The sequence below is a fragment of the uncultured Tenacibaculum sp. genome (genome assembly GCF_947494125.1).
Taxonomy (GTDB): domain Bacteria; phylum Bacteroidota; class Bacteroidia; order Flavobacteriales; family Flavobacteriaceae; genus Polaribacter.
Genome location: NZ_CANLTU010000006.1, coordinates 1 through 212064, shown reverse-complemented (window position 1 = coordinate 212064; position 212064 = coordinate 1). Strand labels below are relative to the sequence as shown.

The window sequence follows — 212064 nt, the reverse complement described above, 5'->3', positions numbered from 1 at the left end:
ACGGTCTGGTAGTTCAGCTGGTTAGAATACATGCCTGTCACGCATGGGGTCGCGGGTTCGAGTCCCGTCCAGACCGCTAAAGTTTATCTAAGTTAAAATAATATATTGCTATATGCAACGGTCTGGTAGTTCAGCTGGTTAGAATACATGCCTGTCACGCATGGGGTCGCGGGTTCGAGTCCCGTCCAGACCGCAAAAAGCTTCTCAAATTATTGAGAAGCTTTTTTATTACAAAAAAAATAGCTGAGGCTTTTACACCTCAGCCACCCTTCAATCAATGAAGAAATAATTACAAAATTAGTTCACTTCATTATTATTATTAATCTCAGACAACGGTACCGGTAAATATCCATGCCCTGAAGAACTAAATCCAGTTCTATTAGCTGCCTGCATAGCCTGCTCCAACATACCCCATCTTCTCAAATCAAAAAACCTTGTAGACTCTAACGTCAACTCCATAGTTCTTTCATGAATAATCTGTTGCTTCACATCATCTTTAGACGTTACAGTTATTGCTGGCATTAACCCATGCATCTCTCTCACTTTATTAATCAATGGAATTGCCTGAGCCGTCGCTCCTGTTTCATTTAAAGCTTCAGCATACATTAACATCACATCTGCATATCGCATTAAAACTACATTAACCCCCACATAAGAATTATTCCATACATAATTAGGCAACCACTTCCTAAAATATACTTTACCTGCATTTAAATTACTGTATTGCCAGTTCATTAGTTGATCCCAAGTATACCCTTGCATTTGTGGATTAGCGCCATCATTAAAGAAAGGATCTCTAAAATAAATTGTTCCATACAACCTATTATCATACAAACCATTAGTAGCTACCATACCTTCAGACTTCATTACTGTTTCCAAACCTTTAGTAGCCTCTAATCCACCCCAGCCACCAATAGACCAATCACCCACAAATGCATGTAATCTTGTTGCATTCCATGAAGTAGCATCTCCTGATTTAAATTGTAATTCAAAAACAGATTCTTGGTTATTTTCATTTTCACCATTAAAAAGACTTAAATAATCCGATTCCAAACCATAACCTCCAACTGTCCCGTCTACAATAGGTTTAAAAGCATCTAATGCATTTTGAAAATCTGTAGTTTCCGAAGATGTATCATCTCCTGCTTTATACAAATACGCTTTACCTAAATACCCATATGCCGCACCTTTTGTCGCTCTTCCTACTTCCGTAGCTTCTTTATTCTTAAGCATAGTTGCCGCCTGCTTAAAGTCATCAATAATTACTTCCCAAGCTTCTGATCTAGTCGACAATGGCTTATCCAACGTTTCAGCTGTTATAATTTCTGTCCTTAAAATAATTTGTTCAAACAGAGTTAACAATTTAAAATGATAATAACCTCTTAAAAAAGTAGCCTCTCCAATTATCTGCTTCTTATCCGCATCTGATATTTGATCTGCTGTCATTTGCCCAACTTTAGTTATCACTTGATTTGCAAAATTCAACCCTTTATAATTTGTTCTCCAAAGAACATTTATATGTGTATGTCCATTCGTATAATTAAAATTGAATATCTCTCTCCAGTGTGCATAATTTACCGCATCTGGTCCCGGTAAAGCATAATCAGATCTATAGTATTCTATTATTGGTCTTCCTTCTTGCCATCCATCCCAAAAATTACTTCTCGATTCCAATTCAGCATAAACTGCTGTTAAACCAGACAAAGCATCATCTGTATTTCTCCAAAAAGAATCAGATGTTAATTGATCAGGTGATTTCTGATCTAAAAATTCATCATCATTACATGATATAAAAACTACTACTGCGAGTAATGCTGTTGTTATTATTTTTTTCATCTTCTGATTATTTAATTAAAATTGAATTTGCGTTCCTAAAATCACCGATTTGTATTTTGGATACAAAGTTCTATCAACTCCTCTTGAAAGAATTGAGCCTCCTACTTCTGGATCTAAACCACTATAATTTGTAAATGTGAATAAGTTTTGGCCAGTAATAAAAAATCTAAACTTGCTTATGTTCACTTTCTCTAAAATACTTTTAGGCAGTGAATACCCCACTTGAATTGTTTTAATACGCAAATAACTTCCATCTTCTAAAAAACGACTAGACGCTCTGTTGTTTCTATTCGGATCTCCTAAAACAGCTCTTGGTATATCTGTATTTGTATTACTTGGCGTCCATGCATTTAACGTAGATGCTTCAAAATTTCTTCCTGTATCAACCCCAATCGTTTGAAATCTATTTCCGTTATATATTTTATTCCCTCCAACTCCTTGAAAGAAAACATTAAAATCAATTCCTTTATAATCCGCAGACAGGTTTAAACTGTATTCATATTTTGGCAATGCACTACCCAAATACACTTCATCTTCATTATTTATAACTCCATCCCCATTTTGATCAACAAAACGGATATCTCCTGGCTTTGCATCTGGTTGTAATGTATGATTTGGATCATGAGTATCTATTTCTGCTTGCGTTTGAAAAATCCCATTAGCTACTGGCAAAAAATAAGCTCCTGGCTCGTAACCAACTTTTGTTTGATTTACAAAATGATCTGACCCAAACAGCAAACCAGTTCCTCTTAAAATTTGACCTGACCTTGCCAACTTTGTTACCTCACTATTTAATGTTGAAAAAGTTGCAAACGCTGAAAATTTCACATCATTAAAATTCTCATCATATCCTAATTCAAACTCAACACCACTATTTTCAAACCCTCCAACATTAATCACCGGGTTACGCACCCCACTAGAAAGTGGCACCTCTTTAACTATTAATAAATCTTTCGTTTTGGTATTGTAGTAATTTACAGACCCTTTCAACTTCTTATCTAAAACTGAATAATCTACCCCTATATTAGAAGAAATATTTGTTTCCCATTGTAAATCTGGATTTTCCAAATCTCTAGCAATACCTCCTGAATATGAAGCTTGTGGACTCCCAAATACATATCCTCCATTTGAAGAATTTGTACCTTGAGAAATTAGTGCTACAAAATCATAATTACTCAAAGCATTATCACTACCTGCTTCACCCCAACTAAATCTTAATTTTAAGAAATCAAAAATATTTTGATCTTTCATAAAATCTTCTTCAGTAACTTTCCAACCTAGAGCAAATGACGGAAAAACACCATACTTATTATTCTTACCAAATTTAGAACTCCCATCTCTTCTTATACTTGCTTGCAATAAATACCTACTATCATAAGCATAATTAAGCCTTCCAAACAATGAAGCCAAAGTATATTCAGAATTTGTTCCACTTCCAGAAAAAGTCGCCTCTGCTGCTCTAAAAGCATTTAATGTTTTAAAATTTTCATCCAATAATGTTATCGGTTCCTTATCATCTAAATCACCATTACCATCGATGTCTTGATCTGAAATTTTCCATCCTTCTGCCTGAACATACGTTTCAGAAAACGGCTCTAATATTCTTTGATACCCTCCTAAAAGTTCTACTGCATGTTTCCCTATTTCTGTTTTGTAGTTTATCGTATATTCTTGATTTATCCTTCTAAAATCGCTGTTATATTCCGACAAAAAGAAGTATTGATTTTGCTCATTATCATCAACATCCCTAATCCTAAAAGGCTTATGAAAAGCATACGAGAAATTAGATAAGTTTGATATTGAATAATTAGCTCCTAATTTCAATCCTTTTAACAACTCATATTTAACTCCTACATTTCCTATAAAATATTTCAACTTTGTATATCCCTCTCTAAAAAAATCTTCTCCTACTGGATTTCTATGATCTGGTAAATCTCCATTTCTATAACCATAACCTGAAGGTTTCGTAGCATCTAATATTGGAATTAAAGGAGAAATTTGATATGTTTCTCTCAACGAAAACTTATAATTCTCCCTATAAGTTTCTGAATAATTCATTGCTCCAGTTACCTGTAATTTTTCATCTGTGAAAGTTGCATTTGCAAAAACACCCCTTTTCGTAAATTCAGAACCTATTAAAACCCCTTTTTCATCTGCAAAATTCCCACCTAGAGTAAAATTCAATTTATCTGAAGCTCCACTTACTCTAGCATTTAACAATTTCAACTCACCATCTCTATGGGTAGCACCAAGCCAATCTGTATTAGCATTTGGAGGATTCGTTACATAACTAGGCAAAGCAACTCCTGCATTTTCATACATCTGCTTATGCACCTGCACATAACCATTAGCATCTAACAACTTCAATTCCTTTCTCTGTGTATTAAAGCTCAAAGACTGCTCAATATCAACTGTTATTTTTCCTTTTTTTCCTTTTTTAGTAGATATTATAACGACTCCGTTTGCTGCCCTTGTTCCATAAATTGAAGCCGAAGCCGCATCTTTTAAAACCTCTATAGATTCTATATTATTTGCATCAATAAAATAAGGATCTGCTTGAACTCCGTCAACAATAAACAACGGTCTATTACTTCCAAAACTCCCAACACCTCTTATTAAGATATCCGCTACACCACCTGGCGTACCAGAAGACGATGTTACCGTTACACCAGCTACCCTACCCTGCAATGCATCCGTAGGATTTGTAGTTACCACTTTTGTTAACTCTTTGGCTTTTACCTGACCTACCGCACCAGTTACATCACTCTTTTTTTGCGACCCATAACCAATTACCACAACTTCATCTAAAGTATTATCTTCCTCTAAACTTACATTCATAGTTGTTTTAGCCCCAACCAATAGCTCTTTCGACGAATACCCAACAAAACTATACACTAGTACTGTTGCTGGGCTTGCTTTTATTCTATAATCTCCATTAAAATCTGTTTCTACTCCTCTTAATTCTCCTTTTACAGTTACTGTTGCTCCCGGTAATCCTATACCATTCTTATCCGTAACCTTTCCAGTAATTTCTTTCTCCTGAGAGAACACGTTTTTAGAGAAAATCAGTAAAAAGCAAACTAGTAGGGTCGAAAAGACTTTTTTTAATAATTTTTGCTGTAATCTTAATTCCTTTTGTTTCATAAGTAAGAAAATATTAGTTTTTATTTTTATACACACCCCGCTTGCTTCCACTAATACATAAACATTATAAGTAATTAAAAAAGCCTTAGGTATACAGCTAAGCTAAAACTAGTTATAAAAAAAACAAACCAGTACCTACCAGTTTGTTTTTGTTTAAAAAATTATATATTTGTTTTATGAGTATAATTCAGATAGAAGAAAATATAGGCATACCGAAGTACAAACAGATTGTTATTTCTATAGAAAACGCCATTGCTTTAAAGCAAATAAAACTAGGTGATAAACTACCTTCAATTAACAGCATTCGAAGTAAATACAAACTATCCAGAGATACTATTCTATATGCATATAACGACCTAAAAGTTAGAGGGATAATTGAATCTATTCCTGGAAAAGGATATTATGTAAATAGTGAAAGTGTATATATAACTCAAAAGGTTTTTTTATTATTTGACGAACTTAATGCCTTTAAAGAAGACTTATACAATTCTTTTTTGAAAAATTTAAACAAAACAATAGAAGTAGACATTTTCTTTCATCATTTCAATTATGATGTATTTAAAAAATTAATATACGATAACTTAGGTAAGTATAATTACTACATAATTATGCCTGCTAAGCTTAATAAAACAGAATTAATATTAAATAAAATACCTCAAAAAAAAGTATACATTTTAGACCAAACAAACACAGAATTATCTCACTACCCAGCTATATATCAAAACTTCGAAAAAGATATTTTTAATGGTTTACTAGAAGGACTTAAACTTTTAAAAAAATACGACCATTTAGTTTTTCTTTTTGAAGAAGACAAACAGCCTAATGGACTACTAAAAGGTTTTAAAAAATTTTGCACAATGAACAGGTTTAAAAATACTGTTATCAAATCATTAGATAATTTTCAAATTGAAAAAGGAGATGTTTTTATTATACCAGATGACAGAAACTTGATTAGAATTATTAAAAAAGTTAAAGAAACAAATTATAAAATTTCTTCAGACATTGGTATTATCTCATATAACGACACGTTATTAAAGGAAATAGTAGAAGATGGCATAACAACTATTTCTACTGATTTTAAAGCTATGGGAAAAAGACTTGCTCAAATGATTACTAATAACGAAGAAGAACAAATAGAGAACGAAAACAAATTAATAATTAGAAATTCTTTATAAAAATTGCAAACAAATAAACAAAACATCATAGAGCAAGGTTCAAGTATAATTTTGCAAAAAGATAAATCTAAAGCAGAAATCTCACTAACCAACGGTGGAAGTTTAACTCAATTAATATTAAATGATTCGGTAATTATTAAAGATTTCTCTGACACTTTACCTTATAAAGAATCATATGCATCTGCTATTTTATTCCCTTTTGCTAATCGAATTTTAAATGGTGAATATGAATATCGAAATCAAAAATATAAACTAGAAAAAAACTCTTCTTGTAGCACAAACGCTATACATGGTTTAATATACAACAAACCATTTAAACTCATTTCAAGAAAGAAAGATGAAAATAGTATTTCTATTACCATAAGTTACGATCAACAAACAAAACAAAATGGGTTTCCTTTTCTGTTCTCTATCGCAATAACATATACTCTATTTAACAATCAACTAGATTTAAAAGTATCTATAAATAACATAGACAACTCTTCATTTCCTTTTACAGTTGGGTGGCATCCTTATTTTTATTCTGAAGATATAGAGAATAGTTTCTTAGAGATAAATTCTGATAAAGAAATTATTCACGACAAAGAAATGATTCCTATAAAGACTGAGAACAATAAAACTCCTTTCGAATTTAGAATAGGAACAAATAAACTGGACAATTGCTATCTATTAAATAACAACTTTATTAGATTCAAAACCCCTAATTATTTACTAAAGATGAATTCATCACTTAGTAAAAACTACATACAGATTTACACCCCTGAATTAAGAAATCATATAGCTATAGAGCCCCTTACAGGCCCTTCAAACAGCTTCAACAACAACCTAGGCTTAAAAACCTTACAACCTAAAGAAGAGTTTAATATTCAATGGACAATACAATTAGAAGATGAATAAATTAAAACACATAATAGCGCTTATTTTTATACTTGCTTTACTTAGCTGTAACACAAAACAAAAAACAGACTCCTCAAAAACTTACAAGCATACTAACATGTATGCTAACATTCTTGATTACAAGATAAGTCCTCAGCAAAAATTCGCCAAAGACGGATTAATGTTTTCCGATCAAGGAGCGTGGTTTGCTTACAGTTTTCATGAAAACACAGGAGAATCTATAGGCTTTAGCGGTCCTTTTTTAATGACTCAACAAAACGGAGTATGGCTTACAACTTCATTCACTAATTTAAGCATTATTGAAAATGACAATTATCCTGAGGGTATAAAAAACACAAGTTCTAATGCTTACACAAGTCATCTAGAACAAACTTTTAACACTAAGGAATTAGAAGTTATTCAAAAGCTTGTTTTTAAAAGTGGACACACAGTTTTAATCGAAACAAGCATAAAAAACAATTCAAACAAAGAGAAAAAATTATCCTTGAATTGGGGACATTCTCCAATATTTGCTGATGGAATTTCTTTTGAACTTGAAAAGAATGAGTTAAAAATAAATTCAACCAATTCTTTAGCAAAAGGACACCTAATATTTCCAAAAGACGTTGAAATAAAATTAGCAGACAGCCTACATTATCAAGCACACAATAAATTGAGTTTAAAACCTAACGAAAAAAAATCGTTTGTAATTTCTCAATCTTTCATATTCCCAGAGTATTCATGGGATAAAGAAAAAGAAAACATCAAAAACGTTAGTTTTGAAGAAGTCTTGAAAAATAAAAAAAGAGAAAAAGAGACACAATTAGCTTCATTAATAAAAAATAGTAAAAAACAATTTCAAGATAGCATTTACAACAAAGCATTAATTAAAGCACATTTAACTTTACAAAACAATTGGCGCATACCAGCTGGAGAAATTAAACACGAAGGTTTATTCCCTAGTTATCACTATAAATGGTTTAATGGTTTTTGGTCTTGGGATTCTTGGAAACATGCTGTTGGGTTATCTTACTACGACACAAAACTTGCCAAAGAACAAATAAGATTAATGTTTCATTTTCAAAAAGATGATGGTTTTATTGTTGATTGCGTTTTTAGAGACACTCTAATAGAAAAACATAATTATCGTGATACCAAACCTCCTCTTTCAGCATGGGCTGTTTCTAAAATCTACAACAAGGATAAGGATATTGAATTCGTTAAAGAATTTTATCCTAAGCTAAAAAAATATCATCAATGGTGGTACAACAAAAGAGATCATGACAGAGACGGGCTTTGTGAATATGGTTCTACTGATGGAACTTTAATTGCTGCAAAGTGGGAAAGCGGCATGGACAACGCTATACGATTTGACAATTCTAAAATTTTAAAAAACGAAGATGGCGCCTACTCCTTAGATCAAGAAAGCGTTGACTTAAACGCATATCTTTATGCTGAAAAAATATATTTAAGTAAGCTAGCAACTGATCTCAAACTTATTGAAGAAAGCAAACAATTTATTGCAGAAGCCAAGAAGTTAAAAAGTAAAATTCAAAAACAATTTTACGACAAAAATGATGGTTGGTTTTACGACACTAATTTAAATGGAACAACTTTTATAAAAGGTGAAGGAAGTGAAGGCTGGACTGCCCTATGGGCAAATGCAGCTACACAAGAACAAGCAGAAGCAGTGAAAAACAAGATGATGAACACTGCTAAGTTTTACACTAAAGTTCCTTTTCAAACCATGAGTGCAGATCATCCTAAATTTGATCCATTAAAAGGGTACTGGAGAGGACCAAACTGGCTAGATCAATCCTACTTTGGAGTAAAAAGCTTACGTAATTACGGTTTTCATGCCGAAGCTGACAAAGCTACTATTCAAATTTTAAAAGGAGCTGATGGATTATTAGAAGACGGTAAATCAATCAGAGAAAACTACCATCCTTTAACAGGAAAAGGCTTACATGCTAAAAACTTTAGCTGGAGTGCTGCACATATTATTATGCTATTACAAAAAGACTAATGGACTATAATCAAATAAAAATATCGACTCAGCAAGCTGAAGAAATTCTTTTAAAGCTATTTAACATAAAAGGCACAGCAAGTTCACTACCAGGGGAAGTAGACTTTAATTTTAGAATAAAAGCAGAAAATAATGAAGACTATGTATTAAAAATATCTCGCCCTGAAGAAGATGTAAACTATTTAGATTTTCAACAGAAGTTACTACAACATGTAGATAACAATACAACAAATTTAGTTACACCAAAAGTAATAGAAGATAGAAACGGAAACACTATTTCTGAAATTACCGACAATTTTAGTAAAACAAGAAAAGTACGCTTACTTACATGGATTTCTGGAAGAGTATGGAGCAGTGTAAATCCTCAATTAGACGAATTAAGATTCAGTTTAGGAAAACAATGTGGCTTATTAACACAAGCGCTACAAGGATTTGAGCATCCAGAAGCTCATAGAAAATTTGAATGGGATATTGCTCAATCATTATGGACAAGAGAACATTTAGAATTATTTTCTAAAGAAGAAAAAAAAATACTTATTACGTTTCAGCAACAATTTGAAACTGCTCAGCCTACTTACACGAAGCTTAGAAAAGCAGTAGTTCATAACGATGCAAACGACAACAACGTTATTGTTTCTAACAATTTATTAACCCCTACTGTAAAAGCTGCAATAGATTACGGAGATTCCGTTCATACGCAAATTATAAACGATTTAGCCATTAGTTGTGCTTACTGCATTATGCATCATAACGATCCTTTGACAGCAGCTATAGCTATTGTAAAAGGTTATCATTCTTCTTTTCAGTTACAGGAGGATGAACTTGCACATCTATACATCGCTATTGCTATGCGATTGGTTATATCCGTAACAAAATCAGCTATCAATAAACAAAAAGAACCTGGCAACGAATATTTATTAATTAGCGAAAAACCTGCATGGGAATTACTTAAAAATTGGAAAAACATCCATCCAGATTTTGCAGAATATACTTTTAGAAATAGTTGTGGCTACACAGCACATCCACAACAAAATCAATTTGAAAACTGGGCTACTCAAAACACATTCAACTTATCGGATTTATTTCCTACGATAAATAAAACTATTGTACACCCACTAGATTTAAGCGTATCAAGCAAATGGATTGGGCATCAACAAGATTTCAACAACTTAGAATTATTTCAATTCAAATTATATCAACTTCAAAAAACAATACCAAATAAAATAATTGCCGGCGGTTATTTAGAACCTCGACCTATTTACACCTCAACTGAATACGATACCATTGGAAATTATGGTAGAGAAAGTAGAACAATTCATTTAGGAATAGATTACTGGCTACCAGCAAACACAGCTGTTCACGCTATTTTAGACGGTGAAGTTATAATAGCCACAAATAATTCTGGAGACAAAGAATATGGAGGTTTAATTGTTTTAAAGCATCTAATTAATGAATTAGAATTCTATACATTATATGGTCATTTAACTGTAAACAGTGCTACAAAACATAATTTAGGTGATATTATAAAAAAAGGAGAAAAAATAGCAGAATTAGGAGACCATCCTGAAAACGGAAACTGGGCTCCTCATCTACACTTTCAAGTAATGTTATCATTATTTGACTATAAGAATGATTTTCCAGGCGTAGCATACTTCAGCCAAATAGAAACTTGGAAAAGTATTTGTCCAAACCCTAATTTATTATTTAAATCAGAAACCTTAGAAAAAATAACAACAGTTGATAATGAAACTTTAATTTCATACAGAAAACAACACTTAGGTAAAGGATTAAGCTTACAGTATAATACTCCAATAAAAATGGTTCGAGGTGCAGGACAATATTTAATGGATCAATATGGCCGTAAATACTTAGATACTGTTAACAACGTAGCTCATGTAGGACATGAACATTATAATGTTGTTAAAGCAGGACAAAATCAAATGGCACTTATAAATACTAATTCTAGGTATCTACATGAAAACATAAACGAATTAGCCCAAGAACTTATTGACACTTTACCACCAGAATTGAATGTTTTACATTTTGTAAATTCTGGAAGTGAAGCAAATGAATTAGCCATACGAATGGTTAAAGCTGCTACAGGTTCAAAGGATATTATTGCTAGTGAAATTGGATACCACGGAAATACTAACATGTGCATTGATATATCCTCATACAAGTTTGATGGAAAAGGAGGCGAAGGTGCTCCAGAGGACACTCATATATTCCCTCTTCCCGATGCTTTCAGAGGAAAATATAGAGGAAAAAACACAGGAGACAAATATGCCGAAGAAGTACAGAAACAAATAGATATTGTTCACGAAAAAGGACATAAAGTAGGAGCTTTTATAATAGAACCTATTATTTCTTGCGGAGGACAAATAGAACTACCAGACGGATTCTTAAAAAAAGCATACAGCAATATTAGAAATACAGGAGGCTTGTGTATTTCAGATGAAGTTCAAGTAGGATGTGGACGGTTAGGTAAAACCTTTTGGGGTTTTCAACTTCATAATGTAATTCCAGATATTGTAACTATAGGTAAACCTCTAGGGAACGGACACCCACTAGCAGCTGTTGTTTGTACACAAGAAGTTGCAAATAAATTTGCCAATGGCATGGAGTATTTCAACACTTTTGGTGGTAACCCAGTTTCTTGCGCCATAGGAACGGAAGTACTTAGAACTGTAAAAAGAGAAAAGCTACAAGAAAACTCTTTAAATGTAGGTAACTACCTAAAAGAGGAATTAAAAAAACTAGCTATAGAATTTCCTATCATTGGAGATGTGCGTGGACAGGGTTTATTCTTAGGGATTGAATTAACAGACACTGAACTAAATCCTCTAGCAAAACAAACCGATTACTTAGCCAACCGTATGAAAGAGCATGGTATTTTAATGAGTACAGATGGTCCAGATCATAATGTATTAAAAATAAAACCTCCAATTGTATTTACTAAAGAAAACGCTAAAGAACTAATCCATTATTTACAATTGATTTTTAAAGAAGACTTCATGCAACTTTAACAACCTGCTATCATGACTAAAAAATATTTAATTATACTATTAATTGCTATTCAATGGGGCTGCAAAAATGAGTCTCTTAAAGAAGTTTCTGAGCAAAAAAATCATTTTAATCATCAAATCTTCGAAGAAAACAAACTAGCTCCTCGAGCATCGTTTTTTGCTTTTGAGTCGGATCATATTTTAGAAAAAGAAAACTCTACGCGGTTTTTTAATTTAAATGGAAATTGGAAATTTCATTGGACAAAAAATCCTCAAGAAAGACCTACCACCTTCCACAATATCAATTTTAATGACAATCAATGGAACACCATCAAAGTTCCAGCAAACTGGGAAGTTGAAGGTTACGGAAACCCAATATATCTAGACGAACGTTACCCTTTCACTACAAAATGGCCAGAAGTTCCAAAGGATTACAACCCTGTTGGAACATACCGAAAAACGATAACATTAGACAAGAACTTTTTAAAGGAAGATATTATCCTTCATTTTGCGGGAGCCAAGTCAGCAATGTACGTGTATATAAATGGAAAATATGTAGGCTATTCACAAGGAAGCAAAACTCCTGCTGAGTTTAATATAACCTCTTATTTAAAAGAAGGTAAAAATACTATAGCACTGCAAATGTTTAGATGGAGTGATGCTAGTTATTTAGAAAGCCAAGATATGTTGAGAATGAGTGGTATTGAAAGAGATGTATACTTATATTCTCAACCTAAAGTATTTATTTCAGACTACCATATCAAAACCACTTTGGATGATTCTTATAAGCATGGAGTTTTTGATGGAACCGTTTCCATCACCAATAACACAAATACTTTAGCTAATCAAAATTTAGTAGTCCAACTACTTGACAAAAATAACGCTATTATATATTCAAGTAAAGAAGTTAAAACACCTGCAAATTCTACAATTAAAGTTAATACAAAAAAAATTATAACTAACATAAAACCTTGGTCAGCTGAAACACCTAATTTATATGATTTAAGAATATCCTTAAATTACGATCAATTTATCAATAAACGTATTGGCTTTAAACGTGTAGAAATTAAAAACGCGCAAATTCTTATTAATGGAAAACCAGTTTATTTTAAAGGAGTAGACAGACATGAAACTGATCCTTTTACTGGACATGTAATATCGAAAGCGTCTATGTTAAAAGATATTACACTTATGAAACAAAACAATATAAACGCAGTACGTTCATCCCACTACCCTAACGATCCGTACTGGCTAGACTTATGCGACAAATATGGACTATACGTAATAGATGAAGCAAATATCGAAAGTCACCCTTTATCGATTGACAAAAAAACTCAAATAGGAAATGAGATGAGTTGGTTACCTGCACATATGTCACGCACAAAACGCATGTATTATAGAGATAGAAATCACCCTTCAATATATTCTTGGTCTTTAGGTAATGAAGCAGGAGAAGGTGAAATTTTTAAAACAACTTATAAATGGTTAAAAGAACAAGACGATAATAGAATTGTACAGTACGAACCAGCAGGTAAAGAAGATTATACCGATATTTATTGCCCAATGTATCCAAAACCAGAATATTTAATCAATCATGGAAAATCAAATTCCAAAAAACCATCAGTAATGATTGAATACTGTCATGCTATGGGAAACTCTGTAGGGAACTTACAAGACTATTGGGATATTATTGAAAAATATCCAAATCTACAAGGTGGATATATTTGGGATTGGGTAGATCAAAGTTTAGAATATAAAGATAAAAACGGACAGCCTTACCTAGCCTACGGACATGATTACCATCCAGACTTACCTACTGACGGCAACTTTTTAAACAATGGTTTAGTAGACCCTTATCGTAATCCACATCCACATTTATCAGAAGTAAAAAAAGTGTACGAACCTGCACATTTTGAGTATTTAAGTAATGAAGAAATAAAACTTACTAATAAAAATTTCTTTGTTGATTTTTCAGATAAAACAATTTCTTTTGAATTATTAGAAAATGGAAAGATTATTCATAGAAAAGAATTAACCGATATTAATGTTCAACCTCAAGAAAGTATCACTTTAAAAATAGACAGAAAAAACTTCCCTAAGTTTCATTCAAAATCAGAATACATTCTTCACGTAAGTTTACATCAAAAAAAAAGTAAAAGCTTACTTTCTAAAAATCATGAAATAGCTTGGGATGAATTTATTATTCAAGAAGCATCAGAAGAACAAACACCTCTTTTAGAATTTATAGAAACAAATAAACCTGAAGCTACTCCTATTGAGATTATCAATAAAGATATTATTGAAATTAAAAACAATAAATTCAATTTAAAACTCAATGCTAAAACAGGGGAAATTGTTTCTTGGTATTTTGATAACATTCTAATTACGAATCACCCTATAAAACCTAACTTTTGGCGACCACCAACAGATAATGATTTAGGAAATGGAATGGATAAATGGGCAAAGATCTGGCAAAATGCTAGTTATAAATACACATCTAATTTAATAGAAGCTCCTAAAACTATTAATAACAATGTTGTTTTTAAAGTAGCATATTCAACACCAAAAAATGATATCTTAGTACAAGTTAAATACACCTTATCTCCTGAAGGACAACTAACAGTCAGTTTTTTATTTAAACCTACTAAAAAAGAACTACCAAATATTCCTCGGTTAGGTATGTATTTAACGCTACCTAACAACTTCACTGATATTTCTTGGTATGGTAAAGGCCCTGAAGAAAGTTATTGGGATCGTAAAACTGGACAAAAAACAGGAATTTACTCAGGTAAAATCAACACACAATTTGAACGTTATTCCCGTCCACAAGAAACAGGGAACAAATCAGATGTTCGATGGGCAAAATTAGCTTCTGATAAACTAACTCTTCGTTTAGAAAGCAATCATTTATTAAATTCTAGTGCATGGCCTTTTTCAATGTCTGAATTAGATTTTAGCAGTGAAGAAGCAGGAAAGTCAGCTTCAGGATTAGTACCAGTAACAAAAAAACATGGAGCAGATATTAAAATAGGAAATACCGTACAATGGAATATTGATTATTTACAAATGGGAGTTGGTGGAGATACTTCTTGGGGACGTTTAGTTCATCCAGAATATACTATTCCTGCAACTAAAAATCATACGTATACTTTTACAATTCAACCTCTAAAAAAATAACATATGCAGTTTATCACATTTCTAGGATTTACAGTTCTTGTTGCAGTTATCTCTTATCTCAAAACAAGAAAAACTAATGAAAATACCTCCGATGGATATTTCCTTGGAGGAAGAAGTCTAACGGCGGGCGTTATAGCAGGATCATTATTGCTTACTAATTTATCTACTGAGCAAATTGTAGGGCTAAATGGATCGGCTTATGAAAGTGGGTTATCTGTAATGGTTTGGGAAACTTTAGCTGCAATCGCCATGATAGTTACAGCTATATTTTTACTTCCTAAATATCTAAAAGGAGGTTTAACAACAATTCCTCAATTTTTATCAGAACGTTTTGACGTAGCTACAAAAACATGGACTTCTATCCTATTCTTAACTGGGTATGTTGTAGTCTTACTACCTGTAATTTTATATTCAGGTTCATTAGCTATTAGTGGTATGTTTAATATTCCAGAGCTACTAAACGTTTCACACACCCAATCTATTTGGATTTGCGTTTGGGGAATTGGAATTATTGGTTCTATATATGCTGTATTTGGAGGATTAAAAGCTGTAGTTGTTTCAGACACTATTAATGCTATTGGTTTACTTATAGGAGGGTTATTAATTCCTGTTTTCGGATTAATAATGATTGGAGATGGTAGCTTTTTTGATGGAATCTCTATTTTAACTACAGAAAACCCAGAGAAATTTAAATCTATGGGTGGACCAACAGACCCAGTTCCTTTTTATACTATTTTTACTGGAATGATGTTAGTTCAATTGTTTTATTGGGGAACTAACCAACAAATAATTCAGAGGGCTTTAGCTGCTAAAAACTTAGAAGAAGGACAAAAAGGATTGTTATTAGCTTCTTTTATAAAAATATTAGGTCCTTTAATAGTAGTATTACCTGGTTTAATCGCTTTTCATTTATTCAATGGTAGTTTAGAAAATCCAGACGATGCCTACCCTATGTTAGTTAACAAAGTATTACCAAAAGCTTGGGTTGGATTTTTCGCTGCAGTATTGTTTGGAGCTATTTTAAGTTCCTTCAATAGTGTTTTAAACAGTGCAGTAACATTATTCGGAATTGATGTTTACAAACAACACATTAACAAAGATGCTAACGAAAAAACAGTAGTAAAATATGGTAAATTATTTGGTGTAATTTTAGCTTTTACAGCAATGTTTATTGCACCTTTAATAGCCAACGCCGGGAGTTTATTTAAATATCTACAAGAAGTAAATGGTATTTATAGTATTCCTATTTTAACCATAATTGTTGTTGGTTTCTTAACTAAGAGAGTTCCTGCTATAGCAGCCAAAATAGGTTTAATATCAGGTTGTTTATTATACATTCTAAGTCAATTCTTTTTGCAACCATATTTTCTAGACAGTGCATTAGAAAAAGCAAAAGCATCAGGTATTGTTGACACAGCTGAACTAGCCTTAGTAAAAGCCAAAGCATACCCACATTTTTTAGACATTATGGCCATCCTATTTTTATTAAATGTAGGAATCATGTTAATCATAGGTAAACTAAAACCAAGAACAGAAGATTTTGTTCAAAAATACACAGAACAAGTAGACATAAAGCCTTGGAAATATGTAAAACAAATGGGGCTAATCATATGTCTAATTGTAATTGGAGTATATATATATTTTGCATAAATGAATCAGTCAGTAAAAGAACAAGTACAACAAGAGTTCTTAAACTATTTTAAGATAGAACCTTTATTAATCTTTTCTCCTGGAAGAATTAATTTAATTGGAGAACACACCGATTATAATGAAGGTTATGTATTTCCAGCCGCAATAGACAAAGGTATCTATACTGCAATTCAACAGTCGAAAACAGATAAGAGTACCCTTGTAGCTTTAGACAAAAATGAGCAATATGAATTTACTACAAATTCTATTTCTCCTCTAACAACTAATGGATGGCAAAATTATATTTTAGGAGTTGTAAGTGAAATTCAAAAAAAAGGAAAAACAATTCCTAATTTCAACCTAGTATTCTCAGGAGACATTCCTTTTGGTGCAGGTTTATCATCTTCTGCCGCACTAGAAAACAGTGTTGTTTTTGGATTAAATGAATTACTTCAACTTCAATTAACAAAACACGAAATGATTTTTATTTCCCAAAAAGCCGAGCATAATTTTGTAGGTGTTAAATGTGGAATCATGGATCAATATGCGTCGATGTTTGGTCAAAAAAATAAAGCTATGCATTTAGATTGCAAAACGCTTGAAGCAACTATACATTCTGCTGCTTTTGAAGGTTATGAGTTTATTTTAATCAATACAAATGTAAAACATTCTTTAGCAGATAGTGCATACAATAAAAGGCGTGCTGTATGCGAAAACATATCCAAATTATTAAATAAACCTAGTTTGAGAGATGTTAAAGATCACGATTTAAACACTATAAAAGACAAAATCTCTTTAGAAGAGTACGAACAAGCCCTATATGTAATTCAAGAAAACAAACGTACTTTACAAGCTGTAAAAGCATTAGAAATTGATAATGTATCAAACTTTGGAAACTTACTTTTTGAATCTCATAAAGGACTTTCAGAACAATACAATGTGAGCTGTTTAGAGTTGGATTTTTTAGTTATAAATGCACAAAAAAACCCTGCAGTAATAGGTGCTAGAATGATGGGGGGCGGATTTGGAGGCTGTACAATTAATCTTATAAAAACTTCTAAAAAAGGAGCTTTCTTAACACAAATACAACAAGAATATGCACAAGAGTTTAAACAGAACTGTGCTATTTATGAAGTAAATTTATCTAACGGAACACAAATAATATAACATATAAAATGAGGAAACTAATTTTAATTGCCTTTGTATTTATAGGGATTTCTTGTCAAAAAGAAACCGAAAAAACACCAGAGGCTACAGATAAAAAAGAAATTTTAGCTATCATGAAATCCCAAGAGAAAGCATGGTCAAATCATGATTTAGAGGGATTCATGCAAGGGTATTGGAAAAACGATTCTTTAAAATTTTATGGCAGTAGTGGCTTAACATATGGCTGGAATAAAACATTGGCTAATTACAAAAAAGGATACCCAACAAAAGACCACAGCGGCAACTTAAAGTTTAAGGTAAACGATATTAGCAAAATAAATAACAATGCCTATTTTGTTATGGGAGAATATCATTTAACACGTCCAATTGGTAATGCTAATGGAGTATTTATGATTATTTTCAAAAAGATAAATGGTGAGTGGAAAATTATAGCAGATACTTCTTGTTAAAAATATGACTTCACATTTAGATAATTATTCGCATAAACGCTACAATATTTTAATTGGTGAGTGGGTATTAGTTTCTCCACATAGAGCAAAACGTCCATGGCAAGGACAAGAAGAAGAAGTTGTGAAAAATCAACAACCTAAACACGACCCTAATTGCTATCTATGTTCAGAAAACACACGTGCTAACGGAGAACAAAATCCAGATTACAAAAATACTTTTGTTTTTACCAATGATTTTGCTGCTTTACAAAATGAAACACCAAATTTCTCTATCGACGATGGTTTGTTAAAAGCAGAATCTGAAAAAGGAATTTGTAAAGTAATTTGCTTTAGCTCAAATCATTCAAAAACATTAGCCGATATGAACAACGATGCTATTGAAAAAGTTGTTACATTATGGCAAAAGGAATATTCAGAATTAAGCAAATTAGACTTCATTAAGTATGTTCAAATTTTTGAAAACAAAGGAGCTGTTATGGGCTGTAGTAATCCACACCCTCATGGTCAAATATGGGCGCAATCAAGTATCCCTAATGAAATTAGTAAAAAAGATCTTCAGCAAAAACAGTATTTCAACACCAACAAAAGTTCATTATTAGAAAACTATCTAAAACAAGAGCTAAATAAAAACGAACGTGTTTTATTTCAAAATAAAAATTTCGCAGTTATAATTCCATTTTGGGCTACTTGGCCCTATGAGACAATGATAGTCCCTAAAAAACAACAAGCAAACATTAGCCAATTAACCTCAGAGCAGCGCATAGACTTTGCCGAAGCTATTTCTAAAATTACCAGCGCATACGATAAGCTTTTCAATTGTTCATTTCCTTACTCAAGTGGTATACATCAAGCTCCAAGTAATAACAAAAACAACGAACATTGGCATTGGCACATGAGCTTTTATCCTCCTTTACTTCGTAGTGCTAGTGTAAAAAAATTTATGGTAGGTTATGAAATGTTTGGAATGCCACAAAGAGATATTACAGCAGAAAGTGCCGCTAATAGCTTAAAGAAGCTAATCCTTTAACCCCTGTACAAATAAGGCTAAAAATAGATTATTAAAAAAAACAGCAATTAAATTTGGTTTTCTAAAATTAATTTTCAAGATTTGTCCCTTACAACAAAAACAAAACAAACGATGTTACAAAACATTTGGCAAGGTTTCTATTTTTACTTTTATTTTTTCAATAAGAGTTGAGGCTTTGTACCATATTGTTAACACAAAATAATATCTAATAAAGTCTCGAAATTTCGAGGCTTTTTTTTATGTTTAAAATGAAGAAAAAAATAGCCATACAAGGAGCAGAAGGTTCTAATCATCATAAAGTAGCTCGTGATTTTTACGGAGACAATGTAAAATTACAAGAGTGCTTATCATTTGATACATTAGTAAATAGTTTAGTTGATAAATCTTCTGACAAAGGAATTATGGCTATTGAAAATACTATAGCTGGTTCAATAATTCCAAACTACGCATTAATTGACTCAAACAATCTGCACATCTCTGGTGAAGAATATTTAAATATTCATCATCATCTAATGGCTTTACCAGGTCAACAAATAGAAGATATTAAAGAAGTATGTTCACACCCAATGGCTTTATTACAATGTAAGGAATTCTTCAAAAAACATCCACATATAAAATTGGTTGAAGATGTAGATACTGCAGAAGTAGCTAAAAGAATTTCAAAAAATAAGTTAGAAGGTGTAGCTGCTATTGCCCCAAAATTAGCTGCTGAAATTTTTGGTTTAGAAGTTATTGAAGATGAAATTCAAACGATGAAAGCTAATTCAACTCGTTTTGTTATTGTTCAAACTGAAAAGCCAAACAATGGAATAGATCAAATAAATAAAGCTTCATTAAAATTTCAACTAAATCATAAAAGAGGAAGTTTAGCTGCTATTTTAAATGTATTAAGTGATTGTAAAATGAACTTAACTAAAATTCAGTCTTTACCAGTAATAGAGACTCCTTGGAAGTATTCATTTTTTGTTGATGTTACTTTTAATGATTATAAAGATTACCAAAAAGCAATAGCTATTATAGAAATTATGGCTTCTGAATTAAAAGTTTTAGGGACCTATAAAAATGGAAGAAAATGATTAAAGCAGCAAACAGATTAAATACTGTACAGGAATACTATTTCTCTAAAAAACTAAGAGAGGTTAGAGAATTGGCTGCATCGGGAAAACCAATTATCAATATGGGAATTGGTAGTCCTGACTTACAACCACCAACCAAGGTTATAAATGCAATTCAACAAAGTTTTAACGATGCAATTGCTCACAAATATCAAAGTTACCAAGGGTTACCTGAATTAAGAGCTGCTATTTCTGAGTTTTATCAACAGAAATTCCATGTAAAAACAAACCCTACTAATGAAATACTACCTTTAATGGGAAGTAAGGAAGGAATCATGCATATTTCTATGGCTTTTTTAAATGAAGGAGATCAGGTATTAATTCCAAATCCAGGTTACCCAACTTATACGTCAGTTACAAAATTAGTTGGAGCTGAACCAGTTTTTTATCAATTAGATGAAGACAATAATTGGCAACCTAATATTGAGGCTTTAGAAAAATTAGATTTAACTAATGTAAAAATAATGTGGGTAAATTATCCACATATGCCAACTGGTACAAATGCACTAAAAGAAACATTTGAAAAATTAGTAGACTTTGGTAAAAAACATGAGATACTAATTGTTAATGATAATCCATATAGTTTTATTTTAAACGACAATCCTTTAAGTATACTACAAGTTGATGGTGCAAAAGACATTGCTTTAGAATTAAACTCATTAAGTAAAACATTTAACATGGCAGGTTGGCGCGTAGGAATGGTTTTAGGTAATGCTAACTTTATTGAACAAATATTAAAAGTAAAGAGTAATATGGATTCTGGAATGTTCTACGGAATTCAAAAGGGAGCAATTGAAGCATTACATCTTTCTGATGATTGGTTTAAAAATCAGAATAAAGAATACCAAGAAAGAAGAAATTTGATTTTTAAAATAGCTGATAAATTAAATTGTTCTTATAGTAAAAATTCAACTGGATTATTTGTTTGGGCAAAGATTCCAAAAGGAAAAACGTCGGAAGAAATAACAGATGAAATTTTATATGATAAAGATATTTTTATTACACCAGGAACAGTTTTTGGAAGTCAAGGAGAAGGGTACATTCGTTTCTCATTGTGTGTTTCAAAAGAAGTAATTAATAACGCATTGAATAGATTTTAAAATGAAAGTATTTGTAATAGGCATAGGATTAATTGGAGGAAGCATGGTTTTGGATATCAAGAAGAATTATCCAAAAGCTACAATTTACGGTATTGACACAAATGAAAACCATATAGAAAAATCGATAGAAATAGGAGTTATAGACAAAAAGGCGACATTAAATGATTTGGATAAAGCTGATATTGTCATTGTTTCTATTCCTGTAGATGCCCAATTAACTATTATTCCGAAAGTATTAGATGCTGTTACCGACAATACATTAGTATTAGATGTTGGCTCTACAAAAGAAGATATATGCATCGCATTAAATGAACACCCTAAAAGAAGAAATTACCTCGCTACACATCCAATAGCAGGAACAGAATTCTCTGGACCTACCGCTGCACATAATGGATTATTCGAAAAGAAAACGAACATTATTTGTGAAGTAGAAAAAACGGCTTTTACATTGCAAGAAAAAGCTTTAGAAATTTTTTCTAAATTAGGAATGCGCATACGTTATATGGATCCAAAATCGCATGATAAACATATAGCTTACATGTCACATTTATCTCACATAAGTTCATTTATGTTAGGTAAAACCATAATTGAAAAAGAAAAAAACGAACGCGATATTTTTGATATGGCAGGAAGTGGATTTGCTTCAACTGTTCGTTTAGCTAAAAGTTCACCTGCTATGTGGACTCCTATTTTTGAACAAAACAAAACGAATGTTATTGAAACATTAGATGAGTACATAAATAATCTTCAGCAATTTAAAGAATTGATGAAACAAAACGATTTTACCGAAATTTACAATGAAATGGAAAGTACAAATCACATAAAACAAATTTTAAACGGCATAAAATAAAAGCCAAAACAATAGAAAAATGGAAAATACAAAAGAATTAAAAACATGGTTGGATGATATGAAGCTTGCGCATCCACTAGTAATAGCAGGGCCTTGTAGTGCAGAAACTGAAGATCAGGTTTTAAAAATTGCACACGAATTAAAAGATTCTGATGTAAACTATTTCCGTGCCGGAATTTGGAAACCAAGAACTCGTCCTGGAAATTTTGAAGGAGTAGGTGCTTTAGGCTTAAAATGGTTACAAAAAGTAAAAGCAGAAACAGGTATAAAAACCTGTACTGAAGTTGCGAATGCTGCGCATGTAAAATTAGCACTAGAACATGATGTTGATTTATTATGGATTGGAGCACGTTCAACAGTATCACCTTTTATTATGCAAGAAATTGCAGATGCTTTACAAGGTACAGACAAGATAGTATTGGTTAAAAACCCTGTAAATCCAGATTTAGCTTTGTGGCTAGGTGGTATAGAAAGACTATATTCAGCTGGTATTAAAAATCTTGGAGCAATTCACAGAGGATTTTCAACATACGAAAAATCAAAATACAGAAATATTCCAGAATGGCAATTAGCTATTGAATTTCAAAATAGATTTCCTGATTTACCTTTAATCTGTGACCCTTCGCACATTACTGGTAAAAGAGATATGGTTTTTGATGTATCACAAACAGCTCTAGATTTAAATTTTGATGGATTAATGATTGAAACGCATACAGATCCTGATAATGCATGGAGTGATGCTGCTCAACAAGTAACACCAGCAACATTAATTCAAATGATGGAAGACTTAAAAATTAGAAAAGAAACAGAAACAGATTCTACTTATAGAGAGTCTTTAGATAATTTAAGAGCGAAAATCAATGTAATTGATAATCAATTAATTGAAACTCTTGGAAAAAGAATGAAAGTTGCAGATAAAATTGGTGCTTTAAAGAAAGAAAAAAATGTAGCTGTCTTACAATCGAGACGTTGGAATGAAATTCTTGGCAATATGATTTTAGAAGGAGAAAGCAGAGGTTTGAGTGAAGAATTTGTTTTAAAAATGTTTAAAGCAATTCACCAAGAATCAATTAATCATCAAGAAAAAATTATAAAAGGATAAAAGAAAAAAGATTCTCGTGAAAGCGGGAATCTTTTTTTATGATTAGTTCATATTTATTAGTTACTTTGTTGTATGACAGGAACGGTTTATAAATCTACAGGAAGTTGGTATTGGGTGAAGTCTAAACAGGTTTTATATAAATGCCGTATAAAAGGAAAATTCCGATTAAAAGGAATAAAAAGCACCAACCCTATTGCAGTTGGGGATCTTGTTGATTTTGATCTTGAAACTAAAAACAACGAAGAAACTGGCGTTATTAATACTATTCATGATAGAGAAAATTTTATTGTAAGAAAATCAGTAAATCTATCAAAACAAACGCATGTTATAGCATCTAATATCGATCAAGTATTTTTGCTAGTTACGATAAACAACCCTCCTACTTTCACCACTTTTATTGATCGTTTTTTAGTAACTGCTGAAGCCTATTCAATCAAAACAATTTTAGTCTTTAATAAAATTGATTCTTATGAAATTGATCAACGTGCAGAGATTTTATATTTAAAAGATATTTATGAAACTATAGGTTATCAATGTATAGAGGTTTCAGCTACTGAAAACACAAATGTTGACACTATTAAAAATCTAATGACTGGAAAAGTATCAATGTTTGTAGGGCATTCAGGAGTTGGTAAAACAACTTTAGTTAATACTATTGAACCTAGTTTAAATTTAAAGACCAAAGAAATATCTGAACAATACAAACAAGGAAAACATACTACTACTTTTGCAGAAATGTTCGATTTAAGTTTTGACGCAAGAATTATAGATACTCCTGGTATAAAAGGTTTTGGAGTTGTTGATATGGAAAAAGATGAATTAGGAGATTATTTCCCTGAGTTTTTCACATTAAAACAAGATTGTAAATTCAATAATTGTATTCATATAAATGAACCAAAGTGTGCAGTAAAAGACGCTTTAGAAGAAGATAAAATTTCTTGGTCTCGTTATAAAAGTTATATGCAAATTCTAGAAGGAGAAGAAGAACACTACCGAACAGATATTTGGGAGTAAATTACTTTATAACTACATACTTACTTCCACAAATTTAAAAACAATTATGAAAGCTGTTATCCAAAGAGTTTTAAAAGCTAGTGTTACTATTAATGAAGAAAAAGTTGCCAATATTCAAAAAGGATTATTAATTCTTATTGGAATAGTTGATAACGACAACCAAGAAGACATAGAGTGGTTGTCTAAAAAAGTTGCTAATCTGCGTATTTTCAATGATGAAAATGAAGTAATGAATAAATCATTAATTGATATTTCTGGTGAAGCAATTGTAGTAAGCCAATTTACTCTGCAAGCATCTACTAAAAAAGGAAACCGACCAAGTTATATCAAAGCAGCAAAACCAGACATCGCAATTCCTATTTATCAACAGTTTATAAAACAAATTGAAAAAGATTTAAATAAAAAAGTCCAAACAGGTCAATTTGGAGCTGATATGAAAGTGGAATTACTAAATGATGGCCCAGTAACCATTATTCTTGATTCTAAAAATAAAGAATAAATTCCATGGGAAGTATTATTTTTTATTTACATTTGTTCTAAATAATTATTCAATCAAATATTAAAATCCTAAAAATGAAAAAAACAATTTTGGCAATTGCATTTGTTGCAATCGGAGCTGTTTCTTGTAAAACAGAAAAAAACAAAGTAGCTGCTAACGAAGAGGTTAAAGAAGTAAAAAAAGTAGAAAACGTAATAAATTCTTACAAAGCTAATGTTGCTGAATCAACTGTTACTTGGAAAGGAAGTAAGCCAACAGGATCTCACAATGGAGTTGTAAGTTTAGAAAAAGGTTTATTAGATATTGAAAATGGAATTTTAAAATCTGGTGAGTTTGTTATTAATATGAATTCTATTTCTTGTGTAGATTTAGAAGCTGGTAAAGGAAAAGAAGATTTAGAGGATCACTTAAAAAAAGGTGATTTCTTTGATGTTGAAAAATTTCCAACTGCTAAATTTGCTATTACTAGTTCTGAAGTAAAAGAAGGAAAATTACAAGTAACTGGAAATTTAACTCTTAGAGATGTTACAAAAAGCATTACAATTCCTGCTACAATAACTGAAGCTGATGGAACTGCTACTTTTAAAAGTGATATTTTTAGTATTGATAGAACTGACTTTGGTGTTACTTATAAGTCTAAGAAAATTGATGCTGCTTTAAAAGATAAATTCATAAACGATTTAATGGAAATTTCTTTTGATGTAAAAGCTAAAAAATAGTTTTTATATAGAAAAATAAAAAAGGGTTGACAATGTCAACCCTTTTTTATTTTTACACATTAATGAATTCTTCAATTTCAAATAACTCTTTAAAGTGTTTTAGTATTTTTTCTCTTACCTCATCTTCAGAAATCTTCTTACCTAATTCAACCTCCATTGAGGTAACTGCTTTCCCTCTAATTCCACAAGGAATGATATTATCAAAATAACCTAAATTAGTGTTTACATTTAATGCAAATCCATGCATAGTAACCCATCTACTTGCTCGTATTCCCATAGCGCAAATTTTTCTAGCAAAAGGGGTTCCTACATCTAGCCAAACTCCTGTTTCTCCTTCACTACGTGTTCCTTGTAAACCATATTCAGCAATTGTTAAAATAATTACCTCCTCTAATAAGCGTAAATATTTATGTATATCAGTAAAAAAATTTTCTAAATCTAAAATAGGGTATCCAACAATCTGACCAGGTCCATGATATGTTATATCACCACCTCTATTAATTTTATAAAATGTTGCTCCTTTCTCTTCTAACTGAGCTTCTGATAACAATAAATTACTTATATCTCCTGATTTTCCTAGCGTATAAACATGTGGATGCTCAACAAATAAAAAATAATTTGGTGTTTCTTTTTTTTCTAAATCATCTCTGTTTTTCCTCTTTAAAAAAACTATTTCATCTAACAAATTAGTCTGATACTCCCAGGTCTCTTTGTAATCTTTTTCCCCTAATTGATTGAGGATTATTTTTTTATTCATAAATTTGGGATATATAACATGCTTCAAAGGTAGGGAAAAATAGCTTTAAGATGTTATAAACTATATTAATCGACTAGACAAATTATGATTAAAAAACACACCCTTTCACTATTATTAATTTTTACTTTTTCTGTAAGTAGTTTATATTCTCAAAACTTCTGGAATAAAGTAGAACCTAAAACAACTTCTGTTAAAAAAGAACAAGTACTTAACAGAGAAAACACCCCTGAAAAATATTCTTTAAAAACATTAGATTTAAATAGTTTTAAAAACTATGTATCCAATGTTAAATCAAAAAACAGTAAAAAAACAATTCAATTACCAAATTCAAAAGGAGAATTACAACGATTTTTTATTTATGAAACTTCTTCTTTGGCTCCTGAATTAGCTGCAAAATTCCCTATGATTAAATCATATTCTGCAAAGGGTATAGATGATCCTACTGCAGTAGCTAAAATTAGTTTAGGTAATGACGGGTTTCATGCTATTATTTTTTCTGGTAATGAAAGCACTGTATACATAGATCCATATACAAAAAACAAAAAGCAGTATATTATATATAAAAGAGAACATTTAAAATCTAATAAAAATGATTTTTCTTGTCAAGTAGAAGATTCTGCTAAAAAAATAGTGGCACCTTCTTTAGAATATAAAAATGCTGATGATGGTAAATTAAGAACTTATAGAATTGCAATTGCCTGTACAGGTGAATATTCACAATTCCATATAAATAATCAAGGTGTTGCAGCCTCTGCAACAGACGCAGTAAAAAAAGCGGCTATTTTATCTGCAATGAACACAACAATGACACGTGTAAATGGTGTTTATGAAAGAGATTTAGGTGTTAGAATGGTTATTGTAAACGATAACGATAAATTAATATTTTTAGATGCTGCTACTGATGGATTATCAAATAGTGATGCTAACAGTTTAATTAATGAAAGTCAGCAAAAATGTGATGCAGTAATTGGTAACGCTAACTATGATGTTGGACATACTTTTAGTACCGGTGGTGGTGGATTAGCGCAATTAAACTCTGTATGTATTACTGGAGCAAAAGCTAGTGGTATTACTGGTAGTAGCCAACCTATTTCTGATCCTTATGACATTGATTTTGTTGCTCATGAATTAGGACATCAATTTGGAGGTACACATACTCAAAATAATTCTTGTAATAGAACATCTTCAACAGCTGTAGAGCCAGGAAGTGGATCTACAATTATGGGATATGCTGGTATTTGTGCTCCAAATGTTCAAGGAAACAGTGATGATCATTTCCATGCCGTAAGTATTGCTCAAATGTGGAATCATATAAAAGGTGGAGGTAGTTGTGCTGTTCAAACTGACACAAGTAACAATGCTCCAACTGCCAACGCAGGAAGTGATGTAAGTATACCTAAATCTACTCCTTTTGTTTTAAAAGGTAGTGCTACTGATGCTCAAGGTACATCGAGCTTAACATATAACTGGGAACAAACTGATAACGAAACAGCTACAATGCCTCCTGAATCTATAAATACAGGTGGACCAGCCTTTAGATCTTTACCTTCTAAAGTTTCTCCAAATCGATATTTCCCTGCTTTACCAACAGTAATTGGAGGTAGTACAGCTACAACATGGGAAGTTATTCCTTCTGTTGCTAGAACTTTAAATTTTGCTCTTACAGTTAGAGATAATCATGCAGGTGGAGGTAATTCAGCAAGAGATGATATTAAAATTACTGTTACTAATGCAGAAGCTTTTACAGTTACTGCTCCTAACTCTTCAGTAGTCTGGAGTACAGGAACTACTCAAACAATAACTTGGAATAAAGGAACTACAGATCAAGCTCCAATTAATTGTGCCAAAGTTAATATTAGACTTTCTACAGATGGAGGGGTTACTTTTCCTATTCTTATAAAAGAAAATATTGCTAATGATGGAACAGAAGACATTGTTATTCCTAACAATCCTACAGCTCAAGCACGTATAATGGTTGAAGCTGCTGATAATGTTTTTTACAATGTAAATTCAACAAACTTTACAATTAATTCTACAGTCCCAACTTTCTTATTTACAAATAAAACAAGTAAACAGACTGTATGTAATACTGGTGGAGCTTCAGTTAATTATACTTTAAATTTTGATTTTGTTAATGGTTTTTCTGAAACTGTTACTTTATCAGCAACCGATTTGCCTAATGGAGCAACTGCAAGTTTTTCTCCTACTACAATAAGTGCTGATGGAGATGTTACAATGACAATTAGCAACTTAAACGGAAGTAACCAACAAGATTATACTATTATTGCCAAAGGAACTTCAGCAAGTGTAACCCAAACTACAGATGCTTTATTAAAAGTTATTGGCACAAGTTTTTCAAATATTAACATAACATCTCCAGCGAATACTGCAACAAATATTGGCTTAACTCCAAAATTTGAATGGGCTGCAGATGCAAATGCGACTTCATATACTATTGTTGTAGCTACTGATGCTGGTTTTGCAAATATTATTATAAACGAAACTGCCACTACAAACTCATACACACATTCTTCTCCTTTAAGTGGAGTAACGAAATATTATTGGTATGTAAAACCTAAAAATGATTGTGGTGAAGGTGCTAATTCTAGTACTGGTGAATTTACAACTGAAGCTCCATCATATTGTTCATCAACATTTACAGACGAAACTGGAGGTGGAGACCATATAACAAATGTTACTTTTAACACTATTAATAATACTTCAGGTAACGACACTGTTGATGGATATCAAGATTTCACTTCAAAATCTACAAACATAAAAAGAACTTTAACTCACCAAATAAGTGTAACTTTTAACACAGACGGCTACCAAGATCACTGTTATGTTTTTATTGACTGGAACCAAGATTTCGTATTTAATAAAACTACAGAAAGATATGATTTAGGATCTAGAACTGAAGAGATTGCTACAGCAACTCTTGACATAACTGTACCAGAAGGAGCTGTTTTAGGTAGCACTAGAATGAGAGTCGTTTTAGAATATGATAGCCCTACTAATAATTATGGTGATGGTCCATGTGACTCAGATCATAAAACAGAATGGGGAGAAACTGAAGACTATACTATTGTTGTTGAGGATAAGCCTCAACCTGATTTTACATTAACAAATACTACTGGTAGTTTATCTATATGTAATAAAGCTGTAAATGAACAAACTTTTGCAATTGATTATAAAACATTATTTGGTTTCAACGAAAATGTTACTTTTTCTGTTACAGGAATTCCTACAAATGCAACTAGTTCATTTAATCCAACTTCATTAAACGCTAATGGAGCAGTTAACTTAATGCTTTCGAACCTAAATAATGCTACTGTTGGCGACTATACAATGGTAGTTACAGGGACTTCTGCATCTGTTACTAAATCTATTAATATTCTTTTTAATGTTAATGATAATATTTGTAAATCTACTGGTACCACAGCCTCTCAAATTAGTACTACCTTAGTTAAATTTGGTGATATAGATAATACATCTACTAAAACAACTGGTTATTCAGACTTTAAAGCAAAAACAACGGAGGTAATAAAAGGAGATAAATACCTTTTAAAAACTAATGTTAACACAGATGGTAATAATACTGTTAAAACATATGCTTGGATAGACTGGAATCAAAATTGTTTATTTGACGCTAATGAAAAGTATGATTTAGGTCAAGCTACTAATACTTCTGGAGCAACTAGTAATAGTGGATTAGAAATAACTATTCCTAGTGACGCTTTAACTGGAACCACCACCTTAAGAGTATCTACTAAAAAAGCAGATGCTGGAGATCCAAATTCTTGTGAATTAAATTTCAATGGAGAGGTTGAAGATTACACAATAAACATTACTCCTAAATTTATCTTAACAAATAAAACTGGAGGTGGATCGGTTTGTAATAAAGCTACAAATGAATTTGTATACAATATAAACTATGAAACATTTAATGACTTTAGTGAAAATGTAGCACTTTCTGTTGCAGGTGTTCCTGCAAATGCAACAGCTACTTTAAGTGTTAATTCTATAAATACTAATAATGTATTTACCTTAACTGTTTCTAACTTAAATAATGTTGCAGTAGGTGATTATACTTTAAAGCTTACAGGTGCCTCAACTTCATTAACGAAATCTGTTGATATCGTTTTAAGTGTTAATGATAATCTTTGTAAATCATCAGGAAATACTAAATCACAAATTAGCATAACCAATGTTAAATTTGGAGAAATTGATAATACATCAACTAAAACAACAGGATACTCAGACTTTAAATCAACTTCAACTGGAGTTGTAAGAGGAGAAAATTATGACTTAACTGTTACCGTTAATAAAGATGGTAATAATGATGTAAAAACTTTTGGTTGGATTGACTGGAACCAGAACTGTTTATTTGATGCTGGTGAAGCTTTCGACTTAACATCAAATACAAGTGCTATTGCAGTTCCTGAAGATGCTCTTCTTGGCGCTACAACTTTAAGAATTTCGACCAAATTAAAAGTAGCTCCTAATTCTTGTGAGCTAGACTTTGATGGTGAAGTTGAAGATTACACAATTAATATTGAAGAAAGTTTTGCTACTTCTAAGAGCTTATTTACTGACTTAAAATTATACCCTGTTCCTTCTGAAGGAAAGTTAACTGTTAACTTCAAAGTTAAGTCTAAAGATTTAACCATTGTTAGATTATTTGATTTAAGAGGGCAGCTACTTGAGACTCAAAGTTTCTCTACTATTTCAAGTTCTTTTAATAAAGAAATTCAATTTAAAACAATGAGTTCAGGTATTTACTTACTTCAAGTAGAAAATGATGGGAAAATAAAAACAAGAAAAGTCGTATTCAAATAGAATACACATATTATATCACAACAAAAAGCGAGCTAAATAGCTCGCTTTTTTATTCAAAAAAACATCCAATAATTACAAGTTATATTTTACACTTAAAACTCCAATTCTTGGTTGAATTACATAAGAAGAATTTGTTACAAAAATATCGTTACTACTATTTTGATTTAACCCTGTTGAATTTAATAAGTTAGTCACTCCTATTTTATATTCCCATTTACTATCTTTTTTCTGATATGTTAAATCTGCCCTAAGAAACCCATAACTATCAATTGAAGCTCCATTATTAACTACATTATTATATGTATACTTTGATGTAAATATAAACTCCTTTAAAAAGTAAGCATCAAAATTTAAATATGGGCTATGTGTTGTAAAGGTATTTTCTATCCCTCCTATATCAGATTTATTAATTGACACATTATATCCTATATCAAAATTAGGAGCTTCTCTAAAATTTGTACTAAACTTAGTTCTATATGATTGAGAAAAAGTTTTAGCTAATCTATTTTCTGTTAAATTTGTTTGACTATTGGTAATTAAACTATTTGATTTCGCATATGAAATATCACCTCCCAGCGTTAGTTTAAACTTTCTATAACTCTTTTGAAAATTTGCTCTTGCTGAAATTGTTTCATCAGGTAACGCTGAATTTATAGATGTTCTCACTTGATTTACTCCTAAAAACTCTGTATTACTTTTAATAACATTTTTACGTTTACTATAATTTATTGATCCATAAACGTTAGTATAATTAAACATATTAAAACTAAAATAATTTAAGTTTATATTATGATATAATGCGTTTTCCAAATCTCTATTACCTTTATATAAACTATTATAATTATTTAAAACATAACCTTCAGCTAATTGATTTACATCAGTAAAATTAGTTTCCATACTATATCTTAATCGTAATGTTTCAGATTTTTTTAAACTAATTTTCACAGAAGCATCTGGCAAAAATTTAGTAAATGAGTTTTTTGTTTGTAAACTTAACTGTGTATTTTTCGACACGTAATTATGTACGTTAACCCCTTGTGTGAAAGTAAATATCCCCGTTATAAATTTATAATGAAAACCTGCATATAAATCATTAAAAGTAAAATCAACATCATTTACTGAAGTTGGGTTTGTTATTCTTGTTTTATTCCCTCCTATGATTTCAAAAATATCAGAATTAAATTGCTGCGTGCTTAATGTAGTACCAAGTGTTATGTTTAAATTACTTTTAGAATTTATTACATAATAGTAATCTAATTTTGCATCAAATTTATTCGTCTTAATTTTTTTATTCTGTCCTACATTAAATGGATTTGCTGTAATATTTAACCCTATCAAATTAGCAAACGATAACTTTTCTAATTCAGCATTGTAAAAGGGGTCTTCATTTTGCCATAAATGCTGTCCTTCAAAAGCAAAAATATTTTTATCATTTAATGTATAATAATAATTTAAATTTTGATTGATTGAAAATGGATTTTGCTCTGAGACTTGATGAATCGGTACCACTTCATTATTTGCATTCAAATAAGTTCTTGATGAAATAGTTGATTGTATTTGATTTTGACTAGACACTTTTGTAAAAATGTCGTAATCTAATTGATTGTTTGCATTTGGTTTATAACTAGAACTTAATTTAAATAACCCTAAATCACTTTTTTGATTTGTTAAGTCCTGTGTTTCCTCTGTATCAATTATGGGAGGTGTACCAGCAGGCAAATTATTAACGTCAACTCCCCTGTTTACATATTCTCTTGTTGTAGTTTCTTCCATCTCAGTATCATTTCCTGAATAAATGGCAAATCCACTAATATCCCAAGTCTTCTTTGGAGAATAACTAAAATTTAAAGCTCCAAACCTTGATTCTATTTCTTTAGCTCTATTATTTTTTAGTGTTAGAAAAGAAATATCATTAGAACCAACATCAAAATTAGTTCCATTTCCAGCACCTCCTAATCCTCTAAAACCTCCTGTAAACTTAAAATAGTCTCTCATAGTAAATGGCACATCTCCTATATTATTTACATCTGTAATAATATTTAAACTATATTTTGGACTGTAATAAAATAATTTAGGATGTGCTACATATCTACTATCATTCATTCCTACACCCAATCCTGCAGTTATTTCTCCAAACCAAAAATTCTTTTTACCTTCTTTTAATTTTATATTAATCACAACATTATCTTCGTTATCAGTAACACTACTCATTTGTCCAACCTCACTATGATTTTTTAAAACCTCAACTTTATCTATTGCATTTGCAGGAATATTTTTAGTAGCTATTTTAGAATCTCCATCAAAAAAATCTTTTCCTTCTACCATCACTTTTTTTACAGTTTTACCTTCAACTTCAATTTCTCCGTCATCATTAACTTCTACACCTGGTAATTTTTTTAATACATCTCCTAACTTCTTTTCTGTTCCGTTTTTAAAACTATCTGCATCATACACAATAGTATCCCCTTTAACTGTAACAGGCATTTTATATGTAATATTTACCTCCTCTAAAGTATCATCTCCCTTAAGACTAATATTTTTGCTTAAATTAACTTCTTTAGTTTGGATGGATACATCTGAGGTTTTCATTCCTATATAACTTACCTTTATACTATATAAAGAACTCTTTTTCAAGTTTAATTTATAATTCCCTTTAGCATCTGTAAACCCATATGAATCTAACTTTTTTGTAACTTTATTAATGGCTATTACATTAGCCATTTCTAAAGGCTTCCCTATACTATCTTTCACCACTCCTTTAAGAGTAATTTGGGCATAAGTTCCCCATGTAGCCATGAAAATGACTATGATTAATATTTTTCTCATTGTGTGAATTTATTAGTTTTATTTAATGAAAGCCCCTTCCTCTTCCTCCTCGGTTTCCTCGTCTATTTCTAAACATTTCTCTCATATCCTCCATCTTCTTCTTCATTATTTCTGCGTATTCTTTTTTTGATACTTTCTTCCCTTTTTTTGGTTCCTTTAATTCTATTTTCTCCGATGGATTCATTGTAATTTCAGCGCAAAGAATAGTTGTACGTCCTTCATTAATTTCTAAAATCAAACCAGGCAAACCGCCATAATTACCAGGGCCATTACTTACTGGAATTTGAGGTGTATACCAAGCTGTTACTTTTATCTCTTTAGGCAATTCAACTTTATCTGTTACTTTTTTTGTCTTTAAAGTATCATTTGCTTTTCTTTTTGGTCTTCTTCTCATATTACGCCAATCTAGTCCATCTGTTTTTTTTACAAGAGTAGCCTTAAAACAGGTATAATTCCCTATTTGTTTAGTTTCATCTCCTAACATCCATTCTAATTTTTCTGAAGAATTATTAATTAAAAACTTTTTTCCAAAAGACTCTTTAGATTCTACTATCTTATTCTCTTTTATGTTTTTATATGTAACTCCCCCACTCATCATACCTCCAAACCGAAACCCTCTTCCTATACCTGGAGTTTCTAACTTTTCTTCTTCTTTATAAACAGATTCATTTTTAGTGAAACTCAATACATATGTTTTTTCTAACATACTCTTCATCCTTTTTAATATCTGTTTCTTTCGCTCTTCAGACATTTCTCTTCCTCCAAAATTAGAATCTACAGTAGTTTTAGATTTATACACTGCTTTTCCTTGAAAATTTGTTTGAGAAAATACTGTTATCGAAATAAATAAAAATAGGTATGACAAGAAACACTTCATTATTTTGACTTTTAATTTCATTATTAAAACTTTAGTTAACTAAAGTTAGACTAACAAAAATGCAAAAGGTTTAAGTCCTATTTACTTTTAATAATTAAAATTATCCTTGAATTTCTATACTAAAAGAATTGCCATCTTTACTCTTTCTTTTATTTTTAAAACGCTCCATCATATCTTTTGAGTGCTCATCCATAATTTTATCAAATTTTTCTTGAGTAACTTTTTTCCCTTTTGTAGGTTCTTTTATTTCAATTTTATCCGACGAGTTCATAACAATTTCGGTACATGCTATTGTTAATTTTCCATCTTGAATTTCTAAAATTAAACCTGGCAATCCCCAAAACTCCCCTGGACCATTACTTAATGGTATTTGAAGTGTATACCAAGCTACTGTTTCAACAGTAATTTTATCTTTTTTCTCTTCTCTTTTCCCATCCGTCATTGTAAAAGACGTTCTTGTTTCCTCCCTTTTTCTTACCGCTTTATAACAAGTATAATTTCCAATGTTTTTAGTTTCACTGGTCATTTCCCAACCATAATCTTCTAATTTATCTTTAATTAAAAAACGCTTTCCACTTATTTCAGTTTTATTAACATATCTCTTGTCTGCAATATTCTTATATAAAATATCGCTTCCTCCACCTCCTCCAATCGATACTATTCTAACTTCATTACCTCCAATTGCCTGAGGAGTAGATAATTTTTTATTTTGTGTGTATACAGATTCTGATTTATTGAAATTTAAAGTATATGTTTGTTGAAACTGCTTTTTTAGTTGTTCTTGTAACTGTTTTTGTATTTTCGAATTTCCTCCATGCGATTCACCTATTTCAATATCTACTTTTCTGTATGATTTATATGTTGCTTTCCCTTTAAAATTCTGCCCAATAACAGAAGTTGTTATTAATAATAGTAATAATGTTAATCGTATCATTTTATTTATTTTATAAGTTTTCAATTGTTTTAATCATCTTTTTTGTTACATCAATAGTCCCTCTAAGTCAGATAATTCTCCTTTTATTACATCTCAAATGTCTTCTTGTACGTAAACAAAGTAATAATACTGTAACAGTTTTTTACTTTACAAATATGTATACTTAAACACACCTTTTGAGTTAACGAGTGTTAACGAGTGTTAAGCGATTGTTTTTATAAACTTTAACACCTTATATTTGAAATATGAACAACCCAAAAAAGCATTGGATTTTATATTTAATAATCATTACAATACTAACCACTATAATGGTTCAGTTTTATTGGAATTATAAGAACTATGAACAAAACAAGCAACGTGTTTTAAACGAAATTCAAATTAGTTTAGATAATTCTATTGAAGTCTATTATGCAGATTTATCTAAACAAAACTTTTTTGCGATTGTAGAAGAAAGTGCTACTGAACTAGATAATAAAAAGGATACGGTAAGTTTTCAAATTACTTCTCTTTCTCTAGATATAGATCATGTAAAATCTAAAAAAGAGCAAACTATTTTAGTTGACTCTCTTTTTAATAATGCAAATAAAAAAATAAAATTGAGTTACAAAGATTCAAGCCAAAAGAAAAGATCATTTTCTAAAACAATAACTCAATTTTCAAAAGACGGTAAAAAAGGAATTCATGTAAAAAGGCTTAGTGACTCTCCTAAAATAAACTTTTTTAAAGGAAGAAAAGCTAAAGACAGTTTAAAGCTAATAAGAAGTTTAAATACTATTTGGATTTCATTACAAAATGATTCAATAAATTATAACCAAATTGATTCTATCTTTACTAAAGAGTTAAAAAACAAAGGAATTACTTCTCGATATTCTTTTAAACATTTTAAAAACGATTCGTTACTCTTTGACAACAGTAACAACAAACAAAAATCATTTTTAAAAGCTGAAGCTAAATCTACATACTTTAAACCAAGTGAGAAATTTCTATTAAACTATAGCAACCCGACTTATGAAGCTTTAAAAAGAAGCTTTACAGGTATTTTATTATCCCTACTTTTATCTTTAGCTGTTATTTCTAGTTTAATCTATTTATTAAAAATAATTAAACAGCAAAAAGAATTAGCAGAAATTAAAAATGATTTGATTAGTAATATTACTCACGAATTTAAAACACCAATTACAACTGTTTCTACTGCTATTGAAGCTATAAATAATTTTAATATTATTGATGATAAAGAAAAGACTAAAAAATACTTATCTATTTCTTCTATCCAATTGAAAAAATTACATCAAATGGTTGAAAAACTTTTAGAAACAGCCACTTTAGATAGTGAGAAACTACTTCTTAAAAAGGAAGTGATTAACATTGTTGATTTGGTTGAAAAAATCACTAGAAAACATCAGTTAATTGCTCCTAAAAAAAATATTTATTTTTCTAGTAATGTTTCAAATTTAGAAAGAGAAATAGACTCTTTTCATTTTGAAAATGCAATTTCAAATCTAATCGATAACGCAATTAAATATGGCGGAAACAAAATTGAAATTAATATTAACTCTCTTCTCAATAATTTAGAAATATCAATAGCAGATAATGGTTTAGGTATTGAAAAGAATCAACAAGAAAAAATATTTGAAAAATTTTACAGAGTTCCAAAAGGAAATACTCATGATGTAAAAGGGTTTGGAATTGGTTTATATTATTCGAAAAAAATTATTGAAAAACATAATGGTTTAATATCATTAATAACCAATTTTAAACAAACTGTTTTTAAAATTTCTTTGCCAAATGACTAAAAAAATAAAATTACTACTTGCAGAAGACGAGCCTAGTTTAGGTCAAATTATAAAAGAAAGCTTAGAAACAAGAAACTTTGAAGTTTTTCATGCTGAAAATGGAGAAGAAGCTCACAATATATTTATAAAGGAGCACCCAGAAATTTTGGTCTTAGATGTAATGATGCCTAAAAAAGATGGGTTTACACTAGCTAAAGAAATTAGAGAAGAAAATAATTCTGTTCCTATTATTTTTTTAACAGCAAAATCACAAACTAAAGACGTTTTAGAAGGCTTTCAACATGGTGGTAATGATTATTTAAAGAAACCTTTTTCTATGGAGGAGTTAATCGTTAGGATTCATGCTTTATTAAATAGAATAAATTTAAAGACAGATACTTCAAGAATTAGTATTGGTAAGTTTATTTTTAATCACACAAAACAAACGTTAACCCATCAAAATCATTCAGAATTATTAACACATAAAGAATCAGAATTACTGTATCATTTATCCCAAAAGAAAAACGAAATTCTAGATAGAACTTTTATTTTAAAAAAATTATGGGGAGATGATGATTTTTTTAATGCTAGAAGTATGGATGTGTTTATTTCAAAATTACGAAAAAAGTTAAAAAAAGATGAATCAATTCAAATTATAAACATTCGTGGTTTTGGTTATAAATTGATGTGCTAAAAACTTTTGAAATCCCTTTTTTTATGTAATTTTACCGTCTTGAAATTCAAAAACTATGCATGTAGCAATTGCCGGGAATATTGGCGCAGGTAAAACCACATTAACCAAACTATTAGCAAAACATTATAATTGGGATCCTCATTTTGAGGCTGTAGATGAGAATCCTTATTTAGATGATTTTTATGGAGAAATGGAACGTTGGTCATTTAACCTACAAGTTTATTTTTTAAACAGCCGTTTTCGACAAGTTTTAGAATTAAGAAAATCTGGAAAGAAAATAATTCAAGACAGAACTATTTATGAGGATGCACATATTTTCGCTCCCAACTTACATGCTATGGGATTAATGACTAATAGGGATTATAGTAATTATAGTTCTCTATTCGAGTTAATGGAAAACTTAGTTACTCCTCCAGATTTACTAATATACCTTCGTGCAGATATTTCTACATTAGTAGGCCAAATACACAAAAGAGGTAGAGAATATGAAAATTCTATTAGTATTGATTATTTAAGCAGGCTTAACGAGCGTTATGAAGCTTGGATTAGTAAATACAACAAAGGGAAATTATTAATTATTGATGTTGATAATTTAGATTTTGTTGCTAATCAAGAAGACTTAGGGTATATTATCGACAGAATAGATGCTCAAATAAATGGTTTATTTTAAATCATTACTCTTTTAAATTCACTTAACAAAATAGCTGTAGCAGTAGCTACATTTAAACTTTCGGTTTGCTGAATATCTCCAAATCGTGGGATGGTTAATTTGTGCTTTACAATTTCTGAAATTTCTTCTGAAATTCCATTAGCTTCATTTCCCATTACCAATATCGCTTTTTGAGGTAATTTTGATGTATATACATTATCACCATTCATATCTGCAGTATAAACAGGTAAAGTTGTAGATAATAAAAAGCTTGGTAAATCAACATAAGAAATAGTAACTCTAGTTAAGGACCCCATGGTAGATTGTACTACTTTTTGATTATAACAATCAACAGTATTTTTTGAGCAAACTAACTCTGTTACACCAAACCAATCGCATAAACGAATAATAGTTCCTAAATTCCCAGGGTCATTAACTTCATCTAAAACAAGAATAAAATTACTATTAATTATTTCTTCACTCTTTTCTGGAATTTTAAACAAACCTAAAACTTTATTAGGCTTTTTTAAAGTGCTTATTTTTTTTAACTCGTTTTCAGAAATTTTTGTAAAATCAATTCCATTAATAAATTCTAAAGAATCATCAGTAGTATATATTTGACTTATTTCTAATGAAGAATTTAATAGTTCTTTTACAACTTTTATTCCTTCAGCAACAAATAATTTTTGTTTCTGTCTATACTTTTTTTGCTGTAAACTAGTTATTAATTTCAGGTTGTTTTTAGATAAACTCATTAAATCTTTTTTAACACTTTTAAACCACTAAAAAATAGTATTTTTGATATTAAAAATACGAGGCGTAAAGTTAATGAAAAAACTTTCTTTCTTCTTTTTATTAGTTGTCTTATTCAGTTCGTGTAGTACGATAAAATATGTTAAAGAAAACGAGTTATTACTGACTAAAAACATTGTTTATGTAGACAGTACTAAAAACTCTAGTGAAAACATTACTGAGTTACTAAGACAACGACCTAACGCTAAAGCTTTAGGTATGCCTCTTTCTCTATATTTTTATAACCTAGGGAATCCAGAAGGTTCAAAAACTCCAAGTGAATGGGCAAAGAAAAACCCTAAAACATACAATTTCTTTAAAAAGAATTTTTCGGAAAAACAAAGTATTGCTGTGGCAAAAACCTTTATTGGATTTAATAATTGGTTTTTAAAAAGTGGGCAAGCTCCAATTATTATTAACGATAAAAAGACAAGAAGAACAGTAGCTAATTTAAATGCTTATTTTCAAAATGAAGGATACTTTAGATCTAAGGTAACTTCAAAAAAAGATATTATTAGTAATAAAAAAGGAACCATAACTTATAATATTTTAAGAGGAAAACCATCTTTTTTAGACTCTATTAGCACAAAGATATCCTCAGCAGTTCTAGACTCTTTATATAAAGAATCTAAAGAAAACAGTTTTTTAAAATCTAGCAAACAATACAAAGTTGAAAATTTTATAACGGAAGCAAACCGATTGGTAAAACTGTTCAGAAACAAAGGAATATATCATTTTAATGAAAACTATATTTTATTTGATATTGATACCTTAGAGAATTACAAAAAAACAAATGTAGAAATTAATATTTCTGATAGAGTTATTCCTTTTAAAATTCAAAAAGTGAAAAAAGTCAATGTATATACAGACTATACATATAATAAAAGAAATCAACCACATCAAGACTCTACATCTTTTAATGGGATTAATTTTTATGCTAACAAAAAACTAAAATACAATCCTAAATATTTATCACAATCAATTTTTATTAAGCCTAATTCAATTTACAGCGACTCATTAAAAGACTTAACACGTGCACATTTAAAAAGTTTAAAAAACTTCAAATCTACATCTATTAGGTATAATGAACTTAATAACGAAGAATTAGAAGCTTCAATATTTTTAACACCTATAGAAAAATACACTTTAGGTTTTGATACAGAATTATCTAGGTCAAATATTCGTAATTTTGATATTTCATTAAAATTCTCTTTAACAAATAGAAATACTTTTAAAGGTGCTGAAGTTTTTAAATTTTCAACTTTTGGATCTTATTTCAATTCTAACAATGGTCCCGGTTGGGAAGTTGGAGGGGATATTTCAATGGAGGTTCCTCGTTTTATGGCTCCTTTTGGCTTACACAAATTTGTTCCAAAAAGAATGTTTCCTAGAACAAAGTTTTTTACAGGGGTAGGAATTCAAAAAAATATTGGACTAGACAAACAAAATATAACCGTTGGAATTGATTATAAATGGAATTATAACAAAAGAAAATCAATTCAATTAGAATTATTAAATGCTCAATACATAAGGAATTTAAATGTTAATAATTATTTTAATGTTTATTCTTCAGAATATTTTAAATTAATAACCATAGGCCAAGTTTCTAATCCTGGTTTAACAGTCCCTGACAACATTCCTGGTAATTTTAATCAAATTGGAAATTATGCTTCACAAATAGCAAGCAACACGGCATACTTTCAAAACAACCCAGATGATTTAAAAATTCTTTTAAATATAATTGATAGATATAGAATAATTACTTCTGATTTTTTAATTCCAGAAATAGCATATAATTTCACCTATAATAACCAGAAAAATGCAAAAGATCAAAGCTTCTCGTTCTTTAAGGTACGTATAGCTAATTCAGGTAATGTCATGGGCCTTTTATCCAAGCAAAAGAATGATAATGGAAAAACTACTGTGTTCAAAATCCCAATAGCACAATACTTCAAAGCAGATATTGAATATAAAAAATATTGGAACTTAGGTAATAATACAGTACTAGCACATAGAACTTTTTTAGGAGCTATAGTAACCTACGACAAATCAAATATTCCTTTTTCTAGAAGTTATTTTGCTGGAGGCTCAAATGATATTAGAGCTTGGAAAACATATAATCTAGGTCCAGGAACACGATCAACAGGCTTAGAATACAATATTGGAAGTTTAAAATTCCTAACAAGTTTTGAATATAGATTTGATGTATTAGGGGCCTTAAAAGGAGCATTATTTGTTGATGCAGGAAATATTTGGGATATTACTAAATCAGAATTTACAGATACTGATGCAAAATTCAACAACATAAAATCTTTAGGAGATATGGCTGTCGGTACTGGATTTGGTATGAGGTATGATTTTAAATTTTTAATTGCTCGGTTAGATTTAGGTTTTAAAGTACATGAACCTTATTTAACAGGAAATAGATGGTTTAAGAACATGAATTTTTCAAGTTCGGTGTTAAATATTGGAATTAACTATCCATTTTAGCCTATTTATAGCGATAACGTTATCGTTATTTTTAAGTAAGATAAGTTTAAATTTTCTTATTTTTGATGCATTATAATACAACTAAAAATCAATTTTAATGTCTCATAATATAAAACCAGGTGTTGCTACAGGAAAAGAAGTTCAAGCAATATTTCAATTAGCAAAAGAAAAAGGATTTGCTTTACCAGCTGTAAATGTAGTAGGTTCAAATACTATTAATGCAGTATTAGAAACAGCAAAAGAACTAAATTCGCCAGTAATCATTCAGTTTTCAAACGGAGGAGCTCAATTCAATGCAGGAAAAGGACTTTCTAACGAAAACCAAAAAGCTGCAATAGCTGGAGCAGTAGCTGGAGCCAAACATATCCACTTACTAGCGGAAGCTTACGGAATTCCGGTTATTTTACATACAGATCATGCTGCAAAAAAGTTATTACCTTGGATTGATGGTTTATTAGATGCTAGTGAGCAATTTTATAAAGAAACAGGAAAATCTCTTTATAGTTCTCATATGATTGATTTAAGTGAGGAACCACTAGAAGAAAATATTGAAATTTGCAAAGAATACCTTGCTCGTATGAGTAAAATGGGAATGACATTAGAAATTGAATTAGGTATTACCGGAGGTGAAGAAGATGGTGTAGATAATTCAGATGTAGATGTTTCTAAATTATACACACAACCAGAAGAAGTAGCTTATGCATATGAAGAATTATTGAAAGTCAGTGATCAATTTACAATTGCAGCAGCTTTTGGTAATGTTCATGGAGTTTACAAACCTGGAAATGTAAAATTAACCCCAAAAATTTTAAAAAACTCACAAGAATATATCTCAGAAAAATACAACGTACCACATAATACAATTGATTTTGTATTTCATGGAGGTTCAGGTTCTACTTTAGAGGAAATTAGAGAATCTATTGGATACGGAGTTATAAAAATGAACATCGATACAGATTTACAATATGCATTTACAGAAGGTATTCGTGATTATATCTTAGATAAAAAAGACTATTTAGCAAGTCAAATTGGAAATCCAGAAGGAGCTGACTTACCAAACAAAAAATATTACGACCCACGTAAATGGTTACGAGAAGGTGAACAAACTTTTAAAGCGCGTCTTAAAAAAGCTTTTGAAGATTTAAACAATGTAAACACCTTATAAGCAACTTAAAAACAACAAACTAAAGCATCTAAAATAATCTAGATGCTTTTTTTGTTGCTCATAAAAAGTAAAGTTCATAAAAATCTTTTACATTTGTAGCCAACTCTTTTCAGAAAAAAAGAGTTAATTACAAACAAACAACAAAACATAAACTAAACTATGGCTTGGTTTAAACGTAAAGACAAGGGAATTCAAACTCCTACCGAAGAAAAAAAAGACACTCCTAAAGGCTTGTGGTATAAAACCCCAAGTGGAAAGGTTATTGATACAGAAGAATTAAAGAAGAACTTATATGTAAGTCCAGAAGATGGCTACCATGTTCGTATTGGAAGTAATGAATATTTTGAATTATTTTTTGATGAAAATAAATTTGAAGAATTAAATTCAAAATTAACAGCCAAAGATCCTTTAAAATTCGAAGACACAAAAAAATATCCAGATCGCTTAAAAGCAGCACAAAAGAAAACAGGATTAAAAGATGCTGTTCGAACTGCTGTTGGTAAATCTCAAGGAAAAGATATTGTTATTGCTTCAATGGATTTTGCTTTTATTGGAGGTTCAATGGGAAGTGTTGTAGGAGAAAAAATAGCTAGAGCTATTGATTATGCAATTCAACATGAATTACCATTTTTAATGATTTCTAAATCTGGTGGTGCTCGTATGATGGAAGCTTCATTATCATTAATGCAATTAGTAAAAACATCAGCAAAACTAGCACAGTTAGCAGAATCTAAATTACCATACATATCATTATGTACAGATCCAACTACTGGAGGTACAACTGCTTCATTTGCTATGTTAGGAGACATTAATATTGCAGAACCTAACGCTTTAATAGCCTTTGCTGGACCTCGTGTAGTAAAAGATACTACAGGTAAAGAATTACCGGAAGGGTTCCAACGTTCTGAATTTGTATTAGAACATGGTTTTCTAGATGGTATTTACGAAAGAAAAAATTTAAAAAAGCAGGTAAATTTATATATCGATTTAATTCAAAATCTACCTGTAAGAGCATAATAAAAAAGCTAGCTAACGCTAGCTTTTTTATTTCTACTTCCTTTTTATCAATCTAAAAAATAATTGTACATTTGCAGCTTCAATGTAAAAGCATTGTGTACATTAAAATCATTTAAACAATATTGGTATGTATTTAACTAAAGAAGTAAAGGAAAGCATCTTTACAAAACATGGTAAAGGCGCAAACGATACTGGTTCTTCAGAAGGACAAATCGCATTATTTACGCACAGAATTAATCACTTAACTGAGCACTTAAAGCAAAATCGTAAAGATTATAACACAGAGCGTTCATTAGTAAAGATGGTAGGTAAGCGTAGAAGCTTATTAGATTACTTAAAGAAAAAAGAAATCAACAGATATCGTGCGATTATTAAAGAATTAGGAATTAGAAAATAATTTCCACCAAAAAGAGGCTCTATAAACGTGCCTCTTTTTTATTTTACAAAAAATTCATTTCTGACTAACAAACAGAAATTTATATAAAAAGTCCAAGATTACTAACAACAATTTTGGTTTTCCATTGGAGATACAACAACACAACAACAACAAACAAATTAAAAATTTAGAATTAAAAATTTATGATTCCAAAAGTATTTAGAGAGGTCATTGACCTTGGAGATGGAAGAACCATCTCATTAGAAACGGGTAAGTTAGCAAAACAAGCCCACGGTTCAGTTGTTGTTCAGATGGGAAAAGCGATGTTATTATGTACAGTTGTATCTAACTACAAGCAATCTGATGTTGATTTTTTACCATTAACTGTAGATTATAGAGAGAAATTTGCAGCTGCAGGTCGTTACCCAGGAGGTTTCTTTAAAAGAGAAGCTAGACCTAGTGACGGAGAAGTATTAACTATGCGTTTAGTGGACCGTGTATTACGTCCATTGTTTCCAAAAGATTACCATGCAGAAACTCAGATAATGATTCAATTAATGTCTCATGATGAAAATGTAATGCCAGATGCTTTAGCTGGTTTAGCTGCTTCAACTGTGATTCAATTAAGTGATATTCCTTTTGAAACACCTATCTCTGAGGTAAGAGTTGCAAGGGTAAATGGGGAATTTGTAATCAACCCAAACAGAGCTCAATTAGCAGATGCTGATTTAGACATGATGATTGGTGCTTCCGCTGACTCAGTAATGATGGTAGAAGGTGAAATGGATGAGGTTTCTGAAGAAGAAATGGCAGATGCAATTAAGTTTGCACATGAGGCTATAAAAATACAATGTGCTGCTCAAGTTCGTTTAGCAGAAGCTTTTGGAAAGAAAGAAACTCGTGAATATGACGCTGAAAGAGAAGATGAAGAATTAGCAAAAAAAATTCATGATGCCGCATATCAAAAATGTTATGATATTGCAAAAAAAGGAACTTCTAAATCAGAAAGAAGTTTAGCTTTTTCAGAAGTAAAAGAAGAAATTACAGCTTCATTTTCAGAAGAAGAAATTGAAGATTACGGAAAGTTAATTGGTAAATACTTTAATAAAGCACAAAAAAATGCTGTTAGAGAATTAACTTTAGCTGAAGGTTTACGTTTAGATGGACGTAAAACAACAGACATTAGACCAATTTGGTGTGAAGTAGATTATTTACCATCTACACATGGTTCTTCTATCTTTACTCGTGGAGAAACTCAAGCTTTAGCTACTGTTACTTTAGGAACTTCTAGAGAAGCAAATCAAATAGATATGCCATCTTACGAAGGTGAAGAAACATTCTATTTACACTATAACTTCCCTCCTTTTTGTACAGGTGAAGCACGTCCTTTAAGAGGAACTTCACGTAGAGAGGTTGGACACGGTAACTTAGCACAACGTGCTTTAAAAGGAATGATCCCTTCTGATTGTCCTTATACGGTACGTGTTGTATCTGAAGTATTAGAATCTAACGGTTCTTCTTCTATGGCAACAGTTTGTTCAGGAACTATGGCATTAATGGATGCAGGTGTTCAGTTAAAGAAACCAGTTTCTGGTATTGCAATGGGATTAATTTCTGATGGTGATCGTTATGCTGTTTTATCTGATATTTTAGGTGATGAAGATCACTTAGGTGACATGGACTTTAAAGTAACTGGTACTGCTGATGGTATTACTGCGTGTCAAATGGATATAAAAGTAAAGGGATTATCATATGAAATTTTAGTAAATGCATTAAAACAAGCTCGTGAAGGTCGTTTACATATCTTAGAAAAATTAACTGATACAATTGCACAACCAAGTGAAGATGTAAAAGCTCACGCTCCTAAAATGATTACCAAAAGAATTCCTAATGAATTAATTGGTGCATTTATTGGTCCAGGTGGTAAACATATTCAAGAATTACAAAAAGAAACTGAAACTACAATTGTTCTTACTGAAGATCCAGTTACTGAAGAAGGAATTGTTGAAATTTTAGGAACAAGCCCTACTGGTATAGAAAAAGTTATTGCTCGTATAGAGTCTATGATGTTTAAACCAGAAAAAGGTTCTGTTTACGAAGTTAAAGTAATTAAAATGTTAGATTTCGGTGCTGTTGTAGAATATATAGAAGCTCCTGGAAATGAAGTTTTATTACACGTTAGTGAATTAGCTTGGGAACGTACAGATAATGTTTCTGATGTAGTTAAAATGGGTGATATCTTAGATGTTAAATACTTCGGATTAGATCCAAGAACTCGTAAAGAAAAAGTATCTCGTAAAGCATTGTTACCAAAACCTGAAGGTTATGTTGCTAGGCCTCCAAGAGATAATAATAAAGGTAGAGACAATCGTGGTCGTGATAATCGCCGTGATGATAGAAAACCTAGAGAGAATAAAAAAGAAGAATAAAAATTTCTTCTTTCATAAAAAAAGGCAACCAAATTTGGTTGCCTTTTTTTATGAAAATTATTTATACTTTCTTTTAAACAAAAAAAGGCTACTGTAAAATTAGTAGCCTAAGAAGAGTATGTTTTGATTATTCCCCAATAATCTAATAAAAAACTTCACTCTATAAAGAAATTCAGTATTAAAACAAGTGTAAAGTATTTTACCCTACCCAATTTTTAAAAAAAAATAAAATAAAAAATATATTTTTTAACTCATGTTATTCAAGTTTTATTTTTCTTTGCATTCTACACATGAAAATACAACGAATTACATATTTATCTTTAGGAACTAACCAAGGTAACAAGTTAGAAAATATTCAAAGTGCAATCAATTTAATTGCAGATCAAGTAGGTGCTGTACAAAAAATAGCTACTATTTATGAAACCCCCTCTTTAGGCTTTGATAGTGCTAATTTTTATAACACGTGCATTAAAATTTCTACTTATTTACCTCCTGAAACTTTAATAAAAAAATTACTTTTTATTGAAAAAGAGTTAGGTCGAATTAGAAATACTTCTAAAGGATATTCAGACAGAGTTATTGATATTGACATTCTGTTATTTGATGATGAGATAATTTTTTCAAAAAACCTAATTGTTCCCCACCCAAGAATGTTGGAACGAAAATTTGCGCTTGTTCCTTTAGTTGAAATTGCTAGAAACACAATTCACCCTATAGAAAAAAAACATTTATATATTTGTCTCGAAAATTGTATTGATGACTCAATAATAACACCTATTAAAGACCAATTAAAAAGACCAATACCTATTACAGAAAAATACAATTATATTGCTATAGAAGGAAACATTGGAGCTGGAAAAACCTCGTTAGCCAATATGATGTCTGATGAATTTAATGCAAAAATTGTATTAGAACGTTTTGCTGACAATCCATTTCTACCAAAGTTTTACGATGATAATGAACGATATGCATTTCCTTTGGAAATGAGTTTTTTAGCTGACCGATATCAGCAATTATCTGATGATTTAGCTCAGTTTGATTTGTTTAAAAACTTTATTGTTTCTGACTACTATATATTTAAATCGTTAATTTTCGCCCAAATTACGTTACAAAAAGACGAATATAAATTGTATCGAAAAATGTTTGATTTAATGTACAAAGAAATAACTAAGCCTGATTTATACGTTTATTTATATCAAAATACAGAACGTCTACTGCAAAATATCAAAAAACGAGGAAGAGAATATGAACAAAATATAGAAGCCAGTTATTTACAAAAAATACATGATGGTTATAGTAATTTTATTAAAACTGAACCTGCCTTAAATATTTTAATTATTGATGTTTCTGATTTAGATTTTGTTAACAAACCAGAAGACTATCATTTTATCATTAATAAAATTAAAAATCATACCGCATAAAAAAAGCAGCTTAAAAGCTGCTTTTTTATTTTTTTACTAACTCTAGCTTTTCAGCAAAATAATCGCAAAAATCTCGCATTGTTGCACTCATTTTATCATCATTAGTAGCTCTTTCAAATGAACCTGCCATAGACACTAGTGTTTGATGAAAAAATTGTTTCATTTCATCTACAGGCATATCTTTAGTCCATAAATCCATTCGTAATGTATCTTTTTTCTTATGATCCCAAACCGATAACATAATTGCCTTTGATTCTTCATTTTTTATTCCTCCATCTTCAGCATTCCATGAAATCTCTTCTGGTATTTTATTTTCGTCTAACCCTACTTTAAATGTAATTTTCGAAGTATGTTCTATCGCCATTATCTCTTTGGTTTATATTTTGATTCTTTAAATATTGTTTCTTCGTCCCTTTGTAATAATTCACGCAAAGATACATCATTCTTTTGCATATATGAGCGTACTATTTGCCAACCAACCCATTCTCCTACTCTTCCTGGAGATTGATTATCTCCTTCCATATAAAACTTAGAAAAAGGTGCTAAATTTAAAAACCTTTTATCGTTTTCTTTATTTGTGCTGTATAGTATATCTTTCTCTATGAAATATTTCCATATTTCTTCTTCATTATTTACAGCCCAATCAAATTTAACTTTTGAATATCCTATTTTATTTTCATCTAAAACATTTGGTAAATACGCATCCAATAAATACATTTTCTTTCCTTTATAAATCATTTTATCTATAAAACGTCTTGATTTACTTGGGTACATTTGTTTATTTATTATAGCTATAGCTGCATCAACAATAACATTCTCTTTCTTATTATTTTGCTTAACATATTCTGGGTAATCATTATAAAATTCATGGTTTTTACCTAAATAAGAATCTAGTGAAATTAACATTAAACTATCTTGATAAATAATACGATTATCGTAATCTATGTTTGTAAGCATTGTTATTACTTTTGGACTTATAAACTTTGGATTATAATATTTAACATGTTTAAATAATGAAGTTAGTTCTAATTCTAATTCATTTATATTATTAAATATTAATTGAGTTTCATTAAATAATTCTTGTTCATCCTTATCTACTCTTTTGCTTAACCATATACTATCATGAACATTTAAAGGAAAAAGCAAAGGATATTCCTCTTTTAATTCATTTAATCCTTTTTCTGATTCTTTATAAAAATCTATATCAAAACGATTAATATTTACATTAACTTTTATATTAGAAACATCTACTTTTAATTTAGGCTCTACTTCTTTTTTACAAGAAATTGTTCCTAAAACTAAAACACAAAGTGCTAAAAATTTTCTCATGAACTTTAGTATATTTACATTCAAAATTACAACGTCTAAATTACTAAAATAGTTTATATCATCTTTATATAAATTCTTATAAAACATCTCTAATTATGAATACTCCTAAAGTAACTGAACACATTATTCAATGGTTAAAAAACTACGCTAATAATGCTAAAGTTAATGGTTTTGTTGTTGGTATTTCTGGTGGTATTGATAGTGCTGTTACTTCTACTTTATGTGCAAAAACTGGACTCCCTACATTATGTGTTGAGTTACCTATTCATCAAGCAGAAAGTCAAGTAAATAGAGCTAACGAACATATTAAACAATTAAAAGAACGTTTTAATAATGTAAGCGAAGCTGAAGTTAATTTAACTTCAACATTTGAAGATTTTAAAATGGTAGTTCCTAATATTGAATCTTCTGTAAAAACTGATTTAGCTTTAGCTAATACTCGTGCTCGTTTACGTATGACAACTTTATATTACTTTGCTGGCTTGCATGGTTTATTAGTTGCTGGTACTGGAAACAAAGTTGAAGATTTTGGGGTTGGTTTTTATACTAAATATGGAGATGGTGGTGTTGACTTAAGCCCTATTGCTAGCTTAGTAAAATCTGAAGTTTATGCTTTAGGAGAATACTTAAACGTTCCTAAATCCATCCAAAACGCACAACCTACTGATGGTTTATTTGGAGATAGCAGAACAGATGAAGATCAAATAGGAGCTTCGTATGATGAATTAGAATGGGCTATGCAAATGCAAGAAATAGGAAAAACAAATGATGATTTTTCAGGTAGAGAATTAGAAGTATATAAAATATATACTCGTCTTAACCGAATTAATCAACATAAAATGATTCCTATTCCTGTTTGTGAAATACCTTCTAATTTAAAGTAAATTAACCAACATCATTTGTCGTTTAATCTTTTGGTAAGTACGCTTTTTTTGCCCGTTAGATATTTTAAACGGCAATAAAATGAGCAACCTAAGTAGCTCGAAAAATTGCAGCAATTTTCTCATAATTTTTGTTCTTTCTAGTTCTTTCTTCGGGATAAAGTTACAAAAAAAAACATACAACTGTTAACTTATGTTAAATTATAACAGAAGTTAATCTTAAACCACACGGTTTAATTTTTCAAAAAGGCGCTTCTTTAAATCTGTATAATTTGAAATTTCTTCCAAATCGGGCATTGTATTTTGCGCTTGAACTTCTTGTAAAATTTCTTTAATTTTCTCTTCTATTAAAACTCTTCTTAGGTTTAGTACTGCATCAGACACTAATTTAGGAAGCACTTTTATTGTATCTGTTACAAATACTTCTTTTCTTTCCCAATCACTTAAAGAATATTTTTCTTCGTCCATTAAAACATTAGTAACTAAATTAGATATATTAGTATCCTTATGCATTATTAATTGATCTATAGATATTTTCTCTTCCTGATTTAATTGATGAATCAACTCATAATAAGTCAACTTAAACACTTCATTTGTAAATTCAATTTCATCTTCTTGCAAGTTTAAGTATAGTTCATTACAAACCGAATTTTGATATTCTTCCTTTTCCAAAAATGGCCTACCCTTATCATCTACTGCATCTACCCAATTTACAAAATCTATTACTTCATTTCCGTAAAGTAATAATATTCTAATTATTTCTTTTTCAAGAATATTCAGTTGATCTATTTTTTGATTTGCTTTCCCTTTTCCTTTAACAATCCCCATTCTAGGTTGTTCCTTCTCTTGTAAACGTTGAGAATCGGAATGAGCATTATGAGAATGCCCACCTTTAGTCCCTGCACTTTTACTTAAAAGCTGTGCTAACTCACTAAACAAAACTCTTTCAGATATATCCATTATGCTAGCACACTCTTGTACATACACCTCTCTTTGAATTCCATCTGGTATTTTTGAAATACTAGTTACAATATCTCGAATTAACCCTGCTTTTTTTACTGGGTCATTGGCTGCTTCTTTCATTAACAAAGACACCTTAAACTCAATAAAATCTTGTGCTTTATCTTCTAAATATTCTTTTAATTCTTTACTTGAATGTGATTTCGCAAAACTATCTGGATCTTCTCCTTCTGGAAAAGAAACTACTTTTACGTTCATACCTTGCTCTAAAATTAGATCAATACCTCTAATTGAAGCTCTAATTCCTGCTGCATCACCATCAAATAAAACTGTAATGTTTTTTGTTAAACGATTTACTAAACGAATTTGATCTGATGTTAGTGCAGTTCCTGAAGATGCTACCACATTTTCAACTCCTGACTGATAAAAAGATATTACATCTGTATATCCTTCTACTAAAAAACAATTATCTTGTTTTGCTATCTCTTTCTTTGCATGGTAAATTCCATATAAAATTTTACTCTTATGGTAAATATCACTTTCTGGTGAGTTTAAATATTTAGCTGCCTTTTTATCATTAGTAAGTATTCTTCCTCCAAACCCCAGAATACGCCCTGACATACTATGAATTGGAAACATTACACGACCTTTAAAACGGTCAAATTTTCTATCTTGAGTTCCTCCTTCTTTGACAATAGTTAAACCTGTAGACTTTAAATACTTTAAATCATATCCTTTGCTTAATGCTGTATTGGTAAAATTATCCCACTCATCTTTACAATATCCTAAATCAAACTTTTCTATTATATCTTCTCTAAATCCTCTTTCTTTAAAATAAGATAACCCTATAGCTCTTCCTTTTTGGCTATTCATTAACACATCATGAAAGTAATCTTTAGCATATTTTGAAACTAAAAACATACTTTCACGCTCATTTATTTGCTGTTTTTGCTCGTCTGATTGTTCAGTTTCCTCAATTTCAATATTATATTTTTTAGCTAACCACTTAATAGCTTCCGGATATGTGTAATGTTCATGTTCCATTAAAAAAGAAATTGCATTCCCTCCTTTTCCTGTACTAAAATCTTTCCAAATTTGTTTTACTGGAGACACCATGAATGAAGGAGTTCTTTCATCTGTAAAAGGGCTTAACCCTTTGAAACTACTTCCAGATTTTTTTAGTTGCACAAACTCACCTATCACCTCTTCTACCCTAGCAGATTCAAATACTTTTTCTATCGTTTGTTGAGTTATCATTTACTATTAAAATTTCGATTTCAAAGATAATGTTTTTAAAAATTTTCTTTTTTAAAAAAATAAGAGTATTTTTAGTAGGCTTTAATTAGCTAAAAAACAATTACTTATGAACAGAAAAAGGATATCCCTCGTATTCCTAATGGCTATGTTATACATAGCATCTGGTTTATCTCAAAAAAAAATTAGTGAACTTCTAAAAGACAAAAGTCTTGAATTAAACAAAGTTGAGGATTATGTTTTAGATAAAAAGATTATTCCTCCACAATGCGGTTCTATTTATCATCCAGACACAACTGATAAAGAATTAAATTATTATAAAAAAAATTCTTCTCCCAATAATGATGCAAAATATGTTATTAATGTATTTTTTCATATAATATGTAAAAACGATGGAACTCGTGAAGTTCCTATAGATGAAAATAACATTATTGACGCAGTTGCTACTCTTAATAACAAGTTCAATCAATTTAATATCTTTTTTAAATACAAAGGTTTTAATAATATTAATAACACTAATAAATTAACTATTTTTTATGGCCTTCAAGGTCAAACACCCTTTGGTACTTTCACTGAACTTGTACAATATTCTAAAAGCATTAATAAATACCAAGGAGATAGCTTTAATATTTTTATAGTTGATAAGATTTTCAATAACAATATTCAATATATACAATATTCTGGAATGGCAAATAAAAAAGGTGTTAACAGTGTTATTGATGACGAATATTTATTAACTTCTACATTACCTCATGAAATTGGACACAATTTATCTTTATTGCATACATATCATAATTGGAATAAATCTAATTGTGAGTTAGCTAATGCTAACGATAATGTTGATGACACTATACCATCTACAACTTTTAGTGGTGATCAAGTTAACTCAGATTGTTTAACTTACACTGGTACAAATAGCAATACTAAATGTAATATTAACTTTCCGCAAGTACCTGCTAACAACTTCATGAGTCCAAGCACTCTACCTTGTCGGTCATTAAATAATGCTATTTTCACAGAAGGTCAAGGTTTAAGAATGCGAACTGCAATTCAACAAAACTTATATACGAAATTTGCAGATGTAATGAGTTCCACTGAGAGTTTATACCAACCTTACTCATCTGAAATTATTCTAGGAGAAATTACTCACACCGAACCTGACCCTAATAATATTGGTAATGAAATTATCTATAGAACTCCTAGCACATACAAGCATAAATTTCAAAAAGGATTTGATTACGAATTTTATCAAACAAAAGCTCCTTGCAATACTCCAGGAAAATTAAGATTAGAACATTCAATAACTAAAAATGAAGAACCTGAAGATACTGGTTACGTTAGAGCTGTTAGAATTAAACAACTAGGTAATGATATTATAGTTTACACTTGTCTTGGAGGCTATAAAGGCAAAGCTAATAATTCAGTACCAATAAACTCTATATTAATTATTTCTAAAGAATCATTAGGTGATAATAAGTATCAAACACAAATATTAGGGATTAATGACCTAAAGAAAAACCCTAATTATGAACAGAAATTGCCTCCTAACAAATATTACTTTATAAGGAAAATGTTAGAAAATGGAATGCTGATAAAAAAGACAATCTATAAAATTGATATTTAATTTTTTAGCTATATAAAAACACAATAAAGAAAATCAAGGGTTCATAAACCTTAAATTTACTTTGTCTTTTAAGGGTATTTATAACGATTTTTTATACTTTTGGCACCAAATTCCCTTATTATGAAAACATTTTTAAACCTTTGGTTATCTTTATTTTTATGCTCTAGTTTGTTTTCTCAAGAAGAAACTATTCGTATCCCTGATATTGGATTAGAAGAGTGCTTAATTGACTTAGACATTGACTCTAATGGTTTAAACGGAAGTATTTTAGTTAGTGATGCTGCGTACGTTGTTAATTTAAATATTAACAACCCAATAACTAATAAACTATTACCTAATGTACATTCTAAAATTAAAGATTTAACAGGTCTTGAAAGTTTTCCGAATTTAAAGCGCTTAGATTGTTTTGGTAATAATATTACTAAAATTGATTTATCTAAAAGTACCTCTATTACTTTTTTAAACTGTAGTGAAAACAAAATAGAAAGTTTAGACCTTAGCAATAACACTGAATTAATATACGTTAGTTGTGACAACAATAAATTAAACAGCTTAATTCTTGGCAACAACCCTAGTTTAGAAAACCTATATTGTAGTTATAATAATCTTACCTCTCTAGATGTTAAAAGTTGTAATAGTCTTGAAAATTTAGATGCTACTGGCAATAAAATAAATATTATTGTAGCTAATGAAACTCAACTTAAAAATACTCCTCCTGGATGGTATAAAGATTCGAACACTTCATATGCTAATGCTAGTTCTACACCAAAACCTCTTAATACAAATACTGTTGTAGAATATCAGGAAGATAAAAAACCTCAAACTATTTCAGTAAAGAAAACTGTAAAAACAAACTCTACTCAAAATAGTCAAACAAAAGAAGCAACGGCTGCTAATTATTATGAAAAATTCCAGCTTTCTGTTATTAACGAATATGATAAATTAATACTAGCTAACAATCATATTCAAGACAAAAAAATTGAGATAGAAAAAAAATACGCTCTTAATCCTGATCAGTTTTCTCAGTGGATTACAAAATATTCTAATCTAAAAAAGAATACTGTTAATGCTCTTAAAAAAAGCACCACAGCTCATTATTCTAAATTTAAAAGAGCTGCTGTAGAAGAGTATGAAAAATTAGTATTAAATCCTTCTTATTTGCAAAGTAAAAAAGAAGAAGTACAAAAAAAACACCAATTAAATTCTGAACAATTTTCTGAATGGATAAACTTATTTGGCACACCTTCTCTTAAAACTAAAACAACACAACCACAAGAAACTGCCGAAGACTATTATATAAAATTTAAAAAATCGGTTGTTAACGAATATGATTCTTTAATTTTGAATCCTACTCATATACAAAACAAGAAAAAAGAAATACAACAGAAATATAAATTAACTCCTATTCAACTTAATGAATGGATTAAAAAACATAGTAAAATTAGAAATTAATACTGTTATTTTAAATAGTATTCTTCATAAAAAAGACCACATTTTTTTTACAAAATGTGGTCTTTTTTTTATTTATATGTTAACTACGTTACGAAGCTGCTCTTAATTTCTTTAAAGCAGATTTTGTTAATTTAGCTTCAGCATACTCTTTAGTTACTATAAATTCCTTTTCGTTAGAACTTGGCATATCAAACATTGCATCTGTTAAAATAGCCTCACACAATGAACGTAATCCACGAGCTCCTAACTTATATTCAACAGCTTTGTCTACAATATATAGCAAAGCTTCTTCTGTTAATGAAAAAGCTACATCATCCATAGAAAACAACTTTGTATATTGCTTTATAATTGAATTTTTAGGCTCTGTTAAAATTGCTCGTAATGTTTTAGCATCTAACGGATTCATATAACTTAATACTGGCAAACGCCCTATAATTTCAGGTATTAACCCAAAAGATTTTAAATCTGAAGGAATAATATATTGTAATAAGTTACTTTCATCAATTTTATCTTCGTCTATTGATGCACTATAACCTACCGCTTGCATATTTAAACGCTTACTTATCATTCTGTCAATTCCAGAAAACGCTCCTCCTGCAATAAATAAAATATCTTTAGTATTTACCTCAATAAACTTTTGTTCTGGATGTTTTCTACCTCCTTTTGGAGCTACATTTACAACAGCTCCTTCTAAAAGCTTTAATAACGCCTGTTGAACACCCTCTCCCGACACATCTCGTGTTATTGATGGGTTATCTCCTTTACGAGCTATTTTATCAATCTCGTCAATAAAAACGATTCCTCTTTCTGCCTTCTCAACATCATAATCTGCAGCCTGTAATAAACGACTCAAAATGCTTTCTACATCTTCACCTACATATCCTGCTTGCGTTAAAACCGTAGCATCAACTATTGAAAATGGAACGTTTAACATTTTTGCTATAGTACGCGCTACTAATGTTTTCCCTGTTCCAGTTTCTCCAACTAAAATTATGTTTGATTTTTCAATTTCAACCTCATCTACATCATCTTTTACTTGTAATAATCGTTTATAGTGATTATATACTGCTACAGACATTGCTCTTTTCGTATCGGTTTGTCCAATGATATACTCATCTAAAAAAGCTTTAATTTCTTTTGGCTTCTTTAGTGTTAAATCTTGAGATAAACCTCCTGTTTTAGCTTCAGCTATTTCTTCTTCAACTATTCCATGAGCCTGCTCTATACATTTATCGCAAATATGTGCATCTAAACCTGCAATTAATAAATCGGTTTCAGGTTTTTTACGCCCACAAAAGGAACATTGTAAGTTTTCTTCTTTCGACATTTTATCAACTTTAAGCTAATTATTACTTAGCTATTGTTATTCTTATTTTCTTGTTAAAATTTCATCCACCATTCCGTAAGCTTTTGCTTCGTCTGCTTTCATCCAATAATCTCTATCAGAATCTTCATGAACTTTATCAAAAGGTTGTCCTGAATGATTTGAAATAATATTATATAGTTCTGTTTTTAACTTTCCTATTTCTTTTACCGTAATTTCCATATCTGAAGCTTGTCCTTGTGCCCCTCCTAATGGTTGGTGAATCATTATACGTGAATGTGGTAATGCTGAACGCTTACCTTTTTCTCCTGCACACATTAAAACTGCTCCCATTGATGCTGCCATACCTGTACAAATTGTTGCTACATCTGGCTTTATAAACTGCATTGTATCGTATATTCCTAAACCTGCATATACTCCTCCTCCTGGAGAGTTAATATAGATTGAAATATCTTTATTAGCATCTACACTTTCTAAGAATAATAATTGTGCTTGCACAATATTGGCTACTTGATCGTTAATACCAGTACCTAAAAAGATAATTCTATCCATCATTAAGCGCGAAAAAACATCCATATGCGCTACATTTAGTTGTCTCTCCTCTACTATATATGGGGTTAAACTACTTGTTACTTTTCCTAAATATGTACTGTTTATTCCGTGGTGCTTTGTTGCGTATTTTTCGAATTCTTTTCCGTAATCCATTCTAAAAATGTTTTTTGGGTTATAAAGATGTAAATATAAGAACTATTTCGTTAGTATTTTGCTTGTGTTTATGGCTAAAAAAACCTGAATTTTCATTCAGGTTTTTCAATTATATCAGCCTTAAACTGTTATTTATATACTTCTTTAATAAAATCTTCGTAAGAAAGTTCTTTAGAGTCGAAACTCATATTTTCTTTATAAAAAGCTAATAATTTTTGGCTTATTAATTGTGCCTGTAATTTTTGAGCCTCATCTTGATTTTGTAAGATTCTTCCTGCAATATCATCCAATTCTTTTTCTTCTGGATTCATGTTACCAAACTGTGCCATTTGCGAACGGATAAATCCTTTTGCATAGTCTACCAACTCAGCATAATCTAATTTGATTTCGTTATCTTTCATAATCTTTCCTTCGATTAATTGGTAACGTAATCCTTTTTCTGACTTGTTAAACTCTTCTACTGCCTCTTCTGTTGTTAATTGCTTTTCTCCTGCAGTTTGCAACCACTTTTGTAAGAACTCAGTTGGTAAATCGAATTTAGTATTCTCTACTAAGTTTTCAGTAATTGCATTTAATAATTGCTGATCTGCTTGTTGTTGAAATTGCTTTTCTGCGTCTTCCTTAATTTTATCTTTTAATTCTGTAACAGTATTTACACTTCCATCAGCAAATAACTTATCAAATAATTCTTTATCTAATTCTGCTGGCTCAGTTTCTGTAATTTCTTCGATTGTTAAAGTAACAGGAATTTCTAATCCATGAACATCATCATGAGAAACACCTAAAGCACTTTGCAACTTGTGCTCATCTTCAAATAAGTTTTTTGTTTTTAATTCTAAAACATCTCCTACTTTAGCTCCTACAAACTTTTTTAAATTTGTTTTCCCTTTAATATCTTTTACAGAAATTGTAGATTTCTTATTTATTTCTTTTTCCTCATTTACAAATGTACCTGTTACATTAGCTACTTCATTTGCTTCTTCTTTTGCTGACATTTTACCATAACGAGTCTGAATATTTTCTAATTCTTTCTCTATTAATTCATCTGTTGCAACAATATTGTATTGAGTTACTTTATTTTTTGGCTTTAAGTTTATATCAAACTCTGGAGCTAATCCTAATTCAAACTCAAAAGAAAATTTTTCAGCATCCCAATTAAAATCGTCTTGTACTCTTGGTAATGGATTACCTAAGATGTCTAACTTTTCTTCAACTAAAAATTTGTTTAACGATTCTTGTAAAAGCTTATTTACTTCATCTATCATTACTGACTTCCCGTATTGCTTCTTTACCATTCCCATTGGTACTTGACCTTTTCTAAATCCTGGAATGTTCGCTGTTTTACGGTAATCGTTTAATACTTTTGTTACGTTAGCTTGATAATCTTCTGCAACTATATCAACTTTTACAACTGCGTTTAACGCATCTACGTTTTCTTTTGTAATATTCATCTTAAAATCTGTTTCTTTAAAATCGGGTGCAAAATTAGTTATTTTTTACCTTTTCTGCAATAGGTTTAACTCTTTCGTTTTCAGTTATTTTTTATCTTCTTTTAATAGTGAAAATAGGACTGATCTAAATATTGATAACAATACACTAAATAATAGTGCTGTAAAAAAACCACCTACTACAAATCCTGTTACTAACTTACCTGCTAATAATATGATTATTGCATTAATAACAAAAAGAAATAATCCTAAACTAATAATTGTAGCTGGTAGTGTAAAAAATATTAATAACGGACGCACAAACATATTTAATAATGAGATTACTGCTGCTACTATAATTGCCGTAACATAACTATTTACTGTAATTCCTGGCAATATATTTGCCAACACCACAACTGCTAAAGCTGTTAATAATAGTTTTAAAAATATTTTCATTTGTGTGTTTTTTTGCTGATATTAAAGCGATAACCATACCAAACCTAAAAGACTGCTGTTTTGGCAGTTCCGTTAAAATCATAACTGATTCCTTAGGGGTTTCCATATTAATTTAAAACAAAATAATTATGCTTAATAAATCTATTTTCTTTTTATTTTTTTTATTTACAATCTCCAATCTAAGTTATTCTCAATCTCAGAAAAACCTAGAAGACATCAATAAAGTTTGGAATAAATTTTATAATGCCTTTAATTCTTTGAATTATAAATTGATGGCCAAAATTCACTCAAAAGAACTAATTCGAATTTCTGACGGAAAAAGAATAACCGATTATAATACTTATATAAATAATTATAAAACTAGATTTCACAAGGCTAAGGAAAACAAGATTACCAATAGTATATCTCTTCGCTTCTTCGAAAGAATTAATAACGACTCTATTGCTAGTGAAAGAGGCGTTTATAAATTAATTAGAATTCAAAACCTAAAAAAGAAAGTGTACTATGGTCAGTTTCATGTTATACTAACTAAAGAAAAAGACCTATGGAAAATATTAATGGATTATGACTCTAACAAAAACAACAGTATTAATGAAAAGGATTACCTTAAAGCTTACGACATAAATGAACTTGATAAATTTATTCTGAAAAAACATTAATTCTTTTTTTCTTCAAACTCTTTTAATTTTCTAGATTTAAAAAACAAAGGAAGATTTTGAAAAACTGAAAATTCTAACAAAATTCTATTTTTAATTTAATTGAATATAACCTTTGTTAATTTTACTTGAAATGTGACATTAATGCTTTTTTAACCTCTTCATCTTCTAAAAGTAATTTTAGCAAACTTTCTTTTACTTGAACACTTATATTCTCTAGTTTATATACTGAATCTGGTTCGTTTGCTATACCTTCAACTTTATTACTTATAAGCATCTCCTCTCTACCTGTTAGGAGCCACGTTGGATTTATTTCTGGAAATGAGTGGAGAATTTTGTTCAACACGTTGCTCTTAAATGAAGATTTTCTTCTTATTGCTGTTCCTACTGAGTTATTTGAAACATTAATTTCTTCCTCAAAAGACCTAATATTAAACCTTTTATAATTTATTATTTGCTCTACTCTTTTATACGTCTCATCTATAAAATCTTCCATTTTAAAACAGCTTTTTTCTAATTTATTTAGTTTTTTGTTTCTTTTTGAGAATTTTGTTTGTATATTTGTAGTGTTATAAGTACAAAACACGTACAAATATATATTAATTGTAATGTGTTTTATAAAAATTAATTACAGTTTTTATGATAACAGCAACACAACGAGATGAATTAGAAAAAATTAAACCTCCAAAATACAGAGAAAAGGTTCAAGAGTTTCTAATTCAAAATGGACATAATTTTTCTTTAGAAACTATTCAAAAAGTTTACTCTGGAAAAAGAAATAATTTAATTATTGCAAAAGGTATTATTACTGTTTTTAATAATTACCTAAAAGAAAAAAAGTCAATTGATATGGAAATTAACAACTTAATTAAACTAATTAAAAAAGACTAAAACAATAATTTCACTGAATTCAAAAATGACAACTTAAAACAAAAAATATGAGAAAAAACAAATAACACCACTTCTACTCTATCTACGTTGTCAAGCTCTTTACTTCACTTAAACTAGTCTCGTTTCCTTTATTTAGAGACACAAGAGCAATGAATATTGTTTTCCCATTAATAAAACAATAATTGATATAATGCTATATAGCACCAAATAGCTACCCTAGCCTGCCTTACCATTCATTAAGAAAACACATACACTAACTAATAGGTTAGTAACATTATCCTAGATAAAATAATTCTAATAGTAAGTGTATTTTCTTAATTACAACTATAAATATTTTATGTACAAAAACAAAAAACTATAACTATGAAATTTTTAAAATTCTCAATTTTACTAATAGTACTATTTTTAAGCTGCCAAATCGAAAAAGAAACAACTCCTATTCTAGAGCAAACTCCCATCGAGAAAATATTTCAAAAGAATGAAACATTCTTCAATAATTTAAATGAAATTAGTTCAATAAAGAATAAAAAAGAAGTGAATTATAAACTAAAAATTACTCTTGACAATTATGACGGTAAAGAAACTAATTTAAAACTAAAGAAAGAGTCTTTAAACAAAGTTCAAGAAGAAGTATTAAAACAGTATTTTGCTGAACTGAAAGCACAAGACAATAAAGTTGAGTTTTCCAACACATACATACAGCAAATACAAAATAAAAACATTAAACAATCTGATAAACTTTTTTGTATAAATGCAATAGACTTCCACAAAAAACTACTAATTTATGTAAATTACGAAGACAACAATAATCAAGCTCGTGAATGGGAAGATTGTGCACATAGAGGCTGCATGAATTGCTGTATGTACAGAAAAACTCAAGACCTTTCAGAATCTAATTGGGTAGATAAAGCATTATTTCTAGTATCTGCAGCACAAACTACAACCAAATGGTTTGGTTCTTGCGCCTGGGATTGCATATAATTTAAACTGAAAATATTTTTATCATGAAAAGTTTAAACACAATTGAAAATAGAATTGACTACTTGGCTGGAATTATTTCTTGCATACTTCTATTTGTAGCTTCCAAGAACATAATCCCCACATTTATATACAGTTTTCTTGCTTTAGCTATAGCTTTTTATTTTTTCCCTTTACGTTTACTAATTAATAAAAACTTTGTTAGTAGCGAACGACTTTTTATAATTATTACAGGAATTATTTTTTCATCGTTATTGGTATTTTCAATACTTTACCTTTACGTAAATGAAAGTCTATTTTTTAGGAATATAATTATTTTTTTTAGTTTAAGTAATTTTATATTGATGATATTTTTTTATCAAAAATTCAACAAATTTCTTTTTTTGAATTTTATTTTCACTTTTTTATCATCTATTCTACTCTTCTAAAAAACTAGAAACTTCTTTGTAAAAATCCTTTGGGTTTTCTGCATGTAGCCAATGCCCAGCATTGGCTACTGTTTTTAGTATTGAATTTGGAAAATGCGCACTTATAAGAGGCTTCTCGTCTACAGAAATATACCCCGAATTCTCACCTTTCAAAAACAATGTTTCTCCTTCAAAAACAGTAAAAGACGGCAATGCCTCACCTACTTCATTATTATTCTCTGTTAACGACTTTAAATTAAACCGAAAAGCTAGCTTACCTTTTTCTTTCCAATAAGTACTTTTTAATAAAAATTGCCGTATTCCTCCTTCTGGTATTAACTCCTTTAATTTTTCCTCAACTAACTTACGTGAATTTTGAATTTCAAAATCTACAGAATTTAAAGCTTGCAAGATATCGTGGTGGTGAGGTGGATACATTTTAGGTGAAATATCAGCTACAATTAATTTATTTACTAATTCTGGATATTCAGTGGCAAACAACATTGCTGTTTTACCTCCCATTGAGTGCCCCAATAAATTTATCGTCTTTAAATTATAATGAGTTATATAATTATACAAATCCTCAACCATTGATTCATAATCAAACTCATCTGAATGAAAACTACGCCCATGATTTCTTTGATCTATTAAATGTACTTCAAAATCATCTTCAGCAAATTTATTTGCATGCGATTTCCAGTTATCTCCCATACCAAAATAACCATGTAAAATCAAAAGAGGTGTTCCTTTGCCTAATATTCTTGAATGCAAAATTTCCATCTTACTGTAATCTATGCAAGTACATGTTAACTACATTCTCTAAGCCCAAGTATAACGACTCAGAAATAAGTGCATGACCTATAGAAACTTCTGCTAAATTAGGAATATTCTCTTTAAAAAATTTAATATTATCTAAACTCAAATCATGTCCTGCATTAATTCCTAAACCAAGATCATGAGCTAAAATCGCAGCTTCAGCATATGTTTTTATGGCTTTATTATTACCTAATTCAAATTCTGTAGCATACTCTTCTGTATATAACTCTATTCTATCTGCTCCTGTATTTGCGGCCGCTTCTATTAGTTTTAAATCAGTATCTATAAAAATTGACGTTCTAATACCATTACTTTTAAATTCAGCAATTACCTCACTTAAATAAGACTGATTAGTTATAGTATCCCAACCGGCATTTGATGTTAATGTATCAATACTATCTGGCACCAATGTTACTTGAGTTGGTTTTATCTCCAACACCATCTTCATAAACTTATCAATTGGATTACCTTCTATATTATACTCAGTACTTACAACTTGTTTTAAATCATATGCATCTTGATAACGAATATGACGCTCATCTGGTCTTGGATGAATAGTGATTCCTTCAGCTCCAAAATTTTGAATATCTGTTGCTACTTGTAATAAATTAGGCACATTACCACCTCTTGAATTACGCAAAGTTGCTATTTTATTAATATTTACACTTAACTTTGTCATCTCATAAAATTAAGCTACAAAGGTAAATCATTAAAACATTTTAAACTATATTCGTAGTAATGAATATAAACGATTTTATACTAACAGAAATTAAAGCCCTTACTTTAAAGAGCACTGTAAAAAGAGCTCAAAAGTTATGCGAAAATCTACCTATAACTCATATCCCAATAGTTGAAAATGGCAAATTAATTGGGTGCTTACCTGAAGGTGATATTCAAATTATTGAAGATCAGAGTCATTCCCTTAGCGAATATTCTTACCTATTGGATTTATTTTACACTAATGAAAAAGCCACTTTACTAGATCTGATTGTTTTATTTGCTGATAATGACAGTAATCTTATTCCAGTTCTTAACAAGGAAATGAATTACATCGGTTATTATGAATTAAACGATATTTTAGATGCTTTTGCTGATAGCCCTTTTTTACATAATGAAAGTGACACTCTAATCATTAATAAAAGCAAAAATGATTATTCAATGAGTCAAATAGCTCAAATTATAGAAACAAACAATGGTAAACTATTAGGTTTTTATATTTCATCAGAAAACCAAGATAATGTACAAATTACCTTAAAAATAATTTCAGAAGAAATAAATGAAATTATTCAAACTTTTAGGAGATACGACTATAATGTTGTAACACAACATGAAGATGATTTTTATTTAGAAGAACTTAAAGACAGGGCCGCCTATTTAAGAAAATATTTAAATATGTAACCTAATAAAATACTTAGTTAAATTGAAAAAAGTAGCCATATACGGTCAATCTTATACCATTACAGCAGAAAAAGAAATTAAAATTTTATTAACTGTCTTAGAGAAAAATAATATTGTTGTTTTTTTTGAAAAAGAGTTTTATGATTTATTAATTCAAAATAATTCTCTAACAAAAAAACACCCTACTTTTTCTCATTTCAAGGAGTTATCAAATTCATTTGATATTATGTTTAGCATTGGTGGAGACGGTACTATATTAAGAGCTGTAACCTACGTACGTGATTTAAACATACCTATATTAGGTATTAACACTGGTCGATTAGGTTTTTTAGCTACAATTCAAAAAGATCAAATAGATGAAGCCGTTAATCTACTATTAAAAAAGGAGTATTCTATTCAAGAAAGAACTTTGTTACAGATAAAAACAACTCCAAAAACAAATGATTTTTCTGAGCTTGATTTTGCATTAAACGAAGTTACCATTGCTAGAAGAAATACAACTTCTATGATAGGTGTTAAAACCTATTTAAACAATGAATACTTAACAAACTACTGGGCGGATGGTTTAATTATCTCAACACCTACTGGATCTACTGGATATTCTTTAAGTTGTGACGGCCCCGTAGTACTACCTAATTCAAAAAGTTTTATCATTACCCCAATTGCTCCGCATAACTTAAATGCCAGACCAATGGTAATTCCAGATGACACATCTATTCAACTAGAGGTGAGTGCACGAGAAAAAGATTTTTTAATATCACTTGATTCACGTATAACTACTGTTTCTCAAGAAACAAAAATCAAAATATCTAAAGCTCCTTTCACCATCAAAAGCATCTTATTAAAAAATCAATCCTATTTAAAAACTCTAAGAGGTAAACTCTTATGGGGGGAGGACACAAGAAACGAATCATTATAATCCTCATTGATTACAATAAAACATTAAAAAAAAAGTTAATCAAAAAGACGGATTATTAACTTTTTAAAGCAAATTCATTTTCCTATATTTGCACGCTATTTTAACAATGAGAAATTTTTTTCTATTTATATCATTTGCTTTCACAGCAATAACTGTTTTATCACAAACTCATGAAGTTGGAGTATTTGTTGGTGGTTCTAATTATGTAGGCGACATTGGTAGAACTAACTACATTTATCCTAATGAATTTGGAGGTGGACTTATATATAAATATAATTTAAACCCCAGAATAGCTTTAAGAGGCACATATACTTATATTCCTGTTTCTGGAGATGATAATGACGCAGAAAATCCTTTTCGCATAAATAGACCTCAAGGAAAATACCAATTCAATAATACTATTAATGAATTTGCCGTGGGTGTTGAGTTTAATTTCTTTGACTATAATATTAGTAATTACAAAACAACTTTCACACCATATATATTAGCAGAAATAGCAGCTTTTAATTACAAAAGTCCAACTGCTGTTAATCCTGTTACCAATATAGTTACTCTAACTAATAAATTTTCTTACTCATTGCCAATTGGAATTGGTATAAAAGGAAGATTAGATGACAATTTAGCAATAGCCTTTGAAACAGGAGCTCGTATAACACTAGTAGATGATATAGATTTCACTACAGATAAAGTAAATTCTTTAAATTTTGGAGGAACAGGTAATGATTGGTACATGTTTACAGGTTTATCAATTGTATATACCTTCGGAAGACCACCTTGTTTTAGTGGATTAGCAAATTAAATATGGAAAAAAAACTACAAAGCATTAACTTACAAAAAGTCCCAAATCATGTTGCTGTTATTATGGATGGTAATGGTCGATGGGCAAAAGGTAAAGGAATGCAGCGTGTTTTTGGTCATAGAAATGCATTAACTGCAATTAGAGAAACAGCAGATGCTGCTTCAGATTTAGGTGTGAAATTCTTAACACTTTATGCTTTTTCTACTGAAAATTGGAATAGACCAAAGTTTGAAGTAGATGCTCTAATGAGCTTATTGGTAACTACGCTAAAAAAAGAACTCCCTGAATTTCAACGAAAGAACGTTAAAATTAACGCTGTTGGTAATATAGCTAGTTTACCTAAAAGTGCTCAAAAAATTTTATCAAAGGTAATTGATGAAACAAAAGGCAATACTAAAATCACTTTAAGTTTTGCTTTAAGCTACGGTTCAAGAGAAGAAATTGTTAATGCTATCAAAAACATATCTAAAAAAGTTGTTAATAACCAATTAGATATTGAAAAAATAGACGAAAAAATTATAAATAATCATTTATATACATTTAATTTGCCCGACGTTGATTTTATGATACGTACAAGTGGGGAACAAAGAATCAGTAACTTCTTGCTTTGGCAAATGGCATATGCTGAATTATATTTTACAGACATATTATGGCCAGATTTTAGAAGAGAACATCTTTTCGACGCAATAATTGATTATCAAAATAGAGAGAGAAGATTTGGAAAAACTAGTGAACAGATTGAGACCAATGAATAAATATTCGTATTTAATAGTATTTTTTATCGCCTTTATTACGGCGAGTACACAAGCACAAAACACAACACCTAAAGACAGCACAGCCACAAACGGTGTTATTTCTTACGAAAAAGGAAAAGAATACATTTTGGGAGGTATTTCTGTAACAGGTTTGCAGAAATTCAGTGAACAAACTGTACGTGTTTATACTGGTTTAGTTGACGGACAGCCTATTAAGTTACCTGGAGACAAACTTACAAGTGCTATAAAAAAATTATATGAGAGTAAACAGTTTAGCGAAGTAGATGTATATTTATCTAAACGTGACGAGAACACTGTTTATCTTCAATTTAATGTAACCGAATTGCCTCAATTAATAAATGTCTCTATTTCTGGAGTTAGTAAATCTAAAATCAAAGAACTTAAAAAAGAAACTGAGCTTAAGAAAGGTGTTATGGTTACAGATAACTTAATTGTAACTACAAGAAATTATATAAAGAAGAAGTATACCGATAAAGGTTTTTTAAAGACAAAAGTATCTTTAAACACTAAAAAAGATACCTCAGATGTTAACACTGTTAGCATGAATATTTTTATAGATAAAGGTAATCGTATAAAAATTAAGGAAATTAACTTCATTGGAAACAAAGCTATGTCTAATAGTGCTTTGCGTGGAGCTATGAAAAATACTAAACGTAAGTTTTTAGGACGTTTTTGGAAATCATCTAAATATATATTAGATGATTATAAAAAAGACTTAGAAAGTATTCTTGAAAAGTACAGTGAAAATGGATATCGTGATGCTCGAATTTTATCAGACAAACTAACTTGGAATGACGATAATACTATTAATTTAGAAATAGAATTAGATGAAGGACGTCAATATCGTTTTGATGACATTAAGTTTATTGGAAACAAAAAATATTCAGATGAATTTTTACACAACATCTTACGTATTGACAAAGGAGATGTTTATAATGGTAAAGTTTTAAAAGAACGTATTTCTGGGGATGGAACACCTAGTTCTACAGATATACAAACGTTGTACCACAATAACGGATACTTATTTTCTCAAGTAAATGCTATAGAAACTAAAGTAAATAATGATTCAATTACTGTTGAAGTTCGTATTCGAGAAGATGAACCTGCTACTATTAAAAAAGTAACAGTAAGTGGTAATGACAAGACAAATGATCATGTAATTTATAGAGAATTGCGTGTTAAACCAGGTGATTTATTTAGTCGTCAAAATATTATTCGTTCTATTCGTGAAATAGGTCAATTAGGTTTCTTCGACGCTAATGTTACTCCAGATGTTAAACCTAATTATCAAAATAAAACTGCTGACATTGATTTTTCTGTTGTAGAAAAAGGAGGAAGTCAAATTGAATTACAGGGTGGTTACGGTGGAGGATCGTTTATTGGTACTTTAGGACTTTCATTTAACAACTTCTCTATTAGAAATATTTTTAATAAAAAAGCATATAAACCACTACCAATGGGTGATGGTCAAAAACTATCGCTTAGATTACAGGCTAGTAGAACATATAACACTTATAGCTTTTCATTTACAGAACCTTGGTTAGGAGGGAAAACTCCACAATCTTTATCGTTCTCTTTGTATCTTTCAAATCAATACAGATTCGATTTTCAGACAAATACAGTTGACAGAAATCAAAGTTTGAGTATTTTAGGTGCATCTATTGGTTTAGGTAAACGATTAAAAGTACCAGATGATTATTTTTCATTATCTCAAAACATTAGTTATCAAAGAATAGAATTACAAAATTACGGATATCGTGTAGGCTCATCAAATGATATTATAAGTGAGGGTAACTTAAATAATTTAGCTTATACTGTTGCTTTAAGTCGTAACTCTGCGGGGCCTAGTTTAATATTCCCTACTTATGGTTCTGAATTTACAATTAAAGCAAAAGCAACTTTCCCATATTCTTTAGTAAATGGAAAAGACTATACAGAGCCAGATAACCCAACGAATGTTGAAAGGCAAGCTTATCTAGCAGATAAATATAAATGGTTAGAATATTATAAAATTTCTGCAAAAGGAAAATGGTATACAGCCCTAGCTGATAAATTAGTGTTAATGTCTAATTTCGAAATGGGATACTTAGGTACTTATAACAATAAATTAGGATTAACTCCTGTTGAAAGATATTTTGTTGGAGGAGATGGTATTGCTCAAGGACAATTAGATGGTAGAGAAACTATTGGGTTAAGAGGTTATGAAAACAATAGAATTTCTTCTATAGATGGAGGTTCAATTTACAATAAATTCCAGCTAGAATTACGTTATTCAATAACAGACAAACCATCTGCATCAATTTATACTTTAGGATTTTTAGAAGCGGGTAATTCTTATGACAATTTTAGCACATTTAATCCGTTTAATTTAAAGCGTTCAGCTGGACTAGGTATTCGTATATTTATGCCTGCATTTGGATTATTAGGTATTGATTTTGCTCATGGGTTCGATCCTTTACCTGGCTTATCTGAAAAATCTGGTTGGCAAACCCATTTTATTATTGGAAGACAGTTCTAAAACCTTACATTTGTAATGTGTCTGGTTTTTGGCACGGTTTTTTCTAAACACATTATAACAAGATGAAAAAAAGCATTTTATCAATCGTTCTTTTACTTATTACAAGCATTACTATTGCGCAAAAAAATCAACGTATAGCCTATATTGATATGGAGTATATACTTCAAAATATTCCTGAATATTTAGAAGCTCAAAATTCTTTAGACGCTAAGGTTGGAAAATGGAAAACTAAGTTAGATAAAGAAGCTAGAGCTATTGAAGTTTTGAAAACTGATTTAACTAATGAAAAAGCTATTTTAACTAAAGATTTAATTGAAGAACGTGAAGAAGACATATTAATAAAGCATGAATCTTTACGTAGATTAGAATCTTTATATTTTGGACCTAAAGGTGATATGTATAATTTGAGAAGGCAATTAATAAAGCCAATTCAAGATCAAGTATACAATGCAGTGCAAACAATTGCCGCTAGGAAAAAATATGATTTTGTTTTTGACAAATCTGGCGAGTTAGTTATGCTGTATTCGAACAAAAAACACGATATTAGCGACCTTGTTGTAAAAATGATAAACATTGATCAAAGAAAACAACAGAAAAAGGATAAAATTGCAGCAAAAAAAGAATTACTTAAGGATGGTGATTTAACTGATGCTCAAAAACAAAGAGCCGCAAAAAAAGAAGAATTAAAAAAGAAAAAACAGGCTGATAGATTAGCTAGAATTAAATTAATTGAAGAAAAAAGACAAGCTAAATTAAAAGCTAGAGATGAAAAAAGAAGATTGCTCTTAGAAAAGAAAAAAGCATTAAAAAAAGCGCAAGAAGAAGCAAAAAACAAGAAAGAAGGAGAAACAAAAGAGAACAAATAAATCAAGAATAAAGAACAAAAATTAAATTAAAACAACAGAGATGAAACATTTAAAAACGTTATTATTAGTTGCAATTTTTACGATTGGATTAGGTGGAATGGCAAATGCACAAAAAACTGCACATATTAACACTGATAAATTATTAGCTGAAATGCCTGCAACTAAGTCTATGAAGGCTGAGTTAGAGAAGTTAAATAAAACTTACCGTGACGATATTGAAGCTATGTATAAAAAACTAGAAGCTAAGATAAAAAAATACGAAGCAGAAGGTAAGAGTCAAACTCAAGAAATAAATCAAAAGAGAGCTGTAGAAGTTCAACAAGATAGGTTAAGAATTACTAAAGCTGAGCAATCTGCTGGTCAAGAAATGCAAAAGAAGTATCAAGAAAAAACACTTCCTATTTTAAAGAAAGCTGAAGATGCTATTAAAGCAGTAGCTTCAGAAAAAGGAATTATTTATGTATTTGATGCTACTCCAGGTAAAGGTTTAATCGTTTACGATAAAGGAGAAGATATTTATGGAGCTGTAAAAGCTAAATTAGGTTTCTAATAAAACCTTAAAAATATTTTATAAAAATCCTGCTGTATACAGCAGGATTTTTATTTTTGCTATATATGGTAATCACAAAAGCTAAACAACCTATAGGTATTTTTGATTCTGGTATTGGTGGAATCTCAATTTGGAAAGAAATTAATAATTTACTACCAAATGAGAACACTATTTATCTGTCTGATAACTACAATGCTCCTTATGGTCAAAAAACTAAAGAGGAAATCATTAACTTATCTATAAAAAACACAGAATTCTTAATAAGTAAAGGATGCAAACTTATTGTTGTTGCTTGTAACACCGCAACAACTAACGCAATTAAGTATTTAAGAGATAATTATACAATTCCTTTCATAGGAATAGAACCGGCCATTAAACCTGCTTCAATTCAAACAAAAACAGGTGTTATTGGTATCTTAGCTACTAAAGGAACTCTTAACAGTAGTTTGTTTGAAAAAACATCAGCCAATATTGATGATAATATTACAATCATAGAACAGATTGGAGAAGGTTTAGTTGAGCTTATTGAAAATGGAAAAATGCACTCGAAAGAAATGACTAATTTATTAGAAAAGTATCTAAATCCTATGCTCTCTAATAAATGTGATTCAATTGTATTAGGTTGCACTCATTATCCTTTTTTAATACCTCAAATAAGGTCTATTGTTGGTCCAAAAATAAATATTATTGATTCAGGTGAAGCTGTAGCTATACAAACAAAGAATATTTTACAAGAGAACAATATACTTTATTCATCCAATAATAACAAAGCAACAAACATTTTCTACAGTAACAAAGAAGAAATTGTTATGCAAAACATTTTAAAAAAATATAAAAATGTAATAGTAAATTATTCAGAATTTTAAAAGCTTCCATTAATATTTGGGCAAGCTGAAGCTCTACGTTTTCTACATAAAATATCTATACCAAAAGAAAGTTGGTGGAAACCTCCATTAGAAAAAACAACATCACCTGTTTGCTGAGTATAAGTATAAGCAAACATTAAATTTTTATAGTTCATTCCTAAAATAGGAGTTACATAATGGGCATCACCAAATACACTACTGTCAAAGCTTCTTCTATAAGATAAAGCAGCCCATAATTGTGTTTTTTCAAAACTTTTATAAACCTTAAAATTTAAATCACCAATTTTCTCACCAGTTTGTTCTTTGTATTGAACCATGAAAGAAGGCTCAAACTGTAATTTTTCTTTATCTCCAAAAAAATAACTACCTCCTAAAATATAATTTCTAAGATTAAGGGATTCGAAATTTGAATTTAAATTATTCTTAGCAGATAATAATATATTCTTAACTGTAAAATAAGAAGCGAAACCTTTATAATGGTAAGCCATACCAAAATCAGCATTAAAATAAAAATTACTTTCTATTACTTGGCTTACAGTCGGGTCATTAACAAATCTTCTTTGATCTACTTCATTTTGTACAATAGACATTGAAAGACCAAATGAAAATTGGTTAAATAAGTTTTCATTTCCCATATCTAAATGATAAGCATATGTACCTTGAAGACCTTTTTGAGAATGATAACCATTCTTGTCATTAAATAAAATTAAACCATAACCAGCATTTGAATTCTCATTAAATTTAGCATGGAAACTTGCTGTTTGTAGCGAAGGAGCATCTTTAACTCCAATCCATTGCTGACGTGCTGTTAATCTAACCTTACCACAGTCTCCTACTCCTGCAGCAGCAGGATGTAATAGATAAACATTATCAGATAAATAATCTGCGTATATAGGTAGAGTCTCTTGTGCCGAGATATTTGACACAAAAACGATTAAAAACAAAACAACAATTTTTTTCATATACTTTAATTGATAAATAGCCGTCAAATATAGCCAAGAGAAATAAGAAATTAGGTTATTTTTTAAAAAAGTATATATATTATTCATGTTTTTAACATATTAATGACCTAATCTATAAGCCGATGGTGTTCTTTCTTTTAGTTCTTTGAACTTTCTATTGAAATTTGAAATATTTTTAAAACCTGATTTTTCTGATACTTCAATTATTGAATATTCTTTATTTTGCAATAATTTACATGCCTTTTCTATTCTAAGTTCATTTAAAAAAGTAAAATACGTTTTATTTGTTCTTTGTTTAAAATACCTACAAAAAGCATTGGTAGTCATATTAGCCACTTCAGATATTTCTTCTAATTCTATTTTATTATTAAAATTATTCAGTGTATAATCCATAACGTCTCCCATGCGTTTACCTTCATTATCCGAGTACTTTTTTTTGTAAAAAAAAGTAGAGAGAGGTTGCATTTCAGATTTTATAATAACATTAATCATCTTAATAAAAACAATAAACTTTACTAAATCCCTACTTTTTGGTAATTTTAAAAATAACTTTCTTAACTTTTCTTTGTTGGTATTAACTCTAAAACTATTTTTTGAGTTAAGAAAAAAAGTAGTTAACTCCTTAAAATCATCTAGTTCAAAAAAATCTTTACCAAAAGATTCTTTAGTAAAAAAAAGTGAAATCATTAATGATTGTTTTATTCGAGATGCATCACTTTTAAAAACATGAGGTTGATTTCCTCCAATAACAAATATATCTTTAGACTCATATTCATTAACAGTATCACCTATAATTAAAGTTCCTTCACCTTTAACAATATAACACACTTGTATTTCTTTGTGTTGATGAAGTTTATCGTAAAAAAACTCACCTTTATCTTCTTGATAAATTAATCCTAAATTTTTAGTCTTCGGTATTTCAAATGGTAGAACTTTCATTATTAAAATTTTACGCTAATCTATAACATATTACCTTAAATCATAATAAATAAAACATATAAAGGTAATATAATACATATAAATGCTAAAAAAAGAGTAATAGTGTTTGAAATTCATATATAGCTTTGCACAAAAAACACAATGAGTATAAATTGGAAAGGCGTTATGCCAGCTGTAACTACAAAGTTTACAAATAAAGACACCTTAGATTTAAACATGTTTGAAGTGAATATAAAAGCACAATTAGATGCTCAAGTTCATGGAATTGTTTTGGGTGGTACTTTAGGAGAAGCAAGTACTTTGTCAAATGAAGAAAAAAGTGAACTAACAAAAACAACCGTTAATATTGTTAATGGAAAAGTTCCTGTACTAATGAATGTAGCCGAACAGACTACAAAAGGAGCTATAGAAGCAGCTCAAAAAGCTGAAGAAGACGGTGCAAAAGGTCTTATGATGTTACCTCCTATGCGTTATAAATCTGGAGATAGAGAGACCGTAGAATACTTTAAAGCTGTAGCAAATAATACTTCTTTACCAATTATGGTATATAATAATCCTGTAGATTATAAAGTAGAAGTAACATTAGACATGTTTGATCAATTATTAGAATGTAAAAACATAGAGGCTGTAAAAGAATCAACTAGAGATATATCAAATGTAACTAGAATAAAAAACCGCTTCGGAGATCGTTTAAAAATAATGACTGGCGTTGATACTTTAGCACTAGAAAGCTTATTAATGGGTGCCGATGGTTGGATTGCTGGTTTAGTTTGTGCTTTCCCAAAAGAAACGGTTGCAATTTACGAACTACAAAAAGCAGGTAGAATTCAAGAAGCCTTAGAAATATATCGTTGGTTTTTACCTTTGCTAGAATTAGATATAAATTCTAAATTAGTACAAAATATCAAATTAGCTGAAGTAGCTACAGGAATAGGTACAGAAAATGTTCGTGCACCACGATTACCTTTAATTGGAAATGAACGTAAACATGTATTAAATGTTATAGAAACTGGATTAAAGAACAGACCTACTTTACCTGATTATAAAAATTTATAGAATGATAACAGGAAAAAATTATATAGGAGATGTAATATCTGCCTCAGGAGGCAAAACCTATAAAACTTTCAATCCAGAATTGAATGAAGAAAATAACACTGTTTTTACCGAAGCTACTCAAGAAGAAATTAACAACGCTGTATCTTTAGCTTCGCAAGCTTTTAAAGAATATAGAAGTATCTCTGGAAAGCAAAAAGCAACTTTTTTAAATACTATTGCTGATGAAATATTAGCTTTAGATAATGAATTAATAGAAACTTATTGTTCGGAAACTGGATTACCAGAAGGACGTGCAAAAGGAGAAAGAGGAAGAACAGTATTTCAATTGCGCTCTTTTGCAGAACTAGTAGCTGAAGGTTCATGGGTAGAAGCAACAATAGATACAGCAATTCCAACAAGAGAACCTTTACCAAAATCTGATATAAGAAAACTAAGTATTCCTTTAGGACCCGTAGTTGTATTTGGAGCAAGCAATTTTCCGTTAGCATACTCAACTGCTGGAGGAGATACGGCTGCAGCATTAGCTTCTGGCTGCCCAGTAATAGTCAAATCGCATCCAATGCATGCAGGAACGGGTGAATTAGTAGCATCAGCAATAATAAAAGCTGCTGAAAAAACAAATATGCCAAAAGGTGTGTTCTCCAACCTAAACTCAAGTGGTATAGAAGTTGGACAACAATTAGTTTCACATCCAAAAGTAAAAGCAGTTGGTTTTACTGGGAGTATTCGAGGAGGAAGAGCCTTGTTAGATTTAGCTGCAAAACGAGAAGAACCAATTCCTGTTTTTGCTGAAATGGGAAGTGTTAACCCTGTAATAATATTACCTAAAGCATTACAAAACAGAAGTGAATCTTTAGCAAATACGTATGCCAATTCTATTACATTAGGGGCTGGACAGTTTTGCACCAACCCTGGGTTAATTTTAGGGATTAAAAGTGAAGAACTTACAAACTTTACAAATGAATTAGCTAGTAACATTGTAGAAATATCTCCATCTTCAATGTTACACCCAAACATTGTTGCTGCTTATGAAAGTAATAAAGAGAAGGCTTTAGCACAGAGTGGGTTGATTGTTGTTGGTAATTATGAAGATGAAGTACAATCTAATTATGCTACTCAAATTGTTACAACAGTAGAAGGAAAAACATTTTTAGAAAATACAACATTACATCAAGAAGTGTTTGGTCCATTTTCAATGGTTGTACAATGTGAAAGTGCTGCTCAATTAGAAAAAATTATTTCTCAATTAGAAGGGCAATTAACAGGAACTGTAATTTCTGACGAAAATGAATTACCAGAATACAAACCAACAATAGACGCTTTACAAAATAGAGTTGGGCGAATAATATTTAACGGTGTTCCAACCGGAGTAGAAGTATGTCCGTCAATGGTGCATGGTGGTCCATACCCAGCTTCAACAGATAGCCGTTTTACAGCTGTTGGAATTGATTCTATTAAACGTTGGGTACGACCTTTTAGTTATCAAGATTGGCCTAATGAATTATTACCAGATGAATTGAAAAATGAAAACCCATTACAAATTTCACGCTCAGTTAACGGTAATTTTACAAAAAGTAATATTGAATAGTAAATTTTAAGAATTTCTTTAGATAGAGCAAAAAATCATATACTATTTTTGTCCTGTCTAGAGATTGAAACAATGCCAGCTTCGTTTTTTTGAAGAGATAAATTTTTGAAGGGTTTTTTCTAAGAGGAAATACAAGCTGGCGCTTCAATTTAAGATGAGAAAAACTTTTTTTTGCGTTGATGCGCATACTTGTGGAAATCCAGTAAGAGTTATAGCTGGAGGAGGTCCAAACTTAATTGGCGCTAACATGAGTGAAAAACGACAACATTTTTTAAAAGAATACGATTGGATACGTAAAGGTTTAATGTTTGAACCTCGCGGACATGACATGATGAGTGGATCCATTTTATTTCCTCCTCATAATCCTGAAAATGATTTTTCAATTTTATTTATAGAAACATCTGGTTGTTTACCTATGTGTGGACATGGCACAATAGGTACAATTACTATTGCTATAGAAGAAGGCTTAATTACCCCAAAAATTCCAGGTAAAATTAAAATGGAAGCACCTGCTGGCTTGGTTGAAATAGAATATCAACAAACAGGTAAAAAAGTAGATTGGGTTAGACTAACGAATGTAAAAAGTTATTTAGCTGCTGAAAATTTAACTATTGATTGCCCAGAATTAGGAAACATCACTTTTGATGTTGCTTATGGTGGAAATTATTACGCTATTGTAGATCCTCAAAAAAACTTTTCTGGAGTTCATGATTTTACAGCTTCAAAGATTATTCAATATTCTCAAGTAGTTCGAGATAGAATAAATGAGAAGTATCCAGATTTATTTATCCATCCAGAAAATAATACTATAAGAGATGTAACGCATATGCTTTGGACAGGTAATCCATTAGATCCAACTTCCTCAGGACGAAATGCTGTTTTTTATGGCGACAAAGCTATAGACAGAAGCCCTTGTGGTACAGGCACCTCAGCTCGCTTAGCTCAACTACATGCAAAGGGAAAACTAAAAACAAACGAGCAATATATACACGAAAGTTTTATTGGAAGTAAGTTTATTGGAAGGGTTGAAAAAGAAACAATACTAGCTGGCAAACCTGCTATTATTCCAAGTATTCAAGGTTGGGCAAAAATATACGGATATAATAATATTATTATTGATGAACAAGACGATCCATACGCACATGGATTTCAAGTGATATAAATATATTAAGTGTGAAGATCAATAAAAAAGAAATTCTAGAAAATCACTGTTATACTGAACTTGTTTATGAAAGAATAAATAAGAAACTGAAAACTTCTTTTTCAAAAAATGAAATTGAAATATTCATAAAAAGAGTATTGAGTGAAGCTCCTATAGAAGATTACCTAAAAAAAGGAAAGAATTTTTATATCACAAATAAACAAGATAATATCAAAATCACAATTAACTCAAATACTTTTAGGGTTATAACTGTAAATTCTATTATTAAAAAAAGTAGTAATGAATAAAAAAGTAGTAATCATTGGGGGTGGAATTATAGGTTTATCTTCAGCTTATTATTTGCAAAAAGCTGGACATGAGGTAACAATTATTGATAAATCTGATTTTTCATCTGGTGCTTCACATGTTAACGCAGGCATTATTACACCTAGTCATATAATTTCTTTAGCTGCTCCAGGAATGATTAATAAAGGAATTAAATGGATGTTTAGTTCTACAAGTCCTCTATCTATTAAACCTCGATTAGATCTTGATTTTTTTAAATGGTCATTACTTTTTAAAAAAGCTTCTACCCATAAAAAAGTACAACAATCAATTCCTGTTATTAAAGACATTAATTTATTCAGCAAGGAACTATATGAAAGCATAAAAACTTCTAATGATTTTGATTTCTTTTATCAAGGTAAAGGATTGTTAATGTACTATAAAACAGACAAAGCAGGTGAAGAAGAATGGAACGTTGGAAAACAAGCTATTAGAGAAGGATTAAAAGTTGAAAATTTAACCAAAGAAGAAGTTCTAAAACTAGAACCTAATAGCAACTTAAATATTAAAGGAGCTGTATACTATCATTCCGATGCGCATATGACTCCCAATGAGTTTATTCCTCAATTAAAATCACATTTAGAAAAAAACGGAGTTACTTTTTTATCAAATGAAGAAGTTTTAAATATTAATATTTCCAACAATAAAGTAGCTTCAATCGATACCAATAAACAAACCATATTGGCAGACGAATATGTTTTAGCAACTGGTTCTTGGACACAAGATTTAGCCAAAAAGCTACAAATAAATATCCCTGTGCAAGCAGGAAAAGGCTATAGAATTAATGTGAAAGAAAACACTGGTATTACAATTCCAGCAATTCTTATGGAAGCTAAAGTTGCCGTTACGCCTATGAATGGTTTTACTCGATTTGCAGGAACCATGGAAATTGGAGGTATTAACCATAAAATAAACCCAGCACGAGTAAAAACAATTGCCTATGCGGGTGAACAATATTATAACGGTTTAAAAATAAATCAAGAAGATATTGACAATGCCGATTGTGGTTTACGTCCGTGTTCTCCAGACGGTTTGCCTTATATTGGACGTTTGTCTAAAATTAAAAATGTTACTGTAGCGACTGGTCATGCTATGATGGGATGGAGTTTAGGACCCGCAACCGGAAAACTAGTTTCAGAAATTATTTCTGATAAAAAACCTAGTCTGAACTTAACTCCTTTTAATGTAGAACGATTTGCTTAAAAGCATTTTTAAATTTATTAATTTTATCGAATGATTTCAGAAAAACTAGCTGCCTTAAGAAAAGAAATGCTTCTAAAAAAAATAGATGCATTTATTATTCCATCAACAGACCCACATCAATCTGAATATGTAGCTGATTATTGGAAATTACGTGAATATTTTTCAGGTTTTACTGGTTCAGCTGGAACATTAGTTATTACACAAGACACTGCGGCTTTATGGACTGACTCTCGTTACTTTTTACAATTTAATGACGAATGCAGTGGTACTGAAGTTAAGTTACATAAACAATCTATACCACACGCGCCGGAACATGTAAAATGGCTTTGCGATTTATTAAAAAATAATTCGGTAATAGGAATAGATTACCGTCAATTCTCTAAATCGCAAATAGATTATATATTGAGCTTTGCTAATGAAAAGCAAATTCAATTACAAAACGAGCCTCGTTTAACTAAAAATATCTGGACAGACAGACCCGGTCTTCCAAATTTTGAAATAGATCTACATCCTTTTGAATTTAGTGGAGAAACTACTGCTTCAAAACTATCAAAAGTTCAAGAAAAAATTCGAAAACAAAATGCCGATTACTATTTATTTTCTTCATTAGACGAAATAGCATGGCTGTTTAATATACGTTCTCGAGATGTTGATTTTACCCCTCTAGTTACTGCATATGCATTAGTAGGAAAAGAAAAAACTCTTTTATTCTGTAATAAAAATAGATTTTCTCAATCTGCTATTTCCGCTTTTGAAAAGCTGCATATTGAAATAGTTTCTTACGATTCAATTGCAACTATTTTACCTTCAGTAACCAATAATAAAAATATTATTACTGATTCTTCTTCTTTAAATTATGCTGTTTTTGATGCCATAAATGGTAAGTTCCAGTATCAAAACTCAATAGTTAAAGAGTTAAAAGCCATAAAAAATATTGTTGAAATACAAGGTGAAGAAAAATGCATGCTGAAAGACGGTGTAGCACTAACAAAATTCTTTATTTGGCTGGAAAAAGAATTAGAAAAAAAATCAATTTCTGAATACGAATTAGGAAAAAAACTAGAAAGTTTTAGACAACAACAAGAATATTATGTTGGTGAATCTTTTGCTGCCATTGTTGGGTATAAAAAAAATGGTGCTATTATTCATTATACAGCACCCGAACAAGGTTCTTCCTTGGTAAACAATGAAGGGATTTTATTATTAGATAGTGGCGCTCAATATAAAGACGGTACTACAGATATTACAAGAACTATATGGTTAGGAGGTACTCCTTCTAAAAAAATAAAAACTGCGTATACATCGGTTTTAAAAGGCTATATTTCTTTAGAACAACAACAATTTCCTTTAGGAACTACTGGAGCTCAAATTGATGCTTTTGCTCGTATGTATTTATGGCAAAATGGTTTAAACTATCCACACGGAACCGGACATGGTATTGGTAGTTTTGGTATGGTACACGAGCCTGCTCAAGGTTTTGCTACAGGAGCTACTACCGTTAGGGGTACAACACCTCATTTCGCTAATCAATTTACAACCATAGAACCGGGTTGTTATGTAACTAACGAATTTGGAATTAGAATTGAAAACATTGTTCTTTCTGAAGTAACTCAAAAAACAGCATTTGGTACATTTTTAGGATTTAGACCTTTAACCCTTTGTTATATTGACACACAACTAATCGATGTTAACATGTTAACCAATAAAGAAATAAAATGGTTGAACTCTTACCATCAAAAAGTAATAAAAAAACTCACTCCTTTATTAAACAATAATGAAGTGAACTGGTTACAAAATAAATGTAAATCTATAGAATTATCTTAGTATAAATCCATCTTTCATTGGATCGTTAGGATCTATTACAAAAGTTTGTTTTCCCGTAATATAAGCAGTTCCTTCTACTTGTGGTATTACTGATGTAAACGAACCATATTGGTCTTCTGAAACTACTGATCCCTTAAATACTGAATCTGTTATACTTTCAATAGTCATAGTTTCACCAAAGCCTATTTCTTTTCTAGCCTTATGTATTGCCATTCTTCCTGACACTCCTGATCCTGTAGGACAACGATCTACCTCACCCTCAGCAAAAATGCAAACATTTCTACTATCATTACCTGACTCTTGTTTTGTATTATCGATAAATATAGTTCCATATAAAAAGCTTAAGTCTTCTTCATATGGATGTACTATTTCTTTATCTTCCTTCATTACCGAATGTTTAATATCCATTCCTTTACTAATCAATTTACGGTAGGACTCAGGGCTTAAATCAAAATCTAAATTATTTTTAGCCATATCAACATAGGCATAAAAAGCACCTCCATAGGCTAAGTCATACACCACCTCTCCTATTCCTTCTACATGTACCTTTCTATCTAAACCAACAACAAAACTTGGCACACAATGAAAACGTACTCCCGTTACTTTTCCTTCTTTTACATTTGCATATGAAGTTATTCGACCACAAGGAGCGTCTATTTTTAAAATATTGTCCCCTTCTTTTACATCAATCCAATTCATTTCTACTGCCAATGTAGAAATAGCAATAATAGCGTGTCCACACATTGTAGAATATCCTTCGTTATGTAAAAATAGAATTCCAAAATCGCCATCATTATCATTTGGAGGTAATAAAATACACCCATACATATCCGCATGTCCACGTGGTTCAAACATTAAAGCAGTTCGTAAATAATCATAGTTTTCTTTACAATATCTGCGATACTCTAATACCGAATTTCCTTTTAACTCTGGGAATCCATCAACAATAACACGTAGAGGCTCTCCTCCGGTGTGCATATCTATGGTTTTAATTTGGAACCAATCTTCTGACGGGTTAAATTCTGTTTTTGAAAGTATGTTTTGGTATGTTCTACTCATTGGTATATTCATTGTAATAATAGTTTGCAGCGGCTAAATCTTCCAAGGCATGCCCTACCGATTTAAAAACTGTTATTTCTTTTTCTGAAATCCTTCCTTTTTTCTGACCTGAACTTAATTCAAATAAATCTGCCTTGATTTCCTCTTCTTTAAGCGTTCCATTTTCTAATGGTATTACAATATCTCCGCTTTCTTTTAAACCTCCTTGAAAAGTATCTACAAATACAGTTGCTTTAGTTATCACATCGTCATCAGCCTCTCTCATATCTTTTTTATACGATCCCACAAGGTCTATATGCTGTCCTTCTTTTATAAACTTACCTAAAACTAAAGGCGTTGTAGATAACGTTGCACACGATATAATAGCTACCTCTCCAATCTTTTCTTCTATTGTTTTTACAGCTTTTACTCTAAAATTCTCATTCTTTAAACTGTTAGCTATTTCTATCGCTTTATTGTAATTTCTTCCCCAAACAAATACATTTTCTATAGGTCTTACCGCTGCATGTGCTTTAATTAAATTAATCGACAAAGCTCCAGTTCCAATCATTAATAAAGAACTTGAACTTTCTTTCGATAAAAATGTGGATGCTAAAGCTGAAGCAGCCGCTGTTCTTTTTACTGTTAAACTTTTTGCTTCTAAAATTGCTTTAATAGTGCCCTTTAAAGCATCTAAATATATATATGTTCCATTTATAGAAGGCAAATTAAATTGACCATTCTCCGGACTTACGGTTACTATTTTTACTCCTGCATTTTTATTAGGTTCCCATGCTGGCATCAATAATAATGTAGAATCTGCTTCAACTTCTGGGTTGGGAAAATCGTGATGATGTCTCATTGGAACAATCACCTCTTTTTTTGAAAAGCTTTGTTTTAATTCTGAAATTAATTCTAGAAAACTCGTGTTTCCTTCAATAAAATCGCTACTTATTTGAATAATAGGGTTCATAGCATAAAAGTACATGTTTTTTAGTTTTTAAGAATATTTTACCCTAATACAAATCAATATTTACATGAATATAGATAAAATAGTATCATCTATGATTTTCTAAAGCCTTTAATTTTAACCAATAAATATTTGATTATGAAACTATTTAAATTTTTACCTTTTCTTTTTCTAATAACTCTTCTTTCTTGTAAAGAAACAAAAGAGAAAAAGGAAATCATATTTAAAAACCAACTACAAAGTTTATTTCCTAAAGCGCAAATAGATTCTATTAAAATTAAAAATCATTTTACTGAAGCTTATCAAGTTGTTTTAGAGCAAAATTTGAATCCTAAAAATCCTTCTGAAGGAACTTTTAAACATTATATGTATGTTTCTCATACCGATTATAAAAATCCAACTGTTATAATTACTGATGGTTATGCTTCTAAAAATAGAACAACTGAACTAAGTAAACTTTTAAAATCTAATCAAGTAATTGTTGAATATAGAATGTATGGAAAATCTAGACCTGACTCTATTCCTTGGAAATATTTAACTAACGACAATGCTATTGAAGATTATCATACTATAGTAAGTAAATTAAAAAAACTATATAAGGGTAAATGGTTGTCTTCTGGAATTAGTAAAGGTGGTGAAACTACGTTGATTTACAAATCTAAATATCCAAATGACGTAGATGTTGCTGTTCCTTATGTAGCTCCTTTAATTAATGGCTTAGAAGATATAAGAACTACTAACTTAATTAATTCTGTAGGTACTAAAGAATGTAGAGATGCTATTAAAAATTTTCAAAGGGCAATACTAAAAAATAGAACTAAAATACTTAAGCATTTAGCTACTTATGCAGAAGAAAATAAAATGAGTTTTACTGAGGTTTCACAAGAAGAAGCCCTAGAATATTCTGTTTTAGAGTTTCCTTTTTCATTTTGGCAATGGGGTGGAAAGTGTAACGAAATTCCTTCTGAAAATGCTACTTCAAAAGAATTCTTCGACTATTTAGTAAAAGTGTCTGGATTTGGTTTATATAACGACTGGGGGTTTAACTATTACCTACCTTCTTTTTATCAACACATTAAAGAATTAGGTTATTATGGCTTTGATTTAGAACCTGTGAAAGACTTATTAAAGATAGTAACTTCTTCATCAAACATGAGGTTTGCTCCTAAGAATGTGGATTTATTATACAATGAAAATTACATTAAAGATGTAAGAGATTTTGTTGAAAACAAAGGAAATAATATACTATATATTTATGGTGCATACGACCCTTGGGGTGCTTGCGCTCCAACTCCAAAACCAAATATTGATGCTTTAAAAATGGTATTAGCTGATGCCGACCATGGTACAAGAATTAAACATTTTTCTAAAGAAGATCAGCAAAAAATTTACAATAAATTACAAAATTGGCTTGGTAAAGAGGTTAAACTATATCCTGTAAAATAGTTTAACGCCGTTTACTTTATTTCAAAAAAAAACACTTTAGAGTTTTCTAAAGTGTTTTTTTATTTATTTTTTATAATTCGCTATTCCTTTTTCTAACCAATCATAATATTCATCTACATCGGGTGTATATGCTACTGGATCTATTAAATTAGATTCATCATGTGCCATTAACACATAAAATGGTTGTGAGTTTGCTTTGTATTTAATGGTTTGCATCTCACTCCATTTTTGACCTATATACTTCAGTTTCTTTCCTGGGTTTAACTTAGAATCTACTACTTCATTCTCTTCTAAAGGTCGTTTATCATCTACATAAAGAGAAATCAATACTACTTTATTCTTTAAAACATCTAAAACTTTAGGCTTTACCCATACATTTTGTTCCATTTTACGACAGTTAACACAAGCATGTCCTGTAAAATCTATCATAACTGGTTTTCCTATTTTTTTTGCATACGCTAAACCTTTATCATAATCGTGAAAAGCGACAATATCATGTGGAGGCATTAAATGTGCTCCTTCTGGCAATCCACTATGATTATCATTTTCTTGGTTTGACACACTAATTGTAGCTTGTTTAGTAAACCCAACTCCATATGGAGACTCGCTATAATGTTGTGGTGGTGGAAATGCACTAATTAAATTTAAAGGTGCACCCCATAAACCTGGTATCATATAAATTGTAAAAGATAATACGATTAATCCTAAACTCAATCTTCCAACAGAAATATGTGAAACTGGGCTATCATGAGGTAATTGTATTTTTCCAAATAGATAAAATGCTAAAGCTCCAAAAATTGCTATCCAAATTGCAATAAACACTTCTCTTTCTAATAAGTGTAATTGCAATACTAAATCTGCATTCGATAAAAATTTAAATGCTAAGGCTAATTCTAAAAACCCTAAAACAACTTTTACAGTATTTAACCAACCTCCTGATTTTGGTAATGAATTTAACCAACCTGGGAATGCTGCAAATAGTGCAAATGGTAAAGCTATTGCTAAAGAAAAACCTAGCATACCTACAATAGGTCCTATTTGACTTCCTCCTGAAGCTGCTTCAACTAACAATGTTCCAACTATTGGCCCTGTACATGAAAACGAAACTATTGCCAAAGCTAATGCCATAAAGAAAATTCCAATGAATCCCCCTCTATCAGCTTGGGCATCTACTTTTGTTCCCCATGAACTAGGTAATGTAATTTCGAAAGCTCCTAAAAATGATGCTGCAAAAATTAATAAAATTAAGAAGAATGCAATATTAAACCATACATTTGTTGATAATGCATTTAGAGCATCTGCACCAAAAATTGCACTTACAAATATCCCTAGCAATACATAAATTACTATAATTGATAATCCATAAATAATTGCATTACGAATTCCTGCCGCTTTACTTTTACTTTGTTTTGTAAAAAAACTAACCGTCATTGGAATCATAGGAAACACACATGGTGTTAACAATGCTGCAAATCCTGATAAGAATGCTATAATAAAAATACTTAATAATCCTTTTTTCTCTTTTGAAGAAGATGTTTTTTCTGACACCTCATTTTTTACCGCTGAAGTAGCTTTATCTAAATTAAAAGCTAAGTCAATTTCTTTAGGAGGCAAACATTGTTCATCTGTACAAGCTATAAACTCTACAAAAGCATTAACCGTATTTATTTGGTTATCTACCAATTCTATTTCTTGCTCAAAAACAGCTTTAATAGCGAAGGATTTTATACTCATTCCTTCATCGTTAAAAAGCTTTGTAAACTTTATTTTACCTTTAGGTTCTGAAGTATTTCCAAGTAATTTAACTTTCCCTCCTTCGTCGTCATACGTAAAAGTTGTTGGGATTGGACCTCCTTTAGGAACTTCTTGCGAATACAAAGCCCATCCTTCTTCAATTGTAGCTTCTGCTTTTAATTTATATTTTGATTCAGATAACTTTTCTACTTTAGTCTTCCACTGAATCGGATTATGTATTTGCCCTTTTACGGTAAAACTAATCGTAAAAAGGAACAAGAATGCAAAAATATTCTTCATTTAAACTTTATTAAGGGGATAATTTTTTAATTTATTGAGAAAGATAAATCTATCTCTTTAGGAGGTAAACAATTTTCTCCAGAACATACCATATATTCTACAGTACCTTTAATTGTAAACTTTTCTGTTGTTTTTAATCTTATTCGCTGAGTAAAAACAGCTTTCTTATCAAAATATTTAACACGCATATCAAACATTTTATCATCAACTTCATGTCCTTCTCCTTCTTTTGTATTTCCTTTTTTCAAGTAACGCTGATCCCCTATAAAAGAAAATAATGTTGGAATTGGGCCTCCTTTAGGTATATTCTGTGAATATATATGCCAATCAGCCTCAAGATTTACGGTAGCTATTAACTCAGCTTCTTTATCTGATATTTTCTTTACAGATGTAGACCATTTAACTGGGTTATGAATTTGTCCATAAGACATGATACTAGTTACGAATAACAATACTACTATTAATTTTCTCATTCTTATACTGTTAGTAGGTTTATAAAAATTTCGGTAAAAATAACATCTTTATTTATAATAATACGATTTCATTAAATAAAGTTTATTTTGTAAAGCAAAAAAGAGTAATCAAAATGATTACTCTCTTATAGTAGCGGGAACTGGACTCGAACCAGTGACCTTCGGGTTATGAGTTTTACAAAAACTCTAAAACCATACTATTTTGCTTAATTTTATATAAAATCGTGTACGTTTTCGTGTACTCTAATTAATGATTAATTTCTACTCAAATATAAAGTATATCATTTAACACAACAACTAAATAATATATAATTCTTTAAAATAGTTCATCTTTAAACTTTAAATTATATACTGTTTACACAACTTTAGGTTAAAAATAAATTCATAAACTAATGTAAAGTATTTATCCCCAAAAATAAATCTTCAAATGAGCCTCTAGATACATTTTGTTTTTCGAAAAACAAATAGTCTTTCTACTTAATCGTTTTATATGAGTTCGTAAATTTAAATTCATTAGCTCTATTCTGTTCGTACAATATTGAAATCGTTTGTGAATTTCTTTCGGAATTAAACTCGGATAAATATTTAACCTATTGGTATAAATTCGTTTTGGGCTCAGTAACAAAACTTTATGAATTAATAGTTTCTTTCGTTTTTCTACCAACATAAAAATCAATAATATTTTTAGTTTCTCACTCTAAAACATAGGCTATCCAAGTAACATTCTTTTTATTTCCAATAAAACTCCACATTTCATCAATCTCAAATTTGCATCCAAACTTATTAAAGTATGGAATCTTAATTTGTTTACTAATCTTTAGCATTCTTGATAAAACTGTATTTTTTGAAATATTTAATATTCTTGAAATCCCTCTAACACTACAACCTTCTTTTAATAAGCTTACTAATAAAGGATTTGTTTGAGCTTTATAAGCCTTATATTTATAACTTGATTGAAAATAACTTTGACAACCCTTACAATAAAATCGTTGTTTATTATTTTGCAATCCTTTCTTAATAGAAAAAGAAGAATTACACTTTGTACAATTCACAGCATTTTTAAGCGCTAATTTAGTACACATAGCTGGTAAAAACCTAGATTTAACAGCTTCTAACAAATTTTAATATTTCAATTAACGAAAGATACTGCCCAAAATGAGCAGTATCTATTTTTTAATTACTTGTTTTTTAAATATAAAAATCATTAATATTCACTAAGTGCTAGTTTGGGACATTACCCATTTTTATCTACACTATTATTTTAAAAATTAAAACGAATCCCAATACCAAAGACACTTTCGTTTCTTCTATCTCCTGTGCTATTTTCGCTTTGGTCAATTTTTGCGGCTGCGAAAACATGACTAGATTTTTTAAAATTATAGCCTACTTCAGCAATTCCAAATTTTGTGTCAAAATCACCTAGCCCTAGATCTGAATTTGGTTTTAATGAACTAAACCCAGCAGCTATATGCCATTTTTTATTTTTTGAAAACTTGTAACGTGCATACAATTCATTCCCAGTTGCGTCATAAAACGTAGTTCCTGTTTTTTGGTGCTGTTTCAAACTTGAGTAAGATGCTGCAATAGTTAATCTATTCTTTTCGTAAGATGCAGATACAATAAATGCTTCATCTCCTTCTTTTGCCTGATCTGGAAGCGGATTTGCAACACCGTCATTCACCTTATTATATCCAACACCAATGCTAAATCCATCAATTTTATAATTAGCTCCCAAGCCGTAAGAATCGATACTTTCACTAGCATTAGAAATATTTCTCGTTTGTCCTTGAAAACCTATTGTAAATCCACTATTACTATACTTTAAAATGAATGCTTGATTAGCACGACCTGTACCAGAAACTCCACCATCAGAAATGTTCCAAACCCCAAGAGATGCCCCTCCAAAAGCTAAGAACTTATCTACATTATTTGCTCCCAAAGTATAATAAATTGAATTTTGTTTTCCGAAAGTAAATTCAAAGTCTTTATACGATATTCCAACATAACCTAATCTTGTGAAAACAGCGTCTCCTACTTGAGCTATTCCAGCTCCAGGGTCAATGGAAAATTCAACAGTATCATCTCTAGAAACTAAATTCAATCCAAATTCAACTCTACCAATAATGTTAAAATTATCTTCCTCATTTTTAGATAGCGCATGTTTAAATCGAAATCCAATACGTGGAGCATTGTTAGAAATTCCTAATTCTCCTCCTTCTGCGAAACCAATACCGACCCGAATACTTCCATAGGGATTGATACGAGATGAAACCTCTTCCATCCAATTAGTTTTTTTATCCTCTTTTTTCTCTTGAGCACTTCCTGTATAAACTGTAAAAACAAGTGTAATTAATAACATTGTTTTGAGAAAATTTGAAAATGATGTTTTCATAATCTTAAAGTTTAGTAATTGTTTTTATCAACCTAATAATTTTGATTTTGTATACCTAGCATTCATTTCAGCAATATTGTTGATGGAGATTCCTTCTGGACATTCTATTTCACAGGCACCAGTAAAAGTACAGCTACCAAATCCTTCAATTTCCATTTGGTAGGTCATTTCTTTAACTCGTTTATGCTCTTCTGCTTTACCCTGTGGTAGTCTATTGAAGTGATTAATTTTAGCAGCAGTAAATAATGCAGCAGAAGAATTTTTACAAGTTGCTACGCAAGCACCACATCCAATACAGGCAGCAGCATCCATAGCATTATCTGATATTTCTTTAGGAATAAGAATAGCATTTGCTTCTGGTGCTGTACCTGTTTTTGCGGTTATATAAGCACCTTGCTCAATAATTCTGTCAAAGGCAGAACGGTCAACTATTAAATCTTTAATTACTGGGAAAGAAGCAGCTCGCCATGGCTCTACTACAATGGCGTCGCCATCGTTAAAACTTCGCATATGTAATTGACAGGTGGTCATATTATCATTTGGGCCATGTGCGCGTCCATTTATAAAAACACCACATTGTCCGCAAATACCTTCACGGCAATCATGTTCATAGGCGATTACTTTTTCGTTTTTAAGAACCAACAATTCATTAAGATGATCTAATGCTTCTAAAAAAGACATGTCTTCTGTTAATCCATCAACTTCATAATCTCTTATTGCTCCTATATCATCAGGACCTTCCTGCCTCCATATTTTGAATGTTACTTTCATAGGTTCATTATTTATAACTTCTAACTGAAGGTTTTACAAATTCAAATTCAAGCTCTTCTTTGTGCAATTTAAAATCACCTTCATCATATTCCCAAGCTGATACATATGAGTAATCATCATCTATACGCAAAGCTTCGCCTTCTTCAGTCTGGAATTCTTCTCTAAAATGTGCTCCACACGATTCATTTCGCTCTAGTGCATCAGTGCACATTAGTAATCCTAATTCAATAAAATCAGCCAGACGTAAGGCTTTTTCTAATTCGGTGTTTAATTCATTATTACTTCCAGTAACCTTTACATCATTCCAAAAATCATCACGTAATGTTTTTATTTGCTCAATGGCTTTTTCGAGTCCTTTTTTATTACGACTCATAGCACATTCTTGCCACATTACCTTACCCAATTCTCTATGGAAATGGTCTACCGTTTTTGTTCCATTGATTTTTAAAACAGCATCGATTGTAATTTGAACTTCTTTTTCTGCCTTTTCAAATTCAGGATGATCGATAGTAGCATGTTCTTCTTTTATTGTGTTTGCTAAATAATTATTGATAGTATTTGGCAGAATAAAATACCCATCAATACTTGCTTGAAGTAGTGAGTTTGCACCTAGTCTATTTGCACCATGGTCAGAAAAATTACACTCTCCAACTGCATACAAGCCAGGAATTGTAGTCATTAATTCATAATCTACCCACAAACCACCCATAGAGAAATGCGCTGCTGGAGAAATTTGCATAGGTTCTTTATATGCGTCTATTCCTGTAATTTTTTTATACATCTTAAAGAGATTGCCATAGCGATCTTTTATAGTTTGAATACCAAATTTTTCAATAGCATGTTTAAAATCGAGATATACTGCGTTTTTTAATTTTCCTATACCAAATCCAGCGTCAATTCTTTCTTTTGCTGCTCTTGAAGCAATATCACGAGGTGCTAAATTTCCAAAACTTGGATATCTACGTTCCAAATAATAATCGCGTTCATCTTCATGAATATCGTTTGCTTTTCTTACATCTCCTTTTTGCTTAGGAACCCATATTCTTCCATCATTACGTAAGGACTCAGACATTAACGTCAGTTTTGATTGCGCTTCGCTAGATTGCGGTAATGCTGTAGGATGAATTTGAGTGAAGCTTGGTGCTGCAAAAAAAGCGCCTTTTTTGTGCGCTTTCCAGATAGCACTTCCATTACAACCAATAGCTAAAGTAGATAATCTAAACACACGAGAATAGCCTCCTGTAGCTAGAACAACCGCATCGGCTACATACCTTTTGAGTTCTCCTGTTACTAAGTTACGAACAATAATCCCTTTTGCTTTTCCATCAATTACAACCAAATCTAACATTTCACTTCGCGGAAACATTTTTACTTTTTTGGCATGTATCATTTTGTATAACTGCGAATATGCAGCGAGTAATAATTGTTGTCCTGTTTGTCCTCTTGCATAGAAAGTACGTTGTACCTGTACACCACCAAAACTACGATTTACTAATACGCCGCCATATTCTCTGGCAAATGGAACGCCTTGCTGTACAAAATGGTCTATTAGTGGTGCTGATAATTCTGCTAATCTATATGTATTGGCTTCACGTGATCTAAAATCGCCGCCCTTTAAAGTATCATAAAACATTCTCCAAACACTATCTCCATCATGCTGATAATTCTTGGCTGCGTTAATTCCGCCTTGAGCTGCGACTGAATGTGCTCTACGAGCAGAATCTTGATAACAAAAACATTGCACATCGTAGCCTAATTCGGCGAGTGTAGCAGCTGCTCCAGCACCTGAAAGTCCTGAACCCACTACAATGACATTCAACTTCTTTTTATTGGCAGGATTAATTAATTGTGATTTAACTTGATAGTTACGCCATTTATCTTCTAATTTTCCTTCTGGGATTTTTGAATCTAATTTCATATTCCTAATGCTATTTAAGATAAACTATTAATGGTATAATTCCAAAGCCAACACCCATAATAAAAGCATAAATCAAAGAGATTTTTGCTAAAATTCGTAATCCTTTTTTATGATAAAAGCCTAAAGTTTTAAAGCCACTTTTAAAGCCGTGATACAAATGAAATGCTAATGGCACAGACATAATGGTATAAAAAATCACATAGTATATGTTTTGAAAAAGCGCATAGGTAACTGCATAGACATCTTTATTTCCATTTATATCTAATTCAACAGCATCTCCAAAACCTAATTTGATACGTGCCCAAAAATTCACCAAATGAATAATAATAAAAATTAAGATAAGAGAACCTAAAATCCCCATGTTTCTTGAAGACCAAGTACTATTTTCATTAGCATTATTAACTACATATTTTTGTGGTTTTGCTTTTCTATTTCTTATAGTAATCAATAATGCGTAAACCACATGAAGAATAATAGATAGATATAACAAATAGGCAACAATTTTAATTAAAGGACTTTCTCTTAATGTGGTCGAATATGAATTATATAATTCTCTTGCAATATCTTCTGGTAATAATAGAATGCAGTTGGCAGATAGATGCACTATCAAGAAAACACAGAGAAATAGACCTGTTCCTGCAACAAGTGTTTTTCTGAAAAATAATGGATTGGTTGGCATAATCTATTTTTGGTAATTTAATAGGTATAAAAAAGGTTTTGTATAGTATCTAATTTTTCACCTTCAGAAAGTGCAAGCATCAATAAAATTCTTGATTTAGAAGGATTTAAATCGCCAGAAGCAACTGTATAATACTTGTCATCTTTAAATTCATTATCACGTAAAACCCATCCTGTTGCTGCACGCGTGCTTCGTATTACTATTACACCATGATCTTCATAAGCTTTTTTTGCAGCATTCAAAATTGCATCTGTCATGTTACCATTTCCAACACCAGCAATTACAATACCTTTAGCGCCAGCTTTTACATGCACATCAATTAAATCAGGAGACATATCTGCATAAGCATAAATAATATCTACACGAGGTAATTTTCTAACACCATCAACAGAAAACTTACTTTTGCTACCAAATTTCGTATTTGGTTCACGAAAAAAGCCCAATCTTCCATAAAACACTCCGCCTAGCATTCCTTTAATAGGCGATTGAAAACTGTTTACATTAGTAGTATTCATTTTGCTCACATCACGAGCAGCATGAATTTGATCATTGAGTGAAACCATCACACCTTTTCCTTTGGCTTCTTTGTTTGAAGCTATAGCAACTGCATTGTAAAGATTTAATGGACCTTCTGCACTAATAGATGTAGAAGAACGCATAGAGCCTGTAAGTACAACTGGTTTGTCACTTTTGACAACTAGGCTCAAAAAATAAGCAGTCTCTTCTTGCGTATCTGTTCCATGGGTTATAACGATACCATCAACATCATCTGAAGCTAATAATTCATTAATTCGATTTGCCAATTTCAACCAAATCGCTATGGTCATATCCTGTGAACCCACATTGGCAATTTGTTCTCCAGAAACATCAGCCAATTTTTTTATGCCAGGCACGGCATTGATCATCGTTTGAATCCCAATTTGACCTGCTTCATAACTTCCAGAAGTAGCAGATGAAGCCGATCCAGCTATAGTACCTCCAGTTGCTAGAATTTTAACATTTGGAAGTTCTGTTTCTTGTGCAAATCCAACAACAGTTATAGTAACTGCTATTAAAAATGTTACTATTTTTACATTTAGATATTTCATAATATAAGAGTTTCTTTTGTCGATTATTTTTTGAATAAATAAGACTATTTATGCAATGCAGCTGTGTATTTTGGGTGCATCAAATTATCAACGCTTAAAATCTTATCGAGTTCTTCTTCTGAAAGCAACTCTTTTTCAAGCACTAATTCACGAATAGATTTTCCTGTTGCCACAGCTTCTTTACCTAAAATATCACCCATATGGTGTCCAATATAAGGATTTAAAAATGTTATGATTCCAACAGAATTAAATACCATTTGTTTGGTATGTTCCTCATTGGCTGTAATGCCATCAATACATTTTTCAGCAAGCGTAACACATGCATTAGATAGTAATTCGACTGACTCGAACATACACTGTGCAATTACTGGCTCCATGACATTAAGTTGTAATTGTCCTGCTTCAGCAGCAAAAGAAATCGAGACATCATTACCAATAATTTTAAAACATACTTGATTGACTACTTCTGGGATTACTGGATTTACTTTAGCTGGCATAATAGATGAACCTGCTTGCATTTCTGGTAAGTTAATTTCATTAAAACCACAACGCGGCCCTGAAGATAACAAACGTAAATCATTACATATTTTAGAAAGCTTAACTCCTGTACGTTTTAGTGCACCTGAAATCATAACATAAGCACCAGTATCTGAAGTTGCTTCTATTAAATTTGTAGCTGGCACAAAACTCGCTTTGGTATATTGTTGCAGATACCCTATGGATAATTCTGTGAATCCATCAGGTGCATTTACACCTGTCCCTATTGCTGTTGCTCCTAGGTTAACTTCTAAAATAAGGTCTCTACAATGCTTTAGATTTTTTGTTTCTTCTTTTAAATTGGTAGACCAAGCACCAAACTCATCTCCTAAAGACATAGGTACAGCGTCTTGTAATTGGGTTCTACCCATTTTTAAAACGCTTTTGAATTCTGCAGCCTTTTTATCCAAGCTAGTCGTTAAGATATTAATGCGCTCTAATAATTGATTCATATAATAATAAACAGCAACTCTAAAGCCTGTAGGATATGCATCATTAGTAGATTGCGATTTGTTTACGTGATCATTAGGATGTAAAATATCATAACTCCCTTTTTCGTGACCATTTAGTTCTAGCCCTACATTAGCTATAACTTCGTTTGCATTCATATTTACTGAAGTACCTGCTCCACCTTGAAATACATCCGAAGGAAAGAATACAGCATAGGTTTTTAAATTATCAAGAATATGATTACATGCTTGTATAATCATATCTGCTTTATCAGCAGGAATGGTTCCTATCTCCTTATTAGCTGCTGCACATGCTTTTTTTGTGAGTACCAGCCCCTTGACAAAAATTGGAAAGTCACCAATTTTTGAACCAGAGATATGAAAGTTATTAATTGCTCTTTGAGTATGTACCCCGTAATATAATTCGTTATAAATTTCGATGTCTCCTAAAAGATCTGTCTCTTTTCTTGTTTTCATGATTCTTTATGTTTTGTTATAATGTGTTTATAAAATTAAACCTCCAAGTATAAAACCGAAGACAACACTTGATGCGATAGTTACAATTCCGGGAATAATAAAAGAGTGATTAAATATATATTTTCCTATTTTAGTAGAGCCTGTATCATCCATTTCAACTGCTGCTAAAAGTGTAGGGTAGGTAGGTAAAACAAACAATGCACTTACAGCTGCAAAGGATGCAATAGCTGCAACTGGGCTTACTCCTAATGCTAATGCTGCAGGCATTAAAGCTGAAGTTGTAGCTGCTTGAGAGTATAATAACATACTTGCCAAAAACAGCACAATTGCTAACATCCAAGAATATTGATTTAAAATTCCACCAGCAGCTTCTTTAATTTCTATAATATGATTGCTTACAAAAGTGTCACCTAACCATGCTACACCAAGTACACAGATTGCTGCACTCATGCCAGATTTAAATGTAGACATGTTTGTTACATCGTTTAGCTTTATTTTACAAACTAAAGCAATAATCATAGCAGCCAATAACATAATTGCCATTATTGCATGGTTTCTACCAATAGTTGGATCAGGAATTAAACCAACCTTTTTAGAAATCAAACTTGCATAAGTCACAATAATAAGTATAGCTATTCCAAAAATACCTACAGCCCATTTTGCACTTTTGGGGTCTTCATGGTGTTCTTTCTTCTTTTGTTTTATCAAACCTGCTGCTACACGTTTTTGGTATTCTGGATCTTCTGCCAATGGTTTTCCTAATTTGTTAGCAACAATTGCTCCTACTAAACATGCTAGAATTGTTGATGGAATAGCTACAGCTAAAAGTTGTAAATATGAAACTCCTAAAGGCTCTAGAAAACTTGCGAAAATTACTACTGCAGCTGATATAGGAGAAGCTGTAATTGCAATTTGAGAAGCTACTACAGAAATACTTAAAGGTTTAGAAGGTCTAACGCCACCTTCTTTAGCCACTTCAGTTATTACAGGTAATGCAGCATAAGCTGTGTGTCCTGTACCTGCTAATAAAGTCATCCAATAAGTTACTGTAGGAGCAATAAAAGTTACACGTTTTGGGTTTTTTCTAAGAATTTTTTCTGAGACATGGACCAGGTAATCGAGCCCTCCTGCTTTTTGCATAGCTGCGATAGCAGCTATTACCGACATAATAATAAGTATTACATCTACTGGAACTGCACCAGCTTTAAGTCCAAAAACCATTGTAAGCACAACTACACCAGCGCCACCAGCATAACCGATGCCTATACTTCCCATTTTTGATCCAATGAATATAAAAATAAGAACGATTAATAATTCAATCCAAATCATGTCTTTTTGTTTTTTTAGTTAGTTAATTTCCAATTTCTTTGTTGATAAATGGCTTTAAGAATTGCGTCCCAACTTTTCTTATGAATTTCTAATTGTTTAGGAGTAAGTAACTCTTCAACGTCTTTATGAAGTTTCCTTATTTGCTTTGGGAATTCATGACGAATTTCATCATCATTTAATTGAGCATCTGGACGACCAAGACGTTCCATTTTGTATACATGATAAATCACAATTTTCTTATAGTCTTTTCGTATATCTCCTGCTAGCTTCATCTCATCCATTCTATCTTCATACCATAATTCTTGTAGCTCTTTATCGTTTGTAGAAAAAAGAGCAACTTTATACTCAAGACGTTCTTTCTGTTCTGTAGATAGTTTTTGAGCAAGAATAGTTTGGTAGTAAAAACAACAAATAATAATGACGATAATTTTTTTTATATTCATAATATTGATTATTTAATTATCTAAAAGTAAAAAAAAAAAACTACTTATAATACTTATAGTGAGCTATTTAAAATCTTTTATAAGATTTTAAAGGTTAAAGTAGAATTTGTTAACGTAAACAACTTACTTTACTAATTGTTCTACTACTCTTTTTGAAAAGTCTTCTGATATTGTTCCCAAAGTTTTTGGGTTGTCTATTTCGGTTGTAATTACAAAAATCAATTGATTTTCTTCAGATTTCGTTAAATCATATATTACCGTTTCTAAAATATATATTTTTCCTTCATATGTAATAGTATTCAATGATTCAGATTGATAAAACCCTCTATTATAATAGCTGTAAAATCCACCATAATATCTATTATAATTATATACTGGATAGTTTCGCATTGAATAACCTGAACCAGATGTTGTTGTTTTAGTGTATTTTTGAGTGTCCTTTAAAACCGTTAGAACTACGATATCTATACCTTTGTTTCTAAATTCTTTAACAAGCTCTTTTTTTTCAAACTTATTTAGTTTTTTAGAAATATCTATTTTTGGAAATAACGTATAACTTTCAATAGATTTTATATTATTTTCTTTTAATCTAGTAGTTAGATCGTTTTCAAATTGAGTTCTTATTGCATTGTTATTAGTTTTACTAAAAACAATTACTGTCTTTTCTTTCAGATTTAAAGGGTCAGTTCTTTTCCAGGTTCTAACTGTTTTAACAGAAGAACAACTAACGATGATAATTGATAGTAAAAGAGTTCCGAATATGTAACGAAGTGTTTTCATGATTTTTAAATTTAATTAACTTATTAAATAATTTATCTTCTTATTGTATAACCAGCAGCAGAACCAAGTTTTTCTAGTCTTTCATATGTTTGTTTTATATTTCTTTTGATTATTATAAATAAATTATTGATTTTGTTTATTACAGTGTTGTTTATATGGTAATAATTTAATATTGTATTTTGAGTTTCCATGATTTTATGTTTTAAGTTTGTTTTTAAAGAGTTGTGTTCTTATTCTATTCATAAACAATATCACTTGTTTCTATACTTAAATTTTCTGTATATTTTTTATTGGAGCTATTAACAGGAACCTCAATAATTAAGAATTTATCTTTCCCGTTAGAATCTTTGCCTTGATAAAATTTAAAAACATATGGTTCAATCTGTAATACTCTTACTGGTATTGAAAATGTAGTTTCATTAATACTGAGATTACATGAGTCACCATCATCTACATGTGCTATTGGGTATATAAGTCTTGTATTTCCCTCATAAATATAATCCAATTGATTATAGTAGTAATAGCAACTATTTGGTAATAAAACAGTTAAATTAATTTGATGGATGCTTCCATAATTAAATTCATTTGGAAGCTCTGCATTTACAACACTTACATATTCTAAGTGGTAATCGTGGTCATTTTCGTTGTCGTCTGAACATGATACTAAAGAAATTGAAAAGACAATAATCATAATTAATAAATACTTGAAATTTTTCATCTTATATTGTTTTAAATTCTATTCAAATGTACCTTCATTTTGTATTTCAAATGGAGTCATTTTAAGTGAACAGGTAAAAAGTTAAGGTGAAAGGTCTTTTTTTAAATGTGAACTTAATTATATAAACCCGTTAATAAATAAATAGCTACAATTAATTATTTAATGTAATTTTATAGTGATTAAAACTAGTTTATCTATTGGCATTTAGAAAAGTTAACAAATCCGTCATAGTCAGTATTTCATTAATAATTTCAGTATTATTAAATTTTCCTAGATATATAGAGTTATTTAAGGCATCTAGAATCTATGAAAATCAAGGAGTGCTAGTTTCATTGAAAGAAATTGGAGTAAAACTTCTCTTTCTTTTTATAGCTTCGATATTAGTATTACAGTTAAATGCAAATTGGAGATACAGATTTAAAAAAGTGTCTTTATTAGTAGAAATTATAATAACAATTTTAATTCATATAATTATTTACTTCTGCTTTATTAAATTTTTTCTAATAGCTTATGCTTTAATAGTTGGTAATAAACCTATAGAAGTTGGTTTTATTTACTTTGGATATGGTATCGCATTTCTTATACTTTTTTTTATAGCTAAGATTTTACGCTATCAAGTTATTCATAATGAAGTTTTATTAGAAAAAGAGGTTTTAAGAAGACGTAGTATTCAGAATGAATTAATGGCATTGAAAAATCAAATCAATCCTCATTTTTTGTTTAATTCTTTAAATTCTTTAAATTCTTTAATAAGAGAAAATGAAAAAGCTACGATGTTTGTAAATAATCTATCATTTATGTATAGGTATATTTTGCAAAGTGGAGATACTGAAATGGTAACGCTAGAAAAAGAATTGGAGTTTTTACAGAGTTATATTTATTTAATTGAAGTGAGGTATCGTGATAGAGTTAGGGTTACTATTAATATAGATGAAAAGTGGTTTACTTATACAATTCCTATACTGTCACTACAATTGTTAGTAGAAAATGCTGTAAAGCATAATGAGATATCAGAAGAATGTCCATTATATATTAATATATATATAAAGGAAGATTATTTAGTAATCGAAAATAGATTTAAACCAAGAAGAACTTTAGTCAGTAGCACAAGAAAAAGTTTAGAAAATATTAATAAACGATATAGCTTATTAAAAGATAAAAGAATTGTTATTAATAAAACAAAAGAGAAGTTTACAGTTAAATTGCCGTTAAATTAACAAAAATGAAAGTTTTAATAATAGAAGATGAGATAGCAGCAGCAGAGCATCTGAAATATTTACTCGAAAGAATAAATATAGAAATAAAGGTGTTAACTATTTTGGACTCGGTTAAATCGAGCGTCAAATACCTTAAAGAGGCTAACGATATTCAGCTTATTTTTATGGATATTCATTTATCAGATGGCCTTTCATTTGAGATCTTTGACATTATAAATATTCAAACCCCCATTATTTTTACTACAGCTTATAATCAATATGCTATAAAAGCTTTTAAAGTAAATAGTATAGATTATTTATTAAAACCTATCAATATAGAAGAGCTAGAAGAAGCTATTAATAAGTTTAAGGTTTTAGATAATTCCACTAAAGAAGACACCACTTCTTTTCAAGTTCAGGAACTTTTAAAACTACTTAAAATAGAAAATCCAACCTACAAAAATAACTATCTAGTTCAAAAACAAGATACCTTACTTCCATTGAGTATAGATTCAATTGCTTTCTTTACAATTGACACCGGCATAGTTAAGGCTGTAACTTTGGATAACAAATCATTTATTATAAATGAAAAACTAGAAGATATTGAAGAAGAAATTAATCCTAAACAATTTTATAGAGCAAATAGACAATATATTATTAATAAAGATTCAATTGTTAATATTAAACCTTATTTTACAGGTAAGTTAATTTTAAATATTAAACCTCCTACAAAAGAAAAAATTATGATTAGTAGAGCAAAATCTAAAAATTTTAAAGATTGGATTAATTCTTAACAGCATTAAATTATGAAAAAAATTATTTCAATTCTATTTTTATGTTCAATAATATTATCAAATTGTGACGATAATAAATTAGGCAAAAGAAAAATTAATGCACTAAAACCTTCCGTTGAAGAATTTGTTTCTGGAAATAAAAAAGTTCAAAAATTATGGTATGAAGATAGAATGGATGAAATGGGACTTGTTAGTAATTCTAGAGAAAAATATAAAATAATTGTAAAGTACTTTTCTCTTAAAATGGAATCTCTTAGAGAGAAAAAATTAAATAATGCGGAATTAAAGCGTGAATTTCCTAAACTTATAAGAAAACTTCGAAAAGATGTATCAAATTATTTAACAACAGAACAAATAAAGATTCACGATGATAGTTGGGAAATAATTTCTACTGCCATATACAAACGTGAAGGCCTATAAAAGTCAATGTTCATTGTTTAATTAATTATATTTCTCATTTCATTTTATGTATTTTCGAACTACGCTTAAAAAGCTATGTGAAATTTGTTCTATTAAAGTCTAACGACCATAACCTTTTATTCAATCAAAAATATCATTCTTATTTAGTTGTTTAAAAAAAAAAATATAGTTTTGTTAGAAATATAATCTCTTATGCTCAAATATAAATCTATATGTTTTGCAGTTTTTTTTCTTCTATTAAGTACTTCTCTTTTTTCGCAAGAAAAAGATACTATAATATCAACACCATTTAAAAAAGAGAAATGGCTGATAGGTTTAAGTGGAAGTTTTAGCTCAAACACAAATAATATTAGCTCTACTTCAAAAACTAATTCTACTAATAATTATGGTTTAGAAATTAAAATTGGAAAATTCAAAAAAGACCGATGGTTATTAGGCGGAGTATTATTAGCAGAGAGAAATAATGGAAATGGAAATATCAAAAGAGATGTTGAATCTTTTTTTCTTGCCCCTATGACCTCTTACTACTTTTCTATGAGTAAAGATGGTTCATTGTTTATAAGTCTTGCTGCAGGATATATAAAATATAGAGAAGAAAACACCTTTACATCTAACTCAGACAATTTAAAAGAGATTTTAAATGGAAATGGGCTCGGGTTAGTAGTTAATTTAGGTTATTCTTACCCTATAACAAATCATGTTACTTTTGACATTGGTGTTAACTTAACTAATTATTGGTTAACGATAAATAAGGAATCTAACGGAAGTAGTTCTTTCTTGAATACGAGTGCTAAAATTGACGGAGTAAATTTTGCTTTCGGATTTAATGTTTTACTTGACAAACTTTTCTAATGAGAAAAATTATTCTACTTGTTATAACTCTTTATACTTTATCCATTAATTCTCAGATAAACAATGGAGATAATAATATCTACAAAACTGACACCATTAAGAGTAAAAATGTAAAAATTATTGCAATTCCAATTGTTTTTACAACTCCTGAAACAGGTTTCGGTATTGGTGGTGGTGCTCAATTTTTTCTTTTAAACAAATCAAACATATATAATTCAAGATTATCAAATATTTTGGTAAGTGCCATATATACATTTAACCAACAGATAATGATTGACGTAAATCCAAAAATATATTTAAAAAATGGAGATTATTTTTTAGATGCGTCCTATAAATTAGAAATTTTCCCAAACTCATTTTGGGGTATTGGTAGTAACACCAAAGAAGAAGACGTTGAGTCTTATAATATGACTTCAAATTCATTAAACGTAAGTTTATTAAAAAGATTGCCTCCAAATCTTAATTTTGGATTTCAATTTACTTATCAAAACCATGATATTACTGAAAGGGAATTAGGAGGAAAACTAGAAAAATTTATAATACCTGGTAGTAAAGGAGCAACCATAGTCGGCTTAGGAAGTGTTTTTAATTTTGATAACAGAGATAATGTGGCTGATCCAAAAAAAGGACATTTTTTAGGTTTAAGTGCTCAGTTTTCTAGTAAGAATTTTGGAGCTACACATAATTTTAATAAATTTATAACAGATTTAAGAGCTTACATGCCTATAAATGAAAACAGTACTCTAGCTACTCAAATTTATATAGAAACTAACTACGGCAATGTACCGTTTCAATCTAAAGCTTTATATGGCGGTAGTAATAGAGCGCGTGGTTACTTTAGAGGTCGATTTATAGATAACCATAGTTACGTTGTACAAGCGGAATATAGATGGAGATTTCACCATAGATGGGGTTTAGCATTTTTTGGACTAATCGGGGAAGTTGCCGATCAACCAAAGAACTTTTTAAGTAATTTAAAACCTAGTTTAGGAGGAGGAATCCGTTTTAAAATAACAAAAAATCAAAATACGTTACTTAGATTAGGTATGGCAAAAGGAAAAGATGATAATGGTGGTCTTTACTTTGGCGTAAATCAAGCTTTTTAAAATAAAATTTTATACTATATTTAAATGAAGAGTATTAAACTTAAAGATTAAAATTGAATTATATGATGCTTAAATTCTATTTATATATCACTAAACCTAACTCAATATCAAAATAAGGTAATAGCCCGATAAAATTAGGCTTCATATTATTTCCTATGATATCTTTTTAATTTCTTAGCTAAGTTTTTAATATCACTCTTAGTCGCTGGTTTATTCTCTTCCTTTGTAAAAGCATATTTTAATAAATCTACAGCTGCACTTCCAATTGCTGCGTTACCTACCCCAGCTATACTCAATTTCTCAACACTTGTTTTAGTAGTTTTATTTCCTAGTTTATCTACTTCTATTTTATCTGTTGATTTTGCTTTCTTGTGATGTGATTTTGATCTACAACTATTTGAACAATATTTTTGAACTCTTCTTCTTACTGGTAAAAATTCTTTTCTACAATATTCACATTTATATAACCTTGTTTCCATATACGTTAATTGAACGTTCGTTTTACGCTTAATCTCTTCTAATTCGTTTTTGTTTATAGTTTTCTGTTTCTGTTTCTGAAAACATTTTTCAACAAATAATTAATTGCATCTTCTTCGGTTAATGATTTTCTTTTTTTTGCTTTCTTAAAACTTGAAGAGATCGTCAAGTCATTCTTTAATTTATCTAATAGCAGTTTTTGCTCTTCCAATGGAAGTGCTTTTACTACTTGATAAACTACATCTGAATTCACTATAAATTAATTAACTTTTGTCGTTAGCTAAGTTAATTTCTAGTGATATAATATGAAGATTTTAAGCTATGGCAATAGCATGTCTGAGTAATGTCTATTGCTGTCCGAAAATGTATTTTTAGGAAAAGTAAATGATTTCTTAATTTTTAGTCGTCAATTCTTGTAATTCTTCTTTGACTTTTTTTAATCTAAAATCATGTGATAGATTTTCACCCCTCCCATAATGTCTAATTTTTGTAATTGACATATTATGTTCTTGATTTACATAATCAATAAAACATTTTTTCTTTTCTGAAATAAGTAATGATTCTAATAAAGCTTGATGCAAACTATCTATATTTGAAGGCTTATTATCTATAAAGCTTTCTATCTTTTTTTGTGTCCAACTATATACATCAAAATCTAGAAAAACATTCTTGTATTTTTTATATCGTTCTTTAAGAATTCCTAAATTACTAAAAGCTGTGTCATCTTCAAATTGAAACGTATCATTTAAACTTAATAAGATTTTAAGAGTACTTTCAAATTCGAATGCCTTAGTGAAAGTTTCTTGTTTCTTAAATTCATCTGATTCAAAATATACTTGATCTCCTATCAAATATGCTTTTAAATTTTGATCCGTTGCTAAAGTTGTCTTTAAAGCACTTCTTAAACCTTTTAAAAACTCAAATCGATTCAACATTTCTACCCTCTCTAAACCGCTTTCTGAAATTGACCTATAACCTAATGAGATATCTTTAGGCGTAATTCTTGAAAATTTATCTTTAAAATATTTTAATGCAACTTTTCGTTGTTCAATATATTCCATTCCAAAAATCTCATTTTCGAAATCTTTAGAAAAAAAGAGAAAACCTTTATCTATTGCGGGTAAATTAACTGCTTTAAAAAATGTATAAAACTCTTCTCTTAATTCATAATTAGGATTTACTTTTGTTTTATAAGATGTAACTTTATTAAATTCACTTAAATCTAGAACACTTTCTGACTCAAACCCAATAGAGGTAAAACTTTCATACAAACCTAAATCAACTAAAATTTGCAATTGTTGTTCTTCCGATAGTTTTTCAAAGTCACTTTCTTTCAGAATTCCAAAATTATTTTTAACCTCTTTCATTTATTCTTTCTTTTTCATTTTTTAAATTATCGTATAGCATATTCGAATAATCTTCTGGTAATTCTGCATCAATATCTCTTAAATATTTCTCTAAAGCTACCATTGTTCCATGTCCTGTAATTGGCATTAAATTACTTTTTGCCTCATGTTTAGACATTCTTTCTCTGAATTTTCTATATAATTTAGTGATAAATGTATGTCTAAAACTATACATTCCAAATTCTGTTCCTAATTCAAAGTGATCTTTTATTTTCTTAAAACGCTTAGAAAATTCATTCCTTTTGTTTGTTTCTTCTGCTTCCCAATTTTCACCTATTCCGAATCTACCAAATAAAAATGATTTTGGGTCTTTATTTGATAAATCTGGTAAATCATTCAATAATATTTCTAGAATAATTTTTACTTTAACTGGTTTGTTTTTTGCCTTAACATACAATTTTCTATCATCTATATCTACATCTTCTATCCTCAAGCGACAAACTTCTATAGGTCTTAAAAAATTATACGATATAAACTTTATAAATAGTAATAAATGCGAATCTGCTTGCTCTAAGTATTTATAAATCTCTTTTTCTAATTTTGGAGTATAGGTTTTATTTCGTTTTGGTACTGATTTTAAAACTGGAATCTTTTTAACAAAATTATCCTGTACGACTTCATTATCTTCCAAAAGTTGAAACATAGAGGCAATATCTGTTCTTGAGTTATTTCTATTTCTTGCACTTGTTCTTTTTAAAACTTCATTTAAATAATCTATTACAATTTTCTTTGTTATAAAAGTGATTGGATTCTTATAATATTCTTTTTCTATCAACCACTTTTCAAAAAGCCCCACTCTACTTTTGTATTGAACAAACGAATTTTTATTCATCATATTAACCTTCAACTCCAATGTTAACTTTATAGCTTCTGAAATACTTATGGATATTTCCTCTATTGGAATTACAATAGGTTCTTTTTCTTTTACTTCTTCTTGTGTGTACCTAGCACTTTCTTTATTGACGGTTATTGTTCCTTTGGAAAACATTACTTTTTCTAAAGCACTATTATCTTTATATGGATTAAACCCGTATTCTAACAACTTTAATAAAGATTGTTGCATAGTCCTTAAAAACTCATAACGATCTCGTTTTGTTTTTAACTTATTTACTCCCGCCTTTATATTCGGTTGCCTAACTAATTTTTCTGTTTTGGGGTCTCTAAACGAATAGTAAATATACCAAGGTCTACTAAGGGCCTCTTTTTTTTCTTGAGAAGAAAGTTTTGACCAAATAGAAATGTCTACACCTCCTGTGTAGATTTTTGGTTCAGAATAATTCAGTTTCATAGTAAAAACGTGTACGTTTTCGTATACGTCTTGTAAAAGTAAGGAATTTAATAGCATAAAAAAACGGTTCGTGTTACACGAACCGTTGATCTTATTAACTTTAAACTTGTAGCGGGAACTGGACTCGAACCAGTGACCTTCGGGTTATGAGCCCGACGAGCTACCTACTGCTCTATCCCGCGATTTGCGGTTGCAAATATACAACTTTTTATTCTTTACATCCTAATTAAAGCATTTTTATTTGTTTTTTTATTTTCAAGAGAAGGTATGCTAAATTTTAAAAACTATTTTTTTTACAAATAGAATTCTTTAAAATATTTTCAAAAAAAAGAGTTAGATTTTAGGTATAAAAGAAAAAGCTTCACTAAAATGTGAAGCTTTTTTTGTAGCGGGAACTGGACTCGAACCAGTGACCTTCGGGTTATGAGCCCGACGAGCTACCTACTGCTCTATCCCGCGATTTGCGGTTGCAAATATACAACTTTTTATTTCTTACATCCAAACAAAAAACATCATTTAAAGCAACAAAACTGTTAACTAGTACAATAACAGACACATAAAAAACAAACATTTTTAAGGTAAAACAGCTTATCTTTGCCCCATGACACATAAAGCAGGATTTGTAAATATTATCGGGAACCCAAACGTTGGGAAATCAACTTTAATGAATGCATTGGTTGGAGAGAAACTATCAATCATTACTTCTAAAGCTCAAACAACTCGACATAGAATTTTAGGAATTGTTAACAATGAAGATTATCAAGTAATTTTTTCTGATACTCCTGGAATTATTAAACCTGCTTATGAGTTACAAGAATCTATGATGGATTTTGTAAAATCTGCATTCGACGATGCCGATGTATTAATATATATGGTTGAGGTAGGTGAAAAGGAATTAAAAAATGAAGCCTTCTTTAAAAAAATTATCCATAGTGAAATTCCTGTTATTTTATTATTAAATAAGATTGATAAATCTACACAAGAAGAGGTAGAAGAAAAAGTAAACTATTGGAAAGAGAAAGTACCTAATGCTTTTGTTCATGTAATTTCAGCTTTAGAGAAATTTAACATTGAAATTGTTTTAGAAAAAATCATAGAATTTTTACCAGAAGGTCCTGCATTTTATCCTAAAGATCAATTAACGGATAAACCTGAACGTTTTTTTGTAAATGAAGCGATTCGTGAGAAAATACTCCGACATTATAAGAAAGAGATTCCATATTCAGTTGAAGTAGAAACTGAAAGTTTTGAGGAGGAAGAAGAAATTATTAAAATTCGTTCTGTTATTATGGTGGAACGTGATACTCAAAAAGGTATTATTATTGGTCATAAAGGAACTGCCATAAAAAGAGTTGGTACAGAAGCTAGAAAGGATCTTCAAAAATTTTTCGATAAAAAGGTATTCTTAGAACTATATGTAAAGGTAAATAAGAATTGGAGATCAAATGATAGACAGTTAAAACGTTTTGGATATAAAGATTAACTCTTTACTTCTTTTAGTAATTTTTTTGTAAAATCTTTTAATTCGTCCATTTGTTTTTTACCCGTAGCTTTACCTATAGATCCTACAAAATATAATAACACCCAAACTATAGGTAAAACAATCAACATTACTATTGGCAGTATTGACGATTTATTTAACGACCAATTACTATAAGCTATAATTCCAAAAATTAAAAAAGCTGTAGCTATAAAAAAGTGCAAAAACATAAAAAGAGTCCATACTTGGGGTTTTGGTCCAAACAAACCTTTTACTTTTGAAGTCAAATCCGTTACATCTTCAATTTCTATATGCAACTGTGGCGACCAAAAATGAGTCTCTTTATCGGGTACATCAATAACCAAATGATTATCTACAAGTTTCATTCTATAGTCTGAAACATCTGATAAATGTTTTTTCATTTCATCCAATAAACTTTTTGAATCCATCTCAAAATCAATTTGAAATCTTGGTTTTAAAAAAACCTTATTATATAACTGATCATCCATAACTTATATCTAATTTGCCTACAATGTAGTAAAAACATTATACTATATGAAATTCTTCTAAAGTTCATATAGTATATTGTATCTTTGCACAAATTTTTGCAAAATGAGTAGTATTGTTGCCATTGTTGGAAGACCCAACGTAGGAAAATCCACTTTATTTAATAGATTAGTACAACGCCGTGAAGCTATTGTAGATTCTGTTAGTGGAGTTACTAGAGACCGTCATTACGGTAAATCAGAATGGAATGGAAAAGAATTTTCTGTAATCGATACTGGAGGGTACGTCGTAGGATCTGATGATATTTTTGAAGGAGAAATACGTAAACAAGTTCAGTTAGCTATTGATGAAGCTGATGTTATTGTTTTTGTTGTTGATGTTGAGCAAGGAATTACGCCAATGGATGATGCAGTTGCAAAAATATTACGTCAAGTAAAAAAGCCTCTTTTTATGGCGGTAAACAAAGTAGATAACGCTATGCGTGATGCTGATGCTGTTGAGTTTTACAATCTTGGCTTAGGTGATTATTATACGATCTCTTCAATAAACGGAAGTGGAACTGGAGAATTGTTAGATGCAGTAGCAGAAGCTATTCCAGAAGAAGAAGAAACTGAAGAAAATGAACTTCCTCGTTTTGCAGTGGTTGGAAGACCAAACGCAGGAAAATCGTCTTTTATAAATGCTTTAATTGGTGAAGATAGAAATATCGTTACAAACATTGCAGGTACTACACGTGATTCTATTGATACAAAATACAACCGTTTTGGTTTTGAATTTAATTTAGTAGATACTGCTGGTATTAGAAAAAAATCGAAAGTAAAAGAAGATTTAGAATTTTACTCTGTAATGCGTGCTGTACGCGCTATTGAACACTGTGACGTTGCTATTTTAGTAGTTGATGCTACCCGTGATTTTGAAGGACAAGTTGAAAAAATATTTTGGCTAGCTGAAAAAAACAAAAAAGGGATTGTTATATTGGTTAATAAATGGGATTTAATTGAAAAAGAGACCAATACAATGCGTGATTTTGAAGCACACATACGAAAGAAGATAGCTCCTTTTACCGATGTGCCAATCTTATTTATTTCGGTGCTAAACAAACAACGTATTTTCAAAGCAATAGAAAGCGCTGTTGAAGTTTTTGAAAATAGAAAACGTCGTATTAAAACAAGTAAATTAAACGAAACAATGCTGGATATTATAGAACATAATTCTCCACCAGCTATAAAAGGGAAATATGTAAAAATAAAGTATTGTATGCAATTACCAACGCATACACCTCAGTTTGCATTTTTTGCTAATTTACCTCAATACATTAGAGATCCATACAAACGTTATTTAGAAAATCAATTACGTGAACATTATAACTTTAATGGTGTTCCTATAAGTATTTATTTTAGACAAAAATAGATGTAGTTTTAACATTATTTAACTACCTCAAAAGTAGTTTTTTCATTTCTTTGTACGCCATTCAAATATATTGCTACAAATACTATGAAAAAACTACTTTTTGTTTTTGTTTTGTTTTTTATCACAAATATGTCTGCCCAATCTTATCAGTTTAAGATTACAGGAAAAATCAATTCTTTTAAAGACAAAAGCCCAATAGAAGCTGCAACAATTCATTTAGAAAGAGTTAAAGACTCCTCTGTTGTTTCTTATACAATTTCTAATGAAAAAGGAAACTTCTCGTTAGAAGGAAAATCTTTCCATAAAGACTTAAAACTATTCATTTCTTATGTAGGAATGGATAACTACACTAAACTTATTCCGTTAGGTAAAAAATCAGATTTCAACCTAGGTTTAATTAATATAAAGGAAAATAGCAACTTATTAAATGAAGTTGTTATTAAATCTAGAGCACCAATTACAATTAAAAAGGATACTGTAGAGTTCAATGTAAAATCTTTTAAAACAAAAAAAGATGCCACTGTTGAAGATTTATTAAAAAAATTACCAGGAGTTGAAGTTGATGAAGAAGGAAAAATAACGGTAAACGGAAAGTCTGTAAATAAAATCTTAGTTAATGGTAAACCTTTCTTTGGAAATGACCCTAGTATAACTACAAAAAACTTAACGAAGGATATTATTGAAAAAGTTCAGATTACGGATACAAAATCGAAATCTGAAGCATTTTCTGGAGAAAAAGGTGATGCAGATAACAAAACAATTAATCTTACCATAAAAAAAGAAAATAATAAAGGTTGGTTTGGTAGAGTATCCGCTGGAGCTGGTTCAGATAAACGCTACGAAGGAGCAACCATGATAAATCGTTTTAATAACAACCAAAGATTTAGTGTTCTAGCTAGTTCAAATAATATTAATTCACCAGGTTTTAGTTTTGGTGAAATTCAGAAAATGTTTGGTGGTGGCGGTAGTACTTGGATTAGTGGCAATGGAAGCTTTAATATTAATGGAAGAAGCTTTGGTGGAGGAAGTGGAATTATAAAATCTAAAACAGCTGGAGCTACTTATGCTGATGAATACGGAAAAGGAGTTGATGTAAATGCTAATTATTTTTATTCAGGAAGTACTTCTAATAATGAATCAAAAAGCAATAGAGAATACACATTACCAGACAGAAAATATTTTTCAACATCAACTTCAAACTCTGATGATGAAAATCATAATCACAGTATAGATACTGAACTTGATATTGAAATAGATTCAACTCTCTTGATTAATATCAAACCTTCATTTGTTTATAACAAAAGAGAAGGAAGTTATAATACACAAGAAAAATCTCTTGATGAAAATAGGGTTTTAACAAATAGCTATACTAGTAATTCATATTCTAAATCTACAGCAAATAATTTTAGAAATAAGATAGACATTACTAAGAAGATTGGTAAAAATGGTTCATTTATTAAAGCTTACATTATTAATCAAATAGACAAATCTGACACTAAAGAGATTAATAAATCGACAATAAATGTTTTAGGAACTACTCCTAGTATAGAGAATAGAGATCAAGAAAACACTATAGCGAACAACTTAAACAGCTTAAATACTAAAATAACTTATCGATTACCTTTAGTTGCAAAAAAAATCTTTTTAGATACTAAATATACCTATAGGCAAGATGAAAGAGATAATAAAGAGGGCACTTATGATTTTGATAATACTAGTCAGCAATATTCAAATTTTAACCAAGATTTAAGTTCCGACTTTACTTACAACGACATTGTTAAAACACCAGCGATGGAATTGATTTATAAAACGAAAAAATGGCGGTTTAATGTAGAAACAGGACTTGTAAATAGAACTTTAGAAAACAAAGACAAACTTCGTCCTAACTTAAGTCTAAAAAAAGAATATAACAACTTAGCTTTAAGATCTAATTTCAGATATAGATTTGATTCAAAAGCTTCGATTTCTTTTAATTATCGTATAAATAATAGAGTTCCTAATATTAATCAAATACAACCTTTTTCAAACGTAAATAATCCATCAAATATAATTACAGGAAATCCCGAATTAAAACCAACCCAAAACCATAGAATGTATGTTAACTTTAACAAATACAATTGGCAAGCAGGTACTGGTCTTTGGTTTTATGTTAGTGGAAGTATGTACAATAATCAAATTGTTTCCAATACAACTATTGATTCTAACTTACGTAGAAATACTACTTATGAAAATACTGATGGTGGATATGATGTATGGGGTGGTGGTAGCTATAATAAAAAAGTAAAATTAGACTCTATTACCAGTATAAAACTTAGAGCTGGTTCTAATATAAGTATTTATAAAAATTTCAACATCTTAAATAACATAAAAGAAGGTGCAAGAACAACTGCTCTAAGACCAAATATTGGAATTACTTTAGATTGGAATAAAATGATTTCAATAGAAACTCGATATGATATTTCATTTTCAAAAACAAAGTATGATATAAATACAAGTCAAAATCAAGACTTCACAAGACATTCTTTACGTATAAGAACAAAAACTAATTTCCCTAAAAAATTAGAATGGAGAAACGATGTAAAATACACATACAATCCAAACGTAATTGGTTTTAATAAAGCTGCATGGTTTTGGAATTCAACCATTGCTTATTCTATTCTAAAAGATAAAGGTATTATTAGTTTAAAAGCATATGATTTATTAAATCAAAATACAAATGCACAACGTAGAGCTTCTTCTAATTATGTAGAAGATTCTCAAAGTACTGTATTACAACAATATTTTATGCTAGGGTTTAGTTGGAAATTTAATAGTTTAGGTAAAAAAGGAAAAGTTAGAGATTATAATTTTCATTTTTAATCACAGATAACTTTCATAAAAAAGCCATTATTTAAATAATGGCTTTTTTATTTTAAACACTTTAACGAAAGCAAAACAACCTAAAAACGACAAACTGCATACAATTTTGTAAATTTGCAAATAGAAAGAAAAGAAATTTATGGAAATCAGACAGCCTAAAAACTTACAAAACATAGAATTACCATTGCAACTTAATGTTAGCTTTGAAAAAATCTATCAAATGCTTAGTTGTTATGCAAGTGATGAGCAAAAGAATCATCCTTTTCATGCGTCTGCAAATATCATGGTAAAAGAAATTCAAAAATACCCAGAACTTATTACTGGTTTTTCTGATTTTTCTTTATTAAAAAAGCATGAAGACATTATAGATCTTTTACTAGAAGGCTTGTTTCCTATGTTGCTAAGCAATAATGAAATAAAAGCTGCAACAATGCCATTTACTTTCACCTCTTTTAAATTTACTGAACGATTTGAAAGCATTATAAAAAATGCAGGTGACGATTACGAATTAAGAATTCGAAATTTTGAAGAAGACACGCTTTATATAATGGCTTGTACTTTAATATTAGGCTTAGTATATAACAACCCTGTAGATTTAAAAAGACCTTTTTTCTTTGATATTCCTGACAAAAATTTAGGTATCACAAAACATTATCGTGTTGCTTTCAATGGAGATTTTATGGAAATACATCCAACAAAAGAAGCTCCAAAACTTACTGAAGAGGACATTAAAATATTGCTAGATAATTTTGACAATCCAGATGTTTGGAAAGAAAAATTCCCTCCCAACTCATATATTTTTAAAGGATTTGGTTTAATGAACTTATTTGACGTAACAACCGATGAAACCATTTCTTCTATTAGAAATACATTATTAGAAAAGCAGGATGATAATATTAATGAAAAACTTCAAAAAGACTTACGCGAGTTTTTTAACATTAAAGATTTAACAACTGGTTTCTCTCTTTTCGACACGTCTAATTCAACCTTAGAAGCTACACGTATAAAAAAATCTGAAAGCATTATTTTAAACGATGAATGCGCAATTGAATGTAGTACATTCTTCTGTGATTATATTATTGAAAAAGTTTTTAATAAATTAGAAAATGTTGCTATTTCTGACGTAGAAAGATATGGAGTATTATCAAATCAAAATTCTTTTTACAAAAGGATGAAAGAAAAAAACATTGGTAGTATTTTATTAATTCCTATAAAAGCATCAAATAATAATGATCTTGCTGTAATAGAAATAGCATCTCCAAGAGCTTACGAGTTAAATTCTGTAAATCAACAAAAACTAAAAGATTTAATTCCTGTTTTTGAAGCCGCAATAGAGCGTTCTGCAGATGAATATCAAAATATTTTAGAAGCAACTATTCAAGAACATTATACCTCTATTCACCCAGCTGTAAAATGGCGATTTTATGAGGCTGCTGAAAAATATCAGACAGACATTTTTAATAAAAAAGAAAATGTTAAATTAGAACAAATTGTTTTTGAAAATGTACACCCTTTATACGGTCAGTCTGATATTAAAGGATCTTCTATTGCAAGAAACAATGCTATAAAAGAAGATTTAACAACACAACTTACTTTAGGTATTTCAGTATTAAAAGAAGCTTGTAAATCTGAAAAACTACCAATTTACAACGAGTTAATGTTCCGTATTAAAGAATATTCCCGTGAAGTACATGCTGGTTTAAAAGCTGGTGATGAAATTGGGATTTTAGATTTTTTAAAGCGTGACATCTACCCTGTTTTTAATCATATTAAAGAAATAAATAGCGAATTACATTCTTTAGTAAATAAATATATGGATCGTTTGGATCCTAATTTACAGGTAGTATATGAGAAACGTAAAGCTTATGAACACAGTGTTACTTTATTGAATGATAAATTAGCAAAGTTCATAGACTCAAAGCAAGAAGAAGCACAAATAATGTTTCCACATTATTTCGAACGTTATAAAACGGACGGAGTTGAATATAATATGTACATAGGTCAGTCTTTAACAAGAATAAAAAAATATGACGATTTATATTTATACAACCTAAGATTGTGGCAGTTACAAATAATGTGCGAGATGGAAAACGTGGCACATACTGCACGTAAATCTATGGAACATGACTTACAAGTAGCCTCATTAATTTTAGTTCATAGTAATCCATTAGCAATTAAATTTAGAATGGATGAAAAGCAATTTGATGTAGATGGTGCCTACAATATTCGTTACGAAATAATAAAAAAACGCATAGACAAAGCTCATATAAAAAACACAAATAAACGTTTAACCGTACCAAGTAAAATAGCTATTGTATATTCTCAAGATAAAGATGCAGATGAATATTTAAAATACATTAAATATTTACAATCGAAAAATCAATTAGGAGTAATTGAAAAACTAGAACTCGAAGACCTACAGGGGGTTTCTGGCTTAAAAGCTTTACGTGTTGAAGTAATTTATCAAAAAGATTTTGATAGTAAAAAAACAATTACAATAGATCAATTAATGGATGAGTTTAAATCATAAACAACTCATCCATTAATAAAATAACTTATAACTTTGCTCCTTCCTGTATTTGAAACGCTATCGCAAATGCAACTACACTTACTATAATACCAATCATAAATACAGTATAAGTAGTTCTCAATAATTTATATTTTCTATTTAAAACTAATCCTAAAAAATACAAATCTTTAGTAAGTGAACCATATAAATAATCACGATCTTTCATCATTTCATCCATAGCCCATTCAAAATCTGGTAATTTCATTTGATGAAAATTACCAAAGAATAATAAGTTTACTTTTTTATTAGCTACATCTTCCTTTGTAAATTTCCCTTCAGTTACATTAGGTCTTGTTGCCATTACTGATAAAATAATAGAGGCTACTGTAAATGCAATAAATACTAATGATGGAATTATTAAATAATGATTTGATGGGTTATCTAATTTTGGTATTAAAGTAGATAATGCCATAGAAATAATAATAGCATTTACAGATAACAAGATATTAGCCTTTGTATCGGCAATATCACTTAAAGTTATATGATTTCTTAATGCAACACGAAACATTGTTTCAATACCTCTTTCAGGTAATTCAACTTTATTCTTTTTAAAATCTAATTCGTCTTTTTTCTGTTTTAATTTTGTACTTTCTTGTTCTGTTTTTTTCTGAGTTTTTAATAATTGTGCAAGATTTTTACTTTCTACCTTACTCCATTTCTTAGCAGCAAAGTCAGTATAAAAACGATGACTAGTTAAAAACTTAATGTTATCTTCATTCCATTGAATATCAGAAACAACATAGTCTTTAGTTAATTCCCATTCTTTTCTTAGTAAAGAGGTATAATCACTAAAACTTTTACTTCCTAAATGAGCACAGTCAGCATCACGAATTATCTTCTCTGACACTGTCTCTGGTTTAACTCCCATTTTAGTAGCCATTATTAAGCTAGATACCTCAGCTATGATAATCTCAGAAATATTCTGTTCCTTAAGAAAACTCTCTGCTATTTTTACACTTTCTTCTTCATGTGTTTCTATAGATTTAGTATAACCAGTATCGTGAAACCATGCTGCTAAAATTAAATTACTCGCAGAAGCTTCTTCAATTTTTAGTCCTTCAATTAATTCTTTCGTCTTCTCTACTACACGTTGCGTATGAAATAGATTATGATATACAAATGAAGGCTTCAACTTCTCATTCAAAAAGTTAACTACAAAATTCTCAGCTTCAATTAATAAATTTTCCATCAAAAAGGTTTTTGCTAAATTAAAAATAATATTTAACTATTGTTAAACGTAAGTTTATTAGGTTTAGTACGACTACATTAATGTTAAATACCTTAAAGCATAGTACAAAATCAAGATTATAATTGATTGTGTACTATATTTTTTGTCCAAATTTTTCATATTTTTAATAACAAACAAAAGAAAGGACTATAATATGCTAACTTGGAAAAACATTATTCATTTTGCTTTAAACGGAAATCCAATTCCTAATAAAAGAATTGAAAAAACTGAAGCAGAATGGCAACAATTATTAACTCCTGAACAATTTAGAATTACACGCCTAAAAGGTACTGAGCGCCCTTTTTCAGGAGAACTATGCTCTACTTATGAAGAAGGCCAATACAACTGTGTATGTTGTAATACCCCTTTATTCGATTCAACAATTAAATTTAATTCAAGTTCAGGCTGGCCTAGTTTTACACAACCAATTACTGAAAATGCAATTCAATATCATCGTGACGCAACTCATGGAATGGTACGAGTAGAAGTCTTATGTAATACTTGTGATGCTCATTTAGGACATATTTTTCCTGATGGCCCTGAACCAAGTGGATTACGTTATTGTATAAACTCAGAATCGATGCAATTAGAAGCGGAGGATAAAAATGAAAGATAAAGTTTTAGAAGTAGCTACTTTTGGTGGAGGTTGTTTTTGGTGTACAGAAGCTGTATTTCAAGAAGTAAAAGGGGTAACACAAGTTATATCTGGTTATTCAGGGGGAAATGCTCCAGGGCACCCCACATATCGAGAAATATGTTCTGGTTTAACTGGCCATGCAGAGGTTATACAAGTTACGTTTGATTCCCACATTATTTCCTATGAAGAAATATTGGTCATATTTATGACAACCCATGACCCAACAACCTTAAACCAACAAGGAGCCGATAGAGGAACTCAGTATCGTTCTGTAATTTACTATCATGATGCTAGGCAAAAGGAAATAGCAGAAATAATTTCAAAAGAGATTGCGCCATTTTACGAAAACCCTATAGTAACAGAAATAAGCCCTTTGGATGTTTTCTATGAAGCAGGAAAAGAACATCAAGATTATTACAAAAAGAATCAAACACAAGGATATTGCAGTTTTGTTATTACACCTAAACTGACAAAACTCAGAAAATTACATGCAGATAAACTGAAGTGATATGATTAAATTATTCGGAGCACAACGTTGTCATAAGACACAATATTATCAAAATCATCTAAAAGCGCGTAACATAAGTTACGCGTTTTTAGATGTTGAAAAAAATGAATTATTTGCAGAAGAGTTGCGTAATTTATATGAAAACAGAAAGCTAAACTTTCCAACAATTACTATTGGTAAGAAAAGACTAAGAAATCCGACAGATAAAGAGTTAAACAAATGGTTAGAAAAACTAAAATAGCATTTGGAGGAGGTTGTCATTGGTGTACAGAAGCTGTATTTCAATCATTAATTGGTGTAAGTAAAGTAGAGCAAGGTTTTATTGCTTCTGCTAATGAGAATAATACTTTTTCAGAAGCAATAATTGTGCATTTTAATCCAAATGAAATAACATTAGAAGTTTTAACAGAAATTCATTTACTAACTCATAAAAGCACATCACAACATTCTATGCGAAGAAAATATAGATCGGCTATTTATGTGTTTTCAAAAAAGCAGAAAATAAAAAGTCTACAAATTATAACTAGTTTACAAAAAGATTATAAACAGAAAATAATTACACAAGTATTAGGCTTTGTTGAATTTAAACTTTCAGATTCTAAGTTTGAAAACTATTATTATTCAGATCCAGAAAAGCCTTTTTGTGAAACATATATCAATCCGAAATTAACGTTATTATTAGCTAATTTCTCTAAACATGTTAATACAAACAAGCTAAATCATTTAACTGCATCATTATGAGAATTACAAAACTAAATATCATAAATAAAAAAGGATATAAACTACAAGCTTATTTAGAGCTACCAGTAAATCAAAAACCTAATTATTATGCAATTTTTGCACATTGTTTTACTTGTAGTAGCACCTTAGGAGCAGTTAAAAACATTAGTCGTTCATTAACGCAACATGGCTTTGGAGTTATACGTTTTGATTTTACTGGTTTAGGGCGCAGTGAAGGTACTTTTTCTGAAAGTTATTTTTCTGCAAATGTTGACGATCTTATTGCTGTAAATAATTATATAACTAAGCACTTTGATGCTCCTTGTTTATTAATAGGACATTCATTAGGTGGAGCTGCTGCTATTGTAGCATCTTCAAAATTAGAAAATATAAAAGCTGTAGCTACTATTGGAGCTCCAGCAAACATAGCTCATGTAAAACATTTGTTTTCTCATGGCATTGAGAATATAAAAAATGAAAATGAAGTTGAGGTAAATATTGGAGGAAGGCCTTTTAAAATTAATCAAGAATTTGTTTCTGATTTTGATAAAGTTAATTTATCAGAAGTAACAAAATCGCTACGTAAACCTATACTTATTTTACATTCTCCTATAGATACAATTGTTGAAGTTAACAACGCACAAGAGCTCTATTTAAGTGCGCATCATCCTAAAAGTTTTATTAGCTTAGATAACGCAGATCACTTATTATCAGACACAAAAGACAGTATTTATGCTGGTAATATAATTGGTACCTGGGTGGCACGTTATTTTCCTCAAAAAGAAAATATAATGTTAGAAACCAAAGGAGAACAATTGGTCGGACATCTTAATTTAATAGAAGATAATTTTACAACAACGATTCAATCTAAAAATCATACACTAATTGCTGACGAACCTGCATCTATAGGAGGAGATGATTTTGGACCTTCTCCATACGAATATTTAAGTGCTGGATTAATTGCCTGTACTGCTATGACTTTAAAATTATATGCAGAACGTAAAAAATGGGATTTACAAGAAGTTTTTGTTTATGTAACTCATTCCAGAAAACACAGTGATGATTTGGATATTAAAATAGAAAAACCAACCTTCTTAGATCATATAAGTAAAAAACTAAAATTTGTTGGTAATTTAGATGAAAAGCAAAAAAACAGATTAAAAGAAATTTCTTCTAAATGTCCAGTTCACCAAACTTTAGCTAGTAAAGTTATTTTTAACACAACAATTATAGAAAATTAAATAATTATGAATATAATAACAAATCTTAAAAATTATTTCAAAGCAAAATCAAAAGGAGACGAAACTATAAAAGCTCCAGATGGAATTTGCCCAAACTGTTGGGGAAAACAAGAATGGGATGGTGATTTTTACAAAAAAATTAAAGTAAATAATATTACACCAGAGCATAAAACATATGATAGCTTTATACATGAAGTAGCTTCTAAACTTGATAAAATTACTTTAAAAGAAGATATTCTAATTTGCCAGACTTGTAATATTAGTTATAAAAAATAACACAAATGAACTATTCTAATTTTAGAGAGTCTCAACAGTTTTTCAATTCGAAAGATGGAAAAATAGCCTATATAGATCAGGGATCTGGACCAACCTTACTCCTACTACATGGAATTCCAACTTCAGGTTGGTTATACAGAAAAATGATTCCTTTATTAGTTAAAAAAGGATACAGGATTATTGCTCCAGATATGCTTGGTTTTGGATCTAGTGATTCACCTAAAAATTATGATGTATATATAGAAAAAAAGCAAGCTCAACGAATTTTAGAGTTAATGGATTTTTTAAAAATTAAAGAATGGACACATATTTTTCATGATGCAAGTGGACTCTGGACTTGGGAGCTTTGCAAGCTTCAGCCTCAAAGAATAGAAAGACTTGTAATTTTAAATACAATTATATATTCTGAAGGTTTTAAACCGCCTATGCGATTTGGTAAAAATGTTTTTACTAAAATAGTAATGTCATTATATACCTTTAAAATCACCAACAATATACTTATCAAAAATCTTTTTAAAATGGGGCTTATAGAAAGTACGCTCTCAAAAATCGATATAGAAGGATATAAGAAACCATTAACTAGAAGGTAAAAATAAAGCTATGTATTATTTCTTCTCTAGAACTTGTCATAACCTACCAAACTATAAAGAACTTCTAAAAAAACTACAAATGCCTACTATGGTAATTTGGGGAAAAGATGATGATTTTTTAAAATGGAAACCCCAAGAGAGTTTAGTTTCACATGATTTAACAATTGATGAAAAAAATATTCATCAAATAGAAGCAAAACATTTTATTCAAGAAGAAAAACCAGAAGAAATTAGTAATTTTATCCATTCATTTATTCAAGATAATGAAATTAAATAACCACGATACTTTTAATAAAGAATTACCAGCTGATAAGATTTTAGAAAACACTCGCAGGCAAGTTTTAGATGCATGTTTTTCTTTTGTTGAACCTAAAAAAACAGCAAATCCACAGTTACTACACGTTTCACAAGAAATGCTAGAAGCAATTGGATTAACTCCTGAAGATGCAACATCTAAAAAATTCCTAAATATATTTACAGGAAATGAAATTATAGAAGATTCGCATCCCTATGCTATGTGCTATGGTGGACATCAATTTGGTAATTGGGCTGGTCAATTAGGAGATGGTCGTGCTATTAATTTAACAGAAGTTATACATAACAATCAACGTTGGGCTATACAATTAAAAGGAGCTGGTGAAACGCCATATTCAAGAACAGCAGATGGTTTAGCTGTTTTACGTTCTTCCATTAGAGAATATCTGTGTAGTGAAGCCATGTTTCATTTAGGAGTTCCAACCACTAGAGCTTTATCTTTGAGTTTATCTGGTGATAAAGTTTTACGAGATGTATTATACAACGGAAATCCTGCTCACGAAAAAGGAGCAATTGTTTCTCGTTTGGCTCCAAGTTTCATTCGTTTCGGAAATTTTGAAATCCTTGCTGCACGTAAACAACATTTAATTCTTCAAGAATTAGTAGACTATACCATTAAACATTTTTATCCAGAGATAACATCAACCGGAAAACAAAAATATCTTGATTTTTTAACTGAAATTCGTAATCGTACTATAGAAATGATTGTGCATTGGCAACGTGTTGGTTTTGTACACGGAGTAATGAACACCGATAACATGTCTGCTCTTGGATTAACCATAGATTATGGACCTTACGGTTGGTTAGAAGGTTATGATTTAGGTTGGACTCCAAATACTACCGACAATCAACATAAACGATATCGTTATGGAAATCAATCTCAGATTGGATTGTGGAATTTATTTAAATTAGCGAATGCTTTATACCCAATTATTGAAGAAGTAGAACCTCTACAAAAAATTCTAGATGCGTATTCTAACATTTACAATGAAGAATCTCTTCAAATGATGAAATCTAAAATCGGATTGTTTTCTGAAGATAAGAATGATAAAGAATTGATTGGTCGATTAGAAGAAACATTGCAATTAACAGAAACCGATATGACTATTTTCTTTAGAAATTTATCAAACGTTTCTTCTAAAGATAGTTTTGATACTGCTTTCAAAAAAATTGAAATTTCTTTTTACACGCTCAGTGAAGTTCAAGAGGAAATTAAAAATCATTGGAGAGATTGGTTTAATAGATATTTAAAAAGGTTAGAATTAGAAACCTTTGCTGATTCAGATAGAAAACAAAAAATGGATTTAATAAATCCTAAATATGTTTTTCGAAACTATATGGCACAATTAGCTATTGATGATGCTGATAAAGGGGATTATAAATTAATTAACGAATTGTATTTATTATTTAAAAATCCTTATTCTGAACAACCTGAAAATGAAAAATGGTTTGCAAAAAGACCAGAGTGGGCACGTCATAAAGTTGGATGTTCCATGTTAAGTTGTAGTTCTTAAAATATTTTACCAAAAATAGGCGAATCGACAATAGTTAATTTAAATTGTTGGAATAACGAATCAAAATACTTTTTGTAAATTGAACGCTTATGACATACGAATTCAAAGAAATTATTCAACAAACTATTTTAAATCAACAAAATGGTATTTATAATGTTTTAGCAACTGTTGTTGATTTAGATGGGTCTTCCTATAGAAAACCCGGTGTTAGAATGTTACTATCATCTGATGGAAAAATGATTGGTGCAGTAAGTGGTGGATGTGTGGAAAAAGAAGTACAGCGAAGAGCGCAAACAGTTTTTGAAACAGGAGTTTCTAAAATAATAACTTATGATGGTCGCTATCGTTTGGGCTGCGAAGGTATTTTATACATTTTACTTGAGCCTATTAAAATTTCTTTAGAATTTATTAATGTCTTCACCAACAGTTTACAAAATAGAAAACCCTTTAATATTCAATCTTTTTATAAAAAAGAAGATGATGCTTATGGAAACTTTAGTTCTACAATAAAATTTCAAAACAATAAAAGGTTTTCTTTTTTTGAAGGAAATGAACCCGCTAACTTTAAAGATTTACAAGTTTTTTCTCAAACTTTATCGCCTTTATTTCGCTTATTAATTATTGGCGGAGAACACGATGCTGTAAAACTATGTAAGCAAGCTGTTCAACTAGGTTGGGAAGTTCATGTTGTTACTTCAATTAAAGATCCTAAACAAGTATCCGATTTTCCAGAAGCAAAATCTGTTATAGCGCAAACTCCAGAAGTTATCCAATTAAAAAACATTACTAAAGATACAGCTGTAGTAATTATGAATCATAATTTCACGTACGATTTACGTTGGCTAATAAAACTAAAAGAACATAATCCTGTTTATATTGGAATTTTAGGTGCAGCTAAACGGCGTGAAAAATTATTTAATGAACTCTTCGATTTTTCTCCAGATATTTCTGATAATTTCCTTGAAAAAATTCACACTCCAGCTGGATTAAATATTGGAGCGCAAACTCCCGAAGAAATAGCTTTATCTATTTTAGCAGAGATATTATCGGTAGTACGTAAAAAAGAAGTTTTCTCTTTAAAAAAAATAACAGGAAGAATTCACAATTAATTCTATGCAAAAAACTGCAATTCTCATATTAGCAGCTGGTAGTTCATCAAGAATGGGAACTATAAAACAAATACTTCCTTTTAAAAACACCACTCTTTTAGGTTGGTCTCTAAAAATAGCTGAACAATCTAAGGCTAATGATATTTTTTGCATTCTAGGGGCAAATAAAAATGTTGTAGAAAAAAGTATACAGGCAAATGGAGTACATTTTATTACAAATACAAATTATAAAAATGGCTTAAGTTCAAGTATTATTGCTGGCATACTGCACATAGAAAAAAAATACGATAGTGCATTAATAATGTTAGCTGACCAACCTAATATTTCTTCTCCTTATCTTGATCAACTAATGAAGATTGCTCAGGAAAATCCAGAAAAAATTGTAGCTTCAAATTATAATGAAAAAGCAGGTGTTCCTGTAATTTTCCCTAAAAAATATTTTAATGATTTAAAAATGTTAGAAGGTGATAATGGTGCCAAAATATTTTTACAAAAAAATACTTCAAAAATTATTAAAATGCCCTCTACTAATTTAATTGATATTGATACAATTAAAGATTATAAAAAATTAACAGACTCGTAAGCTTTTAAAGTAAAATACTCTTAAATTCCCTTTATATATTAACCATATATTTTATCACTTTATAGCTGTAGTGGTAAAAAAGAGGTAAATTTACACTACAAAACAACGAACCATGAATTCAGTAAAATCGTTTTTATATTTTATAGCAATTATAGTATTGACTGGCTGTGCTTCTTACAATGCAAAATATGCCAATAAGACTGCTTCAAAAACAATTACTACCAATAAAAAAATAGCACATTCTTTTTATCTAATTGGAGATGCTGGTAATGCTAAAATGGGTAAAACAATACCATCGCTTACCTATTTTCAAAAAGCATTAAATAAATCTGAAAAAAATGCTACTGCTTTATTTTTAGGAGATAACGTATACCCTTATGGTGTTCCTAAAAAAGAAAGTGCAGAACGAGCTTTGGCTGAGCATAGAATACAAACACAAATTGATGCCGTAAAAGGTTTTAAAGGAAAACCAATATTTATTCCAGGAAATCATGATTGGTATAATGGTATAAAAGGATTAAAGCGTCAAGAGAAAATAGTAGAAAAAGCTTTAGGTAAAAATTCTTTTTTACCAGAAAATGGTTGTGGATTTAAGAAAGTAGAAATAAATGATGATATAACTTTAATTATTATTGACAGTCGTTGGTTTATTGCCGATTGGGATAAACATCCAACTATTAATGAAAATTGTGACATAAAAACTCGTGAACGATTTATTGATGAAGTTTGGGGATTGTTTAAAAAGAATCGATATAAAAATGTAGTTGTAGCAATGCATCATCCAATGTATAGCAATGGACCACATGGAGGAAGTTATTCTTTTAAAGACCATATGAAGCCATTCCCTATTTTAGGTACTTTAAAAAATGGATTGCGTTCTCATGTTGGAATTCAAACAGATATTTTTAACAAAAACTATACTGACTTTGTAAATCAATTACAAGCTATTTCTGGTGATTTTAGACAAAACATTGTCTTTGTTTCTGGACACGAACACAATTTACAATACATTGAAGATAATCCTGTAAATGAGAACAATCTTAACTACGGAAAATTCAAACAAGTAATTAGTGGTTCTGGCTCAAAACAATCGGCAGCTTTAGCAAAATATGGCGCTCAATTTACCTACGGTAATCACGGATATGCAATACTAAATTATTATACCGATGGTTCTGCGATTGTTGAGTTTTATTCAGCAAATGAAAAAGATGGAAACAAATTATTATTTAGTAAAGAAATTATAAAACCTAAGAAAACTCAAGAATTCAATAGCTTTCCTGAATATGATGCTCATAAAGAACTTGTAGAAACTTCAATCTATAACAAAGAAAGCACCGATGTAAGTGGTTTCCATAAATTTATGTGGGGAGATTTACATAGAGATAAGTATGGTGAAAAAGTAAACGTCCCTGTTTTGGAATTGGATAAAGTTTTTGGAGGTTTAAAACCTATTCAACGTGGAGGAGGAAATCAAACCAACTCATTACGATTAGAAAATTATGAAGGAAAACAATATGTTTTACGCTCAATAGTAAAAGACGGAAGTCGTATTATGGGTGGCGTTTTAAAAGGCACATTTTTAGTAGATGTAGTTCAAGATATATTTACCATGTCGCACCCATATGCAGCATTTGTAATTCCAGACATGGCTAAATCAGTAAATATTTATCACACGAACCCTAAATTATATTATATGCCAAAGCAACCTGCTCTTGGAAAATATAATGACATTTTTGGTGGTAGTTTATACCTTCTTGAAGAACGTCCTGCTGGAGACAGAAGTGAGTTAGACAACTTTGGTAATTCTAAGAAAATTGTTAACACTTTTGATGTTTTAGAAAAAATAAGAAAAAATGGAAAGCATTCAGTAGACCAAGATTGGACAATACGTTCTCGTTTATTTGACATGGTAATTGGCGATTGGGACAGACACGAAGATCAGTGGCGTTGGGCTTCTTTTAAAACTGATGATGGAAAAACTTTTTACCGCCCAATTCCTAGAGACAGAGATCAACCATTTTCTAAGTTTGATGGAATTATGATTCCTCTTTTTCAACAGTTTGCTCCATTAGTAAAAAATATGCAAACTTTTGAGAATGACATTAAAAACATGAAATGGTATAATAATTATCCACGTTTCTTTGATGCTGAATTCTTAAATAAATTAACTTTAGATGATTGGTATAAACAAGCAGATTATATTCAAAAGAACTTAACTGATGAGGTTATTGAAAATGCTATTAAACAATTACCAACCGCAATTTATGATATTGATGGTAAAGAAACCATTGCTAAAATAAAAGCCCGTAGAAACAAGTTAAAGGGTATTGCGAAACGTTATTACGAAAAGCAAGCAAAAATTGTTTATGTAGTTGGAACAGATAAAAAAGATACGTTTATTATCAAACGTATAAATGATGATGAAACCAACATTAGTGTTTTTAGAAAGGATAACGAAATATACAATCGTACTTTTAAAACAAATGAAACTAAAGAAATTCAATTATATGGTTTAAACGGTGATGATGAATTTTTAATTTCTGGAGATGTAAATGATGGTATTTTATTACGAATTATTGGAGGACAAGATCATGATGTTTATACAGACGAATCTAAAGTTGCTGGTTGGAGTAAGAAAACAAAAATTTATGATTATAAATCAAAGAAAAACACGGTAAATCCAAGTTCTGAAACTGCTGATTTACGTTCTGATAATTATTTAAAAAACACCTATGATCATCGTGATATAAATAACAATACTACAGTTATTTTTCCTAGCTTAGGAAGCAATCCAGATGATGGGTTCTTCTTTGGAGCTACATTGACTTACACGAAACAAGGGTTTAAAAAACGCCCGTTTGGAAGTCAGCATATTATTTCTGCAAATTATTATTCTGCAATAAATGGATATGATATTGAATATAATGGTGAATTTACTGAGTTTATAGGCAACTGGAGTTTACAATTAAAAGCAAAAGCTACCAGCAACAATTATTCTATTAACTTCTTTGGATGGGGTAATGATTCTTCTTTTTTAATGCCTACTGGTGATGCTAACGATGACCTAAATAAATATAGAGTAAAAAGAAGTGAATTAAGCTTTACACCTTCATTATTAAGAAGACTTAGAGGAGGTAGTATTGTAAAATTATCCGCATCTATTGAAGGATATGAAGTTCAAAATACTCCAAATAGAAATATTACTAACTTTAATCAATCACCAATTAATATTTTCGATACAAACTATTTCTTAGGAGGAGAATTAAGTTTTACTCATAATCGAGTAGACAACGCTAGTTTTCCTACGAAAGGAATGAATTTTGAAGCCTCTGTTGGTGCTAAAACAAAATCTGATGATTTTGACAGACGCTTTGGATATATTAAAAGTTCTTTAGCATTTTATCAAAACTTAGTACAGAATCGTTCTTTAGTTTTTGCTTCAGAAATTGGCACACATATAAACATTGGGAATCGATTTGAGTTTTACCAAGGAGCAACCTTAGGAGGTGACAACAGCTTACGAGGATTCAACCGTCAACGATTTACAGGAACGGAAAGCTTTTACCATTCAAGTGATTTGCGTTTACGTTTCGGGCGTATAAATACAGGAATTATACCGATGAAAATAGGTGTAACTGGAGGATTTGATTATGGACGTGTTTGGTCTCCATATTCTCCTAATTCTACAACTTGGCACACAAGTTATGGAGGATCTGTTTGGTTAAGCGGTATTGATTTATTTACCATGAACATCTCTTATTTCCAAGGAAATTCTAATGAAGATAGAATTGCTTTTGGAATTGGGTTTTCATTTTAATTCGTAATTATTAATTTAAAATATAAAGACTTTACATTGTATTCGTAAAGTCTTTTTTCTTCTTATTATGACACAACAAATTATATTAATTTCTGGCGCTATTTTTGGAATGTTTGCAGTAATTATGGGGGCTTTTGGAGCTCATTCCTTAAAGAAAACATTATCAGACGATCAATTAAAATCATTTGAAACTGGTGTAAAATATCAAATGTATCACGCAATTGTACTATTGTTTGTAGGAAGCAATTTTTCAAGTCCAAATCAATTAATGGGCTGGTCGTTTATTGTTGGAATACTTCTTTTTTCTTTTAGTATTTATGGTTTGGTATTATCAGACGCTAAAGGTAAAAAAATGAAATTCTTAGGACCTATAACTCCATTAGGTGGATTATTATTAATTATTGGTTGGGTAATGTTATTGTTTGAGTTTATTTAAGTTGAAACTCGTATAATTTCCCTCCTTGTAAATGTGCCTTTTCATCAGCGATATAAAGCGTATTATTATCTTTAAAAGTTATGCTTTCTTTTTGAGAAGTATGTCCTAGAGGAAATTCTTTTACTTCTCCTGACATAAAATTATCACTTGTAAAATTTGTAAAGACAAAAACCGATTGATGATTTAATAAAACAACCTTTTTCTCATCTGGTGATATTGCTGCTGCTGTAATCCAACAATGCAAATCGTTACACGTTTCAAATGATGAGATATATTTTGCTGTATGATTTCCTTTTATAGCTGGGATTTTATACAAACTAGTTTGCCCATAATTCCCTTTAAATCTACTCTTAGTAAAAATGTATAAAGCTCCATTTTTAAACAATAAGCTTTCAGCATCATAAAATCGATCCTTCTTTTTAGGTGGAAACTTTTTTTGATCTGGATATGAAAACTTTATTTTTTCTACATCAACTGCATCATTATTCAATAAGTCTTCATTCTTAATTTTTAATATTTTTAAGTTTTTTCTCTTATTATTATTGTTTCCAAAATCGGCAATGTATAAATTCCCTTCACTGTCTGAAGTAATATCTTCCCAATCGTGATTTTTAGCTTTTACAATTACTTCTCTTATAATGTTTCCTTTAGTATCAACACCATAAATAACAGAAGCATTCCCACTATCATTAAGCATCCATAATAAATCTGAACCTTTTACTTTTTGTATTCCTGAAACCTCTTCTAAAACATCAGGTAAATCAGCAACTACTTTTAGTTTCCCAAAGTTTTGACAACTAACTATTAATAAAAAAGATAGTAGAATCAGGCTTTTTTTTATCATTATAAAATGAATTGGTTTAACAATTTTCTATACTGTTATGAGTTTATGAAAAACACAACAATCTAATCACTTAAAGTAAGCAACTACTTTTTCTATTTATTGTTATAATTGATTTTTGATTTTTTGCAATTCAGCTTTTACTACTTCTAACCTACTAATTATTTCGTGGTTATTTACAACTCCTTCTGGGTTTTTCTTTAGTTTTTGCTTCGCTCCTTCTAAAGTAAAACCTCGCTCTTTTACTAAATTATATATTAATTTAAAATTTTCAACATCTTCTTTAGTAAAAAGTCTATTTCCTTTTGCGTTTTTTTTGGGTTTTATTACATCAAATTCCTTTTCCCAAAAACGTATTAACGAAACATTTACATTAAAAGCTTTAGATACTTCTCCTATTTTGTAATATCTTTTTTCTGGTAGTTCAACGTACATTTTTCATAGCAAATTAATCATTAATCGTAAGACTGTCCTTTTTGTTGCGATGCTTTTTGCATTGCTACAAACTCTTCCGGAGTTAAATCTCCATAATAATAATAAATAGGATTAACTTTTCTACCATTTTTATGTACCTCGTAATGTAAATGAGGAGCAGCAGAACGTCCTGTATTACCAACATAACCTATTAAATCTCCTCGTTTTACTTTTTGACCTCTCTTTGCAACAATTTTACTCATATGTGCATAAATAGTTTCATAACCATATCCATGATCTATGTATACTACTTTACCAAAGGTTGAACTTCTATGTGCTTTTTTAATTTTACCGTTACCTGATGCGAAAATTGGAGTACCCGTTGGTGCAGTAAAGTCCATACCATAGTGCATTTTCCATGATTTTAAAATAGGATGCATTCGCATACCATAACCAGATGCCATTCTTTTTAAATCTTCATTCTTCACTGGTTGAATTGCCGGTATAGAAGCTAACATTTTTTCTTTTTCTTTAGCTAGGTTAACAATTTCATCTAGTGATTTTGATTGTACTACCATCTGTTTTGATAACACATCTAAATCTTTAGTCACATTTTTAACCATTTCAGAATTATCAAAACCCTCTAAATGTTTATATCTATTTACGCCTCCAAAACCAGCTCTACGCTGTTCTTCTGGTATAGGACTTGCTTCAAAATAAATTCTATATATGTTATTGTCTCTTTCTTGTAATTCTCTAAGTACACTAGAGCTTTCTTCCATCTTTTTAGAAAGTAATTCATAATGCAATTTTAAATTATCTAACTCCCTTTTTTGTGTTCTTTCTTTTGGCGACATTAAAAACTGACTAAACCCTATAAAACCAAAAAAAGCAATTAACAAAGCACTTATAATTCCTAAAAAAGATTTTTTATAAGTTTCACTTTTTCTTGCCTCTATTTTTCTATATGATAAAGTCTCTGGATCGTAATAATATTTTACTTTCGCCATAATGCTAAATATACTATTTTTGTGCTCTTTAAACGAGCTACTTTCTTTAAAGGGTTATGTTTGGAAACTCACAAATTTACAAAATGTTTTAAAACTTCTTTTTATAAGCAGTTTTTTAATGATAATTTAACAGAATTAAGATACTAGAGTTGTATGAAATCTCAGGATATTAGAGCTAAATTTTTAGATTTTTTTAAATCAAAACAACATGATATTGTTCCTTCTGCACCTATGGTGTTAAAGAACGATCCTACTTTAATGTTTACCAACTCTGGTATGGCGCCTTTTAAAGAGTTTTTCTTAGGGAATGCCAATCCGAAAAATAATCGAATTTCTGATTCTCAAAAATGTTTACGTGTTTCTGGTAAACACAACGATTTAGAAGAAGTTGGTTACGACACCTATCATCACACCATGTTTGAAATGTTAGGTAACTGGAGTTTTGGTGATTACTTTAAAAAAGAAGCTATTGCTTGGGCTTGGGAATTACTAACCGAAGTTTATAAGGTAGATAAAGATATTTTATATATAACTGTTTTTGAAGGTGACGAAAAAGACGGTACTAAAATGGACCAAGAAGCATACGACATCTGGAAACAATACATTTCTGAAGATCGTATCTTAATGGGAAATAAAAAAGATAACTTCTGGGAAATGGGAGAACAAGGTCCTTGTGGTCCGTGTTCAGAAATTCATGTTGATATTCGTTCTGCTGAAGAAAAAGCTAAAGTTGACGGAAAATTGTTAGTAAATGAAGATCACCCTCAGGTTGTTGAGATTTGGAATTTAGTTTTCATGCAATACAATCGTAAAGCAAATGGTTCATTAAACGATTTACCTGCAAAACATATCGATACAGGTATGGGGTTTGAACGTTTATGTATGGTTTTACAAGACGTTAAATCGAACTATGATACGGATGTATTTACTCCATTAATTCGTGAGATTGAAACCATTACTGGTATTACTTACGGAAAAGATGAAAAAATAGACATTGCTATTCGTGTAATTGTTGATCATGTTCGTGCTGTGGCTTTTGCTATTGCTGATGGTCAATTACCAAGTAACACTGGTGCGGGTTATGTTATTCGTAGAATTTTACGTCGTGCTATTCGTTACGGATTTACCTTTTTAAATAAAAAAGAACCTTTCATATACAAATTAGCAGAGACATTAGCACATCAAATGGGTGATGCTTTTCCTGAAATTAAAAAACAAGACGCTCTTGTTCATAATGTAATTAAAGAAGAAGAAGCTTCTTTTTTAAGAACTTTAGATCAAGGTTTGTTATTATTAGATAAAGTAATTGAAACTACAGAAGGTAAAACAGTTTCTGGTAAAAAAGCTTTCGAATTATACGATACTTATGGCTTCCCTTTAGATTTAACACAGTTAATTGCTCGTGAAAAAGGGTATGATATTAATGAAGAGGAATTTAATGCTGGAATGAAAGCTCAAAAAGATCGTTCTCGTGCTGCTTCTGCAAGTGAAACTGGTGACTGGGTTACTTTAATAGAAGATGAAACCGAAGAGTTTGTTGGGTACGATACTTTAAGTGTTGATGTAAAACTAACTCGTTACAGAAAAGTAACAACAAAAAAAGATGGAGATCAATACCAATTAGTATTTAACATGACTCCTTTTTACCCTGAAGGTGGTGGACAAATTGGTGATAAAGGATATTTAGAAACTCCAAATGGTGATGTTATTTATATCATTGACACTAAAAAAGAGAATAATGTAATTATTCATTTTTCTAAAACATTACCTAAGCATTTAAATGAAACATTTAAAGCTGTAGTAAATGATGAATTCAGACATCTATCTGCTAGTAATCATACTGCAACACACTTATTACACCAAGCTTTAAGAAGCATTTTAGGTACTCACGTAGAACAAAAAGGATCGTTAGTAAGTCCTGATTATTTACGTTTCGATTTTTCTCATTTCTCTAAAGTTGACAAAGATCAACTGCAAGAAATTGAAGATTTTGTAAATGCTCGTATTCGCGAAAACTTACCTTTAATTGAAAAAAGAAATATACCAATGCAACAAGCTATTGACGAAGGTGCTATGGCATTGTTTGGTGAAAAATACGGAGATAGTGTTCGTGCTATTAAGTTTGGACAATCTATGGAACTATGTGGAGGTACTCACGTACAACAAACAGGTGATATTTGGTATTTTAAAATAAAATCTGAAGGTGCAGTTGCAGCTGGTATTCGACGTATTGAAGCGATTACAAATATTGCTGTGGGAAATTATTTTGAAGATGTTGCTCGTAATTTTTCTACCGTAAAACAATTATTGAAAAACCCTAAAGATGTTGCAAAATCGGTAAGTACTTTACAAGATGAAAATACTTCTTTAAAAAAGCAAATAGAGCTGCTTTTAAAAGATAAAGCTAAAAATATGAAAGGTGATATCAAAAACCAATTACAAGAGGTTAATGGGGTTCAATTTTTAGCAACTAAGGTAGACTTAGATCAAAATAGCATTAAAAACTTAATGTTTGAATTAGGAGGAGAGCATAAAAATTTATTCTTATTATTTGCTACTTCTGCTTCACCAGAAAAAGCGATGCTAACTTGTTATATTTCTAAAGAATTAGCAAACGAACGTGGTTATGATGCTGGTAAAGTAGTTCGCGAATTAGGAAAGTATATCCACGGAGGTGGTGGAGGACAAAACTTCTTTGCTACTGCTGGTGGTAAAAACCCTGGTGGGTTACCAAAAGTTATTGAAAAAGCGAAAGATTATATTGTATAATCGTTAGCTAATAAAATTATAAAAAGGTTCTAAATAATTAAATTTAGAACCTTTTTTAATTCAATGCTTCTTTATAGGTACTTATTGCACGTTCTCTCGCAAATTTATGTGCTACCATGGGTTGTGGATACGTAAGTTGTTCAAAATTTTTCACCCATTTTTTCACGTATTTTAAATCCTTATCAAAATTTTTTAATTGTGTTTCCGGATTAAAAACTCTAAAATAAGGTGCAGCATCGCAACCTGTTCCTGCTGCCCATTGCCAATTTCCATTATTAGCAGACAAATCATAATCCAATAATTTTTTTGCAAAATAAGCTTCACCCCATCGCCAATCTATTAACAAATGCTTGCATAAAAACCCAGCAGTTATCATTCTAACTCTATTGTGCATATAGCCTGTTTCATTTAACTCTCTCATGCCTGCATCTACCATTGGATATCCTGTTTCTCCTTTACACCATTTCTCAAATTCTTCTTTATTGTTTCTCCATGGAATAACATCATATTTCGATTTAAAATTATGAGTTACCACCTTAGGAAAGTGATATAATATTTGCATGAAAAATTCGCGCCAAATCAATTCGTTTAAAAATATACTATTTAATTCAAGTGCTTTTTTAACCATTTCTCTTATACTTACCGTTCCAAAACGCAAATGAGGAGACACATATGATGTTGTGTTTTTAGCAGGAAAATCCCTTGTAGTATCATAAGTATTTATCTGAGCAAGATTATATGGTTTTACTTTTATACTACTCTCGTTAAAGCCAATAGAATTTAAAGTTGGAAAACTTATAGAAATCTTAAAAAAATTAGTAAAATCAATCTTATATCCTTGGATATCTCTTTCTTTTGAAAAAGCTTGCAACCATTTATTTTTATATGGAGTATATACGGTATAAGGTGTTCCATCGTTTTTTACTACCTCATCTTTTTCAAAAACAACTTGGTCTTTAAAAGCGCTAAAACTTATTCCTTTTGATTCTAAAAAAGGCTTTATTTGAGTATCTCTTTGAGTTGCGTAAGGCTCATAATCTTTATTGATAAAAACCTCTGCTACCTCATATTCATTAAGTAATTGACCCAATACTTCAATCGGTTTTCCTTTTAACACCAAAAGTGAAGATGCTACTTTTTTAAGTTGTACATCAAGCTCTTTTAATACTTCATAAATAAAGCTTACTCTAGCATCGTTTTCCGGCAACTTATCTAAAATATCCTCATCAAAAATGAAAATTGGTATTACTTTTTTCCCTGATGACAATGCCTTATGTAATCCTTTATTATCTTTTAAACGTAAATCTCTACGAAACCAAAAAATGACTACTTTATTTTCCACTAAACAAATTTTCTAAAGTTTCATGTCGATGTTCAAAAATTGATTTCAATTGTTTTTTTATAAAAACAACTTGCGCTATACGTCCTAAAAATCCAAATGGTATTTTATATGATATTTTATCTTTCATCAATGTTTTTCCTTCTGGTAATTCTTCAAACCAATGTTCATGATGCCACATTTTGTATAGCCCAAAACGTTGTTCGTCTATAAAAAACTGTTCTTCTTTTACTTGAGTTATTTCTGTTACCCAACTCGATTTTATTCCTGGTAAAATCCCTACTTTATAAGTTATTATTTGTCCAGCATACGCTTTATCATCTACTATAGATGTTATTTGAAACCCCATATGTGATGGAGTTATTTTTTCTAAATTTTGTGGTGCACTAAAAAAATTCCATGCTTTTTCTAAAGAAACATTTAACACCTGTTCTGTAGACAAAGTATATATACCTGAATGTTTCGTTATCTTAACCATTTACAACAATTTCGTTATTTTTGAACTCATCGGTTTTGTTATTGAATAAAACACATCTATCAAACGCCCTTCTTCATCTACCAAGTACTTTTGAAAATTCCATTTTACTGAAGAATTCATTTTTCCATTTTTAGACTTCTGCGTAAGCCATTGATAAATTGAATGTTGATTTTCTCCTTTGACTTCTATTTTTTCTGTCATAGGAAAACCTACTCCGTAGTTTAATCTACAAAACGATTGTATTTCAGTTTTGGTTCCTGGCTCTTGCCCTCCAAACTGGTTACATGGCAATCCAATAACAACTAATTTATCTTTATACTTTGTATACAGCTCTTGTAGTCCATCATATTGATTTGTAAATCCACATTTTGATGCTACATTAACAAATAATATTTTCTTCCCTTGATATTGTTTTAAATTCAATTCCGTTCCTTCAATCCCTTCAATTCTTATCTCATATAAAGATTCCTTAGGTTCTTTTGTTTGTGCTTTCGCTAAAAAACTAAATAGTGTCATCAGTATCGTTATTTTTAATATTTTCATTTATCTGATTATTATTTTTTCTATTTCTAAATTAAATGATTCATTTTTTTTGTTTCCAACAAGTATGGCTACTTCTTTTAATTTATCTCCAGAAAAATTTCCTAAATCTAATTTATACCCCCTAAATGATGGGTAAAATTCTGACAATGGTAATTCTATTATCTGATCTTTATTTGTTGTTTGAAATGTTTTCACATACCAAAAACGTTGATTTTTACTTGACTTAAGTCTCAATTGATATTTTTTGCCATCTCCTTTTAGTTGTAATACAATTTTTGATTTCTTACTATCTAATTTTACATTCAAGGGTAACCTAGTCATTGCAAAACCTCCATTATTTTCTATTGATACTTCTCCTGAAAAGACTGCTTTTCCTGCTTTATCAACCTTCATTGTTGATTTTGATAAACCTCCCATTACTACATCATTAGTGATATACCACTTTTGCGAACTTTGAGCTTTATCAAAAATTACAATCTCATCATTCATACATAAAAAGACACTTATTAATATTAACCACTTCATTGTTTCTTGTTTTAAATTTTTATACTTACTATTCCTGCATCTATAGGAATTATTTGCCCAGTCATTCCTGATGCCTTATCTGACAATAAATAACAGGCTAATTCTGCTACTTCTGCTGGTTCTAGAATTTTCTTTAACGGATGCCTTTGTTTCATTATTTCTAGCTGTTTTTCATTCCTCAATAACCTTCCTGCTAATGTTGTATTTGTTATAGTTGGTGCTATTGCGTTGAAACGTATTTTTGTAGCATACTCTGCTGCTAACGATTTTGTTAATCCTTCTATAGCAGATTTACTACATGCAATACTAGCATGAAATGGCATTCCTAGTTTTGAAGCTACAGTACTAAAAAAAACTACACTACTATTATTTTTAGACAATACCTCTTCATAGGCATGTATAGCTTTTATCGCCCCTTTTACATTTATATTAAAATCATTTTGAAAATCATCAAGAGTTAAGCGTTTAAATGGTTTTAAATTGATGTTTCCGGGGCAATAAACTAAACCGTGTATTTCTTCTAACAATGGTAATTCATCTGTTGTAACATCACATGTATAATGCATTATATTTGAATGATTTCCAGCTGAAGTTCTGCTTATATTTATAATTTTTGTTGTTTCTTTTAAGCTATCTACTATTGCCTTTCCAATACCTTTACTACCTCCTATTACCACAACTGTTTTCATACTTGTTCTTTTACTAAATTATTTATCATCCCTTTAAAAACAAATGCATGAAAAGGCAATACTGTATACCAATACATTCTTCCTAATATTCCTTTAGGTCTAAAAACTGCTCTTTGGTATAGTCTTCCTTTAATTATTTTAAACTCTAACCATGCTTCTCCTGGGAGTTTCATTTCTGCTAAAAGTAATAGTCTTTTATTTTTTTTATCTGCTAACAATACTCTCCAAAAATCTAACGCGTCTCCTGGTTCCAACTCCGTAGGATGTCTTCTTCCTCTACGCAAACCTACACCTCCAAAAAACGTATCAATATACCCTCTAACCTTCCATAAAAAATTGAACTTATACCAACCTTTTTTCCCTCCTATACTCCAAATATTTTCTAGTGTATTTGTTTCATTTGTAACTTCTCTACTTCTTATATCTTTAAAGCAACCATAATGTGGCAACTCGATATATTTGCTATATTCCTCTTTAAAAACACCACTTATTTTTGCATCCTTCCAACTAGATATCATTGAATTTTGTGCAATTTTCTTAAATGCTCTATCTACTGCTTTTTTATATGCAATTGGTTGTACATTTATTATTTCATTTATAGTACTTTCTTGTCCAATTACTTCTACCTTCATACTATCGACCAAGGTTTTTGCCAAATTAAAAGATGTTGAAGTAACAAAATACAACCAGTATGATGATAATTTTGGTGATAATACTGGTAATGTAATAATAAGACGTTTTAATCCTCTTGCTTCTGCAAACTGTAGTAGCATATCTTTATATGTTAATACTTCTGGTCCAAAAATATCATATGATTTATTATATACTTCTTTATTTAAAATCGCTTTGGTTAAATATGTTAATACATCTCGAATTGCTATAGGCTGCGTTTTTGTATACAACCACCTTGGAGCTATCATTAATGGTAATTTCTCTACTAAATCTCTTATAATTTCAAAAGATGCACTTCCACTTCCTACTACAATTCCTGCTCTAAATGTTGTTAAAGCATATTCTTTACTATTTAATATTTGCTCTACTTTGTATCTTGATTGTAAATGCTTTGACAATGAATTATCATTCACTATCCCACTTAAATAAATTACATGTTTACAAATTGTTTTCTCAACTAACTCTTTAAAAGTTATAGCACATTTCTCTTCTAAACTTTCAAAATCATTACTACTTGTAGACATTGAATGTATAAGATAATAAGCTACATCAATATCGTTTGGTAATTGATTCTTAGACTTAAGAAAATCTATTTCTAAAAAACTTATTTCACTTTGTTCTCTTAGCTCAAGCGGTATCCTATTTAAATCTCTCACACAACACACAAGTGTATGTCCTTCTTTTAGAAGAATTGGAATTATTCTTTTTCCTACATAGCCTGTTGTTCCTGTGATTAATATTTTCATCTATTTTGGTCTCTGATATGATAATCTTTTAAAGTCATTTCCTACAACATAAGAATCTAAACCATTAATTGCTGCAATATTCTCTTTTGAAAGATTTAAGAAACCATCTTCTGACAACATTGTTTCTTCAATATATAAATCAACTACTTCACCTAATACTAAAATTGTATCATTTGCTTTTATATAATATTCTTCTAGGTATTTCATTCCTAGTTGCAAAGGTGATTCCTTTACAAAAGGAGCATAAAAATTATTTTTATACTCTGGCGTTAAATTTGTTTTATCAAACTCAGATATTTCTGCTGAATATTTAGCTGAAGTATGATGTGCTTCTTCTATTATATCTTTACTTATTGCATTAATAGTGTAAGAACCTGTTTCCTTTATGTTATTATATGTATTTCTAACTACTGTTGTTGGGCGAACTACAAAACCTAAAATAGGTGGATTAGAACCATAATGCACCACAGAACTAAATACTGCTACATTAGTCGTACCTGTATTTGATTTTGTTCCTATTAAATTTGCCGATTTGTAACCCGAAATACTATTCATTAGGTTAATTTTATACAAATGCGGAAACGCTTCTATTTCTTCTCTCGTAATATGCATTACAGATTTTTAAAATTATTTATTTTAATTTCTTTCGAATTTAAATCGTGCATCAAATTATACAATCCAAAAAAGGTTCTATTTATGTATATAAAATGTTTAGAACCTCTATTACCATTCATTTTTCTTAACTCTGTACTCTTGGCATACTTCTGTCCTAAATCTGCTATTTTTCCAAAAAAATCATCATCAGAAAAATCAAACTCCTCTTTCTGAAATGGCTTTGTAAACAGGGATAGCATTTCATAAAAGAGTGCTTTAAAAAATGCTTTCTCTTCTTCAGAATCGTCTTTTCTTAAAATTTCAAGTTCATATAATTTACTTTCAAAAAAAGCTGGATTTTCTATATTCTCTTTCTTTGCTAATTCAAAGTATGGTACATAAAAACTCTGAGGTACTTCTTTCATACATCCAAAATCTATTACTATTAACTCCTCATTATCTGAAACTAAGAAATTTCCTGGATGCGGATCTGCATGTGCTTTTTTTAAAACATGCATTTGGTACATGTAAAAATCCCAAAGTGCTTGACCTAATTTATTTGCTTTTTTCTCATCACTATTTTTTTCTGTAAACTCAGATAAATGAATACCATCCATCCAATCCATGGTAAGAATTCTTTCTGATGAATATTCTTGGTAATATCTAGGGAATTTTAAATTTGGTATATGACTACACGCTTGAGCTATTTCATTACTTTGTTTTAATTCTAAAACATAATTTGTTTCTTCTAATAGTTTACTCTCTACTTCCTGAAAATATTCATCGGAACCTTCTCCTTTTATATTAAACATTTTCATAGCCATAGGTTTTACCATTGCTAAATCTGAAGAAATACTATTCGCTATTCCTGGATATTGAATTTTTACTGCTAATTTTTTATCTTTTACAGTTGCTTTGTGTACTTGACCTATACTAGCTGCATTTACCGATTCTTTAGTAAATGTATCAAAAACGTCTTCTGGTGTTTTCTTAAAATATTTTTTAAAGGTTTTAACTACTAAAGGGCCAGAAAGTGGTGGCACTGAAAATTGTGATAATGAAAATTTTTCTACATATGCATTTGGAAGTAGATTCTTTTCCATACTTAACATTTGAGCTATTTTTAATGCAGATCCTTTTAATTCTTTTAATCCGTCATAAATATCTTCGGCATTATCTTCATTTAATTTATTCCTAGCCTCTTCTTCAGTTTGCGTTAATTTATTACCATAATACTTAGCATAATTAACTCCTACTTTTATTCCTGTTGTTACAAGTTTGGTTGCTCTTTCTATTTTTGAAACCGGTATTTTATCTAATGTTTTCATACCGTTGTCATTTTTTCCTTCCACAAAAACTTCGCTAGGTCAATAACACTTTTTACTGGTGCTATTTGCTGTATATCGAAACTTGCTTTAACAGATTTTTCTATAAAAACATCTGTTTTTTCAAAATTTGACGATTCATCTTCTATCCAAAATTTAAGGATCATTAATAATTGAATCCAATAACCTTCTGAAATGGTTTTATCTTGAACTTTATTAATTTTATCATTTTTAAAATCAACTTTCTCTAGAGATATACCGTCTATGAATTTTATAAATTCGTTTCTTAGTTCCTTTAAAACCGAAAGTTTACTAAAGTCAAGCCTAATATCTTTTAACTGAAGCAGCACATAAGATCTATTAGCTGTTAATAGTTCAAAAAAAGTAAAATAGAAACTTAATAATTTTTCTTTAGACCCATAATCCTGATACGAATCAGTTTTATGCAGCATATGAATTGTTTCTTTTGCAAAAGTTTTAAAAATTACTTTTTCTAAACTTTCAAAACTTGAAAAAAATTTATAAAAATCTCCTTCCTCAAAATTATTATTCTTTGCAAATTCAAAAATAGAATGTGGTTTTCCTGACATTAAAACCGAATTCATATACCATTCTATAATTATTTCTGGCGATATTTTTTTCTTTCTAGTCATAATTTTAATTATTAAATACTACATAAGCGTTTAAACTTGTTGCTATTGTCATCCAAACCAAATAGGGTAAAATTAATAATGTATAGGCTTTCATTTTTTTGCAATATTCTATTGTAAAATATCCTATTAACAACCACAATCCTATTATTATAATTAATCCAAGTACCGTATAGTGCTGATTAAAAAAAAAGTAATTCCACATAACGTTCAAAATCCATTGAACCATGTATAAATACGCTATTAAAAAACCTCCTTGAGTTAGTTTAAACTTAAAACTTAAATTAGTCATGTAAAATGAAAAGCAAAACATAATAAAAAACCATGCTACTCCAAATACCCAGCTGGCAGGTGTCCAAGGCGCTTTATTTAAAGATTGATACCAATTTGTTTGTGGTCCATCATTCATTAACCAAACCCCAACAATTAGTGCTAAAAAATTTAAACTTAAAAAGACAACAAATCGAATTGTTTTACTGATTCCCATAGATTTTAGTTTTAAAAAAATTAAATATTAACTGTATTGAAAACAATAAGTTAAATGCATAAAACACATCTTCAAGGGGAATCGTAAATAATCGAACATTAATATTTTCTGAGTTATTGTACCATACAACTGGATTATCAATAAAGCTTCCTGTTAAAATTCCATTTACTATAAAAAATGGAATCAGAATTACTAGAAAACTTAGAAAATATTCTTGTAACGTAATCAAATGCTTTTTTAAACTATAAAGCATTATTGTTAAAAATAATAAAAAATTTACTGTTGTATAACTTTTGTCTAAATTAAAAATTAACAACCAAAAAGTTACTATTATTAATATACTACTTATAATAATTGTTACCGGTTTTGATAATTTTAAACTTGGTAAATAATACTTCAACATCTCATGTGTAAATAAACATGCATAAGGAATACAAAAGAAAAACATCCATTCTTCAATTGGCATTTTAAATATTTTAAAGGGTAAATGATAATTTTCATTAAAACCCCAAACTCCATGCTTTGTAAAAACTGCATCCCATATAATAAAAGGAACTGCCACTAAAAAAATACTTATAAATACAATTTTAGCATATTTAATAAAGTGTATTTTTTTCTCAAGTACACTATATAGTAAAGGAATACTTATACTTCCTAAATTTAATATTAAATACAGATAATTACTCATTGTACTTTTTTGAAATATTTAAACGGGACAAACAACATACCAAAGCACTCTCCTTCTTGTTTCCCTAAATGTTTATGATGAATTTTATGAGCTTTTCTTAAACCTCTTAAATACCTATTCTTTGTGTTTTTAAACCAATTAAACCTCCTATGTATTAAAACATCATGAATTAAGAAATACGCTATCCCATATAATAAAATCCCTAACCCAATAAAAAATAAAAAATTGAGTTCTGGTCTAATTCCAAAATAAAATAACAGCATACTTGGTATTGCAAAAACAACAAAAAATGCATCGTTTTTTTCAAACACATTTGGATAACCTGGTTGATGATGATCTTCATGTAAAAACCATCCAAAACCATGCATTACATATTTATGTGTACACCATGTAACACCTTCCATTAATATAAAAGTTAGAATTGAAATAGCGACAAACATCATTTAAATTAGATTTAATTTATATTTCACATAACTCCTTGCCAATAAATTAATTTTCATTGGGTTAGAAATCCTTATTCGCGTATCCATAATTTTTGAAGACGGCGTTGCTTTTAACTTCTTTAAAAGTTTTTTATAATATCTATACGCTATAAAAACTCCAAACTTTGCCTCAACTGGTAATTTTAAAACTCCGTTTTTAAAAGCATACTCAAAATCTTCTTCAATTTCTTTAATAATTAATTCTTTTGAGCTGTCATTTAATTTTTCCAAATTAATGTTAGGAAAATATGATCGGTTTAACACTTCATAATCATCTTTTAGATCTCTTAAAAAATTCACTTTTTGAAATGCCGAGCCTAGACGCATTGCTGCTTCTTTTAATTCATTGTAACGTTTATCATTTCCGTTTACAAAAACCTTTAAACACATTAACCCTACTACATCTGCAGAGCCATATATATATTCTTTATACTCTTCTTCTGTTGTGTATTCAGTTTTGTATAAATCTGCTCTCATACTTTTTAAAAAAGCTTGTACCAAGTCATCTGAAATACTATACATATTAACTGTATGAACAAACGAATTTAAAATAGGATTTAAACTAATACCTTCTTTTTTTGATAAGTAATAATCATTTTCAAACCTATTTAAAAGTTCTTCTTTATTATACTTATGAAAAGAATCTACGATTTCATCTGCAAAACGAACGAATCCATAAATATTATAAATAGCTACTCTAATTTTTGGGGATAACATTCTAGTTGCTAAAGAGAATGATGTACTATATTTTTGTGTAACTAATTTACTACACGAGTATGAAACTTCATCAAATAATTTTTTCATATTGGGTGGTTTTTTATAATTAAATCTGATGCTATTTTACCTGAAATTAATGAAGGTGGCACACCTGGTCCTGGAACTGTTAATTGTCCTGTAAAGAATAAATTTTTTACTTTTTTACTTTTTATTTTTGGCCTTAGAAATGCTGTTTGTGTTAATATATTTGCCAATCCATAGGCATTTCCTTTATAGGAATTATAATCGTCAATAAAATCATTAACACAATAACTCTCTTTAAAAATAATAAGTTCTTTTAAAGACTGTTGGGTTAATTTCTCTAACCTCTCTATTATAATATTAAAATATTCTTCTCTTATTTCTTGTGTATCTTCTATTCCTGGTGCTAAAGGAATTAAAAAAGTAGCTGCTTCTTTATTTGTTGGTGCAAAAGAACCATCTGTTACTGAGGGAAAACTTGCGTAAAACAGTGGCTCTTTTGGCCAACTGGGGTGATCATATATTGTTTTAGCATGTGCATCAAAATCTGTATCAAAAAACAATGTGTGATGACATACGTTTTGTAGTTTTTTACTAAAACCTACATAGAACAATAAAGATGATGGGGCAAAAACTTTCTTTTCCCAATATTTTTCAGAATATTGTTTAAACGCCTTAGGCAAAAGTGTTTCTGTATGATGGTAATCTGCTCCGCTTAAAATTACATCGGATGCTACAAAATCTCCATCTATTATTAACCCATTTGCCTCTCCTATTGAGGTTACAGAGATTTCTTCGACTGTAGCGTTAGTTTTAAACTGCACTCCTAATGAAACTGCTAAAGAAACCATTGCTTCTATAACTTTATACATTCCTTCTTCAGGATGCCAAGTTCCTAGAGAGAAATCGGCATAATTCATAAAATTATAAAAGGCTGGCGTATTGCTTGGTTTTGCACCCAAAAATAAAACTGGGAACTCTAATATTTGAATTAGTTTTTTGCTTTTTATTTTTTTTCTTACTTGTTTTCTAATTGTTGAAAAAAACTGTGTGATTTTTCCAATTGTAACTGGAGTAATTAACTCTAAAGGAGAGATTCCTGGCTTATAAACCAAATCATTTATAGATGCTTTATAGTTGTACTCTGCCGATTTTAAAAAGCTCTTTAAATGTTTTGAACTTCCTTTCTCCTCTTTTTCAAATACTTCATAAATTTCTTCTAAACTACCTGGAATTGTAATCGAGTCAAGAACATCAAAATACACTTGATAAGCCGGAGTTAATTTGTGTAACTGATAGTAATCTGAAGGTTTCTTGTTAAAATCAGAAAAGAATTTCTCAAAAACATCTGGCATCCAATACCAAGTTGGCCCCATATCAAAAGTAAAACCTTCTCTTTTATACTGTCGGGCTCTTCCTCCTATTGTTGAGTTTTTTTCATAAACCTCAACCTCATATCCCGCTTTAGCAAGATAACATGATGCTGCTAGCGATGAAAAACCCGAACCTATTATTGATATTTTTTTTTCCAATTTTTTTATATTTATAAATATAACTTAAAAAACAATAAATAAAAACAAAAACTACTTATTACCAGACACTTAAAAGTTTAAGGTAATAGAACACTATCTATTGCATGTATAACTCCATTTGTACTCTGAACATCTGTTATTGATATTACAACTGATTGCCCAGATGTTGTCTCTAACCTAGCTCCATTTGATAAATCAACAGTAACTTTTCCTCCACTAAACATGGTTATCTCTTGGTTATCTGTTAACTGACCTGATTGAACATTTCCTCCTGCGAAAACATGATATTTTAAAACTGCTTCTAATGTAGCTATCGGCACATCAGTTAATGAATTCCATGATGCATTGCTATCTAATAACGCTTGAAAAGCACTATTGGTTGGCGCAAAAACGGTATAAGGTCCTGCCATTTTTAATAAAGAAACAAAATCTGTTGTATGCCTACTATCAGTTAATGCCGCTACTAAAGAAGTAAAACCACTATTGTTTAATGCTAATGTTACTACATCAGCTGGCAACATAACTTTATCTATAATATGTATTACTCCATTTGTTACTGAAATGTCTGTAGTAATGGGCTTAGAATCACCATTAAACTCAACTGCACCTGTAACCTCTACTTGTAAAGACAACGCTTTATCATTTGGACCAGTTGCCAATGTACTTACATAAGTATCAGACAAATCAGCTGCCATTACCTTATTACTAAGGACATGAAATAACAAAACTTTTTTTAAGGTTTCTACTGGAATATCATCCAATGAATTCCAAGAATTATTAGAATCTAACAAATCCTGAAAAGCTTTATTAGTTGGTGCAAAAACCGTAAAAGGACCTTCTGCTTGTAAAGCTGAAACTAAATCTGCTTTCTGAAGAGCAGTTACCAAAATACTTAAATCTGATGTTTTTATTGCCTTTTGCACAATATCATCATTATCAATTATTGGATCATCATCACTACAGGATGTAAATAAACAAATACTTAGAAATAAAACTAAGAAGAAGGGTATCTTCGATAAACTTTTTTTAAAAAACATAATTGTATTGTTTAATTAGTGCTTACTCTTATTTTTCAGTCTGCTTTTCTGCTTTCTCAGACTTTTGTTTAACTTTTATAATTAAATGATAAACAAAATTAGTTTTGATAAAAAAATAGTTTTGCTTAACAAAACACAATTCAAAACTACAAATAATGTTTAACAAAAACAAATAATTGTTAAACAAAATAAATTTTATTAAAAAAATTACAACTTATTAAGTAACTCTATTACTGAAGGATAGATAGAAATATTTGACTGAAAATCAACCCCAACTACATCCATAGCCTTTTTACCAACAGCCAATAATTCATGATCAGTATTTTTTAAAACATCTTCTATTTCATAAAAATAATCAACCACTTTATCATCATATGGACGAACTGTCATAGAAGTAACAAAACAGACCTTTGATTTACTTTCAAAAAAATGACTCAAATTACTCAACGGCAAACTCTGCCCTAAATAAATAGTTTGAAACCCTCTTAAAACAAGTTCATAATTTAAATACATTAAACCTAATTCATGCACCTCATTTTCTGGCAAAAACAACACATAAGTTTTATCTACATTAACTACCGAATGCTCTAAGTTTTCTATATTTATTTGAATTTTTTGAATTATTAAATTAGACACAAAATGCTCATGAGCTGGCAACAACGTATCTGTTTGCCATAACAACCCAATGTGATTTAAAAAAGGAACAAAAACATCTTTAAATATATTTCTAAATGTTTTTTTATGAAGAAGTTTATTATAAGTATTATTAAATAAAACTTTATCAAATTGAAACATTGCTATTTTAAAAGAATTAATAGCCTCATCATTTACCGCATACTTAAAAGCCAATTCCCTAGCATTTACTTTTATTTGATCATTACTCATCATAGCAATCTTAGAAATTTTAAAATTATGCTTATTAAGAAGCACTACATTTAATAATTTCATTAAGCTTTCAGATGAATAATATCGAATATTTGTATTTGTTCTATTCGGCTCTAATAAGTTATATCTTTTTTCCCATATCCTAATGGTATGCGCTTTAATCCCTGAAATATTTTCAAGGTCTTTAATTGTAAATATGCTTTTTATATTGTTCAACTTATTTTAGATAATAATAAACAAATATAGTTAATTTAAAATAAACCAATTAAATCGACAAGATTTTAAATTAACTATATTTATTTTTGGATTATCAAATAGCATTCTTTTTATGATACTATCAACACAAATTCCTGTAAAAAAAAATCCTCATAATCAAATTGATTACAATTCTGAATTGATCTTAATTGGTTCTTGTTTTACAGAAAATATTGGTAAAAAACTTAATTATTATAAATTTAAATCCAATCAAAACCCTCTAGGAATTCTATTTCACCCTAAAGCTATTGAATGTTTAATTACGAATGTTATAAATGAAAAACAATATTCTGAAAGTGATGTTTTTTTACAAAATGAAAGATGGCATTGTTTTGATGCTCATTCTAGCCTAAGTGCTACAAATAAAACTGAATTATTAAACACAATAAACAATAGAATAAATTCAACACACCAACAACTAAAAAAAGCATCTCATATAATCATTACCTTGGGGACATCTTGGGTTTATAGACATATTTCTTCTGATAAAATTGTTGCGAACTGCCATAAAATCCCTCAAAAAATATTCTCAAAAGAAATTTTATCAGTTGATGAAATTACCGAAAACTTAAGTGCTATAAATAGCCTTATTAAATCTGTAAATAAAAAAATCTCAATAACCTATACTGTTTCTCCTGTTCGTCATTTAAAAGATGGGTTCATAGAAAATCAACGTAGCAAATCACATTTAATTTCCGCAGTTCATCAAGTTATTGAACCTAGAAAAAATATTCATTATTTTCCTTCTTATGAAATTATGATGGATGAATTAAGGGATTATAGATTTTATTCTGAAGATATGATTCATCCTAATAAAACTGCGATTAACTATATATGGGAAAAATTTTGCGCTACATATATTTCAGATGAAGCTCTAAAAACAATGCAAGAAATTGAAACTATTCAAAGAGGGCTGAATCATAAGCCTTTCAATCCTAAATCTGAAGCACACCTTAAATTCTTAAATAATTTACAACAAAAAAAGGAAACACTTCAAAAAGCATTTCCTTTTATTAAATTTTAACTTCAATATTATTTAACTAAGAATTGATCTACATTTTGCCACGGACCTCCATTAATCACATCAATCCCTTGGTTTTGTAAAAATTGCATAGCTTGTCCACTTCTACCTCCACTCTTACACACTGCAATTACGGGTTTATTCCAAGATTTAATTTCTTCTACATTTAACGGAACTACTGTTAATACAATATGTTTAGCACCTTCAGAATGTCCTTCATTCCATTCTGCTAAAGTTCTAACATCTAAAACTACCGCTCCTTTATTTAAATATTCTTGTATTTCGTTCGTCATATCTTTCTTCCTAAATAAATTTAATAATCCCATTTGTTTTTATTATTCTTGAGACAACAAATGTAATCCGTTTTCTATTAAAGTACTGTAACTCTTGTTACTTTTTAAATTTTCTAAGTGATTTCTTAATTCATTCTTAAGGCTATAATTGTTTTCTATGGCTAATTCATACAATTCTAATACCAGTAACCAATCTTGAGAAAACTCCACTTTTAAAACATTAAAAATCGATTGTATTTTTTCTTCTGTGACTATACTTTTTTCTCGAATATTTCTAATCTCTCCATATAACTTATATAGTCTCTTTTGCGAATCACTGTATACAATTTTATCTGTTTTAGTCTCAGAAACCTTACCAATATTCTCAAAAGAATCAACATCTGCTGGGCCCGAATAAGCAGACACCAACTCCTTACCAATTGCCATATCATAAATACCCCATTCTGGATTAAATAAAATTTGATCCTTATACGTAACCGTACACTCTTTTAATGAAACAATTAAAATCTTCCCTCTTAAATCCCGAGTACCAGTAATTACTTTTCCTTTTACCTCTACACCACTCTCAAACTCTAAGGTCATTTCTTCACCTTCGTAAATTCCATAAGCCTTTAAATCACGTGGACTCATATCTTCAATATGCAAATTAATTCCTTTTAATTTACCTACCGGACTTCCAAAACCTTCAGCATGATAGTTAATTCCGTGCCCTATTAATTCTTTATCTCTATTTGCTAAAGCTGTTGGCCCTGTTGTTTGTATATAAGCTACTTTACCTTTTTTATCTTCAATAACATTTGTAAATGTTCCTGAAACTTGTATTCCAGTACTTAATTCAACAGTTCCTAAACTTTTAGAATCTATTAATTTTTTTACTCCTTTTAACCCTCCATTTCTAAGCGCCATGGTATTGGCAAATTCATTTAAGACTAAACTTAAATAAGCAAAGTTTGGAGTTACAAATAATTGTGGTTGCGGTTTTGTAATATCAAAACTAACATTTGCTGCCTCTATTGAATAGGGTACTTTTTTCACTTCATTTTGCATACACCACTTACTTTCTCCTATTGAAGACAATAGACCTGCTCCATAAATCTTAGGATCATCAAGCTCTCCAATCAAACCATATTCAACAGTCCACCAATGTAGATTTCTAATTTGAGCCATCTCAGACATTTCTCCCATATTATCTTGTAACCACTCTACTTTTTCTTGTGCTTCATCTACTTCTTTTTGAGTCGAATTTGGATTCTCTTTCAATATAGATAACAATCGAATCGCTTCATACATTTCATAATCTTTAGCAGATGAAATTGCTTTTGAACCTATTTCTCCAAATCGACGTAAATACTCAGAGTATTCAGGGTTTGCAATAATTGGAGCATGTCCTGCCGCTTCATGTATAATATCTGGTGCTGGTGTATATGCTATATGATCAATGGTTCGCATATCTGAAGCTATTACTAAAACATTATATGCTTGAAATTCCATAAAAGCATTTGGGGGGATAAAACCATCAACCGAAACTGCCGCCCATCCAATCTCTTTTAAAATACGATTCATTCCTTCCATTTGAGGAATGTACTCAACAGAAATACCAGTTTTCTCTAATCCGTTTATATATGAAGAATGAGCTACTCGTCCTAAATAATCAACATTCATTCGCATTACATAACGCCAAACTGCTTGGTTTTGCGCTGTATATTCTTCATAAGGTTGCTTTACCACGAATTTATGTAAATGCTTAGGTAATTTTTTAGTGATTTCGTTTAACTCAAAATGAGACTCCATATTGTTGTTTGTTTTGCTTGGTAAATTTAAGTTTTTTCTAGTTTACAAAAAATCGATATTCGTTAAATTATATATTTTGTATATTTACTTTTATCACAAAAAATCAAAAAAGAAAACATGAGGAATCGGGGGAGTTTAAAAATTAGACTTTTAATTGGTGCTGCTATAGCATTATTCGCTTTAGTAAAGTATTGTTCAAGTGCAGAAGTCAATCCATATACTGGTAAAAAACAACATATTTCTATTTCTCCTAAACAAGAAATAGCTATTGGTTTAAGTAGCGCCCCTCAAATGGCTCAACAACATGGAGGTCTATATCCTAGTCAAAAATATCAAGCCCTAGTAGATCAAATTGGTAAAAAATTAGTAGATAATAGCATTGCAAAACAATCTGGATATCCTTTTGACTTTCATTTATTAAAAGATGAAAAAGCTATAAATGCATTTGCTTTACCTGGAGGACAAATATTTATCACTTTTGCATTATTCTCTAAATTAAAAAACGAAGATCAATTAGCTGGAGTTTTAGGACATGAAATTGGCCATGTTATTGGACGTCATTCAGCAGCTCGTATGGCAAAACAAGATTTAACCCAAGGTATATTATCTGGTGCCGCTGTTGGTTTTGATCCAAGTACAGCTCAGGGAATGGCAGCAATTGCCAATGTAATTAACATGAAATATGGTAGAGGTGATGAATTAGAAAGCGATGATTTGGGTGTTAAATTAATGGTCGATGCAGGCTATAATCCTGAAAGTTTAATTGGAGTTATGGAGATTTTAAAAGCTGCTGCTGGTCCTAATAGAACACCTGAATTTCAAAGTACACATCCTGATCCAGAAAATAGGATTGAAAAAATTAAAGAGGCTATTCGCAAATACAAAAAATAAATTTTCAAAATGCTTTTAGTTTTCTAAAAGTATTTTTTTTGTAACATTTACTGGAAAATAACAACTTATTATTACAACCTAAAATTAATAGCTATGAGTTTTGGAGGTGCAGTATCTGCAATGATAACTAGTTTAAAGAATAATAAAAGAATACGTGTTTCAGCTTTTGAAAAAACTAAAGGCTATGGAAATGATTCTAATATAAAATTACATTTTAACAAGGAAGCCTCCCAAAAACAACTTCTTGAAATCAAAAAAAAGGTTCAAAATGAGAACAGACTATCTTTAATTAAGAAAATTGTATTCTTTATTCTCTTTTTCTCGTGTTTAGTATATTTCATCTATTTCTAATATTCTAGAAAACGTTAAAAACGAATTTGCAATAACAAAAAAATAAAGAGGCTCAACCCTCCCTTCAACAATCTTCTAATTAAAAACTTATATGATGTATTTTTTTCAAGCTTATAATACGCAAAAGATCAATCATATTAAATATTAAATAACAACTAATTTTCTTTTAAAGTAAACTAGTATATTTGGCTTTTCATACCCCCCTTAATTATGAAAAAAAGAATATCTATTCTCCTTATCCTATGTTGCTCTTTAGCTACATTTTCACAAAAAACAAATTATTATGTTTCTAACAAATCTGGTAACGACGATAATAATGGACTTAGTCAACAAACAGCCTTTAAAACCTTAAAAAAAGCACTTAATAGCTTTAACAATGATGGTGGTACTTGCTACATAACAGAAGGTACTTATCATGAAAACATTACCGTATCTGGTAAAAAAAACATTACACTTACAAATTACAACGACAAAAGAGTTGTTATTGACGGAACAAGAACTATTTCTTCAAATGCAGGTGATTGGAAATTATCACAAGGAAGAGATAATATTTACGAGATTCAACTAACACAAGACATATGGCAGTTATTTATAAATAACGAACAACAAGTAATGGCTCGATGGCCGAATGCTCAATTTAAAGATCAATCTGTTTTCAATCAAAATTTGTGGGCAAAAGGTAAAAAAGAAAGCACTAATGGCCACATGATTGTTAACTCAGATAGTAATAATCCTGATTTAGCTTCTATTTCAAAAAATTTAACTGGTGCTATGATGGTAGGTAACGTTGGTTCTTGGACTTCTTACGCTAGAGAAATAACTTCACATAACAATGGAAGTAGCATTTTTGATTACGGAACTGTTCCTAATTTTAAAAATAATCATATCTATTTTTATTTAGAATGTCACCTAGATTTACTTGATACTGAAAACGAGTGGTTTTATGATAAAGACACAAAAAAATTGTATGTATACGGTAACCCTACAGGAAAAAATATAAAAGGAAAAGTACAAACGTATGCATTGTCTTTTAAAGAGTCATCTAATATTACCTTTAAAGGCTTGTCTTTTTTCGCTACAACTATAGCAATGTCTCAATCTAAAGAATCAACGATAGAAGAATGTACATTTTCGTTTCCTAGTTGCTCTGAAAGAATGCTTAAAAGTGAAGGTACTCCAAAAGCTACAGCTTTAGAAGCAAAACAACCTCATTCTACAGGGAAATTTACAATTAAAAAAACATTGTTTGAGCATATTGATGGCGAAGCTATGTTCTTAAAAGGTACTCACAACACTATTGAAAACTGTTATTTTCAATATATAGATTATTCATGTGCTTCAATTAGATACAACAATAATACCTTAGTTGGCTTAGGTGGATATTTTTCTATGAAAAACTCAACAATGCATACTACTGGTGCTTCAGAAACTATTAATTCTAGACATGTTCCCTATGAGTTTTCATATAATGACATCTCTAAAACTGGATTAGTGCAAAGTGATGGAGCAATTTATAGCATAAGTAGAGGTAACAAAAGAGGTTCTAGAATCCATCATAACTGGTTACATGATAGTCGAAAAACAGGAATTCGCTATGATGCTCCATTTAACCAGTCTGCAATTGGAGGAACTCATGCTATTGTTGACCATAATGTTATTTGGAATTGCTCTAAAGGAATGATGATAAAAGGAAACTTCCATCACATATATAACAATACCGCTTTTAATAATGGTAGCATTGATCTTACAATTATTAATGAAGGAATGACTGATCCAAACGATGCTTCTCAAAAAATATATTCAAATCCAGCAACGATAACTCGTAATAACTTAGCCGGTAAAATATCTGGCCATAGAAGAACTCCTGTAAATGCAGGCCCATCAAGTGAAATCCCAGGAGTTGTTAATAATAATATTTATTCAGAAACATCAACAGCCTTAAATATAAAAGCTCTTTTGGAAGATGCAGACAGCAGGAATTTCTCTCCTAAAGCTACTTCTACCGAGCTTATAAATACAGGTATGGTTGATGATTCAACTCCGACTGACCCTGAAATTAACGCAACAACTCCTATAACTGACGACTCTGTTAATTTACCAGATATCGGAGCTTATGAATTTAATGGGAATAAATGGGTTGCTGGAATTTATGACTGGACTCCCGATTTTTTTCCTTGGAAAGATTGGAATTCATTAGGCTCTGTAGATCCTACACCTCCATTAAATAGTAACGAAGCAATAAAAATATCACCGAACCCTTCAAACGGATTAATTACAATTGAATCTAATATTCATCAAATTATTAGTGTTCTAATCACAAACTCTATTGGACAAATAATTCTACAAGAGGATTCTATCAATCTTAATGAAAAGAATTACGATATAAAAAATGTATCCAGCGGATTATATTTAGTATCCATCACTATAAAAAACGGAAGAAATATTCGTAAAAAAATAATCATAGAATAACAATCTTACTTTAAAATAATTTTATAAAAAACACAGTTAGGAATTATATTTGACTGTGTTTTTCCTTTAATAAAATCTAGCTTCAATTATTTATTATATCATTTGGATCTGTAATTTCTAAAATCGACTAACAAAAAACAGTTTATTATTTCTTTTTTCCATACCTAATTTACTCTTCGTAATCGATTTCGTTAAATTCTGAATTTAAGCTAAAAATCTTTCTTATTTTTACTGTTCAATTTTTTTCACATGAACAAGAAAGTAATTTTAATGATATTGGATGGCTGGGGAATAACCCAAGACCCAAAAGTATCTGCTATATACAATGCAAAAACACCCTATATAAATTCACTCTACACTAAATTCCCACATGCAGAATTGCGCACAGATGGAGAACATGTAGGTTTACCTAAAGGACAGATGGGAAACTCAGAAGTAGGTCATATGAATTTAGGTGCTGGTAGAATTGTATATCAGAATTTAGCTAAAATAAACAAGGCTGTAAACGAAGGCACATTAGCACAAGAAAAAGAATTACAAAATGCTTTTTATTATGCCAAAAAGCATAATAAAAATGTCCATTTTTTAGGACTGGTTTCTAATGGTGGTATTCATTCTCATATTAATCATTTAAAAGGATTACTTGAAGCTGCAAACAAGCAAGAACTTAAAAATGTTTATTTACATGCTTTTACCGATGGTCGTGATTGCGACCCTAAATCGGGTAAATATTTCATAAACGACATTCAAGAGCATATGCAAAAGACTACTGGAGAACTAGCTTCAATTACAGGTAGATATTATGCTATGGATCGTGATAATCGATGGGAAAGAGTACATTTAGCCTATGATGCATTGGTTAATGCAAAAGGTGCTTTTTCAACAAATGCAACAGAAAGCATTCAGCAAAGTTACGATAGTGATGTTACCGACGAGTTCATTAAACCAATAATAATGGTTGATGAAAATAACCAGCCAAAAACAACAATTAAAGAAGATGATGTAGTTATTTTCTTTAATTTTAGAACAGACAGAGGTCGCCAGCTAACAGAAGCCTTAAATCAAAAAGATTTTCCTGAGTTTGAAATGAAAAAACTGCCTCTATATTTTGTTACGATGACTAATTACGACGAGACATTTAACAAAATTCATGTAATATATAACAGTAATAACATAGAGAATACTTTAGGAGAAGTTTTAGAGTCTGCTAATAAAAAACAAATTAGAATTGCTGAAACAGAAAAATATCCGCATGTTACATTTTTCTTTTCAGGTGGTAGAGAACAAGAGTTTAAAGGTGAAAAACGTTTATTATGTCCATCTCCAAAAGTAGCTACTTACGATTTACAACCTGAAATGAGCGCTTATGAAATTCGTGATTCAATTATTCCTGAATTAGAAAAAGGAGAAGTAGATTTTGTGTGTTTAAACTTTGCAAATGGAGATATGGTTGGTCATACTGGAATTTTCGAAGCAGCAGTTAAAGCATGTGAAACGGTAGACGACTGTGTTAATGACGTTGTAACATCTGCTTTAGATAATGATTATACGACCATTTTAATTGCCGATCATGGCAATTGTGAAACTATGATTAATCCAGATGGAACACCACATACAGCACACACAACGAACCCAGTTCCTATGATTTTAATTGACAAAGATTTAAAGTCGATTAAAAATGGTGTATTGGGTGATATTGCACCAACTGTATTACGACTAATGGGAGTAGATCAACCTAAAGAAATGACACAACACTCACTTATTTAAAACAATAACAATGAAAAAAATCTTATATATACTTATTGCAGCTTTTGTAATTTCATGTGCTTCTACACCTAAACAAACAGTAACAAAAGATAAAGATGGAAATTTAGTAGGTATTGCTACAAAAAAAGATTTTCAACAAGAACCATACGGTTCTGAATGGTTTAATGACTTTTATAGCTATTACGAAACTGATCAAAACACTATCAATAAATTAAAACCATATTTAAAAGACATAAAAATTAAAGGTTTTATGGGAACTTGGTGTGGAGATAGTCAACGAGAAATTCCTAATTTTTATAAACTATTAGATGAAGCAGAATTCAATTATAAAAACTTAGAATTAGTAACTGTTAATCGTAGTAAAGAAGCCAATGGATTAGAAAAAGGATTTAATGTTCTTAGAGTTCCAACTTTTATTTTTTATAAAAACGGAAAAGAAATTGGTCGTTTTGTAGAACATGCAGTTGATGATAGCACAATTGAAGATGATATTTTAAAAATAGTTTCTGGTCAATCATACACACATCCGTATCAAAAATAACCGTAAATTTGCGCTTCAATATTTTTAACATGATCAAATCAAAAACTAGAGAGGAAATAGAATTAATGCGCGAAAGTGCATTGGTAGTATCAAAAACTTTGGGAATGCTTGCTAAAGAAGTAAAACCTGGAGTAACTACTTTATATCTTGATAAACTTGCAGAAGATTTTATTCGCGAGCAAGGTGCTATTCCTGGTTTTTTAGGCCTTTATGACTTTCCAAACACACTTTGCATGAGTCCAAACTCACAAATTGTACATGGAATCCCAAACAATACTCCTTTACAAGAAGGAGATATTATTTCTATTGATTGTGGTGCTATTAAAAATGAATTTTATGGAGATCATGCTTACACTTTTGCTGTAGGTGAAATTGCTCCAGAAACTCAAAAATTATTAGACATTACCAAAGAAAGTTTATATGTTGGTATTCGTGAATTAAAGGTAGGAAATCGTGTAGGCGATGTTGGTTTTGCAATTCAAAATTTCACTGAAAAAAACGGTTATGGTGTTGTTCGTGAATTAGTAGGTCATGGATTAGGAAAAGTAATGCATGAAGACCCTGAAATGCCAAATTATGGACGTAGAGGTCGTGGTAAAAAATTTATTGAAGGTATGGTTGTTGCCATTGAACCAATGACAAACATGGGTACTCATAAAATATTACAACACAAAGACGGATGGACAATTACTACTTTAGATGGTAAACCTTCTGCCCACTTTGAACACGATGTTGCTATTGTTGATGGTAAACCAGAATTACTTTCTACTTTTAAATATGTAAATGAAGCTTTAGGTATTGAAACCAATGAAGAAGATGAATTTAGACAACAACCTTTAGTTTTATAAAGTGTCGTTATTTAAAGCCATATTAAACACAATACCTAGACCTATTTTAATAAAAGCAAGTTATTGGGCACGCCCAATTATAGCTTGGTGGTTAAAAGGTGATAATTTTACGGATCCTATTGACGGTAAATCTTTCCGTAAGTTTTTACCTTATGGTTATGGCATACAACGAGAAAATGCATTATCACCTTCAACATTATCATTAGAAAGGCATCGTTTATTATGGCTGTATTTGCAAAATGAGTCTAAATTTTTCTCTTCTGAAAAAAAATTAAAAGTATTACATATTGCCCCAGAACAATGTTTTTTAGACATTTTCAGAAAGCAAAAAAACCTAGATTACATTACTTCTGATCTAGAATCGCCAATAGCAGATGTAAAAGCAGATATTTGCGATTTACCATTTGAAGACAATTCATTTGATGTAGTTTTTTGCAATCATGTTTTAGAACATATTCCAAATGATACTAAAGCAATGCAGGAACTCTATAGAGTTATGAAAAGTGGCGCTTTTGGTATATTTCAAATTCCTCAAGATTTAAGTAGGGAAGTTACTTTTGAAGATGATACCATTACCGATCCAAAAGAACGCGCTAAAATATTTGGACAATACGATCATGTTCGCGTATATGGACGAGATTATTTTAATAAACTTCGTTCTATTGGGTTTCATGTAGATGAAATAGATTTTACAAAAAAAATCGCTCTAGAAAAACTAGAACGATTTGCTTTAATGAAAGGCGAAATTTTACCTGTTTGTTTCAAGAATTAATTTACAAACTCTTGTATTTTATTATTTTCATCGTTATACAATAACACTACTTTTATTTGAGCATGCTCTTTTAAAAATTCTTTCGTTTTTTCCAATCCCATAGCTAAAAAAGCAGTAGCATAAGCATCTACATCTGCACAATCTCCTTTCATACGAACAGAAACACTTAATAAGTTACTTTCTTGAGCTAATCCTGTTTTTGGATTTACAGTATGGACTATTTTCTCTCCTTTAGCATTCATTTTATATTTTCTATAATTACCCGAAGTAGCCATGGATTCATCTATTAAATTAATTTCTTTCTGAATAGATCTAGTGCCATCGATATTAGGCTTTTCAATTGCCACTATCCATGGCTTACCCTGCTTATTTCCTCTAGCTCTAATTTCGCCACCTATTTCAACAATGTAATTTTGAATATTATTACTCTCTAAGAATCGTCCAATAACATCAACTCCGTACCCTTTTGCAAAAGCATTAACATTAAATTCAATATTAGAATTATCTCTATAAACTCTTCTTTCTTTAAGCTTTACTTTGTCAAAGCCTACACCATTCATAAGTTCTTCTATCTCTTCTTTAGACAAATCTTTTCGTTCTTTTCCAGAACCAAAACCATATGCATCAATTAATCTACCAATAGTAGGATCAAAATACCCATCTGTTTCTTTATATATTTTTTTAGCTTTATTAAAAACTTCAACAAAAAAATCATCAACCACTACTGTACTATCTCCTTTATTTATTTTAGAGATATCAGAAGTAGGAATATATGTTGACAACGATTTATTTATTAAAAAGAATAAACTATCTATTGATTTTTGATGATTTATCTTGTTTAGATATGTTATATGATAAGTAGTTCCAAAAACAAACCCTTCTAACTTGGTCTTGTTTATCTCTTTATCTTGCTTACATCCAACAAGAAAAAACACCATTATACTTATTGTGTAAATTATTTTTTTTAACATCTTTTTAATTTAATCACAAAAATAATTCTTTCTTTCTTCATAAAAGATTGTTAATTGTCTTTTTTATACCATCATTTTTTTAAATTTGCTTAATCATTATATGTAACAACACATCTGAAAAATCAGAATAATATGAAGAAAATATTTTTATTTCTTACCGCTACTCTTTTATTAGCTTCTTGTGCTTCTACAAAAGAGTTAGATGCTTTAAAGACTAAGCATGAAAAAACAAAAGAAGAGTTATTAGCTGTAAAAGCTAATTTGACAAAGTGTTTAGTAGAAAAAGAAGGTTGTCAAGATAAAGTTTCAAATTTAGAGACTACAGTAAGCGACTTAAAAAAAGACAAACAAAATTCACTTCAACAAGTTGAAAACTTAACTGTTTTAACCAAAGGAGCTACAGATAACATTAAAGAAACCTTAACTCAGTTAAGTAAAAAAGATAAGTACATTAATAGAATTAGAGCTGCTGCTTCTAAGAAAGATTCATTAAACCTAGTAGTTGCTTTCCATTTAAAGAAAGAATTACAAGAAGGTATCGATGACCAAGATATTGAAGTAAACGTTGAAAAAACTGTTGTTTTTATCTCTATTTCTGATAAATTATTATTTAAAAGCGGAAGCTATACTGTATCTGATAAAGCATCTAAAGTTTTAGAAAAAGTAGCTACAGTAGTAAACGGACAACCAGAAATGGATGTTATGATTGAAGGACATACAGATAATACACCAGTAACTGCAGGATCTTCTTTAAAAGACAACTGGGGATTAAGTGTTTTGCGTGCAACATCAATCGTTCGTGAATTACAAAACAAATACAAAGTAGCACCAAGCAGATTAATTGCTGCGGGTAGAGGTAGTTTTGCTCCTTTAGTAGCAAATGATACTCCAGTAAACAAAGCAAAAAATAGAAGAACAAAAATTATTATCCTTCCAAGGTTAAATCAATTTTTTGAATTACTAGAGCAAAAAGCTGAGTAATTTAAAAGTGCTATTTTATAAAATAAAAACGTGCTATTTGCACGTTTTTTTTATTGCTTAAAAATTAAACTAACATGCTATTTGTCAATCGAATAATTAATCGTACATTTGCAGACCTTTTTTAAGGATAAAATTATATATTAATAAACAAAAACTAATCGTGTAATTATGAACACATTAAGTTACAAAACAGTATCAGCTAACAAAAACACTGTTAACAAAGAGTGGGTTTTAGTTGATGCGGACGGGCAAACGTTGGGTCGTCTAGCTTCTAAAATAGCAATGCTAATTAGAGGTAAATACAAACCAAACTATACTCCTCACGTAGATTGTGGAGATAACGTGGTTATTATCAACGCAGAAAAAATTAACCTAACTGGAAAAAAATGGACTGATAAGTCTTACATCCGTCACACAGGATATCCAGGAGGTCAGAGATCATTAACTGCTACAGAAATGTTCGAAAAAGATCCTACAAGATTAATCGAAAAAGCAGTAAAAGGAATGTTACCTAAAAACAAATTAGGTAGTGCGTTATTCAGAAACTTATATGTTTACGCAGGTACAGAGCACCAACAATCAGCTCAAAACCCAAAAGCTATTAACCTTAACGATCTTAAATAATGGAAACTGTACACAAAATAGGTAGAAGAAAAACAGCTGTTGCTCGTGTTTACGTTTCTCAAGGAAGTGGAAACATCACTATCAACAAAAAAGATTTAAATAACTATTTAACAACTCCTACTTTACAATATAAAGTAAAGCAACCTTTAATGTTAACTGAGAACTTAGAGTCTTATGACATTAAAGTAAATGTTTTTGGTGGAGGTGTTACTGGTCAAGCTGAAGCTATTCGTTTAGCAATTACTAGAGCATTAGTAGCTATTAACGAAGAGCATAAAGCAGTATTAAAACCAGAAGGTTTATTAACTCGTGATCCAAGAATGGTTGAACGTAAGAAATTCGGTCAGAAGAAAGCACGTAAGAAATTCCAGTTCTCTAAACGTTAATCGTTTATTAGAGCTGTTATTTATAAAACAATTTATAACAGTTTAGTATCTAAATATTTCAGACTTTATAAACTACTGGAATATTGCGAAAACAGAACGTAAACACATTTTATTAAAATGGCAAACATTCAAGAATTATTAGAAAGTGGCGTACACTTTGGTCACTTAACAAGAAAATGGAACCCAAACATGGCTCCATACATTTATACAGAACGTAATGGTGTTCACATCATCGACTTGTATAAAACATCAGCTAAAATTGATGAAGCTTCTAAAGCTTTACAAAAAATAGCTAACTCTGGACGTAAAATCTTATTCGTTGCTACTAAGAAGCAAGCTAAAGATATCGTTGCTGAAAGAGCTGCAAACGTAAACATGCCTTTCATTACTGAGCGTTGGCCAGGTGGTATGTTAACAAACTTTGTTACTATCCGTAAAGCTATTAAGAAAATGGCTACTATTGATAGAATGAAGCAAGATGGTTCTTTTGATGCGTTATCAAAAAGAGAAAAATTACAAATCAACCGTCAGAGAGCAAAATTAGAAAAGAATTTAGGTTCTATTTCTGATATGACTCGTTTACCTGCTGCTTTATTTGTAATTGATGTAAAGAAAGAACACATCGCAATTGCTGAAGCGCAAAAATTAAACATTCCAATCTTTGCAATGGTTGATACTAACTCTGATCCTAGACCAGTTGATTATGTAATCCCTGCAAACGATGATGCTTCTAAATCTATTGATAAAGTATTATCATATGTAACAGATGCTATTGCTGAAGGCTTAACAGAAAGAAAAGCTGATAAGGAAAAAGCAAAAGCTGAAAAAGCACCAGCTAAAGAAGCTCCAGCGAAGGAAGAAAAAACTTCAACTGAAGAAAAAGCTAAAGAGGAAGCAAAATAATTTAAATTTAAAGGTTTCATTACATTGGAACCTTTAAGTTTTTACAACTTTGTATAATAAAATATTTACAACTTAAATAACAATAGAGATGTCAGTAAAAATTAGCGCTGCAGACGTAAAGAAATTAAGAGAAAGTACCGGAGCTGGTATGATGGATTGTAAAAATGCATTAGTAGAAGCAGAAGGAAACTTTGATAAAGCTGTTGAAGTTTTACGTAAAAAAGGACAAAAAATCGCTGCTAAAAGAGCAGATAGAGAGTCTACTGAAGGTGTAGCTATTACTAAAATTAGTGATGACAACACTTACGGTGTTGCTATTGTATTAGCATGTGAAACAGATTTCGTATCTAAAAATGATTCATTCAAAAGTTTAGCTGCAGAATTTGTTGATATCGCTTTCAATACTAAAACTAAAGAAGAATTTTTAGCTGCTGATTTTGGTGGAGTAACTGTTGCTGAGAAGTTAATCGAGCAAACAGGAGTTATCGGTGAAAAAATCGATATTACTTCTTTCGAAAGACTTGAAGCACCATACGTAGGTTCTTATACTCACGTAGGTAAGATTGCTGCTATGGTTGGCTTATCTACTCCTGTAGATAATGCTGCAACTTTAACTAAAGACTTAGCAATGCAAGCTGCATCAATGGGTGCTGTTTCTTTATCTTACAAAGGTTTTGACCCTGCTTATGTAGCGTCTGAAACTGAAGCAAGAATCGCTGCTATCGTAAAAGACAATGAAGAATTAGTTCGTTTAGGTAAAACTTTAAAGAACGTTCCTCAATTTGTATCTAGATTACAATTAACTGATGCTGTTTTAGCGAATGCTGAAGAAGTTGCAAAAGAGCAATTAAAATCAGAAGGTAAACCAGAGAAAATTTGGGACAAAATCTTACCAGGTAAAATGGAAAGATTTGTTTCTGACAATACTACTTTAGATCAAGAACAATGTTTATTAGATCAAAAGTTTATTAAAGACGAAAAGAAAACTGTTGCAGAATATGTTTCTTCTTTTGGTGACGTAGAAGTTAAAAACTTCGTAAGAGTTACTTTAGGATAATTCTCAACAAAATTTTATATAAAAACCATCCATTTTCTGGATGGTTTTTTATTTTATAAAAAACCAAACTCAAAAAAAATACGTAGTTTTGCACAACTTTCAACAAGACTATGCAATATAAAAGAATTCTTTTAAAATTAAGTGGAGAAGCTCTAATGGGCGAGCGTCAATATGGAATTGACCCTAAAAGACTTAAAGACTATGCCCAAGAAATAAAACAAGTAATAGATAAAAATATTCAAGTAGCCATTGTTATTGGTGGTGGTAATATTTTTAGAGGTGTTGCTGGTGAACTTAATGGTATGGATCGCGTACAAGGTGACCATATGGGAATGTTAGCTACCTGTATTAACGGTTTAGCATTACAAAGTGCCCTAGAAGATGAGGGAATACAAACAAGGTTACAAACAGCTATTGAAATTAAAGAAATAGCTGAACCTTATATAAAAAGACGTGCAAATCGTCATTTAGAAAAAGGACGTGTTGTAATTTTTGGAGGTGGAACTGGAAATCCTTATTTTACAACAGATACAGCTGCCGTATTAAGAGCTATTGAAATTAATGCAGATGCTATTTTAAAAGGAACAAGAGTTGATGGTATTTACAATGTAGATCCTGAAAAGGATAAAAACGCTGTGAAATTTGAAACAATTACTTTTAAAGATGTTATTGAAAAAGGTTTAAAAGTAATGGATATGACAGCATTTACTTTAAGTGAAGAAAACAAGCTTCCAATTATTGTTTTTGATATGAATACTAATGGAAACTTATTGAAGTTAGTATCTGGTGAACAAATTGGAACAATAGTTGATAACGAATAAAACGAAATAACCTCAAATAATATAGAGGTCAATAAATACGAACAAAATGAACGAAGAAATTGATTTTATTTTAGATTCGGCCAAAGAGGCAATGAATAGTGCTATAGAACACTTAGTAAAAGAACTACGTAGTATTAGAGCTGGTAAAGCTTCTCCATCAATGTTAGCTAATGTACAAGTTGATTATTATGGATCAGCTACTGCTTTAGGACAGGTTGCAAATGTTAGTACTCCAGATGCGAGAACTATTACTATTCAACCATGGGAAAAAAACATGTTGCAAGAAATAGAAAAAGCTATTATGATTGCAAACATAGGATTTAACCCTATGAACAATGGTGATAATATTATTATTAGTGTTCCTCCATTAACAGAAGAACGCCGTAGAGATCTTTCTAAACAAGCAAAAGCTGAAGCAGAACATGCAAAAGTAGGTATTCGTAATGCTCGTAAAGATGCTAATAATGAAATCAAAAAAACGGATGTTTCTGATGATATGAAGAAAAATGCAGAAGCTAACGTTCAAACTTTAACTGATGGTTTTGTTAAAGATATAGATGAAAAATACTCAGTAAAAGAGAAAGAAATTATGACTGTTTAAGTCTCTTTAAAATATTTAAAAGAGAGTGTTTTTTAAGGCACTCTTTTTTTTCGTTTAATTGTTTCATTTACCATAACTTTGCTAAAATTTTTTTTGAATGACTTTTTGGACTAAAATCGCAGGATTTATACTGCGAAACCGATATTTGGTTTTAATTACTATTGCTGTTATTACGGGACTTTTAGTCACTCAAATAAAATACATGCGCTTCTCCTATACAGAAGCCAACTTATTACCTACAAACCATGAGGTAAATATAGAATACAACAAATTCTTAGATATTTTTGGAGAAGAAGGTAATTTAATTATCCTAGGAATAAAGGATAGTACAATTTTTACGCCTCAAAAATTCAATAATTGGAATTCATTAGTTAAGAGTTTTGATAGTTTACCTGAAATCGATTTTTCAGTTTCTATCGCTGATGTAAAGCAACTAAAAGCAGATCGTAAAACTCGTAAATTCATTGTAGAACCTTTATTTAAAAAGCTTCCTAAAACAAATGAAGAAGTTCTTAAGATAAAAGAACAACTTTTTGAGAAGCTTCCATTTTACGAAAACTTACTATACAACGACAAAGGGACACTACAAACGGCAATTTATCTTAATAAAGAAATTGTAAACACTCCAGCTAGAGCAAATTTTATAACTCAAATACTTATACCAAGAATTAAAGCTTTTGAAGAAGCAAATGGTATGGATGTTCGAGTTTCTGGTATGCCATACATACGCACCTTAAATTCTCAAAACATTACCAACGAAATGGGAATATTTGTGGTTGGCGCTTTATTAATTACGGCAATTATATTCTTTTTCTTTTTCCGTTCTTTTAGAGCTACATTTATTACTTTATTTGTAGTTATTATTGGTGTTATTTGGGCTTTAGGTTTTATTGGATGGTTTAGATATGAAATCACCGTTTTATCTGCTTTAATCCCTCCACTGATTATCGTTATAGGGGTACCTAATGCTGTATTTTTAATAAATAAATACCAGCAAGAAATAAAAAAGCATGGTAACCAAGCAAAATCATTGCAACGTGTAATATCAAAAATTGGGAATGCTACTTTAATGACAAATATTACAACAGCATCTGGTTTTGCAACCTTTGTTTTTGTTAAAAGTCAATTACTAAGAGAGTTCGGAATTTTAGCTTCTGTAAATATTATTAGCATATTTATTTTAGCTTTATTAATCATTCCTATTTTATATAGTTTTATGCCTCTTCCTGAGAAAAAACATCTAAATCATTTAGAAAAAAGATGGATGGGCAATGTAGTTTCTTGGATGGAACGCATGGTAAAAAAACAACGTATTTCAATATATATAACTACTGTTATAGTTATTATATTAAGTATGATAGGCTTATATCAAATTAGAGTTTCTGGTAGTTTAATTGAAGACATGCCAAAAGGCATGCAGTTTTATAAAGACATCAAGTTTTTTGAAACCGAATTTGGAGGCATCATGCCTTTAGAGATTTTGATTGACACAAAAAAAGAGAAAGGTGTTATGAAACTTTCTACTTTAAAAAAGATGGAAAAGTTAAATGAAACTATTGAAACTTTTCCTGAATTATCTAAACCAATTTCAGTAACAAACTTAGTTAAATATTCTAAACAAGCATATTACAAAGGAAATCCTAAGTATTATCAGTTACCGACAAGTCAAGAGAAAGCGCATATTTTTGCTTATACCAAAAATTCTGATAGTAACTCTGGAATGTTAAAAAACTTTGTTGATAAAACTGGTCGTTATGCTCGTATCACTACTTTTATGAAAGATATTGGTACCGATAAAATGGATATTATACAAGATCGTTTACAAGCTGTTATCAAAAAACAGTTTCCAGAAGAACGATTTAATGTTTCAATGACAGGAAAAGCATTGGTCTTTTTAAAAGGAACTAATTATTTAATTAAGAATTTAGTTATTTCATTATCTCTTGCCATTTTATTGATTTCAATTTTTATGGCCTGGATGTTCCGTTCTTATAAAATGATTTTTATATCCTTAATCCCAAATATGCTTCCATTACTAATTACTGCTGGATTAATGGGCTTCTTTAGTATACCTATTAAACCTTCAACTATTTTAGTATTTAGTATAGCTTTTGGTATTTCTGTAGATGACACTATTCACTTTTTAGCCAAATACCGTCAGGAACTGCTAGCAAATAATTGGAAAATAAAACCAGCAGTGTATGCTGCACTTCAAGAAACTGGTGTTAGTATGTTTTATACTTCAATCGTTTTATTTTTCGGATTCTTGGTATTTACCGTTTCTAGTTTTGGTGGTACAATCGCTTTAGGAGGTCTAGTTTCTGTAACACTTTTATTAGCAATGGTATCTAACTTGTTATTATTACCATCATTATTACTTTCATTTGAGAAAAAGATTGCTAACAAGAAGGTTTTAAAAGAAACAAACTTTAAAATTTTACCTCCAAAGGAAGATAAATAAAAGTTTATTCGCATTTTATATATCAACATTGCTCAATTCTTAGTAATAAAGTATCTTTGCTCTTCAATTTTTAAAAGATGAAAAGAAGTAGCGTTAAAGAATTATTACATTCTGATAAATTTTTACAGGAAGTACATGTAAAAGGATGGGTTAGAACTTTTAGAAGCAATCGTTTTATTGCTCTAAATGATGGTTCTACCATTAATAATATTCAATGTGTTGTAGATTTTGAGAATACAAACGAAGAACTTTTAAAAAGAATAACTACAAGTGCTGCTGTAAGTATAACTGGTACTTTAGTAGAAAGCCAAGGTAAAGGACAAAAAGTAGAGGTAAAAGTTACAAATTTAGAAATACTAGGAGACTCTAATCCAGACGAATACCCTATCCAACCTAAAAAACACAGTCTTGAATTCTTACGTGATAATGCGCATTTACGTATTAGAACAAATACATTTAGTGCTGTTATGAGAGTGCGTTCAGCATTATCTTTTGGAGTGCATAAATATTTTCAAGAAAACGGATTTAACTACGTAAATACACCTATTGTTACTGGATCAGATGCTGAAGGTGCTGGTGAAATGTTCCATGTTACAAATTTCGAAGCTAATAAAGCTCCTTTAAATGAAGATGGGAATGTAGATTATACTCAAGATTTTTTTGGTAAAGAAACAAACTTAACCGTTTCTGGTCAGTTAGAAGCTGAAACCTACGCAATGGCATTAGGAAAAGTATATACTTTCGGACCTACATTTAGAGCTGAAAACTCTAATACAACGCGTCATTTAGCTGAGTTTTGGATGATTGAACCAGAGGTTGCATTTAATGATTTAGATGCCAATATGGATTTATCTGAAGATTTTATTAAATCGGTTTTAAAATACGTGTTAGATACTTGTAAAGACGATTTAGCATTTCTAGACAATCGTTTAACACAAGAAGAAAAAACAAAGCCTCAAGCACAACGTAGTGAAATGAGTTTAATAGAAAAGTTAAACTTTGTTGTAGACAATAACTTTAAACGTGTCTCTTATACTGAAGCCATTGATATTTTACGTAATTCTAAACCTAATAAAAAGAAGAAATTCCAGTTTCCAGTAAACGAATGGGGTGTAGATTTACAATCTGAACATGAACGTTTTTTAGTTGAAAAACACTTTAAATGTCCAGTAATTTTATTTGATTACCCAGCAAACATTAAAGCTTTCTATATGCGTTTAAACGAGGATGGTAAAACGGTACGTGCTATGGATGTTTTATTCCCTGGTATTGGAGAAATGGTTGGAGGTTCTCAACGTGAAGAACGTTTAGATGTATTAAAAGCTAAAATGGCTGAACTAAATATTGAAGAAGAAGAATTATGGTGGTATTTAGATACCCGTAAATTCGGAACTGCAGTACATTCTGGTTTCGGTTTAGGTTTTGAACGTTTAGTTTTATTTACTACTGGAATGAGTAATATTAGAGATGTTATTCCTTTTCCTAGAACTCCACAAAACGCAGAATTTTAAAAAAATCATAAAACTTAAATATACAATCGTCATTCCTAACAGAATGACGATTTCTTTTTATCCTATTCCTTATATTTGTAAATATGCTAAAACAAGGTTTACATCATAAATTATTACAAAAATTATCTCCTCAACAAATTCAGTTGATGAAACTAATTCAACTGCCTACACAAGCATTTGAAGAACGTTTAAAACAAGAAATAGAAGAAAACCCTGCATTAGATACAGGGAAAGAAGAACCTGAAAATTTTGAAGATACATTATCTAATGATTCAGATTATGATGATGCTGGGAGTGAAAAAATTGAAACCGATGATATTAACATTGATGAATATTTAAGTGATGATGAATATCCTAGTTATAAAACACAAGCAAATAATTATTCAGCAGATGATGAAGAAAAACAAGTTCCTTATGCTGCAGGGACTACTTTTCATCAATCATTAAAAAATCAATTGAATACTTTTAGAATTGACGAAGAAGAACGCTCTATTGCTGAATTTCTAGTAGGAAGTATTGATGATAGTGGCTATATCCGTAGAGATATTATTGACTTAGTTGATGATTTAGCTTTTACACAAAACGTTTTTACTAGTGAAGAAAAAGTAACCAATGTTCTAAAGAATGTAGTTCAAAGATTAGATCCTATAGGGGTTGGTGCTTTAGATTTGAAAGAGTGTTTAATTATTCAATTGAAATCTAAAGCAGAAAAGAAAAGTATATCATTAGCAATAGATATGCTTGAAAATGCTTTTGATCATTTTGTGAAAAAACATTATAAAAAGCTTCTTGAAAAGTTTAATATTAATGAAGAACAATTAAAAGAAGTTATTTCTGAAATAGGAAAATTAAACCCTAAACCTGGTAGCTCATATGCTGGTAATAATAAAATAGCTGAACAAATTGTTCCAGATTTTTCAATACGAATTATTGATGGTGTTTTAGAGCTTACACTAAATTCACGTAACGCACCTGAATTGCATGTTTCTCGTCAATATAATAACATGTTGAAGGGCTATAGTGACTCTAAAGAAAAAAGTAAGGCGCAAAAAGATGCTGTCTTATTTATAAAACAAAAACTAGATGCTGCTAAATGGTTTATTGATGCCATTAAACAACGCCAGCAAACACTTTTAGTAACCATGAATGCCATTATGCATCGTCAGGAAGCCTATTTTTTAACAGGTGATGAACGTAAGTTAAAGCCAATGATTTTAAAAGACATTGCTGATGAAATACAAATGGATGTATCTACAGTATCCAGAGTTGCAAATAGTAAATATGTTTCTACTCCATACGGAACAAAACTGATTAAAGAATTTTTCTCTGAATCAATGAAAAACGATCAAGGAGAGGATGTTTCTACTAGAGAAATTAAAAAAATATTAGAAACAGTTATTAATGAAGAAGAAAAGAGAAAGCCTTTAACTGATGAAAAATTATCTAAATTATTAAAAGAAAAAGGTTATCCGATTGCGAGGAGAACTGTTGCAAAATATAGAGAACAGTTAGACATTCCTGTTGCTAGATTACGTAAGGAAATTTAATGCGTTGGCATAAATTCATATCAACCCTTCTACATCCAATTGTAATGCCTACAATTGGCATTATCCTATACTTTATTTTAACTCCTATTAATTTAAGTAGACGACAACAATATACAATTTTAGCCATTGTTTTTGTTGCTACTTATATTATCCCTATACTTCTACTAGTTTTTTTAAAACGCATAAATTATATAAAATCATTTCAGGTACATGGAATAAAGGAACGAAAAATTCCAATATTTTTTATGATGACTTTACTTTTTATGGTAGGTAAGTTTTTTGCTGAAATAAGTATTATACGAGATTTAAGCTATTTATTTTTTGGTGTAGTATTAGGTTTAATCTTAATCTATTTTCTATTTATTATAAAAATAAAAGCTAGCTTACATTTACTATCTATTGGAGCTGCTATTGGTTATTTTCTTTTGTTTCAACAAATACACGGGATATACATTCTACCCTTAATTATGGTTTTTATTTTACTTTCTGGTTTATTAGCAACATCTAGACTGTATTTAAAAGCGCATACTGTTCCTGAGGTTTATATTGGATTTTTTATTGGCTTAATTTGCCCTTTTTTAGCTTTTTATATTCTATAATAAATAAAAGCTTAATCCAAACTTAACAACTTTTGTGTTAATTGGATTTCCATTTAAAACAGCATTCTTAAATATTGAGCTTAAACCGTAATAAACATGAAAATTAAATGTACCATAACCAGCAGACATTATTAATCCTGCTTGCCATTTATTATACTGAGATATATTTGAGAAACTCACCTTAGCTCCAGAAGCATTATTATAACTAAAGGTATTATTAAAATTATAGCTTAATTTAACCCCAGCATAAAGCCTCCAAAAAGAATAACTATTAACAGTAGATGTTCTCCATCTGAATTGAATAGGCATTTCAATAATATGGGTTTTCAACTTATTTGCAGTAATGGTATTATTAACCTGAAATTCATTCCTGTTTGTTTCTACAAGATTCAAACTATGATTGAAAGAATCAAAACCGTAGCCCAAACCAACTCCTATAGCCATTTTACCACTTTTAACAATAGGAATATCTTTAATATATCCACCTGAGAAACCGAATGAAAAGCCGCTTTTAGCAACTTCAATAGGTTGATTATTTAAAACATTATAAGTTACATTTATATAAAACTGATCTTCCCAATACTTATCTCCTACTTGTAAAGAATCCTTTTGAGAATAAATACTAAGCGTTAAAAACAATATAAAAAAGGTCTGGATAAATTTCATCATTGATAATCTAACGTTAAATATAAGTTTTTTGTATAAAAAAAGAGCAATCATATGATTGCTCTTTTTATTTATTTAAAAGTAATTACTTTTTTATTTCACTTGCTTTGTGAGTAGATAAACTTAATTTAAGAGCATTCACGTCTCTTAATTTTTCACGAATATCGGCTAAAGTACCTACACTCGATTCTTTATCTGCTTTAATAGAAGTTGTCATAAAAGGAACTTCAGCTTCTGACACATTTCCTCTTTCTAAGAAAATAAAAGTTGGTACATCATCTGGTGTAGCAATCTTATCATTTAACTGTATTCTATTATAACTTGTTCCGTACTTAGCGTCTTTAGCTTTTCCTACATAAATTGTACTTACTAAACTCTTACGCTCAAGCTTTTTCACTTCACTTGCACTAGGTAAACGAGGTGCTTCAATAGATAAATCAGTTTCTCTCATTACAGTTGTTACCATAAAAAAGAATAACAACATAAAAACAATATCAGGTAGTGAAGAAGTATTCACTGCTGGCATCTCTTTTTTCTTCTTTTTAAACTTAGACATACTTAAATTGTTTTAATACTATTGAACATTCGTTGGCTCGCTGTCAGAAATAATTTGAGGATAACTACTCTTGATATCTTCAACTTTCTTTCTTAACGCATCGTCTTTTCTTGCACTTGCTTTAAAGGCTTTATCCAACTCAGTAAAACTCATACCATATTTTTGTTGGCATAATTTATTACGTAATTCAGTATAAGCTTTTAACAATTCATTCTGAACAGATACATATACTCCATACTCAGTACCTCTATCACTTTCTACAGCAATAATAGCTTTGTTTGGATGATCTGAAGAACTTGGATCTTTCGCTCCATTACAATAATTACAAGACGTTCCTGCATCTTTTCCTGGCATTGGATTACCAACACCACCACCATTATCTATAAATTTAATAGCAGCATCTTTTAAGTCTTTTAATTCCATAACCTGGTCCTCTACGAGTAATTGATTATTTCTATTAATACTAACTTGAAAAATGTTTTTCTCTTTTACTATTGGTGGCTTAACATCAGTTTTTTCAGCTAACTTTTTAGGGATACCTGAATCCACATCCATTGTTGTTGTTACAAGGAAAAAGATTAGTAGCAAGAATGCAATATCTGCCATCGAACCTGCATTAATTTCTGGGTTTTCTCTTCTTGCCATAATTTTTTATGATTTAACGATTCCTTTTAATAAATCCCATACAAAGAATACACTTGCAATAGCACCTAAAATAATGCTAAAACTAATTCCTGTACCTACCCATTTAGAAATAGATCCTTGAGATGCTAATATACCTCCGTCTGCTCCAATAACTTGTCCATCAGAAGACATAAAATAAGAAACAGCAAAAAGAACAGCTAAAGCTAATATTCCTAATAATGTTTTCTTTAACGCTGCTGGGTTTTTAAACATCCCCCATAAAGAAGCCACTACAGCTACTACAACTACTCCTATAAATAACCAAGTTGAATAACTAACCAAAGGTCCAACAGCATTAGAAAGCGCCTCTACGTCTTCTTTGTCTATTCTAACAACGTTTACAAATAACGCAGCACCAATAAGTGATATTGCAGCTATAAGCAATGTTAATATTTTATTATTCATATGATTTTATTATTTTTTATACTTAGCTAATAAGTCAATTAAAGAAATTGACGCATCTTCCATGTTGTTTACAATACTATCAATTTTAGAAACGATGTAATTGTAAAAAATTTGTAATATAATTGCTACAACAAGACCAAATACTGTTGTTAAAAGTGCAATTTTAATACCACCTGCTACTACAGCTGGAGAAATATCATTTGCTACAGCAATCTTATCAAATGCATCAATCATACCAATTACTGTTCCCATGAACCCTAACATTGGTGCTAATGCAATAAATAAAGATAACCAAGAAACATTTTTCTCTAATAATCCCATTTGAACTCCACCGTAACCTACTACAGCTTTCTCAGCAGCTTCTAAACCTTCGTCTGCTCTTTCTAATCCTTGGTAAAAGATAGAAGCAACAGGTCCTTTTGTATTTCTACAAACTTCTTTAGCAGCTTCAACACCACCAGAACTTAAAGCGTCATCAACACTAGCTACTAATTTCTTAGTATTAGTGGTTGCCATATTTAAATAAATGATTCTTTCAATTGCTATTGCTAAACCTAAGATTAATGCCACCAATACAATCCCCATAAATTGTGGATCTCCTTCAATAAAACGTTGTTTTAATTGTTGGTGAAAAGTTTTTTCAGCATCAGCTGCCTGAGCATAAGTTGACTGAATAGCTCCTAAAAACATAAATCCTGTAATAGTTAGGATATTTACTACTTTTTTCATTTTGTTATAATTAATTTTAAATAGTTAACGGTTTAAAAATACAAATTTTACTATGAACAACTTAATTTTTTATCAATAAGTAATTCTTTTCTTGTACTTATTACACTTTTTTATTTTTTCAGAGTGCCAAGTAACAAAAAAATGTTGGGACATTAAAAAAAAACAATAGTATTTATATATTTACAGCCTTTTTTTATTCTTTTAACTACTATTTCAGGTAGTTATAACTGTAAATTTAGTGATTTATTTGCAATTTAATCAATTTCTCCTCTCAATGAGGTTTCAAAATAACGTTTAAATTCGTCTTTTGATAACTTTTCACCTAATAAATACATCATTTTGGCTATTGCTGTTTCAGTTGTAATGTCTTTTCCATCTACAATTCCAATACGTTTTAACTCAGAACTTGTTTCATAATGTCCTAAAATAATACTTCCTCCTGCACATTGAGTGACATTTACAATATAGATACCCTTATCAACTGCTTCTTCCAATAAATTCACAAACCACCTTTCTGTTGGAGCATTTCCTGATCCATAAGTTTCTAAAACAATCCCTTTTAAATTAGGTATATTTATAAAGCTACTAACTACAGATGCTGTAATACCAGGAAACAACTTTAAAATAGCTACATTATTGTCTAACTTTTTTCTAAAAACTAATTGATCTCCATTTTCTTTTGGTTTAAATAATAAAGGGTAATTAAAATTTAGGTGCACTCCGCTTTCTGCTAAAGGTGGATAGTTCATTGATGCAAATGCCTCAAACTGTTCTGCATTTATTTTAGTTGTTCTGTTTGCTCTATATAATTTATACTCAAAATACAAACCTACTTCTTGTATTACTGGCATTCCATTTTCATAAGTAGATGCTACTTGTATTGAGGTAATTAAATTTTCTTTTGCATCTGTTCTTAAATCACCTATAGGTAATTGAGATCCTGTAAAAATTACAGGCTTTTGTAAATTCTCAAACATAAAACTAATTGCTGATGATGTGTACGACATTGTATCTGAACCTGTAAGTACTACAAACCCATCAAACTTATCATAATTATCAGAAATAATTTCTGCTATATTTATATAGTAATGTACATTCATATTTGAAGAATCTATAGGTTCCTCAAATGATATTGTAGAAATATCACAATGTAGTTGTTGCAGTTCTGGAATTTTACTTGAAATTTGACTAAAATCAAAAGCCTTTAAAGCTCCAGTATTATAGTCCTTAACCATACCAATAGTCCCTCCTGTGTATACAATTAAAATTTTAGGTTTATTTGTCATTTTGACATCTTATATTATTAAATTCTAAAATGGAATAATTTATGTTGTAAATTTATCAAACAAAAATGACACAAATATTTTAAACAAGACTATATTATGATAGGATTTTATGCAATAATTGGTGTTATTACATTATTTAGTTGGCTAGTAAGTAATACACTTAAAAGAAAGTTTAAAAAATACTCTCAAGTACATTTAAGAAATGGAATGAGTGGGGCAGAAATTGCCGAAAAAATGTTAGCCGATCATGGAATTTCTAACGTCCAAGTAATTTCTACTCCTGGTAGACTTACCGATCATTATAATCCACGAAATAAAACTGTTAATTTAAGTGAAGCTGTATACAACCAACGAAATGCAGCTGCTGCCGCTGTTGCTGCACATGAAGTTGGACATGCTGTACAACATGCTAAAGCATATCAGTGGCTTCAAATGCGCTCTAAATTAGTACCAGTTGTTAGTATTTCTTCAAAATTTTCTCAATGGATGGTTATTGGAGGTATTATATTAGGTGCTGGTGCTGGACAACCCGGTATTGGGCAGTTTATTGCCATTGGAGGATTAATATTTATGGCTTTAGGTACTTTATTTAGTTTTATAACACTTCCTGTTGAATACGATGCTAGTAACAGAGCTTTAGCTTGGTTAGAAAATAAACACATGGTTACAAGAGAAGAATTAGCTGGTTCTAAAGATGCTTTAAAATGGGCTGCTAGAACTTATTTAGTTGCTGCATTAGGTTCTTTAGCCATGTTATTATACTGGGGATTAAGAGTTTTAGGCAGTAGAGATTAACAAAACATTATTTACTAAAAAAGCAAAAAACTTCAGAACATTCTGAAGTTTTTTTGTTTCCCTAGAAAACCTTTTCATATATAAATGCGTCTTTTAAGTAATAGGAAATAAAAATCTATTCATCGGAAAATTAACCCGTTTTATCAGATTTCTATTTTAATAACTTATAGAATAATACACTTTTGAAGTGTTAAACAAAAAAAATATGAAAACTCTAACTACTATTTTTTTATTATTTATTATAGTGCTTACTACACATGCTCAATACAACATAACCGGGAAAATTGTTGATAGTCAGAAAAAACCATTAGCTTATACCAATGTTATATTGTATAGAATAGACAATACAAAGCAACCTCTAGGAAGTATTTCTGATGAAAACGGGAATTACTCCATAAAAAACATTGATGAAGGAAAATATAAAATAACCGTTACGACACTAGGTTTTAAAACTGAAAAAATAAAAGATTTTGAATTAAACTCTGACAAGACTTTAAATTTCACTTTAAAAGAAGAAAGCCAAACTTTAAGTGAAGTTGTTGTAAAATCTACAAGACCTGTTATTAAACAAACTGCTGAGAAGTTAGTGGTTGATTTAGAAAAAACAGAAATGTTAAATGCTAATTTGCAAGACGTAATGCGTAAAGTCCCTGGGGTTTTAGTAACGAACAACGGAATTACAATAGCTGGTAAAGGAGGTGTACGAATTTTAATTAATGGAAAAACAACTGAATACATGGATGTAGAAACATTATTAAGAGACTTTCCTGCAGATAATATTGCTAAAGTAGAAGTAGTGGAACAACCTGGAGCTGAATACGAGGCTTCTGGATCTGGAGCAATCATCAATATTATTTTAAAGAAGAATGTGCGTTTAGGAACTCATGGAAGTGTAACTGGTTGGATTGGTGAAGATGAAGGTTTTGAATATGGAACTAGAGCTTCGATTGCTAGTTATAAAAACAAGTTAAATTGGCAAACAAGTATTAATCATTCTAAACCAACTTGGAGAGACGATTTGTTCTTAGTAAGAACTGTTGGAACTGAAATTTATGATCAAAAAAGTATTTCGCCATACAATCCAAACAACCTTAGTTTTAGCGGAAATATAGACTACTATATAAATGACAATAATTCTTTTGGTGTTGGTGGACGTTGGAACAAAAGAACATCAGACAGAATAACAACAAGCAAAACAGTTGTTTCTGATGTAAACTCGACTAGCACTCTATTTTCTGAGAATAGTTATAATAGAGATAGAACCAATTTTAACATCAATCCTTATTACGAGTATAAGTCAGATACAGAGAAGTTATTAATAGATTTCAATTATATCAATTATAATAACGATAACACAAATACTCTTTCCGATATTGCTGGAAGTACACTTCCATTTACAGACAGAAAATATATTCAAGAAGGGAAATACACTATCAAAACCTACAAAGCAGATTATAGTAAAAACTTTTCTGAAAACTTTAAACTAAGTATAGGTAGTAAATATGCAATGGTAGATACCGATAATGATTTACAGTCTTTTTTAGAAAACAATACTAATGGGTTTAATTTAGATCAAGCTAGTAGTAGTCAATTTTTAATTGATGAAACTATTTTTGCTGTGTACTCTAAAATAAATGCTACTTCAGGAAAATGGTCTTTTTCTGGTGGACTACGCTATGAAAACAGTAATACAGACGGTACTTCACATTTTATTGAAAACGGTCAACCAACCACAAAAGTTAAAAAAAGACCGATTAGCAAACTATTTCCAAGTGCTTCTATTAGCAGAAAAATAACTGAGCAAATAGGCGCAAGTTTATCTTATAGTTACAGAATTAGAAGACCTTCCTACAACAGCTTAAACTCTTTTCAAGAATTCTTAGATCCATTCTCTGCTGAAGAAGGAAACCCTAGTTTAAAACCTGCGTTTACAAACAATTATCAGTTTAATTTAACTTATGATGGACAACCATTTTTCACAGCTGGATACAGTAAAACAAACAATGTTATTTTTGATTTAATAAAACAAGATAATACTACTGCTCAAATCAGGCAACAAGCTGTAAATGTTGAAGATTTCACTAACTGGAATTTTAGATTATTTGCCCCATTAAGCTTTATAAAAGGTTTAGAAGGTTATACTGGTTTTATAGCTAACAAAAATATGTACAACTCAACAATTCACGGAGTTGATTTATCTAAGTGGAGTTTATTTTGGTTTATACAAGCCAGCTATAAACTACCATGGGATGTTAATTTTGAAATGAGTGGAAACTATGGAACTGGAGCTTTAGAAGGTCAAATTGAAGTAGATTGGCTGGCAGGATTAGATTTTTCTTTTGGAAAGAAATTTTTAGACAATAAACTAAAAGTAAACCTAGGGTTTAATAAAATGTTAAACAGAGGATTTAACGGAACTATTGATTACGGAAATGGAACTGCCAAAGTAGAAAGCAATGGTTCTCGTCAAAATATTCAATTACGATTTGTGTATAGTTTTGGTTCTAAATTTGGAAAGAAAAAATCGAAACGTAATTCTTCCAGAGATGAAGAAAACAGAATAGATGACAATAATTAAATTCTTATACATTTGTTTTCATTAAGACATCTCAGGATTTACTACTTGAGATATCTAAATTAAACTTCTATGAATACTAAGCTTAATAAATCTGATTGGGTAATTCTTTCTCTTATATTTGGAGTTACCATGATACTTAACTCTATTGATTACTATAGGGAAGGAAATAAATTAATCGAATACATAGTCGACTTACCAAGTTCTACTTTAATATCGGTTTCTATAATTCTCATTTTTATCCAAGTATTAGTCCCTAGATTACTTATCAAACAAAAAAAGTTTTTCATCTTTTTTATTTTAGCATTATTAACGTTAACATTACTTGGCTCTTTAGAAAATATTTTAGGAATATTAAGCGCTGGAAAATCCCTTGAGAAAATATCAAATATCTTGTTGTTTCTGCAAAAGGGCTTATATAATGCAACTGACATGGCTGGTTTCCCAATAGGCGTGTTATTAATTAAAAAATTCTATGAAGGGCAAACTAAATTTTTAGAAATAGAAAAACAACAAAAAGAAAACGAATTAAAGTTATTACGCTCACAAATCGATCCACATTTTTTATTCAACAACTTGAATACCTTAGATAGTTTAATTGATTCCGACTCTGAAAAAGCCAAAGAATATATCAATCGATTATCATTAATTTATCGCTACTTAATTCAAACCAAAGACGCAGAAGTTATGGAACTATCAAAAGAAATTCAGTTTGCTGATAATTATATTTTCTTAATTGAAACTCGTTTTGGAAATGACTATAAATTTACTATTGAAAAAGACGCTGAAATAAATGATAAATTTATTCCAACAGGAGCTTTACAAGCCTTATTAGAAAATGTAGTAAAACATAACAAAGCTAAAGATAAGTTCATACAGACCACAATCACAATAAAAGAAGATTGGTTAACGGTTAACAATACAAAATCTGTAAACCTAAAGAAAGAAAGTTTAGGGACTGGATTACAAAATCTACAAACTCGCTACGAATTGTTGTCGGATAAAAAAGTAGATATTAAAAACGCTAATAATCGTTTTGTAATTTCTATTCCAATTATTAAATTAAGTGAATAAAAATAGCAATATGAATATCTTAATTCTAGAAGACGAAATACCTGCATACCAAAAACTAATCAATTATTTGACGAGTTCTTTTGGAGAAGAATTCACACACGATATCGCACGTTCTAATATAGATGGAAAAGAATTGTTAGAAAATAATAAATACGATTTTATTTTATCTGACATTCAGTTATTAGATGGTATTTCTTTCGATTTATTTGATGAAACAAATACTGATTGTCCTATAATTTTTTGTTCTGCACATGACGAGTATTTATTCAAAGCTTTTAACACAAACGGGATAGCCTATATTTTAAAACCATATTCAAAATCAGACTTTAATAAGGCTATTGAAAAATATCAATCATTATTTAACCAAGGAAATTACAACGTTTTAAACTCAGATACAATATCTAATTTAAAATCGGCTTTAAAAGAAGGAAACACCTCTTATAAAAAACGATTTGTTATTAAAAAAGCAAAAGGAATTCAGTTATTAAATGTTACCGAAATCAGTTTAATAGAAGCTTCTGGAGATTTCTGTATTGCTACTGATAATTCAGGAAAGCGACATACAATTTCTCAAACTTTAGGAAATATTTTTCAACAATTAAATCCTGCAAAATTCTTTAAAATTAACAGAAGTGAAATTATAAATATTGAATTTATAAACAATATCGAAAGTCATTTTAAAAACCGTCTATTAATTACTATGAAAGGCGTTAAAGAAAAACCTATGACAAGTTCTTCTTCTACTTCTGGCTTTAGAAAATGGTTGGAACAATAAATAAAAAAGCTTCAGAATATTCTGAAGCTTTTTTATTTAATCGTTTAATTTAAGAACAGCCATGAATGCTTCTTGTGGTATTTCTACATTACCAACTTGACGCATACGTTTCTTTCCTTTCTTTTGTTTCTCTAGAAGTTTACGTTTACGAGAAATATCTCCTCCGTAACATTTTGCTGTTACATCTTTACGTAATGCCTTCGTTGTTTCTCTTGCTATAATTTTTGCTCCAATAGCTGCTTGAATAGGAATATCAAACTGCTGTCTTGGTATTAACGTTTTTAATTTTTCTACTATTTTTTTACCAATTGTATATGCATTATCAGCATGTAATAATGCCGAAAGTGCATCAACTGGATCTCCGTTTAATAAAATATCCACACGAACTAATTTTGACGTTCGCATTCCTATTGGTGAATAATCAAATGAAGCATATCCTTTTGAAACCGTTTTTAATCGGTCGTAAAAATCAAATACTATTTCTGCCAAAGGCATATCAAAAGTTAATTCAACTCTTTCGGTAGTTAAATAGGTTTGATTTACTATTACTCCCCTTTTTTCAATACAAAGTGACATTACCTGCCCTACAAAATCAGATTTTGTAATTATTGATGCTTTTATAAAAGGCTCTTCTACTTTCTCTAATCTCGACGGATCTGGTAAATCTGTAGGATTGTTTAATAATATTATTTCTGTAGGATTCTTCTTCGTATATGCGTGATAAGAAACGTTAGGAACCGTTGTAATTACAGTCATATTAAATTCACGCTCTAAACGTTCTTGGATAATTTCCATGTGTAACATTCCTAAGAACCCACATCGAAAACCAAAACCTAATGCAGCTGAACTTTCTGGTTGAAATACTAAAGAAGCATCGTTTAATTGCAACTTCTCCATTGAGTTACGTAACTCTTCATAATCCTCAGTATCAACTGGATAAATACCAGCAAAAACCATTGGCTTTACATCTTCAAAACCATCGATATGAGTTTCAGTCGGGTTTTCAAAATCAGTAATAGTATCACCTACTTTTACTTCTTTCGCTACTTTAATTCCTGTTATTAAGTATCCAACATCTCCAGTCTTCACTTCTTGCTTTACCTCTTGCTCTAGTTTTAAAGTACCAACTTCATCCGCTTTATACTCGGTATCGGTTGACATAAATTTGATACGTTGATTCTTTTTAATAGAACCATCTATTACTCTAAAATAAGTTTCAATTCCTCTGTATGAGTTATAAACCGAGTCAAAAATCAATGCTTTTAATGGTGCATCTGGATTTCCTTGAGGTGATGGAACTTTGTCAATGATTGCAGCTAATATATTATCTACACCAAAACCTGTTTTTCCACTCGCGTGAATTACATCTTCTGCTTCACAGCCTAATAAATCTACAATATCATCAGTTACTTCCTCTGGATTTGCTGATGGCAAATCAACTTTATTTAACACTGGAATAATTTCCAAATCATTATCTAAAGCTAAATATAAATTAGAAATTGTTTGTGCTTGTATACTCTGAGCTGCATCTACAATTAACAAGGCTCCTTCACATGCTGCAATTGAACGTGATACTTCATAAGAAAAATCTACGTGTCCAGGAGTATCAATTAAATTTAAAATATATTCTTCTCCTTTATAAGTATATTCCATTTGAATTGCATGCGACTTAATGGTAATACCACGTTCGCGTTCCAAATCCATACTATCTAATAATTGATTTTGCTTTTCACGTTCGGTAACAGAACCTGTATAATCTAACAATCTATCTGCAAGTGTACTTTTACCGTGATCAATATGTGCAATAATGCAAAAATTTCTAATTTTCTTCATTCGTCGTATTTCTAACCTCTTATGACCGACAAAGATACTTTATGTTGCATGCATGGACAAATAAAAATTTATTCAATAAAAAAATAAAAAGTAACTTTGCAGCATGGTAAAAATTGGAGACATAGAACTTCCTGATTTTCCGCTTTTATTAGCGCCTATGGAAGATGTGAGTGATCCACCATTTAGAGCTTTGTGCAAAGAAAATGGTGCAGATGTAGTATATACTGAGTTTATTTCTTCGGAAGGACTAATCCGTGACGCTGCTAAAAGTGTTATGAAATTAGATATTTATGAGAAAGAACGCCCTGTTGGGATTCAAATATTTGGTGCCAATTTAGACTCTATGCTTAAAACCGTAGAGATTGTTGAAAAATCGAATCCAGATATTATTGATATTAATTTTGGATGCCCTGTTAAGAAAGTGGTTTCTAAAGGTGCCGGTGCTGGTATTTTAAAAGATATTGATTTAATGGTAAAACTTACAGAAGAAATGGTGAAACACACCAAACTACCTGTAACCGTTAAAACTCGTTTAGGCTGGGATCATGATTCAATAAAAATAGTTGAAGTAGCTGAGCGTTTACAAGACGTTGGATGTAAGGCTATTGCTATACATGGGCGTACTCGTGCACAAATGTATAAAGGTGAAGCAGACTGGAAACCAATTGCTCAAGTTAAAAACAACCAAAGAATGCATATTCCTGTTTTTGGAAATGGAGATGTTACTTCTCCTGAAAAAGCTATGGAAATGCGTGACGTATATGGCTTAGATGGCTGTATGATTGGTCGTGCTTCTATTGGGTATCCATGGTTTTTTAATGAAATAAAACACTTTTTTAAAACTGGTGAACATTTGGCTAAGCCTAATATTGCTCAGCGTGTTGAAATGGCGCGTCGTCATTTAGAAATGTCTATCGATTGGAAAGGTGAACGCTTGGGTGTTGTTGAAACTAGAAGGCATTATACAAACTATTTTAAAGGAATTCCTCATTTTAAAGATTACCGAATGAAAATGGTTACTTCTGACGACCCTAAGGATGTTTTTGCTACGTTTAATGAAGTTGAAACTAAATTTGGAAGTGCTACTATTCCTGAAATAGGATAAACTTTATTTTTCAATAAATGTTTTAGATATTCTTGAGCTTGCAATTTTTGCCGCTATATACCCTAGTATTGAGATTGTAAGCATTACTACAAATAAATTAAACCACCTAAACTCTACAGGATAGGCTAAGCTATCTGTAATCATAAACACTCCAAAACGCTGTTGGATTAACACTAAAATTATTCCTATAAACAAACCAATCCCCATTCCTACTAGCGTAAGTAAAAAACCTTGTAAAACAAAAATTCGTTTTATTTCAGAAACAGTAGTTCCTAAGTTAAATAATGTTTTTAAGTTTTGCTTCTTATCAATTATCATCATAATAATTGACCCGATTACATTAAATAATGCTATGGCTATAATTAATGTAAAAATTAAATATGAAATAAAATTCTCTGTATTAACTACTTTATAATACACCGTATTTAGTTGTGCTCTAGTTTGTACTTTAAAAGAATTTCCTAATTTAGCTTGTAGGGCTGACTGATAATCATCCAAATCAACTCCTTCTTTTAATTTTAACTCTACTCCTGTAAATTGATTCTCTTTATAACTAAGTAATTGTTGTGCCAATTCAACCTCGGTAAAAACAAATTTACTTTGAAATTCTTCCGAACCATGGTACACTCCTATTATTTGTACAGGAACCGAATGAAAAGCATTGTTCGGGTTTATAAATCCTTTACCTGGCTTAGGAACTAAAATTTTTAAAGGCTCTCCAAAATTCATTATTCCTAATGATAACTTATATGCAATTCCGTAACCTAATACTGCTGTATTTTTAAACTCTGGATCTACCCAAGCTCCAACTTTTAATAAAGAATCTATGGGTAATATTTGACTATAGTTTTGATCGACTCCTTTTATATAAGCTATCTGGTTTTTATCTTTATAACTTAAAAAAACTCGTTCCTCTATAACTTTCGATACAGCTAGGACTTCTTCTTTTTCAATTATTTTTTGATAAAGTTCATTAGAATATTCAAAGGTCTTACCCTTTACCGCAGTAATTTTAATATCTGGGTCTGAATCATTAAGTAACGAATCGCTAAATGTTCTTAATCCAGAAAAACCAGATAAAATTACAAACAAAGCTAAAGCTCCAATAACAACACCAAACACAGTAATAAATGTTATAATGTTTATTGCATTGGTGCTTGTTTTTGAAAACAAGTATCTTTTAGCTATGTATAAAGAAAAGTTCAATTAATAAATCTAATTTATTATGTAAAAAAATTTATTAACGTTTTTGACGGCGTGGTAAAATATCAGGGTTCTTAATCGGATCTTCATCTTCTCCTTTTAAAGACTTATCAATATCTTCAATATAGTCTAAACTATCATCACCAAAAAACAATAACTCTGGCATTCTTCTAAGCTGATGTTTTGTTCTTTGTGCTAATTCATGACGTATTAATGGTGTATTTGATCTTACACCTTCTATAATTTCATCTCTCTTATCAGAAGGAAAAACACTCAAATATACTTTCGCTACACCTAAGTCTGCAGTAACAGATACTTTTGATACCGATATAATTACTCCCTTCATTCCATCTTGCGCAGCACGCTGCAAAACATCTACTAAATCTTGTTGCAGTACACCTGCAATTTTTCGTTGTCTGTTTGTTTCTTCCATGCTGCAAATTTAGGTATAAATTTACGGAGTGTAAATTTTATTTTTGATGGCATACATTACCAAGCCAACTCTATTTCTAACATTTAATTTTGTAAACAAACTATCTCTATAGCCATCTATTGTTTTTGGGCTCAAAAACATCTTATCTGCTATTTCTTTATAGGTTAATTCGGAACATGCCAACTTCATAAAAACTACTTCATTTTCTTTAAAACAAACATTATTTTTTCCGTTTTTACCTGACACTGAATCTAATAGCAACGTGGTTACATTTCTGGTATGGAAAAAACCATTATCCATCATTTCTAACAAAGCTCTTTCTAATACTTCTTTTTTAGTATCTTTAAGTAGGTAACCAACAGCTCCTGCTTTTAGCATTTTTAAAATTGTACCATCTGCATCTTCTACAGATAATGCCATAACATGTACATGTGGATAATTTGCAACTATCCATTCTGTAGTTTCAATTCCATTCATTACTGGCATATTTACATCTACTAAAACAATATCTGGAATGTTTTTTGGTGATGCTGAGAATTTCTCCGAAACCTCCTTACCATTTTTACAAGTGTATAATACTTTAAATTTATCAAAGGTATTTACCATACCTTCAATTGCCTGTGATAATAGAGTGTGATCATCTACAACAACAACTGAATATTTCATAATTACGTAGGTTAGGTTATTATCTTGTTGTGAGGGACAATATAATGGAGGGACAATGTACTACAATTCTTAAATATAATAATTTATTATTAAACTAGTTCCTTTTTGCGGTTCTGATTTAAATTTCGCTTCTGCATTAATAAGTTTAGCTCTCGCTTTAATGTTCTGTAAACCAATACCTTTCAACCTTACTTTTTTCATTTCAAAGCCAACACCATTATCTTTTGCTTCTATTCTAATACTATCTTCTTCATACTTTAAAAAAACCTCAAGTTTCGTTGCTTTTGAATGTTTTATGGTATTTGAAAAGAATTCTTGTAAAATTCTAAAAATTATAATGCCATGCTTTTGGTTTATTTCTCTTTCTCCTCCTGCAACAACAAGAGTAGATTCTATATAATTTAACCTGTTAAATCTTTCCAATTCAAGCTCCAATGCTTCTTTTAATTTTATTGCATTGATAAAATCTGGGTTTATCGATTTAGACAAAGCTCTTATTTCTGTTAAACTTTTTGCTATGGTATCTGCAATTTCACCAATATTTTCTGGCGAGGCATGCTGCATTTGTATTTTAGCTAAAGTTAAGAGTTGCCCGATATTATCGTGCAACTCCCAACTTATATTTCTTAAAGTTTCCTCTCGTATTTCTATTTGAGTTTCTGCTATTTCTCTTTCGTATCTTTTTTTGTTTTCTGCTCGTTCTAATAACAATTTGTTTTTACGACGTTGAAAAACAGAAAAAAGTGTAATTAAAAAAATTATTATTAAAGCTATCAGTAGAGTAGCTACAATTAATACTTCATTTCCTTGCTGCTCCATACTAACCCGAAAGATATGATTAAATTCATCAATACAATTAAAGAAAATAAGACAGGGAATAAATCCCTGTTTCTCATATAATTTATAAAACTAAAAAATGGTATAGACGCTAAATAAAAAACTAGAAATCCAACTGACACCCAAAAAGGGAGTAACTTTTTATAATTTATAATTTCATTAGACAATAATAATTCTCTCAAATATAAAAAAACTGACACACCAACATTAAAAGAACCAATAATTATTGCATAATTATAAAAAGATTTATCAAAATATATCAAAATCCATGTTGCAATAAAAACAATAAATATAATTTTAGAAGCAATAAATAACTTCGCATCTTTTATCAAATTTTGATAAATGAAAAATATTATTATAAATTCAAAAAGACTATAATATTGATAAATTAAGAATGAGTTTGGTTTTTTAATTGATCTATAATATGCTCCAGATAATTCCACAAAAAAAGTTACAACTAAAAAAAGTGTTATTAACTTAACAAACAAGGTGTTTTTTTTATACAAAAAAAACAAACTCAACACTGCTGAAACAAACTGAGAACATAATGGCATATCAAATAAATTCATCATAAAATAAATACTTAATAAGGTGGTGAAAGCTGTCCGCGATTCCCTGCTCCACTCGGCACTTCATTTTGTAGTGGAGAACCTATAGGTAATTCTATACTATAATCGTGATCTTCTCTTTTGCCATTATTAAAATCTTCTGTAGTATTATAAATCCAATTATAGCCATTTTTAGCTAACATTTCTTTAAAAGTCACCAACCTTCCTTGTTCAAACGATTGTAATGGATCAAAAGCAACTTGTTTTCCATCAATTGTAGTGGTAGGTATATAAATTAAGTCTTGGTAACTTCTTCCTGTCCCATTGTAGTCAGGCATTGCTGCTGAAATAAAACTAAGCCCAGAAATTTTAATCCCTGCTTTTCTACTTAGGTTTTTTACACGTCCTAAATACTTTCTAAACTGTTTAAAATTGTAGGTATTAATACGAGAGTCTTCATAGCCCAAAGCTTTTTCTAAAGGAGCAATTCTTGTGGTATCATAATCTCGTAACATGCTTACAATTTCCGTATAATCTAACATTTCAGCTGTTCTTCCTTCATCAGAATAACAAAATGTACTGTCTGGAATTTGCGATTGCCAATCGTCATGATCGCATTTACACTTGTGCTTTTCGCACGAAGTCATAAAATTCATTGTAAAAACAATGATTACTAATTTTAGTAGGTTAGTTTTTTTCATAATAAAAATGATATTTAAATTGACTTTAAATATACTCGCTTATTTTTAATTAGCTTAACCTAATTTTAACACATTTCTTACAAAGCATTCTATCAAACACTTAAACTTTGCTACTTTTTTTAAATACAGGAAAAACACCCTTTGCTTATAAATGAATACCCTCTTGAATTTTCAATATTTTTACTGTTTTCAGGCATGAATCAACTTTAATTACAACAAAAAAGGACTCATAAATTATGAATCCTTTTAATTTTCAATAATATCATTTTTAATATGGAGGTGTTATTGTTCCCCTATTTCCTGCTGAACTTTTATCATCAATAAGCTCATCACCTTTTAATAAATTTTGTTGTATTCCTTTTTTAACTACTTTTCTGTTTTCATAGTCTTCTTTACTATCATACACCCAATTATAACCATACTTGCCTAAAACTTCTTTCATGGTAACAATTTCTCCATTTTTGGAAACATCTGGTGCAAAAGCTATATTTTTCCCATTTATTTCTGTTGTAGGCATAAACATATTCGTTTGGTAATTTGGTATTCCATGTGAAGCATTTTCAGGATAAGAAGCCGATACGATATTAATACCAGTTAACTTTATTCCTTTTTCTTGCGATACTTTTTTCACATAAGCTAAATACGTTTCTAAAGTTTCAATCGTATAAAAATTAATCCGTGTATCTTCCTTGCCTAAAGCTTTTTCTAAAACTGGTTTCCTCGTTTTATCATAATGCTCTAACATGGCAACCATTTCTTTATACATCAGTAAGTTTTTAGGTTTTGCTGTTTTTACCGTTTTTTCTATTAAAACCTCTTCGGTTTTATCTTGTGTACAAGATAAAATACAAGCCACTCCAATAGCAGCAACTAACAAAATTTTTGTTGTTTTCATATGAATAACAATTTTTAAATTAATAATGATCTCAATTTAACATTTATTTATTTGTAAATGAAAACAGATACATTTTTCTTTTATACTTTTACCCTATGGATAAAATAGAACATATTGGTATTGCTGTAAAAGATTTAGAAAAATCAAATCAGTTATTTGCCTCACTTTTTGGGGCACCTCATTATAAAATTGAAGAAGTTGCTAGCGAAGGTGTTAAAACTTCATTTTTTAAAACTGGCCCTAATAAAATAGAACTTTTAGAAGCTACTAAACCAGATAGTCCTATTGCCAAATTTATAGAGAAAAAGGGAGAAGGAATTCATCATATTGCCTTTGCTGTTAGCAATATTAATGCAGAAATAAAACGTTTAAAAGGAGAAGGTTTTACGGTATTAAACGAAATCCCTAAAAAAGGAGCTGATAATAAATTAGTTGCATTTTTACATCCAAAAACCACCAATGGAGTTTTAATTGAATTATGTCAGGAAATAGAATAATTCATTCATTAGAATTACCAAATATTTGTATCTTGCAATGTTAAAATTACAACGCTAAATAATGACAACCTCTTTTGATTCTTTTCAAAAACGACGCCTACAATCATCTTATGTTTCTGTAGTAGTAAGTATTGCTCTAGTACTTTTTATGATTGGAATTTTAGGTTTGGTTTTACTTAAATCGACTAAAGTTGCTAATCATTTTAAAGAAAAAATAATCATGACTTTATTTTTAAATGACGATGTTACTAGTAAACAATCAAAAGACTTTAGAGAAGTTTTAAAGAAAAAAGAATACACGAATAAAGTAATTTATATTACCAAAGAAGAAGCTGCCAAAACTTACAAAAGAGATTTAGGGGAAGATTTCGTAAAATTCCTTGGAGACAATCCTATTAAAAATGGTCTTGACATTTACCTTAAAGCTGCTTATGTTACGCCTGAAAAAATGAGAGAGATTGAAAAATCTTTTGACAAAAACAAATTGATAGCTGAAGTTAATTACGACAAACCTTTGGTACGATTATTAACGCAAAACATTCAAAAAATTAGTTTTTGGCTCCTCGTTCTAAGTGGTTTTTTTGGGGTAGTTGCTATTATTTTAATAAATAGCTCTATTCGTTTATCTATTTATTCTAAAAGATTTAATATTAAAACCATGCAAATGGTTGGCGCTACAAAAAGCTTTATCCGTAGACCTTTTATTTGGCAAAGTATTAAGTTAGGAATGCTGGGTGCTTTTATAGCGCTAAGTGGAATTGCTCTTTTAATTTATTATATAAATAAGTACATTCCTTCTTTAGAGTTATTATCGGATTATATACCTTTAGCTTATGTTGCTGGAGGCGTAGTATTTATTTCGTTTTTTATTACATGGATAAGTACATTTTTTGCCACACAACGTTTTTTAAATTTACAAACTAACGATTTGTATTACTAAGATTTTATGAAAGAAGACAATTCAACAAAACAAGAATTTTTATTTGGTAAACGCAATTATATAATCATGCTAATTGGTTTAGCCGTAATTGCATTAGGCTTTATTTTAATGGCCGGTGGTGGTAGCGACGACCCAAAAGTATTTAATCCAGAGATTTATAGTTGGCGAAGAATTCGTTTAGCTCCAACTATTGTAATTATTGGTTTAGGTATTGAAATTTATGCTATTTTTGCCAATCCAAAAAAATAAGCATGGGTTTATTAGAAGCTATTGTTTTAGCTATTATTGAAGGTATTACCGAATACTTACCTGTTTCATCTACAGGACATATGATTATTGCTTCTTCTTTTATGAGGATTGCAACTGATGATTTTACAAAACTATTTACCATTGTTATCCAACTTGGAGCAATTTTATCGGTATTAGTATTGTACTGGAAACGCTTTTTTCAAAGTTTCGATTTTTACTTAAAGCTTTTAGTCGCTTTTATTCCCGCTGTTGTTTTAGGGTTGCTTTTAAATGATGTTATCGATAGTTTACTAGAAAGTCCAGTTACTGTTGCTATTTCATTAATTATTGGTGGAGCCATTTTATTAAAGGTTGATGATTGGTTTAAAGCTAATGAAGAATTTGATAAAGAAAACCCAACTGCACATACTGAAATAAATTATGCAACTGCCTTAAAAATTGGTTTTTTCCAATGTTTAGCCATGATTCCAGGAACTTCTAGAAGTGGTGCTAGTATTGTAGGTGGTATGACACAGAAAATAAATAGAAAAACTGCTGCTGAATTCTCTTTCTTTTTAGCTGTACCAACTATGTTAGGTGCTACTGCTAAAAAAACGTACGATTATTATAAAGCTGGTTTTGAATTATCTTCAGAGCAAGTAAACTACCTTATTATTGGTAATGTTATTGCTTTTATTGTTGCCTTAATTGCTATTAAATCTTTTATTGATTACTTAAGTAAAAAAGGGTTTAAAATCTTTGGCTATTACCGTATTATCTTTGGAATTACTTTATTATTTATTCACTTTTTTGTGTACAAACTTTCTATTTAATGTTGACTGCTGAAGATTACAAAAACGGACAAGTTTTATTAATTGACAAACCTTTAGAATGGACTTCTTTTCAGGTTGTTAATAAATTACGTTGGCATATTCGCAAACGTTTTGATATTAAAAAAATTAAGGTGGGTCATGCTGGTACTTTAGATCCTTTAGCTACAGGATTATTAATTATTTGTACTGGTAAGCAAACTAAGAACATTAACGAATATCAAGGGCAAGCAAAAGAATACACAGGTACTATTACTTTAGGTGGTACTACACCTAGTTATGATTTAGAAACCGAAATAAATGAAACTTTCCCTACAGATCATATTACTGAAGAATTAATTCATAAAACAACAGAACAGTTTACGGGGATAATTCAACAAAAACCTCCTATTTTCTCTGCAATTAAAAAAGAGGGTAAACGCTTATATGAATTGGCTAGAAAAGGTGAAACTACAGAAATAAAATCGAGAGAAGTTACTATTTCTGAATTTGAAATTACAAATATTGATGCTAACAATGTTAATTTTAGAGTTGTTTGTAGTAAAGGTACTTATATCCGTTCTTTAGCATACGATTTTGGTGTTGCTTTAAATTCTGGCGCTCATTTATCTGCTTTAAGAAGAACTAAAATTGGGGACTATTCGGTTAATGATGGACTTAGCGTTGCTAATTTTATAAATTCTTTAGAAGTGGAATAGTTTTTGCTTTTTAGAGCAAAAAACATTTACTTCTATGAAAAAATCTTTACTTTTATTTATAATAACTTTAGTTATTAGCTTAAAAATTAACGCTCAAAACGAAAATAAACGTCCTTTTTTTACAACTTCTTTAAGCACAACCTTTGGAATTAATCAAGATTATAAGTTAAGTGAAGAAGGAAATGGTCCTTTTATTGAACCTAAATCTATTTTACTAAGAACTGGTTTTGGATATCAATTTAACAATCGTTGGGCTTCCAGTATTAACATTGGTTATGACCATCATTTTTCATATACTATCAACTCTATTCCAATGTACGCTAGTGTACGTTATAATTTTATAAAAAAAACCAGTAGTGCTTATTTTATTGAATCTAGTTATGGACAAATGTTTCGACCTTCTAACAGATTTTCTAATGGCAACTATTACAAAGTTGGTCTTGGAATTCTTTCGTTAAGTAATAATAGTTGGAACGGAATGATTCGTTTAGATTTTCACCGAAAAAAAATAGCACAATTCAGAAACGGAAATTTGGACAGCGTTTCTCTTGGTATTGGTTTCACGTTTTTTTAATGTTTTTTATAAAAAACGGTTATACCAGCTCTCAGTAATAGGCACTTCCCAATAGTTTTCTAATTCATGTTTTGTTTGAACTAAATTATCAAAAACTATAGTTTTGCCTGTTACTGCTTTATTTTTAATTAGCTTTTTAAAATCTTTTAATTCTTTATATTGAGTATATTCTCCTTGTTTAAAACAAACATTCATTTTATCTAACAATTCTACATCATATTCTTGTTGTAATTGCAATACAAAACCTACCTGCTTGTCAATCTCCACATTAGACAAGAATGTACTAGCTTCTACTGAAAAAATAATAAACCTATTGTACTTTAATTCAAATGAAACTTTAAAATCTTCATCCTCTGATTTCCATTCTTCAGAAAATGTTTTCAGTTTCTCTTTTAAACCTTCGATTTCTTGTGAATAAAACTTTCTACTAGATGGATAAATCCAAACTTTTGCTTCTTCTGATAACGTTTTGAAATCTACTAACATAATTACTTTTCTAAGCGGCAAATATACAGAAAACAAATCCCCTTTTTGATAAGACTCAAAAAGGGGATTTGTTTTATAATTAAAACGTACTATTTTAATATTGAAAGAATATCTTCTTGCACGTTATTTCCTTTATTTTTATTGTACCAAACCTGTAAATCTTTTTTAAATTCCGCATCAAGACTTCCATGTTCTGTTTTATAATCTACAACCATTTTTGTAGCTACAGTAGGTCTTGGGCCCCAGGTATTTACTATCTCATTTTCTTTATCTAATGCAATCAACTTAGGAATAGACCTACCACCATTCGTTAAAAACTTATCCATTAACTCTAAGTTTTCATCTCTTAGTACCAATTTAAGTTGAATGTTAGGATTCTCTTCTGCTATCTTATTAATAACTGGTAAATTTTGAGCTGCGTCACCACACCAACCTTCAGTTAAAACCAACCATGTTTGTGGTTCTTTTATATCTTTAATTTTAGCAATTGTTTCCTCTGAAATTTTTATAGTTTTATCTAAACGTTTCATTCTTTTATCGTTTAATAAACTATAATTTAATAAATCATCAGATTGAGTTACCCCAGTTGACTTTCCTTGTTCTAATAATTCTTTTACAAGCATTCTATATTCTGAATATGATATAGCTTTTTGCAAACTGCTTTCTATAATTTCTTTCATCTTAATAATCTTGTTATACAACAAATATATCTGTTCCTATTTACATACACAGTAACCTAAGTTACTGAGCACAAAACCGAATGTTATAGACGAAAAGATGAATAAAAACTTACACTTCTTCTAATTTCTGGCTTTCTAAAGATTTTAAGTTGGTTATAATGTCTTTAGTCATAGATGCTAAATCAAATTTATGTTGCCAACCCCAATCTTTTCTCGCTTGTGAATCGTCTATTATTTGCGGCCAGCTATCTGCAATTGCTTGTCTAAAATCTGGGCTGTAAGAAATTGTAAACTCTGGAATGTATTTTTTAATTTCTGCAGCTATCTCTTTTGGCGTGAAACTTATTGCTGATAAATTATAAGAAGTTCTAGTTTTTATTTTTTCAACATCTGCTTGCATAAGCTGTATCGTTGCATTTATAGCATCATCCATATACATCATTGGCAAACGTGTGTTTTCAGACAAAAAACATTCAAAAGTTCCTTTCTTTAATGCATCGAAATAAATATCAACAGCATAATCTGTAGTTCCTCCACCTGGTAATGTTTTCCAACTTATAATTCCTGGATAACGAATACTTCTTACATCTACTCCATATTTTTCGTGGTAATAATTACACCAATGCTCACCAGCAACTTTACTTATTCCGTAAACTGTTGATGGTTCCATAACTGTTTGTTGTGGGGTGTTTATTTTTGGTGATGTTGGGCCAAATGATGCCATTGAACTTGGCCAATACACTTTATTAATATGTTTCTCTCTAGCCAACTCTAAAACAGCTAATAAAGAAGTCATATTCAAATCCCATCCTTTTAACGGATATTTTTCTGCAGTTGCCGATAACATTGCAGCCATTAAGTAAACTTGGTTTACTTTATACTTCTGAATTATTTTTAATATGTCTTCTTGACTAGTAGCATCAATTATTTCAAAAGGACCTGAACTCATCATATCTTCTCCTCCTTCTCTTATATCTGAAGCAATTACATTATCCTTACCATAAATAGAACGTAACTTTTGAGTTAATTCTATACCTATTTGCCCGCAAGCTCCTAAAATTAATATCGTGTCATTCATTTTTAAAAATTCAAAAATATAGTGCTGCAAAGTTATTAAATTTCATATTTCACAAAAAATATTTATCCTTTTTTAACTATCAACAAAACAAGCCCTTAAATAACTGATTACAAACTTATAATTCCTTCTTCATTTATAAACCAAGTAAAATATGTACTTTTATACTTTTAATTTTTGTTTAATGAGATCGTTTTTTATTCTTTTATTTTCTTCTTTATTTATTATTTTTTCTTGTAAAAAAGAGAATTCTCAAAATAAAGGAACTACTATTCAAAAGGCAGATGTTAACACTTCTGTTAAGCACCCTAAATATTCTTTACTTGATGAAGAATCTACAAAAGAAATAAAAAAATGGAAAGAATATTTTATAACTGAAGAATTTGTATCGCACTTTAAAAGTATTAGTCCAACAGAAGCTTTAAATAATGCTATAGAATTAAAGGATCTAACTAAACAATTAAAAGATAGTTTAAACATACAAATATTAAAAACTCCAGCTTTTAAAGCTCGTATAAATGTTTTTGAAAATGAAGTTTTAAGATTAGCTGACATGACATACATTCCTTCTATTTCTTCAAAAGACATTAATGCTCAAGTAGAAAAAGTACTTGCTCTTTTTGGGAGCATGAACGATAAAATAAATACGGTTTATGCTAAAAAACGTTTTGACAAAGCAATTAAATTAGATAGTATATTTAATAATTTTAAATAGTATTTATAGCTTCATACACCAAATTACTTTCAAAACCTCTGTATAATAAGTAATCTGCTACTTTTTTTCTTCTTTTAAACACATTTGTATCAGTTACTAATTTGTTTTTCTTTTCTACCAAACCATATAACGTGGCAATATATTCTTCTTCATCTATTTCTTTTAATGCAGTTTTAATATTATATGAAGAAATGTCTCTCATTTTTAACTCACGAGTTATTCTTTGTTTTCCCCATTTTTTTATTCTGAATTTACCTCTCGCAAAACTTTTAGAAAAACGTTCTTCATTTAAAAAATTCTCTTGTAATAAGTGAAGTAAAATATTGTCTTTAGCTTCTGAGATTAAGTTATACTCTGATAGTTTTTTTTCTACTTCTTTATGACATCGATCTTGATAAACACAGAAACTCTCTAGTTTTCTTTTTATTTCTTCAACCGATATTACTTGTTTCTTCATAAGGCAAAAATAATACCCTATTTCCAGTTATTTAAAAAAGATATTACCTTTTCTTTATAACTCGCTCCTATAGGAATTTCGGTTGAATTCACTTCAATATCGTTTACCGTAAACGCTGAAATTTTATCAATATTAATAATATAAGAACGGTGTACTCGTAAAAAACTCGCATCTTTCAATTCTTGCTCTATTTCACTAATTCTATACTTAGAAACTATTCTTTTATTATTTATGGTATGTATTTTAATATAATCTTTTAAGCTTTCTATAAACAAGATATCATTAATAATTACTTTATGATGTTTATTTCCTGATTTCACTAACATAAAATCATCAACCTCTTTTTCTTTTTTTTCAATTACAGCTGTCTTTTGATCGCTCAAAAATCGTTCAACTGCTTTAAAAAAACGCTCAAATGTTATCGGTTTTAATAAGTAATCTATTACCCCTAAATCATAACTCTCAATAGCATAATCTCTATATGCTGTTGTAAAAATTGTTTTTGGAGGGTTTTTAAGTGTTTTTAAAAAATCTATTCCAGTTAAGTTTGGCATTTTTATATCTAAAAACATCAAATCTACTTCTTGAGTATTTAATATTTCAAATGCCTTTATTGCATTATTACAAGTAGCTACTATTTCTAATGCATCTATTTTTGAAATATGTTTTTCTAACAATTTAATTGCCAAAGGTTCATCGTCAACTACTAAACATTTTACTTTCATATTCTTTTACTCTTGGTTAATATTTAAGCTAACTGTAAATTTATCATCATCTGGCTCAATGTTTAAAGTATAATTATTCCCACAAATTAAATCTAACTGTTTTCTAATATTAGACAACCCTATGCTTTCTTTATTCTTAATTCCATAGTCTTTTGAAACAGTATTGGATATTTTAAATTTAAACATTGAATCTTTACTTAAAACATCTATATCTATTTTTGGAGAACCACTGTCTTCTCCTGCTCCATGTTTAAAAGCATTTTCTACTAAAGATAGTAATATTAATGGTGGAATTTCAATATCATTTTCTATAGTAGTATTCAAAGAAACTTGTAGCCTTTCATCATACCTCAACTTTTCTAATTCAATAAAATTCTTCAATAATTCTATTTCACTGGACAATAACACATACTTTCCATTACATCTATATAATACATGGTCTAAAATTTCCGACAACTTACTAATAGATGTTGATGTTTTTGGTGAATTTATTATTGAAAGTGAATAAATATTGTTTAAGGTATTGAATAAAAAATGCGGATTTAATTGTGCTTTTAACGTTTTTAATTCTGCTTCCGATTTTTCTTTACTTAAACTTAAATCCTTTTCTTTAATTTTCCTATATTCTAAAAAGTATTTTACAAAAAGAAATATTAAAGCTACTGAATAAATACTGGGTATATAACTAACTAACAACTTTCGCCAATCTGTTAATATTTCTAAAAGAGGCTCTTGTGTAAATGGAGGCTTCCTTACCAATTCTTCTCCTACATGTACAATCATTATTCTACCTAAAGCACTAAAAACATAAGATCCTATAATAAATAATAAAACTGCTTTTAGATATTTTCTTTTTAAAAGAAACTTAGGAATTACATAATATGCAAAATAATACGATGCAAGAACTTGTGCAATTAATATGCTACCAAACATTATTAAAATTGCGTATAAAGGATCATTTTCATGCCTTATAACTCCTTTTGGGACATTTAAAAACAACATTGCAATCCAAAACACCACATGTCTTAATGCTCTACTTTTCTGAAAATAACTAATCAACGTATTTATTGTATTCATGTTTGTAAAGATATAGATAGCCTTCTAATTACAGCTACTAATCGACAAACTAACCTTTTCTACACCTAAACATTGCTTTTTATCCCCTTATCATGTTTTTCTATTCGAAAACGCTCAAACGTCGATTTTTTAAACTCGTTTGTCGATTATCAAAATTTCACTTTGTATTCCACCCCATATTTGCCCCATAATTTAAATAACAAACAAAATGAAAAAATTACTGTTCGCTTTTTTACTTATAAGTACTATTTGTGCTTCTGCTCAAATAAAACTTTCTGGTAAAGTAGTTGAAAAAAACACGAAACTCCCTTTAGAATTTGCTACTATAATTTTAACAAATCCTGAAACTAATAATATCATTACTGGAGAATCTACCAATAGTAAAGGTGAATTTTCTGTTAAGGCTAAAAAAGGTTTATATACTATTAAAATCGAATTTATTGGTTTTAAAAGTCATACTATAAATAATTTTTCACTTACCAAAAATCAATCAATACAAACTATATTTTTACAAGAAGATGCTCAAGCATTAGACGAAGTAGAAGTTGTTGCTGAAAAATCTACAACTGAATATAAATTAGACAAACGTATTTTTAATGTTGGTAAAGATTTAATATCGAAAGGAGGTTCTGCTAATGATATTTTAAATAATGTTCCTTCTGTAAGTGTAGGTATTGAAGGTGATGTAAGTCTTCGCGGAAATTCTAACGTTCGTATTTTAATTAATGGAAAGCCTTCTGTTTTAACTGCAAATAACGGATTAGAATCTATTCCTTCTGAAAACATAGAAAAAATAGAAGTTATCACAAACCCATCTGCAAAATATGATGCTGAAGGAACTGCTGGAATTATTAATGTTATTTTGAAGAAAAATAAAAATGGTGGTTTTGGGAGTTCATTACAACTAACTACTGGAATTCCTGACAACCACAGTATCAACTACAATGTAAATTACAAAAAAGACAAATTTAACTTGTTTTCTAACTTTGGGTATCGCTATTTATCGTTTGATGGTAATGGGTATTTAAATAGAACAAATTTCAACAACAATGTAATCACTTCTTTTACTAATAGAACTACAAATACAGATAGAACCCGTAAAACTTTCAATCTTTATTTCGGAAGTGATTATTATATAAATGATCAAAACACGCTAACTTTAAGCTATTATTATAGAAATAATACAAGTAACAATAAAGTTAATTATACGTTTAATTTTTTAGACGAATTAAAACAAGTTGACAATATTCTTACCTCAAAAGAAACGTACAGAGAGCCTCAGAAAGCAAATCAAATTGAATTAAACTACGTAAAAACATTTGCTAAAAAAGGGCAAAAACTTACCGTAAACCTTCAATATGATTTTTGGAATGATGATGAAAATGAATTAGTTGAAGAGCAACAACAATTCCCTACAACCTCTGCTATAAACTTATTAAAAAGTAGAGATATTGAAAGCAGTAAAGATTTCTTATTTCAATCTGATTTTAAATTACCTATTACCAAGAAATCGCACATAGAAATGGGTGTGAAAGGTGAGATTAGAAACATTGATAGTGATTATAAAGTATGGGACAATACTGTTTTAGTAGATAGTCTAAATAACTTATTAAAATATAATGAACGTATCTACGGTGCTTATATTCAATACGGAAATAGAAAAAACAAACTACAATACTTACTAGGTTTACGTGCTGAATATGCTAATACAGGAAGCACAGACAGAAAAGACCAATTTAAAACATCAAAAAACTATACTGATCTATTTCCAACGGCACATTTAACCTATAACTTTAATCAAGCAACCAATATGCAATTAAGTTATAGTAGAAGAATTAGACGCCCTCGTTTTTGGCAATTAAATCCTTTTGGAGGAATCTCAGATAGAAGAAACATACGTATTGGTAATCCAGATTTAAACCCAATGTATACAAATTCTTTTGAACTTGGTTTATTAAAGCGATGGAAAAAAGTCACTTTAAACCCATCTATTTATTACCAAAGAACAACAAATGTATTTGAAACTTTAGTTACTCCCAACTCTTTTGGTGCTTTGATATCAAAACCTATTAATTCTGGTAGAGAAAACAGATTAGGTGCAGAATTAGCAATTAGATATTCTCCTTTTAAATGGTGGCGATTGTCTAGTGAGTTTAATTACTTTTCTTTTGATCAAAGAGGATTATATACTGTTGATGACAGCACTTGGTCTACTCGTTTAAACTCTAGAATGAAATTCTCTAAATTAACAATTCAATCTAGTTTTAATTACCGTGGAGAAAGGCAAAGTGGGCAAATTTTTACGGAAGCCCAATACAGAGCTAACATTGGAATCAGTAAAGATTTTTTAAACGATAAAGCTACTGTTACCTTAAATATGAATAACATCTTAGATTCTAGAGTAAGTAAACAATTAATTACTGGAGAAAACTATACAACAAATAGTTATAACAGACCTATAGGTAGATTTACATCCGTAACTTTTACGTATCGTTTTAATAGAACAAAAAAAGATAGAGATCGTTTACCTGATTAGAAAAATTACATAAACTTCAAAATAAAAAGGGCTAAAAGTAAATTACTTTTAGCCCTTTTCTACAGTTAACAAAAATTAATTATAAACTACGTAACCACATTTTAAATTTTGTAATTAAATAGAATAATATTGGCACTACAATTAAGGTTAAGAATGTTGCAATGAATAATCCGTAAATTACTGTCCATGCTAATGGTCCCCAGAAAATTACGTTATCACCACCCATATAAATATGAGGATTAAACTCACTAAACAACGTGAAGAAATTTATATTAAATCCAGTTGCTAACGGAATTAACCCAAGAATGGTAGTAATTGCTGTTAATAATACTGGACGTAAACGAGCTTTTCCTCCTCTAATAATTGCTTCACCTAAAGTTTCTATATCTACAAAATCGCTTTCTGCTATTCCATTTTCTACTTTCTTTCTATCAATTAATAGTTGCGTATAATCTAACAGTACCACTCCATTGTTTACCACAATACCTGCTAATGAGATAATTCCCATCATAGTCATCATAATTACAAATGGCTTCGCTGTTATAATTAGTCCTCCAAAAACACCTATTAAACTTAAAAAGATAGCTAGCATAATAATTCCTGGTTTAGAAACCGAGTTAAATTGGAAAATTAAAATCAAGAAAATTAATCCTAACCCTGAGAAAAATGCTCCCATTAAGAACTTCATTTGTTTCATTTGTTCTTCAATCTGACCAGTGTAATCTATTTTTACAGTAGTTGGCTGTTCTGTAAAGGATTTCATTTCTTTTTGAATTTGCTCAACTATTGCATTAGCATCTGTATATCCTGGTGCTAGTGCTGAGTATACTGTTACTACTCGTTTAGATTGCTTATGCTTAATAGCACTGTATCCTGAAGCATTAGTTTGTTTTGCTACTGCTGACACAGGAATTTCCTTAATTTGACCAGAGGCCATGTCTCTAAACGTTATTTTCTGATTGAAAATAGCACTTTTATTATATCGATTGTCTTTATTAAAACGTACATAAATATCATAATCTTCACCATCTTCTTTATAAATACCCGCTTTAGATCCAAAAATAGCATTACGTAACTGACCACCTACTTGAGATGAGCTTACTCCTAATTCTCCAGCTTTCTTACGATCAACATTTACCAACATAGATGGTTTAGACTTATTTACATCTATCTTTAACTCATCTATTCCTTCAATACTTTTTGAATTGATAAAGTCACGCATTTTCTCTGCGGTGTTAATCAACTCTGAATAATCTTTCCCTTCTAATTCAATATTAATAGGATATCCTGCTGGCGGACCTACCGCTTCTTTTTCAACAGAAATTGCTAGACCTGGATAAATACCTTTTAAAGCTTCCGTTACTTTCTTTTGTAACTCTTTACTGTCTTTTCCTCTACGATACTTATACTCACGCATAGAAGCAGTAATTTTTCCTCTATGTGGCATTTCTGCTGTAGAACCTCCATCCGTTTGTGGATTTCCAGACCCTGCACCTACCTGAGAAACAACACTTTCTACTAAGAAATTATAGTCATTATCCATGTATTCAGCAGAATTCAATACTTTATACACACGCTCTTCCAAATCTTTCATAATCAGATTTGTTTTTTCTATATCCGTTCCTTGTGGGTATTCGATATAAACAATAATCTGATTAGGCGTATTGTCTGGGAAGAATTCTACTTTAGTTCTTTTCTCCTCTATTGATTTTCCAAAACCACCAAAAGCAAAAAATAATAATAAAATAGTTGCTACTGTAATAGCATAAGGTCTCCACCCTTTCAAAGCTCCACGTAACATTTTCTCATAAAAACGCTCCCAACGTGGTAATACGTTATTTTGAAAAGCATTTGCCCAAGGTCTAAGCGCCATTCTGTACACCCATAACATAATTGCTGTAAATACCATAATGGTACCTAAAGCTCTATAAGGGCCTCCAAAAATGATAATTAACAATCCTATCACTACCATAATAGATGAAATAGTAATAATTCTTTTTAAAGGCATACCCTTGTCTTCAACACTCATAAGTTGCGACACCATTACCGAGTTAAAGAAAATCGCAACAAATAAAGATGAACCTAATACTACCGATAATGTTACTGGGAAGTAAATCATAAACTGTCCCATTACTCCTGGCCACATTCCTAATGGTATAAATGCTGCTACTGTAGTTGCTGTTGAAATAATAATTGGAAATGCAATTTCTCCAATACCTTTTTTAGCTGCTTCAATTCGAGGCATACCTTCATCCATTAGACGATATACGTTTTCAACAACCACAATTCCGTTATCCACCAACATTCCAAGTCCCATAATTAACCCGAAAAGAATCATGGTATTCATGGTGTATCCCATCCAACTTAATATCATTAAAGACATAAACATCGACATTGGAATTGCAAAACCTACAAATAGTGCATTTTTAAATCCGAGGAAGAACATTAGAACTAATACTACTAAGATTACCCCAAAAATAATATTGTTTACTAAGTCATCTACCTGGCCAATTGTTTTTGACGACTGGTCATTTGCAATAGTCACTTTTAAGTTACTAGGAAATACATCTTTTCTAGCATCTTTAACTATTTTTTGAATTTTCTCAGCTGCTTCAACCATATTTTTACCAGAACGTTTTTTTACATCTAGCATTACTACGGCTTCTCCAAACTCACGTGCATACGTAGTTTTATCTTTATCTTTAAAAGATACTTTTGCAATATCCTTTAAATAAATAGAGTTTCCTTTTTCAGACTTAACTACAAAACTTTGTAACTCTTGAGGGTCTTCTATTTCTCCTAAAATTCGAATAGTACGACGTTGTCCACTTGCAATTAAATTACCTGCAGACATGGTTAAGTTTCCTCCGTTTACCGAATTGATAATATCTTGAAAGCTTACTTGAGCTGCCATCATTTTATAAATATCTACAGCAATCTCTACTTCTTTCTCTTCAGCACCACGGATATCTACTTTTTTGATTTCGTCTAAATCTTCTATTTCATCTTCTAAATACTCACCAAATTCTTTTAATTTATCTACTGGGTAATCTCCAGAAATATTAATATTTAAAATTGGCATTTCTTCAGACATACTCAATTCAAACACATTAGGTTCTACTTTAGCTCCATTAAATGTTGGCCAATCTTCTCCTGATGTTTCTTGATCTATCTCATCTTTTACTTTTTGTTTTGCTTGATCTACTGATATATTTTCATCAAACTCAACCACCACCATCGAGTAATCTTCTTGTGATGTTGATGTAACTTCTACTACATTACTTACCGTTTTTAATTTATCTTCTAACGGATCGGTAATTAGTTTTTCTATATCTTCAGCTGTATTTCCTGGGTATACAGAACTAATATATATTTTAGTTTCTCTAATCTCTGGGAAATTTTCTCTTGGCATACTTAAAAAGGCAGAAATACCCATGATAAGTATCATAACCATCATTACATAAATGGTTGTTTTGTTATTAATAGCCCAAGAGGATAAACCGAATTCTTTATCGACTTGTTTTTTTTGTTTTTCAGTCATTTTAACTTGTAGTCTTTAGTTGATTATTTTCCTTGAGAAACAGTTAAGATTTTTACTTCTTGTCCATCTTTTACACTACGCGCTCCTTCTTCTACAATTTGAGCTCCATTTTCTACACCCGTTAAAACTTCAATAACATCCCCTTGTGTTTTTCCTGTAGTGATAATTGACTGTTTTGCAACACCTTTTTTATCTTTTACATTTTTTACTAAGTAGATATATTGCTCTCCTTTTGCATTTTCAGAAATAATACTTTGTGGTATTAAAATAGCGTTTGGATTAGAGTAATCGTTAATTTTTAGCTTAGCAGTTAAATTTGGTTTAATACTTCTATCCTTATTAGGAACTCCTATTTCTACTTTAAAAGTTCTATTCGCTGGATTAATGAAATTTCCCGCTTGACGAATTTTAGAGTGTAACGATTTTCCTAAGATTGGAAATTCTACCTCTACATCTTTTCCTTTTTTAATAGACGTAATATAACCTTCAGGAACATCTGTTTCAATATACATATCTCCTAAGTTTACAATTCTGAATATTTCTGATCCCATTCCTGGAGCAACTACTGTTCCTTGCTCTTTAATTACATCATCGATAACTCCTGTAAATGGTGCTCTAATTACTGACTTTCCTAATTGTCTTTTTAATTGACTTACTGCATTTGTCTGTGCTTCATATGTAGTTTTAGCTTGTAAATACTGAATCTCAGAACCTATTTTTTGCTCCCACAATCTTTTTTGACGCTCATAAGTAGTCTTAGCTAAAGCTGTTTGTGCCTCTACTTGCGCTAATTGATTTCCTAAACCTCCATCATCTATTTTAGCTAACGTTTGTCCTTTTACTACTCTTTGTCCTTCTTTTACATAAATACTCACTAACTGCCCAGGCATTTCTGGATATACTAAAACATTTTGTTTAGTTTGTACAGCTCCTTGTAATTCTAAATAGTGATTAAAATCTTCTGTTTTTGCAGAAAACACCGTAATTAAAGGCACTTTTTTGTTGGTATCTAATTCAGAAATTTTATCATTTAATTGTTTTATCTCTGCTGCTAACCCCTGTTGCTTAGTATCTAGCTCAGCTTTTTTTGTTCTTATTTGAGCTAAATCATTAGTAGCTATTACATCTTGAATAGACTGTTCTTTACTGCCTCCACAAGAAACTAAAAGAACGGTTAGTACTACTATTGAATATATTTTTCTCATTATAGTTGATTTTATTTTAATGGTGTGTTTAATGCGTTATCTAACTTAGCTTTATTGCTAATTATATTTAATATTGATTGTAAATAATTGTTTTGTTGTGAGTATAATTGATTACGTGCTGATAGCAAATCAATACTTGTAGTTACCCCTTCATCAAACTTTATCTTTTGCTTGCGTTCAATACGTGTTGCCAATGCTAAATTTCTTTTAGCAGTTTCGTAATTCGCTATACTTAATTGATAATTACTTTGAGCTTGTTCTGCTTGTAAGTTTAATCGCTGCTTAGTTTCAGCTAAACGAATATCGGCACTTTCTAATGCTATTCTTGTTTGTGCTGTTTTAGCACTTCTTCCTAAACTACTAAAAATTGGAATGTTTATCCCTACTCCAAAAACTGATGTAGAAATCCAATCTTGAGATGAATTAAAAAAATTAAAATTATCTGCATTCGCTAATCTTGAATAATTAATAAAAGCATTCACACTTGGTAAAGCTTTACTTTTCTCTAATCTCATTAACAAACGTTTACTTTCTCTATCATTTTCAGCGATTCTAAAATCAATATGATTGTCAAGATCAAAATTTTGTGATAATAAATTTAAATCGGTATTATTTAAAACTAAATCTTCTAACCTATCTGTTAACTTTAACTTCGTATTAATAGGGTTTCCTAGAGACAAGTTTAACATCTGATAAGCAATCTCTTGATTTCTATCTGCATTACGTTGTTGACTAATAATATTTCCTTGCGTAATTTCAAATTGTTCTACTGTTTCCTCTTCAGTTAGCCCTTCTTTAAAACCTTCTTTTGCACCTTTTAATTGGCGATCTACTGTTTTTTTATTCCCTTTTAAAATTTCAATACGCTCTTCTGCAACTAAAACATTTCCATAAGCATTAATTACTGCTTCGCGAGTTGATAATTCGGTTTTTTCTTTCGCCTGTTCAGAAATTTTTAAATACGTTTTTGCAGCTTGTAGTCCTACCAAATAAGATCCATCAAATAATAACTGACTTAAGGTAACTGTACCTGTAACATTGTGCTTTGCTCCAAAATCTACTGTTCCATCTCCGTTAAAGTCAACCCCTGGAAATTGTTGTTTTAAATTATTTTGGTAATTAACAACTCCATTAATTTGAGGTAATCCAGTTGCTGTAGTTTCCCATTTACGCTTTTTTGCTGCCTCAATATCGTTCAAAGCAACTTTGTTGTTATAGCTGTTTTTTACTGCATAGTGTATGGCTTCCTTCAAAGACAAACTCATTTCTTTTTCTTGAGCTTTAATACTCATTGTAAAAAAGAATATGCAAACTGCATAAATTATTTTTTTCATGTATTTCTAATAGTTTTGTATGTGGTGTTTTATTTTTTTGCTCCTTTTTTTTAATAAATATCTTTTAAGCAACACCTAATAATAATTCCTTAAAACATTTATTAACAAGCTTACTTCTTATTGTTCTGCTATCCTTGCAGCTACAACTAGGAAAATATTTTTAATTATTAATCTTCTTTCATTAAATGTAATTATATAGCGTTGTTTTTTAATTCCCTTTCTAAAATGTCCAATCCTTTTTTAGTTGCAATAGCTCTAATGTGATATTCTAAAATTTCGTATTCAATTTTCATTAATTCATCCATTCTTTCACCATAATAATCGCTTTCAAAAACTCCGAATATTAAAGTGAAGTAAAAATTTGTTACTAATTCTTTCTTTATCTCAGACCTATACAATCCTTGTTCTATTCCTTTCTCTAAATTATCACTATTACAATCTCGAAACATACAAACTTCTTTTTCTATAAGATTTGCATAAGATTCTGGATAATACTTTTTCAATTGAAACATTGGAGATGTTTTAGCATTTTTAAACATCTCTTTAAAAACTGCTTTTACAGCAAACTCTTCTTCAATTGCATTATACTTTTGTTCTTTTATAAACAGAATAGTATCGTCAATTGCTTTCTGAACTGCTTCTATAGAAGCATCTACTAAATCGGATTTGTTTGAAAAATACTTATAAAGTGTTTTCTTAGATATTGCCAATTCATTAGCAATATCATCCATTGTTACGCTTTTAAACCCATAATTTAAAAACATTTGTCCGGCCTTTTCTAATATTTTATCTCTCATAATTCTGGGCAAAGATACACTAGGAAACTTTAGAAACAAAAAAAGTTTCCCAAGTTTTAATGTTTTTTTAACATTCTCTTAAGTATAGAATTTAAGTTTACCTTATTTTTACAAAAAATTTTAGATTTGGACATATTACAATATCAATCAGACTTTTTATCTTATTTAGAATCTCAAAAAATTGTTAAAGAACCAAAGAACCTTTACCAACCTATAGATTATATTTTACAATTAGGCGGAAAAAGAATTCGACCTATATTAACACTTATTGCTTCAAATATTTTTTCTGGGAATTACACTCAAGCAATGCCTGCTGCATTAGCTGTTGAAGTTTTTCATAATTTCACATTAGTTCATGACGATATTATGGATGATGCTCCTTTAAGAAGAGGTCATGAAACTGTTCATGAAAAATGGGATATTAATACTGGAATTTTATCTGGTGATGCTATGTTAATTTTAGCATACCAATATTTTGAAAATTACCCTCCTACAGTTTTTCAAAAACTTGCACAATTATTTAGTAAAACTGCTCTTGAAGTTTGTGATGGACAACAATTAGATGTTGATTTTGAAACTAGAAACGATGTTACCATTGAAGAGTATATTAAAATGATTACTTTAAAAACTTCTGTTTTGGTTGCTGCTGCTTTAAAAATGGGAGCTATTGTTGCCGAAACTAGTGAAGAACAAGCTCAACATTTATACAACTATGGTTTAAACCTTGGTGTCGCTTTCCAATTACAAGATGATTATTTAGATACTTATGGCGATCCTGAAACTTTTGGGAAACAAGTTGGTGGAGATATCATTGAAAACAAGAAAACTTTTCTTTATTTGAAAGCTTTAGAAGTGGCTAACAATGGAGATAAAAAGAAACTTTTCACTCTTTACAATGAAAATCAAAAAAATATTTCAGAAAAAATAAAGACTGTTTCTACTATTTTTTCTGACAATAATATACCTAATTACACACACGAACTTATTGAGTATTACACTAATAAGTCTTTTGAAAGCTTAGCCCACTTAAACATTAGTGATGCTGCCAGAAAGGGCTTACGTTTGTTTGGTGAAAATTTAATGAGTAGAAAAGTGTAAAAAATTGCATTTTATCCAAAAAAGTTTTTATTTTTGCATCCCAATTTAACCGGTCCTATAGCTCAGTTGGTTAGAGCACCTGACTCATAATCAGGTGGTCCGAGGTTCGAGTCCTCGTGGGACCACCATTAAAGCTTCACTTTTTGTGAAGCTTTTTTGTTTATTAATAATTTATTTTCAAGTATCAAACCCCTTCGTTACTTTTTTATTATAAATAAAAAACTTTCAAAAAATTAACAAACTTATTTTTAGACAAAAAAATTTTATAATAATTGACAATTCTTCCTAAAAACGTAAACAACTAATAAAGAAACCTTTAAATAGTTAACAAAATTTTAGATATTTTTTAATTATTTATTATATTAGTAGCAGAAACCAAAAAAACCTACTATGTATCAACAACATAAGATCCCTTAAAACACTTTTTTGTTTTAACTCGTTCAAATAATTAAAACAACATTAACATCTAACAACAATTAAATTTTTTCACATGAAGTCCCCACCAAGAAATTTATACGATTCCTAAAAGCTGTTCCTTAAAAACATCTTTTTCCTAATTTTTTCTTTCCTCTTATTAAACGATAACCTTCCTCAATAGAAATATTTTTATTGAAAAGGAATTAGTTATACTCGTTCATAATTCTGTACACTTATTTTAAATAAGTACATGAACACTATATATCTAAATAACAATATATTATTAATTAAAAACAAAAAATTACTCAAACCTAAAAAGCTTACTACTCAAAAACAGTCCCCCAGACATGAGAAAAAACCACATAAACAAGTTGTTTGTATACACATTACAAACATTTATTATTATACTTTTATTATGCTCAAATATCTCAAAAACATGGGGTACCGAAAAAGAAACTATAAAAGAAAATACCGAACCTAAAGTTCATTTTATAACCAATACAGAAAAAGAAAATTTCTATTTAATCAAAAACTACAATACTACTCCTGTAAAAAAGAATAGCTCATTAATTTCTCCTTTCTTATTTGCTGCACCAACCATAGATTTAAATACTATAACCGACGGAAATAATTATGATTTTCAAATAAACCCTTCAGCTACCAACTTAGTGTACCCAACCACTGTTAGTCCAACAGTAACATCAGACTTAGGTATTTCTAGCGCTGTTATTACTTTTTCAAATATTTTAGACAGCCCTAATGGTGAAAGATTCGTTATTAACAAGCCCCCCTTTGAAACATTCTACTTTAACAATCCATTAGATACAAGAGATTATCCTATAGGAGGTTCAACAATTAGAGTTACTCAAACTTCAAGTACAACTTTTAGTATTACAGAAACATCAAGTAATCCAATTTCAAACTCTGATTTTTCTACTTTTTTAGGCACTCTTTATTATGGGAATGTAGAATCACCATATACGGATGGGATACGTACTATGGATATTACTATTACGGACACTAATGGACTAACCGCTAGCGCACAAACTACAATAAGATTATTTACGACTCCACCTGTAGCTGTTAATGATACAAACTCTGTAATGGCAAATTCAACAACAACAATCGCAGGAAATGTATTAACAGACGGGACAAATGATTCAGGAACTACAGCGATTTCTGTTACAGAAGTAAATGTATATCCATCTAAAGTAGGAAATTCATATGCAACTCTATATGGTAGTATCACTATACAATCTGATGGAAGTTACCTATATGATGTAGACGAAGGAAATTCTTCAATTACAGGCTTAAGAAGTGGTGAAAGTATACAAGATATAATATCCTATACAATAGAAGACACTATAGGGATTAAAGACTATGGCTATTTAACAATAACAATTAATGGGGTAGATGAAGCTCCCAATGCTATTGACAATAGTGATTCAATTACAGCATTTGTAGATGCTAGTACTTCTGGAAATGTAATTACCGATGCCAGTACAGGTGGTACAGATTCTGTAGATAGAGGATTATCTACATTAGTTTGGGAAAATGAATTTCCAGAAGGATCGTTTTTTATTGGTTTATCTAATCCTATTAGTGGAGAATCAAAAGTTGTAGATGGAGTTACATTAAATTTTACATCTACAGATCCAGATGGAATAGGTATAGCAAATCAAAACCAAGTAGTCTATAGAACAGATACCAATGGTGGACATACTGGTTATTTAGGCTATGCAATTGACGCTACTACCAATCCATCAGATGATACCGTTTTAACTATTGATTTTGATCAACCAGTCTTTAATTTAGGATTTCTTGTAGTTGATATAGACTATTCACAAGGAACAACATGGCAAGATCAAATTAAAATTGAAGGAAGCTTAAGTGGTGTCAATTCAACGTATCAATATGTAACAACAGGAGGTGTAGTAGATGCAGGAAGTAATACTTTTTATGGTATAGGTAGCGCTATACCCGACGATGCAACAGGTAATATAAATGTATTCTTTGATCAACCAATTAACCAACTTAAATTAAGTTATAATTACGGTCCTCATGCTACAGATACTGATCAAGGAGGACAAATAGCTGGTATCTCAGATATATACTGGGAAGGAGCAAGTTCAATTGTAGTTTTAAAAATAGGAACAACATCAGGAAACTTAAGTGCATCTAATTTAGGGACATCATACGCAGGAACCTATGGTACAATTATAGTAAACTCAGATGGAAGTTATGAATATATTGTCGACACAACAAATCCAGCGGTAACTGCATTATTAGTAGGACAAACATTAACAGATAATTTTGTATATGAGCTTTCAGATGGTACAAATCAAGATATTGCAAACTTAGTCATAACAATTAATGGATCTGGAACAGATTCAGATGGAGATGGAAAAGCTGATAAAATAGATTTAGATGATGATAATGATGGTATACTAGATACTGATGAATCATTAGATTGTAGCAATTCAATTAACTTAACCGGAATAGAATCAACACTAACATCAAGCAGCTATTATGACGAACTAACCCAAAAAATAATAGATGTTACCATTGCCACTACAGGCACAATAGATGAGGGAAATGCTAACGGAGATATTTTAATAACCCAAGGAGGCACCGTAACATTTTCTTTCTCTTCTCCTGTTACAATTTCATTAAAACATGAAGTTGGCATAACAGGGAATTTCGATGCAGGTGACACATGGGAATTAACATCTACAGGAAATTTTACAATAGTAGATCCTAATAATGATCTATCAATTAACTCTAATTCTTCTGGAGTATTAAATTTTGATGCTTTGGGAACTTCTGTCGCTTCAGAATCATGGGAATTAACCACTACTACAACATCATTAAAACTAGATTTAAAAACAGGAAACACAAAATCTCCCATAAATTTAGCACTAATTTGTGGAGGATTTTTAGACACTGATAACGATACAATTCCAGATCATTTAGATACAGATTCAGATGGAGATGGATGCTTTGATGCTATAGAAGGAGATGAAAATGTAAACATAACTAATCTAACTTCAGGCAGAATAAGTGGAACTATAAATACTAATGGAGTTCCTAATTTAGTAAATTCAGGAGGAACTGCAGACTCAGGGAATGATCAAGGACAAGCCATTGGAACAAGTAGAGTTGTAAACGCAACACCTAATTTAGTAATAACCAATCCTACAACAGTATGTACACCTTCCACAGTAGACATAACTACTCCTGCAATTACAACAGGAAGTACGTCTGGCACATTAACATATTGGACAGATGCATCTGCAACCAACACATTAGCAACACCAACAGCTGTTACAGCAGACACTTATTACATAAAACTAACTTCAGCAAGCGGATGCTATACTATAAAATCAATTACTGTAACTGCCGACACCAATCCAGGAGCAGCCCTAAACACAACCACCACCACTGCCATTTGTGAGAGTACTACCAAAACATTAGTCGGTAGTCCAGCAGGAGGAACTTGGAGCGTGGAGTCAGGAGGCGGAAGTATCTCAGGAACCACCTATACACCAGCAAATATTACCAGTGATACTAACGTAACCATACGTTATACCATCCCTGCCAATGGAAGCTGTTCAGCAACAACGGCAGATGTAAGTTTTACCGTAAACTCAGATCCAGGAGCAGCCACCAATACAACTACCACCACTGCCATTTGTGAGAGTACTACCAAAACATTAGTCGGTAGTCCAGCAGGAGGAACTTGGAG

192 protein-coding genes and 5 tRNA genes are annotated in these 212064 nt (G+C 30.2%); 107 read left to right on the top strand and 90 right to left on the bottom strand.

The window, feature by feature from the left end:
- Nucleotides 1-2 precede the first annotated feature (2 nt).
- A tRNA-Asp gene (locus Q0881_RS11790) sits at nt 3-76 on the top strand.
- 43 nt (nt 77-119) lie between these two features.
- A tRNA-Asp gene (locus Q0881_RS11785) sits at nt 120-193 on the top strand.
- Nucleotides 194-297: 104 nt separating this feature from the next.
- Here the strand turns inward: Q0881_RS11785 and Q0881_RS11780 are convergent.
- Nucleotides 298-1836, bottom strand: a complete 1539-nt coding sequence (locus tag Q0881_RS11780) for a RagB/SusD family nutrient uptake outer membrane protein (RefSeq protein ID WP_299160441.1) — start codon at nt 1834-1836, stop codon at nt 298-300.
- Nucleotides 1837-1851: 15 nt separating this feature from the next.
- Nucleotides 1852-4980, bottom strand: a complete 3129-nt coding sequence (locus Q0881_RS11775; RefSeq protein ID WP_299160438.1) for a TonB-dependent receptor — start codon at nt 4978-4980, stop codon at nt 1852-1854.
- Between the two features lie 176 nt (nt 4981-5156).
- On the opposite strand from Q0881_RS11775, the gene Q0881_RS11770 reads away from it, so the two are divergent.
- The 16 genes from Q0881_RS11770 to Q0881_RS11695 all read left to right on the top strand — a co-directional run bounded on the left by Q0881_RS11770 (nt 5157) and on the right by Q0881_RS11695 (nt 25910).
- A complete protein-coding gene (locus Q0881_RS11770) occupies nt 5157-6155 on the top strand; it encodes a GntR family transcriptional regulator (RefSeq protein WP_299160435.1) in 999 nt (332 codons plus the stop codon).
- Between the two features lie 3 nt (nt 6156-6158).
- Nucleotides 6159-7052: an aldose 1-epimerase gene (locus Q0881_RS11765; RefSeq protein WP_299160432.1), complete on the top strand. Its 894-nt coding sequence runs from the start codon at nt 6159-6161 to the stop codon at nt 7050-7052.
- Entirely contained in the window at nt 7045-9057 is a 2013-nt protein-coding gene (locus Q0881_RS11760) for a trehalase family glycosidase (protein WP_299160429.1), read from the top strand. Before Q0881_RS11765 ends, Q0881_RS11760 begins: the two co-directional genes overlap by 8 nt.
- A complete protein-coding gene (locus tag Q0881_RS11755) occupies nt 9057-12083 on the top strand; it encodes an aminotransferase class III-fold pyridoxal phosphate-dependent enzyme (RefSeq protein ID WP_299160426.1) in 3027 nt (1008 codons plus the stop codon). Before Q0881_RS11760 ends, Q0881_RS11755 begins: the two co-directional genes overlap by 1 nt.
- 12 nt (nt 12084-12095) lie before the next feature.
- On the top strand, nt 12096-15239 hold the full coding sequence (locus tag Q0881_RS11750) for a glycoside hydrolase family 2 TIM barrel-domain containing protein (RefSeq protein ID WP_299160423.1): 3144 nt from the start codon (nt 12096-12098) through the stop codon (nt 15237-15239).
- Between the two features lie 3 nt (nt 15240-15242).
- A complete protein-coding gene (locus tag Q0881_RS11745; protein ID WP_299160420.1) occupies nt 15243-16889 on the top strand; it encodes a solute:sodium symporter family transporter in 1647 nt (548 codons plus the stop codon).
- On the top strand, nt 16890-18035 hold the full coding sequence (galK, locus tag Q0881_RS11740) for a galactokinase (RefSeq protein WP_299160417.1): 1146 nt from the start codon (nt 16890-16892) through the stop codon (nt 18033-18035).
- A gap of 8 nt (nt 18036-18043) precedes the next feature.
- Nucleotides 18044-18484, top strand: coding sequence for a nuclear transport factor 2 family protein (locus Q0881_RS11735; protein WP_299160414.1), 441 nt, complete (start codon nt 18044-18046; stop codon nt 18482-18484).
- Between the two features lie 4 nt (nt 18485-18488).
- A complete protein-coding gene (locus Q0881_RS11730; protein WP_299160411.1) occupies nt 18489-19511 on the top strand; it encodes a UDP-glucose--hexose-1-phosphate uridylyltransferase in 1023 nt (340 codons plus the stop codon).
- 248 nt (nt 19512-19759) lie between these two features.
- A complete protein-coding gene (locus Q0881_RS11725; protein ID WP_299160409.1) occupies nt 19760-20587 on the top strand; it encodes a prephenate dehydratase in 828 nt (275 codons plus the stop codon).
- Entirely contained in the window at nt 20584-21726 is a 1143-nt protein-coding gene (locus Q0881_RS11720; RefSeq protein ID WP_299160407.1) for an aminotransferase class I/II-fold pyridoxal phosphate-dependent enzyme, read from the top strand. The genes Q0881_RS11725 and Q0881_RS11720 overlap by 4 nt, the downstream gene beginning before the upstream one ends.
- 1 nt (nt 21727) lies before the next feature.
- Entirely contained in the window at nt 21728-22576 is an 849-nt protein-coding gene (locus Q0881_RS11715; RefSeq protein ID WP_299160405.1) for a prephenate dehydrogenase, read from the top strand.
- Nucleotides 22577-22595: 19 nt separating this feature from the next.
- Entirely contained in the window at nt 22596-23678 is a 1083-nt protein-coding gene (locus tag Q0881_RS11710) for a bifunctional 3-deoxy-7-phosphoheptulonate synthase/chorismate mutase type II (RefSeq protein WP_299160403.1), read from the top strand.
- A 72-nt stretch (nt 23679-23750) separates the two neighbouring features.
- Complete coding sequence (gene rsgA / locus Q0881_RS11705; protein WP_299160401.1) at nt 23751-24692, top strand: ribosome small subunit-dependent GTPase A; 942 nt, start codon at nt 23751-23753, stop codon at nt 24690-24692.
- Between the two features lie 46 nt (nt 24693-24738).
- Nucleotides 24739-25191: a D-aminoacyl-tRNA deacylase gene (dtd, locus tag Q0881_RS11700; protein ID WP_299160399.1), complete on the top strand. Its 453-nt coding sequence runs from the start codon at nt 24739-24741 to the stop codon at nt 25189-25191.
- Nucleotides 25192-25265: 74 nt separating this feature from the next.
- Entirely contained in the window at nt 25266-25910 is a 645-nt protein-coding gene (locus Q0881_RS11695; RefSeq protein WP_299160397.1) for a YceI family protein, read from the top strand.
- Nucleotides 25911-25962: 52 nt separating this feature from the next.
- Here the strand turns inward: Q0881_RS11695 and lipB are convergent, their stop codons facing one another.
- On the bottom strand, nt 25963-26667 hold the full coding sequence (gene lipB, locus Q0881_RS11690; RefSeq protein ID WP_299160394.1) for a lipoyl(octanoyl) transferase LipB: 705 nt from the start codon (nt 26665-26667) through the stop codon (nt 25963-25965).
- 84 nt (nt 26668-26751) lie between these two features.
- On the opposite strand from lipB, the gene Q0881_RS11685 reads away from it, so the two are divergent.
- A complete protein-coding gene (locus Q0881_RS11685; RefSeq protein ID WP_299160392.1) occupies nt 26752-31506 on the top strand; it encodes a GEVED domain-containing protein in 4755 nt (1584 codons plus the stop codon).
- Nucleotides 31507-31578: 72 nt separating this feature from the next.
- Here the strand turns inward: Q0881_RS11685 and Q0881_RS11680 are convergent, their stop codons facing one another.
- From Q0881_RS11680 to Q0881_RS11670, 3 genes are all read right to left on the bottom strand, one after another.
- Nucleotides 31579-34332, bottom strand: a complete 2754-nt coding sequence (locus tag Q0881_RS11680) for a carboxypeptidase-like regulatory domain-containing protein (RefSeq protein ID WP_299160391.1) — start codon at nt 34330-34332, stop codon at nt 31579-31581.
- A gap of 22 nt (nt 34333-34354) precedes the next feature.
- Nucleotides 34355-35230 (bottom strand): GLPGLI family protein, encoded by an 876-nt coding sequence (locus tag Q0881_RS11675; RefSeq protein ID WP_299160389.1) that lies wholly within the window; start codon nt 35228-35230, stop codon nt 34355-34357.
- A gap of 79 nt (nt 35231-35309) precedes the next feature.
- Nucleotides 35310-36143 carry a GLPGLI family protein gene (locus tag Q0881_RS11670; protein ID WP_299160387.1) on the bottom strand — a complete coding sequence of 278 codons (834 nt, stop codon included), beginning with the start codon at nt 36141-36143 and terminating at the stop codon, nt 35310-35312.
- A 245-nt stretch (nt 36144-36388) separates the two neighbouring features.
- Between Q0881_RS11670 and Q0881_RS11665 the strand changes: the two genes are divergently transcribed.
- The 3 genes from Q0881_RS11665 to Q0881_RS11655 are packed head-to-tail and all read left to right on the top strand — an operon-like array spanning nt 36389 to nt 39279.
- Entirely contained in the window at nt 36389-37936 is a 1548-nt protein-coding gene (locus tag Q0881_RS11665) for a HAMP domain-containing sensor histidine kinase (RefSeq protein WP_299160385.1), read from the top strand.
- Nucleotides 37929-38609, top strand: a complete 681-nt coding sequence (locus Q0881_RS11660) for a response regulator transcription factor (protein WP_299160383.1) — start codon at nt 37929-37931, stop codon at nt 38607-38609. Before Q0881_RS11665 ends, Q0881_RS11660 begins: the two co-directional genes overlap by 8 nt.
- Nucleotides 38610-38664: 55 nt before the next feature.
- A complete protein-coding gene (locus Q0881_RS11655; protein ID WP_299160381.1) occupies nt 38665-39279 on the top strand; it encodes a deoxynucleoside kinase in 615 nt (204 codons plus the stop codon).
- On the opposite strand, the gene Q0881_RS11650 is transcribed toward Q0881_RS11655, so the two are convergent.
- On the bottom strand, nt 39276-40013 hold the full coding sequence (locus Q0881_RS11650; protein WP_299160379.1) for an RNA methyltransferase: 738 nt from the start codon (nt 40011-40013) through the stop codon (nt 39276-39278). The two genes, Q0881_RS11655 and Q0881_RS11650, sit on opposite strands and share 4 nt — an antisense overlap.
- A 73-nt stretch (nt 40014-40086) precedes the next feature.
- On the opposite strand from Q0881_RS11650, the gene Q0881_RS11645 reads away from it, so the two are divergent.
- The 6 genes from Q0881_RS11645 to folK all read left to right on the top strand — a co-directional run bounded on the left by Q0881_RS11645 (nt 40087) and on the right by folK (nt 48948).
- Nucleotides 40087-42540 (top strand): BamA/TamA family outer membrane protein, encoded by a 2454-nt coding sequence (locus Q0881_RS11645; RefSeq protein WP_299160377.1) that lies wholly within the window; start codon nt 40087-40089, stop codon nt 42538-42540.
- A gap of 97 nt (nt 42541-42637) precedes the next feature.
- Nucleotides 42638-43705, top strand: coding sequence for a class II fructose-bisphosphate aldolase (fbaA, locus tag Q0881_RS11640; RefSeq protein WP_299160374.1), 1068 nt, complete (start codon nt 42638-42640; stop codon nt 43703-43705).
- A 159-nt stretch (nt 43706-43864) separates the two neighbouring features.
- Nucleotides 43865-44722 carry an acetyl-CoA carboxylase, carboxyltransferase subunit beta gene (gene accD, locus Q0881_RS11635; RefSeq protein WP_299160372.1) on the top strand — a complete coding sequence of 286 codons (858 nt, stop codon included), beginning with the start codon at nt 43865-43867 and terminating at the stop codon, nt 44720-44722.
- 127 nt (nt 44723-44849) lie between these two features.
- Nucleotides 44850-45119, top strand: a complete 270-nt coding sequence (gene rpsO, locus Q0881_RS11630; RefSeq protein ID WP_299160370.1) for a 30S ribosomal protein S15 — start codon at nt 44850-44852, stop codon at nt 45117-45119.
- A 182-nt stretch (nt 45120-45301) separates the two neighbouring features.
- Nucleotides 45302-47527: a polyribonucleotide nucleotidyltransferase gene (locus tag Q0881_RS11625; RefSeq protein ID WP_299160368.1), complete on the top strand. Its 2226-nt coding sequence runs from the start codon at nt 45302-45304 to the stop codon at nt 47525-47527.
- A 290-nt stretch (nt 47528-47817) separates the two neighbouring features.
- Nucleotides 47818-48948, top strand: a complete 1131-nt coding sequence (gene folK, locus Q0881_RS11620) for a 2-amino-4-hydroxy-6-hydroxymethyldihydropteridine diphosphokinase (RefSeq protein WP_299160366.1) — start codon at nt 47818-47820, stop codon at nt 48946-48948.
- A 25-nt stretch (nt 48949-48973) separates the two neighbouring features.
- On the opposite strand, the gene gldC is transcribed toward folK, so the two are convergent.
- Together gldC and gldB are read right to left on the bottom strand one after the other, a co-directional pair.
- On the bottom strand, nt 48974-49312 hold the full coding sequence (gene gldC, locus Q0881_RS11615) for a gliding motility protein GldC (protein ID WP_299160364.1): 339 nt from the start codon (nt 49310-49312) through the stop codon (nt 48974-48976).
- The gene (gene gldB / locus Q0881_RS11610; protein ID WP_299160362.1) at nt 49312-50277 is read right to left on the bottom strand and encodes a gliding motility lipoprotein GldB; all 966 of its coding nucleotides are present in this window, start codon (nt 50275-50277) and stop codon (nt 49312-49314) included. The genes gldC and gldB overlap by 1 nt, the downstream gene beginning before the upstream one ends.
- A gap of 95 nt (nt 50278-50372) precedes the next feature.
- On the opposite strand from gldB, the gene nadE reads away from it, so the two are divergent.
- Nucleotides 50373-51161, top strand: a complete 789-nt coding sequence (nadE, locus tag Q0881_RS11605; protein WP_299160359.1) for an NAD(+) synthase — start codon at nt 50373-50375, stop codon at nt 51159-51161.
- A gap of 216 nt (nt 51162-51377) precedes the next feature.
- On the opposite strand, the gene dnaG is transcribed toward nadE, so the two are convergent.
- Entirely contained in the window at nt 51378-53375 is a 1998-nt protein-coding gene (dnaG, locus tag Q0881_RS11600; RefSeq protein WP_299160357.1) for a DNA primase, read from the bottom strand.
- A gap of 106 nt (nt 53376-53481) precedes the next feature.
- On the opposite strand from dnaG, the gene Q0881_RS11595 reads away from it, so the two are divergent.
- Together Q0881_RS11595 and Q0881_RS11590 are read left to right on the top strand one after the other, a co-directional pair.
- Nucleotides 53482-54996, top strand: a complete 1515-nt coding sequence (locus Q0881_RS11595) for a M43 family zinc metalloprotease (RefSeq protein WP_299160355.1) — start codon at nt 53482-53484, stop codon at nt 54994-54996.
- A gap of 120 nt (nt 54997-55116) precedes the next feature.
- Entirely contained in the window at nt 55117-56448 is a 1332-nt protein-coding gene (locus Q0881_RS11590) for a hypothetical protein (RefSeq protein WP_299160353.1), read from the top strand.
- Between the two features lie 88 nt (nt 56449-56536).
- Here Q0881_RS11590 and clpX read toward each other — a convergent pair whose 3' ends face one another.
- From clpX to Q0881_RS11570, 4 genes are all read right to left on the bottom strand, one after another.
- On the bottom strand, nt 56537-57775 hold the full coding sequence (gene clpX, locus Q0881_RS11585; RefSeq protein ID WP_299160351.1) for an ATP-dependent Clp protease ATP-binding subunit ClpX: 1239 nt from the start codon (nt 57773-57775) through the stop codon (nt 56537-56539).
- A gap of 42 nt (nt 57776-57817) precedes the next feature.
- Entirely contained in the window at nt 57818-58477 is a 660-nt protein-coding gene (gene clpP, locus Q0881_RS11580; protein ID WP_299160349.1) for an ATP-dependent Clp endopeptidase proteolytic subunit ClpP, read from the bottom strand.
- Between the two features lie 128 nt (nt 58478-58605).
- Nucleotides 58606-59928 (bottom strand): trigger factor, encoded by a 1323-nt coding sequence (tig, locus tag Q0881_RS11575; protein WP_299160346.1) that lies wholly within the window; start codon nt 59926-59928, stop codon nt 58606-58608.
- A gap of 84 nt (nt 59929-60012) precedes the next feature.
- Nucleotides 60013-60360 carry a phage holin family protein gene (locus tag Q0881_RS11570; protein ID WP_299160345.1) on the bottom strand — a complete coding sequence of 116 codons (348 nt, stop codon included), beginning with the start codon at nt 60358-60360 and terminating at the stop codon, nt 60013-60015.
- 272 nt (nt 60361-60632) lie between these two features.
- Between Q0881_RS11570 and Q0881_RS11565 the strand changes: the two genes are divergently transcribed.
- Nucleotides 60633-61019, top strand: coding sequence for a hypothetical protein (locus Q0881_RS11565; protein ID WP_299160343.1), 387 nt, complete (start codon nt 60633-60635; stop codon nt 61017-61019).
- A gap of 121 nt (nt 61020-61140) precedes the next feature.
- Here Q0881_RS11565 and Q0881_RS11560 read toward each other — a convergent pair whose 3' ends face one another.
- Complete coding sequence (locus Q0881_RS11560; RefSeq protein ID WP_299160341.1) at nt 61141-61512, bottom strand: hypothetical protein; 372 nt, start codon at nt 61510-61512, stop codon at nt 61141-61143.
- 143 nt (nt 61513-61655) lie between these two features.
- Here Q0881_RS11560 and Q0881_RS11555 point away from each other — a divergent pair, with 143 nt between their 5' ends.
- The gene (locus Q0881_RS11555; RefSeq protein WP_299160339.1) at nt 61656-61907 is read left to right on the top strand and encodes a hypothetical protein; all 252 of its coding nucleotides are present in this window, start codon (nt 61656-61658) and stop codon (nt 61905-61907) included.
- Between the two features lie 363 nt (nt 61908-62270).
- Nucleotides 62271-62888, top strand: a complete 618-nt coding sequence (locus Q0881_RS11550) for a hypothetical protein (protein ID WP_299160337.1) — start codon at nt 62271-62273, stop codon at nt 62886-62888.
- A gap of 413 nt (nt 62889-63301) precedes the next feature.
- Here Q0881_RS11550 and Q0881_RS11545 read toward each other — a convergent pair whose 3' ends face one another.
- Together Q0881_RS11545 and Q0881_RS11540 are read right to left on the bottom strand one after the other, a co-directional pair.
- Nucleotides 63302-64072 carry an alpha/beta fold hydrolase gene (locus Q0881_RS11545; RefSeq protein WP_299160336.1) on the bottom strand — a complete coding sequence of 257 codons (771 nt, stop codon included), beginning with the start codon at nt 64070-64072 and terminating at the stop codon, nt 63302-63304.
- A gap of 1 nt (nt 64073) precedes the next feature.
- On the bottom strand, nt 64074-64787 hold the full coding sequence (locus Q0881_RS11540) for a pyridoxine 5'-phosphate synthase (RefSeq protein WP_299160335.1): 714 nt from the start codon (nt 64785-64787) through the stop codon (nt 64074-64076).
- 59 nt (nt 64788-64846) lie between these two features.
- On the opposite strand from Q0881_RS11540, the gene Q0881_RS11535 reads away from it, so the two are divergent.
- The 8 genes from Q0881_RS11535 (at nt 64847) to murI (ending at nt 72800) form a co-directional block, all read left to right on the top strand.
- Nucleotides 64847-65506, top strand: a complete 660-nt coding sequence (locus tag Q0881_RS11535; protein WP_299160333.1) for a CBS domain-containing protein — start codon at nt 64847-64849, stop codon at nt 65504-65506.
- 22 nt (nt 65507-65528) lie between these two features.
- Nucleotides 65529-66425, top strand: coding sequence for an NAD kinase (locus tag Q0881_RS11530; protein WP_299160332.1), 897 nt, complete (start codon nt 65529-65531; stop codon nt 66423-66425).
- Nucleotides 66426-66531: 106 nt separating this feature from the next.
- Complete coding sequence (locus Q0881_RS11525; RefSeq protein ID WP_299160331.1) at nt 66532-67224, top strand: DUF6089 family protein; 693 nt, start codon at nt 66532-66534, stop codon at nt 67222-67224.
- A gap of 2 nt (nt 67225-67226) precedes the next feature.
- Nucleotides 67227-67979, top strand: coding sequence for an isoprenyl transferase (locus Q0881_RS11520; RefSeq protein ID WP_299160330.1), 753 nt, complete (start codon nt 67227-67229; stop codon nt 67977-67979).
- Nucleotides 67972-70518 (top strand): outer membrane protein assembly factor BamA, encoded by a 2547-nt coding sequence (bamA, locus tag Q0881_RS11515; RefSeq protein WP_299160328.1) that lies wholly within the window; start codon nt 67972-67974, stop codon nt 70516-70518. Before Q0881_RS11520 ends, bamA begins: the two co-directional genes overlap by 8 nt.
- Nucleotides 70519-70580: 62 nt before the next feature.
- Nucleotides 70581-71384, top strand: coding sequence for an OmpH family outer membrane protein (locus tag Q0881_RS11510; RefSeq protein ID WP_299160327.1), 804 nt, complete (start codon nt 70581-70583; stop codon nt 71382-71384).
- A gap of 40 nt (nt 71385-71424) precedes the next feature.
- Complete coding sequence (locus Q0881_RS11505) at nt 71425-71934, top strand: OmpH family outer membrane protein (protein ID WP_299160325.1); 510 nt, start codon at nt 71425-71427, stop codon at nt 71932-71934.
- A 65-nt stretch (nt 71935-71999) separates the two neighbouring features.
- Entirely contained in the window at nt 72000-72800 is an 801-nt protein-coding gene (murI, locus tag Q0881_RS11500; protein ID WP_299160323.1) for a glutamate racemase, read from the top strand.
- Here the strand turns inward: murI and Q0881_RS11495 are convergent.
- Complete coding sequence (locus Q0881_RS11495; RefSeq protein WP_299160321.1) at nt 72797-73849, bottom strand: type IX secretion system membrane protein PorP/SprF; 1053 nt, start codon at nt 73847-73849, stop codon at nt 72797-72799. The genes murI and Q0881_RS11495 overlap by 4 nt on opposite strands.
- A 12-nt stretch (nt 73850-73861) precedes the next feature.
- Nucleotides 73862-74701: an AraC family transcriptional regulator gene (locus tag Q0881_RS11490; protein WP_299160319.1), complete on the bottom strand. Its 840-nt coding sequence runs from the start codon at nt 74699-74701 to the stop codon at nt 73862-73864.
- Between the two features lie 141 nt (nt 74702-74842).
- Here Q0881_RS11490 and Q0881_RS11485 point away from each other — a divergent pair, with 141 nt between their 5' ends.
- From Q0881_RS11485 to Q0881_RS11460, 6 genes are all read left to right on the top strand, one after another.
- Nucleotides 74843-75757 (top strand): dihydrodipicolinate synthase family protein, encoded by a 915-nt coding sequence (locus tag Q0881_RS11485; RefSeq protein WP_299160317.1) that lies wholly within the window; start codon nt 74843-74845, stop codon nt 75755-75757.
- Nucleotide 75758: 1 nt separating this feature from the next.
- Entirely contained in the window at nt 75759-77345 is a 1587-nt protein-coding gene (locus tag Q0881_RS11480) for an aldehyde dehydrogenase (NADP(+)) (protein ID WP_299160314.1), read from the top strand.
- A 154-nt stretch (nt 77346-77499) separates the two neighbouring features.
- On the top strand, nt 77500-78507 hold the full coding sequence (locus tag Q0881_RS11475; protein ID WP_299160311.1) for a 4-hydroxyproline epimerase: 1008 nt from the start codon (nt 77500-77502) through the stop codon (nt 78505-78507).
- A gap of 11 nt (nt 78508-78518) precedes the next feature.
- Complete coding sequence (locus tag Q0881_RS11470; RefSeq protein WP_299160308.1) at nt 78519-78794, top strand: DUF3781 domain-containing protein; 276 nt, start codon at nt 78519-78521, stop codon at nt 78792-78794.
- Complete coding sequence (locus Q0881_RS11465) at nt 78787-80034, top strand: FAD-dependent oxidoreductase (protein ID WP_299160306.1); 1248 nt, start codon at nt 78787-78789, stop codon at nt 80032-80034. Before Q0881_RS11470 ends, Q0881_RS11465 begins: the two co-directional genes overlap by 8 nt.
- A gap of 30 nt (nt 80035-80064) precedes the next feature.
- Complete coding sequence (locus Q0881_RS11460) at nt 80065-81858, top strand: aminopeptidase P family protein (RefSeq protein WP_299160303.1); 1794 nt, start codon at nt 80065-80067, stop codon at nt 81856-81858.
- Here the strand turns inward: Q0881_RS11460 and Q0881_RS11455 are convergent.
- Both Q0881_RS11455 and Q0881_RS11450 read right to left on the bottom strand, forming a co-directional pair.
- Nucleotides 81850-82917, bottom strand: coding sequence for a proline racemase family protein (locus tag Q0881_RS11455; protein WP_299160300.1), 1068 nt, complete (start codon nt 82915-82917; stop codon nt 81850-81852). The two genes, Q0881_RS11460 and Q0881_RS11455, sit on opposite strands and share 9 nt — an antisense overlap.
- Nucleotides 82910-83884: an ornithine cyclodeaminase family protein gene (locus Q0881_RS11450; protein WP_299160297.1), complete on the bottom strand. Its 975-nt coding sequence runs from the start codon at nt 83882-83884 to the stop codon at nt 82910-82912. The genes Q0881_RS11455 and Q0881_RS11450 overlap by 8 nt, the downstream gene beginning before the upstream one ends.
- Before the next feature lie 120 nt (nt 83885-84004).
- Here Q0881_RS11450 and Q0881_RS11445 point away from each other — a divergent pair, with 120 nt between their 5' ends.
- Nucleotides 84005-85312 carry a S28 family serine protease gene (locus tag Q0881_RS11445; protein ID WP_299160294.1) on the top strand — a complete coding sequence of 436 codons (1308 nt, stop codon included), beginning with the start codon at nt 84005-84007 and terminating at the stop codon, nt 85310-85312.
- Nucleotides 85313-85375: 63 nt separating this feature from the next.
- On the opposite strand, the gene Q0881_RS11440 is transcribed toward Q0881_RS11445, so the two are convergent.
- From Q0881_RS11440 to Q0881_RS11375, 15 genes are all read right to left on the bottom strand, one after another.
- Nucleotides 85376-87346 carry a cytochrome c biogenesis protein CcdA gene (locus tag Q0881_RS11440; RefSeq protein WP_299160291.1) on the bottom strand — a complete coding sequence of 657 codons (1971 nt, stop codon included), beginning with the start codon at nt 87344-87346 and terminating at the stop codon, nt 85376-85378.
- A 26-nt stretch (nt 87347-87372) separates the two neighbouring features.
- Complete coding sequence (locus Q0881_RS11435) at nt 87373-87819, bottom strand: protein-disulfide reductase DsbD domain-containing protein (RefSeq protein ID WP_299160288.1); 447 nt, start codon at nt 87817-87819, stop codon at nt 87373-87375.
- A 403-nt stretch (nt 87820-88222) separates the two neighbouring features.
- A complete protein-coding gene (locus tag Q0881_RS17875; protein WP_366139566.1) occupies nt 88223-88486 on the bottom strand; it encodes an IS1 family transposase in 264 nt (87 codons plus the stop codon).
- A gap of 25 nt (nt 88487-88511) precedes the next feature.
- Nucleotides 88512-88937 carry a hypothetical protein gene (locus tag Q0881_RS11430; protein ID WP_299160286.1) on the bottom strand — a complete coding sequence of 142 codons (426 nt, stop codon included), beginning with the start codon at nt 88935-88937 and terminating at the stop codon, nt 88512-88514.
- A 143-nt stretch (nt 88938-89080) separates the two neighbouring features.
- Entirely contained in the window at nt 89081-90211 is a 1131-nt protein-coding gene (locus Q0881_RS11425) for a porin (protein ID WP_299160284.1), read from the bottom strand.
- A 27-nt stretch (nt 90212-90238) separates the two neighbouring features.
- Nucleotides 90239-90982, bottom strand: a complete 744-nt coding sequence (locus Q0881_RS11420) for a succinate dehydrogenase/fumarate reductase iron-sulfur subunit (RefSeq protein WP_299160282.1) — start codon at nt 90980-90982, stop codon at nt 90239-90241.
- Nucleotides 90983-90989: 7 nt separating this feature from the next.
- On the bottom strand, nt 90990-92900 hold the full coding sequence (locus tag Q0881_RS11415) for a fumarate reductase/succinate dehydrogenase flavoprotein subunit (RefSeq protein WP_299160279.1): 1911 nt from the start codon (nt 92898-92900) through the stop codon (nt 90990-90992).
- A 10-nt stretch (nt 92901-92910) separates the two neighbouring features.
- Nucleotides 92911-93579 (bottom strand): succinate dehydrogenase cytochrome b subunit, encoded by a 669-nt coding sequence (locus tag Q0881_RS11410; RefSeq protein WP_299160276.1) that lies wholly within the window; start codon nt 93577-93579, stop codon nt 92911-92913.
- A gap of 17 nt (nt 93580-93596) precedes the next feature.
- Nucleotides 93597-94667: a type II asparaginase gene (locus Q0881_RS11405; protein WP_299160273.1), complete on the bottom strand. Its 1071-nt coding sequence runs from the start codon at nt 94665-94667 to the stop codon at nt 93597-93599.
- A gap of 44 nt (nt 94668-94711) precedes the next feature.
- Nucleotides 94712-96130, bottom strand: a complete 1419-nt coding sequence (gene aspA / locus Q0881_RS11400) for an aspartate ammonia-lyase (protein WP_366139565.1) — start codon at nt 96128-96130, stop codon at nt 94712-94714.
- 27 nt (nt 96131-96157) lie between these two features.
- Nucleotides 96158-97459: an anaerobic C4-dicarboxylate transporter gene (locus Q0881_RS11395; protein ID WP_299160271.1), complete on the bottom strand. Its 1302-nt coding sequence runs from the start codon at nt 97457-97459 to the stop codon at nt 96158-96160.
- A 14-nt stretch (nt 97460-97473) separates the two neighbouring features.
- A complete protein-coding gene (locus Q0881_RS11390) occupies nt 97474-97902 on the bottom strand; it encodes a hypothetical protein (RefSeq protein WP_299160269.1) in 429 nt (142 codons plus the stop codon).
- A 123-nt stretch (nt 97903-98025) separates the two neighbouring features.
- Nucleotides 98026-98682 (bottom strand): hypothetical protein, encoded by a 657-nt coding sequence (locus Q0881_RS11385; protein ID WP_299160267.1) that lies wholly within the window; start codon nt 98680-98682, stop codon nt 98026-98028.
- A gap of 32 nt (nt 98683-98714) precedes the next feature.
- Nucleotides 98715-98873: a hypothetical protein gene (locus Q0881_RS11380; protein ID WP_299160265.1), complete on the bottom strand. Its 159-nt coding sequence runs from the start codon at nt 98871-98873 to the stop codon at nt 98715-98717.
- Between the two features lie 44 nt (nt 98874-98917).
- Nucleotides 98918-99400: a DUF4999 domain-containing protein gene (locus tag Q0881_RS11375; RefSeq protein WP_299160263.1), complete on the bottom strand. Its 483-nt coding sequence runs from the start codon at nt 99398-99400 to the stop codon at nt 98918-98920.
- 197 nt (nt 99401-99597) lie between these two features.
- Here Q0881_RS11375 and Q0881_RS11370 point away from each other — a divergent pair, with 197 nt between their 5' ends.
- The 5 genes from Q0881_RS11370 to Q0881_RS11350 all read left to right on the top strand — a co-directional run bounded on the left by Q0881_RS11370 (nt 99598) and on the right by Q0881_RS11350 (nt 103768).
- Complete coding sequence (locus Q0881_RS11370) at nt 99598-100617, top strand: histidine kinase (RefSeq protein ID WP_299160261.1); 1020 nt, start codon at nt 99598-99600, stop codon at nt 100615-100617.
- Between the two features lie 5 nt (nt 100618-100622).
- Complete coding sequence (locus Q0881_RS11365) at nt 100623-101390, top strand: LytTR family DNA-binding domain-containing protein (RefSeq protein WP_299160259.1); 768 nt, start codon at nt 100623-100625, stop codon at nt 101388-101390.
- 12 nt (nt 101391-101402) lie between these two features.
- On the top strand, nt 101403-101810 hold the full coding sequence (locus Q0881_RS11360; RefSeq protein ID WP_299160257.1) for a hypothetical protein: 408 nt from the start codon (nt 101403-101405) through the stop codon (nt 101808-101810).
- 192 nt (nt 101811-102002) lie between these two features.
- Nucleotides 102003-102662, top strand: a complete 660-nt coding sequence (locus tag Q0881_RS11355; protein ID WP_299160255.1) for a DUF3575 domain-containing protein — start codon at nt 102003-102005, stop codon at nt 102660-102662.
- Entirely contained in the window at nt 102662-103768 is a 1107-nt protein-coding gene (locus Q0881_RS11350) for a BamA/TamA family outer membrane protein (protein WP_299160253.1), read from the top strand. Before Q0881_RS11355 ends, Q0881_RS11350 begins: the two co-directional genes overlap by 1 nt.
- A 146-nt stretch (nt 103769-103914) precedes the next feature.
- On the opposite strand, the gene Q0881_RS11345 is transcribed toward Q0881_RS11350, so the two are convergent.
- From Q0881_RS11345 to Q0881_RS11320, 6 genes are all read right to left on the bottom strand, one after another.
- Nucleotides 103915-104247, bottom strand: a complete 333-nt coding sequence (locus tag Q0881_RS11345; RefSeq protein ID WP_299160251.1) for a hypothetical protein — start codon at nt 104245-104247, stop codon at nt 103915-103917.
- Between the two features lie 53 nt (nt 104248-104300).
- Nucleotides 104301-104498, bottom strand: coding sequence for a hypothetical protein (locus tag Q0881_RS11340; RefSeq protein ID WP_299160249.1), 198 nt, complete (start codon nt 104496-104498; stop codon nt 104301-104303).
- Nucleotides 104499-104637: 139 nt separating this feature from the next.
- Nucleotides 104638-105612: a hypothetical protein gene (locus Q0881_RS11335; RefSeq protein WP_299160247.1), complete on the bottom strand. Its 975-nt coding sequence runs from the start codon at nt 105610-105612 to the stop codon at nt 104638-104640.
- The gene (locus Q0881_RS11330; RefSeq protein ID WP_299160245.1) at nt 105599-106939 is read right to left on the bottom strand and encodes a site-specific integrase; all 1341 of its coding nucleotides are present in this window, start codon (nt 106937-106939) and stop codon (nt 105599-105601) included. The genes Q0881_RS11335 and Q0881_RS11330 overlap by 14 nt, the downstream gene beginning before the upstream one ends.
- Before the next feature lie 109 nt (nt 106940-107048).
- A tRNA-Met gene (locus tag Q0881_RS11325) sits at nt 107049-107121 on the bottom strand.
- Between the two features lie 204 nt (nt 107122-107325).
- A tRNA-Met gene (locus Q0881_RS11320) sits at nt 107326-107398 on the bottom strand.
- Between the two features lie 142 nt (nt 107399-107540).
- Between Q0881_RS11320 and era the strand changes: the two genes are divergently transcribed.
- Entirely contained in the window at nt 107541-108422 is an 882-nt protein-coding gene (era, locus tag Q0881_RS11315; RefSeq protein ID WP_299160243.1) for a GTPase Era, read from the top strand.
- Here the strand turns inward: era and Q0881_RS11310 are convergent.
- Entirely contained in the window at nt 108419-108928 is a 510-nt protein-coding gene (locus Q0881_RS11310) for a GTP-binding protein (protein WP_299160241.1), read from the bottom strand. The two genes, era and Q0881_RS11310, sit on opposite strands and share 4 nt — an antisense overlap.
- 103 nt (nt 108929-109031) lie before the next feature.
- On the opposite strand from Q0881_RS11310, the gene der reads away from it, so the two are divergent.
- From der to Q0881_RS11295, 3 genes are all read left to right on the top strand, one after another.
- Nucleotides 109032-110336: a ribosome biogenesis GTPase Der gene (gene der / locus Q0881_RS11305; protein WP_299160239.1), complete on the top strand. Its 1305-nt coding sequence runs from the start codon at nt 109032-109034 to the stop codon at nt 110334-110336.
- 129 nt (nt 110337-110465) lie between these two features.
- Nucleotides 110466-113195, top strand: a complete 2730-nt coding sequence (locus tag Q0881_RS11300; protein ID WP_299160237.1) for an outer membrane beta-barrel protein — start codon at nt 110466-110468, stop codon at nt 113193-113195.
- Nucleotides 113196-113334: 139 nt separating this feature from the next.
- Nucleotides 113335-115725, top strand: coding sequence for a GAF domain-containing protein (locus Q0881_RS11295; protein ID WP_299160235.1), 2391 nt, complete (start codon nt 113335-113337; stop codon nt 115723-115725).
- Between the two features lie 25 nt (nt 115726-115750).
- Here Q0881_RS11295 and Q0881_RS11290 read toward each other — a convergent pair whose 3' ends face one another.
- Nucleotides 115751-116953 (bottom strand): Pycsar system effector family protein, encoded by a 1203-nt coding sequence (locus Q0881_RS11290; RefSeq protein WP_299160233.1) that lies wholly within the window; start codon nt 116951-116953, stop codon nt 115751-115753.
- Nucleotides 116954-117146: 193 nt separating this feature from the next.
- Between Q0881_RS11290 and msrB the strand changes: the two genes are divergently transcribed.
- The 13 genes from msrB (at nt 117147) to Q0881_RS11225 (ending at nt 128738) form a co-directional block, all read left to right on the top strand.
- Nucleotides 117147-117608: a peptide-methionine (R)-S-oxide reductase MsrB gene (gene msrB / locus Q0881_RS11285; protein WP_299160231.1), complete on the top strand. Its 462-nt coding sequence runs from the start codon at nt 117147-117149 to the stop codon at nt 117606-117608.
- Nucleotides 117598-118137: a peptide-methionine (S)-S-oxide reductase MsrA gene (gene msrA / locus Q0881_RS11280; protein ID WP_299160229.1), complete on the top strand. Its 540-nt coding sequence runs from the start codon at nt 117598-117600 to the stop codon at nt 118135-118137. Before msrB ends, msrA begins: the two co-directional genes overlap by 11 nt.
- 1 nt (nt 118138) lies before the next feature.
- Nucleotides 118139-118378 carry a glutaredoxin family protein gene (locus Q0881_RS11275; RefSeq protein WP_299160227.1) on the top strand — a complete coding sequence of 80 codons (240 nt, stop codon included), beginning with the start codon at nt 118139-118141 and terminating at the stop codon, nt 118376-118378.
- Nucleotides 118357-118878, top strand: coding sequence for a peptide-methionine (S)-S-oxide reductase (locus Q0881_RS11270; protein ID WP_299160225.1), 522 nt, complete (start codon nt 118357-118359; stop codon nt 118876-118878). The genes Q0881_RS11275 and Q0881_RS11270 overlap by 22 nt, the downstream gene beginning before the upstream one ends.
- A complete protein-coding gene (locus Q0881_RS11265) occupies nt 118875-120098 on the top strand; it encodes a bifunctional alpha/beta hydrolase/OsmC family protein (RefSeq protein ID WP_299160223.1) in 1224 nt (407 codons plus the stop codon). Before Q0881_RS11270 ends, Q0881_RS11265 begins: the two co-directional genes overlap by 4 nt.
- Before the next feature lie 6 nt (nt 120099-120104).
- Nucleotides 120105-120374, top strand: a complete 270-nt coding sequence (locus Q0881_RS11260; protein ID WP_299160221.1) for a hypothetical protein — start codon at nt 120105-120107, stop codon at nt 120372-120374.
- 5 nt (nt 120375-120379) lie between these two features.
- The gene (locus Q0881_RS11255) at nt 120380-120964 is read left to right on the top strand and encodes an alpha/beta fold hydrolase (protein WP_299160219.1); all 585 of its coding nucleotides are present in this window, start codon (nt 120380-120382) and stop codon (nt 120962-120964) included.
- A 10-nt stretch (nt 120965-120974) separates the two neighbouring features.
- Entirely contained in the window at nt 120975-121241 is a 267-nt protein-coding gene (locus Q0881_RS11250) for an alpha/beta hydrolase (protein WP_299160217.1), read from the top strand.
- Nucleotides 121228-122793: a protein adenylyltransferase SelO gene (locus tag Q0881_RS11245; protein ID WP_299160215.1), complete on the top strand. Its 1566-nt coding sequence runs from the start codon at nt 121228-121230 to the stop codon at nt 122791-122793. The genes Q0881_RS11250 and Q0881_RS11245 overlap by 14 nt, the downstream gene beginning before the upstream one ends.
- Before the next feature lie 89 nt (nt 122794-122882).
- On the top strand, nt 122883-123902 hold the full coding sequence (locus Q0881_RS11240; RefSeq protein ID WP_299160212.1) for an XdhC/CoxI family protein: 1020 nt from the start codon (nt 122883-122885) through the stop codon (nt 123900-123902).
- Between the two features lie 4 nt (nt 123903-123906).
- A complete protein-coding gene (locus Q0881_RS11235) occupies nt 123907-124485 on the top strand; it encodes a nucleotidyltransferase family protein (protein ID WP_299160210.1) in 579 nt (192 codons plus the stop codon).
- Between the two features lie 112 nt (nt 124486-124597).
- Complete coding sequence (locus tag Q0881_RS11230; RefSeq protein WP_299160207.1) at nt 124598-128302, top strand: metallophosphoesterase; 3705 nt, start codon at nt 124598-124600, stop codon at nt 128300-128302.
- A gap of 67 nt (nt 128303-128369) precedes the next feature.
- Nucleotides 128370-128738, top strand: a complete 369-nt coding sequence (locus tag Q0881_RS11225; protein ID WP_299160205.1) for a DUF423 domain-containing protein — start codon at nt 128370-128372, stop codon at nt 128736-128738.
- On the opposite strand, the gene Q0881_RS11220 is transcribed toward Q0881_RS11225, so the two are convergent.
- From Q0881_RS11220 to Q0881_RS11210, 3 genes are all read right to left on the bottom strand, one after another.
- Nucleotides 128731-129582 (bottom strand): hypothetical protein, encoded by an 852-nt coding sequence (locus Q0881_RS11220; RefSeq protein WP_299160203.1) that lies wholly within the window; start codon nt 129580-129582, stop codon nt 128731-128733. The genes Q0881_RS11225 and Q0881_RS11220 overlap by 8 nt on opposite strands.
- 102 nt (nt 129583-129684) lie before the next feature.
- On the bottom strand, nt 129685-130014 hold the full coding sequence (locus Q0881_RS11215; protein WP_299160200.1) for a MerR family transcriptional regulator: 330 nt from the start codon (nt 130012-130014) through the stop codon (nt 129685-129687).
- Nucleotides 130015-130034: 20 nt separating this feature from the next.
- Nucleotides 130035-131003 carry a M23 family metallopeptidase gene (locus Q0881_RS11210; RefSeq protein ID WP_299160198.1) on the bottom strand — a complete coding sequence of 323 codons (969 nt, stop codon included), beginning with the start codon at nt 131001-131003 and terminating at the stop codon, nt 130035-130037.
- A 153-nt stretch (nt 131004-131156) separates the two neighbouring features.
- Between Q0881_RS11210 and alaS the strand changes: the two genes are divergently transcribed.
- A complete protein-coding gene (gene alaS / locus Q0881_RS11205) occupies nt 131157-133772 on the top strand; it encodes an alanine--tRNA ligase (RefSeq protein WP_299160195.1) in 2616 nt (871 codons plus the stop codon).
- Between the two features lie 55 nt (nt 133773-133827).
- Here the strand turns inward: alaS and Q0881_RS11200 are convergent, their stop codons facing one another.
- The 16 genes from Q0881_RS11200 to Q0881_RS11125 form a co-directional block, all read right to left on the bottom strand.
- Nucleotides 133828-135114 carry a deoxyribodipyrimidine photo-lyase gene (locus Q0881_RS11200; protein ID WP_299160193.1) on the bottom strand — a complete coding sequence of 429 codons (1287 nt, stop codon included), beginning with the start codon at nt 135112-135114 and terminating at the stop codon, nt 133828-133830.
- Entirely contained in the window at nt 135104-135589 is a 486-nt protein-coding gene (locus Q0881_RS11195) for an SRPBCC family protein (RefSeq protein WP_299160191.1), read from the bottom strand. Before Q0881_RS11195 ends, Q0881_RS11200 begins: the two co-directional genes overlap by 11 nt.
- Nucleotides 135590-136105: a glutathione peroxidase gene (locus tag Q0881_RS11190; protein ID WP_299160189.1), complete on the bottom strand. Its 516-nt coding sequence runs from the start codon at nt 136103-136105 to the stop codon at nt 135590-135592.
- Between the two features lie 27 nt (nt 136106-136132).
- Nucleotides 136133-136657 carry a CIA30 family protein gene (locus tag Q0881_RS11185; protein WP_299160187.1) on the bottom strand — a complete coding sequence of 175 codons (525 nt, stop codon included), beginning with the start codon at nt 136655-136657 and terminating at the stop codon, nt 136133-136135.
- A gap of 11 nt (nt 136658-136668) precedes the next feature.
- Nucleotides 136669-137346, bottom strand: a complete 678-nt coding sequence (locus Q0881_RS11180; RefSeq protein WP_299160186.1) for an SDR family oxidoreductase — start codon at nt 137344-137346, stop codon at nt 136669-136671.
- Complete coding sequence (locus Q0881_RS11175) at nt 137343-138764, bottom strand: SDR family oxidoreductase (protein WP_299160183.1); 1422 nt, start codon at nt 138762-138764, stop codon at nt 137343-137345. Before Q0881_RS11175 ends, Q0881_RS11180 begins: the two co-directional genes overlap by 4 nt.
- Nucleotides 138765-139376, bottom strand: coding sequence for a flavin reductase family protein (locus tag Q0881_RS11170; protein WP_299160181.1), 612 nt, complete (start codon nt 139374-139376; stop codon nt 138765-138767). It abuts the gene before it with no gap.
- Nucleotides 139376-140686: an AarF/UbiB family protein gene (locus tag Q0881_RS11165; RefSeq protein ID WP_299160178.1), complete on the bottom strand. Its 1311-nt coding sequence runs from the start codon at nt 140684-140686 to the stop codon at nt 139376-139378. The genes Q0881_RS11170 and Q0881_RS11165 overlap by 1 nt, the downstream gene beginning before the upstream one ends.
- The gene (locus Q0881_RS11160) at nt 140683-141336 is read right to left on the bottom strand and encodes a TetR family transcriptional regulator C-terminal domain-containing protein (protein WP_299160175.1); all 654 of its coding nucleotides are present in this window, start codon (nt 141334-141336) and stop codon (nt 140683-140685) included. The genes Q0881_RS11165 and Q0881_RS11160 overlap by 4 nt, the downstream gene beginning before the upstream one ends.
- A gap of 4 nt (nt 141337-141340) precedes the next feature.
- A complete protein-coding gene (locus Q0881_RS11155) occupies nt 141341-141820 on the bottom strand; it encodes a TspO/MBR family protein (RefSeq protein WP_299160173.1) in 480 nt (159 codons plus the stop codon).
- Nucleotides 141807-142508, bottom strand: coding sequence for a lycopene cyclase domain-containing protein (locus tag Q0881_RS11150; RefSeq protein ID WP_299160171.1), 702 nt, complete (start codon nt 142506-142508; stop codon nt 141807-141809). Before Q0881_RS11150 ends, Q0881_RS11155 begins: the two co-directional genes overlap by 14 nt.
- On the bottom strand, nt 142505-142951 hold the full coding sequence (locus tag Q0881_RS11145; RefSeq protein ID WP_299160170.1) for a sterol desaturase family protein: 447 nt from the start codon (nt 142949-142951) through the stop codon (nt 142505-142507). The genes Q0881_RS11150 and Q0881_RS11145 overlap by 4 nt, the downstream gene beginning before the upstream one ends.
- Nucleotides 142952-143794, bottom strand: coding sequence for a squalene/phytoene synthase family protein (locus tag Q0881_RS11140; protein ID WP_299160167.1), 843 nt, complete (start codon nt 143792-143794; stop codon nt 142952-142954).
- Nucleotides 143791-145260, bottom strand: coding sequence for a phytoene desaturase family protein (gene crtI, locus Q0881_RS11135; protein ID WP_299160165.1), 1470 nt, complete (start codon nt 145258-145260; stop codon nt 143791-143793). Before crtI ends, Q0881_RS11140 begins: the two co-directional genes overlap by 4 nt.
- A 77-nt stretch (nt 145261-145337) precedes the next feature.
- The gene (locus Q0881_RS11130; RefSeq protein WP_299160162.1) at nt 145338-146297 is read right to left on the bottom strand and encodes a fasciclin domain-containing protein; all 960 of its coding nucleotides are present in this window, start codon (nt 146295-146297) and stop codon (nt 145338-145340) included.
- Between the two features lie 207 nt (nt 146298-146504).
- Complete coding sequence (locus Q0881_RS11125) at nt 146505-147398, bottom strand: MerR family transcriptional regulator (RefSeq protein ID WP_299160159.1); 894 nt, start codon at nt 147396-147398, stop codon at nt 146505-146507.
- Between the two features lie 112 nt (nt 147399-147510).
- Between Q0881_RS11125 and Q0881_RS11120 the strand changes: the two genes are divergently transcribed.
- Nucleotides 147511-148461, top strand: a complete 951-nt coding sequence (locus tag Q0881_RS11120) for a GSCFA domain-containing protein (RefSeq protein ID WP_299160157.1) — start codon at nt 147511-147513, stop codon at nt 148459-148461.
- 8 nt (nt 148462-148469) lie between these two features.
- On the opposite strand, the gene Q0881_RS11115 is transcribed toward Q0881_RS11120, so the two are convergent.
- Nucleotides 148470-148784, bottom strand: coding sequence for a rhodanese-like domain-containing protein (locus tag Q0881_RS11115; protein WP_299160156.1), 315 nt, complete (start codon nt 148782-148784; stop codon nt 148470-148472).
- Between the two features lie 9 nt (nt 148785-148793).
- Nucleotides 148794-150542, bottom strand: a complete 1749-nt coding sequence (locus tag Q0881_RS11110) for an aromatic amino acid hydroxylase (protein WP_299160154.1) — start codon at nt 150540-150542, stop codon at nt 148794-148796.
- 117 nt (nt 150543-150659) lie between these two features.
- Here Q0881_RS11110 and Q0881_RS11105 point away from each other — a divergent pair, with 117 nt between their 5' ends.
- From Q0881_RS11105 to Q0881_RS11075, 7 genes are all read left to right on the top strand, one after another.
- Nucleotides 150660-151433, top strand: a complete 774-nt coding sequence (locus Q0881_RS11105) for a M48 family metalloprotease (protein ID WP_299160152.1) — start codon at nt 150660-150662, stop codon at nt 151431-151433.
- A gap of 93 nt (nt 151434-151526) precedes the next feature.
- Nucleotides 151527-151784, top strand: coding sequence for a hypothetical protein (locus tag Q0881_RS11100; protein ID WP_299160149.1), 258 nt, complete (start codon nt 151527-151529; stop codon nt 151782-151784).
- 210 nt (nt 151785-151994) lie between these two features.
- Entirely contained in the window at nt 151995-154253 is a 2259-nt protein-coding gene (locus Q0881_RS11095) for a T9SS type A sorting domain-containing protein (RefSeq protein WP_299160147.1), read from the top strand.
- A gap of 249 nt (nt 154254-154502) precedes the next feature.
- Nucleotides 154503-156020 carry a 2,3-bisphosphoglycerate-independent phosphoglycerate mutase gene (gene gpmI / locus Q0881_RS11090; protein ID WP_299160145.1) on the top strand — a complete coding sequence of 506 codons (1518 nt, stop codon included), beginning with the start codon at nt 154503-154505 and terminating at the stop codon, nt 156018-156020.
- A 10-nt stretch (nt 156021-156030) separates the two neighbouring features.
- Nucleotides 156031-156561 (top strand): thioredoxin family protein, encoded by a 531-nt coding sequence (locus tag Q0881_RS11085; RefSeq protein ID WP_299160143.1) that lies wholly within the window; start codon nt 156031-156033, stop codon nt 156559-156561.
- Nucleotides 156562-156590: 29 nt separating this feature from the next.
- On the top strand, nt 156591-157409 hold the full coding sequence (gene map, locus Q0881_RS11080; RefSeq protein ID WP_299160141.1) for a type I methionyl aminopeptidase: 819 nt from the start codon (nt 156591-156593) through the stop codon (nt 157407-157409).
- 1 nt (nt 157410) lies between these two features.
- The gene (locus Q0881_RS11075) at nt 157411-158181 is read left to right on the top strand and encodes a class I SAM-dependent methyltransferase (protein ID WP_299160138.1); all 771 of its coding nucleotides are present in this window, start codon (nt 157411-157413) and stop codon (nt 158179-158181) included.
- On the opposite strand, the gene Q0881_RS11070 is transcribed toward Q0881_RS11075, so the two are convergent.
- Nucleotides 158178-159152, bottom strand: coding sequence for an FAD:protein FMN transferase (locus tag Q0881_RS11070; protein WP_299160135.1), 975 nt, complete (start codon nt 159150-159152; stop codon nt 158178-158180). The two genes, Q0881_RS11075 and Q0881_RS11070, sit on opposite strands and share 4 nt — an antisense overlap.
- Nucleotides 159153-159284: 132 nt before the next feature.
- Here Q0881_RS11070 and Q0881_RS11065 point away from each other — a divergent pair, with 132 nt between their 5' ends.
- The 11 genes from Q0881_RS11065 (at nt 159285) to Q0881_RS11015 (ending at nt 170643) form a co-directional block, all read left to right on the top strand.
- Entirely contained in the window at nt 159285-160133 is an 849-nt protein-coding gene (locus Q0881_RS11065) for a flagellar motor protein MotB (RefSeq protein WP_299160133.1), read from the top strand.
- 168 nt (nt 160134-160301) lie between these two features.
- On the top strand, nt 160302-160757 hold the full coding sequence (gene rplM / locus Q0881_RS11060; protein ID WP_299160132.1) for a 50S ribosomal protein L13: 456 nt from the start codon (nt 160302-160304) through the stop codon (nt 160755-160757).
- A complete protein-coding gene (gene rpsI / locus Q0881_RS11055) occupies nt 160757-161143 on the top strand; it encodes a 30S ribosomal protein S9 (protein WP_299160130.1) in 387 nt (128 codons plus the stop codon). The genes rplM and rpsI overlap by 1 nt, the downstream gene beginning before the upstream one ends.
- 117 nt (nt 161144-161260) lie before the next feature.
- The gene (gene rpsB / locus Q0881_RS11050; protein ID WP_299160128.1) at nt 161261-162046 is read left to right on the top strand and encodes a 30S ribosomal protein S2; all 786 of its coding nucleotides are present in this window, start codon (nt 161261-161263) and stop codon (nt 162044-162046) included.
- Between the two features lie 88 nt (nt 162047-162134).
- Complete coding sequence (gene tsf, locus Q0881_RS11045) at nt 162135-163103, top strand: translation elongation factor Ts (protein ID WP_299160126.1); 969 nt, start codon at nt 162135-162137, stop codon at nt 163101-163103.
- A 110-nt stretch (nt 163104-163213) separates the two neighbouring features.
- Nucleotides 163214-163924, top strand: coding sequence for a UMP kinase (pyrH, locus tag Q0881_RS11040; RefSeq protein WP_299160125.1), 711 nt, complete (start codon nt 163214-163216; stop codon nt 163922-163924).
- A gap of 46 nt (nt 163925-163970) precedes the next feature.
- On the top strand, nt 163971-164525 hold the full coding sequence (gene frr, locus Q0881_RS11035; RefSeq protein ID WP_299160123.1) for a ribosome recycling factor: 555 nt from the start codon (nt 163971-163973) through the stop codon (nt 164523-164525).
- A 97-nt stretch (nt 164526-164622) separates the two neighbouring features.
- On the top strand, nt 164623-166986 hold the full coding sequence (locus tag Q0881_RS11030; protein ID WP_299160121.1) for an efflux RND transporter permease subunit: 2364 nt from the start codon (nt 164623-164625) through the stop codon (nt 166984-166986).
- A 77-nt stretch (nt 166987-167063) separates the two neighbouring features.
- Entirely contained in the window at nt 167064-168497 is a 1434-nt protein-coding gene (asnS, locus tag Q0881_RS11025) for an asparagine--tRNA ligase (RefSeq protein WP_299160119.1), read from the top strand.
- Between the two features lie 83 nt (nt 168498-168580).
- Nucleotides 168581-170044, top strand: coding sequence for an RNA polymerase factor sigma-54 (gene rpoN / locus Q0881_RS11020; protein ID WP_299160118.1), 1464 nt, complete (start codon nt 168581-168583; stop codon nt 170042-170044).
- A 44-nt stretch (nt 170045-170088) separates the two neighbouring features.
- Nucleotides 170089-170643, top strand: coding sequence for a hypothetical protein (locus Q0881_RS11015; RefSeq protein WP_299160116.1), 555 nt, complete (start codon nt 170089-170091; stop codon nt 170641-170643).
- Here the strand turns inward: Q0881_RS11015 and Q0881_RS11010 are convergent.
- The 6 genes from Q0881_RS11010 to Q0881_RS10985 all read right to left on the bottom strand — a co-directional run bounded on the left by Q0881_RS11010 (nt 170638) and on the right by Q0881_RS10985 (nt 174969).
- Nucleotides 170638-171312, bottom strand: a complete 675-nt coding sequence (locus Q0881_RS11010; protein ID WP_299160114.1) for a porin family protein — start codon at nt 171310-171312, stop codon at nt 170638-170640. The two genes, Q0881_RS11015 and Q0881_RS11010, sit on opposite strands and share 6 nt — an antisense overlap.
- Before the next feature lie 82 nt (nt 171313-171394).
- Nucleotides 171395-171865 carry a biopolymer transporter ExbD gene (locus tag Q0881_RS11005; RefSeq protein WP_299160112.1) on the bottom strand — a complete coding sequence of 157 codons (471 nt, stop codon included), beginning with the start codon at nt 171863-171865 and terminating at the stop codon, nt 171395-171397.
- 18 nt (nt 171866-171883) lie between these two features.
- A complete protein-coding gene (locus tag Q0881_RS11000) occupies nt 171884-172510 on the bottom strand; it encodes a biopolymer transporter ExbD (RefSeq protein WP_299160109.1) in 627 nt (208 codons plus the stop codon).
- A gap of 6 nt (nt 172511-172516) precedes the next feature.
- Nucleotides 172517-172954, bottom strand: coding sequence for a hypothetical protein (locus Q0881_RS10995; RefSeq protein WP_299160106.1), 438 nt, complete (start codon nt 172952-172954; stop codon nt 172517-172519).
- A 9-nt stretch (nt 172955-172963) separates the two neighbouring features.
- Nucleotides 172964-173683, bottom strand: a complete 720-nt coding sequence (locus Q0881_RS10990) for a MotA/TolQ/ExbB proton channel family protein (RefSeq protein WP_299160104.1) — start codon at nt 173681-173683, stop codon at nt 172964-172966.
- A 254-nt stretch (nt 173684-173937) separates the two neighbouring features.
- The gene (locus tag Q0881_RS10985; protein WP_299160102.1) at nt 173938-174969 is read right to left on the bottom strand and encodes an asparaginase; all 1032 of its coding nucleotides are present in this window, start codon (nt 174967-174969) and stop codon (nt 173938-173940) included.
- A gap of 96 nt (nt 174970-175065) precedes the next feature.
- Here Q0881_RS10985 and Q0881_RS10980 point away from each other — a divergent pair, with 96 nt between their 5' ends.
- From Q0881_RS10980 to Q0881_RS10965, 4 genes are all read left to right on the top strand, one after another.
- Nucleotides 175066-175764 (top strand): zinc metallopeptidase, encoded by a 699-nt coding sequence (locus tag Q0881_RS10980; RefSeq protein WP_299160100.1) that lies wholly within the window; start codon nt 175066-175068, stop codon nt 175762-175764.
- Nucleotides 175765-175969: 205 nt separating this feature from the next.
- Nucleotides 175970-178342 carry a TonB-dependent receptor gene (locus Q0881_RS10975; protein ID WP_299160098.1) on the top strand — a complete coding sequence of 791 codons (2373 nt, stop codon included), beginning with the start codon at nt 175970-175972 and terminating at the stop codon, nt 178340-178342.
- A gap of 69 nt (nt 178343-178411) precedes the next feature.
- The gene (locus Q0881_RS10970; RefSeq protein WP_299160095.1) at nt 178412-179413 is read left to right on the top strand and encodes a histidine kinase; all 1002 of its coding nucleotides are present in this window, start codon (nt 178412-178414) and stop codon (nt 179411-179413) included.
- Between the two features lie 10 nt (nt 179414-179423).
- Nucleotides 179424-180188, top strand: coding sequence for a LytTR family DNA-binding domain-containing protein (locus Q0881_RS10965; protein WP_299160093.1), 765 nt, complete (start codon nt 179424-179426; stop codon nt 180186-180188).
- A gap of 36 nt (nt 180189-180224) precedes the next feature.
- Here Q0881_RS10965 and lepA read toward each other — a convergent pair whose 3' ends face one another.
- Nucleotides 180225-182021 carry a translation elongation factor 4 gene (lepA, locus tag Q0881_RS10960; protein ID WP_299160090.1) on the bottom strand — a complete coding sequence of 599 codons (1797 nt, stop codon included), beginning with the start codon at nt 182019-182021 and terminating at the stop codon, nt 180225-180227.
- A 103-nt stretch (nt 182022-182124) separates the two neighbouring features.
- On the opposite strand from lepA, the gene dusB reads away from it, so the two are divergent.
- Nucleotides 182125-183126 (top strand): tRNA dihydrouridine synthase DusB, encoded by a 1002-nt coding sequence (gene dusB, locus Q0881_RS10955; RefSeq protein ID WP_299160088.1) that lies wholly within the window; start codon nt 182125-182127, stop codon nt 183124-183126.
- 3 nt (nt 183127-183129) lie between these two features.
- Here dusB and Q0881_RS10950 read toward each other — a convergent pair whose 3' ends face one another.
- The 7 genes from Q0881_RS10950 to Q0881_RS10920 form a co-directional block, all read right to left on the bottom strand.
- Nucleotides 183130-184332: an ABC transporter permease gene (locus Q0881_RS10950; protein ID WP_299160086.1), complete on the bottom strand. Its 1203-nt coding sequence runs from the start codon at nt 184330-184332 to the stop codon at nt 183130-183132.
- A gap of 34 nt (nt 184333-184366) precedes the next feature.
- The gene (gene rbfA, locus Q0881_RS10945; RefSeq protein ID WP_299160084.1) at nt 184367-184762 is read right to left on the bottom strand and encodes a 30S ribosome-binding factor RbfA; all 396 of its coding nucleotides are present in this window, start codon (nt 184760-184762) and stop codon (nt 184367-184369) included.
- 21 nt (nt 184763-184783) lie between these two features.
- On the bottom strand, nt 184784-185428 hold the full coding sequence (locus Q0881_RS10940; protein ID WP_366139564.1) for a response regulator transcription factor: 645 nt from the start codon (nt 185426-185428) through the stop codon (nt 184784-184786).
- Nucleotides 185429-185497: 69 nt separating this feature from the next.
- Entirely contained in the window at nt 185498-186247 is a 750-nt protein-coding gene (locus Q0881_RS10935; RefSeq protein ID WP_299160081.1) for an ATP-binding protein, read from the bottom strand.
- Nucleotides 186220-186837 carry a hypothetical protein gene (locus Q0881_RS10930; RefSeq protein WP_299160079.1) on the bottom strand — a complete coding sequence of 206 codons (618 nt, stop codon included), beginning with the start codon at nt 186835-186837 and terminating at the stop codon, nt 186220-186222. The genes Q0881_RS10935 and Q0881_RS10930 overlap by 28 nt, the downstream gene beginning before the upstream one ends.
- 11 nt (nt 186838-186848) lie before the next feature.
- The gene (locus Q0881_RS10925; protein ID WP_299160076.1) at nt 186849-187514 is read right to left on the bottom strand and encodes a hypothetical protein; all 666 of its coding nucleotides are present in this window, start codon (nt 187512-187514) and stop codon (nt 186849-186851) included.
- Between the two features lie 268 nt (nt 187515-187782).
- A complete protein-coding gene (locus Q0881_RS10920; RefSeq protein ID WP_299160073.1) occupies nt 187783-188409 on the bottom strand; it encodes a hypothetical protein in 627 nt (208 codons plus the stop codon).
- A 95-nt stretch (nt 188410-188504) separates the two neighbouring features.
- On the opposite strand from Q0881_RS10920, the gene mce reads away from it, so the two are divergent.
- The 6 genes from mce to Q0881_RS10890 all read left to right on the top strand — a co-directional run bounded on the left by mce (nt 188505) and on the right by Q0881_RS10890 (nt 192176).
- Nucleotides 188505-188906, top strand: coding sequence for a methylmalonyl-CoA epimerase (mce, locus tag Q0881_RS10915; RefSeq protein WP_299160070.1), 402 nt, complete (start codon nt 188505-188507; stop codon nt 188904-188906).
- A gap of 61 nt (nt 188907-188967) precedes the next feature.
- Nucleotides 188968-189846 (top strand): permease-like cell division protein FtsX, encoded by an 879-nt coding sequence (locus Q0881_RS10910; protein ID WP_299160068.1) that lies wholly within the window; start codon nt 188968-188970, stop codon nt 189844-189846.
- 6 nt (nt 189847-189852) lie between these two features.
- Complete coding sequence (locus Q0881_RS10905) at nt 189853-190095, top strand: DUF3098 domain-containing protein (protein ID WP_299160066.1); 243 nt, start codon at nt 189853-189855, stop codon at nt 190093-190095.
- A gap of 2 nt (nt 190096-190097) precedes the next feature.
- Entirely contained in the window at nt 190098-190907 is an 810-nt protein-coding gene (locus Q0881_RS10900; RefSeq protein WP_299160064.1) for an undecaprenyl-diphosphate phosphatase, read from the top strand.
- Nucleotides 190907-191602 (top strand): tRNA pseudouridine(55) synthase TruB, encoded by a 696-nt coding sequence (truB, locus tag Q0881_RS10895; protein ID WP_299160062.1) that lies wholly within the window; start codon nt 190907-190909, stop codon nt 191600-191602. The genes Q0881_RS10900 and truB overlap by 1 nt, the downstream gene beginning before the upstream one ends.
- Before the next feature lie 34 nt (nt 191603-191636).
- The gene (locus Q0881_RS10890; protein WP_299160059.1) at nt 191637-192176 is read left to right on the top strand and encodes a hypothetical protein; all 540 of its coding nucleotides are present in this window, start codon (nt 191637-191639) and stop codon (nt 192174-192176) included.
- A 6-nt stretch (nt 192177-192182) separates the two neighbouring features.
- On the opposite strand, the gene Q0881_RS10885 is transcribed toward Q0881_RS10890, so the two are convergent.
- The 3 genes from Q0881_RS10885 to Q0881_RS10875 form a co-directional block, all read right to left on the bottom strand.
- Nucleotides 192183-192662 (bottom strand): ABC transporter ATPase, encoded by a 480-nt coding sequence (locus Q0881_RS10885; RefSeq protein ID WP_299160057.1) that lies wholly within the window; start codon nt 192660-192662, stop codon nt 192183-192185.
- Between the two features lie 89 nt (nt 192663-192751).
- Complete coding sequence (locus Q0881_RS10880) at nt 192752-193342, bottom strand: thioredoxin family protein (RefSeq protein ID WP_299160054.1); 591 nt, start codon at nt 193340-193342, stop codon at nt 192752-192754.
- Between the two features lie 109 nt (nt 193343-193451).
- Entirely contained in the window at nt 193452-194420 is a 969-nt protein-coding gene (locus Q0881_RS10875; protein ID WP_299160051.1) for an NAD-dependent epimerase/dehydratase family protein, read from the bottom strand.
- A gap of 181 nt (nt 194421-194601) precedes the next feature.
- On the opposite strand from Q0881_RS10875, the gene Q0881_RS10870 reads away from it, so the two are divergent.
- Complete coding sequence (locus Q0881_RS10870; RefSeq protein ID WP_299160048.1) at nt 194602-195132, top strand: hypothetical protein; 531 nt, start codon at nt 194602-194604, stop codon at nt 195130-195132.
- Here Q0881_RS10870 and Q0881_RS10865 read toward each other — a convergent pair.
- From Q0881_RS10865 to Q0881_RS10855, 3 genes are read right to left on the bottom strand one after another with little or no spacing between them, the layout of a single operon-like run.
- Complete coding sequence (locus tag Q0881_RS10865) at nt 195125-195589, bottom strand: regulatory protein RecX (RefSeq protein WP_299160045.1); 465 nt, start codon at nt 195587-195589, stop codon at nt 195125-195127. The two genes, Q0881_RS10870 and Q0881_RS10865, sit on opposite strands and share 8 nt — an antisense overlap.
- 17 nt (nt 195590-195606) lie before the next feature.
- Entirely contained in the window at nt 195607-196314 is a 708-nt protein-coding gene (locus Q0881_RS10860; RefSeq protein WP_299160042.1) for a LytTR family DNA-binding domain-containing protein, read from the bottom strand.
- Nucleotides 196315-196320: 6 nt separating this feature from the next.
- Complete coding sequence (locus Q0881_RS10855) at nt 196321-197391, bottom strand: histidine kinase (RefSeq protein ID WP_299160039.1); 1071 nt, start codon at nt 197389-197391, stop codon at nt 196321-196323.
- Between the two features lie 208 nt (nt 197392-197599).
- Here Q0881_RS10855 and Q0881_RS10850 point away from each other — a divergent pair, with 208 nt between their 5' ends.
- Nucleotides 197600-199927 (top strand): outer membrane beta-barrel family protein, encoded by a 2328-nt coding sequence (locus tag Q0881_RS10850; RefSeq protein ID WP_299160036.1) that lies wholly within the window; start codon nt 197600-197602, stop codon nt 199925-199927.
- 79 nt (nt 199928-200006) lie between these two features.
- On the opposite strand, the gene Q0881_RS10845 is transcribed toward Q0881_RS10850, so the two are convergent.
- From Q0881_RS10845 to Q0881_RS10830, 4 genes are all read right to left on the bottom strand, one after another.
- Entirely contained in the window at nt 200007-203468 is a 3462-nt protein-coding gene (locus Q0881_RS10845; protein WP_299160033.1) for an efflux RND transporter permease subunit, read from the bottom strand.
- Nucleotides 203469-203491: 23 nt separating this feature from the next.
- Nucleotides 203492-204673 carry an efflux RND transporter periplasmic adaptor subunit gene (locus Q0881_RS10840; RefSeq protein WP_299160031.1) on the bottom strand — a complete coding sequence of 394 codons (1182 nt, stop codon included), beginning with the start codon at nt 204671-204673 and terminating at the stop codon, nt 203492-203494.
- Nucleotides 204674-204684: 11 nt separating this feature from the next.
- Complete coding sequence (locus tag Q0881_RS10835; RefSeq protein ID WP_299160029.1) at nt 204685-206007, bottom strand: TolC family protein; 1323 nt, start codon at nt 206005-206007, stop codon at nt 204685-204687.
- 191 nt (nt 206008-206198) lie between these two features.
- Entirely contained in the window at nt 206199-206804 is a 606-nt protein-coding gene (locus Q0881_RS10830; RefSeq protein ID WP_299160026.1) for a TetR/AcrR family transcriptional regulator, read from the bottom strand.
- 126 nt (nt 206805-206930) lie between these two features.
- Here Q0881_RS10830 and Q0881_RS10825 point away from each other — a divergent pair, with 126 nt between their 5' ends.
- The 3 genes from Q0881_RS10825 to Q0881_RS10815 all read left to right on the top strand — a co-directional run.
- Complete coding sequence (locus Q0881_RS10825; RefSeq protein ID WP_299160023.1) at nt 206931-207902, top strand: polyprenyl synthetase family protein; 972 nt, start codon at nt 206931-206933, stop codon at nt 207900-207902.
- Nucleotides 207903-207953: 51 nt separating this feature from the next.
- A tRNA-Ile gene (locus Q0881_RS10820) sits at nt 207954-208030 on the top strand.
- Between the two features lie 636 nt (nt 208031-208666).
- The coding region (locus Q0881_RS10815) for a VCBS domain-containing protein (RefSeq protein ID WP_299160022.1) at nt 208667-212064 on the top strand (3398 nt) is incomplete at its 3' end.

Coding starts and splice junctions, on each gene's coding strand:
- Q0881_RS11780 (WP_299160441.1), bottom strand. CDS start 1,836: ATGAAAAAAATAATAACAACAGCATTACTCGCAGTAGTAGTTTTTATA.
- Q0881_RS11775 (WP_299160438.1), bottom strand. CDS start 4,980: ATGAAACAAAAGGAATTAAGATTACAGCAAAAATTATTAAAAAAAGTC.
- Q0881_RS11770 (WP_299160435.1), top strand. CDS start 5,157: ATGAGTATAATTCAGATAGAAGAAAATATAGGCATACCGAAGTACAAA.
- Q0881_RS11760 (WP_299160429.1), top strand. CDS start 7,045: ATGAATAAATTAAAACACATAATAGCGCTTATTTTTATACTTGCTTTA.
- Q0881_RS11755 (WP_299160426.1), top strand. CDS start 9,057: ATGGACTATAATCAAATAAAAATATCGACTCAGCAAGCTGAAGAAATT.
- Q0881_RS11750 (WP_299160423.1), top strand. CDS start 12,096: ATGACTAAAAAATATTTAATTATACTATTAATTGCTATTCAATGGGGC.
- Q0881_RS11745 (WP_299160420.1), top strand. CDS start 15,243: ATGCAGTTTATCACATTTCTAGGATTTACAGTTCTTGTTGCAGTTATC.
- galK (WP_299160417.1), top strand. CDS start 16,890: ATGAATCAGTCAGTAAAAGAACAAGTACAACAAGAGTTCTTAAACTAT.
- Q0881_RS11735 (WP_299160414.1), top strand. CDS start 18,044: ATGAGGAAACTAATTTTAATTGCCTTTGTATTTATAGGGATTTCTTGT.
- Q0881_RS11730 (WP_299160411.1), top strand. CDS start 18,489: ATGACTTCACATTTAGATAATTATTCGCATAAACGCTACAATATTTTA.
- Q0881_RS11725 (WP_299160409.1), top strand. CDS start 19,760: ATGAAGAAAAAAATAGCCATACAAGGAGCAGAAGGTTCTAATCATCAT.
- Q0881_RS11720 (WP_299160407.1), top strand. CDS start 20,584: ATGATTAAAGCAGCAAACAGATTAAATACTGTACAGGAATACTATTTC.
- Q0881_RS11715 (WP_299160405.1), top strand. CDS start 21,728: ATGAAAGTATTTGTAATAGGCATAGGATTAATTGGAGGAAGCATGGTT.
- Q0881_RS11710 (WP_299160403.1), top strand. CDS start 22,596: ATGGAAAATACAAAAGAATTAAAAACATGGTTGGATGATATGAAGCTT.
- rsgA (WP_299160401.1), top strand. CDS start 23,751: ATGACAGGAACGGTTTATAAATCTACAGGAAGTTGGTATTGGGTGAAG.
- dtd (WP_299160399.1), top strand. CDS start 24,739: ATGAAAGCTGTTATCCAAAGAGTTTTAAAAGCTAGTGTTACTATTAAT.
- Q0881_RS11695 (WP_299160397.1), top strand. CDS start 25,266: ATGAAAAAAACAATTTTGGCAATTGCATTTGTTGCAATCGGAGCTGTT.
- lipB (WP_299160394.1), bottom strand. CDS start 26,667: ATGAATAAAAAAATAATCCTCAATCAATTAGGGGAAAAAGATTACAAA.
- Q0881_RS11685 (WP_299160392.1), top strand. CDS start 26,752: ATGATTAAAAAACACACCCTTTCACTATTATTAATTTTTACTTTTTCT.
- Q0881_RS11680 (WP_299160391.1), bottom strand. CDS start 34,332: ATGAGAAAAATATTAATCATAGTCATTTTCATGGCTACATGGGGAACT.
- Q0881_RS11675 (WP_299160389.1), bottom strand. CDS start 35,230: ATGAAATTAAAAGTCAAAATAATGAAGTGTTTCTTGTCATACCTATTT.
- Q0881_RS11670 (WP_299160387.1), bottom strand. CDS start 36,143: ATGATACGATTAACATTATTACTATTATTAATAACAACTTCTGTTATT.
- Q0881_RS11665 (WP_299160385.1), top strand. CDS start 36,389: ATGAACAACCCAAAAAAGCATTGGATTTTATATTTAATAATCATTACA.
- Q0881_RS11660 (WP_299160383.1), top strand. CDS start 37,929: ATGACTAAAAAAATAAAATTACTACTTGCAGAAGACGAGCCTAGTTTA.
- Q0881_RS11655 (WP_299160381.1), top strand. CDS start 38,665: ATGCATGTAGCAATTGCCGGGAATATTGGCGCAGGTAAAACCACATTA.
- Q0881_RS11650 (WP_299160379.1), bottom strand. CDS start 40,013: ATGAGTTTATCTAAAAACAACCTGAAATTAATAACTAGTTTACAGCAA.
- Q0881_RS11645 (WP_299160377.1), top strand. CDS start 40,087: ATGAAAAAACTTTCTTTCTTCTTTTTATTAGTTGTCTTATTCAGTTCG.
- fbaA (WP_299160374.1), top strand. CDS start 42,638: ATGTCTCATAATATAAAACCAGGTGTTGCTACAGGAAAAGAAGTTCAA.
- accD (WP_299160372.1), top strand. CDS start 43,865: ATGGCTTGGTTTAAACGTAAAGACAAGGGAATTCAAACTCCTACCGAA.
- rpsO (WP_299160370.1), top strand. CDS start 44,850: ATGTATTTAACTAAAGAAGTAAAGGAAAGCATCTTTACAAAACATGGT.
- Q0881_RS11625 (WP_299160368.1), top strand. CDS start 45,302: ATGATTCCAAAAGTATTTAGAGAGGTCATTGACCTTGGAGATGGAAGA.
- folK (WP_299160366.1), top strand. CDS start 47,818: ATGAAAATACAACGAATTACATATTTATCTTTAGGAACTAACCAAGGT.
- gldC (WP_299160364.1), bottom strand. CDS start 49,312: ATGGCGATAGAACATACTTCGAAAATTACATTTAAAGTAGGGTTAGAC.
- gldB (WP_299160362.1), bottom strand. CDS start 50,277: ATGAGAAAATTTTTAGCACTTTGTGTTTTAGTTTTAGGAACAATTTCT.
- nadE (WP_299160359.1), top strand. CDS start 50,373: ATGAATACTCCTAAAGTAACTGAACACATTATTCAATGGTTAAAAAAC.
- dnaG (WP_299160357.1), bottom strand. CDS start 53,375: ATGATAACTCAACAAACGATAGAAAAAGTATTTGAATCTGCTAGGGTA.
- Q0881_RS11595 (WP_299160355.1), top strand. CDS start 53,482: ATGAACAGAAAAAGGATATCCCTCGTATTCCTAATGGCTATGTTATAC.
- Q0881_RS11590 (WP_299160353.1), top strand. CDS start 55,117: ATGAAAACATTTTTAAACCTTTGGTTATCTTTATTTTTATGCTCTAGT.
- clpX (WP_299160351.1), bottom strand. CDS start 57,775: ATGTCGAAAGAAGAAAACTTACAATGTTCCTTTTGTGGGCGTAAAAAA.
- clpP (WP_299160349.1), bottom strand. CDS start 58,477: ATGGATTACGGAAAAGAATTCGAAAAATACGCAACAAAGCACCACGGA.
- tig (WP_299160346.1), bottom strand. CDS start 59,928: ATGAATATTACAAAAGAAAACGTAGATGCGTTAAACGCAGTTGTAAAA.
- Q0881_RS11570 (WP_299160345.1), bottom strand. CDS start 60,360: ATGAAAATATTTTTAAAACTATTATTAACAGCTTTAGCAGTTGTGGTG.
- Q0881_RS11565 (WP_299160343.1), top strand. CDS start 60,633: ATGGCCAAAATTCACTCAAAAGAACTAATTCGAATTTCTGACGGAAAA.
- Q0881_RS11560 (WP_299160341.1), bottom strand. CDS start 61,512: ATGGAAGATTTTATAGATGAGACGTATAAAAGAGTAGAGCAAATAATA.
- Q0881_RS11555 (WP_299160339.1), top strand. CDS start 61,656: ATGATAACAGCAACACAACGAGATGAATTAGAAAAAATTAAACCTCCA.
- Q0881_RS11550 (WP_299160337.1), top strand. CDS start 62,271: ATGAAATTTTTAAAATTCTCAATTTTACTAATAGTACTATTTTTAAGC.
- Q0881_RS11545 (WP_299160336.1), bottom strand. CDS start 64,072: ATGGAAATTTTGCATTCAAGAATATTAGGCAAAGGAACACCTCTTTTG.
- Q0881_RS11540 (WP_299160335.1), bottom strand. CDS start 64,787: ATGACAAAGTTAAGTGTAAATATTAATAAAATAGCAACTTTGCGTAAT.
- Q0881_RS11535 (WP_299160333.1), top strand. CDS start 64,847: ATGAATATAAACGATTTTATACTAACAGAAATTAAAGCCCTTACTTTA.
- Q0881_RS11525 (WP_299160331.1), top strand. CDS start 66,532: ATGAGAAATTTTTTTCTATTTATATCATTTGCTTTCACAGCAATAACT.
- Q0881_RS11520 (WP_299160330.1), top strand. CDS start 67,227: ATGGAAAAAAAACTACAAAGCATTAACTTACAAAAAGTCCCAAATCAT.
- bamA (WP_299160328.1), top strand. CDS start 67,972: ATGAATAAATATTCGTATTTAATAGTATTTTTTATCGCCTTTATTACG.
- Q0881_RS11510 (WP_299160327.1), top strand. CDS start 70,581: ATGAAAAAAAGCATTTTATCAATCGTTCTTTTACTTATTACAAGCATT.
- Q0881_RS11505 (WP_299160325.1), top strand. CDS start 71,425: ATGAAACATTTAAAAACGTTATTATTAGTTGCAATTTTTACGATTGGA.
- murI (WP_299160323.1), top strand. CDS start 72,000: ATGGTAATCACAAAAGCTAAACAACCTATAGGTATTTTTGATTCTGGT.
- Q0881_RS11495 (WP_299160321.1), bottom strand. CDS start 73,849: ATGAATAATATATATACTTTTTTAAAAAATAACCTAATTTCTTATTTC.
- Q0881_RS11490 (WP_299160319.1), bottom strand. CDS start 74,701: ATGAAAGTTCTACCATTTGAAATACCGAAGACTAAAAATTTAGGATTA.
- Q0881_RS11485 (WP_299160317.1), top strand. CDS start 74,843: ATGAGTATAAATTGGAAAGGCGTTATGCCAGCTGTAACTACAAAGTTT.
- Q0881_RS11480 (WP_299160314.1), top strand. CDS start 75,759: ATGATAACAGGAAAAAATTATATAGGAGATGTAATATCTGCCTCAGGA.
- Q0881_RS11475 (WP_299160311.1), top strand. CDS start 77,500: ATGAGAAAAACTTTTTTTTGCGTTGATGCGCATACTTGTGGAAATCCA.
- Q0881_RS11465 (WP_299160306.1), top strand. CDS start 78,787: ATGAATAAAAAAGTAGTAATCATTGGGGGTGGAATTATAGGTTTATCT.
- Q0881_RS11460 (WP_299160303.1), top strand. CDS start 80,065: ATGATTTCAGAAAAACTAGCTGCCTTAAGAAAAGAAATGCTTCTAAAA.
- Q0881_RS11455 (WP_299160300.1), bottom strand. CDS start 82,917: ATGAGTAGAACATACCAAAACATACTTTCAAAAACAGAATTTAACCCG.
- Q0881_RS11450 (WP_299160297.1), bottom strand. CDS start 83,884: ATGTACTTTTATGCTATGAACCCTATTATTCAAATAAGTAGCGATTTT.
- Q0881_RS11445 (WP_299160294.1), top strand. CDS start 84,005: ATGAAACTATTTAAATTTTTACCTTTTCTTTTTCTAATAACTCTTCTT.
- Q0881_RS11440 (WP_299160291.1), bottom strand. CDS start 87,346: ATGAAGAATATTTTTGCATTCTTGTTCCTTTTTACGATTAGTTTTACC.
- Q0881_RS11435 (WP_299160288.1), bottom strand. CDS start 87,819: ATGAGAAAATTAATAGTAGTATTGTTATTCGTAACTAGTATCATGTCT.
- Q0881_RS17875 (WP_366139566.1), bottom strand. CDS start 88,486: ATGTTGGTAGAAAAACGAAAGAAACTATTAATTCATAAAGTTTTGTTA.
- Q0881_RS11425 (WP_299160284.1), bottom strand. CDS start 90,211: ATGAAAACATCATTTTCAAATTTTCTCAAAACAATGTTATTAATTACA.
- Q0881_RS11420 (WP_299160282.1), bottom strand. CDS start 90,982: ATGAAAGTAACATTCAAAATATGGAGGCAGGAAGGTCCTGATGATATA.
- Q0881_RS11415 (WP_299160279.1), bottom strand. CDS start 92,900: ATGAAATTAGATTCAAAAATCCCAGAAGGAAAATTAGAAGATAAATGG.
- Q0881_RS11410 (WP_299160276.1), bottom strand. CDS start 93,579: ATGCCAACCAATCCATTATTTTTCAGAAAAACACTTGTTGCAGGAACA.
- Q0881_RS11405 (WP_299160273.1), bottom strand. CDS start 94,667: ATGAAATATCTAAATGTAAAAATAGTAACATTTTTAATAGCAGTTACT.
- aspA (WP_366139565.1), bottom strand. CDS start 96,130: ATGAAAACAAGAAAAGAGACAGATCTTTTAGGAGACATCGAAATTTAT.
- Q0881_RS11395 (WP_299160271.1), bottom strand. CDS start 97,459: ATGATTTGGATTGAATTATTAATCGTTCTTATTTTTATATTCATTGGA.
- Q0881_RS11390 (WP_299160269.1), bottom strand. CDS start 97,902: ATGAATATAAAAAAAATTATCGTCATTATTATTTGTTGTTTTTACTAC.
- Q0881_RS11385 (WP_299160267.1), bottom strand. CDS start 98,682: ATGAAAACACTTCGTTACATATTCGGAACTCTTTTACTATCAATTATC.
- Q0881_RS11380 (WP_299160265.1), bottom strand. CDS start 98,873: ATGGAAACTCAAAATACAATATTAAATTATTACCATATAAACAACACT.
- Q0881_RS11375 (WP_299160263.1), bottom strand. CDS start 99,400: ATGAAAAATTTCAAGTATTTATTAATTATGATTATTGTCTTTTCAATT.
- Q0881_RS11365 (WP_299160259.1), top strand. CDS start 100,623: ATGAAAGTTTTAATAATAGAAGATGAGATAGCAGCAGCAGAGCATCTG.
- Q0881_RS11360 (WP_299160257.1), top strand. CDS start 101,403: ATGAAAAAAATTATTTCAATTCTATTTTTATGTTCAATAATATTATCA.
- Q0881_RS11355 (WP_299160255.1), top strand. CDS start 102,003: ATGCTCAAATATAAATCTATATGTTTTGCAGTTTTTTTTCTTCTATTA.
- Q0881_RS11350 (WP_299160253.1), top strand. CDS start 102,662: ATGAGAAAAATTATTCTACTTGTTATAACTCTTTATACTTTATCCATT.
- Q0881_RS11345 (WP_299160251.1), bottom strand. CDS start 104,247: ATGGAAACAAGGTTATATAAATGTGAATATTGTAGAAAAGAATTTTTA.
- Q0881_RS11335 (WP_299160247.1), bottom strand. CDS start 105,612: ATGAAAGAGGTTAAAAATAATTTTGGAATTCTGAAAGAAAGTGACTTT.
- Q0881_RS11330 (WP_299160245.1), bottom strand. CDS start 106,939: ATGAAACTGAATTATTCTGAACCAAAAATCTACACAGGAGGTGTAGAC.
- era (WP_299160243.1), top strand. CDS start 107,541: ATGACACATAAAGCAGGATTTGTAAATATTATCGGGAACCCAAACGTT.
- Q0881_RS11310 (WP_299160241.1), bottom strand. CDS start 108,928: ATGGATGATCAGTTATATAATAAGGTTTTTTTAAAACCAAGATTTCAA.
- der (WP_299160239.1), top strand. CDS start 109,032: ATGAGTAGTATTGTTGCCATTGTTGGAAGACCCAACGTAGGAAAATCC.
- Q0881_RS11300 (WP_299160237.1), top strand. CDS start 110,466: ATGTCTGCCCAATCTTATCAGTTTAAGATTACAGGAAAAATCAATTCT.
- Q0881_RS11295 (WP_299160235.1), top strand. CDS start 113,335: ATGGAAATCAGACAGCCTAAAAACTTACAAAACATAGAATTACCATTG.
- Q0881_RS11290 (WP_299160233.1), bottom strand. CDS start 116,953: ATGGAAAATTTATTAATTGAAGCTGAGAATTTTGTAGTTAACTTTTTG.
- msrB (WP_299160231.1), top strand. CDS start 117,147: ATGCTAACTTGGAAAAACATTATTCATTTTGCTTTAAACGGAAATCCA.
- msrA (WP_299160229.1), top strand. CDS start 117,598: ATGAAAGATAAAGTTTTAGAAGTAGCTACTTTTGGTGGAGGTTGTTTT.
- Q0881_RS11275 (WP_299160227.1), top strand. CDS start 118,139: ATGATTAAATTATTCGGAGCACAACGTTGTCATAAGACACAATATTAT.
- Q0881_RS11270 (WP_299160225.1), top strand. CDS start 118,357: ATGGTTAGAAAAACTAAAATAGCATTTGGAGGAGGTTGTCATTGGTGT.
- Q0881_RS11265 (WP_299160223.1), top strand. CDS start 118,875: ATGAGAATTACAAAACTAAATATCATAAATAAAAAAGGATATAAACTA.
- Q0881_RS11260 (WP_299160221.1), top strand. CDS start 120,105: ATGAATATAATAACAAATCTTAAAAATTATTTCAAAGCAAAATCAAAA.
- Q0881_RS11255 (WP_299160219.1), top strand. CDS start 120,380: ATGAACTATTCTAATTTTAGAGAGTCTCAACAGTTTTTCAATTCGAAA.
- Q0881_RS11250 (WP_299160217.1), top strand. CDS start 120,975: ATGTATTATTTCTTCTCTAGAACTTGTCATAACCTACCAAACTATAAA.
- Q0881_RS11245 (WP_299160215.1), top strand. CDS start 121,228: ATGAAATTAAATAACCACGATACTTTTAATAAAGAATTACCAGCTGAT.
- Q0881_RS11240 (WP_299160212.1), top strand. CDS start 122,883: ATGACATACGAATTCAAAGAAATTATTCAACAAACTATTTTAAATCAA.
- Q0881_RS11235 (WP_299160210.1), top strand. CDS start 123,907: ATGCAAAAAACTGCAATTCTCATATTAGCAGCTGGTAGTTCATCAAGA.
- Q0881_RS11230 (WP_299160207.1), top strand. CDS start 124,598: ATGAATTCAGTAAAATCGTTTTTATATTTTATAGCAATTATAGTATTG.
- Q0881_RS11225 (WP_299160205.1), top strand. CDS start 128,370: ATGACACAACAAATTATATTAATTTCTGGCGCTATTTTTGGAATGTTT.
- Q0881_RS11220 (WP_299160203.1), bottom strand. CDS start 129,582: ATGATAAAAAAAAGCCTGATTCTACTATCTTTTTTATTAATAGTTAGT.
- Q0881_RS11215 (WP_299160200.1), bottom strand. CDS start 130,014: ATGTACGTTGAACTACCAGAAAAAAGATATTACAAAATAGGAGAAGTA.
- Q0881_RS11210 (WP_299160198.1), bottom strand. CDS start 131,003: ATGGCGAAAGTAAAATATTATTACGATCCAGAGACTTTATCATATAGA.
- alaS (WP_299160195.1), top strand. CDS start 131,157: ATGAAATCTCAGGATATTAGAGCTAAATTTTTAGATTTTTTTAAATCA.
- Q0881_RS11195 (WP_299160191.1), bottom strand. CDS start 135,589: ATGGTTAAGATAACGAAACATTCAGGTATATATACTTTGTCTACAGAA.
- Q0881_RS11190 (WP_299160189.1), bottom strand. CDS start 136,105: ATGACACTATTTAGTTTTTTAGCGAAAGCACAAACAAAAGAACCTAAG.
- Q0881_RS11185 (WP_299160187.1), bottom strand. CDS start 136,657: ATGAAGTGGTTAATATTAATAAGTGTCTTTTTATGTATGAATGATGAG.
- Q0881_RS11180 (WP_299160186.1), bottom strand. CDS start 137,346: ATGAAAACAGTTGTGGTAATAGGAGGTAGTAAAGGTATTGGAAAGGCA.
- Q0881_RS11175 (WP_299160183.1), bottom strand. CDS start 138,764: ATGAAAATATTAATCACAGGAACAACAGGCTATGTAGGAAAAAGAATA.
- Q0881_RS11170 (WP_299160181.1), bottom strand. CDS start 139,376: ATGCATATTACGAGAGAAGAAATAGAAGCGTTTCCGCATTTGTATAAA.
- Q0881_RS11165 (WP_299160178.1), bottom strand. CDS start 140,686: ATGAAAACATTAGATAAAATACCGGTTTCAAAAATAGAAAGAGCAACC.
- Q0881_RS11160 (WP_299160175.1), bottom strand. CDS start 141,336: ATGACTAGAAAGAAAAAAATATCGCCAGAAATAATTATAGAATGGTAT.
- Q0881_RS11155 (WP_299160173.1), bottom strand. CDS start 141,820: ATGGGAATCAGTAAAACAATTCGATTTGTTGTCTTTTTAAGTTTAAAT.
- Q0881_RS11150 (WP_299160171.1), bottom strand. CDS start 142,508: ATGAGTAATTATCTGTATTTAATATTAAATTTAGGAAGTATAAGTATT.
- Q0881_RS11145 (WP_299160170.1), bottom strand. CDS start 142,951: ATGATGTTTGTCGCTATTTCAATTCTAACTTTTATATTAATGGAAGGT.
- Q0881_RS11140 (WP_299160167.1), bottom strand. CDS start 143,794: ATGAAAAAATTATTTGATGAAGTTTCATACTCGTGTAGTAAATTAGTT.
- Q0881_RS11130 (WP_299160162.1), bottom strand. CDS start 146,297: ATGTTTTTTAAAAAAAGTTTATCGAAGATACCCTTCTTCTTAGTTTTA.
- Q0881_RS11120 (WP_299160157.1), top strand. CDS start 147,511: ATGATACTATCAACACAAATTCCTGTAAAAAAAAATCCTCATAATCAA.
- Q0881_RS11115 (WP_299160156.1), bottom strand. CDS start 148,784: ATGGGATTATTAAATTTATTTAGGAAGAAAGATATGACGAACGAAATA.
- Q0881_RS11110 (WP_299160154.1), bottom strand. CDS start 150,542: ATGGAGTCTCATTTTGAGTTAAACGAAATCACTAAAAAATTACCTAAG.
- Q0881_RS11105 (WP_299160152.1), top strand. CDS start 150,660: ATGAGGAATCGGGGGAGTTTAAAAATTAGACTTTTAATTGGTGCTGCT.
- Q0881_RS11100 (WP_299160149.1), top strand. CDS start 151,527: ATGAGTTTTGGAGGTGCAGTATCTGCAATGATAACTAGTTTAAAGAAT.
- Q0881_RS11095 (WP_299160147.1), top strand. CDS start 151,995: ATGAAAAAAAGAATATCTATTCTCCTTATCCTATGTTGCTCTTTAGCT.
- gpmI (WP_299160145.1), top strand. CDS start 154,503: ATGAACAAGAAAGTAATTTTAATGATATTGGATGGCTGGGGAATAACC.
- Q0881_RS11085 (WP_299160143.1), top strand. CDS start 156,031: ATGAAAAAAATCTTATATATACTTATTGCAGCTTTTGTAATTTCATGT.
- map (WP_299160141.1), top strand. CDS start 156,591: ATGATCAAATCAAAAACTAGAGAGGAAATAGAATTAATGCGCGAAAGT.
- Q0881_RS11070 (WP_299160135.1), bottom strand. CDS start 159,152: ATGTTAAAAAAAATAATTTACACAATAAGTATAATGGTGTTTTTTCTT.
- Q0881_RS11065 (WP_299160133.1), top strand. CDS start 159,285: ATGAAGAAAATATTTTTATTTCTTACCGCTACTCTTTTATTAGCTTCT.
- rplM (WP_299160132.1), top strand. CDS start 160,302: ATGAACACATTAAGTTACAAAACAGTATCAGCTAACAAAAACACTGTT.
- rpsI (WP_299160130.1), top strand. CDS start 160,757: ATGGAAACTGTACACAAAATAGGTAGAAGAAAAACAGCTGTTGCTCGT.
- rpsB (WP_299160128.1), top strand. CDS start 161,261: ATGGCAAACATTCAAGAATTATTAGAAAGTGGCGTACACTTTGGTCAC.
- tsf (WP_299160126.1), top strand. CDS start 162,135: ATGTCAGTAAAAATTAGCGCTGCAGACGTAAAGAAATTAAGAGAAAGT.
- pyrH (WP_299160125.1), top strand. CDS start 163,214: ATGCAATATAAAAGAATTCTTTTAAAATTAAGTGGAGAAGCTCTAATG.
- frr (WP_299160123.1), top strand. CDS start 163,971: ATGAACGAAGAAATTGATTTTATTTTAGATTCGGCCAAAGAGGCAATG.
- Q0881_RS11030 (WP_299160121.1), top strand. CDS start 164,623: ATGACTTTTTGGACTAAAATCGCAGGATTTATACTGCGAAACCGATAT.
- asnS (WP_299160119.1), top strand. CDS start 167,064: ATGAAAAGAAGTAGCGTTAAAGAATTATTACATTCTGATAAATTTTTA.
- rpoN (WP_299160118.1), top strand. CDS start 168,581: ATGCTAAAACAAGGTTTACATCATAAATTATTACAAAAATTATCTCCT.
- Q0881_RS11015 (WP_299160116.1), top strand. CDS start 170,089: ATGCCTACAATTGGCATTATCCTATACTTTATTTTAACTCCTATTAAT.
- Q0881_RS11010 (WP_299160114.1), bottom strand. CDS start 171,312: ATGATGAAATTTATCCAGACCTTTTTTATATTGTTTTTAACGCTTAGT.
- Q0881_RS11005 (WP_299160112.1), bottom strand. CDS start 171,865: ATGTCTAAGTTTAAAAAGAAGAAAAAAGAGATGCCAGCAGTGAATACT.
- Q0881_RS11000 (WP_299160109.1), bottom strand. CDS start 172,510: ATGGCAAGAAGAGAAAACCCAGAAATTAATGCAGGTTCGATGGCAGAT.
- Q0881_RS10995 (WP_299160106.1), bottom strand. CDS start 172,954: ATGAATAATAAAATATTAACATTGCTTATAGCTGCAATATCACTTATT.
- Q0881_RS10990 (WP_299160104.1), bottom strand. CDS start 173,683: ATGAAAAAAGTAGTAAATATCCTAACTATTACAGGATTTATGTTTTTA.
- Q0881_RS10985 (WP_299160102.1), bottom strand. CDS start 174,969: ATGACAAATAAACCTAAAATTTTAATTGTATACACAGGAGGGACTATT.
- Q0881_RS10980 (WP_299160100.1), top strand. CDS start 175,066: ATGATAGGATTTTATGCAATAATTGGTGTTATTACATTATTTAGTTGG.
- Q0881_RS10975 (WP_299160098.1), top strand. CDS start 175,970: ATGAAAACTCTAACTACTATTTTTTTATTATTTATTATAGTGCTTACT.
- Q0881_RS10970 (WP_299160095.1), top strand. CDS start 178,412: ATGAATACTAAGCTTAATAAATCTGATTGGGTAATTCTTTCTCTTATA.
- Q0881_RS10965 (WP_299160093.1), top strand. CDS start 179,424: ATGAATATCTTAATTCTAGAAGACGAAATACCTGCATACCAAAAACTA.
- lepA (WP_299160090.1), bottom strand. CDS start 182,021: ATGAAGAAAATTAGAAATTTTTGCATTATTGCACATATTGATCACGGT.
- dusB (WP_299160088.1), top strand. CDS start 182,125: ATGGTAAAAATTGGAGACATAGAACTTCCTGATTTTCCGCTTTTATTA.
- rbfA (WP_299160084.1), bottom strand. CDS start 184,762: ATGGAAGAAACAAACAGACAACGAAAAATTGCAGGTGTACTGCAACAA.
- Q0881_RS10940 (WP_366139564.1), bottom strand. CDS start 185,428: ATGAAATATTCAGTTGTTGTTGTAGATGATCACACTCTATTATCACAG.
- Q0881_RS10935 (WP_299160081.1), bottom strand. CDS start 186,247: ATGGAGCAGCAAGGAAATGAAGTATTAATTGTAGCTACTCTACTGATA.
- Q0881_RS10930 (WP_299160079.1), bottom strand. CDS start 186,837: ATGATGAATTTATTTGATATGCCATTATGTTCTCAGTTTGTTTCAGCA.
- Q0881_RS10925 (WP_299160076.1), bottom strand. CDS start 187,514: ATGAAAAAAACTAACCTACTAAAATTAGTAATCATTGTTTTTACAATG.
- Q0881_RS10920 (WP_299160073.1), bottom strand. CDS start 188,409: ATGAAAACAACAAAAATTTTGTTAGTTGCTGCTATTGGAGTGGCTTGT.
- mce (WP_299160070.1), top strand. CDS start 188,505: ATGGATAAAATAGAACATATTGGTATTGCTGTAAAAGATTTAGAAAAA.
- Q0881_RS10910 (WP_299160068.1), top strand. CDS start 188,968: ATGACAACCTCTTTTGATTCTTTTCAAAAACGACGCCTACAATCATCT.
- Q0881_RS10905 (WP_299160066.1), top strand. CDS start 189,853: ATGAAAGAAGACAATTCAACAAAACAAGAATTTTTATTTGGTAAACGC.
- Q0881_RS10900 (WP_299160064.1), top strand. CDS start 190,098: ATGGGTTTATTAGAAGCTATTGTTTTAGCTATTATTGAAGGTATTACC.
- truB (WP_299160062.1), top strand. CDS start 190,907: ATGTTGACTGCTGAAGATTACAAAAACGGACAAGTTTTATTAATTGAC.
- Q0881_RS10890 (WP_299160059.1), top strand. CDS start 191,637: ATGAAAAAATCTTTACTTTTATTTATAATAACTTTAGTTATTAGCTTA.
- Q0881_RS10885 (WP_299160057.1), bottom strand. CDS start 192,662: ATGTTAGTAGATTTCAAAACGTTATCAGAAGAAGCAAAAGTTTGGATT.
- Q0881_RS10880 (WP_299160054.1), bottom strand. CDS start 193,342: ATGAAAGAAATTATAGAAAGCAGTTTGCAAAAAGCTATATCATATTCA.
- Q0881_RS10875 (WP_299160051.1), bottom strand. CDS start 194,420: ATGAATGACACGATATTAATTTTAGGAGCTTGCGGGCAAATAGGTATA.
- Q0881_RS10870 (WP_299160048.1), top strand. CDS start 194,602: ATGAGATCGTTTTTTATTCTTTTATTTTCTTCTTTATTTATTATTTTT.
- Q0881_RS10865 (WP_299160045.1), bottom strand. CDS start 195,589: ATGAAGAAACAAGTAATATCGGTTGAAGAAATAAAAAGAAAACTAGAG.
- Q0881_RS10860 (WP_299160042.1), bottom strand. CDS start 196,314: ATGAAAGTAAAATGTTTAGTAGTTGACGATGAACCTTTGGCAATTAAA.
- Q0881_RS10855 (WP_299160039.1), bottom strand. CDS start 197,391: ATGAATACAATAAATACGTTGATTAGTTATTTTCAGAAAAGTAGAGCA.
- Q0881_RS10850 (WP_299160036.1), top strand. CDS start 197,600: ATGAAAAAATTACTGTTCGCTTTTTTACTTATAAGTACTATTTGTGCT.
- Q0881_RS10845 (WP_299160033.1), bottom strand. CDS start 203,468: ATGACTGAAAAACAAAAAAAACAAGTCGATAAAGAATTCGGTTTATCC.
- Q0881_RS10840 (WP_299160031.1), bottom strand. CDS start 204,673: ATGAGAAAAATATATTCAATAGTAGTACTAACCGTTCTTTTAGTTTCT.
- Q0881_RS10835 (WP_299160029.1), bottom strand. CDS start 206,007: ATGAAAAAAATAATTTATGCAGTTTGCATATTCTTTTTTACAATGAGT.
- Q0881_RS10830 (WP_299160026.1), bottom strand. CDS start 206,804: ATGAGAGATAAAATATTAGAAAAGGCCGGACAAATGTTTTTAAATTAT.